This window comes from Secundilactobacillus collinoides DSM 20515 = JCM 1123 (assembly GCF_001435975.1).
GTDB lineage: Bacteria > Bacillota > Bacilli > Lactobacillales > Lactobacillaceae > Secundilactobacillus > Secundilactobacillus collinoides.
Window position 1 is genome coordinate 1 of sequence record NZ_AYYR01000013.1, and the last position, 230,686, is coordinate 230,686.

Sequence of the window (230,686 nt, forward strand, 5' to 3'; positions counted from 1 at the left end):
AAGCTAGTCTAATTGGTCTAGTTATCAAGTGTTGCACTTCAATTTTAAATCGGGGGGTTTTCAAAATCAAAAAAATGCGTATTATTTTTGCATTAAAACTGATTCAAAGGGGGCGGACGCTTATTTTTGTGGTTAAGAAAAAGCCCTTAAATGACCGTTTTTGGCAAGTTGATTTTTGACTGTGGCAGTTGTTACGATAACCTGTTTGGGTGAAGCTTGATGGCATTATTTTATAAAAGTCGTACTCACAAATCTCTTAAACCGTTGTCAAGCGCTCTGACTTTAAAACGATAGGTCAAAACGAGATTTGTTTTACATTAGCGCGAGGATGGGAAAGTTTTATTGAAAGCCTTTCTCACCCGAGAATGAATAAGTTGTCATGTGCTGATTTGGCTTTTAAAAATGCTAAAACGTTTACAAATGTAAAATATAGTGGATTTATCTATTAACTAGTAGATTTATCCACTATATTTTGATATACTTTTCATGTTCATGCGAAGAATACCACTTGAATGGGTGGTATTTTTCTGTGTTTAAGCACTTATTACTGGCATAAGAGAGTGCCTAAAATATATCGCGGAAAGAGGATAATTTTATCAAAGAAACAGAGTTTAAGGACGAACTGACCTCACTGGTTCAACTGGAGCACCCTAATCTGGCGTTGTTTGGCCTCATGTTAGGGTCGTTTGTCGGCATGTTTTCGGAAACATCGCTTAACATTGCGCTGCCCCGGATGATGACTGCACTTCACGTTGATACTGGGACAATTCAGTGGCTGGTGACGGGGTATATGTTAGTTATTGGTATCGTTATGCCGTTATCCAGTCTGCTGACGAGAAAATTCAAAACGCAGCGCATCGTCTTATTTGCACTATCGGCATTTATTGTGGGGGCGTTAATTTCAGCGATTGCCTCGACGTTTAGTGTCGTTTTGATTGGTCGAATGATTCAGGGAATCGGGACGGGATTGATTTTGCCGCTCATGTTCAGTGTGGCCATGGTGATTTTCCCACCGCAAAAATTAGGGACGATCATGGGTCTGTGTTCGTTGGTTATTATGTTCGCGCCAGCAATCGGCCCCACGTTAACTGGGTTAATGCTGAATTCATTGTCATGGCACTTCATTTTTTGGCTGTTTATTCCATTCTTACTGGTTTCCTTTGTCATCACAGCCGTTTACTTAAAAAATACATTTCAGCAATCGGACAGTTCAACGGATATTTTTTCATTACTGTTGTCGACCATCGGTTTTGGCGGTATTGTGATCGGCACTTCGCTGGCGAGCAACCTTGGTTGGTTATCGTTGCCAGTGGCAGCCTGTCTCATTGTCGGAATCGTCGCAGTTGGGCTATACGTGGCCAGACAGACCCATTTGGCGACACCGGTCTTAAATGTTAGCGTGTTTAAATCCAAAGCGTTCAGTATTGGTACAGCGATGGTCATTTTGAATTTTGCCATCATTTTGGCTTCGGCTTATTTGCTGCCGATGTATCTGCAACGCGTTTTGGGCACAAGTACCGCCGTCGCGGGTCTTGTCATGCTGCCAGGCGGGCTGGTCAACGTTGTTGTTTCCGGACTGGCAGGACGGTTGTACGATACTTACGGAGCGAAGTGGCTGACCCGAATCGGATTTGTGATCGTTATCATCAGTGTTATGATGTTCTTAATGATCAAGGTTAAAACGGCTGTCTGGGTGATTGTTCTTGGCAACATCGTCTTGATGATCGGGGCACCACTTGTGATGTCACCGGCACAAAGTTACGGTTTGAATAGTCTGGATAAGCGGTATAGTGCTGACGGCAGTACAATTTTGAGTACGTTGCAGCAGATCGCCGGCGCGGTTTCTACAGCCATTGCAACCAGCATGCTGTCAACCGGGTTCCGGCAGACACCGAACGCAGTGGGGTTAACGCATGGTACCCACCTTGGCTTTATTTTTGTGATGATCATGGCTGTTTTGGCCTTGATTATTTCGGTAGGAGTCAAGAAACCGGTGCGCAGTAAGGACATCAACGTCGCATAGTCGCTCCATTCATTCGCGACACCAGTCCTGCAGCATTTAAACGATCAATCATTTTTACGGGAGATATTGTTATGGAGTGGCATTTTTTTGATAAATACATTGCCGGCATCGACCGGATGTCGAGAAACGATTTAAAACGGGCACTGACTGAATTTGATGTGAATGCCTCCCAAAGTGATCTGCTGATGAATGTTTTCGAAAATCCGGCAGAACAGCAAAAGGACATCGCCTTTTCGATGGGCTATGACCCCAGTTTATTGGCGCGTGATTTAAAGGTCATGGAACATCGCGGCTGGATCACGCAGCGTCCTGACCCTTACGATAAACGGGCCAAGGTGATTGCAATCACACCGGAGGGCACGAAAGTTGCTACGCAGATCAAGACCATCAAAGATAACTGGTGGCAGCATTTTTTTGAAAACGACATGACTGCAGATCCCGAACTGATGATTCAGGATTTGAAACAGATGTATCTGGCGATGCAGCGCAAAAAATTGGCCGACCAGCGAGAAGAGCGACGGGCTCGGAAAAATTGACTTGCCCGATGTCGGCTGCGTATTTTTATAGCGCACATTTATTTTAGTTGTTAAAAAAGCGCTGAACGAGTTTATCGTTCAGCGCTTTAATGCAGTAAAAACTAGATTGTCATTCGAACTGTTACCGTTAACCAGGCTTCAAATTGTCGGGTCAAATGGTGGTCAGTCGCAACAGTAGGAACAGTCATCATGAATATCCTACGCCTTCAAGTCGACTCTAAGGCAACTATTTTCTTAAAAAACCACTCGTCAGGTTTTGTTCGGCAAGTGGTTTTACTTTGTGTGATTGGGTTTTGAATCTTGGGGAAATGCGTTTTGCAATTACTTCAACGTCGACATATCAATGACGTAGCGGTAGTGAACCTTACTATCCAAGATATTTTGGTAAGCGTCCGCAACATCGTCAATGCCGATCATTTCAATTTGGGGTTTGATATCATGTTCAGCTGCGAAGTTCAGCATTTCTTGCGTCAATGCGATACCACCGACGTTTGATGCGGTGATCTTAGCTTGGTTGCCAAAAATTGAGAATAAATTGAAGTGAATGTCGTCACTTGGGATGCCGACATAGCACATCACACCGTCTAATTTTAAGAGTGGCAGGTAGTTATCCAGGTCCAAGTCAACGGCTAGGGTGTTCAAGATGAAATCGTATTGGCCTTGCAGGGGTTGAAAATCTTCTGGGTCTTTTAGGATCTCATAGCCAGTTGCACCGAAGTGTTGAGCTTCGTCACGTTTAGATTCTGAGTGACCAAAGACCGTCACGTCAGCACCCATCTTGGCTGCAAACTGCACTGCAATGTGGCCTAATCCGCCCAGACCGATTATGGCAACCTTACTGTCAGCACCGATGTTGTAACGTTTCAGTGGGTTGTAAGTCGTTACACCTGCACATAATAGTGGCGCTGCATCGGCCAATGATAAGTTGTCTGGAATACTCAGTACAAAGTGATCCTTAACAACAATGGCTTGAGAGTAACCGCCCTTTTGAATGGTACCATCGTAATCTTCAGATTCAAATACCATAATAACGCCGTTTTCACAAAATTGTTCCTGGCCAGCTTTACATGCGGCACATTTGCCACATGAGTTGACAAAACAGCCGACACCAACGCGGTCACCAGGTTTAAGATCAGTCACTTCGCTTCCGACTGCGGTCACGATACCAGCAATTTCATGACCAGGCACCATTGGGTAATGGCTGCCTTGCCACTGAACCATGCTGACGTCACTGTGACAAATACCACAGTACTTAATGTCGATGGCAACGTCATCGGGATGCAGGTCTCGACGGGTGATCACAGTGTGTTCAAATGAAGTGAAGTCACCCTTGGTTTTTGCTTGTAATGCTTTTACTTCTTGTGTCATTTTGAGCCCTCCTAATCTGATGTGATTAGCTTAAGCCTTCGAGTCGAGTCGAAAGCAAGGGGGAATTTTGAATTTAAGTTTCTTAACAAACAAGACAGCTTCGATTGCGGTCAACCAACATTGACTGGCACTAACAGTGCTTAGGAGCAAGTAGGGAATAAGGTGACAATCACTCAAGAAAATAATTAAATGACTAATTTATTGCACCTTAGTTATAGTACGAACTTTATCTTAATCAAGGCTGGGAATGCGTCTAAAGGCTTTGCTAGCTGAAAATACGCAGAAAAATATGATGTTCCAGCGTTTGTTTGTGGAGAAGACACAAATTCCGATTTATTTTGCCAAAACGCTTGCCTTAAAGTCCACATTAAGGTTTACAGTATGGTTGTTAAAAAATAAAAGGAGGCTTCATTATATGAAAGCAGCAGTATTTATCGAACCAGGTAAGGTTGAAATTCAAGACCTGCCAAAACCAACGATTCAAGAACCAACCGACGCCATTATCCGCGTGGTGCGCGCCAGCGTGTGCGGATCTGACCTGTGGTGGTTCCGTGGTATTTCAGAAAGACCGCACAACACACCGGTTGGTCACGAAGCCATTGGTGTGATTGAAGAAGTCGGGGCCGATGTTAAAAACGTTAAGGCGGGCGATTTCGTTATTGTGCCGTTTACTCACGGTTGTGGGCACTGTGCTGCTTGTTTGGCCGGCTTTGACGGCAACTGTTTAAACGCTAAGGAAATGGGCAGTTCAGGTTTCCAAGCTGAATACCTGCGCTTCACCAATGCTGATTGGGCCCTGGTCAAGATTCCTGGTCAACCCAGTGATTATACGGATGAACAATTGAACTCATTGGTTACTTTGGCTGATGTCATGGCAACTGGTTACCATGCCGCCGCCTCTGCTGAAGTCAAAGAAGGCGATACAGTTGTCGTCATGGGCGACGGTGCCGTTGGGCTGTGTGGTGTGCTGTCCGCAAAACTTCGCGGGGCAAAGCGTATTATTGCCATGAGCCGTCACGAAGACCGGCAGAAGCTGGCCCGTGAATTCGGCGCCACTGACATCATCGCTGAACGTGGTGATGACGCGGTCGCTAAGGTCATGGAACTGACCGAAGGCGGGGCTGATGCCGTGCTCGAATGTGTCGGCACTGAACAATCCGTGGACACCGCTGTTAAAGTTGGTCGTCCAGGTGCCGTTGTCGGCCGTGTTGGCGTGCCGCAAAAGGCTGAAATGAACACTAATAATTTGTTCTGGCGCAACATTGGTCTGCGGGGTGGCGTTGCTTCCGTGACCACCTATGACAAGGCAGAATTATTAAAAGCTGTTTTGGACGGTAAGATCAACCCAGGGAAAGTGTTTACCCAACAATTTGCCTTGGATGATGTTCAAGCTGCTTATGATGCTATGGATCAACGTAAGGCAATTAAGTCGTTGTTGATTGTTGAAAAATAATAGTGATTGATGATGGACTGGTGCGCGGTAGATGGCACCAGTCTTTTTTTGTCGGAAGGAAATCGATGAAAACACCACAGTTGCATAAAGAAAAAGGTAGCAACCTACTTGTCACTGGACGAGACTTCCCATCCGATACGGAACTCAAATGTAATTCGATTTCCGGTCATATTAGTCGCCTTGAACTATGATGATCAGGCCGATATAGAAAGAAATTGGCAATGGTAATGTCGAATAATCTGCGGTGATGCCACTGCTTACTTAAGCCGTTATCGGTACAACATAAAAGAGCCGGTTTATCAGGAACTTTTCCTGAGACCGGTTTTTTTGCATATATCAACGTTTTGTCCCGTTTTCCAAAAATCCGTGGCATATGTCCCGCTTTTCAAAATACTGCCCATTTTTTGTTCTCTGAATAGGTTGTAAACTTTGGCTATTGAATCAAAGGAGGCCAACAAATGAAACGAGTTGACATGCGCACCAAAGCCTACGCACCGGACATTATTGAACTTAACCGCAGCGGTGACCTATGTTTTGAAATAAACCAAACGAAACCGCGAACTGAAAAGATGCGGCAACTTATCAACGAACTGCTGCTGACACCGCTGGATGCTACCAGCAACATTGCCAGTCCCATGGACATTGATCGTGGCAAGATGTTGCACATCGGCAAGCACGTTTTTATTAATCACCATTTGACGGCAATGGCCATCGATAACATCACGATTGAAGACAACGTTATGATTGGGCCGGATGTGTCTCTGCTGACCGCTAATCACGATTTCAGTGATCACTATGTGTTAGAGGCCGCGCCGATCCTGATCAAGCGCAACGCTTGGATCGGTGCCAAGGCGGTAATCCTGCCTGGAATCACCGTGGGCGAAAACGCGGTGGTAGCCGGTGGTGCAGTTGTTACTAAGAATGTGCCGGCAAACACAGTTGTGGGTGGTAATCCCGCACGGATCTTAAAAGAACTAGACGAAAAATAACCGAACTTTAAAGGAGAAATGAATATGAACACACAAGAATTAAGCGACCGAATTGCACTGAAAGAGGTTGTTGACCTGTTCTCAAACTAAGCTGATACCAAGGATAATGACGCGCAAGTCGCCTTGTTTACACAGGATGCTGAAGTCAACATTGTCATCGATGGCAAGCAGCTGATGAGCATGCATGGTCGGGATGAAATTGCCAAGGAATTTGGCGGTTCGATGACCCAGTACTCAGCCGTTTTTCACATGAATGGGCAACAGACGCTCAACATTGACGGTGATACTGCGTCTGGGACCGCGTATAGTTTTGTGACCTTAGTTGAGCAAAATGATGACGGCAACAAAACAACGTCCCATCAGGGTGTGCGGTATGCGGATGAGTATCGCAAGGTTGAGGGGCAATGGCTGATCAGTAAGCGCACGTCTAACTTTATCTGGCGTGATGACTTAGTTGGTTAGAACAGCTCATTCTGCTGATTAACAATGACTGCGCCACACGTGATCGTTTCTTGTTTTGGAAATGTTTTGCCACAGAGTTTGAAAAAGGGTGGCGGATGTCCCGTTTTTTGAAACACTGACCATTTTTTCTCGATTGACGGCATGCGATACTAACATCATTCAGTGAAACGGAGGCGATGAAATGCGCACAGCAACAGCAAGTGAACAGGCAGCCATTTTGGTTTGCCGGCAACAGATCCAAGCACTCATTGATCAGGATTTCGACAAACTAGACCAATTGATTGCACCGGACGCGGTATTTGAACATATTACGGGTGTCACGCAAACTCGTGACGACTGGTTGCGCCAAATCAAACTGGGCCGGATGCAGTATTTTAACAGTCGGGAAGAAGGGATTGACGTGACGGTTGATGGCAGTACGGCGGTTGTGATTAGTCATGATCAGCTGACTGCGCGAATCTATGGTATGCGTCAAACATGGGCGCTGGCGACAACGACAATACTAGCTTGGCGGCAGGACGCCTGGGTCATTATTAAAACAAAATCAAGGCTCTATTAGGGGGTTAACTGTGGCAAAAAGACATATATTAATTGTCAGCTGCCAGTCTGCCAAGCAGCTTATTGCCAGCGATGAGGACCATTTTGCACAGCGGTCTGCATCTCATTATGACCGTTGGCTTGATTCTGGTCGTCCTTGCCGTGGTGGTCAACATCACGCGCAAGGCGCCAATCAAGCAGCCACGATAACGAACGATTACACTGGTCTTGAACAGACTTATTATAGAAAGGATGATTGAAAATGACACAAACAACTGTAACGTTAAATAACGGGCTAGAAATTCCACAATTAGGTCTTGGGGTCTACATGATCGACGGCGATGCTGCTACTGAGCAGGCAGTCGGTGACGCCCTGAAACTGGGTTACCGGCACATTGACACTGCGCACGCTTACCAAAACGAACGCGGGGTTGGTGCGGCGATTCAAAAGAGCGGTTTGGACCGCAATGACATCTGGGTCACTTCAAAACTGTGGCCGAGCGACTACGGGGAGGCGAAGACCCCGGTTGCCATTGATAAAATGCTTGCTCGGTTAGCAACGGATCACGTTGATTTATTGTTGCTGCACCAGCAGTTTGGCGATTACTTGGGTGCTTGGAAGGCCATGGAAAATGCGGTTAATACTGGCAAAGTTCGGGCAATCGGTCTCAGTAATTTTGATGGCGACCGCTTGGACGATATACTGACCAACGCCACCATTCAGCCCGCAGTGATGCAGGTGGAGCTGCACCCATACTTCCAGCAACAGGCGCTCAAGGCAAAATTAGCCGCGGTGGGCACCAAGTTTGAGTCGTGGTATCCGCTGGGACACGGTGACGCTGCACTGTTGAACGAACCAGTCCTCGTTGAGCTGGGCCGCAAGTATGACAAGTCAACCGCCCAAATCGTTTTGCGGTGGCACGTACAATCTGGCCACATTGTTTTTCCAAAAACCACGAACCCGCAACACATGCAAGACAACCTGGATATTTTTGATTTTGAATTAACGGCTGATGACATGGCAAAGATTGACGCACTGGATAAGAATCAGCGGTATTTCGAAATGACTTTGAATCAGCAGAAGGCGCAGTTTGAAAGTTGGACACCGGCAGATTAACTCGTTGGTGAGCATTATTATTCCGAATAGTCAGAGCCCAAATTTAACCCGTTTTTCGGAAACGAGCGGCATGATAGTGCATAAAATATACATGGAACCTTGGTCAAAAAGACACGCTAGTCTTTTTCGGCAAAGGTTCCTTTTGCTTATTGCCCAAAATGGGTTACACCGTTGCCTGACTGGTATTTCGCGCCCGTTTTCTCTATACTTTAACTAAAACGAGGAAACGGGGTGTCATCATGAAGCTCACTGGGTTTGAAGATCTGCGCGTGCAGAAAACCGTCACCGCCATTTATACAGCGTTCGAGTCGTTGATTACTGAACGGCCGTACGAAAAGATTACTGTCAAAGAACTGGCGGAACGCGCACAGATCAACAAGAAAACGTTCTACCGTTACTACCCGACGTTGGATGATTTGCTGGCGGAGATGCAGGCGCGATACTCACAGGAATATTTGAAGGAGATCGGTAGCTTTCAGTACCCGCGTGATTTAGATAAGAGCGTCCGGTCGTTTATCGAATACTCGGCCAAGCAGGGACCGGCGTACGATAAGATCACGATTGGCGGCACCTATACGGGCATTCGCCAACAGATGATCGACGTGGTGATGCACGACACGTGGGCTAAATCTCGTGAGTTTCAGCGCCTGAACGACTGGCAGCAACGCTTGTTGATCAACTTCGTACAGGAAACGGGGCTGAGCGCATACCGGCAGTGGATCCTGTCTGACCGGGAAGCCCCAATGGAAACGTTGATTCAGGCCACGATTGCACTGATGCATGGCGGCGTGGATGCGTTTTTAAAAACTATGCCGCAGCAGTAAGGCTCGCAGACAGTCAACTAGCTTGAATTTAAGTGATTTGGGCTGTGCCATTATGCCGTTGACGCGCAAACTGACGCTGATACGATATTATTTGCAAGCCTGCTTTTTTCTAAAAGACGGCAACACTAGTGGTTACTGAATGTACCGGTATGCTGCCACACTTGGCGTGGTATCGTCTGTTCGTTCTTTATTGGCTGTTGCAAAGGCAGTCGAATCCTTGTCTTTGCTTATCATGTGGCAAGTTGGTTGAGAGCTTACTGGCGGGCGTTCATTTTTCCTTCTGACGGACAACAATAAAACGCCAAGGCCCACGTTCACACGTTTGCCTTGGCGTTTTTGAGATGTTTAATTAGCGTTAACTATCCAAAATCAAATCGGCGGATGCTATTCCTTGCTTTCGTCTTCCAGCTTTGCGTCATGCTCGCGCTCCAGTGCTTCCATTTCGGACTCGGCGGTTTTCATGTGGTCGTAGAAGTGGTCAAGCTTGAAGTGCAGGTGGTCGATGGCAGCCTGCAAGTCGTCGCGGCGCTCTTCCATTTCAGTAAGCTGTTCGCGCAGAAGATCTTGCTGTTCTTGGTCGTTTTCCTCTTGAGAGTCGAAGAGCTGAATGTACTTACGCAGATTTTCGATGGACATGCCGGCTGCGCGCATTTGTTTGACGAAGTTGATGCGGCGGATGATGCGGTCATCGATTTCACGGTTGCCGGTCTCGCTGCGGTCGATGGCGGGAATCAGCAGTTCTTTTTCGTAGTAGCGGATGGCGGCGGAGGAAACGCCGGTGCGTTCGCTGGCTTCTTTGATGTTCATAGTGGTCACCTCGGTTGGTAGTTGTTTGCTCCATTATAAGTCTTATTGGCTGAAATGTAGCGTTTAATGACAGGTGTTGATGAAGAATCGTTGAAATGATAAAGACGCTCTGCGGCCATGGCGGCTTAGGGGCGTCTTTATTGGGTTATTCACCAGCTGGGAAGTCAGTGGAGGCAGCTAATTTGGTCTGCGTCTTGTAGTCAGCAACACGCTTTTCCAACGTTGCGATGGTGTTCTTCAAGGCGTCTGAGCCTAAGACCATCCGCAGCGGTGCTGGTTCTTGATCAGCTGATTCGATGATGCGCGCAGCCATCCGGGCAGGGTCGCCAGGGGCTAAACCGTTAGCTGGATCCAGCATCTGCTTAAAGGCGTGGGCTGGGTTACCTTCGTAGGCTGGTAATTCAGTTGCAACCTGCGCACTGCCGTACCGGAATTCAGTCCGGGCACCACCGGGTTCAACGATGGTCACACCAATGTTGAAGGCGCCAACCTCTTGGGCAACGGATTCCGCAAAGCCTTCGATACCGAACTTAGCGGCGTGATACATTGAGTTGCCCGGGAAGGCGACTTGGCCACCGTAGGATGAAATCTGAATGATGCGGCCGTGACCCTGAGCACGGAAGTGAGGGAGGACGGAACGAATCATTTGGATCGAACCGGTCAGATCAGTGCCGATAATTTTGTTGACCTGGTCGTCAGTTAATTCTTCAGCGGCCCCGAACAGGCCGTAGCCGGCGTTGTTGACAAGCACGTCGACCGTGTCGTGTTCGTTGAAGATGGCGTCAACGGTTTGGTGAATCGCTTGAGTATCGGTAACGTCGAGAATCTTGCTGAAGAAGGTGTCAGGGTACTGAACTTCAAAGTCCGCAATCTTCTTAGTGTTCCGCACCGTGCCAATAACTGTGTTGCCGCTTGCCAGTAATTGTGCCGTCAGTTGGTGACCGAAACCACTTGAAACGCCTGTAATTAACCATGTTTTTGTCATATTTAAGAACTCCTTTTGTTGTTTGACTTGATTACAGGACCTACTTTACGACCTTGAAGTAACTTGAAGGCAAGCGTTTTTTGAAAAAAATTTAAAAAAGTTTTCGTGCGTAAATGTCTGCCTATTATTGATGGAGATATTGGCGTCTGATCCATAATCTTTCAAGATTTGAGAACTGGGTCGAAATTTTTTTACAAAAGGCTTGCCTTGCAGTAACTTGAAGGTATTATAGTGATCTCAACAAAACAAATAGGGAGGATTCACACATGACAAACGTATTAATTATTGGTGCAACAGGAACAGTTGGCGGCACGACTCGGCGGTATTTTTTGGACCACACGGATGACCAGTTGACGCTGATGGCCCGCAACACGAATCGTCTGGGCAACGTCGACGCGTCCCGCGAGACTGCCATTGCCGGCAGTGTGACGGATGCCGCCACGTTGAAGATTGCCTTACAGGGTCAGGACGTTGTATTTGCGGCGTTGAGCGGTAGCTTAAAAACGATGGCGCAGGCGTTGGTCGCAGCGATGGATCAAAGCGACGTGAAACGCCTCTTGTTTATCACGTCCATGGGCATTTATGACGAAATCCCAGCATCAATGGGCGGCGGTAATGTCTCCCAGAACCCGGTTCTGCGGCCGTATCGAGAGGCAGCGGATGTCATCGAGGCTTCTGACCTGGATTACACGATTATCCGTCCCGGTTGGTTTGACAACGGCAGCACCGACTACGAAATTACCCACAAGGGTGAACCGTTCGGCGGCCATGATGTGGCGGTAGAAAGTATTGCCGATCTGGTGACCCGGTTGGCGCACGACCCGAAGTTGGGATTGCGGGATAGTTTGGGCATCAATCGAAAATAATAATCACATGTGAATGATAAAGGACCAGCTGCACAAGGGTGTGGCTGGTCCTTTTACCTTTCTGGAATTTGCAAAAAGTCGTTTCATGGCCTTCATTGACGAGCGTTTTGAGAATCAAAACACGCCTGCTTACACTGTCAACTGGGCAAAAGAGTGAAAAATAAAAATGAGTTTTTTCTGAGTAAACGCCCATTTTGTAATACTGAATTTTATAAAAATAACCCATAATTACCGGTGATGTATGCAAAAATCACACATTAATTGTGTAAAATTCACAAGCCAATCATAATATTAAGTTATTAAGTGATAAGCGAATACAATGTCAGCCATTAACGGTGTTGATTGAAACCTATATAAGATTAGGAATACTTTATATGCTTTATAATAAATATATGTCTGACTTAAAACAATTGCCTTTAATCTCGATATAGTTTTGTGAAAAAGGCAGTTTAGGTATTGATTGTGATAAAGGGCATTAACTATATTTACAAGAAAGTTACAGGAATGTTACATTTGACATAGCAATAAAATCTTATGGTAAGGTACTTCATATCGAAATAATGACGACCAGGCCTGGTGTTTATTTTGATGTTTCATACAACTCATGAGTTGATTGTTCACACCTATGTCAACTATTTTGGGAGATGTAACTGATTTCAAAATTGAGTAGGAACAACCGCAAACAGATGCAGCAAAATGCTGATCCGGTGGCGACTTTGAAGCTTTATAAGTCAAAGTCGCGCTGGATTGTTAGTAAGCAAGTTACAGGAGTAATCGTAGCGGCTGCTGTAGTGAGTGCAGGGCTTGTTTTTGGAAATTTTGATCAGGTGTCAGCCAACGCTATTTTGGAATCACCTAATGAAGAAGCGATATGTCAAGATTCTGAAAAACATCATTCAGGCGATGTTCCAAAAAAGAGTAGTGCAGGTGCTCAGGAGAACGCCATTCCAAGTAACGATGATTTATCAGCGATGCCGCAGGATAATGTTGAGACTGATACAAATAGCAGCAGTCCGGATAACTCAAGCAGTGTGGATCAGCAAGTTAATAATAAGACAATTTCCGGTGACCAGGCAGACAACAATTCTGTAGATACTAATCGATCAATTACTAGTATCGACCTTGGCGTTTCAAATGATTCTGAAATTGAACAAGCAAAAATGCAAGCGAAGTTAGAATATGAAAAAGCTGGTACACCTCAACAGATTACGGCTGATAAGGCAACTGAGCAACAAAATCAGGGCAGTACCGGTAGGAAAAATCAAAATGATCGCCTTCATTATTCTGCTCATAATTCTAGTCATTCGGTTAGCCTTACCAGGTCCACTTGGTACTCTAAAAACGGGGCGCTGACAAAGCGGCAGGTAAGCACAGTTACGTCGCTGAACAGTATTCAATCACCAGAAGAATTGCGAATGACTATTAAAAAGAATGCGAACGCGACTCAATTCACCAATTTTGATTGAAGCTTGTTGCAATTCCCAAATCAGATAATCATTAGTACAACCTTTAATTATATTTCAAAACTGGATATGAATATTCAGTTAGAAACAAACGCTAGTGGTTTAGATTCGTTTGCGACCAGCATTGGTTTCGGGTTTGTGGACAATCATGCATCGACAGTGCTTATTACACCCATGCAATCTGGGCAAATTTTCAAAAACAAAACAAGTGTCCTTATTTTGAGTAAGATTGGCTACCATAGCTACTCAATGATGACTGGCCAAAGTAGCATTGAATCCAAATATTTAATTATTGAGACGCAGGGTTCGGACAAGGTGTTATATTCAAACGGTACTAATCCAGTTTGTGTTCTAGTTTCAAAACGCCAATTTGCTTTTGCAAGTTTAACCCAGATCAGTGTTTTTCCAAAAACGGATGAACCTACTAGTGATAATCATGCCAACACCTCTCATAAATCCGGCAATTCAACATCTTCGACAAATGATAAAGAAGGTGACAGTTCAACAGAAACATCAAATATGCCTGAATCAGTAGTAAAACTAACTAATAGCCCTCGGATAGACGACCCTGTTTCAGGACTGCATTATGGGAATAGTGACGAACAAACTGGAATAAATGAGAAGGAAGAACCACAAAACATTTCAAAAAAACGTTCGCGTAAGATCTCACAATTGCATTCCCAAAGAACAGATAATCCCCACGTTGATTGTACAGGCAACACTGCTTCGTTAGCTCCAACTAGCGATGGCAGCGCAAGTACCTGTAAAAAAACAATCGCTAGTGAGGTCTCTTCCTCCCCGAAGACACCTCAAAATGCAACAAATGTTGATGCTCAAACATTGCCACAGACGGATGAAGAGCAACCCAGTTCCATACCAGGCTGGGGCATCCTTGGTTTATTAGTCTCCTGTTTGGGTTTTGGTGTTGCAAAACGTAAACGAGAAGGGTAATAACCTAAAGTAGTTAACTGACCTTTATGCAGTAGATTTCACAATATTGTTTCCATTCCCCTTTAAAAGAACCCCAGCCATGTGCGGCTGGGGTTCTTGCTATGATTGCTGACTAATTATCGAAACTCATTCACCCACATAGGGCTTAGACAAAACATCAATCACTGTCATGCGTTTAAAGTTGTCAGTTTGTTTGATCACGCGTCCCATGTCGCCCTGATTTCGTTTGTAGTCAACGACAAGTCGGCCAACGTATTCGCTAAACTTCGGGTTCAACGTCAACGGATAATGATTGTACATGCCGTTGGGCGTCACTGCAATTTCGGCATGATCGAAGCAGCCGATAAATAACCATGAATCTCTAGTTTTGTAGCGCACAAACTGTAGCACTAACTGGTTTGGCTTTAGTTTGTAGTCGCTTCGGACACGTTTAGGATACGGCAGATTTAATCGCGAATAGGCGGCTTCAGTTTTGCTGATATACCCGATGTATTGCATGAGCTTATCGCGCTGACCATGAATAAAATAATCGAGCGGATTTTGCAGTTCTTCGCTAAAATCAGCTGGGTGTTCATTGTTAATGACGACTGGGTAAGTGCTGAGTTCATTGTCATTAAGGTTGAATAGATCTTGTAACGTTTGGTAGTTTGACATTGTTTTCCCCACGAGTTCGAAATTTTTGACACCTTTAAAGTATATCCGAACGGGAACTCCCATGTGGATTAATTTAGAAATATTCCTAAATTGAATAGTCAATTTGTTTAATTCTGTACGGATTGTGATTTAGCCAACAAATGCTTGACCAAGTGAAGCAAAATTGACACGCTTGTACCAACTTGGTGGTACGATATTGCCAGGGAGAGGTTGACACTTTCTAAGGAGTGATTGACATGATCCAACTCACAAGAAAGCGTCAACTAGCGTTATTGTTACTCACGATGATCTTAGCAATTATTCCCCCAGTCGAGAGTTTGGCCGCCATCACTCCGGTGTACCCGTGCCGCTTTCCAACGGCGACAGCGACGGTCAAACTCAACGTGGGTGGTTACTACGGCAAAATATGGCAAAAGGCCATTCAGGCTTGGAATAAAACAGGGGTGTTTTCGTTCAAACTCACGACAGCATCAAACGCGCAAATTCAAATTACAGGATTGCCAAAAGGGGCGTATTCCACGACATATGTTGGCATGACATACATCTATCACGATAACAACGGCAATATTTCCAGTGATCAAACGTACCTCAACACCGCGTTGTTAAAAGCTGCGCACTATACGAAAACTCAGGACGTGCACGTGGCGGAGCACGAATTAGGCCACACGGTCGGGCTGGCACACAATCCGGGTGAAAAAAGTGTGATGTACTATGCCAACCGTTATTATCCGATTGAAGCCGTCGATAGTGAGGCAGTTCGCACGCACTATGCGATGAGCACTGCCGAAGATCGTATTTTGACGATGCCGAGTGCGGATTCGATGACCAAACAGGGCATCCGTCGGCTGATGCTGTTTGATTCAGCGCTGAATCCCCTGAGCGTTGATCATGATATTCAGTTTGTGAAAGTATCGGATGATGAGCCGATTCCGTTCACGTAACACCCAAAAAAATGTCATTTTCCATTTTTTTGAGGTTCTTAAAACACCATGTTTGAAGAGAAAATAAAAAGCGCCGTTTCATCAGCAGTGAACGGCGCCTTTTTGTTTCGAAAAACAATCTGTTAATAGGATCCTTAGCTTAGGAAAATAGGCGCCACACACAGGACTCAATGTTTTTACAGTCCTTATTCCTGTGGCTTAACCTCGATCCCTTTAAACGCAGTATACCCATCATCCGCAAACACAGTTGTCCCGTTGATTGCACTCGCTTCATCCAGTGATACAAGGTAGATGACGTTCGCAATTTCCTGCGGTTCGATCACGCGGCCTTTCATATGCATGGCCGCGCCAAAACTGGCAGTGAAGCCATCCATCATTTCGGTGTGGACCCAGCCAGGGGCAACGGACACGGCACGGATGCCAAAGGGGGACAGTTCCCGAGCCTCGGCAGCGGTGAACATTTTGACACCGCCCTTACTGGCATGGTAGGCCACGTTTTCGGGGTTGGCGAGGAAACCATCGATGGAGCCGACGTTTACGATGACGCCGGCCTTTTGTTTGGTCATCACCTTGGCTGCATAGTAGCCCATGTTAATGGTGCCCATGAGGTTGACGTTAATGACCGCTTGAATATCCGCCAAGTCGATGTCCGTAAACGACAACCGTTTGCCAACAATCCCGGCCACGTTAGCGAGGACGTCGATTCGCCCATACTTTGCCATCGTTTGATCAATAACGGTCGCGCATGCTTCTTTGTTGGCCACATCGCAGGTGAAGAAGGTGACTTCACCTAGTTTAGTCAATTTTGCCATGGCGGCGTCGATTTTTTCCTGCTTGTCGATGCCGGCAATCAAAACTTTGTCGCCGTTGGTTAAGAACTTTGCGACGGTCTGGTAACCGATGCCGCTGGTGCCGCCGGTAACGATAACGATTCTGCTCATGATAAACCCTCCATTTTTGTGATAAACTTAATTAAAAATAACGTTGAGCGCTTCATCTTCGGAAGCCTTGGCGAGACTGGGTTCAAAGCCGATATTGGCGCCGTGGCGTTCCATGTTGGCGAGGTAACGGAAAAATGATTCTGGAATCCCCAGCTCCTCCAGGTCGGTGACCGCTAGTTTGTAGCGAATTGTTGTTTCCGTGTGGTTGCTGACCTTTTGCACCCAGTTGGGCTCGCGAAGATTTTCGCGGCCAAGGGCGACAAACGTTGCACCGGCAGCCATGACCTTGTCAGCCTGTTCGGGAGTTTCGATACCGCCAACGGAAATCAGCGGGGTTTGGTGGGTAACGACCAGGACTTTGTTTAACAGCGGTTCTGGGTCATTGTGATTGTTTAACGAGGTCCGCCAGGCATTGCCCATGGACATGTGCAGGTAGTCGAGGTTCAGTGTGTCCAATTTGGCAAGCAGCTGCAGTGTATCTTCAATGCGAATGCCCGGCTTTTCAATTTCCTCCGGTGAAAAACGATATCCCAGAAGAAACGGGTTTTGAGCGTCCTCATGAATTGCGGCTTGCGCGGCGGCAATGACTGCCAGGGGGAAGGCCATGCGCTTCTCCAGCGTACCGCCCCAGTCATCTGTGCGCCGGTTGGAATGCGGTGAGAAAAACTGTTGCAGCAGATAAGTGTTGGCGCCGTGTAGTTCAACCCCGTCAAAGCCGGCTTTGATTGCGCGCCTAGTGGCTGCCCCGAAATCGGCGATGGTTGCACGAACTTCCGCGTCAGTTAGTGCGCGCGGTGTTTCGGCATCCGGACGCAGCGCGGCAACGGCACTGGCACTCACGGGTTGCTGCCCGCGCAGAATGGCACTATTGGTCATTCGCCCAGCACTGAAGATCTGCAGGACGGCCTTGGTGCCGTTTGCATGGATCTGCTGAGCGACCCGGGCTAAATCGGGGATGCAATGGTCATCAGCGACTGACAATTCGCCCTCGAACCCTTTACCTAAGGCGTTCACGTTGGCGACTGGCGTAATGTACATCCCAACGCCTCGCGAGTGAATCCTGAAGTAGTGCAGTTCATCGGTGGTCACGGCGCCATCGGAGAAGGACATGGATTCAGTCATTGGCGGTACCACCACCCGGTTTGACACAGTTACCCCTGATTGGAACGTGTAGGGATTTAAAAAACGATAAGACACGATCATCACTCCATTTCGTTGTTCAATAGGTCACATGTTAGCATGGGACCGCTTCCTTGAACTGAACACATCGAGGTGGATGTTCAAAACTGGATGATTGTCACGAAATGTCTAGTGGAGGTTATTCATATGGATAGTCGCAGACGGTTGCTCACAGCGATGCATGATCTGCTGGGGCAGAACTCAATTGAAAAGATAACCGTGAAGCAGCTGCTTGAGACAGCGGATGTCAGTCGCGGGACGTTTTACACTTATTTTCCGGATAAGTACGCGTTGATGAACAGTTATTTTCGCGACGCTGTTTACCAGCACATGCAGGGGGCTGTTTCAGACCCGTGGGTGACCATCCTGGAAAAGGGCGGTCTATTTTTGAAAGCGAATCAGGCTTACTTTACCGAAGCGATGAAGTCGAACGGTCAAAATTCGTTTTTGGAATTTTGGGTTGATGACTCGTTGAAAAACGTGCGCTACGGTCTGTTATTGCGGAGCGGAAAACAACGGTTGTCCGAACTGGATGAACAGCGGATCCAGTTTTTCGTGGCTGGGTATACCCAGTTGACCCGCAACTGGATCGTTAGCGGCATGGTCGAGGATCCGGTGCAGCTGGCCGAAACCATTTATGATTTGATGCCGGCGGAATTAAAGCGGTATTTGTGGTAATCGGATAAGTTCAGGTACATACTAGTTTAGAGAATCAGGCATGAAGAAGGGGGTGCTCACTGTGGCAAAGAATGGCTCACCATTAAATTTTCGGCAGTATTGGCAATCAAAAAAAGACCGCACCGTGCTCTACAGTGCGGTCTCAACGCCGTTCAGCGGGTTACTGGCTCTGACGAAACTGGTCATCGGTTTCGCAGTAATGTCCATGTGGCTGTTAGGATTCGGCTGCTTTTACTTGGTGATGGTGGCGGCAAAGGGCTGGTTGTTTTACCGCTATTCCAAGTTGCGCATCAACGAACGGGAAGTCACTGATGACCCTGATTTTGCGCTCAGTGAATACTTTAGTGCCGGCCTGTTTTTCATTGGCCTTGGCGCCATCTTCGCGGTCTTTTGTCTTTCGATGTATTTTAACGGCTACCACCAGCATTTCAGCGCCAATGTGACCTACATCATCGCCCTGATCGGCTTCGTTAAAATTATCAATTCTTCCATCAGTCTGGTGCGGTCGCGCAAACATCACAACCACCTGATCACGATTTTAAAATTGTTCAACGTGGTGGATGGTGCGGTCGCTATCGTTTTAACGCAGTACGCCATTTTAACGCTTGAACGCTCCGCCAACGCCAACTCAAGCAGCGGTTTATTCGGGTTTGGCATTGGCATCGTTATCGTGATACTGGGTGTTTGGTTCCTAGTACGCAGTCGTCAGCGCGGTGCGGCTAATGGCCGGCAGGGTCTCGATGATGAGCATCGCTAGGCGGTCTGATTCAGTTGCCTAGCTGGTCGCAGTGTTGTACCGGCAATTTGCGGTGTCTGGTGCTGGCATTTGTTGTACTGTTTGCAGATAAACGCTGGTTTGGACTATAAAAAGGGTGGCGAAATCGGTTGATTTCGTCACCATTTTAATTTGTATTCAGGTCTAAATTTCTTTCAACTAATCGTTTCACCGTTTTTGACAAGTCCTGTCGCGAAAAGTCACCCTGATGATTGATCCAATACACGTAAACGTCCACGATGCCGCTGCTGGCATAGCGCATCGTAATGATATCCTGCGGTAATGGCTGGCAGGAACGAATGCTCAACATTGTCGTAAACAGCATTTCATTTAAGGCTTGAATCAGTCTTTCTTGCCGGTGATTGAAGCACAAGTTTGTAAAACCTGCCAAATTTTCATCAAAAATCTGGTCAAACGTGGCAATTAAATTCGTTTCGGTGGTGCTGGGTGCCATCAGTGTTTGGCGGACACGGCTAGCGAGCTGATCTTCATAATTGTTGAAGACTTCCAGCACGTTATCGTAGTGCAGGTAGAATGTCCGGCGATTGATACCCGCTTCGCGACAGAGGCCGGTGACCGTGATATCGTCTACCGTGGTCGTTTTCAGTAACCGAAACAGGGCGGTTCGTAACGCAGTGATTGTTTTTTTTGCACGTGGATCCATTGGTTGCCTCCTAATTCACACTTTTACGGTAATTGTGGTTAACCCATTGGTACTATCGGGTTATATTATACACAATTAGCCAAGGAGGCGATATTGATGTACACGATTCAACAAGTAATGCATATTGTGTACCAAAACCAAACGGCGGTCATCATCATGGCGCTGATGACGTATGCGTTCGGTTTTGCACAGTACATTACCAGCATGGTGATGCAGGTGCACGACAAGGAAGCCCCGTTTTATTTTTGGATGCACGCGTGGTATTTTGCCCACGATTTGACGTTTTCGCTCTTATTTCATCAGTGGTTCTACGTGGTCCATTTCTGGCTGTTTGAAGTACTATGGGCCGGTTGCGTGGTATTTGTTGGCATTGAGCTGTTTTCACTTTTCTACTCGGTAAAATACGAGCGTAATATCATTTGGCGCAAGTTCTTGAAACACGATGTGACCCTCAACCAGGGCTGGTTGTACGGTATTTGCGGTTACATCTTAGGTTTTGCGCTGTTCTTTCTCATTCGACTCGGTATCGGCGACCAGATGTGTTTAATTTTGATGATGTCCACCAACGCCATCTTAGCGTTAGCCGTTTCGTTTAAACTACAGGAAATGGGTGACCGGCGATTTGGCACGATCATGCTGGGCTGGTACACGCTGTTTGGCACAATTTTTACGTTTATGCCGAAGGGCTACGGGTTCTTTGCGACTTTGATCCAGCCGCTGGATGGCACCTGGTTCAGTGTTCTGGGCGTGATCTGTGTGGTGTTTGCGATTCGGTATTTGGTGATTGCTTATCGGTTACCGCGGAGACACGTATTACGGGAAAACCTTGATTAATCGCGTATTAGTATCTGCTTTTACGGGTCTCAAAGTTCATTCTAATGCAGATCGACTTTATCAGACGCTTTAATCGTTCAGTGAGTTAATAGCACGTTCATTTGTGATTTGTTCAAAAGTCCCTGTAGGTAATGAACCCTTTACTCTAGCACGGCCTCGTTATCTAGACTAAACAGCCGATTTCGGCTATATAAGCGTGCCAAGCTGAAAATCTCGAAAGATTTTCAGCTTGGCACGCTTATATTTTTAGAAAATACGCTTTTTGTCCCAATAGCTCATCTGGTTTGACCAGAGGAGAGAAGCTGACGGCTGGTTTGAATGAAGGCTTTTACCTCGGGTAATGCATTTTGAGCGGATACAAGGCCATATGGGATTTCGTAGGCCCAAGGCATATTCAAAAATTTGAGATTTGGGTGGATTGACTGCCAAGGTGCGATGGCCTCAATGAGGTAGTTTTCAGCCACGCTGCGGTTAAAACTGCTCAGATCATAAAATGATGGGAGATCGTGGATTCGAACGGCAATCTGGCGACTTTTAATTTCTTGGCGGATGGCGTCAATGGTATGGGAAGCACCGTCTTTTAACAGTAAAAGATCCTGGTCTGCGAGATCTTGCCAACTCAGACTTGTTTTTTGAGATAGCTTATTTTGAGATGGCACGCCAATTTGACACTGGTAGGCACCTAATTTTTGAATTGCAAACTGAGTGGTCAATTCCACAGTGTCATATGGGCTGACAAAGCAGTCGATTTGTTTTCCAAGCAGTTGAAAGAGCTGGTGAAGGCCAGTGCCGTCATCGGTAAAGGGGACGATTTGAATTTGGAAATCAGCCTTCAAGGCTGCCTGCTGCGACCACAGATCAATTAGCGGTGCGCAGGAGCGCAACAGTGACGTGCCGACGCGAATTGTTGTCACCTTGTGAGCTGCTAACAGGCGGGTATGGTCGATGATGGCTGTGGATTCCTTTTGCAGTTTGAGTGTTTCACGGTACAGATTGTCACCGGCGGCTGTTAATGTCACGCCGCGTTTTGATCGGCTAAACAGCGGAACGCCAATGTCGGTTTCGAATTGGTTGATCTGTTTCATCACGGCGACTGGTGACAAATAGAGTTGCTGACTGGCTTTTGAAAAGCTCCCTGTTTCGGCCACAATTAAAAATGTTTGCGTTTCTTTTGAGAGCATTGTTTTCTCCTTTTAACTATTAGTTAACACCAGTGTATGCCTTTTGATACTTCTTTAACACTGGTTTGACTGCTAAACTAATGCAGTGGTACAGGAAAGAAGATGAATCAGCGTTTCTCTTAAGCGTGATTCCGGTTTTCATGGGTGCAGAGATTGCCTCACAATCGGCTATTAATTCTAGGTTAAAATCCTATACGCAATCGCCATATGTTGCGTCGACCATTTCTTTTTTGGTTGGCGCAGTTTTCTTAATGGTTCTGACACTCATTTCAGGGCAATCACTTGGGGTTTCATTACTCATTATTCGTACACATCCTTGGTGGATGTGGCTAGGCGGTGTTACCGCAGCGTTTGCGCTAACGTCCAACGTTATTTTGTTTCCGATTCTCGGTAGTATCCAAACGTCAGTCCTGCCAATTGCGGGCCAACTGTTTATGAGTCTTGTCATTGACCAGTTTGGACTGTTCCATGCCCCGGTTGCTCACTTTACCTGGCTGAAATTTGGTGGGGTCATTGCGTTGTTTATTGGCATGCTGCTGGCGACCAAAATGCTTCGCGTGCATGACAAGTTTGAAGAGAAACAGCGAACATCGCTATCTCAAGTCAAGTGGCAATTTTTGGGCCTTATGGCGGGAATTTTACTAGCCATTCAATCCGCCATCAACGGCTATTTAGGTAGGGTTTTGCAGTCACCGGTTCATGGCACCATGATTTCTTTTGTGATCTCATTTGTGCTGCTGTTGCTGCTTTCGCTGAGTATTCACCAGCCGTTAAAACAGGGCGTGCGTCGGGGTGTTCATGTGCTTCGTCATGAGTGGTGGATCGGAATCGGCGGTTTGCTGGGCAGTAGTTATGTTTTTTTGAGTGCGTGGCTGGTCCCGATTTTGGGCACTGGTCGGGTCATCATTATTGCGCTGTTTGGCCAATTATTATTCAGCGCCCTGATCGATCAGTTTGGCTGGCTGCACGCCGACAAAAATAGTATGACGCGTCTTCAGTTTCTTGGGTTGGTCGTTATGTTGGCAGGAACAATCATTATTAATCGAAGCTAGAAAGGATTGGGATTATGAAAATATTTGTAATTGGTGGTACAGGTAGAGTTGGTTCTCAAATCGTATCAAATCTCAAACAAGTCGGTCATACAGTTGCCGGGTCGTTTAATCGGTCAACAGCTGACAGTGACGTTTTGGTTCATTTGGATTTGCATGATTCTGTGGCAATTAATCGAGAAAAATTACGCGGTTACGATGTGGTTTATTTTGCGGCTGGCTCTGCCGGCGGTGATTTAGTTCAAGTCGATCTGTACGGATCCATGAAAATCATGCAGGCGGCTAAAGAAGCTGGCGTCAGTCGGTTCATTCAGATTAGTTCTGCGGCCATTGGGTCGATTTTTCATGATGATTGGTATCGGGGGCCTCATGGTGATTATTTGGATTACAACATTATAAAGTACGTTTCTGATGAGTGGCTGATTCACAACTCAGGGTTGCCGTACACGATTTTACGCCCAGGCGTTTTGATGGATGAATCCGGAAGCGGTAAGGTTACCTTTGATGTTCACCACCGCACTTACAATGCCATTTCGAACGTGGCATTGGTTGCTGCAAAACTATTGGATTATCCGCGCACCATTAATCGGGTGATTGCGATGGGCGATGGTCATTTGTCAGTTGACGATGCGCTGGCTGAATTGCCGCCTGTTAAAAGCGTGCATCAAGCAGGTAACTGATTCGACAGGAATTTATTAACTGATAAAGCAAAATAAAATGTATTTAAAAGCGAGTATTGACTCGTTTTTATTTTTGATTTATTATGTAGACCAGTTGTTATAATCGTGAAGGGAGTCGTGAAATGACTGAATCAGTTCGAGAAAAACTCATCGCAACAGCTGCGTCATTGTTTCAAAAACAGGGGGTTCGCGCCACCGGTTTAGCAGAAATCCTGCGTGTGAGTCAAACGCCAAAGGGGTCGCTATACTACTATTTTCCACATGGTAAGGATGAGTTGACAAAGGCGGCGATTGCTTACGCTGGTGCCCAAAGTGAGAACCGTGTTAAACGGACGTTGGCCAGTGATGCGGATCCGACTAAAGCGTTCACTCATTTATTTCAGGAAATGGCAGATGACATTGCTTCGTCCGGGCATTTAAATCATGTGTCCATCAGTTTAATTGCCTTAGAGACGATTGATGAACCCGAATTGCAATCAGCATGTGCCCAGGTCTATTCGCGCCTTGAAATTCTATACACGTCGAAACTGATCGAGATTGGCATCAAAGATGATGTTGCCCGCGACCTTGGTCAATTCATCCAAGCCACGACTGAAGGAACGGTGACGATTGCCGCAACAAAACAGCAACCCAAGTTGTTGCTAAAAACGGCCAAGCAGGTGACAACCCTGATTCGGCTGACGTTGGCAAACCAAAAAGCGTGATTATGGGTTATTTGTGAGGCTGATTTGATTCGGTATTGATTCGGTATTGATTCGGTATTGATTCGGTATTATTGGTCAGTTTTATAAAATCTTGGGTTAATCGTCAAGATTTTAATGATTAAATGGTTAGTTAACTAAGCAGTTCAAAGGAGCATTTTTATATGAAAACAGGCAACGCGCCAGTACGTATATTGTTTTATTTTGCTGGCTTATTTATTATGACGATTGGTATCTCCCTGTCAGTTAAATCTGATCTGGGTGTTTCACCCGTGAGTGCCATTCCGTACACAATGACCGTGGTCTGGGGCATTGAGATGGGCAAGGCCACGATTATTTTTCACACTGGGCTAGTGTTGATTCAAATCCTGTTGCTGCGCAGTAGGTTTCAACTTCGCAACGTTTTGCAGATTATCGTTGGCGTTATTTTCGGGTATTTTACGACGTTCTGCAACTTCATGGTGAGCTTTTTGCCAACGCCGCACTTCATTGCGATTCGCCTGAGCATGATGGTTGTCAGTGTGATTCTGATTGCCATGGGCATATTTTTCTACGTTCCGGCAGATATCATGCCACTTGCCAGTGAGGGGATCATGCTGGTAATTGCAGAGATGACCCATTTTGCATTTTCCCGAGTTAAAATATCATTTGACGTGTTAATGGTCATTATTTCATTAACGATATGTCTGATTTCGATTCACCAGTTAGGCAGCGTGGGAATCGGGACGGTCATCGCAGCCGTTTGTGTGGGGCTGGTTTTAGGTATAATTGTGCGTTTGCTTGGTGGCTGGCGTTATAGGATCCTTCATCATGGGCAACGTGGCATGGAAAATTAGAGGGTGTCAGGGTTATTTTTTTGCACCGCAATATGTAGACCAGTTGGTATAATTAATGATAAAGAAACGCGCATCAAACCTCGTTGAGATTTGATGCGCGTTTCTTTAATCGTTAAGCAATCAATTTTTAGTGAAATCATGGACCACTTGATTGAAATGTTCCGGATCCTCAAAGAACAGGAAATGGCCAAAATGTTCAAAGTATTCAAATTGCGAATTTGGAATGTCCTGGTGCACTGCTTTGATCAAATCGGCATTGAAGAAATGACCATCGCCAGAAATGACAAGCGTTGGCAGGGTAATTGATTTCACTACAGTATGCCAGTCGGTGACGCCGTGGTTGATCAACAGGTCAGCTTGAAAATCAGGGTTGCCGGTTGAGGAAGCCTTAACGAGGTCGCTCGTGTCCATTCCGGGATCCGCCTGTGTATTTTCAATCATGTTCTTCATGCCAAGCGGTAAGTTTGCTCGGAGTTTTTCAGATAGTTCTAACAGACCGTTATAGTCCAGAAAGCCCCAATGATTTTTCAGTGTATCTAAGGCCAGTTCTGGTTCATCCACGAAGATGAACTTGGCTAACCGGTCGGCTTGGAACAATTCCCAATATGACCAGCCAATCGAAGCACCCATGGACCAGCCAAGGAAGGTGACGTGATTTAATTCAAGATGATTCAAAAGTTCGTGGATGTCCGTCGCCAATCGAGAAATATGCGCACCGGTTTTGGCGGATGACGACTTCCCGTGTCCCCGTAAATCAAGCGTCACAACGTGGAATGATTCCGCTAATACCGGAATGTTTCTCTCATAGTAATCGTGGGTGGTGCCAAAGCCGTGGACCAGTAAAAGCGGTTGGCCGTCACCAAATTCTTCAAAATAGAGTTGGACGCCATCAGTTGTTGTGTAATAAGCCACTATGAACCCTCATTTCTTGATTATTGTAATTGAAACTGCTTATTTTCGACAAATTCAGTAACGAGTTGATTAAACTTTTCCGGGTACTCGAAAAACAGCATGTGGCCAGCATCGCTAAAGCGTTCAAATCGACTATTCGGGATCATGTCGCTCACATGTTTGGTGCTCTTCCAATTAACGAGGCTGTTTTCACCGGAGAAAACGAGGGTCGGTAATGTGATGGTCGGCAGCACATCGCTCCAATCCAGCACGTGGTGATTGAAGATCAGTTGCGACAAGAAGTCACCGTTACCCAACTGTGAATCCGCCACCAAGTCATCGATATTCAGTTCTTTTTTATGTAGGAGTGAGCGGATAAAAGTTTCAATCGTGGCGTCGGTGTGATCACGCATGTTGTTTTGAAAAGCGGTTAAGTCATCCATCGACATCGCGCCGGTTGGGTTATCCGGGTCGGCAGCTGCTAAAGCCGGTTCGTCCACGAAGATGAACTTTGCGAGCCGGTCGGCGCCAAATAGATCCCAGTAGTTCCAACCAACGGAAGCGCCCATCGACCAGCCGAGATAGGTGACATTTGTCAGATTCAGTTCCGTCAATAAGCCGTGAATGTCGGTTGCTAAGCGTGAAACGCGCGGTCCTTTCGTGACTTTGTTTGAATGGCCTTGCCCCCGTAAATCAACTGCAATCACGCGAAAATGCTTGCTGAGTTCGGGAATGTTTTTGCGAAAGTAACGACTCGTGCAGCCGTAGCCATGCGCCAGCATTAAAACCGGACCGGCACCGGTATCGGTGAAGTAAATGGGTGTGTTATCTGAAGCTATGCATTGTGTCATGATCTAACCTCCTGAAATTAGAATGTATTTCATTTTAATATAATGGAATTTTAATGTAAATACTCTTTTGGGTCTTATTCACGGATTTCGATCGTGCAAAATCGTTGGCGCGTTGGTTGATGACTTGTCGACGTGTTTTTTAGCTACATGTCTAAACATCAACAAACAGTCAAAAGCCACCTGAAGCGCTAATTGTGCTTGATAAGCATTATTCATTTATTGATCATCCCCATATGATGGTCACATTGAAGTGACAACAGCTTGCGGTGGAAGACCGAGCACATCTTTTCAGGAAAGGTATCACACGCTCAACAAATAAAAATGATCTAAAAGCGCTGAGGAAGGCATCATTTCTCAGCGCTTTTTGGGCATTTTTATTCTTTTAGTGCACGTGTAAGTGATGACTTTAAAAGTGCACAGAGCTGGCTTTCATCATTGACGGTGAACATTGTCTGATAGGACCGGTTTAAATCTGTCCATAGACGTGCCAGCGTGGGTTGAAGCTGCCGGCCATCGATCGTCAGGCTGACAACAACGTGACGACCGGCGTTTTCCCTTTTAATTAAGGTACGTTGTTCAAGTTGATTTAAAGATCGGGTGATGGTTGATTGGTCAACAGAAAGGATGTCCGCCAATTGTGTGGGTGTTGTGGTGTCATCGCCGTTTAGCGACATTAAAATAAATGCACAGGCTGGTGACAGGGCGGCGCGTTTAAACTGTTGGGTGCAGCGTTTAGTTAGTATTTTGGTAAAGCGAACACTGGCAAAGTACAAAGAGTCAGTGAAGTTGATTTCAGTCATGAGCAATGCTCCTTTGGGTAGCTGTTATTGTTGTCTAGTATACCGCCAACAAGGCGTTGATGACGCGCATGTGCAATATTGAGGATTTAGCGCATAGCAACCTAAACTGAACCTTAAGAACAGAGCTAATAATTAACGTTTTTCGGTTCTACTTGACATAACAAAAATTATGCTGAGTTATCCATTTGCAAAATGAATCACTCAAAAAGACTGATATGATGGCGCTTAATTGCTATTTATGTCGCTGATTCTCGAGTTCTTTCAAGCTTGCTTCACAGAATGAAAACTTAATTATTTTTTCCTGCTCTTCACCCTAGAATTGGCGTAAAATAAATTAATTGAAACAATTCACGCGGTCAACTGAAGTTGCGTGAAGGTGCGGGGGAATGCGGCATGAGGAAACGACTTTGGGTCATTGGGTTGACCATTTTGATTACAATGCTTGGCTTCAGCCAGTTTACGGATGGCAAGCAAGCGAGTGTGAAATCGCGGCGGACGGCCGTAGCCACACTCTATATTCACGGGCATCACGCGGATCCGGGGGCGATGAACTTTCTAATGGCCAGTGCGGCCTGGCAGGATAATGCCCACTTTGTCGTAACAGCGACCGTTTCACCACAGGGACAAGTGCAGTTAAGCGGGAAGTGGCCGGCTGGCACGCAGCATCCGTTAGTGAAAGTGTTGTTTGACAACAATCACACCCGCAATTATCGCTTGTTACGCGTCTGGTTGCACAACGTGCTGGTTGCGCTGCATCACCGGTACGGGATTAGACGGTTTAACGTGGTTGCCCATTCCTTGGGAAACGCGGCTGTCATGAACTACGAGTTGGCCAACAGCGATAAACGCGGACTGCCGAAACTACAAAAGTACGTGGCCATTGCCGGTAACTTTGACGGCATCCCGGGGTGCCATAAGAATCAGCACCCAAACTACATTATGGCAGACGGTTTGCCGCACTGGCGGGCACCTTGGTACAAGTTTGCGTACCGTCACCGCGGCCAGTTTAACATGCATCAAGCCTCTGTATTGAACATCTACGGTAATTTGCGCAACGGTACGGATTCTGATGGGAAAATCTTAAACGCCAGCACAAAATCGCTGAAGCCTTTGATTAAGGGACACGTTGGCCATTACCAAGCCAAAGAATTTGTGGGTGAAAATGTACAACATCGACGCTTGCGGGAGAATCCGCGTGTGGCTAATCGGGTGGATAAATTCTTGTTTAATGAGTAGCCGCTTTACATGCAATTGCGTCACCTAGGACAAACTGGGTGACGCTTTTTTATGTGGGGTGGTTAATGATGCTCAGCCCTTGGTAAGGACACAGGCTCAACGTGGCCTGTAATTTTCCCAACACTGTAGGTACTAGGGTGATGCGTGGTGGGATCATCAATTGAGCCTAATTGGTTTCCATTTTGTGGTTGTTTTGACATACATGTTATAGCACATGTTGTTGTACATGCACTATAACATGTACTATATATTTTGTGCTGGATATCGTTTGCTCTAAGTAAAACCAAATTGTGAAAAAGTGTCATTTAAAGCGATAATACAATCTTTCCGATGCGCAATCTTTCCGACGAAATTTCAGAATTGCCTCGCACGCTTTGGCGCACATGTTGACTCAACAGGCACGCCCAAAAAACTGACTGATTTACTGACCCAAAATATTGAATAAGTGAGGAATGATTCTTTACAAAAATATCGAAGCTTTACCAGTTTGACTCATGAAACCGCAGTGCAAAGGGTCTCACTACGATTGCTCTGATTGTATTTTTATTCATAATACATTTACGAGATTGTTACATGAATATATATTTGTCCAGTGCGTCTTTTATTCAAATCGCTTCCAAGACAATTTAATTGCATTTCGCCTTTTTGAACAGTAGTCTAAATCATGATTATGAACGGACAACACAACAAAGGAGACGACCTTGATGAAAAAAGTATTGATTTTAGGCGCGGGCGGACAAATTGCTCAGTTTGCCGAGGCTGAATTAGCGGGCAAGGCTGACTTGACCCTGTTTTTGCGCCACCCAGAAAAGTTATCCCAACCGGTTGGCACGGTGATCACTGGCGACGTTTTTGACACGGATCAATTAGCCGCAGCGATGAAGGGTCAGGACATTGTTTATTCAAACTTGGGCCCGCAACCAATGGCAAAGATGGCCAAGGCCGTTATTGCAGCTGCTGAAAAGGCCGGTGTCCAGCGATTGATCTGGGTTGCCACCGTTGGCATTTACCGGGAAGAACCCGCAGACCACGTTGCTGAAGTAGAGGCTATCTATGGTGCTGCCGATGATCCAACCAGTTACTTTGGCGATGAACGCGTGGGCGCGGACCTTATCGAAGCCAGCAGCCTGACCAGCACCATTATTCGGCCAAACACACTGACAAACGGGACGGCCGTGGAAGAAGTCGTTGTGAACGGCCGGCATGACACAGTCAGCGGTCAGCCGATCGCTAGGCGCACGGTGGCACACTTTATTAGTGAACTAGTTTTAAACGATGACCAGTATGAAAATGAGTCGATTGCTATCAGCACTAAATAAGTGATCCATTACATTAAGCAAGGGACAAAGGCCGTTTTGTTCCCAGAATAAAGGGCACCCCAGAAAAAAAGCAATTGGGATTTTCTGGGGTGCCTTTATGGTCGAGCGCAGTTGGCTGATACTCATCGATTATTCTAGGCAGCTGAGCGGACAGCCTTTCCTCAACACAGAGGCGCTCTCAAAACGCCTTGCTTCACTCCCTATACATACAAAGCATAGCAGCCATACACACTGAGTATTATCTACAAGCCGGTATCCGCCGTATACTTGATTTGGAACAGTAGACAGTTGTTCACTAGCGCACACGTGAAGCACACTTTTTGCCAGAAAAGGTGATAGACTAGTGCTGGTAGCTGTAAGCGATTTAACAAACGTAGCAGTTATATTCGTCACTGCAGCTGATGTTTCAAGTTTATATAATGAAAGGATGTATCTTAATATGAAATCAACAATTTTTGTTAAACCCGGCGAAGTTGCCGTAAAGGACGTGGATATGCCAACGATTCAGGCGGCCGACGATGTTATCATCAAAGTCGTTTTGACCTGTGTCTGCGGGTCAGACCTGTGGGCCTACCGCGGGTTGCAGGATGCTGAACCCAACTCACAAAACTCCGGCCATGAAGCCATTGGGGTAGTCACGGAAGTTGGCGATGATATCACGACCGTACAACCCGGTGATTTTGTGATTGCACCTTTCACCCATGGCTGCGGCCACTGTGCCGCTTGTCGGGCCGGTTTTGACGGTGACTGTCAGGACCATACCGATAACTTCAGTGCCGGCGTTCAGGCCGAGTACATTCGTTTCCAACACGGCGAGTGGGCGCTGATCAAGATTCCCGGTAAGCCCGAAGATTACAGTGAGGCCATGCTGAAATCCTTGCTGAGCCTGGCCGATGTCATGGCCACTGGTTACCACGCTGCCCGCGTTGCGAACGTTGGTGCCGGTGACACGGTTGCCGTTGTCGGTGACGGTGCCGTTGGGCTGTGCGGTGTTATTGCTGCCCAGATGCGCGGTGCTAAGCGGATCATCATCATGAGCCGTCACGAAGACCGTCAGAAACTGGCCGTTGAATTCGGCGCAACGGATGTTGTTGCTGAACGGGGCGATGAAGGGGTTGCTAAGATTATGCAGCTGACAAACAACGCCGGTGTGGATGCCGTTTTGGAATGTGTCGGGACTGAATTGTCTAACGAGACAGCCATCAACATCGCCCGTCCCGGCGCCGTCGTTGGCCGGGTGGGCCTGCCGCACGAACCAAAGATGGACATGAGCCGGTCATTCGGCACCAACACGATTATTGCCGGTGGCCCTGCGTCCGTTACGACCTACGATAAGGCAGTTTTGTTAAAGGCTGTGCTGGACGGTGACATTCACCCCGGCAAAGTGTTTACCAAGGCCTTCAAGCTCGCTGATATCAACACGGCTTACCAAGCCATGACCGACCGTGAAGTCATTAAAGCGTTGATTCAACCCGCCTGATTTATCTGAAATTAAATGAACTACTGAAAACAACCGCTGCGGCCGATCCCGCTGCGGTTGTTTTTTGCTGTCATTTGCTGGTGGTCGTATTATTATAGGAGATGTCTAAGTGAGAGGAGGCGGTCAACATGACTGATCAGGAGACACGTCAGACCATTGAAAAACAGCTGCAAACCGTTTATGAACCGCAGCTTATGGTTGACGTCTATAACCTGGGACTGGTCTACAACATCAAAGTCGCTGACGGGCACTGTTACATTACAATGACGCTGCCGTCCATGGGGTGCGGCTGTGTGCCGCAAGTGACCGACAACGTTCAGCAGGTCTGCACACAGGTTGCCGGAATTACTGAAACAACGGTGAATATCGTTTGGGAGCCGGCCTGGACACCTGCCAAGATGAACCGAATCGCCCGCATCACAATGCAAACCAATCGTGGGTAGTCGTTTAAAAGACGTTTTCTATGAATTTGGTGAAAAACAATAAAAAAATTTGGGGTGAAAGCGGTAACCTGACCCGGACCGGTTTTCATCATTTCAAATCGTGGTAAGATATTGAGTGATGGTTTTTTTGCTAACAACTAATAACAAACATGGGAGAGACTTACATAATGAGTGACAACGGTGACGAACACGCACTAAACGAGGAAAAGATGCCCCAGAATCACCACATGAAAATTCCTTGGAATCGCATCAGCGATGATGAGGAAGTCCCGGCTATGGAGGCGACAGTCAAGCTCAAATCATCGCTGGTCGGCCGCGTGGGCATTCAGATGCTGTCGTGCGGAACTGGGGCCTGGCGCGTCCGTGAGGCCATGAATACGGTGGCGCGGACGCTGGGCCTGATCTGTTCAGCAGACATTGGGCTGACCTCGATCCACTACACCTGCTTTAATTACGAACACAGTTACACCCAGGTGCTGGCACTGGCCAGTACGGGGGTGAACACGGATAAACTGAACATTCTTGAGCATTTTGTTAAACAATTTCCCGATAAATACGCCAAAATGACCATCCGCCAGATCCACCAGAAGCTTGATGCCATTCAGGTGCGGCGGGGCAACTACCCGCCGTTTATCGCGGGTTGTGCAGCTGCCGTAGCCTGCGCCGGATTTACATTTTTGCTGGGCGGCGGGCCGATTGAAATGCTGTGTGCCTTCTTTGGCGCCGGCATTGGGAACTGGTTGCGTCAGGTCATGATTCGGCACCGGTTAACGTTGCTGGCCAGCATTTCGGTCAGTGTGATGGTTGCGTGCCTGGTTTACTTCTTTGTCTTTTTGGGTCTGCGGATCTTCTTCCACATTCCGGAAGCCCACGAGGCGGGGTACATTGGCGCGATGCTGTTTGTGATTCCCGGTTTTCCATTTATTACGAGTATGCTGGATATTTTTAAATCCGACATGCGCTCTGGATTAGAGCGCTTGACCTCGGCTCTGTTGATCACAATCGTCGCGACACTGGTCGGATGGCTGGTCGCGATGCTGGTCCACTTTCGGCCAGAGAACTTTTTGCCGTTGGGACTCGGTGTCGTGCCAATGCTGCTGCTGCGCTTACCGGCCAGCTTTTGCGGGGTCTACGGTTTCTCAATGATGTTCAACAGCCCGCAAAAAATGGCCGTCACGGCCGGCATCATCGGGGCGTTTGCCAACACCCTGCGGCTCGAATTGGCGCAGTTGACGAATTTGCCGCCGGCCGCCGCAGCCTTCTGCGGCGCTTTATTGGCTGGTTTGCTGGCGTCATTGATCAACCGCTATAACGGCTATCCTAGGATCTCGCTGACGGTGCCTTCGATCGTGATCATGGTGCCCGGGCTGTACATTTACCGTGCCGTCTACAACATCGGTCTCAACAACATCGGCGTCGGTGCCCTGTGGTTGACGAAAGCCATTCTTATCATCATGTTCCTGCCGCTTGGGTTGTTTGTGGCACGGGTGCTGATGGACAAGGATTGGCGGCACAACGGCTGACAATCGTTCAAAAAACGTCCTGTTTGCAACCAACGACTGACCGGTACCAAGACGGGATCAACTTAGCCGTGAAGGATAGAATTTTTGAACTGGTCAAGGTCAACTCCTGCAGTAAATTTGATAGTAGTTTCAACTATGTGCTGCATAAAAAAGGTCACCGTACCAGCACTGCAAACTATGGTGCGATGAATCACATATACAAATAAAAAATGGTTCTCAACTCGCAGTTAGTCTGCGGAGTGAGAACCATTTATTTTGTTTTGGTGAGCGGCTTTTTCCTTGGCAGTGCTGGTAAGTGCACCTCCGGCAGTTTAAGCTGCGGTTTCATTGTTTCGGTGGCCCCGCTGAAAAATGTGCCGATCAGTTGGCCCGTAACCGTACGCCACTGGTGTTTGACCTGCGGAGACGTGTCACTGAGTGCCTTTAAGATCAGTCTTACCGAAATTTCCCAGTTAGCACTCATATCACGAAAATCTTGGTAGTGGGTCGCCCGCAGTACGCTAAACAGCGAATCGAGAAATTCCTTTTTGGTGGCATTATCCAGTTGTGACAGCCAGGTGGAAACGGATTGTTGGGTGAGTTGAGAAAATCGGCTGGTCGTTGTCAGCAGGGCGAAGCTGGCGTTATTAACTTCCCAGGTGAACGGATCGTGCTGTCTAAAACCAAACGCATTGCTTTTGACTACTTGGTAGCCCGTTTCTGGTTCCAGCAGCAGGCCGATGATCGAAGCCTGCGGAATAAATTTAGTTACCTTTGCTTGAACGGCAGCCGGCAAGGGCTTTTTTGTGCCCGGACCATCCACCGAGAACACCCGTTGAATCTGGTTTTGCAGAAACCCGCGACTGTGCAGACATGTGAAGACAGCGAGGTTGCCGCCCTTGGAATGACCGCCCAAGAAATAGGTGCCCGGATGCCGGCTTGCCTGTTTTTGGTAGTACCGCAACGCCGACCGCTGTGACGGAATATCACGCATGAAGGTCATATTGAAATCTTCTTTCCAGTCAGTGAGTGTGGCTGTGGTGCCGCGGTACGCAATGTAGTGGGTGCTGGGTCCAAGATCAAAGGTGACCGCACAAAATTGCTTTTCTGTCTCTAGATCGGCACTTTTGATCCAGTCATGCCAGCGGATGTTGCGGAAACGCGGACTATGCTGGAGGGTCAGCAGCAGGTTGAAGTTGGCGGCAGCGTTCCACGTGAGTCTGACCACATCCTTAATGAGCAGCGGATCGGTCAGGTCGGCCAGACGGTGAATATGATGCCGGTTTAACGCGTGAAAATCGACGTAGGCGAGTTGCGCTAAAATGACACCGTCCACGTCGGTGAGGGGCAGCGCACTGAATGTTTGTGCATGGGTCTTGACATAGTGGATTAGGTCAGCCATCATTTTTCCCTCCAATCACGGGTCACTATTACTTATTGTTAAGTTTACCGCAATTGGGCGGGTCATAGGCGTGAAAATAATTGACCTTCATTTTGAGGCCGTGTGCTAGTGTAATTCTTTGAAGAAATAAAAGCGGGAGGCGCCTTCGACCGGTGAGCCTTTAAACTCGTGCATGACGTGTTAGTCGTGTTTTTTGTAGAAGTCGGGCGCGTTAAAACTCATCGTTTCAAGCGTGATGAACCTGCACTGCCCTTTTTTGGCGATCTTTTCTGCTTCACTGATCAGAAATGAGCCGATTCCCTGAGAACGGTTTTCCGGCTTGATTGCAAACAGGGCGATGTTCATGCTGTTAAAGAAGATACTGGCCACCAAACGGCCGAGGATCTTGTCGTCCTCAACGGCACCAAGACTGACGCTGCGACTGCCGAATTCGACGCGGTCACCCATTTTAAGCTGGGTGTCGGTGTTGAGCCACTGGCCGGTACTGACTTGGTTTTCTTCAAAGTTCAGGGTCATTAATTTCATGATGTAACGCTTTTTTTTCGTGAATAGGGTATGGCCGTTAAAGCTCTAATCAATCGCATACACTTCTCGATATGATACTGCCAAGTCTGGTCACGCTTTTTTATCATGTAACCGTTGTAACGGCTTTACTCGTTCGCGATTCGTGTATCGTACCGCTACTGCAATTGTTATTGGCCAAACAGTGCCAAATATTTTGAAAATGATATCAATTTTTCTGCTATTCGCTGTTAACTTGTTATATAATTAAAACGTTATTGAAAGATAGATGACAACCGACCCAGACTGAAGTACTAAATGGGGGTACTGCGGGTCAGTAGTTGATTGCCGTTTGGCTTTACAACTTAGTAGGGGGAATCACTGTGAAAAAATTGTCGAAGGTTTTATTGGGTGCTGTTGCGATGTTGTCGTTGCTCGCTCTGTTTGTTGCACAACCAGTACAGACAGCTAGCGCGTCAACCAAGAAAGAATATTTGTTAGTCATGGGTCACGGTGCCGGCGACCCTGGCGCACGCGGCAACGGTAATACAGAAGCCAATCTGTTGCGAAAAAAACTGTTGCCGCACTTAGAGAAATATGCAAAAAAGGTCAAGAAGTCGAAAATTGTTTTCTACAACCCGAAGCACAACATGGTTACGGATACGCGCAAGGGCGGCGGGTCACACAAGGTCAAAAAGACCACTTCGGTCATCATGTTCCACTTTGATGCCAGCACCAGCCGGTACGCTAACGGCGGCCACGTGATCATCTGTCACCGCAAACCGAATACCCGGGAAAAGAAAATGGCAGCTGTCATCAAGAAGTACGTCGGTTTGAATAAAGCCTATAACGGTTACAGTTACCGGACTGATTTGAAAAATTGCAACGTCCTGCGTCGGCGCGGAATCGATTTCAGTCTAGTTGAGACCGGGTTTATTACCAACAAGCGGGATTATCAGCAGATCAATAAGCATATTGATAAGATCGCCAAGGGGTACATTGAGGCGATTACTGGGGAAACGGTGAAGTAAGAAACCAGGTGAAAAAAACTGTCTGCCTACTATAACTCCTTTTCGCTATGTGCAGTTTTCTGTTTTCTGGAACGTGTTTCGGCACGCTAGCCAAGAAAAGAGCTGCAAGTCTAGCTAGTGAAAAAACAGCGTTTGAACTTTGAAGCGCCCAGTCAATGGGTGTAATACCGCCTTTATATATGGTGGCAGCGCATCAGTCAAAAATCCTACTTGAAATTTGCAAGTTCTCAACGCTATAAATCACCGGTACAACACGAAAGTAAAACAGTATCAATCTAATAGTAGGACCAAAAATCTTCAGCCGCACCCAAGACTGAAGATTTTTATATTGCCTAACGCGAACATATGTTCTAAAATAAACCTAACCACCAAGGAGGTGTCGCTAATGCCGCAATCACTGCTTGATCAGCTTCAAACTGTTTTTGAAACACAACAGCCGGTTCAACTGTGGCTGCAGGAGGACGCGGATACATCCTTGGATGCAGCAACGTTTCGCGGTTTAGTGATAGCCGTTGATGATACCGCAGTCGAAGTGTTCAACGAGGCGGATGAGACCTATCGAGTTTATGATAGGGACATCAAACGTGTCACGAGACTGACATGACTGAAAAGAAAGGCGGGTTCACAATGACCACGATGCACCATTTAGATGATCAGTCCCCGGCAATTCAGCACCTCGTTAAAGTTGACAAACGACTGGCCAAGCTGATTGCGACGATTGGGCCGATCGATTATCATATTTCTGACAATTCATACGGTTACCTAGTTGCGAACATTGTTGGGCAGATGCTGTCAAACAAGGTGGCGGCAGTGATCCTAAAACGCCTGCAGGAGCTCTGTGGCGGGCATATCACGATGCTGGCCATCAAGAACCTGTCCGATGATGCCATTCATGGTGTTGGCTTGTCAAAGTCAAAAGTGGGGTATATTCGCAGTTTAACGACCGCGGTTGAAACTGGTCAAGTGGACTTTGCCAGCTACCCGGCCATGAGCGATGAGGCGGTGCTTAAGGACCTGACAACGATTCGAGGTATCGGTAACTGGTCGGCCAAGATGTACCTGTTTTCGGTGCTGGATCGGCCTGATGTGCTGCCGGTCGAGGACAAAGCGTTTTTACAGGGGTACGGCTGGTTGTATAAAACAACAGATTTTAGTGCCGCCGCCGTGCGGAAAAAGGCCGAGAAATGGCGGCCGTATCGCACCATCGCCGCTAAGTACCTGTACCGGGCGGTTGATCTCGGCTTAACGAAGACCCCGTTTCATTTGTTTAAGGATTGATTGGAGGAAAATCATGCAAGCATACGTTGTTGAGCATCCTGGCGGCCCTGAAGTATTGCGGTTGAAAGAGATTCCAACGCCCGCGGTCAAGCCTGGCTGGACCCGGTTAAAAGTGTTGGGATTCGGCATCAACCACTCAGAAATTTATACGCGCAAAGGCGAGTCGCCCAGCGTCAAGTTTCCTCGTGTTTTGGGGATCGAGGTGGTTGGTGAAATTGACGAAACAAGTGCCCCCGACACCTTTGAATTGGGCCAGCGCGTGGTCTCTATCATGGGTGAGATGGGGCGCGCTTTTGACGGCAGTTATGCCGAATATGTTTTGGTGCCCAATACCCAAATATTTCCGGTCAAAACGACATTGTCGTTGCGTGACCTGGTGGCAGTGCCGGAAACGTATTACACGGCCTATGGTATTTTTAAAAGTTTGCAGTTAAAGGAGACGGATTCAGTTTTGATTCGGGCGGCGACTAGCGGTGTTGGTATCGCTGATTTGAGGCTGATCCGGGCATTTAATCCGCACATTCAAGTGACTGGGACGACCCGGTCTGAAGACAAACTGAACCAGTTGCTGACGGCGGGCTTTGACGATGTGATCATTGCCCCCGACAGTGAAAAATTGCCAGCCGGCGTTGGAAATTTCGATAAGATTATTGATTTGATTGGCCCGTTAAGTGTGCGGGATTCTTTGCAGCATCTCAACGCCTTTGGCATCGTGAGTGCTACCGGCGTGCTCGGCAACGAGTGGACGGTACCGGATTTCGACCCAGTTGGCGATATCCCCAATAATGGTTATCTGACCGGCTTTAATTCCGGTGAGGTTTCCAGCACGTTGATGCAGGAACTATTTGATTTCATCGACCAGTACGACGTTCAGGTAGCACCCGCCAAGGTGTTTAATTTTAACGAGGTTGCCCAAGCCCACGCCTATTTGAGTGAAAGCGGCGGTCTTGGAAAAGTGATCGTGATGGTGGAACCGTAAGTGTCGTTTTAGGTGAAAAAGCATCAGTACTGACTAAAAACAGGCCCCCGGTGGCAATCACCAGCGGCCTGTTTTTTAGTTGATTGCGACTTTTTTTTAGTTGGTCGCGCGTTGCTTTTTGTTTTTCAGCCGCAGTGACAAGATAAATCCAAGAATTGCCATAAGGAAGGCAACCAAGAAGGAGAACCAGTAGCCGTGGTTGAGCTGATTAACGTTTGACAGGTGTTCCGAACTGCCGATCTGCGTCCCAAATGAGACCAGCATCATCAAGATGGCGGTACCTAATGAGCCGGCAATCTGCCGCACCGTGGAGGAGGCTGCGTTACCGTGGACGCTGAGTTTCGGCGACAGGGCGTTGATCCCTTCTGTAAACGTCGGCATCATGACGGTTGCGATACCGATAATTCTGAAGGCATAGGACGCGGCGACAATAACCAGGCTGGTTTGCGGCGTGAAGAACAGCATCGGTAAAGTTCCAATGGCCACAATAGCGAAGCCGATAAGAGAAATCGTTTTGATACCGTACTTATCGTACAGCCGGCCAGAGATGGGGCTCATCAGACCTTCCAGCAGCGCACCTGGTAACAGCAGCAAGCCAGATTGGAGTGCCGAGAGTCCGTGCACCCGTTGGAGGTACAGCGGCAAAACCAGTTCGACCCCTAACAGTGCAACGTTACTGAGGGCACTCAGAGCTGTGGTCAGCGAGAAGGTTTTATTTTTGAAGACGGTCAGATTGATCAGCGGGTTGGCAATCTTAAGCTGCCGGTGACCAAAGGCGATGAGGATCACAATACCAACGATGAGGGAAACGATGCTGGCGGTGTCGAGGCCGCCGGTGTTGCCGATGGCTGAGAAACCATACAGCAGGGCGCCGAAACCAAGCGAAGATTCCGCGATTGATAGCCAGTCGACCTTGACGTCCTTGGAGGCAACGACTGGGTGAACCCAGAAGACCGCCGCGATGATGAGAATCAACGCCAGCGGGATCAGGACGCCGAACAACCACTTCAGACCCAGATTATCAATGATCCAGCCGCCGACCGTCGGCCCAAGTGCCGGGCCGAAGCCAACGACCAGGCCGATGACCCCCATGACGGTTCCACGTTTGCTTTCGGGGTACAGTAATAGGACGACGTTTTGAATCAGCGGGATCATGGACCCGGCCGAAATGGCTTGAATCAGCCGGCCGATAAGCAGCATGATAAAACTATTGGCAAAAAAGCCGATCAGGGAACCCAGCAGGAAAATGGCCGCCAGGGTGATCACGGTGTACTTCGTATTAAATTTGTGAAAAACCCAGGCCGAGAGCGGAATCATCAAGCCAGCGACCAGCTGATACCCGGTACTGACCCACTGGGCGGTGGATTGGGTGACGTGGTAAACTCTGATGATGGTGGGAATCCCGTTGTTGAAGAAGGTTTCTGTCAGCAGCATGGTGAAGGCACCAATTAGCATGACTCCTAACATTAAATTTCGGTTTTTTGCGGGTGATTTAATTGTGAGCATGAAGGTCACTCCTAACTGTGTAGCAGGCTACACTTTATTTTAAAAATAAAACGCCGATTGGCGCTAATTGAGTTCCAGACTGACAATCATTTTATTAAATAATTGTGACAGCGTTTGTTTTTCCTCAGTGGATAATTGACTAGTGAGTTTGGCTTCCGAGTGGGTGACCTGTGATTGGATGCGGGCGGTGTTTTTGTCCAGAAACGCGGCGCCCTTGTCAGTGAGCAGCAGAACGATCTGCCGCCGGTCATCGGCGGCGGGGGTCGTGCTGATCAGCCCGGTAGCGGCCAATCGTTTAACGATTCCACGCGTGGTCGGGTGACTTAACCGCAACGTTGTTTCCACTTCTTTTTGGGTGAGTTGCTGCGGATGCCGGTCAGCCAGTTGCATCAGCACTGCCGTTTGGGTGCCGGTCAGCGTGATACCCAGTTGTTTGAGGCCGTTGTTCATATCCTTTTCAAAGAGGATATTGAGGACTTTTAGCTGTTGGCCAAGGTTGTTTGAGAAAAATGGTTCAGGCATGCGACCAGCTCCTTTCAATAGTGTGTAGTATGCTACACATTTTGGCAAAAGTCAAGTCCCCTTGACTTTATTTAAGCGGAATAGTATTTCTATTGAGTTTGAAAGGTGGGTATTTACGTTCGTTGGCATTAATATCTGCAGACGGGTTCAATTCTGATAAGCGCGGACCCTTTTCTTTTTCTGCCGGTTGACAACCGCCCAACTCACGCTTATCATTGGAACAGAATTGAATAGTGATCGGCAATGACAAAAGAAGGTCAGTCAACTTGGGCAGCAGCGATTCCGGGAAAGTGGAAGCCGGAAGCTTAAAGTTGAGTGATTGGCGCTTTTCGAGCTGAACCAATTAAGCTGCTGGGAGTCTTCTCAGAAGTAGGGTGGAACCGCGAAATTAAAACTTCGTCCCTATGTAGATGTACAAGTCTACATAGGGACGTTTTTCTGTCTGCCGGTCACATGAATTAGGAGGAATTATTGTTATGACCAAGAAATTGACCATGCAGCAAATCATCTTGACACTGCAGCAGTATTGGTCCGCACAGGGATGCATGCTCATGCAGGCCTACGATACTGAAAAGGGTGCTGGGACGATGAGCCCTTATACGTTCCTGCGCGCCATTGGCCCCGAGCCATGGAACGCGGCCTACGTGGAACCTTCACGGCGGCCTGCTGATGGCCGGTACGCTGAAAACCCCAACCGGTTGTATCAACATCACCAGTTCCAAGTTGTGATGAAGCCGTCACCTGAAAACATTCAGGACCTTTACTTGAACAGCTTGAAGGAATTGGGTATCGATCCGTTGGAACATGATATCCGGTTCGTTGAGGACAACTGGGCGAACCCGTCAATGGGCTGTGCCGGTGTTGGTTGGGAAGTCTGGCTCGACGGGATGGAAGTTTCACAATTTACCTACTTCCAAATCGTTGGTGGGCTGGAAGTCGATCCCGTTACTTCTGAAATCACCTATGGCCTGGAACGACTTGCTTCCTATATTCAAGACGTTGAGAGTGTGTTCGACCTCGAATGGGGCGACGGTGTGCTCTACGGCGATATCTTCCGGGAACCAGAAATCGAACATTCGACCTACAGTTTTGAGAAGAGCAACCAAGACATGCTGTTGCACATGTTTGACGATTACGAAGCAGAAGCTAAGAAGCAGATTGCTAACGGTCTGGTGCACCCAGCCTACGATTACGTGCTGAAGTGTTCACACACGTTTAACCTGCTGGATGCCCGCGGTGCCGTTTCCGTTACTGAACGGGCCGGCTATCTGGCGCGGATTCGGAACATGGCCAAGGACATTGCCAAGGCCTTCGTAGCCGAGCGTAAGAAGTTTGGTTTCCCACTGATCAAGGACGAAAAAAAACGTCAGGCACTCTTAGCAGATGGGGAGGACAAAAAATAATGGCACGTACCTTTTTACTTGAAATCGGCTTGGAAGAAATGCCCGCCCACGTGGTGACACCAAGCATTAAACAACTGGTTCAAAAAACCCGCAAATATTTGAAGGACCAACGCATCGCCTTTGACGACATTAAGCCGTTTTCAACCCCTCGGCGCTTAGCCCTGAAGATTACCGGTCTTGCTGACAAGCAGCCCGACATCAATGAAGAAGTCAAGGGTCCGGCCAAGAAAATTGCCCAGGATGCTGACGGCAACTGGTCTAAGGCAGCCATCGGTTTTACCCGTGGCCAAGGCCTGACCGTTGATGACATTACCTTTAAGGAATTGAAGGGTGTCGAATATGTTTACGTTGAAAAGCACATCGCCGGCCAACCGGTGGAAGAAGTTTTAGCTGGGCTGAAGGATGTTTTAACCTCAATGACCTTCCCAACCATGATGAAGTGGGGCAGTTACCACTTTGAATACATCCGCCCAATCAAGTGGCTGGTGGCCCTGTTAGACGACAAGGTCATCCCGTTCCAGATCCTGGATGTTGACACTGACCGCATCACCCGCGGCCACCGGTTCTTGGGTAAGGACATCACGTTAAACAACGCCGCTGACTATGAGGCCGCACTGACCGAAGAGTTTGTGATCGCGGATGCGGACAAACGTAAGAAAGAAATCAAAACACAAATTGACCGTATTGCTGCCGATAATAACTGGACCATCAACATTGATGCCGACTTGCTGGAAGAAGTGAATAACCTGGTCGAATGGCCAACGGCGTTCGCTGGGAGTTTTGACGACAAGTACCTAAGCATTCCAGACGAAGTGCTGATCACTTCCATGCGGGACCATCAACGGTTCTTCTACGTGTTGGATAAAAACGGTAAACTGTTGCCGAAGTTCATCTCCGTGCGTAACGGGAATGCCGAACACATCGAAAACGTGGTCAGCGGGAACGAAAAAGTTTTAGCTGCTCGTCTGAGCGACGCCATGTTCTTCTATGAAGAAGACCAAAAGCAGACCGTTGCTGACTACGTTGAACGCCTGAAGGACGTCAGTTTCCACGACAAGATTTCTACGATGTACGACAAGATGCAGCGGGTCGCTGTGATTGCTAAACAAGTCGGCACGGCCCTTGGGTTAAACGACACCCAGCTGGCCGACGTCGACCGCGCTGCCCACATCTACAAGTTCGATTTAGTCACTGGGATGGTCGGGGAATTTGCTGAACTGCAAGGGGTCATGGGTGAAAAGTACGCCCTGTTAAACGGCGAAAACGCCAACGTGGCCACCGCCGTTCGCGAACACTACATGCCGATCTCAGCCGATGGGGACCTGCCTGCAACCACAGACGGTGCTGTTTTAGCCATTGCTGACAAGATCGATAGTATCCTGACCTTCTTCAGCGCCGACATGGTACCAAGCGGTTCAAACGACCCGTACGCCCTGCGTCGTCAGGCAACTGGAATCGTTCGGATCATCCGCGCTCAAAACTGGCACCTTGATCAAAACCTGATCGAAACGGCTATCAAGGCTGAGACTGACGCCAACGTTGCGCCAGATCTAGACCAAGCCGCCCAGGTCAACGCTGTGGTCGCCTTCCTGAAGGACCGGATCAAGGTGACTCTGCTAGACGAAAAGACGCGTCATGATATCGTGGATGCCGTTATCGCCGGACCAAACACCGATCTGCTGGATAACTTCAACGCCGCCAAGACGCTGAGTGACCACCAGAACGATGCCGACTTCAAGGGCAGCATCGAAGCCCTGAACCGGGTATTGCGTTTGGCTGAAAAGGCGGATGCATCGAAGGTCAAACCAGTTGATGCAAGTCTGTTTGATAACGACAGCGAGCCGAAATTGCTAGCGGCCGTTAACGCCGTGGCTGCCAAGGCTGACACCTTGGATATCCCAGCCTACTACGAAGCATTAGCGGGTCTGCAGAGCGTTATCAACGAGTACTTCGACGCGACCATGGTCATGGATAAGAACGAAGACGTGAAAAATAATCGTCTGAGTCAACTCAAACAGTTGGCAGACCTCATCTTACGTTTAGGTGACCTTAACCAATTGATCGTCAAATAAGCACACTAGTTGGCGTACAATCCAAAAAGTGCTATCATTAAGTTGCTATTAATGAAAGCCACTAACTGTATTGAAACGCCAAAGCCAGTTGAGGAAGGATATTCCTGAGCTGGCTTTTTTTGTAGAGTGCAAAACAGGGGCGGTTAAGGAGTGGATCCTAGGGGACTTTGCCCGTAAAAGCCCGGTCTTGGCTTTTACGGGCAAAGTCCCCTAGGTGCAACTCCTTGCCCCGTGTCGCACGTTTAGGCTTGAGAACATGAGAGATGGGTGTTAAAGGGGCCTATGGCAAAAATAGAATGGGAGCACGAGTGCAGAACCGGGTGCAACCCCTTGCCCCGTATCGCACGTTTAGGCTAAAGGAAATAAGAGCTGGATGTTAAAGGGGTATTTGGCAAAAATAAAAGGGGCGCACGAGTGCAGAACCAGGTGCAACCCCTTGCCCCGTGTCGCACGTTTAGACTCGAGAACATGAGAGCTGGGTGCTAAAGAGGCATGTGGCAAAAATAAAATGGGAGCACGAGTGCAAAATTTCGAAACAAAATATCTTTACTACACTTGTGTGACAACAAAATAAACGCACCAAACAAAACGCTATCACTGGACAATATCCAAGACGGCGTTTTTTTAAAAAAAACGAATTGACAATTGAACACCAAATTGATACACTAAAATAAAATTTGAGACAAAAAAGTCTCAAATAACACTAATGTAATCAATCGGAGGTCAAAACATGCCACTCACACAAAAAAACGAACTGCTCCTAAAAAAACTGGCCCTAGCAATGGCCACGCATCCCCGTGACACTTTTACTGAACTGGCCACGATCGTCGGCGTCAGCAAAGCCACCTTGCACCGTATTTATGGAACAAGAAACGATTTAGAGAAACTGTTGCTGCAACAGTCGGACACGATCATTCAAGGTATTATCCGTCTCGCCAACAGCGATTTTAACGATTATATCGATGGCCTTAATCAATTGATTGCGGCTTTCTATGGCAATAAAGAACTGTTCAGGTGGCTTTTTTCGGGTACCTGTACCGCATCGGAAGAATATGTTGATGCCTATTTCTCAGGTCTGGAGGGATTCTTTACCCGTGGGCAAAGACGGGGCACGTTCCGCGTTGAATTGAATGCCGATTTTTTGACCACTATGTTTTCATCAGGCATTGTTGCGCTGATTGATGCTGAATTAATGGGTCGAATCGCCCCGAAGGGAAGCCGACAAGAATTCGCGGACGTTTTTTTGCAGGGGATTCAGGGTCAATAATAGGTCAAAATTGAAAGGAGCAATCAATATGCAGTGTGCGTTGAATACTAAACCGCAAAGGGCAACCCAGCAGCTCATGAAGCGTGTTGTTTATAATCAGTTCGGGGGGCCAGAGGTTCTGAAGCTATCTAAGGGTGAGGTGCCGCAAGTAAAACGTGGTCAGGTTTTGGTTAAAATGGCCGCCACCTCAATTAATGGCGGCGATTTGGCCTTCCGACAGGGACCGAAGTATTTAAAACCATTCATACGTTTACCTAGAGCGCTTGGACAAGACGTTGTCGGCAAAGTGGTCGCGTTGGGTAGCGGCGTAACCGACTTCCATGTGGGCGACCGAGTCTGGGGCAATACAACGACCAGCAGCAATGCGGCTGCGGAATTTGTTGCCGTGCCAGCTCATAAGCTGTCGTTGATGCCGGTTAGTCTGACTATGACGGAGGCGGCTGGTTTGCCATGTTCAGCAACGACTGCGCTGGTTGCCCTTGTTGATAAGGGGCACATTAAGCACGGTGATGAGGTTTTGATTCGCGGTGCCGGCGGTGTGGGAACTTTTGGCGTGCAGATCGCCAAGACATATGGCGCGAACGTGACGATTCTTGGATCGCATGAAACAATTGCTGAGATGGCACGGTTGGGCGCGGACAGGGCGCTCGATTATCATCGGGTTAAGGCTGAGCAATTAGGCAAATTTGACATTATTTTTGATACGGTAGGGACGCAGCAGGATGCGTTTCGAACAAATTTAAAGCCGGCTGGCCGGTTACTGACGATTTCACTCGATGGTCAGAAATTTTTAACGGTCGTAAAATCGCTCCGTTATGGCAAGCATCGCAGCCGGGTGGTCGTTGCCTTCCCGAATCGAGCCAACTTGTCACATCTCGCTGAGCTGGTCGACACTGGCAGAGTGAAACCGGTGACTGATGGCGTTTATCCAATGAACCAAGTGGTGGAAGCTTACCAGCGGGCAGAAAAACACGGTATTGTGGGTAAAATCGTGATTCAAATCAGTGAAGCAGAATAGAATCAGGTTACAGAGGCGACCTGTTTTCAATCACCCAGCACCCGCATTCATGCTCAAAATGGTACAATCGGAGTATCTATTAGATGGGACGACGATCAAGTATTAAAAAATGACCATAGAGAGCGGCGGATGAGATGAAACTTGAAAAACCGGAAACTAAAAAACAACGCCTGATTCGGCTGGCTTTCGTGCTCCTCGGCATCCTGATCATTGTGGGTCTGCTATATGCGCTGTCGAAGGATTTTCAGCAGGATATTGATAATCTCGTTAAGTATAACGACGGGCTGCAAAAACAATTTTGGGCGCAGATTCGGCAGCATCAAACGGCTCCGGTCACGCTGCTGATCGTCTTTGCGCTGGTCGCAACACTCGCGGCGGTGCCGGGATTCCCAATTTCAGTTGCCTGCATTCTCATTGGGGTCATTTACGGCCGGTATTGGGGCTTTGCCATCAACCTAGTGGGTATCGTGTGCGGCAATCTTGTGACCTATACGATACTGCGCAAGGTTGGTATTTCCAAAGCGGCTCAGCACCATGACGGCCGGGTCGTGCGCAACATTATGAAAATGAAGTATCCGGTGGTGGGCCTGACAATCGGGTACGCGGTACCAATCGTGCCGACCATTTTCGTTAACTTTGCGGCGTCCAAACTGCACCAGCCGCTGCGGGATGTCATCATTGCCATGGCCATTGGTTCAGTGCCGACTGCCTTGCTGTATGCGATGGGCGGCGATTTCTTGAATCGCGGGGATTATAAGATCGCGCTGATTACCGTTTTAGCAGTCGGAGTCTTATTCCTGCTGGTTTGGCAGTTGTGGAAACGTGAAGAAACGCATACGGAAAAGGAAGTTTGATTACGTTCAACGCTATAACGCCCCCAAATCAATTTAGAATGTATCGCAAAAACTGAATTCAATTAAAAACAGCTTAGCAAAATCGTCTCAGACGGTCCTGCTAAGCTGTTTTCAGTCTTCTTCCGACCCAAAATTCAACTCACTCATTGAATCTTCAAGGCCTTCCAACATATCATTGTTATCCATGTAGCTGATCCACTGGTCCTCAGTCGCACTGCCGGGAAGCTGCGATGTCATGCGGCTGTATATGTTGCCAATAAACTCATCGAACAGTTTATCGGCCTCCCGTTGGAGCATGGTGTCGTTCAACCGACGGGCCGGCGCCTTTTCTTCGTTTTGTGCCTGTAAGTAGGGCAGGCACTTATCCATAAATAAATCGCTGACCCGGCTGTTTTTGGTCAGGTAGGCTTTTAATTGATCTTCATTCATGCGTCATCACTTCCTAGGTTCCAGTTTAGCAAACAAGTGTTCGAAATGTAAACACTAAGATTTGAAATGGGGCAAAATGGACCCTGGGGCGACGTCAGTTTGATGCGCTCAGCGACCTTGTTCACGGAGGCCGCGCCAACGAAATGTGTGCTGGATTTCTGGCCAGCTAAAATGGGTTTCACTGTTGTGAGCAAAATTTGCTTAAAGTCAGTGAGGACGTGGTACAATTTGAATTCTGGAAAACGGATTGCCGTCGATTATAAACGGTGTTTTCCAGCAATTTCTATTTTTTGAACGGGGCTACTTATTTTTCGAGCTAAAAAGTAGCTTTTTTTATGTTATGTGCTATCATATATATTGACTGTTTACGCCATAATCTGACTTGTGGCTGTCTCAAACAGTCCGATTTTCCGATTAAGCACTATTGCGAAAGGGGTGTTGAGCCAGTGGCAAAGATACCCGAAGCCGTGATTGAACAAGTCCGCGATGCCACCGATATCGTGGATTTTATTAGTCAGTACGTTCAGTTGCAAAAATCAGGTAAAAATTTATTTGGCTTATGTCCGTTTCACGAGGAGCGGACGCCTTCTTTTTCGGTATCGGAAGACAAGCAGATCTTTCACTGCTTTAGCTGCGGTCGCGGCGGCAATGTTTTTAAGTTCATTATGGAACTGGAGAACATTGGCTTCCAAGAGGCCGTTGTTAAGGTGGCAGAATTTTCCCACGTGGACCTGCCGGATTCAGTGGCGAACGCGACCTACTCGGGTCAAGCACGCCAGGATTCACCTGCTAATCACCTCATTCAACTGCACGAAGGGGCGCAAAAGCTCTACCATCACATCCTAATGAACACCGAGATCGGTCAGCCGGCGTTGGATTACCTGCATCAGCGGGGACTCACCGACAAAACAATTGAGGATTTTGGGTTGGGATTTGCGCCTGATCAGCAGTTATTAAAACAATATTTTGATCAGCAAAAGGTGGATTACCAAGAATTACGGCACACGGGACTGTTTATTGAAAATCAGTCTGGTGAGTTGCGCGACCGGTTCTTTAACCGGGTGATGTACCCCATTAAAAACGAGTCGGGTCAACCGATCGCATTTTCGGGGCGTCTTCTGGTCAAGGCAGATGACCAGCCGAAGTACTTGAACAGTCCGGAAACGGACATCTTCAACAAACGGCGGGTACTGTTTAACTTTGACCAGGCGCGCAACGTGATCCGTAAGGAAGGCGCAGTGATCTTGTTTGAAGGGTTCATGGACGTTATGTCGGCGCACCAGTCCGGTGTCGGTAACGGCGTGGCTTCCATGGGAACCAGTTTGACAGAGGAACAGATTTACGCGATGCAGCGGGTGACCAAGCAGGTGTATGTCTGTTACGACGGCGACACGCCTGGACAACGGGCAACGAACCGCGCGCTGACGATTCTGCGGGACAATTCGAGTTTAGCCCTTGGCGTCATTCAGATGCCCGAGGGGATGGACCCGGACGAGTACCGCAAGAAGTACGGTGAGGAAAAACTGGCCAGCGCCCTGCAGTCCGCACGGGAAACGCCGATTGCGTTTGCTATGCACTACCTGAAGTCGGAACATGATGTGAATACGGATGCCGGCCGGCTGGAATATATCGACCAGGTGTTGAACCTGTTAGCAACGGTGACGTCACCAGTTGAACAAGACGTGTACCTGACCCAGTTGGCGAATGAGTACCAGCTGGATAAGGGCAGTTTAAAACAACAATTGCTGATGATCAAACCAAAGCCCGCCAAGTCTTCACGACCGGCTCCGGCCACCAACCCGTATGACGGGGGCTATCCGCAATCCGGTTATCAAAATCAAGAACCGCCTGCTGAAGTCACGCAGTATCAGCAGGCCCCGCCGCTCAGCCGTACTGAAAAAGCTGAGCGCGGGCTACTACTGCGGATGCTGCACGACCACTCAGTTTGGTTGCGCGTCACGGGCATTGAAAATTTCAGCTTTGAATCAGACGACTATGAACTCATTTACATGCTGGCACAAAAGTATTTCCAGACGCACCAAACGTATGCGCCAGCCCAGTTCATTGATCTGATTACCGATGACCACCTGCAAAACATGGTTATCGAGCTGGAATCGCTCAATATCAATGACGAAGCGGCCGATGAAGAGGTTGATGATTACTTGCGTGTGATCATGAATGAAGCACCACTTGAAAAACAGTTAACGCAAAGCCAGCAAGCATTGAACGAGGCCAAACGGTTGGGTGACAATGACCGGGTCCGCCAGCTGGTGATTGAAATTATTAAGTTGCAACAGCAAAAGCAGTCTAATAAACGAGCTTAGGGGGCTTTATACATGGCAAAGGAAACAAAGAGCACCAAAAAGTTTGACCAAAAAGGATTTAACAAGGCCGTTAAGGACTTGATTAATGACTACAAGAAGGATGGTTCTATCACCTATGATATTCTGTCCGACAAAGTAGCTTCCCCATTTAGCTTAAACGCTAAGAAAATGGATGAACTGTTAGAAAAAGTTGAGGACGCTGGAATCAGTGTCGTTGACGCTAACGGCGAACCAGATGCACGTGCCGTTAAGGCTGCAAAGAAAGTAACCAAAAAGGAACTCAGTACTGCGTCAACTACTTCAGGTGTCAAGATCAACGACCCCGTTCGGATGTACCTGAAGGAAATCGGGCGGGTCAAATTGCTGACTGCCGATGGAGAAGTTGCACTGGCTCTGCGGATCGAAAAGGGCGAGGAAGAAGCTAAACAGGAATTGGCTGAAGCCAACCTCCGTTTGGTGGTCTCCATTGCTAAGCGTTACGTCGGCCGTGGCATGCAGTTCCTGGATCTGATTCAGGAAGGTAACATGGGGCTGATGAAAGCCGTTGAGAAGTTTGATTACCGAAAAGGGTTCAAGTTCTCGACTTACGCCACTTGGTGGATTCGTCAGGCGATCACACGCGCCATTGCTGACCAAGCTCGGACCATCCGGATTCCAGTCCACATGGTTGAAACCATCAACAAGCTGATCCGGATCCAACGGCAGCTGCTGCAAGACCTTGGACGTGAACCTACGCCGGAAGAGATCGGGGCCGAAATGGACATGCCAACGGAAAAGGTTCGTGAGATCCTGAAGATCGCGCAAGAACCCGTTTCTTTGGAAACCCCTATTGGTGAAGAGGACGATTCTCACCTGGGTGACTTTATCGAAGATGATGACGCCACTAGTCCTGCTGACCACGCCGCTTACGAATTACTGAAGGAACAGTTGGAAAGTGTCTTGGACACCCTGACTGATCGTGAAGAAAACGTATTGCGCCTGCGGTTTGGCCTAGATGACGGCCGGACCCGCACTTTGGAAGAAGTCGGCAAGGTCTTCGGTGTTACCCGTGAACGAATTCGTCAAATCGAAGCCAAAGCTTTACGCAAACTCCGCCACCCATCACGTTCAAAGCAACTGAAGGATTTCTTGGAGTAAGTAATTGACTGCTGAACGCACTATGAAGAACCTCGGCCATTTGCTGGTTGTGGTTCTTTTTTGTGCCGCAAACTGTGACAGCCTAGCCGTTAGATGCCGCAAGTTGGTCTGTGCTCCAGCAGTTCACGATGCCGTTAAAGTGATTGCTGCAGTTCGGTACTTGATCAGCGGCTCCTCGTTCCACGTGTCATTAACTGCTCCGAGAACGGGCGCCAACGGAAACCGATTCTACCATGCCGCGTTGAAGGGCGATAGACTCAACCTGGCCGGTTAACGTCAACGGAGAGCAAAGAACGCTAATTTCCTGTTTAACAGTAGCCTAATACCGGCAACATGGCATATACTTAAGAAGTAAACTAAAACAGAGGAGTCGTTTAAATCTATGAATGCATCGCATCTATCACTGCGTCTGCAGACGGTTGCGGACTTTGTGCAGCCCGGGGCGCGTTTGGCGGATATCGGGTCAGACCACGCCTACTTACCCGTTTATCTGGCTGAAAAGGGCCTGCTGGCGAAAGCCGTGGCCGGTGAAGTTGTTCGCGGGCCGTACGAAAACGCGGTGAGTGAAATTAAAAAAGAGGGTCTCGATAACGTCATTATGGCGCGCCTCGCTGATGGGCTGGCGGCCATCAAGCCTGAGGACCAGATCGATACCGTCACCATTGCTGGTATGGGCGGGACGCTCATTACAAAAATTTTAGACGACGGTGCCGACCGGCTGCGTCACCAGGAGCGCTTGATCCTCCAACCAAACGTGGGTGAGGATAACGTTCGACGATGGCTGCAGGAACACCTGTACGGCATTATCGCGGAACGGATCTTGGCCGAAGACGGCCACATTTACGAGATCATCGTGGCCGACCCGGTCGAGACGCCGACAACGTTTAGTGAAACACAGTTAAAATTCGGGCCGTTTCTTTTACGGGAAAAATCACCGGTACTTCAAGACAAATGGCGCAAGGAACAGGCACGCTTAGACGACGTGATTGCAACCATGCAGCGCGCCCAGCATGCACCCAAGGAAAAGATCGACGCCTTTATTAACCAACGAAATCAAATTCAGGAGGTCGTTTTAAATGAAAGTTAGGGAACTGATTGATCGATTCGAACAGTTCGCCCCAAAAACCATTGTGGAACCCAAAGATCCGGTGGGCTTACAGCTCGGGTCGCTTGACGCGGAATTTCACCACGTTCTTGTGACGTTGGATGTCCGGCCGGAAGTGGTTCAAGAAGCCATTGATCTGGGCGCAGACCTGATCTTTTCACACCATCCGGTGATGTTTCGGCCGGCGAAGAACCTGGATCTCAGTGATCCGCAAAACCAGATGTACGCTGATATTTTAGCGCACCACATAACGGTTTATTCGGCGCATACCAACCTGGACAGTGCCGATGGCGGCATGAACGACTGGCTGGCGGAGGCGTTGAAACTGTCTGACACCACCGGCTTGTGGGACGGGGTTGTGGATCCGCAGTATATGCTGACGGTTCGGGTGCAGCCAATGTATGCCGATGCGGTTCGGCTCGCCATGGTCGGAGCCGGTGCCGGTGAGTTGGACCGATACGCTGGCGCCAGTTTTGAATGGAACGGGACGACCTGGTACACGCCGCTGGAAGGGGCCGACCCGGAACTTGGCCCGGTTGGGGAACGAAATCACGTGGATGAACTCAGTATTCAAACGCGGGTCCAGGGCAACCAACTCAGCAAGATCACCCAGGCGGTCACCGAAGTGTACCCTGGCGGCCACCCCTCGTTAGAAGTTACCCCGTTGAAAAACGGTGGTCATCAGTATTCGATGGGCCGAATCGGTTCGTTGGCACAACCGATGACCGTGCGGGCCTTCGCGGAATACTGCAAGGACGTGTTTCAAGTCTCCGGTCTGCGGTTGATTGCTGGCGACCAGGAGAAGCAGGTTCAGCGGGTCGCCGTGCTCGGTGGTGACGGCGGCAAGTTCTTCAAACTGGCACAAGCTAAGGGTGCCGACATTTACGTAACCGGCGACGTATACTATCACACCGGCCACGATATGATCGCGGCGGGGCTGCCAGTGGTCGATCCCGGCCACCACATTGAAAGTATCTGTAAACCAAAGTTAGCTGAATTATTTGGCAAGTGGCGAAGCGACAATCACTGGGAATTTGACATTACAGCTTCCCAGTTGAACACTGATCCGTTTACCTTTATTTAAGGGAGTGTGGTATTCATGACTTACGAAACATTGATTCCTCGTTTTTTAAAGTACGTGCAAATTGAGACCCGGTCTGACGAGACCAGTGACACGATCCCATCAACCAAGACGCAGGCAGATTTCTTGAAGCAGTTAGCTGAGGAACTGACCGGCATCGGGTTAGATAACGTGCACATTAACAAGCAGAGCGGCTACGTCTACGCAACGTTGCCGAGTAACACGGATAAACAGGTTAAGACACTGGGTTTCATTTCTCACGTAGACACGGCGGACTTTAATGCCAAGCATGTGACGCCGAAAATTGTTGAGAACTACGATGGCCACTCGGTTATCCCCTTAGATAACGCGGGCGACTACAAGCTGGATCCGGCTATTTTTCCAAGTCTGAAAAACTATAAGGGTCAAACGCTGATCACCACGGATGGCAGTACGCTACTTGGCTCCGATGATAAGTCCGGCGTGGCAGAAATCATTACCGCAATGGAATACCTGTTAGCACATCCGGAAATTAAGCACGGTGCCATCAAGGTTGGTCTAGGCCCCGATGAAGAGATCGGGACCGGTGCTGATAACTTTGATGTTGCGGACTTTGGAGCCGATTGGGCGTACACCGTTGACGGCGGTCCCCTGGGACAGTTGGAATACGAAACGTTTAACGCGGCTGACGGGCGGCTACACATTACTGGAACCAACGTTCACCCTGGCAGTGCAAAGGGCGTTATGGTCAACGCATTGCAACTGGCGATGGACTTCCACGCGGCCTTACCCGTTCATGACCGGCCGGAAACGACGGATGGCCGCGAAGGCTTCTACCACATTTATAAACTGACCGGGGACGTGGATAGCGCTGATATGGGCTACATTATCCGTGACCACGACCGGGCCCGCTTTGAAAATCGTAAGCAGCTATTCCAAAGTATTGCGAACCAGTTGAACGCCAAGTACGGTGACGGTACGGTCACGGTGACCTTGAAGGACCAGTATTACAACATGCGTGAGATCATCGAAAAGGACATGAGTGTTGTTGAACTCGCGAAGAACGCCATGGAGGAATTGGATATCGAACCAGACATTGCCCCGGTTCGAGGCGGAACAGACGGGTCAAAGATCTCGTTTATGGGCCTGCCGACACCGAACCTCTTTGCGGGTGGCGAAAACATGCATGGCCGTTTCGAATACGTGTCCGAGCAAGTTATGGCGCAGGCCGTGGACGTTATTTTAAAAATGATCGAATTGAACGCTGAATAGCGTGTTAAAGGGGGCTTCAGATCGCCGGTTACCGGGTTGATCAAGGCCTCTTTTTTGCAATTATTAAGACTTTTGAAATTAAAGGTCAAAAAAGGTCAAACTATTATCGCCAAACTAAAAAAGTGTGATATGATACTTTTTGTGAACAAATTAAACAATGAAATCTGATATTACAATCAGTTATGACAAAAAACGACAAAGGATGATGACAATATGAACCCAGACATCTTGACCCAGTCGGTGACGGATGCAATCTCTGAAGCCCAAAAAATTGCCGTGACCCGGCAACAGCAAAATATCGGTATCTCCCATCTCTTTAAGTTTCTGACACAGCCAGGTGAACTGGACCGGCAGATCTTTAGTGACCTGGGACTTGACCTGACGGAATTGGATAAGGAGTTGGACCGCGAGATCGACTCCATTAGTTCGGTGTCCGGCGGCGGTGTGCAATACGGGCAGAATTTGTCCCCCGATATGTACCGGTTACTGCAAAAGGCCGATGAAGTGCGCAAAGACCTCGGCGATGATTATGTGGCGACTGACACGCTGGTGATCGCCCTCATTCAAATGGACGGCAGCCGGTTAGCGGACTATTTGCAGCAGCAAGGCATCACGCTGCAAAAGGTGAAAAACAAGGTCGCTGACATTCGGGGAGGCGAGCGTGTGACATCAAAAAATCAGGAAGAAAACTATAAAGCATTGGAAAAGTATGGCGTCGAGCTAGTGGCTGCCATGCGCAAGGGCGAACGCGACCCGGTTATCGGTCGGGATGATGAGATCTTATCCGTGATGCAGATTCTGTCGCGAAAAACCAAAAACAACCCGGTTCTGATCGGGGAACCCGGTGTTGGGAAGACCGCCATTGTTGAGGGCCTGGCGCAACGGATTGCCCGCGGTGACGTGCCGGAAAACCTCAAGGATAAGTCGATCTTCTCCCTGGATATGGGCGCATTGATTGCCGGTGCCAAATACCGGGGCGAGTTTGAGGAACGGTTGAAAGCCGTTTTAAACGAGGTGAAGAAGAGCGAGGGTCAGATCATCATGTTCATCGATGAGATCCATAACATCGTGGGCGCTGGCAAGACCGAAGGCAGCATGGATGCAGGTAACTTGCTGAAGCCCATGCTGGCCCGCGGTGAGCTGCACTTGATCGGGGCCACCACGCTTGATGAATACCGGCAGTACATGGAAAAAGACCGGGCGCTTGAACGGCGGTTCCAAAAGGTGCTGGTCCAAGAACCGAGTGTTGATGACACGATCACTATTTTGCGGGGGCTTCGTGAGCGGTTTGAAATTCACCACGGCGTTAAGATCCACGATAACGCACTGGTGGCGGCAGCGAAGCTCTCTGACCGGTACATTACGGACCGGTTCCTGCCCGACAAGGCCCTGGACCTCGTCGATGAGGCGTCCGCATCCATTCGGGTGGCCATGAATTCAGCACCTACGGAACTTGACCAATCCCGGCGGCAAATGATGCGTCTGCAGGTCGAAGAAGCCGCGTTAAAGCAGGAAACGGATGAAAATTCGCAAAAACAGCTGGTTGACGTCCAGAAGGAATTGGCCAACGTTAAGGAGAAGGTCGACAACTTAAACGCCCGCTGGCAGGATGAAAAGCAGGCCCTTGGTGCGTTGAGCGCAAAGAAGAACGAGCTGGACAAGGCAAACCGCGATTTGGCGGATGCCGAAGCCCAGTATGACTTGGATAAGGCTGCCGTTTTGCAACACGGGACGATTCCTGAATTGAAAAAGGAATTAAACGCCATGGAGCAAAAGGACCACTCCGGCGAATGGCTGGTCAGCGAATCAGTCACGGAGCAGGAGATCGCGGAAGTTGTGGCCAAAATGACCGGGATCCCCGTCAATAAATTGGTCGCCACCGAGCGGGAAAAACTGCTGCACCTAGCTGACAACTTACATGAACGTGTCATTGGTCAAAACGAAGCTGTCCAGGCGATATCGGACGCTGTCTTGCGGTCACGGGCCGGTCTTCAGGACCCCAGCAAGCCGCTTGGTTCCTTCCTGTTTTTAGGCCCGACTGGGGTCGGGAAAACGGAACTGGCTAAAGCGCTCGCTGAAAACTTGTTTGACTCCGAGGAACAAATGGTGCGGATCGACATGAGTGAGTACATGGAAAAAGAATCCGTTTCGCGACTTGTCGGTGCCGCACCGGGTTACATTGGATACGAGGAGGGCGGCCAGCTGACAGAAGCGGTTCGCCGGCACCCGTACACCATTGTGTTATTTGACGAAATTGAAAAGGCTCACCCGGACGTGTTCAACATTCTGTTACAGGTGTTAGATGACGGCCGGTTGACCGACAGTCAGGGGCGGACCATCAACTTTAAGAACACCTTGCTGATCATGACGTCTAACCTGGGCTCTGACATTTTGCTGGAGGGTACCGATAACGAAGGTGTAATCTCGGACGACGCCAAGAAGCAAGTGGCAGCACTCCTGCAACGGTCGTTTAAGCCGGAGTTCCTAAACCGGATCGATGACACGATCATGTTCAAGCCGCTCTCATTAGCAGACATTGATCTGATAGTCGACAAGCTGATTGCTCAGCTCTCAAACCGGCTGAAGGAACAGGACATTACGCTGACCATCACGGATGAAGCCACCCGTTGGCTGGGTGAACGCGGCTATCTGCCGGCCTTTGGTGCGCGGCCGCTGCAACGAACGATTACGAACTTAGTCGAAACCCCGCTTGCCAAGAAGATCATTGGCAACGAGGTCAAGGCGCAATCCAGTGTGGAAATCGGCTTGAATGAAGCCGGTGACGGACTGATGTTTAACGTTACAAGTCATGCGGTTAAGGCGAGTGAATAGGTTGTCAGACAGAGAGTGAAAGGAAGCGGTTAGAGACCAGAACGCAAGCACAGTGAGTGATAAATCCCGGTTTTGGATTTGTCGCTCACTGCGCTTGCGTTCTGGTCTCTGCTTCCTGAAACTCGTTTCGACTTCGTTGCCTAGAAGGATCCCTAAAATCAGATACTTACAAAATCGCAAAAAAAGAGCGGGACAAAAGACGGTTTTGCCCCTAGCATATAAACGCCCCTAGCTGAAAACCCTGAATGGGCATTCGGCTAGGGGCGTTTATATGCTGTGAAGGGCCGCTTGTTACCCATTCATTCTTAACTAAGACACAGTAAATCGACGTTACAGTCCGCAATGTCAAACCGCGGAATGGCACGGTAATATGGCAGAAATGCCAGTACCCGCTGCTGCACGTCTAAGCACGCAAAAAAACCGTCAGTCCACAAGGCTAACGGTCAATTTCAACCCTGAGCGAGGCTGAGGGTTATTTAGTTTCTGCTTTGGTATCGGAAAGACCTAGTAAATGGACACCGTTAACGATAACAAAACCGGCAATGGCGGCCACGACACCGATTTCCATCGTGTTGTAGGTCATGAGTTCCAATGAACCGCCGATGTAGCCAATGACTTCACCGAAGATTATCGACCAAAAGATGACGACTAAGTTTGCTTCTAAAATTTTCATGAAAGACACCTCTCAATCAATAAAAGTTTAGCACAATCGCTTAAAAAAGCAATTGGAAAATGACTAGAAAACGAATGTTTGGTATACTGATTGGAGAAGAAAGGGTGGTTAAAAATGGGCTTTGTGCCGTTACATGTTATCAGCAGCTACAGTCTGCTCCAAAGTACAATTGAGCTCAAAACATTAGTCACCACGGCGGTTGAACGCGGCTATAAAGCGCTGGCGCTGACCGAAAATAACGTGATGTATGGCACCGTTGAGTTTTATCAGGCCTGTCAGCAGGCGGGCATTCAACCCGTTATCGGATTGACGCTGACCCTGGACGGCATCCTGGCCAGCGACCAGCAGTTTCCGCTGATTTTCTTAGCCAAGGATCTGACCGGGTATCAGCATTTAATGATGCTGTCGTCGCTGCACCAGCGGCTGACCGGCGACCAGACGCTGACGCTGGCCGATATCAAGCCCTACATGACACATTTGATGGTGGTCGGACCGACCAACGGCGAAGCTGTGTACTGGCTCAATCAGGGTAATCAGCAGGCGGTCAGCGACTATTTGACGACCCTCAAGGCGGCCACGGACGACAATAGCGTGCTGCTTGGCGTGAGCGCGGACCAGTCGGCTGCGTACCGGCAGCTGCTGAGTAAAACGGCGGCCGATTTACGGACGTCGATCGTGGCACTGCCCACGGTTCAATATCTCAACGCCGATGACCGGTTTGCAGTCAGCGTCTTGGAAGCCATCAAGGATGGCACCACGATCAGCAACCTGGCAGACGCACAGCAGAAGACCGGTCAGTTCTGGTTGAAGTCAGCCGATGCGTTCAGTCAGGAATACCAGCAAGTTGGGTTACAGGCCGCGGCTGACATGACTGAGACAGTTGCGGCTGCCTGCCAAGTTCAGTTGCGCTTTCAGCACCCGCAATTGCCCCACTTTGAGACCCCGGACCAGCTGCCGTCGAAAGACTATCTGCGGACGCAGTGCGAAACCGGGTTGAAACAGCGGCTGGCAACCAATAAGATCAGTGAACCAAAACCGTACTGGGACCGCTTGAATCATGAATTAGATGTCATTGACCGGATGGGTTTTGATGATTACTTTCTGATTGTCTGGGACGTCATGCAGTTTACAAAAAAGGCCAACATCACGACTGGACCCGGCCGGGGGTCCGCTGCCGGTTCGCTGGTGGCCTATAGCTTGGGCATTACCGATGTGGATCCGATTCAGTACGCGCTGCTGTTTGAACGATTTCTGAACGAAGAACGGGCACAGATGCCAGATATTGACCTGGATATTCCGGATAACCGCCGGGAGGAAGTCCTGCAGTACGTCCACGACCAGTACGTCCATGAACGGGTGGGGCAGATCATCACTTTTGGGACGCTCGCTACCAAGCAGGCGCTTCGTGACGTGGGCCGGGTATTCGGCTTGCGCCCGTATGAGCTTAGTGAATGGAGTGCCACGATTCCTAACCTGCTGCACATTTCGCTAAAGGATGCGTTCAAACAATCGCAGCCGCTGCAGAACCTGGTGGCGGATTCCAGCCTCAATAAGCTGTTGTTTGAAACGGCTGAGAAACTGGAAGGGCTGCCGCGGCACTACTCCACCCACGCGGCCGGGGTCGTTTTATCCGACCAGCCGCTGACCAACATCGTGCCGGTGCAAAACGGGTCGGAAACCATGCTGATGACGCAGTATACCAAGGATTACGTTGAACAAGTCGGCCTGCTGAAAATGGACTTTCTGGGGCTGCGGAACCTGTCACTGATGGCGGCAGCTCTGGGCATGATTCAAAAACAGTACGGTAAACCGCTGCGTATCAGCCAGGTCAACCTGAATGATCAAGCAACGCTTAAGTTGTTTCAAAACGGCGATACAAACGGGGTTTTTCAGTTCGAATCTGCTGGTATTAAAAACGTGCTTCGACGACTGAAACCGGACTCGTTTGAGCTGATAGCGGCCGTCAACGCGTTATACCGGCCGGGCCCGATGGAAAACATCGACCACTTTATTAAACGGCGCTTTAACCAGGAGCCGGTCACGTATCCGGATGACTCGTTAAAGCCGATTCTGGCGCCGACCTATGGTATTCTGGTTTACCAGGAGCAGGTCATGCAGGTTGCCTCGGTCATGGGCGGTTTCAGCCTTGGCCAAGCCGATTTGCTGCGACGGGCCATGAGTAAGAAGAAAAAGGCCACCATGGACACCATGCAAAAGAAGTTCTTGGACGGCGCGGCAGCAAAGGGGTACCCGCAAGCTGCTGCTGAGCAGACGTATAACTATATCGACCGGTTTGCCAACTACGGGTTTAACCGCTCACACGCGGTGGCCTACAGCAAGATGGCCTTCGAACTGGCGTACCTTAAGGTGCATTTTCCGGGAGCGTTCTTTGCCTCGCTGCTGAACTCCGTGCTGAACAATACGGCCAAGACCAAACTCTACTTAATGGAAGCAAAGCGCCATCAGGTCGCCATTCTGCCGCCGGACATCAACGCCAGTTCCGCTTACTTCAGGCTGACTAAGGCGGGGATTCGGTTTGGTTTGGCGTCCATCAAGGGGATGCGGCGGGACTTTCTGCAGGCGATCCTTGATGAACGGCAAGAACAGGGGCCGTTTAAATCACTGCACCAGTTTCTGGTCCGGTTGGATAAGAAGTGGCTCAAGGAAGACCTGATTGACGGGTTGATCTACGCCGGGGCCTTTGACCAGTTTGGCAACAACCGGGCGGAAATGATTGCCAGTCTGCCGGAATTTTTGAGCAGCGTGGAACTGAGCGGCGACAACCTGGACTTGTTTGAAGCACTCGCGCCAAAGATCCAGCACCAGCCTGACTTGTCCCTGAGTGAGAAACTCGCAAAAGAAAACGAGTATCTGGGGGCTTATTTATCTGGCCATCCGGTCGAGCAATATCATGACCTGGCCATCGCCCGCAACACGGTGTCGATTGGTGATCTGGCTGCTGACCAGCAGGTAAATCTACTGGTTTATATCACAAAAGTCCGCACGATCCGCACCAAGCGCGGTGACCAAATGGCCTTCGTGACGGGATCGGATCTGACCGGTGAAATCAGTCTCACCGTTTTTCCGAACCTCTACCGCCGGGTCAGCGAGTGGCTAGATAAGGAAATCGTGGTGTTCGTCACTGGCAAAGCCGAGACGAACCGCGGCGGACTGCAGGTCGTTGCGAATAACCTGCAGGATGCGCGTCAGATCCAGCAACCGGCTCAACAGCAGGGCAGCAGCAATGAACTGCCGCCGGCACCGCGCTGGTTCCTGCGTCTCGACCAGGCGCACGACACACCTGAGCTGACTGCCAAGCTGTTTGCCTTGTTAAGGACGCATTCCGGGAAGGTTCCGGTGATTTTGTACCGGCTTAAGGACGACAGTAAACGGGTACTGGCGAAACAGTACTGGCCGGGTGAGGGTGATCAGGTGCATCATGATTTGGTCTTGTTACTAGGTGAACAAAATGTTGTATTTCAAAGAAAAAACTAATTTACAAAATAAGAAACGCAATGTAAGAGCAATGAAAACGCTTTAACACTCAAATTCATGTAAAATCCGAAATTAGACGCAGACAATAATTTTGAAAAGTGTTAGAATAACTTTCGGAATCCAAATTGTGCTGGTGCTTTGTCTCTAGTGAATTGTTCACGTGAGCGCCAGTCTTAAAATCCAAAGGAGAGATTTTTCTTATGAAGAAAGTCAAGATCGTAAGTACACTTGGCCCTGCTAGTACCGATGTCGATACTATTGTGAAGTTGATTGAAGCCGGCGCTAACATTTTCCGGTTCAACTTTTCCCACGGTGACCATGAAGAACATTTAGGTCGTTTAACCAATGTTCACGAAGCAGAAAAAATCACAGGTAAGACTGTTGGTATCATGTTGGATACCAAGGGTGCTGAAATCCGGACGACCGTTCAAAAGGACGGCAAGATCTCATTCAGCACTGGTGATACTTTCCGGATCTCTATGGATGACTCTATTGAAGGTGACAAGGACAAGATCGCTGTCACTTATCCAGGTCTCTACGATGACGTTAACGAAGGCGGCCACGTCTTGTTCGATGATGGTCTGTTAGACACTGTAGTTGACAAGAAAGACGATGCAACTAAAGAATTAGTTGTTACTGTCCAAAACAATGGTGTGCTTGGTTCACGTAAGGGTGTTAACGCACCTGGCGTTTCAATCAACTTACCAGGGATCACTGAAAAGGATGCCGATGACATTCGTTTCGGTTTGAATCACGAAATCAACTTTATCGCAGCTTCATTTGTTCGTAAGCCACAAGATGTTATGGACATTCGCGAACTTTTGGAAGAAAAGCACATGGAACACGTCCAAATCTTCCCTAAGATCGAATCACAAGAAGGTATCGACAACTTTGACGATATCATCAAGGTTTCTGATGGTTTGATGGTCGCTCGTGGTGACATGGGTGTTGAAATTCCAGCTGAAAATGTGCCTTTGGTACAAAAGAGCTTGATTCGCAAGTGTAACATTTTAGGCAAGCCGGTTATCACCGCTACCCAAATGTTGGACTCAATGCAAGAAAACCCACGTCCTACTCGTGCCGAAGCTTCTGACGTTGCTAACGCCGTGTTTGACGGTACTGACGCAACCATGCTTTCTGGTGAATCAGCTAACGGTGAATACCCAGTTGAATCCGTTGCTACGATGAACCGGATCGATATCAAGGCTGAAAACGCATTGAAGGACTTCGGTACTGACAACATGGACTTCCAGACCGGTGACGTTACTGAATCCATTGGTGCTTCAGTTGCCCGTGTTGCTAAGACTTTGGGCGTGAAGACCATCGTTGCAGCTACTGAATCAGGTTACACCGCTCGGATGATCAGCAAGTACCGTCCAGACGCAGACATCCTGGCCATCACTTTTGATGACCGGACTCGTCGCGGTTTGATGGTTAACTTTGGTGTTTACCCAATCGTTGCTGAAAAGCCAGCTAACACTGATGAAATGTTTGACTTGGCTGCTGCTAAAGCCGTTGAAACCGGCTTAGCTAAGGAAGGCGACTTGATCTTGATCACTGCCGGTGTTCCCGTTGGCGAACGCGGTACAACTAACCTGATGAAGGTTCAATTGATCGGTTCAAAGCTTGTTCGCGGCCAAGGCGTCGGTGATGACACTGTTATTGGTAAGGCCGTTGTTGCTACGTCAGCTGACGAAGCTAACAGCAAGACTACTGAAGGCAGCGTTTTGGTTACTAAGAACACTGACAAGGATTACTTGCCAGCTATCGAAAAAGCCAGCGCAATCATCGTTGAAAACGGTGGCTTGACTTCACACGCAGCCGTAGTTGGTATCTCAATGGGGATCCCAGTTATCGTTGGCGCTGAATCTGCTACTGACAAGATCTCTGATGGCGAATTGATCACTGTCGACTCACGTCGCGGTGTCGTTTACCACGGTGCTTCAAACGCACTTTAAGATCTTTAATTCTTAACAATCAAAGAAGCAAGTCCACTGTGGGCTTGCTTCTTTTTTATTACGTTAACGATGTTTTTGCCTCATATCAGCCGCCTATTGTCCTTTAATCAACGCTGGTGCGCAGCTTATTTTCACCTAATCTTCTTGATCAGCGAGACAATGAACCGATTCCAGTGAGCCATTTGATAAACGGCTTCGGTTCACTTTTTCTTGGGCAACGCTTGTTTAAAAAATACGCACAAATGCTGTAGGAAATGCCGCAGCGGAAGATGGCCAATCAGATTCCGTATTTTTGCCAACAATCAGGTAAGAAAAGGCAGAAAACCCGTTTTTTCTCACTTGGTAGCGGTTACTACGTGAAAATGCGTCGCCTTTTGGGGTAAACTTGTGTAGAATGGAATTACCTATGAAAATGAACGGAGATACTAAAATGGAGAATGAATTAAGCGGGTTGCTTGGCCGTATTATTGGCGGCGAGGTCACTGACGAAAATGATAAGCAGTATTTCGTGTCAGTCGATGGCCGGGCATTCCGACTGGATAAACGAGAGATCCAAAAACCGTTGAAGATCGGCAGCCATTTCAAAGGTTACGCCTACGAAAACGAAAACCACAAACTGCAGATCACCCGGGAAGCCCCGAAGATCCAGGTGGACCACTACGGTTTCGGTGAAGTGGTTAAGGGCCAGCATGGTCTGGGCGTCTTCGTGAACATCGGGTTGCTCAACAAGGATATCGTTGTGTCACTGGATGATCTGCCAGAAATGCCAGCGCTGTGGCCGCAAAAGGGCGACCGTTTGTTTATGGGCATTAAAACTGATAAAAAAGGCCGTATGTGGGGCGATTTGGCTGACGAAAACCTGTTTCGCGCCATTGCGCAACCTGCTAAGAAGGGCCTTAACAACAAGGATATTCACGTGACTGCGTACCGGTTGAAACTTGCTGGAACCATGGTCATTTCAGACGACTATAACTTAGGTTTCATTAACCCAACGGAACGTGACCAAGAACCGCGTCTGGGTCAACAATTGGACGCCCGGGTCATTGGCACGTACCCGGATGGCACGTTAAAACTTTCATTGCGGCCACGCGCTTACGAGGCCATTGATGATGATTCAAAGATGGTCTTGGCAACGCTGCAACATGCGCCGGAAGGTAAAATTGCGTTTACCGACAAGAGCGACCCCGATGATATTAAAGCGTACTTTGGCATCAGCAAGGGGCAGTTCAAGCGGGCCGTTGGTCATTTGATGAAGGCCCGGTTAGCCATTCAGCACGATGGCTACCTGTGGCTGGAAAATAATGACGACACAAAAGATGATCACAATACCAAAGATTAACAAGGACTGATGCGGGATGCAGAACGTCATCGCAGACTATCTGCACTATTTACAAATTGAACGGGGACTGACGGCCAACACCATCAGCAGTTATCACCAAGACTTGAAAGCATTCAGCGCCTACCTGGATGATCAGCAACTGACACTCAAACAGGTGGACCAACTGACGATTCTGAACTACCTCAACACGCTGAAGGAAGCCGGTAAATCACGGCGAACGGTGACACGAGCGGTTTCAACACTCCGCCGATTTTTCCAGTATCTGGTACAAAATGACCAGTTAACGGTGGATCCGATGGCCGAGATCAAAGCACCAAAACAGGGGCAGTATCTGCCGCAAGTGTTGACCGTTGACGAAGTGGACGCACTTTTGGACGCCCCGGATACCGGTAACAAGTACGGTATTCGAGACCGGGCGATTCTTGAAGTCATGTACGCCACCGGGTTGCGGGTCAGCGAACTGGTGCATCTCAAACTCGCGGATCTGCATCTGGATATGGGGCTGATCCAAACCCTGGGGAAGGGAAACAAAGAACGAATCATTCCCATCGGTGACGTGGCCATTCAGTGGCTGGATACCTATTTGGAAAAGAGCCGCCCTGTTTTATTGAAACAACGGCAGTCGCCCTACGTGTTTTTAAACGCGCACGGCAGCGGTCTGAGCCGCCAGAGTATCTGGCAGAAGATTCAGCAGTACGTCAGCCTCGCGGGCATTCGCAAGCACGTGACACCGCATACGCTGCGGCATTCGTTTGCGACGCATATTTTGGAAAACGGCGCCGATTTGCGGATCGTTCAAGAACTATTGGGGCACTCGGACATTTCGACAACGCAGATCTATACGCACATCACCCGGAAACGGCTGACTGAAGTGTATAAGAAGGCCCATCCGCGGGCGTAGACAATTGGGACAGGAGGGAACGGTGTGTTACTAAAATATCGCAGTGATTACGAAAAAGTGGCCATGGGACTCCTATCCTTTGTGCCAACGCTTAAACAAATCGACCGTCTGCAGGCTGAACTGCAGTGGTACCAGCACGGTGAGCACCGTCAACTATTGTTGTGGCGGGATGCGAACCAGGATTTTTCGGGCATTATCGGCATTGAAGAACGCGATGCTTTTGTGATCGTTCGGTTGATCGCGCTGACCCCATCGACGCGAAACACAGGGCAGATCAACGGGATCCTTGACGAATTATCGGATATGTATCCCGATGCGCGTATCATGGGAACGCTGAATACTACGAAGTACATCGCAGAATGGGAGCAGACACATGGATAATCAACCGGTCATTCACATTCAAAACTTTGAGGGCCCGTTGGATCTGCTGCTGCACTTGATCAAGTCGGCGTCCATCGACATCTATGACATCCCCATTGTCGAGATCACCGACCAGTACATGACGGCCTTGCGGCAAATGCAGGACCATCAACTGGACGTGGCCGGCGACTACTTTGTGATGGCCGCCACCCTAATGAAGATGAAGGCGAAACTGCTGCTGCCGCAACAGACTGACGATGACGCTGACGATGATGAACCATCACTGGAAGAAATGCAGGCGGCACTGGTGGAACAATTGGTCACGTATCAGCGGTATAAGGAAGCTGCCAAGTGGTTTAAGCAACGTCAACAGGATCAGCAGCGGTTCTATACACGGCCGGAAGCTGACGTGCCAGCAAACGTCCGGCTGGGAAAGCTCAAGCCGGGGATCACCTTTGACCAGGTGCAACAGGCCCTGATCGACCTGATGGATAAACAGCGCGAGCCGGCCATGCCGCTGCGGATGATCGACGGCGAACGCTACACGGTCAAAGCTCAGATGTCAAAGATTCGTTTTCGCCTGCGGAAGACGAAAGTCGCGATATCGTTTAAACAATTCTTTGACCCGAAACCGAACCGTGATGAAGTGGTGACCACTTTTCTGGCCCTTTTAGAAATGACAAAACAGCACGAAGTCACGCTTGACCAGCCCAATCGCGTGCTTCCCATCACCGTAAAAAAAGCAAAGTTGGGTGACAGCAAATGACAAAGCTACAAGAAATTGAAGGGTTGCTATTCGTCAGCGGTGACGAGGGGCTGACCATTAAGGAACTTGCCGGTTTGACCGGCCTTATGGTACCTGCCGTGAACCAGCTGCTGGGCAAACTCAATCAAAAGTATACCGACGATGCCGACAGCGCACTGGTGATCCTGGCTAACAACGATACCGTACGCTTAGGTACCAAGGGAGAACTGGCCAATGTGGTCAGCAACTACTTTGAGGCACCAAACTCAACGGGGCTGTCGCAGGCCTCGCTGGAGGTGTTAGCCATCATCGCCTACCAGCAGCCGATCACGAGAATCGAGATCGATGAAGTCCGTGGTGTCCAGAGCTCTGGGACCTTGAATAAACTGCTATTGCGGCAACTGGTAACGGAGACTGGCCGAAAGAAGGGGCCGGGCCGTCCGAAACTTTACGGAACGACCAACTACTTTCTGGATTACTTCGGCTTGAAACAGTTGGCGGACATGCCGCCGCTGCCGGAAGCTCAAGAAGACAAACCGGCTGAAAGCAACTTGTTTATGAAACAATTCAACGATCAGTTTAACGTGGAGGACGATCAAACCAATGGATAGACTACAAAAAGTATTAGCACACGCGGGGGTTGCCTCCCGCCGGGGTTCTGAGGCCCTGATCACCAGCGGCCGTGTCAAGGTCAACGGCGCGGTCGTTACAGAACTTGGCGTCAAAGTCGCCAAGCATGACCATATCGAAGTGGACGGCGAACCTGTTGAAATTGAAATGCCGGTTTACCTGCTGCTATACAAGCCGCGACAGGTCGTTTCAACCGTGCACGATGATAAAAAACGAAAGACTGTCATTGATTTATTGGACAGTAAAATCTCCGAACGGGTCTATCCTGTGGGCCGATTAGACTACGACACGACTGGGTTACTGTTATTGACCAACGATGGCACGTTAGCCAACGAACTGACCCACCCGAAGTACGAAGTCGATAAGAAATACGTGGCCAAAGTTCAGGGGATTCCAACCAACGACGAACTTAAACAGCTGCGGAAGGGTGTTAAGATCGACGGTCGGATGACCGCGCCTGCCAAGTCGAAACTCATGTCCAGTGATGACAAGAAAAAGACGGCCATTGTGGCACTGACCATTCATGAAGGCCAGAACCACCAGGTTAAAAAAATGTTTCAAGCCGTGGGACACTCCGTGATGAAACTGAAACGTGAAACTTATGCCTTCTTAGACCTGCAGGGGATGCAGCCGGGCGATTACCGGCATCTGACCCCAGAAGAAGTCAAGGAACTCAAAAAACTGATTGCCAAACGCCAGAAACGATAAAATCCTTGCATTTGTGACAATCAGCACTTATACTAATTTTAAGAATTAAATAAATTTGGTTCATCTTCAGGGCAGGGTGCAATTCCCGACCGGTGGTTAAAGTCCGCGACCTACCGTTATGGTAGTTGATTCGGTGAAATTCCGAAACCGACAGTTAAAGTCTGGTATATAGAAGATTGGGATCACATGACTATAAATGTGAAACCGAATCGTTCTTCTCCCTGAGAAGTCTGATTCGGTTTTTTATTTGGTCTTGCGTGTCCCTTGAATTGTGAAGGTGACCATCCAGGAGGAATTTGTGATGGAACACAGTGCAACGTTTAGTATTCGTCAGGTCGTTATTATGTCATTATTTGCGGGAATTTCATTCTTGTTAATGTTTATCTCATTCCCGATTCTGCCATTTGTTTCGTATCTGAAGGTCGATTTTTCAGATATCCCGATCTTACTTGGGATGATCATGTTTGGACCGGCCGGTGGGATTTTGATCGCGGCCATTAAGAGTTTGCTGTACTGGTTGCTGACCGGTGTTGATGTGGCGAACTTGATTGGAATCGTGGCTTCATTTATCTCATCCATGAGTTTACTGTTACCGATTGCAGCTGTCCTCAAGCACACTCAAGGTAAGAAGCTTTGGACCCGGTTGATCTGGAGCATTCTTGCAAGTACAATCAGTCTGAGCGTGGTCATGGGTCTGCTGAACTACTTTATTTTAACGCCGCTTTACATCTCTGTTTTAGGGATGAAGATTACCATGCCACTTGCAAAGCTGGTATTGTTTGGGGTCGTTCCATTCAACCTGATCAAGGGTGTGCTGGTCGGCGTGGTCTTCGCAATTGTGGTGGACCGGATGAAACATTTCTTGAGCCAGCATTCAACGTTGATCTCATAGTTTGATAAAGGTTATTAAGGATTTGATGGAAACTGTCTAGGTTGCTAGACAGTTTTTTTAGTGTGTGGGAAAATGTACATGACGGTTGAAGGCATTTTGCAGTTTTTAACGATCACGTGATGGTCCCGGTGCCCGCCTGTTCAACCGCTTTTTCCGGGCGAGCTAGCTTGTTCGTTAGAGCGGTTCAGTGACTATCACTGAACCATAGTGGCAAATAAATGCCTATTTTGTGTATTAAGTTACCAGCTTTTCATCAAAACATCATCTACATAAACCCCAGTTAGCACAAAAAAGACGTAGTTTCTAGCAATTCCCTAAAACGTCATTAAGAAAGGAACCTCGCAGTGAACGAAACGCAACTTATTCAATTGTTATCGCCAACCAGCCCACGTCGAATCCGAGTTATTGAAAACTTGCTGGTCGGCAAACGGTCAGTCTCGACGCTGTACTGGGGGATGCGTTACGGCCTGCTTGACTGGCTGGGGTACCAAAAACATCTGACCCGTCAGGAGATGGAAACTGCGGTGAACGACGCGGCTGCTAAGGGACTCGTTACAGTTACGGACCTGCAAGCAAGCTTGACGCCGTCTGGGATCACATTACGCCAAGCAAATCTGAGTCGACAATATCAGCCTAAGGCATTGGGAATTCGGCTGACCGTTGACATTCCTCACTTTTGGCAGCGCCTGTTGCTCGCGGTTCAAGTGGTTTCTGAGTATAGTTATCACAACCGACAGTACTACCCGCTGCGGGCGGACTACCGGGACAAACAAGCTATCAAGCGGTGGTTCAGTGCCAATAAGTCTGACGTGACTACCAGGCTGCCAGATGCTTTGATCACGTTTTTTAAAACACAACCCGAGCCGGCTGCCGATTTGTTCAGCCACCTGCTGACGGGGCATAATACGCCGGGGTACACACTCAGTCAGCTGGCAGCTCAGACTGAGTTGTCCGCAACGACCGGGCAATTGATGCAGACGGATGCGCTTTGCCAGCTGGCTGAACAAGTGCTTGAAGATGACCAGCACGTCTTAAGACTGTTGATGCATGACCTGCAGCAGTCGCCCGTCAGCGACAGTGCCATGGCGACCCTGACTGCGTTTCAACGCGGACAGTCGTTTGATCAGATCAGCCACCAGCGCAAGCTCAAACCAAGTACCGTGCGGGAACACTTACTTGAAGCGGCAATTTTTCTGCCCGTCTCGGCGCTCCCGTACGACCGGCTGTTACCGGCTGACTTGCAGCGCACGTTTCAGACGCGTCTTACGGGGGCTATCGACGACTGGCAGTACGACACTGTCAGTGATCTCGACATTGAATTTTGGCAGTTTCGACTGTACGCTATTTTAAGGAGTAAGCAAGTATGATTGCAGAAACCACCTTTTATCAACAGTTAAAACAGCGCTACGGTTTCGAAAGCTTTCGACCGGGACAGTTGGAAACCCTGACGGCGCTGGCTACGGGTCAGGATGTGCTGTCGATCATGCCGACCGGTGCGGGGAAATCCCTTATTTATGAACTATATGGTCAGGTGACCCAGCAGCTGGTAGTGATCGTTTCACCACTGATTGCCCTAATGCAAGACCAGGTGGCATCCATGAACTACCACGGTGAAAAACGTGTGACCGCGCTGACCTCCATGATGAGTTACAGCGAAAAGGCTTGGACCCTGACCCATTTGAACAAGTACCGGTACCTGTTTGTGTCGCCGGAAATGCTGACTCAGGAGCGGGTCATGGCCCAGTTGCAGCAACAGAAGGTTGGCCTGTTTGTGGTCGATGAGGCGCACTGTATTTCAACGTGGGGGCCGGATTTTCGCCCGGAATACCTCCTGCTGGGGCAGACTCGCGAACAGCTGGGCGCGCCGCTGACCTTGATGTTAACGGCAACTGCCACCCCGCGGGTTAAAAAGGATATTAAACGACGGATGCGTTTGCCGGCCGCCAGTGTAGTGACGCAGCCGATCGACCGGCCCAATATTTATTTGCAGGTCGAAACGGTGGCGGGTACCGCGGAAAAACAGCAGCGGTTAATTGCCCTGGTCAGCCAGCTCGTCAAACCTGGCGTTGTCTACTTTTCGAGCAAGAAGCTCGCCAACGAAATGGCGGCCCTCATCAACGACCAAACAGCCTGTCGGGCTGCCGCCTACCACGCGGACCTGGAAGACGAGAGCCGGTTCAAGATCCAGCAGCAGTTTATGGCCAACCAGATCCAGGTGGTTTGCGCCACCAGTGCGTTTGGCATGGGCATTGATAAAAACGATGTCCGGTTTGTGATTCACTACCACCTGCCAGTTGATATCGAAAGCTACTGGCAGGAGGTCGGCCGCGCTGGTCGGGATGGAGCGCAGAGTATTGCGATCCTGCTATACCAGCCTGGTGATGAGCAGATTGCTGATTTTCTCAGTCAGGGCAGTATTCCGACGGATGAGGAGGTTCACTTCTACTTTCAACAAAAACAGCTGTCGGAATACGACAAGGACCCCAAGGCCAACCTCGTGTGGTTTTACAAACGCCACGCCATGAGCGAGGCTCAAGTTCTGGAGTTGTTCAAAAAACGGGCTGCTCAGCGGACTGGTGCGCTGCAGCAAATGCTGCGTTACGTGCGAACGGAGAATTGCAAGCGGCGGTTTATCACCGGCTACTTCGGTCAGGCGCACATGACCCAGCCGGAACAGTGCTGTACCAGCGATACACCGGGAACGACCATTGCCGAACTGGGACTTGAGTCGACTGCGCAACCACCGGAAAATGTGGGGCTATCCGGGTGGCAGACCGTTATGGATCAGCTATTTTTACGGAAAAAATAACCAAAATTAATTTAGGGTATGGTACAATTCGTAATGAACCTTTTTGAGGAGGGAAATCAATGGGTCAAAAAAATGATGGGCATTCAACCGAAAATAAACCTGAAACCCAACCCTGGGACCAATCCTTTGCGGATGACCGGGACGATTCAGGTAATCTCTCGCGAACCAAGCGACACCGCCAAAACCACAACAACCGTTTGATCACCATAATTTTAGTTGCAATTATTATTATAATTGCCGTGGGGTCTTTAATTTACGGCTTAGCACGACAAAGTGCGATGAACAAACCGGCTTCCGACAACGAAACGAGTCTGACAAGCCAAAAATCAACCAAGTCGAGTCACGCTTCTTCTAAGAAGGCGTCTAGTGACAAGACTAAGACATCTTCGAAAAAGGCCTCTTCTAAAACTAAGACCAGTTCGAAGGAGACGTCTTCTACTACCACGGCGGCTTCGAGCAGCACAGCAACCGCAGCGTCATCGTCAACGACCAGTTATGCTGACTCATCAAGTACGTCAAGCACCGCGAAGAGCAGCAGTTCTTCGACTAAGTCCAGCAGCAAGGAATACGCTACCGTTGGCTCTGGTCAGGGGATGTACCGGGTCGCTGTGAATAACGGGATCTCCGTTGCAAAGTTAGAGGAACTAAATGGTCTGTCGGCAAATTCAACTTTGACGCCAGGCCAAAAATTGCGTGTTAAATAAATTTCTAATGTAGGTGAGTAAGAATAATGGGAAACAAAGGGTTGCAAGTTGCAATAGACGGCCCGGCTTCGGCTGGGAAAAGTACGGTTGCGAAAAAGATTGCCAAACGGTTTCAATACATTTACTGTGACACCGGTGCCATGTACCGGACAGTCACGTTAAAGGCAATGCAGCAGGGGGTTGCGCTGGATGATCCAGCCGCCCTGGCTGACATGCTGAAACATACGGAAATTACTTTTAAACCGGGAGATCCCGAACAATTAGTCTTTCTTGATGGGACGGATGTGACGGCTGCAATTCGCCAAGAAGACGTAACGAACAACGTTTCTACCACGGCCGCACAGGGCACGGTTCGAACGGATCTGACAAATCGGCAGCGGGAGATTGCAGACGCTGGCGGTATCGTCATGGATGGGCGTGATATCGGCACCACCGTGCTGCCCGATGCGCAGGTTAAGATCTTCCTTGTGGCAAGTGTTGAAGAACGGGCTCAGCGGCGGTTTAAGGATAACGCCGAAAAGGGTATTCACACACCGATCGATGTGCTACGGGAAGAAATCGAAATCAGAGACCATAAAGATTCGACCCGGAAAATCTCACCGCTGACGCAGGCTGCGGATGCCGTTAAATTAGATACAACTTCATTGTCGATTGATGATGTGGTTGATAAGATTAGTGCTATAATTGAGCAAAATGTCGAGAAATCGAATTAATCGCGTCAACCTACTGGTATTATTGACCATTTTCGGTTAAAATTGACATTAGAGTTGTCGCAAGGAGGAAAAGTTCGTATGAGTGAAAACAATGCAAATGAGAACAACGATTTATTAAATGCTTTAAACAGCATCGAGACCGTTAATATCGGTGATGTGGTCAAGGGTGAAGTGTTAGCCATTGACGATGATAAGCAAGCAATCGTTGGTATCGAAGGTACTGGTATTGAAGGAGTCGTTCCACAAAAGGAACTGTCTACTAAGCCAGTTGCTGATATTAATGATGTCGTTAAGGTTGGGGATAAGTTAGACTTAGTCGTCATTTCCCGGATCGGTAACGATAAGGAAGGCGGCAGCTACTTACTCTCAGTTCGTCGTTTGGAAGCCCGTAAAGTATGGGATGAAATCCAAAAGAAGTTCGAAGCTGGTGAAACAATTGATGCCCCTGTTACCCAAGTGGTTAAGGGCGGCTTAGTTGTTGATGCTGGTGTTCGTGGCTTCGTACCCGCTTCAATGATCAGTGATCACTTCGTTGAAGATCTCAACCAGTTTAAGGGTCAAACATTGACCTTTAAGATTATCGAAATTGAACCAAGTGAAAACCGTCTGATTCTTTCTCACCGTGCTATCGTTGAAGAAGAAAAGGCTGCTAAGCGTGACGAAGTTCTGGCTACTATCAAGGCCGGCGACACCGTTACAGGGACTGTTGCGCGTTTGACCAACTTCGGTGCCTTTGTTGACTTAGGCGGCGTTGATGGGTTGGTCCACGTTTCTGAAATTGCCTACGAACGTGTTGACAAGCCTTCAGACGTTTTGAAGACTGGCCAAGAAGTTAAGGTTAAGGTCCTTTCAGTTGACCCAGACCGTGACCGGATTTCACTTTCAATCAAGCAAACCTTACCAGAACCATGGGATGGTATCGAAGAAAAAGCTCCTGAAGGCGCTGTTCTTGAAGGAACTGTTAAGCGTTTGACTAGCTTCGGTGCCTTTGTTGAAGTCTTCCCTGGTGTTGAAGGTTTGGTTCACATTTCCCAAATCGCTCACGAACACATTGCTACACCTAATGATGTGTTATCAACTGGCGAAAAGGTTAACGTCAAAGTTCTGGAAGTACACCCAGAAGCTCACCGGTTAGCCTTATCAATCAAAGCTTTGAAAGAAAAGCCAGCATCTAGCGAACCTGAGAAGAAGCAATCAGCTCCTCGTCGTCAAAACAATAACAACAGTAACAACAACCGTCAAAACGTTGTTTCTACTGACGATGATGACGCCGGCTTTACATTAGGTGACCTGATTGGTGACCAATTAAAGAACGCTCAAAATTCAGATTCTGATTCAGATAAAGACTAGTCCTGGTTTATTATTAAGGACATCAAAACAGGTTGGGACGAAGGTGATTCGCCCTAGCCTGTTTTGTTTTTGGAACCGATTTTATGTTTGAAAGAAGGGAACAACTATGAGTATGCCAACTGTGGCCATTGTTGGCCGGCCAAACGTGGGTAAATCCACTATCTTTAACCGTATTGCCGGGGACCGGATCTCAATTGTCGAAGACACTCCCGGGGTGACTCGGGATCGAATCTACGCGCATGGTGACTGGTTAAGCAACACCTTCAGTATGATCGATACTGGTGGGATCGATGTCGGTGACGAACCATTTTTAAAGCAGATCACCGAACAGGCCGAAGTGGCCATTGATGAGGCTGATGTGATTGTTTTTGTCGTGAGCGCCCGCGAAGGTGTGACCGACTCTGACGAAAAAGTGGCTCAGATTTTATACCGTGCCAACAAACCGGTAATTTTAGCGGTCAACAAGGCTGATAATCCGGAACAACGACAAGATATTTACGACTTTTATTCACTTGGGTTCGGCGACCCGTACCCGATTTCCGGGGCTCACGGGCTTGGCTTGGGTGATTTGCTGGATGCCGTGGTCAAAGCCTTTCCTGACGAAACTGGTGACGTTGATGATACCAGTACCCGGTTTAGCCTGATTGGGCGGCCAAACGTTGGGAAGTCGTCCCTGGTCAACGCCTTGCTGGGTGAAGATCGCGTGATTGTTTCAGAAATTGCTGGGACGACTCGAGACGCCATCGACACGAAGTTTGTGACCGACAACGGTGACGAATTTACCATGGTTGATACGGCTGGGATCAGAAAACGCGGCAAAGTTTACGAAAATACCGAACGTTACAGTGTGATGCGCGCAATGAAAGCCATCGATAATTCTGACGTGGTACTGTTTGTGCTGAACGCTGAAGAAGGCATTCGCGAACAGGATAAAAAAGTTGCCGGTTACGCCCATGAAGCGGGCCGAGGAATCATTATCTTAGTCAACAAGTGGGATACCATCAAGAAGAACAACCAGAGTCTCCATGACTTTGAGATCCACGTGCGTGAAGAGTTCCAGTACTTGGCGTACGCCCCGATGCTGTTTGTGTCTGCAAAGACTCATCAACGCCTTAACGAACTGCCAGCGCTGATCAAGAAGGTTTCGGTCAACCACAATAAACGCATTCAGTCGTCAACGCTGAACGATGTTTTGATGGATGCCGTTGCTATGAATCCAACGCCAACTGACAATGGTCGACGTTTACGGATTTTTTATGCCACGCAGGTGGCTGTGGCGCCGCCAACTTTTGTCGTTTTCGTAAACGATCCGGATCTAATGCATTTTTCATATGAGCGTTATTTGGAGAACCAAATCCGAGAACATTTTGACTTTACCGGAACACCGATTCACTTAATTGAACGACACAGGAAGTAGTTTCTGTTGTCAAGATAAAAATGACGAAAAATGCCGTTATGTCGCGTTTTTCGTCATTTTTTAGCTAAATTTTATTCAAATATTACAAAATTAGATAAAATGCGTTGAAATTCACTTATAAACGTTAAAAAACCTTGCTGTTATAGGTTTTCTGTGCTATCTTAGAAACAGAAATGATGCGGAGAGCCGTTATTATTTCAATAGTCGATTTCAAATTCTGGTGTCGACTAGATGAGATAAATTTGTACTCATCATAATTCATCCGAGGAGGTGAATCATTCATGGCAAACAAAGCACAACTTGTTAACGATGTTGCAGCAGCAACCGGTTTAACTAAGAAGGACGCAACTGCTGCAGTTGATGCAGTATTTGATTCAGTTCAAGCAACTTTGGCTAAGGGCGAAAAGGTTCAATTGATCGGCTTTGGTAACTTCGAAGTTCGCGAACGGGCAGCTCGTAAGGGTCGCAACCCACAAACGGGCGACGAAATCCAAATTCCTGCAAGCAAAGTACCAGCATTCAAGCCTGGTAAAGCTTTGAAGGATGCTGTTAAATAATTCATTTTATTAAACAGTGAGCCAATCCGATTAGTCGGGTTGGTTTTTTTTATGGTGCGGAAGAAGGGCGTTTAAAAGGTGGAGCACAAGTCAACTCTGCCATAAACGCCCGGGCTTGGCGTTTATGGCAGAGTTGACTTGTGTGCAACCTTTTGCCCTTCTGCAGCCCGATTAGGCTCGAGGACAGGAGTGCGGGATGAGGAAGGAGCCTTTGAGAAAAGAAACAGCAAAAACATAGTACGGAACAGGGTCAGAGTTGACTTGTGTGCAACCTTTTGCCCTTCTGCAGCCCAATTAGGCTCGAGGACAGGAGTGCGGGATGAGGAAGGGGCCTTTGTCGGAAAAAGCTCCAAAGGCATGGTAGCAGCCCAGACTAGTTTAAAGGACGTTAAATCAGGATAAAACTGTTGCAAAGTCTCATCCAAGCGCAAAAAAACCAATTTTGGCTTGAAATAAAAACCATCAAACTCCTAATCAGGTTGATTAAGATACTGATAGCAACCAACGCAAGTATCAGTAAACGATAACGGCTCAAAAGAAATAATAAAAAGTTACTTTAACTTAAATTAAAAATCACAAAGCCCTCACTCAAAGCGTCAAAGTTGCCCATTACCCTCAATCTATGCTATGTTAGTAGGTACGGAATTTAATAATGGAGGCGGCCCATGAGCTACTCAGAAGAAGCGTTAGACCAACTGGATCGTGGCCAGTTAGACAAGTTTAAAAAGGCTTATGCCAGCGCGTTACGCCACGATGACGACGATACACTTTATAATTTAGCAGAGGAACTTTATACGCTAGGATTTTTAAATCAATCCAGACGTATTTATGAAAAATTACTTGATCGGTACCCAGAAGAAAACGATATTCGGGTCAACTTAGCTGATATCGCCATTGACGAAGATAAAAACGATGAGGCACTTGATTACCTCAATCAAGTGAGTGAAGACTCGGAGGCGTACGTGCGTGCCCTCATGGTCGCGGCGGATCTTTATCAAACGCAGGAATTATTTGAAGTTAGCGAGCAAAAATTGCTTCAAGCACAGACGTTGGCACCCGAAGAACCAGCCATTATTTTTGCGTTGGCTGAACTTTACTTCACCATGCGTGAGTTTACAAAAGCTATTCCGCTGTATCTTGATTTGATCAAGCAGGGGATTCCTGAATTCAGTTCTGTGAACCTAGTGGAACGGATCGGTGTGGCGTACGCCAACGCCGGCCGGTTTGAACAAGCAATTGGTTATCTCAAGCAGGTGCATCCTGGTGATATGACCCCAGACGTGAAGTTTGAGACCGGTTTCACATACTTACAGCTGAAGGATAACAAGATGGCCATTCAACTGCTAAGTGAGTTGAAGGATTCTGATTCGCAGTACACGAGCTTGTACATTCCGTTAGGCCAAGCACTGGTTAACGAAAACCGTTTGGATGGGGCGCTGACAACGTTACAAGAAGGTCTGGGAGTTGACCAGTATAACGAAAAGCTGTGGTCATACGCGGCCGATATTGCGGCCCGAACGGCAGACGAGAAGCTGACGGAAAAGTACTTGAAAAAGGGGAACGAACTCGACGCTGAAGACCTCGATATTGTGATTAAACTATCAAACCTGTATATCAAACAAGAACGCTATCAAGACACGGTCGACTTCTTAACGGATTACGTGAAGGCTGATAACGTGGACCCGCAGATCTACTGGAATTTGGCCAACGCGTATGATCATTTGGAAAATTACGATCAGGCAATGAAATTTTATCAGGCAGCCGAGCCATACTTTATGGATCAGGCTGATTTCCTGAAACCGGCCGTTTACTTCTTCAGAGAAGCGGGGCAGCGTGAGGAAACGATTAAACTGCTGCAAGCTTACCTGAAAGTCGTGCCAGATGATTCAGAGATGGCACTGATGCTGGAAGAACTGCAAGAAGACGACTATTAGGTCATAAAAGAATTACGACAGTGGCCGTAGTTCTTTTTTATTGCGCAGTTATTTATAATAATAAGTTACTTTAACCTAATAACCAAAAAATCAAAAAAAAAACACCCACTAGGAGTGTTTAAACCACGTGCGTTTCGGCCGCTGGTAGGTGAACCCTTCACCAATGGCCTCATTCACGTCAAAAATGGTCATAAAGGCATTTTCGTCCAAGTCGCTGACAATCATTTGCAGGTCATGCAACTCGCCTGGACTGACCACAATGTAGAGCACGGGACGGTTCTTATGTGAATAGCCGCCTTCGCCGTGCAAAATGCTGACCCCGCGGCCCAGCGAACTCATGACCTCGTCCGTGATCTCGTTTGTCGCGTTACTGACAATGAGGACGCCCTTGGCTGAGTATGTCCCGCTTAGGATGAAGTTGACGATCCGCGAGAAAACATAGGAACATAAAATCGTGTAGGCCATGTGCCGAATATCGATGTAAATTAATGATGCGCATAGAACAACAACGTCCAACCACAGCAGTGTTTGGCCCATTGGTATGCCGCGGAACCGCTCAAGAATTCGGGCAACGATATCCGTACCACCTGTCGTACCGCCGTATCGATATAACAGACCGCTGCCGGCACCGCCAATTAGACCCGCAGCCATCCCAGCCAAAAAGAGATCATGGTGCAGCGGCAGGACAAATGGTACCCGCTGCCAGATCCACAAAAAGGCGGACAGCATCACGGTACCATATAACGTATAAACAATGGCGCGCCGGCCTAGATACCGGTAGCCGATCAAAATCAGCGGAATGTTGATGATGATTGTTGAGTAGGCGGGGTTGATCTTAAACAGCGCCCGCAGGATCAGCGTGATCCCGCTAATCCCGCCATCAGCTAAATTGTTGGCGATGTTGACGAACACCAGCGCAAAAGCGTAACCGGCACACCCAATGCCAATCATCAAGAGATCCAGCGGCCGAATGCGTTCTTCAGGTTTATTTACCATAGTGCACCCCCTTAATTGCGATGAAACTTCTTATTCATCATAGCATATTCATCTATTAGCGTGTGTATGATAGCAACGATTTTGCAAAAGATAAAGCGCTTCCGGTTCGTGAAAAATGATATTCCCTGTTTAGGCGACCCGTTAAAATATGGTACTATAGTTAGGACTTTGAAAGGGTAGATCGAACATGAGAATTGAAACATTACCAGAAGAATTTATCAAGGCGCAGCCGATTATTGACACCATTGATGCGGCGGGGTATGAAGCATACTTTGTAGGTGGGTCGGTCCGCGACACGTTATTGGGGTTGCCGATCCACGATGTCGACATTGCCACCAGCGCCTATCCGCAAGAGGTGAAGCAACTCTTTAAACGCACCGTAGACACGGGTATCGAACACGGCACCGTCATGATTTTGGACCACGGCACCGGTTACGAAACGACAACATTTAGAACTGAATCGGGGTATCAAGACTACCGGCGGCCAGATTCGGTGACGTTCGTGCGGTCATTACAGGAGGACTTGAAGCGTCGCGACTTTACGATCAATGCACTGGCACTGCGCAGTAATGGGACGATCGTTGACTATTTTCATGGCCTTGATGATTTACAGGCAAAACGCATTCGCGCAGTGGGCAACGCCGATGAGCGATTCAATGAAGACGCCTTGCGCATGATGCGTGCTGTGCGGTTCGCGAGTCAGCTCGACTTTGATATTGATTCCGACACGATTCAGGGCATTACCCATCATGGTCCGCTGTTAGAGAAAATCGCGGTGGAGCGAATTCACGTTGAGTTCGTGAAAATGCTGCAGGGAAACTGGCCCGCTAAGGGATTGCAAATTTTCCTCGATACCGGACTCTACCAGTACTGTCCTGATTTTAAGGACCGGTTGTCAGCGCTGCAGTCACTAGCAACGACACTCACTGCGTCAGCTGGGGATGAAACGGCCGTTTGGACGCTGATTTGCACCGAATTTGGGCTGCAGGGCCGCCAGATCGACCAATTTCTCAAGCATTGGAAGAGCGCGAATCATTTGATTGATGCTGTCCGGACAGCTGTTGCGATGGTCACGGCAATTCAAAACGACAGTCTTGATGATTGGACACTGTATCAAACGGGGGAAACGTTAATTCCCATCGCCAATCAAGCGGCGACTACCATGGGGCTGGCAACACGTGACACGGCGCAACTGGTAGCACAATATCAGGGTCTTGCCATTAAATCCAAGAAGGAGCTGGCCGTTACGGGGCAGTCACTCATGACGGCAGGCATTAAACCAGGGCCGATCCTGGGTAAATTATTAAACGAACTTGAGTATCGCGTTGCCACAGGTAACCTGCCAAACGACGCGGCACAACTCACGAAAACAGCCCTTGAATTAGCATCATCCTAAATATAATTAAGAAAGCGTGACATCATGCAGACATTACGAGCTGAAAATTTAACGCGAACATACGGTGAAAAAACGTTATTTGACAAAATTAGTTTCATTATCAACGAACATGACCGAATCGGTCTGATCGGGACTAACGGGAGTGGAAAAACATCGTTGCTGAACACGCTCGCCGGCCTCGCACAATACCACGGCGACATTATTACGCCAAACGATTACAGCATCGCCTACTTGAAGCAAATTCCTGAATTGAATGCAGACCAAACCGTCATGGACGCGGTATTTTCAGGGTCGCAGAAAGTTTTTAAGGTCATCCGGTACTATGAGGATACCTTAGCAGCTTACAGCAATGATCCCGAAAACCCGGAACTGCAAAAGAAGTACATGGCGGCTGAAGCACAAATGAACGAAGCGGACGCCTGGACGGCTGAAAGCGACGTTAAAACGATTTTGACCCAGTTGCATATCACAGATCTGACCCAAAAAATAGGGACCATGTCCGGGGGTCAGCAAAAACGGGTTGGTCTGGCGCAGGTCTTGATTCAATCACCAGATTTGCTGTTGCTGGACGAACCGACCAACCATTTGGATTTTGACTCCATTGATTGGCTGCAAAATTATCTGGCAAACTATAAGGGTGCTTTGCTGGTCGTTACCCATGACAGGTATTTTCTGGATCAGGTTGCTAACCACATCTGGGAATTATCATTTGGCCGGTTATTTAATTACGACGGCAACTACCAGGACTTTGTTGGCCAAAAGGCGGAACGGGTCGAGATGGAAGCCTCACAAGACCACAAACAGCAACAATTGTACAAACAAGAACTGGCTTGGATGAAAGCCGGTGCCCACGCGCGGTCAACGAAGCAGCAGGCTCGAATCAACCGGTTTAATGACCTCGAAAGTAACCTTGGGACAACACCGACTGAACACGATGTCTCGATCGACCTCGGGCAGACCCGACTTGGCAAGCAGGTCATCGAACTCCAGCACGCCAACCTCACACTCGGCGATCACCGTATTCTCAATGATTTCAGCCTGTTGGTTCAGGCGGGTGACCGGATCGGTATCTCAGGTGAGAATGGCGCCGGTAAATCGTCACTGCTGAACGTAATGGCGGACCGGTTACCGTTGGACTCTGGCACGCTCATCATTGGCGAGACGGTCAAAATGGCGTACTATACGCAACAAACGGAGCCGATTCCTGACGACAAGCGGATCATCAACTATCTGAGCGAAGTCGGCCACAACGTCACCGATAAATCCGGTAACAAGATCTCTGTTTCAGAATTACTGGAGCAGTTCCTGTTTCCACGGTTTATGCACGGGACGCTGATCCGGAAGCTTTCAGGGGGCGAAAAACGGCGCCTGTACCTGCTGAAACTGTTGATGGAACAGCCAAACGTGCTGTTCTTAGACGAACCCACCAACGATTTGGATATTGGCACGCTGACAGTTTTGGAGGACTATGTCAAGCACTTCAATGGGACCGTCATTACGGTTTCCCATGATCGGTACTTCCTGGATAAAGTCGCGGACAAACTGTTATTTTTCGACGGAGACGCCAAGATTGAATCGTACAGCGGCCTGTTTACGGATTACCTGGCACAGCAACAAACGGCTGCCACCAGCACCGCGGCCGTTTCCAAAAAAGCAAAACCAGTGAAGCCCGTTGACGACCAGCCGAGCGAACCCGTCAAGAAGGAAAAAACGAAGCTGACTTACAAGGAGCAACAGGAGTGGGCAACAATCGAAGACGAAATTGACGCACTTGAAACCAAAAAGGCTGATTTGGAGTCGCAAATGACGCAAAATGGTGACAACTATGATAAATTAGCCTCATTGCAAACCGATTTTGAAGCCACGGACAAAGAACTGGACGACAAAATGGCCCGGTGGGATTATCTGAGTCAGTACGCAGAATAACATCGAGAGAATTGAAGATTACATTGGAGAGAGGAAGCTGGCTTACATGTTAGAAGACGCTTATTTAGACTTGCAACGCTTTGTTTTGGAAAACGGCCATCGCAAAACGGACCGGACAGGGACAGGCACCATCAGCACGTTCGGTTATCAAATGCGCTTTGACCTGAGCAAGGGGTTTCCACTGTTAACAACTAAGAAAGTGCCCTTTGGCCTGATTAAAAGCGAACTGCTGTGGTTCCTGCACGGCGACACCAACATTCAGTACCTTCTGAAGCATAAAAACCATATCTGGGACGAGTGGGCGTTCAAGAACTTTGTTGAATCAGCCGACTACACCGGTCCCGACATGACCGACTTTGGCCGTCGTTCATTAGTCGATGCTGATTTTAATAAACATTACCGCGAACAAATGGACGCGTTCTGCGAGCGGGTCGTGAACGACGATGCATTCGCTGCTAAATACGGTGAGCTGGGCGACGTTTACGGTTCCCAGTGGCGCGCTTGGAAGACACGAAATGGCGGTACCATTGACCAGATCAGCAACGTGATCGACACCCTGCGGACCCATCCTGATTCCCGGCGCATGATCGTTTCAGCCTGGAATCCTGAAGACGTGCCCACGGTGGCACTGCCGCCTTGTCACACCATGTTCCAGTTCTACGTTGCCGATGGCAAGCTGAGCTGTCAGCTGTACCAACGCAGCGCTGATATCTTTTTGGGCGTGCCGTTTAACATTGCGAGCTACGCGCTGCTGACGAACCTGATTGCTAAGGAAGTTGGGCTGAAACCGGGCGATTTCGTACACACGCTTGGTGACGCGCACATTTATTTGAACCACATTGATCAAGTCAAGGAGCAGTTGACGCGCAAACCTTCCGATATCCAGCCGCAACTGGAACTGAACCCGGACAAGACTTCCATTTTTGATTACGATATGAAGGACATCCACGTGACCAACTACCACCCAGCGCCCGCTATCAAGGCGCCGGTGGCAGTTTAGGAGGGCGCTGATGATCTTTATTTGGGCGGAGGACCTGAACCACGGCATTGGCTTCAAGGGACACTTACCTTGGCACCTGTCATCCGATATGAAGTTTTTCAAACGCATGACCACCGGCAACACGCTGGTGTCCGGCAGTCGAACGTTTCTGACATACGGAAAGCCGTTGCCGCATCGGAAAAACATTGTGTTGACCACAAACCGGCAGAAACAGTATCCGGAGGGTGTTTTGGTGCTCCACAGCGTTGATGATCTGCTGACCTATCAGGAGCATCATCCGGAAGAAACGATTTTTATCAGCGGCGGTGCAAAGGTGTTTGCGAGCCTGCTGCCATACGTTGATGAACTGGTGAGAACCCGGATCGACCATGAGTTTGAAGTCGACACGTACATGCCGACCATTGATTACTCATTGTTTGAGCTAGTGTCCAGCGAACCAGGCGTGGTGGATGAAAAAAGTCCGTACCCGCATTTCTTTGATCGTTTTACTCGAAAATAACAAAAAAACCACTCAGTCATTTTTGGCGACTGAGTGGTTTTTATTATGCGTATAGATAAACTGAAAAATACATGAGGATCGTGCCCAGCAGAACAAACAAGTGCCAGATGACGTGGCCGAACTTGATGTTCTTGAAGCTGTACAGCACTGCGCCCACTGTGAAGGCAACGCCGCCGAGAACCAGCAGCAGGAAGCCACGGGGGCCAAGACCGTTATACAGTGCCTTAGCCCCAAGCAAACAGAACCAGCCCATGACCACGTAAAGAACGGTCGATAATTTTTGGAACTTGCCTAACCATAAACATTTGTAAATAATGCCCATGATTGCGGTCGCCCAAATGACCCCGAAAATAACCCATCCTAGAGCGCCTCTAATGACGACTAGGCAGTAAGGGGTATAAGTGCCCGCAATGAGTAAATAAATGGCACAGTGGTCGAAAATTTGAAACAGGTGGCTTGCCTTAGTGAAGTACAGACTGTGGAACATGGTCGAAGCGAGATAAAAGAGCACCAGGATCGACCCGTAAACGGTATAGGCTGTGATGCGCATCGCACCGCCTAAATGGACGGCACGCAGGATCAAAAGCACTAATCCCGCGATGCTGAGTCCGACACCAATGCCGTGGGTCACTGAATTCAGCACCTCATTGACGATTTGATACCGCCGCGAAAACTGCGGCGGTGTTGCGTGTTTTTTTGAATAGTTTGTTTGAATCAATAAAAGGCCTCCCATAAATGCTGGCGGGTCACCATACATCCGCAATAAAATTATGAAAACACCCGTTAAATCTGCTATACTATTAGCGAATCGTTTTCATGCTACTCGTGTAATTGTAGCATGAAATGACAACCTTTTGGGAAGAAAGCGTGGTTATAACCAATTATGGCAACTGTAAAGATAGTAACGGACTCTTCGGCGGGATTAACGGACGAAGAAGTCGAAAAATACCACATTACGATCGTGCCATTGACGGTCATGATCGATGACGTCGTTTACGTGGAACGGCACACGATTACTAACGAAGAATTCATTAACAAAATGGAAAGCTCAAAAACCTTCCCTAAGACCAGTCAACCACCGCTGTTTATTAAGGTCTTCGACGAACTAGGCGCAGACGGCAGTTCTGTCGTCTGTCTGGACATGCTGGAGGGCATCAGCGGCACGGTCCACACGGCCGAGCAGGCAGCTACCATTAGTAAAACAGACGTGACTGTTCTTGACAGCGGCACCACTGACCGAGCCTTAGCGCTTCAGGTCATTGAAGCTGCTAAATTGGCACAGCAGGGGGCGTCGAAGGAAGAGGTGCTTGCTGGGATCAACAAAGTACGGACGCACACGAAGCTATTTATGGGCGTTATGACCCTCAGCAACCTCGTAAAGGGTGGCAGAATTAGTCGGGTAACTGGCGCCATTTCGTCACTGTTGAACATTAAAATCGTGCTGCAGGTCGGTGACGGCAACTTGGACATTCGGACTAAGGGTCGCGGCGCCAAGCCGATTGACAAGTATTTTGATCAGGTCATTGCGCAGATGAAGGATTTAAAGGTCAACGCTATTGGCATCTCTCACGTGAATGCGATGGGCGAAGTAAAGCGATTAACCGATCAGCTTCAACCAATGTTTCCAAACGTGGATATTCTCGTCCGGGAAACGGTGCCGATCATTGCCACACATGGTGGCCCTGGTGCTTTCGCGCTGATCTATTCTTACGACTAAATTGGTCTCGAACCGACTAGCCAAATAAACAAAAGTGTGATAAAGTCGAGAATTCAGAATTGAATTCTTGATTTTTTCTTATATTGACGTGATGCAACTTGGAAATGCCGGTTAATATCGGTACGATTGACGCCAAATGGCTTCAAAGAACTCGCGTTATGCGCGCTGAAACAGGTCTAAAAGAGGAGAGTTGGTTTATGCGTCGATTGATAAAATGGCTCGCTGTGGTGGTTGTGTTGGCCATCATTGGCGGAGGCGGGTACTGGTACCTGCATCAGCAACAAACAGCCACGACTGAAAAGGACAAGACCCCGACTACCAAACAGGTGAAGCTGGTTGCCATTGGTGACTCGCTGACGCAGGGCATCGGGTATGCGAACGACCACAAGGGCTACTTGCCAGATTTGAAAAATGATTTGCAGAAGGCCTACTATGTGAAATTAAGTTCAAAAAATTACGGCATCGGTGGGCTGCGGTCTGACCAAATAGATAAGCGGGTTCGCAATAATGCAAAGGAACGCGCGTCACTGAAAAAAGCAGATGTCATTACCCTGACCGTTGGTGGAAATGATTTACTTCAGAGCCTGGAAAAAAGTATCTTTGTATCTAGCAATAAGCAGCTAAAGTCTAAGCTTTCACCAGTCAAAAAAACGTATCAAAAAAAGGTTGAACGGCTGATTAAAGATGTTCGCGCTGTCAATCCGAATGCGACCATATATATGTTTGGTATATACAATCCGGTGTACGTTTACTTTACAAATGCTACCATGATCACCAATGCGGTCAACCAATGGAACGTGGTCAACAAAGCAGTCGCTAAAGAAAGTGACAACGTTCACTTTATCAGTATCAGCAAACAACTGACCTATGGCCAGTATCAAACGGCTGCTGAACAAACCAAACTTAAGCAACAGGTTTCAAAGTCAAACAGCAAATACGTTTCTGCGTCATCGGTCGAAAGTTTGCTGCAAAATCAGACGAGCAAGGAAAAGAATCACTACTTATCCAGTGAAGACCATTTCCATCCGAACCGCAAAGGGTACCGGTACATGGCTAAAACGCTGGCCAGCGTCATGGGTAAGTATGAATCATGGCAATCAAAATAACGGGGTGATATGGTGAAACGTGCGGCACAAACGAAGACAAAAAAACCGGTGAATCCATGGAAGTGGGGCTTTTTAGGACTGGTGATCGTCATTGTTCTAGCTTTCATTTTCTTACTGACACAATTCACGGGTGCGTCTTCCGTCAAACAGCCGGCAACGACAACGTCGAAGAGCGCGGCCAGTTTCAACGTCAGTTTAAATAAGAAACAATTAAATGCGATGTCAGACTATTACCTGGACCGGTTCCAGGATAAGAGCGATTCGCAGATGAATTATAAATTTCACGTCAAAAATGACGCGGTGGTCACTGGGCAAACCAAAGTACTGGGTATTACCGTACACTTTGGGTTATCATTGACGCCAAAGCTGCTGAAAAACGGCAACGTTCAACTTAAAGCCAAAAAACTTGCGGTTGGTCAATTAAGCGTTCCCGTTAGTGCCGTGATGAGTTATATTAAAAAGTCATACAACCTGCCCAAGTGGGTCGTACTAGACACGTCGAACAAGACGATCACGCTTAACCTGAATGCTTTTAGAACAAAGGGTGTCCAATATCGCGCAACCAAAATCGATATGAGCGGCGCCGGCAAGTTTGAATTTAAAGTTTTAATTCCTAAAAAGTAACCCATAATCACATAAAGGAGTGATCTGATGCGAAGAAGTTTCTATCAGTATTTGATGACGCAACGCAATCCAGAAGACCACAGTTCCGTGGCTGAGTTTGCGAATAATGCGTTTTTAGATCAATCTTTTCCTAAGCAGGACACACATTTCGACAGCATTTCAAAGTACCTTGAGGAAAATGCGCCCTACTTACCAACGATGACCATTTTTGATGAAGCTTGGACGATGTACCAAGCAGCTGAATAACGAGGGGAGAAGAACAATGGCAACAATTCAGTGGTTTCCCGGCCATATGGCAAAGGCCATCCGCCAGCTAGAAGAAAATTTACACGTGGTGGATATTGTCTTTGAACTGGTCGACGCCCGCATTCCCGAAGCATCGCGGAATCCAGAAATCGAACGCCTCATTAAGGATAAGCCCCACCTGATGATATTAACCAAGAGTGACCTTGCTGACCCAGTCCAAACAAAAAACTGGATCGCACACTTTAAAAAAATGGGCCTGCCCGCCATTTCTGTTGATTCAAAGGCAAACATTACCACGAAGACCGTGACCAAGATCGCGCAGTCGATTCTCGGTGATAAACTGGCCGCCGAGCAGCAAAAGGGTTTAAAGGAACGGCCGATTCGCGCCATCACCGTGGGGATTCCAAATGTGGGCAAGTCAACATTGTTGAATCGGCTTGTTAACAAGCGGGTCGCACAAGTAGGTGATACGCCTGGGGTCACCAAGGGTCAGCAGTGGTTACGGTCGTCTTCAAAACTGTCGTTGCTGGACACCCCTGGGATCCTCTGGCCAAAGTTTGAGGACGAAGTAACGGGGCAAAAATTAGCGTTAACTGGAGCAATTAAGGACAAACGTTTTGCCAGTGATGACGTGGCGTTGTACGCCCTGCATTTTTTCCGCGAAAATTATCCAGAAGCATTGCCGAACCGTTATAAATTAAGTGATGCCGACCTGGCGCTGAGCGACGTGGATCTGTTGCTGGCGATTACCAAGAAAATCGGCATGAAAGACGATTATGACCGGGCCAGTGAACGACTGATCTTGGATACGCGCAAAGCCAAGCTTGGCCGCTACACCCTTGACCGAACGGACGGCGAGCAAAATGACTGAAAAGCTGTCAATTGCAGCATACAAAAAGCAATTCGAAACGGTAACCTCCGATGATGATCCGCTGTTCGTCCAAGCTGCCGCAGATAGTCGTAAGGGTGTCCAACAGCTTATTGCGCACACCCATCAACGGCTTGAACGATTAGCCAAAGTAAAGAGCGCTTTTGAGAAGCGCTTTTTTTATGAAAATCAGGCGCGGCAAAAGGGCCGGACAGTGATTGCCGGCATCGATGAGGTCGGCCGCGGACCGTTGGCCGGTCCCGTGATCAGTTGTGCTATCGTGCTGCCCGCTGACTTTGATGTTTTGGGCGTTAATGATTCAAAACAGCTGAGTGATCACAAACGCGAACAGCTCTACCCGCAGATTCTAAATGAAGCCGTTAGCGTGGGTATCGGCTGGGCTTCAAGTCAACAAATTGACGATTTAAATATTTATCAAGCGACCCGAGTAGCCATGCTTGAAGCGGTCACACATCTTACGGTGAAACCCCAGCAGCTGCTGATCGATGCCATGGCTATTGACACCGATATTCCCCAGTTGAAATTGATCAAAGGCGATGCCAAGAGTATCAGTATTGGTGCGGCCAGTATCGTGGCCAAAGTGTTCCGGGATCACGTGATGCAGGCTTATGATCAACTGTATCCAGGCTATGCATTCAGCCATAACGCAGGCTATGGCACAAAGGCACACTTGGATGGACTGGCACAGCTTGGGCCGACACCCATTCACCGAAAAACGTTTGCCCCGGTTTCGGACTTTTTCTAGGAATCCTACGTAGTTACTCCTAAGACCAAATAAGGAGTGATTTGACGTGGATAAACGACGATTATTACTGCGGCTCAGATTAGCAAGGGGGATTGGCATCAAGGGAGAATCTTTGATTTACCAGTGGCTGTTGGCCCATCCCACGGGGGTGAAAAATTTATTGCCGCAGGATATGGCTCAAATTGCGCACCTGAACGTGACGACTGCTCGGAAATTTTATGAAAGTTTTACCAGTCAGCAATTAAGCGATGTGGTGGCGCGCCATTTGACCGAAGCAAACTGGTTCACGATTCTAGATGAAGCCTACCCAGCACAACTCAAAGAAAGCTATTTGCCACCAAACGTGATTTTTTATCAGGGTAACTTAGCACTCTTGAACGCGGGAAAATTATTAGGCGTCGTTGGTGCGCGAGAGCCCACTAAATACGCGCAAATCGCAATGCAGCGCCTCTTACCTGGGCCGATTCAACAAAACCACATTATCGTTTCCGGGTTGGCCATGGGGGTCGATGCCCTGAGCCACCGACTGGCGATCCATGCTGGTGGTCACACCATTGGCATCATCGGCACCGGTCTCAACCTGACCTATCCCGCGCAAAACCGAAAATTACAGATGTACATGTCAGCCCACGAACTTGTCTTGAGTGAGTATCCGTTTGGCGACGTTGGCAAACCGCACCACTTTGTAGAACGTAACCGGATCATTGCCGGATTAAGCGAAACAGTGTTAGTTGTGCAGGCAAAACAACATAGTGGCAGTCTGATCACGGCTAACTTGGCGATTCAAAATAATCGAAATGTTTTAGCGGTTCCTGGCCGGATCGATGACCCGCTTTCTGCAGGGTGTAATGAACTCATTCTGGCAGGGGCTAAACCCGTGCTGGCACCGCAACACATCGTGGAAGAATTTTTGTAATATTAGCTGCGAAAAGCGACTGATTTGAACCCTCACCGACACATTTACGCACTATAATATAGTAGTTCTTTGGTTGACAATCCATTTTTTATGAAATATGATGTGAAAGATTTGATGAATAAAAACCATAACATTGTATTTTTAAAAAAATGAGTTAAAGGAGTAATTGGATGCCAACATCAACCAAAAAACGGGCAAAGCGTAAAAAGCCGCAAAAGAAACTTGTTATTGTGGAATCGCCTGCCAAAGCAAAAACCATCGAGAAATATCTCGGTCGGACATACAAGGTGATGGCTAGTCTGGGTCACGTCCGCGACTTACCAAAAAGTAAGATGGGCGTTGACGTTGATCACGACTACGATCCCCACTATATTTCCATCCGTGGGAAGGGCGACGTCATCAAGGAATTGCGTTCCGAAGCCAAGAAAGCGAAGCAAGTTTATCTCGCAGCTGACCCGGATCGTGAAGGCGAATCCATTGCTTGGCACTTGTCCCACATTCTCGACTTAGATCCGAAAGATAAAAACCGGGTGGTCTTCAACGAAATCACAAAAGATGCCGTTAAGGACGCCTTTAAAACCCCACGTTCCATTGATATGGATCTCGTTGATGCCCAACAAGCACGGCGGATCCTAGATCGTTTGGTGGGCTACTCGATCTCACCACTCTTGTGGAAAAAGGTGAAGAAGGGACTCAGTGCCGGGCGGGTACAATCCATCGCCCTCAAACTGATCATTGACCGGGAAACCGAGATCAAAAACTTCGAACCGGAAGAATACTGGACCATCGACACAGAGTTTAAGCACAAACGGTCAACGTTTGCGGCTAGTTTTTACGGTCTCAAGGGCAAGAAACAGGACCTGCCAAGCAACGAAGCGGTTCAAAAAATCTTGGCCGACATCGACCGTGACGGCGACTTTGATATCACCAAAGTGACCCGGAAGGAACGTAAACGTTCGCCGCAGCCACCGTTTACGACGAGTGCTATGCAACAGGAAGCCAACAAGAAGCTGAACTTCCGAACCCGGAAGACCATGATGGCTGCTCAGCAGCTTTACGAAGGGATCAATATCGGTAAGGAAGGCTCACAGGGGCTTATTACCTATATGCGGACCGACTCCACTCGGATCTCAAACATTGCTAAGCACGAAGCGTCAACTTTCATTCACGAAAAATACGGCGCTGAATACGCAGCCACAAAGCCTATCAAAGGAAAGCTGCCTGAAGGGGCGCAAGACGCCCATGAAGCCATCCGACCAACCTCTGTTTATCGGACACCTGCCGACTTGAAGGAATATTTGACCAACGACCAGTTCAAGCTTTATTCACTGGTCTGGAATCGCTTCATGTCCAGTCAGATGACACCGGCTGTGATGGATACCATGGCGGTCACCCTGGAACAAAACGGCGTGACTTTCAAAGCCAACGGTTCGAAGATGAAATTTGACGGGTTCTTAAAGGTCTATAAGGACGGTAAGGAAAAAGATAATTTACTGCCTGATCTCAACGAAGGCGACACGGTCACCCTCAGCAAGACCGATCCCGCACAACATTTCACCCAGCCACCGGCACGTTATTCTGAAGCCAACCTGATCAAGGCGCTTGAAGAAAACGGTGTTGGCCGGCCATCAACGTACGCACCAACGCTGGATACGATTCAACGACGGTACTACGTGAAATTAACGGGGCGTCGTTTCGAACCAACGGAACTGGGCGACATTGTTAATTCCATCATCCAAGACTATTTCCCAGACATTGTGAACGTTGGGTTCACGGCTGGTCTAGAAAAGGAATTAGATGGCATTGAAGAAGGTCATCAAGACTGGGTCAAGGTCGTGGACGACTTCTACAAGCCGTTTTCAAAGGAAGTTGACCACGCTCAAGACACCATTGAAAAGATTCAGATCAAGGACGAACCAGCGGGCTTCGACTGTGATATTTGTGGGGCACCGATGGTCATTAAGATGGGCCGTTACGGCAAGTTCTACGCGTGCTCGCGGTTCCCAGATTGCCGCAACACCAAACCGATTGTTAAAGAAATCGGCGTTATCTGCCCGAAGTGTAAGCAGGGTCAGGTCATCGAACGCAAGAGCAAGAAGAACCGGATCTTCTACGGCTGTTCCCGCTACCCAGACTGCGACTTTGTGACATGGGATAAGCCAGTGGGCCGTGACTGTCCAAAGGACGGCCACTACTTGGTTGAAAAGAAGGTCAAGGGCGGCTTGCAGGTCGTTTGTCCAAATGGTGATTACGAAGAGGCGGTACAAAAGTAAGCGTGCGGAACAAGCCGGTTAGGGGGCGGAGTGTAAGCAACTCTGACAGAAATGTCTGAACTTGGCATTTCTGTCAGAGTTGCTTACACTCCGCCCCCTGGCTTGTGGAGCACATTTAGTCTCGAGGACAGTAAAAAACTGTCTAAGAGGGGCTTTTCATCAAAAAAACCTCACTCCTCAAAGCCTCTGAACGCAAACCGGAGTACTTTACCTGCCAAACTAGTGAGCTTACGTTAAGTCTTTGACAGCAAAAACTGTCAAAAGGGTAGCTCTATCTGCAAACGCAAAGCTCCTAAACAAAACCGAACCCAAAGTACCCAATAAAAAACTAAAAAAGGAGACCCGACAGAATCCAAATTCTGCCAAAGTCTCCTTTTTAGTCTCTTCTTCATTCCTATCATCAAACCGAATAATCATCCACGGATCAATCGCAGTGCAACTCTCAAACCATGTTTCAATCCCGGCCTTCAAACCGCTTCGTTAACTTTTGCTCACTACCGCTCAACAGGTCATCCGCCGAAACGCCATACTTACTGGCACAAAACAGCACCTGGTCCAACACATCCCCAAGCTCTTCGTGCAAATTAGCCACCATTTCAGTCTCGGTCGCGTGGTGTTCTCCAGGGTGGTCGCGGCCGATTTCAAGCGTCCGCACCGCCCGCGATAACTCGCCGACTTCTTCGGTCATAAAATTAATACCGATCTGTGCTGAATATTGGTCCCAGCCGCGCTGGTGATAAAAATCTGCCAGCCATTTTTGGTGGGTGTTTAAATCCATGTCATCATCTTCCTCATCTTTGTTTCTCTTAGTATACCAAAGTCAGTGACAGCCGGATTTAGTTGTTTAATATCTTATCGCGATTGTTATATAATAATTATTGTAACCGAAATCATTGCTGGTGAAGCAAGGCATACATGGTTCCGGACCTGGTCAATAAGGGTGTCATCCGGAGCTAATGCAGCTAAAAGATTAAAATTCATTAAACCTTTGACCAAGTTTGACCAAATGCTTGAAACCTGTCTCAAAGTCTGTTAAATTGTTTGTCAACGGAGGTGGTTACGTGTCAGACTTAGAAAGTTTATTTGTCACCTATCTCACCAGTGAGCGTCAATATTCGGACGATACGGTCAAAGCCTATCGTGAGGACATTGATGCGTTTCGCCACTTCCTGTCAGAGACCGGTGGGACGGTTGACCTTTTAAAAATCAGCAAGTTAGACGTTCAGGTGTACCTGAGTCAACTCTACGATGAACACAAGGCGCGTACAACGATTGCGCGAAAGATTTCCAGCCTGCGGTCATTTTATGAGTTTCTGGTTCGGGAACACAAAATCGCGCAAAACCCGTTTGCCTACGTCACACTGAAGAAGCGGCCAGCGCCATTACCTCGGTTCTTTTACGAAAAGGAAATGACGGCGCTTTTCCAAGCGGCAGCGGCGAACCCTGATGCGACCTTGGCGCTGCGGGACTCTGCCATTCTTGAAGTTCTGTATGCTACGGGGATCCGGGTCAGCGAATGCTGCGGGCTCACGCTTGACGATGTTGATTACAGTACTCAACTCATGCTGATCCATGGGAAGGGGAACAAGGAACGTTATGTGCCGTTTGGCAACTACGCGAAGCACGCATTGCAAACGTACCTGACCGACTGCCGGGCACCGCTGATGACCAAGTATCAACAAGCACACGACACAATTTTTATCAATCACTACGGGCGGCCGATAACCGCGACAGGCGTTGAATACGTTTTGAACCAAGTGATTGATCGCAGTACGCTGACTGGGGACATTCACCCGCACATGTTGCGGCACACGTTTGCCACCCACCTATTGAATCACGGCGCCGATCTGCGGACGGTGCAGGAACTGCTGGGACACAGCAGCCTGTCCACCACCCAAATCTACACGCACGTGACAAAGGCGCATCTGCAACGGGATTACCGCAGGTATTTTCCGCGGGCAACACACGACTAAAAAAGAAAGTTGGGATTATAGATGACATCAATCGTAGCGGTACAACACAATGGCCACAGTGCCATGGCTGGTGACGGCCAAGTAACCATGGGCGAAAAAGTGATTATGAAGGGTCAAGCCCAAAAGATTCGTAAAATTTACGATGATAAAGTCGCCGTTGGTTTTGCCGGCGGGGTGGCTGACGCCATTACACTGGAAGAAAAATTTGAAGCCAAGTTAAAGGAATTTGACGGTGACCTGCAGCGGGCTGCCGTTGAACTTGCCCAACAGTGGCGGTCTGACCAGGGACTGCAAAAACTCGAGGCGATGCTGATCGTGATGGATAAGGATAACATGCTGCTGGTTTCTGGGACCGGTGAAGTGATTGCCCCAGATGACGGCATTCTCGCCATTGGATCAGGCGGTAACTTTGCCCAGGCCGCAGCCCTTGCCATGCACCGTCACGCAACGGATATGAGTGCTGGTGAAATTGCGAAGGCGGCTCTTGGCATCGCCAGTGAGATCGATATTTTCACGAATGAAAACATCAAAGTCGAAGAATTCTAAATTAATCCCCAAATAGAAAGCTGGAATTTGAATGGATCCGATAACCAAAACACCAAAAGAGATCGTGGCACTGCTTGACGACTACGTAGTCGGTCAGGGCGACGCCAAGAAATCCATTTCAATTGCCCTGCGGAACCGGTACCGCCGAATGCAGCTGCCGGAAGCCATGCAGGACGAAATCACCCCAAAGAACATGTTGATGATCGGTCCCACCGGGGTCGGGAAAACTGAACTTGCGCGCCGGCTAGCGAAGATCGTTAAGGCGCCGTTCGTTAAAGTCGAAGCCACCAAATTTACCGAAGTCGGGTACGTTGGCGGTGACGTCGAATCCATGGTTCGCAGCCTCGCTGACGTGGCTGTTAAAATGGAAAAGGACAGCCAGTTTGAAGGCGTTCGTGCCGAAGCAGCCCGTCGCGCTAACAACCGGTTAACGAAGCTGATCGTGCCGGGTAAAAAGCCGAAGCAAAAACAGCAAAACGACATGTCGGCCATGATGAACATGTTCTCCCAGCTGCAACAGGGCAACATGCCATCCGCACCAGAACAGCCTAAGGAAGAGGTCACTGACGATATTAAAAACGAGCGTATGTCCGTTTCTGATCAGTTGGCGAAGGGCCTTCTAGAGGACCGTGAAGTTGAAATTGAAATGGATGATCCGCAACAAGCTGCTGCGGGCGGCAATCCGATGATGAACCAAATGGGTATCGACCTGAGCGACACACTGGGTCAAATGATGCCGAAGCGTCGAGTCAAGCGCAACATGCCCGTTTCAGAAGCCCGCGAAGTTCTAATCCAAGAAGAATCAGAAAAACTCGTGAACGAGGGCGACATCAATCATGATGCCATCAAACGTGCTGAAAACACCGGGATCATCTTCATCGATGAAATTGATAAGATCGCTTCCAAGAACAACCAAAACAGCGGTGAAGTTTCCCGAGAAGGCGTTCAGCGAGACATTTTACCAATCGTTGAAGGGACGCAGGTCCAGACGAAGTACGGCCTGTTAAGTACCGACCACATCCTGTTTATCGCAGCCGGGGCCTTTACCGAATCAAAGCCAAGCGACCTGATTGCTGAACTTCAGGGGCGGTTCCCGATTCGGGTGGAATTGGACGACCTGGATAAGGATGACTTTGTCCGAATCTTGACAGAACCAACCAACTCGCTGATCAAGCAGTATACGGCGCTGATCGGCACCGATAACATCAAGGTGACCTTCACCATGGAAGCTATCCAACGTATTGCTGAACTCTCAGCAGAGTTGAACCACGAAAATCAAAACATCGGTGCACGTCGTTTGCACACGGTGCTGGAAAAATTACTTGAGGACCTGTTGTACGAAGGGCCTGATATGCAGATGGGTGACATTACCATCACTGAAAGTTACGTGAACGACAAGATCGGCAACATTGTTAAGGATAAAGACCTTTCGCGCTATATTCTTTAATCAGTTGTTGCTTGCAAAACTTAAAAGCCGCCACAACCCGATATTTTCAGGTTGTGACGGCTTTTAGTTTCCGTCATGGCTCATCAGCTGTTCTGATACTAAAACGGCCATGTGAGGGTCAAATACGGTTAAGATTGAAGGTTACTAAACTGGCTGTTATATAGGGCTGCGTAGAAACCATTAGCGGCTAGCAGATTTTCATGTGTGCCGCGTTCAACGATTTCACCGTGGTTGACCACAATGATCTGGTCCGCATTTTGAATCGTTGATAACCGGTGGGCAATAACAAAACTGGTTTTATCCTGCATGAGCTGCGTGGTGGCTTCCTGGATGTCCAGTTCAGTTTTCGTATCAATGGATGAGGTGGCTTCGTCTAAAATCAGCAGCGGTGTTTGCGCAATAAATGCTCTGGCAATGCTGAGAAGCTGACGCTGTCCCTGTGATAAATTCTGCGCGCCATCCGTCAACGGTGTGTCATAACCCTGCGGCAATAGGCGGATAAAACTATCGGCATTCGCGGCCTTGGCCGCAGTGACGACATCGGCATCCGTTGCGTTCGGCCGTCCGAGCAGAATGTTTTCTTTGACAGTCATTGAAAACAGGAAGGGTTCCTGCTGAACAATGGCAATGTTGCGCCGCAGGTCCTGACGTCTGATCTGGTCAATGTTAATGCCATCAATTGTGATGGTGCCGGCATTTAAAGGATAAAGCTTCGTCAGCAGGTTGATCGTTGTTGTTTTACCGGCACCCGTTGGACCTACAATGGCCACCGTTTCACCGGGTTTCGCTGTTATCGACAAGTCTTTCAGTATATTAACGCCCGGTTCATAGCCGAAAGAAACGTGCTTCAGCACGACTTCGCCCTTGATCGACGCGGTTGGTGGCAGTTGTTCTTCGTCTGGCTCCGGCGTGGCATTGACCACTTCAAAGACCCGTTCAGCGCTGGCAATCGAAAGCTGCAGCGTATTAATCAGGTCCAGCATGTTGCGGATCGGTCCGTTAAAGTCCCGTAAATAAATCAGAAAGGAGAAGATGACCCCGACCGTAATGCCGCTGTAGCCCTTGATGATGGCGATAGCGCCGATAATGGTGATGGCCGCGTAGGCTAAATTATTGACCATGTTGTTTAACGGCCCCATGGTACCGCTGAAGAATTGCGCCCGGTAAGCGTGGTCGACGTAGCGTTGGTTCGTCGCTTTAAAATCACTTAGAATTTGATCCGTCCGTTCGAATAATTGAATCGTTTTTTTACCGGACAGCGTCTCCTCAATCTCACTGTTTAAAACACCAAGCTCTTCTTGCTGGTGAATAAACGAGGACTGGGTGGCGCGAGCAATGGCGCGTGAAAAAACGTAGGTGCCAAGCGAAGCTACTAGGACAACGACCGTCAGCATCGGACTGACGATGAGCATGGCGATCAGCATCCCGATGACCGTAATGATCCCCGTGAAGAGCTGAATAAACGTTTGCATGAGGGCGGTATTGATGTTGTCAACATCGTTGGTCATCCGGCTCATGAGATCACCGCTTGGATGGTGGTCAAAGTAAGTGAGCGGCAGACGCTGCATACTGCTGAAGATATCATGCCGAATTGAGGCGCTGGTGTCTTGAGAAATGAGCACCATGAAGTGGTTTTGCAACCAGTTGAAAATACTGGAAAATAAGTACATGCCGACCATAATACTGCAGATGATCGTCAGCATGCGCAGCCGGTCGGAACTGATATATTGGTCGATAATGATCCCGTTTAACCGGGTCCCGACAATCGAGACGACGGTGGTCACAATGGTGAATAAAAAGACCATAAAAAGCTGGATACGCTTTTTGACCAGATAATGCCAGAGCTGTTTTAACGTCTGACTTAGATCATTGACGGTCAGCTGTTCCTTGGAATAGTGCTGGTGATGACCATGACGATTGTTCATGCCAGGTGCGTTACGCATGCTGACCACCTCCTAACTGGGTCTGCGCGACTTCTTGGTAGAAGGGCGATGATTGCAATAATTGCGCGTGGGTGCCCTGTGCCACCAGTCGACCCTGATCCAAAACAAGAATCAGATCACTGTCGACAATTGAAGAGATTCGCTGGGCAATGGTCACGGTTGTTTTCCCTTTGCGATCCTGTCGTAACGCTCGTTGGATTCGCGCGTCAGTGGCCAGATTGACCGCGCTTGTGACGTCGTCCAGAATGAGGATATCTGGTTTTGCGACAAGCGCCCGGGCAATGTTCAGCCGTTGCTTTTGACCACCCGAAAAGTTATTCCCCCGTTGTGTCACCGGGGCTTCAAGCCCCTGCTCACGCGTTGAAATGAATTCATCCGCAGCGGCCGTTTGCGCGGCCTGCTTCAAGTCAGTCGTGGTCGCAGTCTCACTGCCGTATCGTAAATTGCTGGCAATCGTACCGGAAAACAGGGTACTGGTTTGCGGGGCCACGGCGATTTTATGACGGAGTTGAGACAGTGTGAGGTCGTTGATATTGATGCCGCCGACCTTGATGCTGCCAGCCGTCACATCATAGAGTCTGGTCAGCAGGTCCACCAGGGTCGTTTTGCCACTGCCAGTCGTGCCGATAATGCCAAGTTTTTGCCCGTCCTTCAAGTTAAAATTAATATCGGTGAGCACATTTTCCGCGCCCAGATAGGCAAAGTTAACGTGGTCAAATTGAATGGAATTCGCTGCGGGTAAGGCCACGGTTTCCGATTGAGGTGCGTCGTGGGGCAGGTTCAGAATCTCTCGAATCCGAATAGTGGCGGTTTGAGCCCGCGACAGGCTCGACACGGTATCAATGGTATTGATCATGGCGTTTGTGATTTGAATCATGTAGTTGACGAATGCAATAATCTGACCATCAGAGATCAGATTTTGGGTGTGCAACCGGCCGCCGAACCACAGCGCAGCGACGACACTTATGTTCAACACTACCGTGACGATGGGTGACAAAATGATCACTGACTGCTGGGCATTGACGCTAGCCTGTTTGACTTGATTATTCGTTGTTTGAAAGTTATCGTACTGCTGTTTTTCAAGCACGTATGATTTAACGGTTTTGATTCCCAGCAGATTTTCACGCATCACTAAATTAATGTGGTCGATGGCGCGTTGCATTTTAGTAAAGAGCGGCACACTGTACGCGATGATCGCCCCCATGAAAATTAGCAGCACCGGCACCACAATAAAAAGGATCCAGGCAATTTTTGGGGAAACGATAGCGGCCATCACGATTCCGCCCAGCAATAAGAAGGGCGCTCTGATCATTGACCGGGTCAGCGTCATGACAAGATTTTGCATCTGGATGACATCGTTTGTGATTCGAGTGATCAGTGTTGGGGTACTGATTTCCTGACCGTTTCGCGTTTTTAGCGAGAGGTCCATGAGGTGGTTTCGTAACGCTTGACCCATCTTCAATGAGGCATAACTGCCAAAGGCGTTGCAGCCGCTGCCGCAAAACATGCCAAGGATGGCAAAGAATACCATCCAAATGCCGGTTTGAACAATGACTTGGTTGTTGCCGCCGTTTTTCAGGCCAGTATCCACAATGTGAGCCATTAGCGTGGGCTGCTGCAGATCACTGAACACTTCCCCCAGCATAATCAGGGGCGCGGCGAAAAGACACACCCGTTGCCAGCCGCGGGTGTGTTGCCAAATAATATTAAGCATGGGACACCTCCGTTATTGAGATAAAAAATCCCCCCGATAGCAGTTAGCTGCCACCAAGAGGATATTTAATTCTTTGTGTTTATTGTATTGATAAGAATAGGCTTTAACAGCGCGCTTTGTCAAGGTGCAACGGACTGATAACGTTTCCTGTCAACGCGGTTTACCTATGCCAAATTATGGGATGGGCACAGCACACTCACGTGAACAGATCACTTCCAGGCTGGTTTTTGCAGGCACCAATTACTTTTGTGCTTAACTAAAGTTAGTCACCAATTTTCAACACGCAAGCGCCGCGAATATCGCCTTTTTTAACGTAGCGCAGGGCTTCATCCGCCTTGTCAAACGCATAGGGCGTCGTTTCTGGGTGGATATCCAATCGGTCGGCAAGCGTCAGGAATTCCTCGCCGTCGCGCCGGTTATTGCTTTCAACACTGGTGAGATTCTTTTCGTGGAAAATGTGTGCCTGGTAGTTCAGACTTGGAATATCCGTCAAATGGATGCCGGCCAATGCAAGTGTACCGCCAGGGGCCAGACCTTCCAGCGCCTTTGGCACAATGTCGCCCACCGGTGCGAAAATGATGGCTGAATCCAGCTTGACTGGCGGTAAGTCATAGGCACCCTGAGCGGATTTGGCGCCCAGTTCCAGCGCAAATTTTCGTGCGTCGGCACCACGGGTCAGGACATGGACTTCCATGCCTTGATCCATCGCAATCTGGGCGGTGATGTGGGCGGAACCGCCAAACCCATACAAGCCTAAACGGCCGCCAGCAGGAATGTTGGCGCGACGAAAGGCCCGGTAGCCAATGATTCCCGCGCACAGCAGCGGGGCAGCGGTGATGTTGTCAAACCGTTCCGGGATTCGGTACGCAAAGCCCTCCGGCGCGGTGACATACTCGGCATACCCGCCATCGTGGTCCCAGCCGGTGTACAGTGAGTTCGGGCAGAGATTTTCACGACCTGAACGGCAGAACTGACAGACGCCGCATGTCCAGCGCAACCATGGGATACCGATTCGGTCCCCAAGTTTGAACCGGCCGGCTTCAGGGCCGGTAGCGACCACTTCACCGACAATTTCATGCCCAGGTGTCACGTGCTCGTGGTGCACGGCGAGGTCGCCCTCAGTGACGTGCAGGTCCGTGTGACAGACGCCGCAGGCTAGTACTTTAACCATGACTTCGCCACGTTCAGGCGTTGGTACCGGCTTGGTGACGAATGCCAGCGGTGCTCGATCACCATCGATGGGCCCGGGTGTTGTCACTTCCCAGGCTTTCATTTCACTAGGTAAATTAGGAATTGTTGTTGCTTCGATTGTCATTATAATCGCCCCATTTAATTTGTTCTTTTAAAGCGTATCTGATTGGCCGCACCCGATGCTTGTTAATCGATGTGCGGTCTTTCACGACCACCTTCATTTTAGTCGGCTTGTGAAGGGAGTGCAATGATTTACTCTAGCTGACGTCGTACGAGAAAAGTGGCATTATCACGGGTTTTTCAGCACCATCGTTTAACAAGTTAGCGCAAATTTGATGCCGGTTTTCAGCTCGTTTTTATGTTAAAATAAAAACATGTTGATTTTTCTGTTAGGACAAGACGCGTTTGTTAGCAAATTTTAAAATGACAATGAATTCTGAAAGGTCTATACTAATTGTAAATTCTTGATTCCGTTGTCGGGAGGACTTTCCATGATTAGCTTACACAGCAATGATTTAACCGTAAAAATTAACGAAAAGGGTGCCGAGTTGACTAGTGTGAACGACGCCACCGAAAAAATTGAATATATTTGGCAGGCGGATCCCATGTTTTGGACACACCACGCGCCGATCCTGTTTCCAATCGTTGGCCGCTTGCAGGACAACCAGTACACGCTTGACGGTGAAACTTTCCATATGACACAGCACGGCTTCGCCCGGGACTACACCTTTAAAGTGCTGGACCATGACGACAGCAAGGCCGTTTTTCAGTTACTGGCCGACGATGACATGAAGGCCCAGTTCCCATTTGAGTTCGACCTGCAGGTCACGTTTACGCTGACGGATCACACGTTAGATGTCAGCTATCACGTTTTGAACCTCGATGACAAGACAATGCCATTTTCAATTGGCGGCCACCCCGGGTTCAACGTCCCGCTGAATCCATATGAAGGCGGTTTTGAGGATTATGCCGTGACCGTTGCGCCGCGTCGTTCCTACGCGCAAATTCCGCTGGTCGGACCCTATAACGATGCGGACCATGAAAAAACGCTCAATTTGACGACCCCGTTGCAGTTGGACCATGATCTGTTCAACCAGGACGCACTGATTCTTGATCTGAATCACGTTGAAACGACCATCATGTTGAGCAGTACAGTTAGTGACCACGGGGTGGCTTTGACCGTTGAAAATGCCCCATACGTGGGCATTTGGTCACCGTATCCGAAGCGCGCGCCATTTGTCGCTATCGAACCTTGGTGGGGCATCGCCGACAGCGTGAACACCACTGGCGATTTCCGTCAGAAAATGGGTATTCAAACCATCCAGCCGAACGCCGAATTTAGCGCAGACTATCAAATCAGATTCTTTTAATAGTAACGATGAACGATTGATGGGACAGCTGTCAGTCGTTTTTTAGTGATCTGGATTAGTGCTGGCGGGCACAACTGTCATCATTATTTAATCAAACGTACGTTCTATTTGTCAAAATATCGGGTATAATAGTATTTTGTAGACAAAAAAAGATACCCGAGAAAAAAATCCCAAGTATCTTTGACTGCGTAGATTAATGACTAGAGGCTCTATTTTGAAGCGTTGCGGTTCCGTCGTTTAAAGCCTAACCCAAAGGGCACCATGTTTTCCGTGCCCTCACGGATCCGCTTAATATTGGTGCGATGCCTGTAAAACACAAAAATCGTCAGCGCAATTGCAATGATCGACAGGTACACATCGTGGAATAGAATGCTTAAAATTGTGATGATAGAAAAAGAAATCATTGACGCGAGGCTCACCATACTGGTTAAATAGATAAAGCTGATGAATAACAGGCAAGCAATGAGAAAGAAGACGGGATTGTAAGCGAGTAACATGCCGGCACTGGTTGCGACAGCCTTGCCACCTTTGAACCCGTCGAAAACAGAAAAGGTATGCCCAAGAATGGCCATTAATCCAAATAGAAGCGGGCTAACCGTGGTAATATGAAACCACGTGGGCAAAAGTGTGGCAACCGTTCCCTTGGCGATGTCGAGCACCATAACAGTTGTGCCGGCAATCGGTCCGAGCACCCGATAGGTGTTGGTGGTGCCGATATTGCCTGACCCCGCTTTGCGAATGTCGGTATGAAAAAAGATCTTACCGATCCAAACCCCGTTTGGAATCGCGCCCAGCAGGTAAGCCAGGATGAGTAGTAAAACGAGTTTCAAATTGATTTCCTCCAATACGGATTCGTTACAAATCACTGGCTAATATTTTAGCATGTTTTAACCCAGTTAACGAGAATTATAAACAATTCACATTAAAAATTGTGTCTCATCAGCGAGTAGGCTGATTGAAAGGAGTCTTTTTAGTGGCGAACAAGAAGCCAACTTACGATGATTCATCCATTCAGGTCTTGGAAGGCCTGGAAGCCGTTCGAAAACGACCAGGGATGTATATCGGGTCAACAGACGGCCGCGGGCTGCACCATTTGGTATATGAAATTGTAGATAACGCGGTGGACGAAGCACTTGCCGGTTACGGTGACGAAATTGATGTCGTTATCGAAGCCGACAACAGTATCACCGTGCAGGATCATGGCCGTGGGATGCCCGTGGGGATGCATGCCTCGGGCAAACCAACACCAGAAGTTATTTTGACGGTCCTGCATGCCGGTGGGAAGTTCGGTCAGGGGGGTTATAAGACCTCTGGCGGGCTTCACGGTGTCGGCGCTAGTGTTGTCAACGCCCTGTCCTCTGAACTGACGGTCAACATTGTCCGGGATGGTGTGATGTATGAACAAAAATTCAAGGATGGCGGCCATCCGGTCACCACTTTGGTCAAAAAAGGCAACACCCGCAAGCCAACCGGGACACGCCTGCATTTCAAGCCCGATTCAAGTGTTTTCACGACGACCGTTTACAACTACAACACGTTGGCTGAACGGCTGCGGGAATCTGCGTTCCTGCTGAAAGGTGTCAAAATTATCCTGACCGATAAGCGCCAGGGGCAAGAACAAGAAGATGTTTTTCACTTTGAAGATGGTATCAAAGAATTTGTGAGCTATCTGAACGAAGATAAGGAGACCCTTGGCGACGTCATGTATTTTGACGGCAAAAAGGAGGGGGTAGAAGTTGAAGTTGCTGCACAGTACAACGACGGCTACACCGAAAACCTGCTTTCCTTCGTCAACAACGTTCGAACCAAAGATGGTGGGACTCACGAAGCCGGGATGCGTAGTGCCTGGACCAAGGCGTTTAATGAGTACGCCAAAAAAGTAGGTCTGTTGAAGGAAAAGGACAAGAATCTGGAAGGTTCCGACGTGCGTGAAGGCTTATCCGCCGTCATTTCATTGCGGGTACCGGAAGAGATTTTGCAGTTCGAGGGGCAAACCAAGGAAAAGCTGGGGACCCCGGAAGCCCGGACCATCGTGGACAGTGTGCTGAGTGAACAGCTCGGCTACTACCTCATGGAAAACGGTGAGTTTGCACAAATGCTGATTCACAAATCCTTGCGGGCCCGGACGGCGCGTGAAGCCGCCCGAAAAGCGCGGGATGAAAGTCGAAACGGTAAGAAACATAAGCGCAAGGAACGACTGCTGTCAGGGAAACTGACCCCCGCTCAATCGAAGAACGCTGATAAAAACGAACTGTTCTTAGTCGAAGGTGATTCCGCCGGCGGATCTGCTAAGCAGGGCCGTAACCGGAAGTTCCAAGCCATCCTGCCGTTGCGTGGGAAGGTGCTGAACACTGAAAAAGCCAAGCTGGAAGACGTCATGAAAAATGAAGAGCTGAACACCATGATCTATACGATTGGTGCCGGTGTCGGTTCTGAATTTAATATCGAGGATGCCAACTATGACAAGATCATTATCATGACCGATGCCGATGATGATGGTGCCCACATCCAGACACTCCTGCTGACGTTCTTTTACAAGTATATGCGGCCGATGATCGATGCCGGCCGTGTCTACATCGCGTTGCCGCCGTTGTACATGATTCAGGCGGGCAGCGGTAAGAAGACCAGCATCAGTTATGCTTGGACCGACGAGGAACTGGCAAAGAAAACAAAGACACTTGGCAAAAACTACAAACTGCAACGTTTCAAGGGGCTTGGTGAAATGGACGCGGAACAACTCTGGGCCACGACCATGGATCCTGAAGCCCGGACGCTGGTTCGGGTACGAATCGACGATGCTGCTCTGGCAGAACGTCGGGTCACGACCCTGATGGGTGATAAGGTTGAACCGCGCCGGAAATGGATCGAAGAAAACGTGGCCTTTACCCTTGAAGAGGACGGCAGTATTTTAGATAATAACGTGGCAAATTCGGCACACACTGAGCCGACGAATGCCGACTGATCACGAAAGGGGATAAGATGGTGGCTGATCATATTCAAGAACTGACTTTGGAAGAAGTCATGAGCGATCGTTTTGGTCGTTATTCAAAATCAATCATCCAGGAACGGGCGCTGCCTGATATTCGTGACGGGCTCAAACCCGTGCAACGCCGGATCCTTTTCGCGATGAATAAGGACGGCAACACGTACGATAAACCGTTTCGCAAGTCCGCTAAATCCGTTGGGAACGTCATGGGTAACTTTCACCCCCACGGTGACAGCTCAATTTACGAAGCCTTAAACCGTATGAGTCAGGACTGGAAAGTCCGGGAACCGCTGATTGAAATGCACGGGAACAACGGGTCAATGGACGGTGATCCGCCTGCCGCCATGCGGTATACGGAAGCCCGGTTGAGTAAAATCGCTGGTGAAATGCTGCGGGACATCGATAAAGACACCGTTGATATGGTGCTCAACTTTGATGATACCGAGTATGAACCAACCGTCCTGCCTGCAAAGTTTCCTAATTTGCTGGTCAACGGTGCAACCGGGATCTCAGCCGGTTATGCGACGGATATTCCGCCGCACAACTTGGGTGAAGTCATTGATGCATTGATCTACCTAATGGACCATCCCAAGGCTGATCTGGACCGCCTCATGCAGTTTGTGAAGGGTCCTGATTTTCCTACCGGTGGGATCATTCAAGGATTAGACGGTATCAAGAAGGCGTATCAAACGGGGCGCGGGCGTATCGTTGTCCGTTCGCGGACGGCTATTGAAGACATCCGTGGCAACAAACAGCTCATCCGTGTTAGTGAAATTCCGTATGAAGTCAACAAAGCTGTTCTGGTCAAGCGAATCGATGAACTCCGCATGCTTAAAAAAGTGGACGGCATTTCCGAAGTTCGGGACGAATCCGACCGGGAAGGCTTATCGATTGCCATTGAGCTCAAACGGGAAGCCGATGCGCAAGGTATCTTGAACTACCTGTTTAAGAATACTGACCTGCAGGTGACCTATAACTTCAACATGGTCGCCATTAATCACCGGCGGCCAGAACACGTCGGCCTGAAGACGATCCTTGTTGCTTATTTAGAACACCAACAAGATGTCATCACCCGCCGGACGAAGTTTGAATTAGATAAAGCTCAAAAGCGACAGCACATCGTTGAAGGCTTGATCAAGGCGCTATCGATCCTTGACCAAGTCATCAAGACCATCCGGGCCAGCAAGAACCGAAAAGACGCGCGTGATAACTTAGTTAAAGCGTATGATTTTTCGGAAGAACAAGCTGACGCCATTGTGGCCTTGCAACTGTACCGGTTGACCAACACCGATGTGACCGCACTTGAAAAGGAAGCTGCAGAACTTGCGGACAGTATCAAGGAGTACCACAAGATCCTTGATGACCCGAAGGAATTGAACAAGGTACTCCGCGGTGAACTGCGCAGTATCAACAAGACTTACCGCAATGGCCGTCGGACCGAAATTCAAGACGAAATCACACCGCTGAAGATTTCGACCGAAGTCGTTGTTTCAGACGAAGACGTGGTGGTCATGGTCAGTCGTGACGGCTATTTGAAGCGGTCTGGGGTGCGGTCTTACAGCGCCTCTGACCCTGAAGATAACGGGTTGAAGGAAGACGACTACCCGATCTTTATGGATAAGCTCAGTACGCTGGATCACCTGTACATGTTCACCAACAAGGGGAACTTGATCTACCGACCGGTTTACGAGATCAGCGATGCGCGCTGGAAAGACACCGGCGAACACATTTCGCAAACGATCGGTTTAGCCGATGACGAGCAGATCATTGCCACCTACGCGTTTTCTGATTTGAAGACACCTGGTGAATTCTTGATTGCCACCGACGAAGGGTACATTAAGCGCACCGAATTGTCAGCACTGCAACCGAGTCGGACCTATAAGAGCCGGGCTATGGTTTATGAAAAACTCAAGGCCGATGATGCCCACGTTGTCAACGTGACGTTTATGGCAAAACCGGAACAAACAACGGTCTTATTGATGTCAAAACTCGGCCTTGCACTGCGGTTTGACATTGCTGAAATTCCAGTCAATGGTGCCCGAACCACTGGCGTCAAGTCCATGAACTTGGGCGATGACGACTGCGTGACCGACATGCAGCTGATCACTGATGATGACGTGGTGAGTCTGATTACCCAACGCGGAGCCTTCAAGAAGATGAAGGCCAGCGAACTGCCTGTGACAAGCCGGGCACGAAAGGGCGTCATGGTCTTACACGCACTGAAGAATAATCCGCACGAGATTGTTGATTTCTTAAAGCTGCAGGATGACCAAGCAATCGAGGTCATTACGGATCATCGACGCATGCATGATATCCTGCCGGCTGAACATCCGTTGAGTACACGCTATTCAAACGGGTCCTTCGTAGTTGATATTGAAAAGGAAGGCACACCGGAAATCTTAAGGATTAAGCCGACTTCCTTAACATTATCTTAATTTTTATTAGGTATTGGTTATTTTTAGATTACATTAATTGCACATTTTGCAAAGTATGGTTATTATAGCTATAACAAATACCTTAGGAGGCTTTCCCTAATATGAAAAGCAAGCAAGAAAGCATCTTCAGTTCGAAGACCTTGACGTACTTTTTGCAATTATCAGAAACCATGAACTACACGCAAGCTGCGCAGATCTTAGGAATCACTCAGCCTGCCTTGACCCAACAGATCAAAAAATTGGAACGGACAGTCGGTGCCCGCTTATTCTACTCAGTAGGTAAGAAGCTCCGGTTGACCGATGCTGGTTACACAATGTTGGACGCCACCCATAAGATTTATGACATCTTAAACGACGCTGCTGATGAGATTCAACAATCTACCAGTGCCACTCAGGGGGATATCAAAATTGGTATCTTAGCCTCCGTGGAAGACAGTGTCTTTGAAGACTTTGCCATTCAGTCTTACCGGGAAAATCCTGATGTGAAGATCAGCTTCCACATGCTGACAAGAAAAGAAATCTGGGATCGTTTAGAAAACAACCAGATCGACCTTGCCATCATGTACCTGCCTGATGAATCCATCAAGAATTGGAAACCATACGAATCTAAGCGGATCATCAGCGATGACCTGTTGTTCATTCACCATGACGAAAGTTTAAGCAAGAAGAAGCGAATCAAGTTTGCCGACTTACCAAATAAGCCATGGGCAACGTATCCAAACAACTATTACTTAAACCACATGATGCGTGAATCCTTCAAGAACGCGATGGTCGACATGCCAACGAGTGTGGCACAATTCACCACACCACTGCAGTTACTGCGGTTCTCGAAGCAGACTGGTGCCTACACGGCATTGCCTAACTCTTTCTACGTTGGCCAAGGTGATTTTCCAAACACTTGGACTGCGCGCTTCGAACCAAACATCCGCTTTGAATTGGCGTTTGTCTTCCGGAGCGGAAAGGATAAGATTCCACGTATCGGCCATTTCTTGGCTCAGTTCGATCAATATTTGAAGACCAAGGATTACCTATCACGGCTACAGGAAATCCAAGCTGAAAATAAAGAATAGTTTCTGAAAGCGCGTAGAACAAAATACTTTTGCGCCTGGAATATAAAAAAGGCTTCACCTAAAACCCACGAATTTGGGTCTTTAGGTGAAGCCTCTTTATACGGATATGACCAGAAGTGGTCGTTTGTTGCACGCATAGACTGGGTAAACCGGAATCAGTGAAGTAATCAGCATGGCACTGTCTATTGATGATAAGGATTGTTGACTCAGCCGTTTTCCGACGCTTTAGTCATACCAATTGCGACGTGATACTTTGAAAAATTAACCGGCAATCCACGCTGAAGATGGTTACGGTGCCATTTTTTTGGTATAATTGACTCTGCGTGGATTACATAGACAGTCCGGTATTCACAACGCCGGTCGTTGTGCAGGACTGTTGAAAACAACACTAAAAATCTGTTTTTCAAGCTGAGGAGAGATATACAAATGGCAAAAGAACTTGTCTTTGGTCACCAAAGTCCTGATACGGACGCCATCGTGGCTGCAAAAGCATATGCATACTTACAATCTAAGTTAGGAAAAGACGTTGAGGCCGTTGCCTTGGGCGAACCTAACATGGAAACAAACTTTGTCTTGAACTACTTTAACGAACCAACCCCACGGATCATTAAGACCGCCGCTAATGAAGTTGATTCTGTTATGTTGGTTGACCACAACGAGCCGCAACAAAGCGTGAGCGACATCGCTGACGTGACGGTAACTCATGTCGTTGATCATCACCGGATCAACGGGTTTAACACCGCTGCACCGCTATACTACCGGGCAGAACCCGTTGGCTGTGTCAGCACCATTATCACTGAATTGTTTGACGAAAACAAAGTGGAGATTCCCGCTCAATTAGCCGGGTTGATGCTTTCCGCCATCATTTCAGATACGTTGCTGTTGAAGTCACCAACCACTACTGACAAAGACCGCGCTGCAGTTAAGGCACTGGCTGAAATTGCCGACGTCGACTACGAAAAATACGGTATCGAAATGTTGAAAGCTGGGACGAACTTAGCTGCTAAGAGCGATGCTGAATTAGTTGCTGCTGACGCTAAGTCATTTACCATGGGCGGCAAGAACATTCGTATCGACCAGATCAACACCGTTGATCTGAACGATGTTTTGGCGCGTGAAGATGGCTTGAAGAAGGCCATGGCTGACGAAGCTGCAAAGGAAGGCTACGACCTCTTCTTAGTTTTGGCAACTAATGTTCTGGACAGCAACTCCGAATTATTCGTTTACGGCGAACCAAAGGATGTTGTTGAAAAGGCCTTTAACACAACGTTGAAGGACGACCGTGCCAACTTACCTGGCGTTGTGTCACGTAAGAAGCAGGTTGTACCACCATTACAAGGTGCCTTTGAAGGCTAATAAATGATTCCAGGAAACAGCATTGCCATGCCGGTGATGCTGTTTTTATTTTAGGAGGGAAAACCCGTGAAAATCGTAATTGCACCCGATTCATTTAAGGGCGGGATGACAGCAAAACAAGCCGCAGATGCGATTGAATTAGGAGTGAAACGAATCTTTCCCGATGCTGATTACGAGAAGATTCCAATGGCAGACGGCGGTGAAGGCACTGTTCAAGCGCTTGTTGATGCCACGCGCGGACAACTGGTGACAAAGCAGGTCACGGGCCCCCTCGGTAATCCAGTAAACGCCACCTTTGGACTCTTGGGTGATCGCCAAACGGCCGTCATCGAAATGGCTGCTGCCAGTGGTTTGGAAACCGTTTCAAAGGAAGAACTAAACCCACTGCTTGCCACTACTTTCGGTACGGGTGAGCTGATACTGGCCGCACTGGATAACCATGTTAAACACATTATTTTGGGCATCGGCGGCAGTGCAACCGTTGACGGTGGTGCTGGGATGGCACAAGCACTCGGTGTTCGGCTCCTGGACGCTTCAGGTCGGCAGCTTCACCCGGGTGGCGGTGATCTGGGACGCCTGGCCCAGATTGACATTTCAGGGATCGACCAGCGTTTAGCGACCGTTTCTGTGGTTGTCGCGTCCGATGTGACGAATCCGCTAACCGGCGCCAATGGGACAGCAGCCGTTTTTGGCCCGCAAAAGGGTGCGACGCCTGCCATGGTAAGTACATTGGATGCCAATTTGCGACATTTTGCGACGAAAATCTACTCGGCGCTGGGGCTTGATGTTGATCAACGACCCGGAGCGGGTGCCGCGGGTGGTCTCGGTGCTGGATTAATGGCGTTTACTGGTGCTGATCTGCAACCTGGTATTGCGATTATGATAAAGTACACACACCTGAGGGAACGTGCTGAAAAGGCTGATCTGGTGTTTACTGGTGAGGGACAGGTCGACTTTCAGACCCAGTTTGGCAAGACACCGTTTGGCGTCGCCACGGCAACTAAAGCGGTTGCGCCGTACGCGCCGGTTATCGTTTTGACCGGTAACGTTGGCAAGGGCAGTGACGTTTTGTTTAACCTCGGAATTGATGCGATTTTTGCGATTGAACAGGGGGTCTCGTCGTTGTCCGATGCCATCAAAAATGGACCCGCCAATTTAGTGGCAACGGCCGAACAGGTGGCACGGATTATTCAGCAAACCAGCAAATACATTGATAAAGTTTGAGGATGGCGCGTGGGGAAAACACGGTTTGTTACACGCGCTTTCCTATGATTATTCACGCCGTTGTATTCAGAGACACGCTTTCTTAGGCAGTTGAAGGACCCGCGTTTCACAAACCAAAGACTTGCATAGAAGCGACCTATTTTACACAGTCCGAGCCTGGATTTTATAAAATAGGCCGCTTTCTGTTTCAGTCCTTAACCGGTTTGCGACACTATCGTTAGGCAGATTGCTTGTTTGCTGGCGGAATCGTGCTATACTCAATTAGGTTGTACACAACCTAAAAATGTTTGTCTGTATAGTGCGTTTTGGAAATGCAACAGCATTAGGCAGAATAACTAGTGAGGAGTGATCAGATGGCAGAATCACAAGATGAGTTAAAACAACGATTATCCCAGGAGGCCTATGAGGTGACGCAGCACGCTGCGACGGAACGGCCATTTAGCGGACAATACGATGATTTTTATCAAGCAGGCATTTACGTTGATATTGTCAGTGGTCAGCCGTTATTTAGTTCAACCAATAAGTATGATGCCGGCTGTGGCTGGCCATCTTTCACGCATCCCATTGATGCAAAGGCGCTCGATAGCAATCTCGATACTTCCCATGGCATGATCAGAAATGAAGTTCGTTCTCAAGAGGCAGCATCCCATTTAGGACACGTGTTTGAGGATGGTCCGCAGGAGGCGGGAGGTTTGCGCTACTGCATCAATTCAGCGGCGTTGAAATTTATTCCCGTTGAAGAATTGGACGCTGCCGGGTACAGTCAGTACAAGACCTTATTTGATAAGGGGGAATGACGATGAGCGAAACGGCAATTTTTGCTGGCGGGTGTTTCTGGTGCATGGTCCAACCATTTGACGAACAGCCGGGAATCGAAAAAGTGATTTCAGGCTACACTAGTGGTCACGTACCCAATCCGACATATGAGCAGGTTGCGAGCCACACAACTGGCCATACTGAAGCCGTTGAGATCACGTTTGATCCTAACGTCATTTCATACGACCAACTCGTTGAAATCTACTGGCGTCAAACGGATCCAACTGATGCAATGGGCCAATTTCAAGACCGAGGCGACTCGTATCGACCAGTGATTTTCGTAAAAAACGATGATCAACGTCGAATTGCCACCGCTTCTCGCGAGGCTTTGGCTAACTCCGGCCGGTTTGATGCACCAATCGTGACGGAGATTGAAGATGCAAAGCCGTTTTACCCAGCAGAGGATTATCACCAAGACTTTTATAAAAAGAATCCATTCCGCTATCAAATTGAGGAAATGGGTGGCCGGACCGCGTTTATCAAACGTAACTGGCAGGGTTAGTTTTATTAAGTTTACTCAAAAAAGCACCAACGTTTTCAATACAATACAAACAATACAAGAATTTTAGCTTAAGCGACATTAAGCTGTTAGAGAGATTGCGCGGAAAACAATCTCTTTTTTAATTTGTTTCATCATGCACAAAGGTACGCACACCACCGTTTCTAAGCCTTATCCGAAGCAGTTTAGTGGAAAAACGTTTGCAAAATCGCTAGAATTAACGGAAAATAGAGATTGAATAAAGGACTAAGGAGCTGGTTTTTGTGCGAAAACAAGCAGTAATTTCCTCTTGGATCACAGCGGCGTGCTTGTGCATTGCGACTGTGTTATCAGCAGCGTTTCAGCAGCATATCACGTACATGATTGGAATTAACATTCTCAGCTATTTGGGCGTGTATGGTATCTGTATTTACTTATCAAAAAACAATTCGACTGAAAAGATTGTGTTGACGCTGGTAAACATTTTGGCGATTTTTATGATGTTGTCATGGATGTACATGGCGGTTCAAAAATTCAGCGTGATTGGCATTGTCTTGATGGTCATCGTAGGTATTGTCGGGATCATCGGTGCTGGCTGGAGCATTTTTGCCAACAACAAGTTCCAAAAGATGCACTCGGATACTAGCAATTCAAATGAGTAACGATCCAATCATTCTTAAAGTGAAGTCTGAGCGCTGGCTTGGACTTTTTTGTTTGGCGACTAATGCGTAAGTGAAACGTGCAAAAATAAGCGGTAATTTAAGCGGTAATTGGGGATAATTGATCATTGATTAAAATACAAAAGTTCATAATCAAAGGCGCTCAATATGACGAACCATATTATTCAAAGCACTACTTTGAATAATATATATTATGTAAAGTAGAGATAAATTTCTGGGGGAAGCCTGATTATAGCGTCTTCCCTGTTTATCTTTGTCTCCAAAAAAGTTTATGTTTATGTTGGCGTCAAATAACGTCATCGTCATTTAACTAGCAACTCCTTTACAGTTAACCGTGAACGTTTGCTAGTGATGCGTGATGTTTTCGATTGACGTTACCAATCTGCATTCAGTCCTTTATCTTGAGTTTGCCTTGGTGATTTTAAGATAAACTCATTTGCAAAAGCTACTCAGATTAATTTACTGGCTGAATTGCCAATTCGGCGTGTTAAAACATTGCTAATCTAAAAATCGTTACTCAAATTGATACGTTGCATGATAGTTCATTCATAATGACATGACCAACCAACGTTCAGCTCGAAAATAACGGCGCGTTCTAAGAAAGATTCGTGGTCAGTTATCCGTCTTATAACTGAACTGAGCGTCAGAATGCGTCTGAGTAAATGGCTATCTGCTAAACGTTGATATAACAGCGTTTGTCGTTCGTGGAAAGCCCAACATGTGGTGTAAACTAAGAAATAATGTCTGATTTGCTACTGACTAGACTTGATGACGAGTACTGATGAACAGAATTTGCTATGCGTTTGAAATTGCATTCATGATCTATGATTGATTCCGAGTCTTAACCATGTTAGTTGCATAAATTTGTGCTTGTTTTAAAGTTAATCCCAATATTTAGTCCAAAAATCCAGAAGCATTTGCACTACAAAATGATTAAAACACCGCCATATCAGCCATTACAAGACATTTAATTCCGATATCAAGCAAATTCATAATCCAAGGATCCAGTTATTCAGAAAACTAGCTGATTCGACTCAGCTTTCGTGTTATACTAAACTTAATAAAACTGATATTTTATTAAGTTTAACTATATCTTTTCACCTCTTATGATCAGTCTCGCTTTTCATCTACAGTTTCAAACTATAATGACCAAGGTGGTTTTCTCATGCGTCAAGCTGACTACGTAAAACACAATGAAGAGCTCGTCGCCCAAATGCCGGACTTTATCCGTGACTACTATTTGACTAAGTCAACTGTCCCTCTTTCGGCTGCGACGCTCTATCAATATTTAAATGAATTTCACCGCTTTTTCGAGTGGTTGGTCGATACTGGCGTTTCCAGCGCGCAATCTCCCGCCCAAGTTTCCCTATCCGACCTGGAGCACATGAAAAAACAGGACATGGAGCTCTATAAGTCTTACCTGCTCAACCGTGGCAAACAAACTGCCAAAAATCCTCAAGGCGCGATCTCACACCGCACCGTCAATCGCTCATTAAATGCGTTATCCGCCCTCTTTCGTTTTCTGACTGAAGAAACTGAAAATCAGGATGGCGAACCCTACTTTTACCGCAACGTGATGAAAAAGATTTCGTTAGTGCGTGACAGTGAGACGTATGCTGCCCGCGCTAACAGCATTAAAAGCCAGTTGATGTTGGGCAAGACTGACATGGATTACCTGAATTTTATCCAGGATGATTACGCTGACACCATTAAGGACGATGACAGAAAGCTGCGCTATTTCCAACGTGACCGAGAGCGCGACGTCGCCATCAACGCACTGATGCTGGGGACCGGGATTCGCGTTTCAGAACTGGCAAACGCAAATTTAAAGGATCTCAGTGTCAAACAAGCCACGGTCTCCGTGCGACGTAAGGGAGGCAAGTGGGATACGGTGCCGGTTGCAAGTTGGGTATTACCCTATGTGACCCCTTATTTAGAAATCAGAACCGAACGCTACCAAACAACATCCAGCACCACTGCGCTATTCCTGACGAAGGGGAAAGAAGCACCGCGCCGAATTACAACCGCGACGGTCGAACTGCTGGTATCTAAGTATTCGTACGCCTTTAACCATGTTAGAATCACCCCGCATAAGCTGCGGCATACGTTGGCGTCAAAACTTTATCTGGCCACTAAGAATGAACATTTAGTGGCTACCCAACTGGGGCAAAGTTCAACAACTGCTACGGGGTTGTACACACATATTATTGACACGAAGCAGCATGAGGCTTTGGATGAGCTGCATGAAGATGAATAGTCATTTTTAGTCAATGTTATTGGTCACCGCAGTTGCAATCATGTTTTCACTGCTCACTTTTACCTTGCTAAAGGTTAGCCGACAAGCCTCGGTTGCGCAAGATAGCGTAATTGACACAGCGTCGTAAATTGACCCAAAATTCTGTCGGCTGCAACAGTATTTAAAAAGCGTTGCGTATCTTGCTCAATTTATCCCCCTCTGGGCGACAAACGTGGCTAAACATAGTACAATTAAGTCTGACGGTAAAATTTATTGTGCACAAAAAACAAGGTGCAACGCACAATTTTAAGCAAATTAGTTTTACCAGGAAGGTCGTTCAATGAATAGAACTGCCTCCCTTCAGTTCAAACACACACTGAAAAATAAATTAATTATTAAGTAAAAGTAAAGTAATAGAACTTGTTCTCATTACACTAGGGTGTAATAATTAATTTATAATATACTATAATACGAAAATAAAATTAGCACGCTAGGGTCAAAATCAGTAGGGACTAGTGTGCCCAATTTATTAAAAAGGTGGAAGCTTAAGTGAAGAGTCTGACTATTACAGTACCTAGCTACAATTCTGCAGATTACCTGGGCCGTTGTTTGGATAGCCTGTTAGTCGGCGGTGAAAAAGTCGAGATTCTTGTCGTCAACGATGGGTCAACGGATGAAACAGAGAAAATTGCGAATGCCTATGCAGCAAAATATCCCACGATCGTTAAAGTGATCAATCAAGAAAACTTAGGCCACGGCGGTGCTGTTGGCACTGGCCTGCGTCATGCGACTGGTAAATATTTTAAAGTCGTTGATTCAGACGACCAGTTGGGAGCCGACGCGCTCAAAACGGTTTTACAGCGTATTGATCAGTGGCAAGCCGATGGTGACAACGTTGATTTGATTGTTTGTAACTACGTGTACGAAAAAACCGGTGAACCGCCGTACGTCGTTAATTATCGTAAAGCATTCCATAACGACAAAATCGAAAGCTGGGACGAAGTCGGTAATTTTGACTTGACCCAGTACCTGATCATGCACGCGCAGATTTTTAAAACCAGCGTGTTGCGTGAAAGTAAGGTCACATTACCCCTGCACACGTTCTACGTTGATAATCTATTTGCTTATCAACCGCTTCCGCTTGCAAAAAAAATCTGTTACTTAGATGTTGATCTGTACCACTACTTTATTGGCCGTGACGATCAGTCGATCACAACGCAAAACATGATGAACCGCATTGACCAGCAATTATTAGTAACCAAATTAATGATTGATGTGACGGACATTTATGCGTTGAATAGCCCGAAATTGACCGCTTGTATGGAGCGTAACCTATCCTCTGTCATGTCAATTTCGTCAGTTCTGCTGTTAATGATTGGTACCGATGATGCACTAAAAAAACGTACCGATCTTTGGCAGCACGTCAAGAAAACTTCACCGCACTTGTATCACCGCCTGCGGTTCCATCGGGTCTGCGGGTTTACTTATCTGCCAACTAAATTTGGCGGTTGGGTGACTAAGTTTGGGTATCGTATCGCACGTAAAATCGTTAAATTCCAGTAGCGATACCGTTTTACCTAAGGAGAAGAGGCATTACAATAAATTGGTAAAAATTGCTGAAAGACAACAGGAGCCGGTGGGACTCACCAGCGCTGAAGCCGCTGCACAACAGCGTAAAGGCCTAGGCAATCAAATTACTGAAAATGGGCAGACCAACCTTGGTAAAATTATCCGGCGAAACTTATTTACTTGGTTAAACTTTTTTCAGTTCGGTATTGGGGTGCTGGTCGCCCTTACCGGTTCCTACATTAACCTGTTGTACCTCGTTGTGGTGAGTTTCAACATCATCAGCGGTATCGTCCAGGAGTGGCGTGCCCAGCGTGTAACTAATCAGCTCGCCATTCTAGCCGGTAATCAGGTCCTGACCCGGCGTGACGGCCAAACAATTAAACTGAATCCAGCCGAACTAGTGCTAAACGACGTCATTGAACTGACGGCGGGCGATCAGATCAGCGCGGATGCCATCGTGATCTCAGGTCAACTGTTTGCTAACGAAGCGCTGCTGACTGGTGAAGTCGATTCGATCACAAAGGAGAATGGTGCCCAGCTCCTTTCTGGCAGTTTTGTTGTCAGCGGAAAGGCTTACGCGCGCATCAACCGTATTGGCAAGGACAACTTTGCCATGCAGCTCACGTTACAAGCCCGGACAAGTCAACGTCAAACGTCGCCGATTTTAAAATCCATGCAGACGTTCAACCACATTGCCAGCGTCATTATGCTGCCATTGGGGGCTGCCCTCTTTGCGCAGTCGTATTTATTACGCGGCACCGCGGTGCACCAAATCATTTTGAATACAGCAACCGCGTTGTTAGGCATTCTGCCGATTGGCGTGCAACTGCTGCTGGGAGTGTCCTTCATCGCGGGTGCCCTGTGGCTGTCATTGAATCACGTGCTGGTTCACGATGGGTACGCCCTAGCTGCACTTTCACGGACGGATGTCCTGTGTTTGGATAAAACTGGGACCATCACCGAGGGTAAGCTGACAGTAGCTGATGTTCACGAGATCAAACAACCCGCTTTTGGGGAGTCACTCAACCAGGTCCTGCAAAATTTCATTACCGCTACCGACGATAATAATACAACTTTCCAAGCCTTAGAAAACTACTTCGGCGGTCGAAACGACTGGCCGGTCAGCCGTAAAATTCCGTTCTCCTCTGATCAAAAATGGAGTGCCGTGTCGTTTGACAAGCTGGGAACTATTATAACGGGTGCACCGGAAAAGTTTGCGAACGCCGCCACGCCTGATATTACCCAGTCTATTTTGGCCGCGCAACAAGACGGTAAACGCCTGATTTGTGTTGGCCAATTGCCCGCAGACGCGGCAACAATCGATCCGGGGGATGCTGAAATTCTCGCCGTGATCGCCTTCAACGATAAAATCAGAACCAATGTACAGGATGTGTTAGATTATTGTGCCGAACAGAAGATCGCCGTTAAAGTCATTTCCGGTGATAATCCGGTAACGATTGCGAACGTCGGCGCTCAGGCCGGCATTAAGGACAGCGACCGTTTGGTTGATATGGCATCGCTTTCTGATGATGATATCACCGCCAACGTTGCAGCGAACAACACAATTTTTGGCCGGGTGACCCCGAACCAAAAGCTGAAATTGATTCGGACCCTGCAATCTGAAAACCATACTGTGACAATGGTCGGCGATGGTGTTAATGACGTGTTAGCCCTGCGGTCGGCTGATTGCGGTTTTGCGATGAACAGCGGCAGCCCCGCGGCACGTCAAGCCGCGCAACTGGTGCTGCTCAACAATGATTTCGGCAATTTACCGGCACTGATCAACGAAGGCCGGCGGGTCATTAACATCATTACCAGCGTCAGCAGCCTGTTTTTTGTCAAGGTCATTTATTCATTTCTCTTGGCGCTGGTTTGCTTGGGACTGAACGTGCCCTTCCCATTCTTGCCGATTGAAATCACACTGATTGATCTGCTGATCGAAGGTTATCCAACCTTCTTTCTGCAGTTCAGCAATGATAAGCGACCCGTAAAAAAACAACCTCTAGGATACGCCTTTTCACAAGCGTTGCCGTTTGCGATTGCCATCACCATTGGTGTTGGCGCGCTCTTAGCGATGTCAGGCGCATTAGGATTGCCAACAATGCAGATTCGGACCATCGCCTTTTACATTGTCATTTGGAACTCCTTGTTCAGTCTGATAACGATTTGTCGACCATACAACCTGCTGAAGACCATTTTGGCCGTTGTCAGCGTGATTGTTGTCTTTATTGCGACGTACCTGTTCCAGCATCTGATCGGCCTGACAGTGAGCTCAATTACAGCTAATTTCGTGTTAATTGGCCACACACTGGTCATCAGTCTCCTGCTGTATCTTGTATCCTATGCGGGGGTTCGCTTGGTTAACCTACTACGCGACAAACGCTCGAAAAACCGGGCTGAACAGCATTAAGCTAACCCGTTTTGATCATTGAATGTCCATGGGTTGCAAATCGACACTAATAAAAAAGTCATCCGTTTTCTAACAATTAAAACGGATGACTTTTTTTATCGTTGTACGTGAATGCTGATCATGCTGACTGACTCACCAATGTTAGGCTATTCGCCAAAGGTTGTTTTGACGACCCTGAGAGCAGCCATAATCGTTTGATCCATGTTGAAATACCGATACTGCCCCAAACGCCCGCCAAAAATGACGTTAGGCACCGTTATTGCGAGTGTCTGGTACTGTTTGTAGAGGGCGTTGTTTGCCGCGTCATTGACCGGATAATAGGGTTCGTCACCACGGTGCCAGTCCATCGGATATTCTCGAGTGATGACCGTTTTCCCCTTGTCGCCCTTGCCAAATTCGAAGTGTTTATGCTCAATGATTCGGGTAAATGGTGTTTCCGCATCAGTATAATTGACCACAGCGTTCCCCTGATAGTTATCAACGTTCAGGGTCTCCGTATCAAAACGCAAACTTCGGTAAGCTAACTCGCCAAGCTGGTAGTCGAAAAACTGATCGATCATGCCGGTATAAATAATCTTGGTATATTGCTGGAGGTAGTCCGCCCGTTTATCAAAGAAGTCGGTACCCGTTTCAACATCGATCTTGTCACTTGCCAGCATTTTCTCGATTATTTGCGTATAACCGCCAATTGGAATGCCTTGGTAAGCATCGTTGAAGTAGTTGTTATCGTACGTAAAACGCACCGGCAAACGCCGAATAATGAACGCTGGCAAGTCGGTTGCCTTTTTACCCCACTGTTTTTCAGTGTACCCCTTGACCAATTTTTCATAAATATCGCGACCGACCAGGGAAATGGCCTGCTCCTCAAGATTTTCAGGGGTCTTCCCAGCGAGTTCTTTTTTCTGTGCATTGATTTTCTGCTGGGCTTCATCAGGCGTGATCACGCCCCACATTTTGTTAAACGTGTTCATGTTAAACGGCATATTGAACATTTCGCCCTTGTAGTTCGCTACCGGGCTATTTGTGTACCAATTAAAGCGCGCAAAGTGGTTAATATAGTGCCAGATTGCTTCATTATCAGTGTGAAAAATGTGTGCGCCGTACCGGTGGACTTGAATGCCGCTCACGTTCTCGGTATACACGTTACCGGCGATGTGGTCTCGTTTTTCAATAACCTTGACTTGGTGGCCTCTTTTGGCAGCTTCGTAGGCAAAAACGGCGCCGAAGATTCCCGAACCAACGACTAAATACTTTTCCATAATACAACCCTTTCATTTCAAAAAATTGACTGTCAGCCGCTGCTTTAATAGGTCAGACATCGACAGACTGACAATAATTGTCTCATCATATTCGATACTCGGTTTAACCACCAGCATATTTGTAAAGACACTGAATATGTTAATGATAGGCATATGAGTTATTATTTCAGACTATGTGAAGGAATGTCAAGGACAGTTAGGAATCCATCCCGTTTAATTGAGTAAAAGCTTAGCATTGATCCGATTGCTTGGCATTCCTGTGATAGTCGCTGCCGGGTGATTAACTTGTCTAAGCGGGCTGTGTGCCTTAAAAAAACCTGCCATGGTCATATTGCCATTAAAAATGAGCAACTAACCTCCGAATTAACACTTCAGCAACAATTCATAAACATTCCGCTAACAAAACTATCGCATAATAACGACATCATCAAAGTTAAACAACGGATTAGGAGGCTTCACCAATGGAAAAAAGATCGATCATCAGTATGTTTTTAGGCACGTTTACCGGCATCTTGTTTGCGCTTGGTATGTGCATGAGTCTCATCCCGGTATGGCATCTGCAAACTATCGGCATTGTCTTGGGGGCTGTCGGTTTGTTCGGCGGATTGATTCTGACCATGATGCGTCGCTGGTTTGCTGGCCAGAAATTGGTCCCGTTCACTTTGCGGACAGTTTTACTCACACTCTTTGGAATTGTGGCTGCCATCGTTTTTGGTTTCGGGATGGTGTTGTCACTCATCAGCAGTTTCTTCCTTGTTGGTATCGGTGTCGGTATTTTGGGCATCGTGATGATTCTTAGCCTGATCGTAATGATCAAAGGGTCAGCCCACCGCAAGGCAGAACGCAAAGCAGAATAGGAGGCGATTATGAAAACTAAACAGAAATCTCAACTGAGTCAATCACACGTATTCGACGGTTTGCTGGCTTTGGGTGGGATTGTCGTCACCGCAATATTTCCAGCACTGAAACTATTTTAACGCGTTTTATCACAACGAAAATCACGCACATTAACATTAAAAGGAGACTGATCAATTATGACAGAAAAACACTATCGATTAAAAACAACTAAGGCTGATGGCACACCAACTACTAACGCAAAGATTGCCAAACAATTGAAGGAAACAAACGACAAAATTGCCTCTGGGCTGTTTGGTGCCAACCAGAAGATCAGCGATGGCGTAGTTGGTGCTTATAAGAAGGTGGAAAATGCCTTTACCGATAAGTTCCTGGAAGAAGTTCCGGATGACCGAGACGATTCAGACACAACTGCCGCTGAAACCAAAGATTCAGAGTCTTAGTACTCATACACCCTTAGTAAATGACTAGTATCCCTGAAGCCATTCCGAACGTGCTTCAGTTTGCAGCCTAACTTAACGATAAAAGGTCGCCAGCTGCGTTTTTGATAGCGCAATTGACGGCCTTTTAACTTATAATAAAGACAAAATGAGGTGACAACCTATGATAAAAATTTTGGTGGTTGAAGATGACACAGATTTAAATAAAACCGTGTGCGCTTTCCTAATTCGCCACAGCTATACGGCCAGAGGTGCGTTGGATGCCCAAGCCGCTTACGACCGGTTGTACGAGGATCAATTTGATTTGATTATTTCCGATATCATGATGCCGGGCATCGACGGGTTTGAGTTTGCCGAAACCGTGCGCAAATTGAACACCAACATTCCCATTATGTTTATGACTGCCCGCGATGATATTGAATCGATGCAGATCGGGTTTAAAATCGGGATCGATGATTATATGGTTAAACCCATTAATTTAGACGAAATGATTTTGCGGATTCAGGCACTATTGCGGCGGGCCAAAATTGAATCCAGTAAACGACTGACAACTGGAAAGTTTGTTCTGGACGCTGATGAACGAACGGCGACAAACGATGGCGAGGAGATCAGTCTGACCGCGCGGGAGTTTGATATTGTTTTCAAGCTCCTCTCCTACCCTAAAAAAACGTTCACCCGCGGTCAGCTGATGGATGAATTCTGGAACGCCGATACGGAGACCAGTACCCGCTCCGTTGATGTGTACATGGCAAAAATTCGCGAAAAGCTGCAGACCGTCTCCGACTTTTCGATTGTGACAGTACGCGGTCTCGGCTATAAGGCGGTGCCCAATGAAACCAACTAAACAGCATCAGGTTCAGCACAGTTTATTTGGCATTGGCAGCTACCTCATCTATTTTCTGGCCAGCGCACTGGTCGTCACGGTCATCGTTTTGATCGTGTATAAACCGACCCGGCTCGACACAGTTAGTTCACTGCGGCCGCGGGCAATCATCGCGATGGTGGCGATTCTTGCATTTGCGCTTATTATGACCCTTTCGAATGGTCTGTGGCGCCGCTACACCATCGGCCGCCCCGTCAAACGGATCCTCGATGCAACTCAGCGGTTAACCGATGGCGATTTTAGCGTCCGCATTGAAACTAAGTCTGGTATCACGGAGCTTGATGAACTGGATGCGATTATTGATAATTTTAACATTATGGCAACTGAGCTGGGCAGTGTTGAAGCGTTGCAGAGTGATTTTATCGCCAGTGTATCGCACGAGCTTAAAACACCGCTGGCAGTGATTCAAAACTACGCGACCATTCTGCAGGACCCTGGCCTTTCCCCAGAAGACCGTCAAAATTACGCGATGCGGATTACCAGTGCGACCTCTCGATTGAGCGTCTTGATTACCAATATCATGAAAATGAATAAGTTAGATAATCAGCAGATCACACCGAAGACGGATAACTTTTTGCTGAATGAACAACTCGCTGAGGTTCTGGTCAATTATGAGTCGCTGTGGGAAGCAAAGAATCTTGACTTGGATGCTGAGATGGCTGATCTCCACATTACCAGTGATAAGGCACTGCTGGAATTAGCCTGGAATAATTTGATTACCAACGCAATCAAGTTTACTCGCAACGGCGGTCATTTAAAGGTAACCATGACGCAGCCGACAACGGATCTGGTCGAGGTGGCCATTTCCGATGACGGCGTTGGGATGACGGACGACGTTAGACACCACATCTTTGATAAGTTCTACCAAGCGGATACTGCCAGGGCCTCACAGGGCAATGGTTTGGGATTAGCGTTGGTCAAACGGGTCGTTGACCTCTTACAGGGGTCGATTACTGTGACATCAACACCCGATAAAGGCAGTACCTTTCGCGTGACGCTCCCCGTTACTTATAGTAGAGAGGCAACCAGTCATCCTAACGGTGCAAAACGGCCACTGCTTCGCGCTAAACCCCATGCAAAATAGCGAGGACCTTCACCAGCAGAATAGTGGCCAGTGCAACGCAAAACAGCCTGCAGTCGAAATGAGTTGACTGCAGGCTGTTTTTATTTTGGTTTTGTCTTAGTTTAGTCCCAGAGTGGTCAATTATTGAGTCATTCAATCATAAGACAGCGCCAATTTTTTACCTCTTTTTTACCGCTTTAGACGAGGTCATTGATCGTCAGGCGAAATCAGGTGATAGTCGATTGCCACTGCGACGGCTTGTGCCGGTGTTGTAACGTTCAGAATGGTGTAAATATCGTCTAGCTCAAAGCTGACAATTTTTTCTGTGGTCAATAGTGACGCTGCGATTTGCGGGGTCGATTTACCCTGAGCAATCAGTGTTAAGATAGCCAACTGCTGAGAGGATAATTTTTCAAAAAGTGTTTTTTCGGTCAGATACGCAACCGTTTTTTCGGTCACTTCGTCACTCAGCGCCATATAATAGTCTTCATTGATCACTTTTACGAGTGCCTCAATGATGGTTTGCGAGTTCTCGCGTTTGAGCAGATAACCATGCACGCCATACTGTGGCATGTGCGCGGCAATATCAAAATTGATGCATGATGAATACACAACAATTTTTGTCTTTGGACGCACGCGTTTGATAAATGTGACCCCATTGATTTTCGGCATTTTTAAATCGACAACGATGACGTCTGGTAAGGTCGGCAGTTGCGCGATTGTGCGCTGCGCCGCCTCACCATCTTCCGCAGTCGCAACCACCTCTAAATAAGGATTGCGACCAATAAAATAGGCCAGCCCATCACGTACGATCGGCTGATCATCAATGATCATCACCGTTCCTTTTTTAATCATATCATTCCCCGTCCCATCTAATGTTAAAAGCTATCCTGATCTGGATCCGCCCATCACTTATCGTTACTGTGGGAACCATGATTTTTGCCCTATCGATACAATTGGGCTTTTAATGATTTTCACCTTGGTCCAGTAGCGCCTTAATTGGTGTTGATAATATGGCGGATGCTTTTTTATCATTAATTGAACTATAACAACCAACGCCACGAGAAACCATGGCCTAAGGGGCAGACTTTGATTGCCCTTTAGGGAAATATGAATGGCAGCGTTCTATGTTTTAGCATGATGGCACTTAATAGTCAGTCACGTTGACTAGTTGATTTTTAGACAGCTTGGATTGATTTCCGCTGCTGTGACAAGCGACAACCGTAGCCCCTATCGTGAACAGTTTAAAAAATAATCGTAACAAATGAAATGACTATACTGGCTAAAAGTGTGGCAATATTCTATGCTGAATATAAGTATAAATAAGCCATTTAACCGCTTTGCTGTGGTTCGCGATAGTCGTGGGCACAGCTGCATCGTATTCGACCAGTGACGACAACTGTTGGTAAAGCGAAGTGAAAATGGGTACGCAGAGGAGAAAGATTATGGCAGAACATGCATGGTCATGGCATCATATCAATACAGATAATCAAGACAGCATCGCCCAAGCTGAACAGGAATACGGATTAACATCGGAACAAACCAGTTACGCCAAGGACCGTTTCGAACGGGCGCACGTTGAATACGACGCCCCTGCCAAGACTTTCCTAATGGTGTTTAACATTCCTGATGCAGATGCGGATGCCGCTCAGGAAGAACAGCATCAAATGGCGTTTATTATTAAAAAGGGTTTGTTGCTGAGTTTCGGCCATGCTGACGCGACACCGCTGATTACGCTCATTCAGAACCGCTTTTCTTCGGTTGACGGGTTCACCCCGTACCAGTTTCTGCTGGAAATGCTGTACATCGTGACCGAACAGTTTATGCCGCTCGTGGCAAAAGCTGACAGCGGCCGGCATGACATTGCCAAAGCACTGCGGTCTAAAACGACGCGCCAGCGGTTACTGGAACTATCTGATTTGGAAACGAATGCTTTGTATTTGGGAAATGCCACTAAACAAAACGCTAGTGTTTTGGAGCAGCTCAAAGGCCTGTCCATTTACCATAGTTTTTCCGAATCTGAACAAGAACGGTTAGACGATGTGTTGATCGAAGCCAATCAACTTGTTGAAATGACCCAGCTTGGCAGTCAGAATCTCAACCAGCTTGAGGGCACCTATAACAATGTGTTGAACAATAATCTGAACGACACAATGAAATTTTTGACGGTGTGGTCGATCGTCCTGACAGCGCCAACTATTATTTCCGGCTTCTTTGGTCAAAACGTGCCCTTGCCGTTTGAACATACAGCGGGCGGCTGGCTGCTGACGTTGGGGCTCGCACTGGTCTTGTCATTGGTATTAGCACTGGCGATGAACCGGTACATTAAAAAGTAGCAAAAAGAGTCAAAAAATGGACGACTGCCATTGCAGTCGCCCATTTATTATTGAAGCAAAGTCGATGATTTTCAGCGTGGGACCAATGCCAAGTTCGCTGCCGGCCGTTGGTTATTCGTTTGAACTAGCTCAACTGGCCATAATGTTTTTTTGTACTGCTTCAAACTTACGCCACTCGCCAACACTGGTTACAGGCGCTTATTTGACACCATTTAAGACGGGCGTTTGACAAGCAACGTCGATAAAGTCGCCCTTCTCAAAATCATAAAGACCCTGATCCGTCATTTTAATGGTTGGAATGACCGGTAATGTCAGAAATGACAAGGTGATAAATGGATCAAACGCAACTGTTTTCTGACCGGTGATCACCTTATATGCTTTGAACAGACCATCTAGGTCGGCCGAGGCTTCTTGATACGGTTTATCAGACATCAAACCAGCAATGGCTAGCGGCATTTCGCCGATGACGGTACCATCTTGAGCGACCGCAATGCCGCCGTTTGTTTCAGTGATGCGCGTAATTGCAGCGAAAATCGAGGCATCATCCGTCCCGACAGCGACGATGTTATGGTCGTCATGGGCAACCGTTGTGGCAACGGCGCCGTTCTTAATGCCGAACCCTTTAACCAGCCCGACACTTGATGTGCCAAGGTTATGATGGCGTTCAACCACCACGATTTTAAGGATATCCTGGGTGGTATCGCTGGTAAATTCGCCATTTTCGAGCGGTACTTCACACTGTAAATGAGCGGTCTCAATGTGGTTTGGTTTAACGCCGATCACGTTGCAGGTCGAGCTGTCTAATGACAAGACCAGATCTTTGCGGTTTAAGTGATGGTGCACCGTTTGTTTGTTAAAGGGCGTGGTGTTAGAGTCAGATTCTGTGACCCAGTGTCCCGCCTTCATCGTTTTTTCAACGGTAACGGCAGCCATATCAGAGACAACGACCAAGTCAGCATCGGACCCGGCAACGATCGCACCTTTGTTGGTGAGCTGTTGTGCTTGAGCGGCGTTGTAGCTTGCCATGGTATAGGCAGTAGCTGGATTGATTCCCGCCTTCATGGCTAACCGGACGCACCGGTCAATTCCGCCTTCATTGATGATGTCGCTGATGGTTTTGTCGTCGGTACAAAATGCGAATCGTTGCGCGTTGGCTTCGGTAACGACACCAATTGTGTTCTCCAGGTCCCGTTCAACAGAACCTTCACGAAGGAAAACGTTAAGGCCAGCGTTTAAACGATCTTCAGCTTCTTGTAAGGTCGTGCATTCGTGGTCGTCGCTGATGCCGGCACGTTTGAATACTTGGAGCTGGTCGTAGTTTAGACCGGCGCCATGACCATCGGCGTGGTACCCGGCTTCCTGGGCATCGTGAATCTTTTGCATCACGTCTGTCTGCTGGCTAGCAACTGCTGGATAGTCCATGACTTCTGCGAGTCCGTGAACCCCTTCGCGTTGGTAGAGCGGCTTTAACGTTGCAGCTGGCAAGGAAGCACCATTATGCGAAATTGGTGTACATGGCACGCTTGACGGCAGCATGTAAAAGATATCTAACGGTGTTTGTTTGGCATCACGCAACATGTAGTCGATGCCCGAAACCCCGCAGACGTTCGCAATCTCGTGGGGGTCAGCAACGATGCTAGTCTCCCCGTTTTTTAACAATACTTTTCCCAGTTCGCTTGGTGCGACCATGGCACTTTCCACGTGCATGTGGGCGTCAATAAAGCCAGGCACGAGGTATTTTCCTGCCAAGTTCTGATACTGGTCGGCTTCAATGTGCTGGTCCGGTTTTTCCACGACCATAATCACACCATCCGTGATGCCGACATTTTTCTTCTCAAAAGTCCGGTTAAAAACGTTCAGTACGTTTGCATTCAGTAAACAAAGGTCAATCTTAGTCACGCTAGATCCTTCTTTCTTGCCCGTAGGCAGCTGCATAAGAATAGTGATGATTCAATGAGATACTGGTCATTTAACCATGCATTAGCGTTATGTGATTGACATGAGAACGGGCCTCCCTATCGTTTGGATTAGTATTCTAACTGAAATTATTGTTGTCTATCTTACAACTTGGGCTCGGGCAAATGCAAGCTCTTTTTGCTGAAGACTTATTTTGGGGTCGGATTCTATATAAAACCTCGAAGCGGGCACATTAAACCCATTGTCCAATGAGTTGTCGTGACAGGTGGTACCCACCATTGCGACTGTTGAACGATTTTAAGAAGTTGATCAAGCTTCTGGTATGTATTGATGACATTTCACCTACTCACAAACACGACACAACAAAACGCAACCTTCGATGATCAAATGATTTCGGGTTGCGTTTTTTGTTTGCCATTGAATCAAACAGTCCACCAATGGCGATTTTATTTCTATTTTATTTTCTCACGATGCAACTTTAACCTGGCTGGAAAATCTTTGGCGTCAGTCAGATCACCTTGACTCCGATTTATCGGGCCGGTCACTGCCACAACCCATAAAGGTCATCCGCCATGGACGGGTACGCAAATATCATCCGTTGAAGTGCTGTCTCATCGATCTTGCCATTTAATAACAACGCAAAATCATTCACGAGGATATCCGCCTGATCACCCAGAACAGTCATGCCAACAATGTGACCATCGCTTCTTCTGCGAACCAGTTTCAAAAGCGTTGGCCGTTGATTGAATCGGGCATAGGTCTGCCAATTCGCAGCATCGATTGACTGGATCGTATAGGCGTTAGGGTTTTGCTCGGCGGTTTGCGTTGCCACCCCAACCTGCCCTAACTTAGGAATACTAAACACTGTCATTGCGGGGACGGGGTAATCGATCGGATAATGATCAACACCGGTCAGTTGTCGGACCAGGTATTTCCCCTGATAAATAGCGTAAGCACTTAGCTTGGGTACCGCGGCATCATTGCAGTCGCCGACAGCCCAGATAGAAGGGACCGTAGATTGCAAGGTCGCACTGACGTGAATGCCATGCGTACTTGTTTGAACGGGCAGGTCTTCAAGCCCAAAACCGGCAATGTTCGATACACGCCCCGTGACGTTATAGCAGGCATCTGTAGTGATATCAGTTGTTTGGTCAGCTTGGACGATCGTCACGCTGAGACCGGAATCATTTTTACTGATTTGTTGAACCTGCGCGTCAAAAATGAACGTCACGTGCTGTCTTTTCAGCTGTGACATGAGTTTTGTCACAAACGCTTGGTCAAACGCCCGTAACGCCGCTTTATCGTGCTGAATAATCGTGACCTTGGCACCAGCTTCACTGGCAATACTGGCAAGCGCAAACGCAATAATGCCCGCCCCCAAGATTACGATTCGAGCGGGCAGCTCATGCGCTCGCAGCAACGTGGCACTGTGGCCCACGTACTGATTACCAGGAAATGTCAACACGCGCGGTTTGGCGCCACTGGCAATAATGAGATCGTCGGTCTGATAACGGCTTCCCTGTACAGAGATGGTGTGCGGATCTACAACCACAGCGTGACCTTCGATCGTTGTGACATTATTTGCCAGTAAGCGGGTCTTCGTCCGCGTGCTTTCATCCATAATAAGCTGGTCACGGATGTTGCCGGCGGTTCGCCAGTTGATAGTCGGAACAGCGTCAAAACCGTTTCCCTGTAGACGGACTAATTGGTGGTGCGTCTCAGCAATCGCCAATAGCGCTTTCTTTGGTGTACTACCGCGGTTGATCGTCGTGCCGCCCCAATCACGTTCTTCAATAATGGCGACGTGTCGCTGGTTGGCTGCCAGCCCGTTGGCCACAGTGGTGCCCGCAACGCCACCGCCGATCACAATGTCATCAAAGTGCGTCATCCTACTCGCCTCACTTAAATACGTCGCTGGCATGGTCGGTTAAATCATCAGTTTCACTGGGCTGTTTAGGGACTGCCGTCTTCGATTGGTCGTACCAGATGACCGCTGCTTCCTCCTGTGGCAAACTCGTCACTGCTTCAGGCGTTAGGTTCAAATGATCGGCGACCATTTGTGTGGGGTTGGTTGCCAGCCATTTATTGAGCGACACATCTGAATAGACTGGATTCTTGAAAAGTTCAATAAAAATCAGCGGTTCTGTACCGATATTTTGAATGTAATGGCCTGCAACCAACGGAATGACGCCAACATCACCGGCTTGGAAATTATAAGTTCGTGCCAGACCAGCTGAATTGAAAACGCCGACCTTTGCGTGCCCTTGGACGTAGTAGTCCCACTCCTCAGACTTCGGGTGCCAGTGAAGTTCACGCATGCCGCCAGGCTGAACTTCGACAATGGCAGCGGAGATTGTTTGGGCGGCCGGGAACACACTTGAGTCAATGATCCAGACCTTGCCCGCTTCAAACTGTTTAGGCGTCACGGTGTCCATATGGAGCGTGACGGGCACCGGAATATCGCCGTTAGCATTCTGACGCTTCACACTTGCGAGCGGTCCTGGCACTTCGCCGTTGAAGATGTATTTTTCTTTTGTCGGCAGACTCGTCAGGGCATCTTCGCTGGTCTTGAAGTTAGCGGCGATTACGTCCTTTGGCGTGTGGGCCAGCCAATCGGTCAGTAAGAAGGTATTGTTTTCGGAAAAATCAGGTTCACTAAAGACTAAAAGGAATTCACAACCCTGGTCTAACGCTTGGATCGAGTGTGGTAAACTGGCTTCAAAATCCCAGAGATCACCAGCTTTAATATCATCAATAAACGAGCGGCCATCTTCATCTAACGCAGTCACCCGTGCGTTTCCGGCAATCATAAACGCCCATTCAGCTTCTTTATGCCAGTGCAGTTCCCGGTATGCGCCAGGCTTCAAACACATGTCAACACCCGCCAGGTCATGACTTGCCGGTAATTCCCGGTTCGTAACTTCACGCGTCCAGCCCCCTTCTTCCAACCGTTGGTGCGCGTCGGAAAAACTAAATCGCATGTTTGGCAAGGTGCCGTGATCGGTTGTCGGCGGTACTAAAATATCAGGATTTTGGCGATCCCGTTCAATATTTCTCGGGCCCTTATCGACCCAGCCTGTGTGGTCACGATTACGAATTGGTTCTACATCTGTCATGATATTAGCCTCCTCCTTGTGTATGCTTGAATTATAAATCGGTCATGAAGGCAGGTAAACTTATTGGCTTATAATTCCCTATATGGCAACGATTATAAAACTTTCTGTTGGCTATATTCGATACGCATTACTAATTTTCAGGGCTAGTTTGACAATTATTTCACGTTTGAACCAGCACTTTTTTTAAAAACACTGCGTTTGCGAATCTTAACTGCGTTTTGGCAAAAAAAAGTCTCGGGTGCAAAACTACCGCTCAAGACTTTTAAAAATAATATTCAGCTTCTAGCAGGATGCGAGCCGTCAACCGTTTATTCTCCAGGCACGTAATCCTTATCAATAACTAGTACCGGTTTAACAACTGACCCATCATTGGAAGCCGCATTTGCTTCGTTGATCTGGTCAAAGTCGTAAAACTTCTCTAATTTGTCAAACGGGAATTGTCCGGCTTGCCAGAAGTTGATCAGCGTTTGAATGGCGATCTGCGGTACAGCATCGCCCATTAAAACTCCGTCGATGTGCTTGTTTAAGGCACTCAGCTGGCCCCATGTCGCAACGTCCAGGGTCTTGGAAGTGACGGCTATCGGTGCCAGGTGGCCGCCACTGGCGAGTGCGTCGACTGCCTGTAACATCACTGGTGCGACTCCAGTAGTATCAACGGCGTAATCCACTCCTTCGCCACCGGTCAGTTCCTTGACCTTAGCGACCCAGTCTTCATTCATACTGTTGATGGTGTCGGTGGCGCCCAGTTCCAGCGCAGTTGCCAACCGGTTATCGTGAATGTCGATGCAGATGATCTTGCTGCAGCCCTTGATCTTAGCTGCCATCAGCGCACCGGCACCCACGGCACCAGTGCCGACGATAGCAATAGTTGAACCTTCTTCTGGGTTCAACCCGTTAAAGACAGTGCCGGAACCCGTGACGAACCCGCACCCGAGCGGGCCGACTTTTCGCAGATCAATGTCCTTGCCGACAACGATGACGTTCCGTTCTTGAACCAGTGTGGTCGTGGTAAACGAGGACTGGTTAAAAAAGTTGCTGATAGCACTGCCGTTATCCTTGGTAAAGGCGTATGAGCCGTCTGGCCGAGTGCCCGCAAAGTTCAGGGCGTCCCAGTTCACACAGGCTGACGGGTGCCCGGTCAGACAGTGCCGACAAGTCCCATCGTAATCGTAGGACAGGACGACATGGTCTCCCACCTTGATATTTTGCACGGCTGAGCCGACCTTTTCAACGATGCCGGCCCCTTCATGGCCGACAATACCCGGGTACGTGTATGGTCCAGCTGACCCGTCACGCACTGCTTGATCACTATGACAGATCCCACTCGCAACGATGTGAACCAAGACTTCCGTCGCCTTAGGTTCATCGTCAACTAAAACGGTCTCCAGCGTAAAGGGTGCGTTAAGTTCTTCGATCACGGCACCGGTAATTTCTCTAGTCATGTGATGACCTCCTATGCATTTGTTATCTAATAATTACATTTGGGAGCGCTTCCAATGTTAAAATATACCAATTGGTATACAATGTCAACTAAAAGGTTGTGAAGTTGATAAACACTTGTATATCAAGCTTTGTGAAACGTTTCTTCACAAGAAATGTTGCAGATAAATCATCATATGGTATTTATATTTTGCATAATTTAATGATTATAAAAAAGCCTGATAAAATGTATCGTTAGGCTTTTTTTAAAGTGGTTATTTTTATTGATTCAATTGCGTCTTTAACGCCACACCGGTTCGTGATTCTGAGTGTGTGATACTTTCTTCAGGTGTGCCTTCAAAGCAGACCTGACCGCCATACTTGCCGGCGTCCGGGCCCATGTCGACCAGCCAGTCAGCCTGACTGATCAGGGCCAGGTTGTGCTCGATCAATATGAGCGTGTTCCCCTTGTCGACCAGGTCTTCAAACAAGCCGATCAACCGTTTGGTATCGTTCAGGTGCAAGCCGGTCGTCGGTTCGTCCAGAAAGTAGATGCTGCCCGTATGGTCGAGTTCCATTGCCAGTTTGACCCGCTGTACCTCACCGCCGGACAGCGTGGTCATCGCCTGACTGAGATTCAAATAGCCGAGCCCGACCTGTTCCAACAGGCTGACCTTTTTGTAGATAGCGGGTACGTCCTTGAAGAAATCCAGGGTGTCGCTGATGGACATATTCAGCACTTCAGCTATGTTTTTGCCGTGATACTTGTATTGGAGCGCTTCTTGGCTGTACCGTTTGCCGCCGCAAAGCTCACAAACCTGAACGACCGGATCCATAAACGCCATTTCAGTAATCGTGACGCCCTTCCCCTTGCACCGTGGACAAGCACCCTTGCCGTTGTAACTGAAAAGCTGTGTTGAGACGTTGTTTGCATCGCCGAACAGTTTACGTAACGGATTTAAAATGTTGAGGTAAGTCGCCGGCGTCGAACGGATGTTGATGCCGACTGCATCCTGGCTCAGATCGATATAGTCCTGGTCGGCCACCCGTTGTTTCACAGCGTTGACCAAGGTACTTTTCCCTGAACCTGCTGGGCCGGAGATGATCGTCATGACCCCTTTTGGAATCTTGGCACTCACGTCTGTTAAGTTGTGTGAGGTTACGTGGTCGACTTGCAGCCAAGCCGTTGGCCGTCGCGGTTGCCGAAACGTCATGGGTGCGCGCAGCATCCGGCCGGTGATGGTATCGGACTTCAACAGTTCTGGATAGGTGCCAGTAAACGTGACCTGGCCACCGCCCCTTCCTGCCTTCGGACCGATCTCCACGACGTAGTCTGCCGAGCGAATAATTGCCGGGTTGTGGTCAACCAGCACGATGGTATTGCCGTGGGCCTTTAGCTTAGCCAGTGACCGGGTGATCAGCTGAATATCGTGGGGGTGCAGTCCCACGCTTGGTTCGTCCAATACGTAAACGAGGTCGGATAAAGAACTGGTCAGATACTTGGCAATCTTGATTCGTTGCGCTTCCCCGCCGGACAAGGTATCCGTTCCCCGGTCAAGCGACAGGTAGCCCAGTCCGATATCGACAAGCGCCTGCACTTTGCTGCGGAGTTCCCGGACCATCGTTTTCGCCATTCGGTCGGTGATACTATCCAGAAAGTGCAGCACGTTGACCAGGTCCATGGCGCTGACGTCGGCAATGTTTTTACCTTTGATCCTACCTTTCAGTGCTGCCTGATTCAGTCGTGAACCGTGACAGACCGGACACGTTTTCCGGGTGACGATTTTAGCTAAGGCGGCCTGGTGATGGCGTCCCGATGCGCTGTGGATGACCGAGCGCATCATGCGCGGCACCAGGCCTTCATACTTGGCCGTTTTATGCCATGCTGCCGGCGGATCCTTCAGTTTTTGCTGTGGCGCGTGCATGAACAGGTCGTACTCGTCTTTGGTATAGTCTTTAATTTTCTTATCTAGGTCGAACAGTCCGCTATTGCCGTATTCGTTCCACCGCCAGGTTCCTGGTTGAAAGCCGGCAAACGTCATGGCCCCTTCATTCAGTGATTTTTCGGGGTCGATCAGCTGAGATTTGTCGACATCATCGACAAACCCCAAGCCCTGACATTCCGGGCACATTCCCTGTGGCAGGTTGAACGAAAACCATTCTGAATAACCGACCCATGGCTTGCCGATTCGTGAAAACATCAATCGCAACACGGAATAGATGCCGGTGTACGTTGCTAGCGTTGACCGTGAGTTGCGGCCGATGGGCTTTTGTTCGACTACGATAGCGACTGGCAGGTGGTCGATACTGTCAAAGTCCGGTTGGCCAAATTTTGGCAGGTACTGTTGCGTAAAACTCGGAAAGGTCTCATTGAGTTCCCGTCGTGACACGGCGGCCAGCGTGTCAAAGACCAGGGATGATTTCCCAGCACCGGACAAACCGGCAAACACAGTCGTCTGGTGTTTAGGGATATCCAGGTCAATATTTTTAAGATTATTTTCACGGGCGCCATGAATACTGATGGCACCATCCGCAAATAAATTCGTCATGCAGCGCTCCTCCAATCATAACAAGCATATCCATGTAGCGAACATACGTTCTAATAACGAGAACGACCGCAAACCCACTCGTCGCCGCAATGTTAAATAAAACGCTTGGTTAAGGCCATCATAGCATTTTGCGTCCGCTTTTGGCATCTTCGAGTTAAAAAACTAGAAGGTGCTGGAATATACGTCTATAAAATCGCAAAACGGCCTGCTTTGGATCACGCTGTATGCCTTAAGAGTGGTCGAAAAAATGCAAAAACGGGTCTTGCTAGGCAAACAAGAAAAACCGAATTGCAAAAGGTTGGTGCTGCTGAGTTATGGCGCTTGAAACAAAAACGATGATTCAGAGCTGGCGTTTTTTCTGCTGAGTGGTGCCTGCGGTAAGATTTCAGGCCTCATAGCCGATATGAGCGATACACAACAAAGACTGGAACAGAAGCGGACTATTATATGCAATAGTCCGCTTCTGTTCCAGTCTTTAACCGGTTTGGTCCACTCTGTCCTAAACCCGTACCATAAAAAACACACCCGCAATCAGCACAGCAAGGCCAAATCCGGTGATCAGCAGCTGTCGGCCGCCCTTTTCGTGCAGCACGACTGCTCCGACGATGGTGGCAATGACCACGTTTAACTGGGTAATGACAAAGGCGTTGACCAGACCGTTTAATTGCAGTGAAACGAGATACGACCCCGCGGCCACCGCGAAGATGAGGCCGGCCGAGAGATTTCGCACGCCCCACGCGTCTGATGTTGGCAGGCGGTGACGACCGATCAGGTAAATAAGGAGGCTGCCGCTGAACATGCCCAGCGCCTGTGGCAGAAAACCCGCTAGCCCGTTTGGATTGGTCACATAGTGTGGAAATCCCGAGTAGCACCAGTAGCCGATCGAAGTTACCAGTAATATGACGTAGACCAAGGCCTCTTCTTTTGCGATGTGCAGCGCGCCGTTTGAAATAAACACGCAGAGAACGATGACGATTAATGCTGCTAATCCCAACAGATTAGTCTGCCAGCCCTGCCACTCGCCGAACAGCCAGGCGCCGACCAGTGAGTTGCCGATGACCTGCAGCGCCGTGGTGACTGGCATCACGGCGCTGACACCAAGTCGCATAAAACTCCAGCACTGGCCGATTTGACCAATGTTCCAGAGGAAGCCGGATAGAAAGTACAGCAGAAAATCATGGGGTGAGACGCCTTGTTGCAACCACAGCGCAACTGCTCCGGCAGCAATCAAAATACCGCCGCTCGTTCCTAACAGTTGCTCCAAAAAATTCCCACCAGTGACCTTTTTCATCCATACCGGGTAAATGCCCCAAAAAAGTGCCGGCACCAAGCCAATCAACACACCCATCTTGTCCACCTCACGTGCAACACCGATAATGGTATCGCTTTCAAATTAAGACTAGTGTATACTGAAATTGGTGAAAATTTATTCATAATCGGCAACTGTAAAACTGATAACAACGGGATTTACAAAACAAAGACGACGAAATTCTGTCATTTTTTAACCTGAGGGGGTGAAAACAGATGCGGCAATTTTTTTGTCAACGAGTGGCAGGCAATCAAAATGTGAGCAGCTTAGCCTATATTGCGAAGGTGACGCCGACGGATGAAGTGTACATTCGCGGCATCCACCAGCACGACCACGTGACCGAGGTTTCATTAGTGATGGCTGGCAGCGGCAATTACTTTATTAAGGACGGTCATTTCCCAGTGCGCCAAAACGATGCGGTGGTGATCAACGCGGGGACGCTGCATTCCGAAGGCGCTATCCTGCCCTCACTGTGTATCGGTATCCGCACACCGGCGCTCATCGACGACGCTCAGGCACCGGTGTTTCATCTCACGCAGAGTCAGTTTGACGTCCTTGTGCAAATCGGCAACCTTGGCTTCAATTTGTTAAAACGACCGGACCGCGCCGCCCACGAACTGGCCAATAATTTGATTATCAGTAGTCTGCTGCCATTTTTGCACACCAGTTTGCCGGCCCCGCAACCGTTGACACGAACCACACCAGTGATTGTCAGCCGAGCGAAGGGCTATATCGACGACCACTTTCACGATTTTATTAACATCAGTGATGTGTGCGCACGCTTGGCCCTGAGCCACACCTACCTTGACCGAAAATTTCGGGATAACCTTGCCATGACACCGATCCGCTACCTGACCTCGCGCCGAGTCGGCGAAGCGCAGCGCTTGCTGATAGAGACACCCAATCTGACGCTGACGCAGGTTTCATTGCAGATCGGCATCAATAACGTCAACTATTTTCAGCGGTGTTTTAAAAACTATGCCAGTGTGTCGCCGAAACGTTTCCGAACCGCGGTGGTGATTGCGTAATGCATGAGTTTTATTCAGGGCAAATTCATGGCTAACCGATCGTGTGAAAAACGCCCCAAATTGCGTCGAAAAAAGCATCCTGGCAAAGTCAGTTAGACCCTTGCCAAGATGTTTTTATTGACCATTTTTATTTGTGGCATGGACTTCTTGACGCAGCTGCTTGATTTCTGCGCGCATGGCACTATTTTCTCTCAGCAGTTGATCCAGCTTGTCACTATTGTCCGCTTGGGTCACCTTGTCCGAATCCCGAGTAAAGTACGTGGTGATCGAACTGGTCAGCATACTGATAAACCCGATACCGATCAGCATTAAAAGCACGGCCGACAGCTTGCCGACGATCGTGGTTGGCGAGATATCACCGTACCCCACGGTCGTGACGGTGACCACCGCCCACCACAGCGAAGTGGCGAAACTGACCCGCTCGGAGTAGGCATACATCGCAGCCGACATGATAATGATCGCCCCGGAAATGTAAAACCATTAAATCAACCCATTCGTGTGCAAAAATTTTTTGGCATAATGATTTAATTTGCCGATGAGACCGATCAAACGTGTTAACTGGAAAAACCGGGCCAGTCTGGCAAGTTTCAGCACGCGGACAACGTGAAAAATGCGTCCCACTTGAAACAGTCGGCTGAGCCGGAAAAAACTGAAGACCTGGTTAAACGGCACAATTGCCAGCAGGTCAAAAATATGATGTTTAACAAACTGCCATTTCTCACGGCTGAGGATCAAGCGCGTAAAGTAGTCGATGGTAAAGATAATGAGAATGACATTATTGATGACAGCATACGGTTCGTGCGACGCTGGAACTGACCCGGTAAATTCCATGAGTGTGAGAATGACTGAAATAACGGCTAATAACGCAATAAAAAGCTCGTAAAAATCACTGATCGGTAATTTTGTTTGGTGATGTGATTGCATGATGGCTGGTTCTCCCCTTGTGTTGATCAAGATGCAGATTGGTGTTTTCTTTAGTTTAACTTTTACTTACAGGAAAATAAACTTTTCATCAGCAAAAAAAGGCTACCGGTTGACGGTGGCCTTTTTTAATGGACTTGAATAAAATTATAGTGAAGTTGCCGTATCGTTCTTGAGCAAGATAGCCAGGGCAGTTTGCGGCACGTAACCGCAGCCTTATCGGACGATTGGTCCCCTTAAAGCAACTGGTGCGAAGACTAACCGTTATAAGCATCCACATTCTCCAGGTAAGTCATCTCGTCGATTGAGATCCGCCGTTGCAGCCTCTGTGCGAGGTCGGGTTCGATCTGCCCCGAAGCCATTGCGCTTTGGATGAGTTCGTACTCGGCGTGAAAGGCACGCATGAACATCTGGTAGACGATGTCGGAATCAACATCTTTGGCGTGGATCCGACGGTGACGTGTCCGGTAAAATCGGCGAACCAGGTTCGTCTCCACCGCGTTACCCTTCTTCGTCTTCAAGAAGGCCATGACGGCATCGAAACCCGCCTGCTCGATCGGTAAAATATCTTCGCCATGTTCTTCAAATTGTTGCCGCCAGTAGACTTCTTCCAGCGCGATAGGTGCTGTTAGAAAGGCTTCCTGTGCTTGACTGAGGTCCCGGTACTGCGTGCCCATATGCAGGCTGAACCGGATTCGCAGCCAAACGTTCTTCCAGATCTTTTCGTCAGCGGTAAAGTTGTTCAGTTGCAGAAAACGCCCGTAGTATTTCTCTTCATCGGCCGTGATCTTGCCATCGACGCGTAACTGGTGAACCGCTTTGAGTTCAACCTGGTGGCTGTCACTAATGAGCTGCCGTTGCAGACGCCGGTTGGGCGTTGCATCCAAGACGAGTTGTTGCTGCAGAGATTCAATAACGATCTGGGCTTCAGCGGGATGTTCTTTTTCGCCCGAAAGGTCACGAATCGCGGTTTGAATCATCCGCCGCACCCATTGGTACCGTGGCTGGGTGTCGTTTTGACTTGGCAGAATGATGGGCACGAAAATCGTTGGCATGATCAGACTGACCAAAATCACCACGGCGGCCAGAAAAATCATCGTGCCCCGTAAGGCAAACGCGTGGCCGTTGACGGTATTGGGAATTGAAAAGGCCAGTGACAGGGTAATGGTCCCGTTGGCACCGCTGAGCGCCATAATCAGGCTGTCACGCCAGATATGCTCGGAGCGGTTCCGTCGTTTAATCAAGAACCGCGTCCAAAGGAGCCGCAGCACACCCTTGGCCAGATAAACCAGGATGCCGATCCCAATCAAGACCAGCACAGTAATGTTGCTTTTATCCGAAATGTGCAATGCCCGGGTAACTTCCGGCAATGACAGGCCCAGCAGGACAAACACGGTCCCGGTCAGGGCGCCCGATAGAATTTTCCAAACGTTGCTGGTGACCATCTGCATCCGTGAACTGGTCAGCCGCAGTTTGTCACGCTCCGACCCCTGGACCAGCCCAGCAGCGACCACCGCGAGAATTCCGGAGAGGGCGAGCTGTTCAGCTAACAGGTACACGACAAACGGCGTCATCAGTGAGATGAGCACCATGATCAGCGGCGTATCGTCATTGTAGCGGATGAGGGCCAAACGAATGCTGACGATAATCGTCCCCAGCAAAGCCCCGAACAGCAGGCCGCCAAGGAACTCCCAGAGAAACAGCACCAGGGCGTGATTCAGTGAAAACGATCCAGAAATGTAAGCCCCCAAAGCCATGTCAAAAATCACAATGCCGGCCGCGTCGTTAAACAGCGACTCGTTCTTCAACGTGCCCGCCTGTTCTTCCGCAATCGGGTTGGCCACGAAAATTGAATTGACCGCCGACGCGTCCGTTGGTGAGACAATGGCCAGCAACGCGTAGCACAAACTCAGCGGCAACAGGACGTACAGCGCGTGCAAGCCCGTTCCCACAACGAGCACCGTGACCAGCACGAGGCCAACCGCCATGGACAAAATATTGGTGATGGAGCGACCGATCCAGCCCCGGGAGCTGTTTTGCGCTTCGTTAAACAGTAACGGTGCAATAATGCCCAGCGTAAAGGTCGACGGAACGAGCTGGAAGTTCTGGTAGACTGGAACCAGTGAGAGCACCAGCCCAATCGCAATTAAGAAAAACGGCGCGGGAATAAACGAGACGTGCCGCGCAAGAATGTTGGCAGCAACGACGGCCGCCAGGATCACTGAAAATAAGAGCACGAAATCCATATTGTGCGAAACCTCCCCTTACAAATAATCTATAAGGCCATTTTACGCCAGAACTGCGGGAAAAGTCGCCCGAATCGACTTGCAGGCCAGATTGACCAACAAAAAACAACCGAGTGTCGAGCGTACGCGTCAGTCTTATCTAAAAATCAAGCGTCTCCAATGGCGCTCAGCCCTTTTGACCGGTATACTTTAACTTATAAGAAATTTGCCACCATACACTAATGATTTTGGGGGAACGCAATTTAATGTCGAGATATCAAAAATTCATCGCCAACCAACCTGTTCGTCGCGGGGTCGTCCTGCTGAGCCTAGTGTTTGTCCTCTGGCTGGCTCGAAGTGAAATGAGCACGGTGCTGCTGACGTTTATTTTTTCGTTTCTGGTGATTCAGTTGGTGAACCTGATTCGCCGGCACGTCAACATTCGGCCGGTCATCATCGTGATTCCGCTGTATCTTTTGATCATTGGCGGAATCTTCTACGCCGTCTTCAACTACGTCCCATCGCTGGTCAGCGAATCGATCAAGTCGATCAACACAGTGATCAACTTCTATACCAGTGGCGCGTTTGACCACAATCAAATGATTCAGTGGGCCGTGAAAAGTGTTAAACAAATGAATTTGACCGGCCAGATCAAAACGGGCCTGACCGCTGTGCTTTCGTACGCCGGCAGTATCGGTTCAGCCGGCGTAACGATTGCCCTGTCGTTTTTACTGAGTTTCTTCTTCACCGTTGAGATCGACGAATTGAAACATTTCGGCGGGCTGTTTATCAAATCACCGTTGGGCTGGTACTTCGCTGACCTGCGCTTCTTTGCGCTAAAGTTCATCAACACATTCGGCGTCATCATCGAAGCACAATTGATCATCGCTATCGTGAACACCACGATTACGACCATTACCCTGATTTTCTTAAAAATGCCTAACATCCCGACGCTGGCCGTTATGGTCTTCTTCCTATCGTTGATTCCAGTGGTCGGCGCCATCATTTCCGTCGTCCCATTAACCATCATAGCCTTTACGGTTGGCGGTGTGCAATCGGCCATCATCATTATTGTCATGATCATTATCATTCACTTTCTGGAAGCCTATGTTTTGAATCCGCGATTAATGGCCAGCCGAACTGAACTGCCTGGATTCTTTACGATTGTGATTTTGATTATTGCCGAACGGCTATTCGGTGCCTGGGGGCTGATTGTCGGGATCCCGATTTTCACCTTTCTGCTTGACGTGTTTGGGGTCAAGAAGATTGGCAGCAGAACGGCGAAACAAGCAGTTAACGACACTGATGCAAAGCCTAAATCTTAAAAACGTTTGGCATAAAGCCAATATCATCTATAGACAAGTATTGTTTTACCGCGCCCAGTTTATGTCGCGTAAATGGATGACTAACGACTACTTATGACAATTCAAGGCACCCCAGACCGAAATCCTAATTTGGATTTCGGTCTGGGGTGCCTTGGAATTTTGAGACATTGATGTTTGTTCAGCGCTTTTTTACGGTTAGTTCAGGCGAATAGTTTGAAAACTGGTTGGCCACTTTTCTGCGATTGGCCATCCTGTGTCAACATCTATAATTGATGAACCAGTGCCTTGGCGTACGCGCGAAAATCGGTTTTAAATCGCGATTGATTCAAAATCTGAACCCCCTGTCCTAAACCTAACAAAAACCGGTAACTCGCGTCATTATTCGGCAAGCCGATCGTTGCGTGAAATGTCTGCCCATCCGTTTCGTTGATCACATCCGGGCCAAACCGTTCCACGAACACGTCACGAAGCCGTTCCGCCACAGCTAACAAGAGGGTTGTTTCCTGCTGGGCTTTCGGCCCGCCATGTAGCACAAGCTCATTGGCACTGATTGACCGCGGTTCAAATGTTTCTGCCGGGTACTCGATCATGGTGAGTTTTGCGAGAGTAAAGGTTCGAAGCGCATGCCGGGTCGTGTCGAAGCCCTGTAGATACCACCGTTGGGCTTTGAAAACGATGCGGTATGGTTCCAGAATTCGCTGGCTCATTTGGCCACCCCGGTCCGTGTAGGTAAATTTCACGATACGGTGTTGTCGAATCGCAGTTAACAGAGCGGTTGCGCGTTCTTGCAGGGCAACCGTGCCCGGCCAGCCCTGATATTCAATGATTACCGGCACCAGATCTTCAGATACGGCAGAGAGCCCCTTGATTCGGTTCAGCGTTTCCAGAAGTTCGGGGGTTGCCAGCAGCGTAGTTGTACCGGATAGCGCAATCAGCAGATTATCAAGATCCGTTTGGGTCAGCAACTTTTTGTCCACCTTGTAATTCGGCATGATGCCGACACCACCATAGCGTCCCTGTTTGGTAAAAATCGGGATTCCCGCCTCATTTAACGTGTCCAGATCCCGATAAATGGTGCGGACACTGACTTCAAATAACGTTGCCAGTTGCGTTGCCGGTACCATTTCTTGTCGCAGCAGTAGGAAGACCAGACTAATTAATCGACTTATTTTCATTCTTTTCTCCAACCTTGACAGACAGTTGTCATGTTTTACTTGCTATACTATGCTTATTAAATCAATTAAGCAATTGGAGGTCGTCATCATGACAAAAACAGAACTGATTCCTTTCCTATCGTTAAATGGACAAGCAAACGAGGCCATCGCCTTTTATGAAAAAGCACTAGGGGCCAAGGTCGTTTTTAAAAAGACTCTGCTTGAGGTTCAGCAAATGGGCGCGCCAATTAAGCTGACGCCTGAAATTGAGAACCAAGTCAGCCACAGTGTGTTAGTCTTGCCTACCGGAGGCGAATTAATGATCAACGATGCACCCGTTGACGGCGCACCATTTGTGAGCGGCAACAATCAGAGTATTTGCCTGCAGTCAACGGACAAAGACCAGATCACGACCCTCTACCAGGGATTGGTGACAAACAGTGACCAAGTTGACATCATCACACCACTGACCAGTAACGTCTTCAGCCCAGCGTACGGAATCGTGAAGGATCCCTTTGGCATCGTCTGGCAGCTGACGACCTCAATTCACAATGATTTCTAACCAATCGAAGACAGTATGATTTAGTTAACAAGGCAAGGTTGTTTCCAGATATATAAAAGCCCCCACCTAACTCCCCAATCGGGATTTTTAGGTGGGGGTTTTATATTCTGGCGCAAAATCGCCCTTTGTCGCACGCGCGGGTCCATTAACCAGTCCAACAGTTAATCTTCATGATTCTTTCTAGTCAGCAAAGTTGAAACGACTACCAGTTATATACGACAAATGTGTACCGCTCTGACCCTAATGTTTTTGACAAAAAAACCAGGAAACCGTTTTGCCGTTTTCCTGGTCGGATTTCTGAAATACCGTCATCGGTAGCTGGTAATACTCGCCTGGCAAGGTGACTGAGCAAAAAGCGTTTACTCAGTAGTTAATAATACACAGCTACCCGATACAACTGATAGACAAAATCCTTTCGCGCCGCATTGTTCTTCAGCGGACCACGGTTGCCAAACACGATGGCCGCGTGGTAGTTGCCGGTGGTGGCGTAGTAGCCTGTGTGGTAATTCAGGCCGCTAAACGAACCGTTGTTGAATTTGACGCCGCTGCGACTGACATAAAAGCCGCCGGAATAGGTGCCGCCATAGTGCAGCAATCTTTGATATTGCGGTTTTGACAACACTTTACCGTTTTGCAGTCCCTGGATGATCGCTGTGAAGTCCGTTGGCGTTGTCAGCACGTTACCAGCGCCGACAATGGCCGCCATCCGCGCGTTTCCTACCGTTTGCGGCTGGGCGTAAGCATTGGCAGCCGTTAGGGTATATGAATAAGCCGTTTTGCGCTTCAATGCTGGTATCGATTGGTTAACGAGCACCGTGTGGGTCAGTCCCAGTTTCGATAAGAGTCGTGACTGCACATTGGCCGCGTAGGATTTCCCGGTCACCTTTGAAATGATCCCGGCGAGCAGCACGTAATCGTCATCGCTGTAGTTAAAGGTCTTATCACTACTGACCTTGAGCGTTTTGATGGCTAACGCAACCGCCCCGCTTTCCGTGGGTGCCGAAGTTGGCAACTGTTCCGAGTTCGTGATTCCAGAGGTCATACTGAGCAGCTGTTTAACCGTGATTTGTTGACTGCCGCTGACTTGGGGGTAGTAACGGCTTAGGGGTGTTGACGGTGCGAGCTTGTGCTGACTGATGAGTTGTTGAATGATGGCCCCAGTCATTGCTTTTTGCAGCGATGCCAAGGGATACAGCACGGTGCCGGAACTGCTGTTAGCTGTGTGCGTTGTCGTGTCGGCCATGCCGGCATTGACCACCGTTGGCTTGGTTTTACCGGCGGAGATCAACGCCGCTGACCCGCTGAAATTGGCCTGTTTCATCACCCCTGATGCGACCGTTGCAAACGACACTTTCTTGATACCGTGAGTATTCATCCAGCCTAACGTTTTGTTAAAGCAACGCAGTTTGACATAGCTGCCCGTCTTGGTGGTCTTCGTTTGCAACACACGCACATAGGCGTTCGTGTAATCACTACCATCGGCGTCACGCGTCTTGGTGCGGCGACTTGTGTCATAGGGGCCGTCCGTGTAAATGGCATAACCGCCCTTGCCAACTTGGTTAACGACCTGGGCATCATAGTGATGCTGATCAGTCGTTAAGACGGGATTGTAGCCGTTACTGGCCGCGCAACTGACATCGCCAATGAGAATGACCATCACGATAACTGCCATTAAAACGATTGGTTTGCGCCATTTTGACCGCTGTTTGCTTAAAATAACACTCACCTTCTGTTTTCCTTTGGAATGGTTATCGGGTTAAGTTCAGGTTAGGTGGCGGTGCTCGTGGCCTACAGATTGGCATCGCTAACCCGCCACTTTCTTAAACAGCGCCTTAGCCAGCGGCAGGACTGACGCTTTTTTGCGGTAATCGTTTGACAGCAAAACCACCCCCGACTTGCCATCACGCGTCAGCAAACCTGCCGATTCGTACCCGTAGCCGATGCCGTGCAGGCGAATACCATTAGATTGGTTGTAGACCCCGCCGCCATACGTCGAAACACTGCCGGCTTGATGCAGTTCCGAGATTGCTTGACGAGAAATGACCTTACCGGAAAGCAATTGCTGTTCCGCGCGAAACAGGTCCGTCGTTGTCATGTAGAGTTGGCCGGTCCCCAGTTCGTCTTGCATGGCCGCCCGCGATTCGTGGTAGACCCGCTGGTAGTTCGGGGTCAGCTGATTGCTGCTGACGTGATGGTAGCTGGTCGTGCGAAAAACTCGGTGGCCCCACTGTTGAACAAAGCCCGTGTGTGTCAGGTGCAGGGGCTTTTTAAACGTGGCGTTGAAATTTTGTGTGTAGGAACGGTGGGTCAATTTCGTAACAATGCCGGTCAGCAGGACGTAGTTCACCGGTTCGTAGCGCCACTGACCTGCCAGCTTCGGATGAGATTCCAGATGTTTCACATCGTAGGCCACGACCTGTTTTTCACTGAGCGGGGTCTTACTGCTGCGGTCGAGTGATAGTCCTGATGTCATGTTCAGTAACTGTTTGACCGTGACGTTGCGTGCGTTTTTGATCTGCGGGTAAAACTGCGACAAGGGCGTGGTCATCCGTAACCGCTGCTCAGAAATAAGTTTCATGACCATCGCTGCGGTGAGCGACTTTTGAATGGATAGTATTTGGTACTGAGATTGACTGTCGTTTGGCGTTGGCCGCACAGCATTAGCGTATCCAAAACCCTGTTGGTAAATGATGTGGCCGTTTTTAACGACCAGTGCGCTGCCCACAAAATGGTGCCGCAGCAGGTACCTGGTGACGCGTGTCCGTTTCCCTTTTGGCTTGTTTTCCGAAGCCGTCAACCCCTGTGACGTCTGAATCGGTGCTTGATAGTCTGGGGTGTCAGCGCCGGACCAGTGCCGGTGCAGTTGCCAGCCAGTAATTCCTGTGACACCAATGACTAAGACGATTGCCCCTAATCCAAATAATCGTTTATCGATATGCATTTTCTAACCACCTATTTTTAGCGCATGGCGGCAATCAGTGAAAGCCATTTTGTGCTTTAAACCACCCGCTCAGCTTGCTTGCTGAACGGTGTGTCCAAATGAATAAACATGGCTAACCGATTCCACTGATGCGCTGTTTTCATGACACGTTAAAAATTTGGCCCGTAGTTGATCCAAATTAAGCATCATTGACGTAGTTATCATAACGAAGACCGCTGCACGCAAAAAGTGACGGTCGCTAAACGGTTGCTGAGAATTTCTAATCTTTGAAATCAGTTTGGTCGACACACTCAATCAGAAACTTTTGGAATTAAAGTGCGCGACGCAAAATGATTGTATTTTTTCTAGTGAATAATGCCGCTTCGTTTACCAGTGATTCGCACTCCACGGCTTGGCAGATTCCCGTTATCGCAGCGGTGCTGACTAAAGATTAGAAATTCCAATCTTTTCCTAAGCCAATCTAGAGGGTAAGTTAACAGCGCTTTGCGTAAGGTGAAGACATACAAAAAATGATGATAGCAATCAAAAAACGAAAATGAATTGATGAAAAAAGGGTGATCTCATATGCGTCGATGGACATTATTAATAGCAGCAGTTAGTCTTCTGGCTGTCGGGGTGGCAGCAGTTGGCCAAACAACCATATCTCATTCAACCCACACACAAATCGTGAGTGTGGCTGCCCAATCCGGGGTGGCGACCGTCTACATTCCCGGTCATCACGCTAGTCCGCACGCCATGAATGCGTTGATCTCAGGTGGTCAACGGGCATCCGGGGAACGATCAGTGACAACGGCGACGGTCAATCGTAAGGGTCGGGTCAGCCTTTCTGGTGGTGATCCGTACACGAAGCATCCGCTAGTCCGGGTCGTCTTTCAAAACACCCGCACCCGCGATTATCGCACCCTGGGCCGCTGGGTCGAGCACGTCTTCTGGGCATTGCAGTACCAATACGGTGTCAAGAAAGTCAACGTGGTCGCCCACTCCTTAGGCAACGCGGCGATTATGGCCAACAACCTTGAATACGGCCACAGCCATCGCCAACTGAAATTGCAAAACTACGTGGCAATTGCCGGCAATTTTGATGGTATTCCGGGCCAACACCGCCACCAGCATCCCAACTGGATCACCATGTCCGGCCGTCCTCACTGGCAGGCACCCTGGTACCGGTACGCCCTGGCGCACCGTGGTCAATTTAATTTAAGCGGCGTGCGGGTACTCAACATCTTCGGTGATGTTCGGCACCATTCAGACGGCAAGATCTTAAACGCCAGCTCGCAGTCATTGCACTATCTGATTGGCGACAAGGTCAGCAGTTTTAAAACGTTGCAGATACGCGGACTGGAAGCCACTCACCGTGGGTTGAAGCATAATACGCAGGTGCGCCAAAACGTGGATACGTTCCTGTGGGGTTAGAACGGACACAAGCATTCAGGGATGACCAGTGCAACAATAAAACAGCCAAGCGATAAATCTCGCTTGGCTGTTTTTATAGTCGCTCCGATTTTTAATATGTTCTTTAAACACCACAACTGTCAGATATTTAATCAAACGTTGGGCCAAATATTCAACACGCTGTATGATTTCCCCGTGTTGATTCAACGTCTGTGTGGCAGGGTTTTATAACGCATCCCGTTGCTACTCAAGTACATAGACTTGTTCCGGTATCTGCCCTACGCTTGGCCAAGCTTTTCTAAGCAAACGAGCGGGAATGAGCTCGCCCTCAAGGTTTTGTTTCGCCTCTAAATTAGCCGATAAGTAACCACAATCATTTGCTATCTGATAATGAACTCCGATGGAATACCCACTCGGCGTTGCTTGCCTAGTTTTCCCGTTGCCATCAGAAAGGCTTCGTGCCCCACTGTTTCAAAATGGTGGTCAATGGTGGAAATGCCCAGCAGTCGGCCTGTCAGTTGATTTTCTTGGCCAATCAAAAGGGGCACTGGCAAGTGGTGATCCAGCAGATATTGCCGCACGCCGGCTGCCACATCATCGCCATCGGTGAGCACATATTTTGCGGATGTAAGCTGCGACCCGACGCGGTAACCATCCTCATAAGTCATGACAGCCGTCAAAAATTGGGTTGTTGGTTTCGCATCGTTAAACACACTGCGGTAGGCCTTCATTGTCGCCTGAGTGGTCGCACTACGTGATTCCGGTCGGTATGAGAGCAACGCCAGATGATCAGCGTGTTGGGCCTTAAGCCAATGAAATACTTCCCGGTAAGTTGATTCCCGCTGCGAATATACAGCCGCCAAGTCGGTCGTTTCTGGGTGTTCACACATGACAATTGGACCATACTGCTGGTAATGCGCCAAAGTCGAAAGCGGTAAGCCATGGGACGTGAAAATGAGCCCGTCAAACTGGTTTCGGTGAAGCTGTTCAAGATAGCCGACTTCAGTCTCATCATCGTACGCCGTTGGCAGCAACGTCACCCGGTATTTGCTGGCAAATGCCGCGGTCATGATACCCTTGATGAGCTGCGTCTGGTAAGGATGATCCATGTGCGGTAACACCACACCGATGTTATGCGCCGAGCCGCTGCTTAGGTCCTGAGCCAGCGCACTGGGTACGTAATCCAAATCATGAACCGCAGCCATTATTTTCTGCTTCGTGGCGGGCGCTACATAACCGCTGCCGTTAAGAGCCCGCGAAACCGTCGAGGTAGAGACGCCCGTTCTGGTGGCAATATCACGAATGGTTGCCATAGGTTACCATCTTCCTTGTCTAAGTTGTTCGATGCCGAATGCGACACCATCGTTTTGATTCGTTTTTGTCGTGTGCACAGCCAATTGTTTCAGTGTTGCAGTGGCGTTGGCCATCGCTATCGGCACCGTCACGTGCGTAAGCATGGCCACATCGTTGTCACCATCGCCAAACGCAGCGGTCTGGCAGAGCGAGCCATGATCTTGTGCGAGCACCTCATCGATGCCACCCGCCTTGTCCGTTTCAATACTGGTTAGTTCGATACAGAAACGGCCGGATCGTTTAGCCGTAATGGGCCAGTTTTGACTAAAGATAAATTGTGTTAACTGGTGTAATCGATGCCGATTCAACGTCTGCAACATAATCTTATATACTGGCGTTTCACCACGCATCTTAACAAACGAAACGACCCGTGGCAATAGTCCCGTGAGCTGGCTCTGGACCATAACGGTGGTCTCGATGTGTTCAGTAAACCAGTTATGTGCTGTGTAATAACTGAGACCCACATCGGGGAAAGTACAGGCCAAAATTGGCACAATTTGTCTCGCTAGGATGAGATTGATCGGTGTTGCTGTCAACGGTACCCAGGTGACACCAATCGGTTGAAACACGATGCCGCCGTTAAATGCAACTTGCGGTGTGGTCAACCCTAGGCGAATGATGGCCGGCATCATTTCCCGGGGTGACCGGGCAGAAACCAGTGACACCGGCAATGAACTTTGCCGAATCGTTTTGATGGTGGTGTTGCTGACACGCCCACACGCGTCCAATAAGGTGCCGTCCATGTCACTAAAAATGTGTATTGTCATGATAAACGCTCCTTGTATCACAAATTTAGCTTAAGCATAACTTGTGGAACGCGTTCCATGGCAAGAGAAAAGACAATGACGAGATGGTTTTTTCATCATTGTCTGATTGAGGTACATTAGAACTGATTAGGTCGATAAAGGCGTCAAAGTGTTGGGAGATATGACAGAAATGCAGCAACTGCTGAATCCATGGGGCTTTTTAGGTAGCACCAACCGGTCGTCATGTGTGTCGACAGGTTGCTTTTAATGGGCACAGATTCAAGGCCAGGCATATTTTCGGGGATTTGAGTTTTGGGAAGAATGGTGAACGATGGTTCCATCAACAGTTCCGTCATCATCAGATCCAGTGATGTAAAGCTTTCCCGCTCACCGTTAAATTGGCCTTCTGCGAGTAATTTATTAATTTGATTTGAAAAAAATTGTCCAGGCCACTCATCTGGTTGAAGAAACTTCAAATTTGTCAGTTGAGAAATCTTCAAGGGACGTAATTGTTTCAAAATACTAGTATCAGCGACGATAACAAATTCATCCGTATTGACACTTCGCCAAGCCAAAGGTTTAATCGAATGGTCAACGATGGCCAATCCCAACTGAGCCGTGCCCCCAAGAACATCAGCGATGGCATCATTTGAGGACCGTTTATTAATTCGCACAGTAAAGTGATTTCGATAGGTTTTTTTAAATGCCGTTAGTTGCTCAACAAATGGTTGAAAGACGGGCCCTAGAAACATTGAAACATTCAACGTTGTTTCGGCGTAATCACTATCCTGCCAAAGCGCCGCGAGTGCCTTATTGTAAGTTTCTAGAAGTTGTTTCGCGTAACCTAGAAAAGTTTCTCCGGAATTCGTCAACGCAACGTGGTGGTGATCCCTTACGATGAGTGCGTGGCCGACTTCTTTTTCTAGGGCTTTTATGTTAGCACTCATTGCGGGTTGTGAAATAAAATTCTTTTTTGCAGCTTGTGTAAAATTAAGTAATTCCGCTACATCTACATAATATTTTAAGGTATTAAAGTCCATATTCTGCCTCTTTGTTATAAAAATCACTTATGACCCATAACAATTATCCGATATTTCCGTTCTGATGTAAACCATTTTAGAATGAAACCGTATTCAAAAGGAGGAACTATCATGTTAAGAAAGTCCGTTTATTGGCCATCCGCCGGCGTTGCAGAATATCACGAGTCAGAAACGCGCGAACCAAAGGATGACGAAGTTTTGATTGCGAATCACTACTCCTTGATTAGTCAAAGTAGTGAGCATAGTTGGTTCATTAATGATAAAGCCCACGTTGTTTTAGGCACGACTTTCCCTTTCATTCCGGGTTATAGTGCGTCCGGTTACGTTGAGTCCGTTGGTAAGAATGTCACGAAATTTAAAGTCGGTGATAAAGTCATTGGTGCGCCAGTGTTCGGCGCTCATTCAAATTTCGCATACGTGGATGAAATCAACACCTATGCTGTTCCAGAAAACGTAAAATTGGATGATGCAGTTTTTTATAATCTGGGTATGACAGCCCTTTTCACGTTAGATAAAGCGGCGCTTAGATTAGGTCAATCCATCGCAATCATTGGTGCGGGCGTTCTTGGGCAGATCGCCATTCAAGGCGCGAAAGCTGATGGACTGCACCCAATTATTGCGTTTGACATTCAAGAGCAACGGCGTCAGGCTGCTAAAAAAGCTGGTGCAGATTACGTTTTAGACCCGAACGATTCTGATGGCATCGAATCCCTGATCCAACAACTGGGCGGCGGTGTTGACGGTGCGCTGGATGTTTCCGGTAGCAATGCCGGTATGAATCTGGCAATTCATTTAGCAAGACCGCTTGGCAAAGTTGTTTTCTGTACCGCAAATAATGACGATCAAACGTTGCACTATGGTGAATTATTCATCAAGAATTTAACGCTTCTCGGCGATTTTGTGAATACCGAAATGAATCGTCAACACAAAGCAATTAGCAACTTTTTGTGGTTGTTAAGCGCAAAAAAGATTGTCGCCCCTGCCCACGAGGATACCATTTACGAACCGACGGACGACAATATTAAAATGCTTTACGGCAAAGTATTAAAGCATGATAACACAATCAATAACCCCATTTTTAAGTGGCGTTAAATTAGTTGGTAAAAGGAGATAATTAAGATGAAAGTACTAGTTACCGCATCGTTTTGTCACATCGGTCAAAAGGTGATCCCACTGCTTGCTGCCAACAACGTGGACGTTCGAGCTGTTGATCCGGATCCCAAAAACACCGCCCCACTAAAAAAATTGGGTGCAAAAGAAGTTATCGTCGGTGATATTCGGCGTGATGAAATTATTGACAAGGCAGTTGCCGGCGTTGATAAAGTTTTGCTGATCTTGCCCGATGCACTGTCAGGTATGGTGCCAATGGCAACCAGATTAATCGAAGCTGCAAAAAAGAATAACGTCACCCATTTTGTTTTCTCTTCATGCTTAAATACCGTGATGGAATTGATTCAGCACTGGGAGAAGTATGAAATTGAAGACGAGTTGATGGGATCGACGCTGAACTATACCATCACCAAACCAAGCGGCTACATGGAAGGACACTTTCCGACTGGACCAGGCAGTGTCTTTGAAACTGGCGTCTTAACCAGTTTCATGAAAGTTGATCAACCTTCCAACTTAATCAGTTTGGACGACATCGCAGCCGCCAATGTCAAAGTGCTGTTGAGTGATGACGAGTACTACGCCTGCTCACTTGACTTATGTACAAACGACAATCGGACAACGCGAGAATATGCGCAAGAGATTTGTGATAAAACGAATCAAACATTAAAGGTAAACATGATTCCTATTCCTGATTTTCCATCAGTTCATGCGAATGACCAGTTTGGCCGGATTGCCGCTTACCATGGCAATCATCCCTACAAAGAAAACCCGCTTGATTTCAATGCGGTAATGGAACGGCCGGCAAAATCATTTAGTCAGTACGTTGATGACGTTCTAGCCAGCAAATAAGTGATGAATAAGTAGTAAGTGCGAATGAAATACCATCCCAAAACAACGCCCCTCATCCCTTGTACAGAATGAGGGGCGTTGTTTTGATGTCGCAGCAAGTCATTGTCATAAAGCCCTAATAATTGCACACGTAAAGCAGGACTAATGGTGATGAACAGCAATGCAAATTGCCTTTAAAACACAACAACTTGCTATCTACGTTGCTACTAGTAGTCTGATCAGGCCCGACCTAATCCTACTCAATTTCCCACAACGTCACAACAGACCTAGTTTTCAAAATGTAAAGTGTGCCTTATTATTTGAAAGCTTGGTCTGTTGTCTTCAAGTGGAAAATCCAAATTGAATGGGTAACCCCCCAGGCTCGGCCAATTATCGTGAGTTTCTCAGCTATTTCTTTTCATCGATCAAAACGGTACCCTGATCCGGATTATGGTCAATGGCGCCCACGATTTCGTGTGGGAAGTACAGTGCTTCAAGATACTGCACGTCATCGGCTGTCAGCTGCAGGTTCAGCGCGTTGGCAGCGTCATCTAAATGACTGACCTTGGTCGAGCCGACGATTGGGGATGCGACACCCTTCGCCCACTGCCATGCAAGCGCGATTTGGCTCATTGAGGTATTGTACTTGTCTGCTAATTCACTGACCCGTTTGACGATGTCCAGGTCTTGATCCTTAGCCTTATCATATTTGCCCATAGCAACGCGGTCAGTCTGACTGCGCAGCGTATCCGTTTGCCAATTCAAATGGCTCAGGTGGCCTGCCGCCAACGGACTGTATGGCATGAGTGACACGTTGTCCTGTTTGCAAATAGGAATCAGTTCCCGTTCGTCCTCACGGTACAGCAGATTGTAGTGGTTTTCCATGGTTGAAAATGGTGCCCAGCCGTTGTCTTTAGCCACCTGCTGCATGTTCTGGAACTGGTAGCCGTACATGGCAGATGCCCCTAATGCCCGGACTTTTCCTGCTTGGACCAAGTCGTTTAACGCACCCATCGTTTCTTCAATTGGGGTGTCATAGTCGAAACGGTGAATAATGTAAACGTCAAGGTAGTCCGTGCCGAGGCGCTTTAATGTTCCGTCGATCTCGCGGGCAATGGCAGCCTTTGATAATCGGCCTTCATTAAAGTACACCTTTGAAGCAATAACGACTTTGTCCCGGGCGACGTTCTTCTTGAGCGCCTGACCCAGGTAAGTTTCACTGGTACCGGCTGAGTATACATTGGCGGTGTCAAAGAAGTTGATGCCTAAATCCAGTGCGTGTTTGATAACCGCTTCACTGTCGGCCTCGTTTAACGTCCAGTCGTGCATAGTTCCGGCTTTCCCAAAGCTCATGGCGCCAACGCAGATTTTTGAAGCGTTGATGTCGGTGTTGCCCAATGTCGTGTATTTCATAATGCGACCCCTTTTCTTGATTGTGATTTACAAGACAAGTGTAGCCCTTCGAGTGAACTTTAAGTCAAGTATTTAGTCGCGGAATTTTAAGCGTGATGTTGGCGACGCTGCCAAGTAGCCACCAGGCCATAAGGAATCGTGCGTTCAGAGTGGGACAGCAGCCGTTTGATATTCGCATGATGTCGGACTGTCACAAATGCTGAAACCAGGATCATAAAAATAACTAAGATCGGTTGGCCCATTGTTGCGCAGATGACAGTGGTTCCCCATAAACTGACAACGCTGGCGACGCTGACCATGCTGGAAACTGCCAGAAGAAGCAGAAATAATCCTAGCGCGATCAGCAATAGTTTAGGTGCCACAGCTAAAAGAACGCCGGCAGTGGTGGCGACGGATTTGCCGCCTTTAAAGTGGAGAAAGCACGAAAACGCGTGACCCACAATGGCTACCATCCCCGCCAGAAGTCCCAACGCTGGTGCATGAGCAAAATGCAGCCATACCGGCAGCAACACTGCAACGTAGCCTTTGGCGGCGTCCAGCAGCAAGGTGACCAACCCCACCGGCAATCCCAGCATTCGTGTCATATTGGCTGTCCCGATATTACCGCTGCCAAACTGCCGCACGTCTTTTCTGCTTAGCAAGCGGCTCAGTAATACCCCAGTGGGAATGGACCCGATGACGTATGCCCCCAACAAGAGCACGTAGATGATAATCCCTGTTTTTTCTGACATTAGAAGATCACCGGCAGCCAGGATTTACGAGCGGGCATTTCTTCAGCCAATGCTGTGAAGGTCTGGTTGAGGTCGTAGGTCGCTTGTTCGCGCTGCTTTCGGTTAAGTGGTTGTGATGGATCGGTCTGAATTGCGTCACCGATAACCAGTGTGTTGCGTCCCCACCCCTGATGCTGGATGGCGACGGGCAGAATCGGTGCCCCACTGTTATGGGCAATCACGAGGTAGCCAGATTTAAGCGTACTGCTGTAGCGCGACCCGCTTGGAAACACGATCAAGGACTCCGGCCGCGTTTTTAAATGGTCAACAGTCTGGTTTAAGACTGCTACGTTAGGCTGCCCCCTGTCGATTGGAAATGCATTGAGCCGGCGGAGAAGCCAACCAACTAATGGCTGCTTAAAGAGTGCCTGCTTTGCCATGAAGAAAAACGGTGTTGGGGCCAGCGTTGTTGCGTATACCAAGGCATCCCAGGCGTGGTGATGCTGCGCCACAAGAATGTACGGCTGATTCATAATAGCACGATCACGGTGCTGGATTTTGATTGGTCCGAGTTTAAAAAATAAGTATAAGTGCACACATTGGCGTGCGAAACGATAGAACATAGCATCATCCTCCTAGGCTTGAACTTGCAGCTGTGAGCGCTGGCTTATCATCTGGTCGACCAACACTTGCCAGTCATAGGCCCAAGCGATGGCGAGTACGCCGGCGCCCGTATGACAGCCGACGCCAGGACCGATGACGCTGGCACTGAAGCGAACATCTGTGAACGTGTGTTTCAAGTGGTGCAGCCAGGCACGTTTTTCATCCGGCGCGTTGCCATCAAACACAACGGCGGCGTATGGTAATTTAGGGGCAGCCTTCAAACTCGTTGTCAGGTCTGCTTCGATGTGAGCCAGGGCACGCTGCGCTGTTCGTTCCTTCGCGATTGGGCGAATGACACCCGAGTCCTGAGTGTCAATGGCAAGAATCGGTCGCACGCGCAACAGGTTGCCTAACACCTGCGAAGTGGTCGAAATGCGCCCCGTTCGTTTTAAGTAATTAAGGTCCTTAACGATGAACTCGATTTGCAACGAGGACTTCAGTTTTTCCAGAGCCGTCAAAATCTCGTTGACCGCAAACCCTTCCTTTGCCAGTTTTGATGCCAGCAACACCAACATTTCATTTCCCCCGCAGGTACTGTTGGTGTCGACTAAATGCATTTGCGGCTGCTGCTGATCAGCAAACACGGTCAACGCGCTGTTAAACGAACTGATGCCTTTAGACATCGGCAGCATGATGACGTCGGTCACCCCCGTTTCACTCAGCTTTGCCAGCAGATCAGTCACCGTTCCCATACTGGGCATTGAAGTTGTCGGTAACGTTTTGCGGGTCGCTAATTGCGCATAGAACGCTTTGGGCGTAATCGTTGCCATATCGATAGCGGTTTTTCCGTCCCAAATAATTGAGACTGGTGTGATATAAATATTACCGGCACGGGCGACCGTTTGCGGAGTCAGGTACGCCGTGCTGTCTGTTATGATTGCGATTGTCATATAAACGCTCCTTCTGGATTGCTTTTTGAGCACTATACTAGTATAGTTGCTGAATGAATCCTATACTAGTATAGTCACGTGACAACGTCAATCAAAAAATGATATGATAGTTATTGAAAACCACTGAGCGCGGGGCGTGACGCCCACCTTAATTTTTTCAAAAGGAGGTCATCGGATGACGACTGAACCGTTAAAAACCAAAATATTAGCCGTGAGCCTGCCATTATTTATTGAACACGGTTATAAAAAAGTAACTTACAAACAAATCGCGGATGCCGTTGGAATCAGCAAATCGCTCCTGCAGTACCATTACCCGCAAAAGAGCCAATTGATGGCAGATCTAATGAACGTCAACTTCAACCAGTGGCTCAAAACGATTCCGGAGGGCGACCTGTACACCCGCCTCACCGCGTTTTTACTGATGTTTTTTGATTTTATTTCAACTAATAAGGCCGTCAACGGACTAATGACCGAAATCATCGCCAATAACGAACTCTTCAACGCCTTCATGACCTTCTTTAGTAACTGGCTGGCGGATAACAACTTCGTCAAACACGATGACAACAAGGTCAAGGCAGCCCTGCTGTTCGCTGTCAGCGGCGGTCTGCAACTGTACCGGTTTAAGGACAGTCTGATGGTGCCGGTTGAACAAGTCACGCATACGATTATTGCGACCCTGCTGACAATTGTGGGCAAATCCAGTCAGTTGATCGACAGTACGTTTCATAATGCTGAAACATTGTATCAGCAATTACGGATCAAGGGGTGGCAGTTAGTGTACTAAAAAAATCCCCGCAATAGCGAGGATTTTTTTATCTTTAACTTTCAAACTTCAGCGTAAGTGCTGAGCAAGTTTCGGATTCGATGACGGATCGACTAAATGATAGTGACTATTTAAGCATTGCCAGTCGGAGTATAGAAATAATTTCTCACCGTTCCTACTGAGTAGCTGCCAGAAGTTTTGTTTGCACGAATTGCCAAACGATAATTATACTTTCCTGTCTTACTCTTAATATGTTTATCTGGTAATTTAAGCATGTTTGTTTTCGCGTAATAGTAGGTCATATTATTCGCATGACGCATCGCAGTAAGCTTGGTTGAGGAAATCGGCTTAGTATTCAAATTACCGGACGTATAATATTCAGCGTACCCGTTAACAGTCAACACTAACCTTGGTGCTTTTTTATAGGCAGAATTTGTTAAATTTGCCTTTCCTTTCACCAGATAATGATAGGCGTATATAGCTTTGGATCGTGCATCTTTAACAGTATTCACAGCGCTAAAGGTTAATGTCGTTTTGGTTGTTTGATGCCGTATTGCATAATTTGTGTCATCCAAGGCGACTGTAATCATTTCTTTGTTCTTCTTAGTTGGTTGCGTCATGACCGTCAGCGTTGTGCCACGCGGGATAGTAACCTTGCCTATTTTAATGGTTTTTGTGGTCGTCACATCGTCTGATTTTGCTTGTGCATGAACAGGTTGATCAGCACTGACAAATAGCGTTGCCATCAGCATAGAAAAACCTAGAAATATAACTTTATTGGGCTTCATTTAACCACCTCCAAAATTATTTTACCATAAAAAAAAACGATTATACTACCCGCCATAAGCACTGCCGTTTAGCATTTTGGGAACGTTTTTTATCAAAAAAAATACCGGTCACGTCACGATTTAAATAAAGTCGGTTGTATGATTTGACCGTGCCATTCAGTCATTGATAATAAAATTTGGAGAATATGATGGCAATCGTATTCTCTTTTATGATATAGTCACAAAAAAACCGTAGCGCTTAAAAGCGTTACGGTTTTTTAGTTTATCAGATTAAACGTGATATTCAGCTGGCACTAACTGCCGGATCGGCGTTTCTTGCGGGTCCGTGACCTGTGGCACCCAGTCATATGGGACGCGGTAGGCGCGATAAGTCATATTCAGTGTCTTGCCTTCGAAGGCTTCGTAATAGGGGTTGATGTACTCCCAAACCGTTTCGTGTTGCGGGGTGACCTCAAATAGTCGACCGTCTGAACCCTCAGTGATCATTGTGTTACCGTTTGGCAGCCGTTGGGCGGCACTGATGTAGGGACTGAAGAAACGTGAATTGTCCGCTTCACCAGCATCCTGAGCGGTGTATTGCCATTTGATTTCAAGGGTTGTCGGGTCGATTTCCAACACGCGGGAATAGTCACGGTGTTCAGTCTGGGTGCCGTGTTCAGATACCCCGTTGACAGCACCGTAACCAGCCCAGCCGCCGTTATCAAATAATAACAAGTTGCCTTCACCTGGCAGCCCCTTTGGAATCATGTGGAAGTGGTGCTGACCAACGATTTGGCCGAGTCCGACATCATCGAAGTTCGGTCCGATCCGCCAAACGATTTCACCAGTTTTCTTACTGGTAATGGCGAGAATGTTGGCGTTTCGCGAATCCCAGATGATGTTGTCCGGATTAAAGCGTTCGTCGCCAGCATCGTACCATTTGTTGGGGCCCAACGTCGATAAACAGTTGATGTGTAGCCAGTCGCCCATGCCACCGCCCGCGGGCACCATGCTGGGATCGCGGAAGAGGACGTTTTTCTGGGTCTCACTGAACCCAAGTTCGTCAAAGTGGTCACTCGCTCGCCACTGCCAGAGGAGGTTGCCTTCCCAATCGACTTCAATAAATTTATCATCCAGCAGTCGTTTGTCGGTGATGTTGTGGTTATAGAGATTTTCGTGGGTCAGCATCAGCGTATTGCCGCCTTCAGACTTCGGTGTCATTCCGGGAGCGTAATAACCGGTGGTCGAGCCTTCCCGCTCAAAATCATGGTGTTGTCGCGCCATATGTGTGGGTGCTTGACCCGGGTCAGTCACTTCTTCGTTTTGGTCATACCGCCAAACGATATTGCCGTCCCAGTCGACCTGAACGAGGTTAAGCTCATCTTGATAACCCTGTTTAATATCGCGCTCGCCGGTTGACCCTAACACGTAGCCGCCAGGTAAAATCTTATTTGGAAAGCCGGAGAGCCCGGCCCATAATTGAACCTCGTTGCCGGCCATATCAATGAGTAATGCGCCCTTTGCTGAAGGAAAAATCGTTAAGCCGTTATAGGCTTTTTTTGGATCATACAGAGTGGTGCCGGTTGGATAAATTCTTGGATAGCCCATAGACAAGTCCTCCTAATGTTTAGCCGCGCCGCCAAAGGTGACAACGCAGAAGTCATGTTCTGATGTTTTTGTGAGGTTCTGTTTTGAATGCGGATCGCGAACGGCCCGAAGACGTTGCGGGTCGACCCCGTCAACCACGGTAACCTTCCCTGCATTCGCGCCATTCGGTGAGCCGGGGACGCGCAGGTTGGTGACGTTGAGTTGGGCCACAGGCCTTTCGCTTGGTCGCGGCAAGTCTAACTGCGCATAGGCAATCCGCTGCATGCCGGTGATATGGTTAACTTTCGCCCCGCCAGCCAGTGTTTTGAAATCTGGGCTGACATACTCCCAAACCGTTTCATGCGCCGGCGTGATCTCAAATAAACGCCCGAACAATCCCTCTAAGATCAGGGTATTGCCGTTTTCTAACCGTTGAACACCGCCTAATTGGGGGCTGTATAGTTTGTACGCATCGAGGGGTTGTACATTGCCTGCTTCTGTTGGCGTGTACTGCCATTCAATTTTTAACGTTGTTGGGTTAATTTCTAAAATGCGCGAATACTCCCGGTGCTGATTATGGATACCGTCTCGCGATAATCCGGACACGGCACCATAGCCGGCAGCACCACCCTGATCAAAGACCAGCAGATTCCCCGCCCCAGGTAAAGTAGAATCAATCAACTGGGCATTTGTGGGGTTGATCAGCCAGCCTAACTGCCGGAGCGCAGGTGTTTTCGTGTAGGTTGGGCCGAGCTGCCAAACCAGATGACCTGTTCGCGAGCTAATAATGGCGACAATGTTGGCGTTTGGTGCGCTGAAGATCAAGTTGTCAGGGTCAAACCGGCTGTCTCCGGCATCGTACCAAACATTGTTACCTAGACGCCGCACGCTTTCGATGGTTAACCATGGCGTTTGCCAACCGGAACGGCTGTTTTCCTCAATCAAACGGTAAATGGCGTTTTCTGCGGTGGTATCAAAGCCAAATTCTGTAAAATGGTCGCTTGCAACCCATTGCCAAACGGTGCGTGATTGGGCATCACAAATTGTAATTTGACTATCTAATACCGGTAAACTGCTGAACCCAGATTTTGCGAACAATTGTGTTGCCACCTGGATTGATTCACCGGTTGGATTCAATTTCGTGGTCGAAACCACTTCGCCATTCATAGTCATAATATCGGTCTTGCCATCCCGTGAAATAACGGTGTAGCCATTATTTGCTTGTTCTGGATCATAGACGGTCGTTCCCGTCGGATAAACTGTTGGAAAACCCATTGAAAAGACTCCTTTCGAATGTGAGCTGTTGGTTAATTGTCAGCAATTGAAGCGCTTGGGATAGCCTTCTTCAGTGCTGAGGTATCAACATAATCGCTGATATTATAGGTGTGTTTTAATTCGTTGCTTGAATCGAGATATTTGTAGATCGTCTTGAGACTGCTGTAGGTCGAGCTATCAAAATTAATATTAAAGTTTTCGCTATTTAAGGTCGCAAGCACGGTGCTCTTTGGCACGTTCAGCTTTGCAGCAACGATGGCCGCTGCTTTTTGTGGGTGCGCTTTGACAAGTTTGACCGCGTCGTTAATGGCTTTCAAATAGGCTTCAGCCGCTTTTGGATGTTTCTTTAAGAACGATTTGTTTGAAATTGCAAAGGAAAGCGTTGGTGATGTTATCTTTGACTGGGTGGTCAGTACGCTGAATTTCCCGGTTTTTGCAAGTTTTTCCGCATTTTGTCCTGAAGCCCAAACAGCTGACGCCTTCCCAGACTTCATTAAGGCCAGTGCTTCTTGCCCCGTTTCAACTGATACTAGATTGACCTGACTTGATTTCAAGCCGGCCTTCTTGAGCGTTCTTGCAACCACATACTCTGTATCGGTACCTTTACTGGTAATAATTGTTTTGCCCTTTAAATCAGAGAGGAAATTAATGCCCTTTGCGACATAAAGTTTGTTACCACTCCCACTTGAACTAGAGAGTTTGGCAAACATTTTGAGACTGCTCTTGCTGGAACTGCCGAATCGGTTCAGTGCCGCAAAATCCGCCACGTAACCAATATCAAGTTGGCCGGTGGTGATGGCGTTTACGGATTCGATGCCGTATGAGAACGTCGAAGTCTTTACTTTGATGCCGTATTTGCTGAAGTAACCCTCTTTTTGAGCGATAGCAGCTAAGTATTGACCATCCGAGTTGGTCATGAGTCCTAGCCGAACTGTGGTCTTACTGCCACTGGAACTGGATGAAGAGCTGCTGCCTTTAAGGCCGAACATGGCGCCAACAATTATTCCTATGACGACCACGATACTAACGACCCAAACGATTATTTTTTTCAAGACACTATATCCTTCCTTTACCTATTTAGTTGTCCGGCGACTGTCAGAAATGCCGTACTTCTTTAAAACTACGTTGCCAAATAAGCGCAACAGTGTGTCTGAGAGAAAGCCAATGAATCCCAGAATAAAGATCCCGACAAAGATCCAATCCGTTCTGTAATACAGCCGTGATGTATAGATCAAATACCCGATCCCGTTTTGGGCCGCCAGCATTTCAGCCGCGACAATGGCAATGATGGCCCCACCTAACCCTAGCCGAACCCCGGTAAAGATGCTGGGGACCGATGACGGAATCACGACGCTATAGAAGATCTGAAATTTTGAGGCACCCTGCGACTGAGCAGATTCAATTTTTAACGGGTCGATCGCAATGACACCAGAAATCGTGTTGATAATAATTGGAAACATTGTGGCGTAGATGATCAAGGCCACTTTCGAAACTTCACCAACACCGAACCATAACAGGAACAGCGTCAGAAACCCAATTGCTGGGACGAACCGGAAGAAATTAATCAGCGGTTCGATCAACCAGCGGACAATTTTGAATTGCCCGATGACCAGCCCGAGCGGTACGGCAATGATGGTCCCTATCAACCACCCGCACAGGATTCTGAAGAGACTGACGAGCAGGTCGCTCTGCAGGGTGCCCGATTTAATGAGTTCTTGCGCTCCGGCCAGTGTTTTCAGCGGCGTTGGCAAAAAGCTGCCACCCATGACGGTTGCGGCGATTTGCCACACCACCAGCAGCAACACCCACGCCAGCAGTCCTCGCTTAGCCACAAACAAGAACCCATCCTTTAAGCGGGTCCCGATGCCGGCTTCCGCCTTTGCACCCAACGCTTCAGCCTGATGGACGGAGTCAGTGATTGGTGTTGATTCTTCTAAATTTTTTACGCGTACTGCTTTCATTTGACGGGTCCTCCTACTTCAAAGTATTGGTTGAGTGTGTTGACTAACTGCTCATTTTCTGACGAGTAAACGTTGCGCGGATAGGGCCGGTCAACCGGAATAGTAATGGCGATGTGTGATTCCGGCGACCGCGAAAAGATGCTGATCTTCTGACCGAGGTACGCCGCTTCCTGAATATCATGGGTAACAAACAAAATCGTTTTGCCGGTTTTTTGCCAAATGTCGATCAATTCGTTTTGCATGGTACGACGGGTCTGGGCGTCCAGTGCGCCAAAGGGCTCGTCCAGAATCAGGATACTGGGGTCGTTAGCGATACTGCGCGCAATTTGAACCCGTTGTTTCATCCCGCCTGACAATTCGTAAGGATATTTGTCGGCGTGTTCTTCCAGACCAACCAAGTTTAAGCTGCGTTCGACCACTGGCTTGCGGTCTTTGTCAGACACATGCTGCATCTTCAAGCCGTAGCCCACGTTTTCTTCAACGGTCAACCAAGGGAATATCGCAGCATCCGCGTTTTGAAACACAACGCCCCGGTCACTGCCGGGCTCGGTTACTTCACTGCCGTTCACTAAAACTTCGCCGCCCGTTTTCGGCAGGAAACCAGCAATGATATTTAACAATGTAGATTTTCCGCAGCCGCTTTGGCCTAGGAAAACGTGAAATTCGCCAGTGGGAATCATGAGGTTGATATCTTTTAGGACTAATGGTGAGCTTGTTTTTCGTTTAAAGAGCGACGATGCGGGTTGGTACCGCTTGGAAACGTGTTTGAGTTCAATACTGATTTTTGTCATTCCGGTCACCTCGTTTGGGATTTGTGTGAATGCCACCCGCGCCGCCGACACGCTTGCGGGGTAACAACTTGTCCTAATGCTACCTGAGGATCTGAGGGGCGACAAATTATTAAAAAAAATCACAGTCAGATGTTCATCCTGAACAAATGGCTGTGATACCTGCTGTCATGCGTTTTTGCTGGGTGATAAGTTTTGACCATCACCCCCATATTAGACTTAAGCCTTTCTTTGAATTTTTAGGTTCGGTTAAGGCGTAAAGGCTTATCAGTGCTAAATGATGATTTATGCAGATATTGGCGCTCATTTAATGCCTATGTTCGAATAAATGACCTCGCCAGCCCCAAAAGGCCCATCAAAACACATGCGCAATGTGTTTGATGGGTTGTTTTTTTCTAGGAGACCTGATTAAATCCTGACGTTTTCTGCAGCTAACAAACAGCATTACTGAACTGTCACAGAATCTACCCCATTCGCAGCAAAAATTGGCTTTAATTCAGTCATAAATATTTTACAGTGGTTTAAAAAGCGCTAGCAAAGAGCGCGACCACAACGTTTTATTTTAAAAACGTTGCTTGTGGCTGACAAACTACTTAATATGAAAATTTCTCAGATGCATCTTATTTATCCCCTCTTTTTGCCTCGTTTCATAACCGATATGATGAACTTATTGAAATCAAGAAAATCACATTACTCATTATTAAAATGACCAGAAACGATTCAAAATTAATCACGAAGGAAGTCAATGATTTTGAAACATATCACAACAACCTTATTGGCAATTGCCATTGTCGGGGTGATTGGCACAGACGGTTTTTACTTATTCGTTAAAAATCATCTGACGGGCACGGCAAGTGTCCGCACTTCAATGACAGCTGACAGTCTGCCAAGCGGCGTCGTTAAGCACTCAAACAATTATAAAAATGGTACTTTTACCGGTGCCTCTATGACGACACCCAGGGGGATCGTGCAAACACAAGCAGTAATCAAAAATGGCAAAATCAGCAAAATTAATGTGTTGAATTTTCCCAATTCAAGCGGTATTACAAAGCGAATCAACGCGCGGACTCTGTCAATTTATATCGCTGAGGTGCTGAAAGCTCAGAGCGCGAAAATCAAACTGGTGCCTGGCACAAGCGAAGCCTATACAGGTTTCACGGGCTCACTGCAAGATGCTTTGAACCATGCAGAATCTTAAACTGTCATTAGTTTTTTGGCCACGTCAAAAAATCATATTAGAAAGTGATCATCCATGCTAAAACAACATTTTTATATTTTTGGATTAACCTGGTCTACCATTTTATTTCTAGTACCTCTTCCACTTATCCTAACATTGGGCGCAGGGCTTCCTGCAAGCCACGCGTCCGATGCGCTCGCGATTCAGTTGGGCTCAATTGCCTATGTGTGGTTTTTAGTGGCAATATACCTCAGCACAAGGCCAAAATGGTTAGACAGACTCATCGGATTGCCAAATGTGTATCTCATTCACGGGATATTGAGTATGTTTGCGATTGGGCTCGCGTTTCTTCATAAGACAAATTTAGGGTCGCATGGCCTCATCAGACTCACCGGAGACTGGGAGTTTGATATCTTCCTTGGTCTGCTGATTTATTCGCTTCTGTTTATGGCTGGCTGGTTGACTGCTCGCATCCGACCGCTGGCAATGTTGAAACAGGTTTTGGAACACATTTTTCACCACGAGCTATCCGTTTGGCTGCACCGGCTTAACATTATTGCGGTGATACTTGTATTTATTCACGTCCAGCTGATTGGCTACATGACTAATATTTACGCCTACATGTTGTTGTTCGATCTATACAGTGCCGCGACAGCGATTGCATACTGTGTCAAGAAGATTCATGACTATCGTTTCTTGCCCGCCGGAAAGCTGATCAGCAAACGAGAATTAAAGGATAATTTTTTTGAATTTAAGATTCAAGTTCCCCACCTCAATTTTAGAAAAATTCAGGCTGGTGATTACATTTTTATCAGAATACCACACCAATCTGGTTTGAGAGAATTACACCCATTTTCAGTGGTCAATCAGGTCACAGATAATAACGTCATCACTTTGGCAATTCGTGGTGATGGGGATTTCACAAAAAAAATCCAAGCAATAAATATTGGGGAACTCATTCAAGTCGATGGTGGGTACGGCCGCTTTAATACATTGATTTCAGAAAATAGCGGTGACCGCCTGGTGCTCATCACGGGTGGGACTGGCATTGTTCCGATGCTTGCCATTATCGATGCCCATCCTGAACGAGATATGACGTTGTTTTACGCGGTACATGCTTCAAATGATCAGCTTTATGTGTCCCAGCTCAATCATTGGGCAAATACGCGGCCAAATTTAACCGTCCATATCCAAACTGGCCGATTCACGCCGGCAGATGAGCTCAAGACTATTCGTGCTAATCGTTCGACATTTCTCATTTCGGGACCATACGCCCTGGGCAAAAACTGGGTTCATGTACTAAAACAGCAACATGTTGCAGCTAATAAGTATTACTATGAAGAATTTAACTGGTAACATGAAACGCAATTTCCAAAGTGACGCTGATTACTTGCGGTTAAAGGCAATCATTCATTGTCGAAACAAATTTGCATAGCCGCACAAACTGAACATAACGCGACTGTCTTTCAAATCAATACTTATCATTTCAATCAAGGGAGGCGATGCCAAAAGGACTGTTTGCAGCTCAGGATAAACTTTGGAAACAACAGTCAGTTAACCTTAATGCGCTATAGTAGGTTCATTAGAATAATCGACTTAAGTCTTCAGATTTACACAACACTTGAACAGTTATGCTGCACTGGCGGTTTGAATAAGCCACATGTAGCCAGACGCGCGTCACCGCAGACATTCGGGATTGCCCCTGACCCCTTCAGAAAACACGCATAGTCACTCACTAATGGTGACATTGTTGACCCCCTTTTCAATACCAATTCACAGTTTCACCTAACAGTGTCCGATTCAGCAGTGTCCAACACGTTTTCACGCATTTTAATTGCGTCCGCGATGGCGTTTAAAATACGAAAAATCATACACCCGGTTGAGTCTATAATCGTTTTTTCAAAAACTGGCTTACAAAAAGGTTGTTTGTGAACTTGATGTTCGAAGTGCACATTAACAGCGCCAGTACAGCTGTGAATGACCGATGCCTTCATGCTGCAGTCATTCACTGAACGCTGCCGATAGTAAGTGGATTACCCATCGACTACGCGATGAAACTTGTTCATTGTTGTCTGAACATTGCTAAGGCACCACAATACAACGTGAGACATCCTGACTTGCAGGCTGTGATTATTTTGAATTTTTTCAGTTAGCAGTCCAACTTCAATAAACTAAAACCACCTAGCCTTCTGTACAGAAACTAGGTGGTTTTAGTGTTGTCGTACTGATTAAAAAGATGTATGAAAGACCATTTCTTTAGTAGCAGTCTTTTTCTATACCCGGTAAAAAGAACGCGTAATCCTTTGTTGGATCACGCGTTCTTTTGTTATCACTCTTATAGAACCGACTCACTTTAAGAAGCCGTGCTCCAGCACATCAATGTAGGTTAATGATTGTTGCACCAGCCACTCAAAGTCTTCAATTTTCGCGTTAGGATGCGTGGTCATATAGGTTTGGGCCTTATCCGAAATCAGATCTGTCATCATCAGAAACAAGTCCTTCACCGTTGTCACATCGACACCGTCCCGCATTGCCATTCGCGAAAGTACGGGTCCCGCCAAATCTGTACTGGCCATCTTCATTTCGTCTTCTAACAAGGCTTGAATTTTTGTTGCCAGTGCTTCTGGCAAGTTGCCGGTACCGCCGTACAATGCCATGGAAAATGCGAACTCATCTTGGTAGTCCAGCTGCATTTTGATCTTATAACGCATCGCCCGTTCAATCATGACCTTCAAGTTGGGGGCGGATTGCCACACGTTATAGTCCGCCGCGTCATTCATGCGGCTGATCGACCACTTGGCGACCTCATAGTAGAGGTTCGCTTTGCTGCCGAAGTAGTGAAACAACAGCCCCTTTGACACCTGGGCTTCACTGGCAATCACCTCAGTTTTCGTATTTCGAAAGCCGGTTTGGGCAAACTCATGGAGGGCGCTGGTTAAAATTCGGTCGATCTTTTCAGGATCCTTGGGGATTTCCCCCTTGACCGTTGCTTTTGGTCTTGCTGCCACCGTTAAGCCCCCCTTCTAATTCATGGTCAGGTCACGGCGCCGGTAGCACACGTACCCAATGATAAACAACGCTATTCCAAGAATGGTCATCCAGGTGAATGTCGTCCAGTTAACCGCGTGGGTTGGCACAAGGTTGACCCACCCGTAAGGTGAGATGTGCTGGGCCCATTTCGGTAGATCAATCAGCGCGCCCAGGTACAGTGATAAAACGCCGTAGACTGGGATGATCCAAACAACACTCTGAAATTTTGGCAGGGCGCCAACTAGTAATGCGGCGATACCGCAAACGACCAGCAAGGATGGCCAAAACCCGATAAAGCCGCGCATCAGCTGCCCAATTGAAACGGGCATGTGGGCCATCGAACTGTTCCCAGTTGCGGCCATACTGTAGACGGCCAAGGCAAAGCTCAATGTGCAGACGACCAGAGCCTGACCAGTGTACGTCAAGAATAACCGTAGTCGTGAAACGGGCTTTGCGTGCAGGGCCTCGAGATATCCCTTCCTGTCATCGGTATTGAGTTTCAACAACGTAATTAACGGCGGAATCGAGGCGACGACGACAAAAATGATCGACAGTTTGTTAGAGAGGCCCAGAATGATGGCCTTATTGGCAGTGTTCACAGCGGTGGTACCCAGCACTTTGCCCATCATCGGGTTGGTTTTAACGATGTCGCCAACGGTGCCGAAAATCGACCCGTAACTGGCACCCAAGAGTGCTAGCCCAATGATCCAAATGGCGGTGCTGACCCGGTCCAAACGCATCAGTAACGTTAATGGCCCACGTAACCAGATGCTGGCCTGACGCCGCCCATTGCGCGGTGCGACTAACCCGGCTCCAATGTCACGGCGCGTGGCGACCAGCAACGTGATTAAACCGATCACAACGCTGAGCACGACCATCAATAACACGGGCGTCCAGTCATTTTTGGTGTACAGTTTCATTTTTTCGATCCAGCCAAAAATGGTCCACCACGTGTATTTCGTGTTCTGAACATCCGTCCCCATTCGAGCGATGAAGACGATTGCCAGAAAGACGTAGCTCAAAATTGTGGCACTGCGGGCGTTATTGACAATTTGACTGAAGCCAAGCGCGAACATGCCGAACATGAACCCAAAAGCAGCCAAACCGAGACCGAATAGCCAATTACCAGCGGCAACCGCACCGGTCATTCCAGAAAACTGTAGTCCCAGGACTTCAAGAACACTCACACCCAAGTTAATGAGCAGGAGTTCCCAAACGGCTGCGACCAGCGGACTTTGCCGACCAACTGCATGTGCCAGCAACAGCTCTGTCGTACCGTCATCTTCCTGTGAACGAGTTGCATGAACCGCAAAGTACAAGTTCATCATAGCAGCGAACAGCCCCATGAAAACCATCATTTCAGAGGCGTAAACCATCGCTACCGTGTAGGGCTTGGTACCGTTAAAGGGACCCAGCAGTGAGACCATGGCAGGTGTTTTTAAAGTGGCAATAATGGCGTTCATCGCTTTCGTGGAACCATACAAGCTGTCGAATTTTGCGGCTGCCGCGGTCATCAACCCGGCAAGACCAATACACCAGTACAGGATCTTAAACCTGTCATGTCGTAAATTCAGTTTTAATAAGGCGGCTGTGCCAGTCAGTTTACTTGCTGTCATGGCCATCACCCTCTTCGTTGTAATAACGCAGGAAGAGATCTTCCAGGGTCGGCGGCGTGCTTTGCAGTTGAACGATATCAAGCTGGCCAAGGGCTGCCATGATGCTTCCCACCTGTTCAGAATCAACCGAGAATACGGCCTGGGTCGGCGTCTTCGCGTCAAACTGATGCACACCCGTCATGTTTGCAATGTCGGCCAGCGGCTGTTTTGTCGTGACCGTGATCGTGGACCGGCTCAACTGACGCATTTCAGTCAGGCTGCCGATTTCAATGATCTCACCCTTTCAGATAATGGCGATTCGGTCACACATCCGTTCCACTTCACTTAAAATATGTGAGGACAGCAGAACGCTTTTACCCACGTCCTTCAATGCTAAAACATACTTTTGGAAAACTTCTTCCATCAAAGGATCCAACCCGCTCGTTGGTTCGTCAAAAATATAGAAATCGGCATCGCTGGAGAAGGCGGCAACCAGGGCGACTTTTTGCCGGTTACCCTTGGAGTAAGTCCGCGCCTTTTTTGACACATCGAGCTCGAAGTCCTTGATCAGCTGATCAGTTTTGGCCGAGTGCTGCTGGCCGTTCAACCGCAGCAGCAGGTCAATGACTTCGCCGCCAGTCAAATTAGGCCACAGGTAAACGTCGCCAGGAACATACGCGATTCGTTTGTGAATCGCCACGGCGTCCTGCCACACATCCATCCCAAAAATCTGTGCCGAACCGCCTGTTGGCCGCAGAATGCCCAACAATGTTCGAATGGTCGTGGATTTACCGGCCCCGTTTGGCCCGATGAACCCAAAGACTTCCCCCGCGTGAATCGTCATCGTAATGTTCTTCAAAGCCTGAAACTTACCAAACTTCTTTTGTAAATGATCCACCATTAAAATGTCACTCATCATTCTCACCCCTCAGCGATACCGTTCTTTGCCGGTATCTATCTTGATGCCTAAAGTATAGAATGACCAAACCAGCCAGTCAATGACTATCGAGTCAACAGAAAATGTACCCAAAACGATGGCGTTGTAAGCGTTTGACTGACGGTGATTTCCTGGTCAATGAAATTAATGAACACTTGTCCATTAATAAATAAAAGTGGTTTCAGAACGCAGAATATCGTCCTTGAAACCATAATTAAAATCATTGTGTGGACCCGTAATGGGGCCATTCTAAAAAGCATTATCGCGCTTTCGGCAGCTAGTCATCACCTAAAGACTTTGCCGAATGCCCCTCCTTTAGTAACTGATCATACTCAGCGTACGTGCTCGGATCGACTTGGGTGGTGCCGGCCTTCAAATGGATCTTCTCGGTGCCCGCTGCCTTGGCCGTTTTGTAGTACCATTTTTTGAACCGCAGATAGGCCAAGGACTTTTCCAGTGACGCAATTTCGTCTTCCAACACCTTTTCGTGGGCGTTGAGAAAGTCGTAGCGTTCACCCAGCGAATCGTCACCATCCAGCCGCCAGGACACAAAGTACGCAATGTCTTTGATGGGCACGCCGGCTCTTTTAAGACCCATAATCATCTGCATGAGCTGAATATTATCCTCAGTGAATTGCCGCCGACCGCCGCTATCACGTTTGACAAACGGTAATAAACCCTCGCGGTCATAATAGCGGATGGCTTCCACCGACAACCCCATCTGTTTTGAAACCTCGCCAATTGAATAAGTCGCCATGTTAATTCCCTGCCTTCCTATATCCTGTTAAGGTCAGTGTACCATTAAAAGAGCCGAATCAGGGCCACGCCGCCGATCATCACTAACAGCCCAACCAACTGAATTCCGGTGATTGGATTCTTCTTTGACGCAAACCAGCCGAATTGGTCAATCAGTAAACTGCCGGTCATTAACCCGACTAATACGATAACAACGGCCAGTCCAGTACCGACGATCGGCACCAAATACACGTTACCGAGGACGTAAAGGGCACCAATCACACCGCCGATCCACATCCACCAGGGATTACGTTTGCCGGCTGGGGCACTCAGTTTCAGTTCTGGTCTTAGGAGCAGCACCAAAATAATCAGTCCTAAAGTCCCGACGAAAAACGAAACGAACGCAGCGTGAGCCGTGGAACCTAGAACGCTGCCTAAATGGCCGTTGACCGCCGTTTGGGTGGCACCGAACATCCCGGCAATCACCCCGAGGACACGCCAGAACCAAAGCCCGGATTGCTTGGTTGCAGCCTCAGTTTCTGCATCCTCTAAAATCCGATTGTGCCGCCGCTCGAGCCAGCCCTTGGCAGCAACGGTAATGATCACACCTGCTAGCACCAAGAGTGCGCCGATCCCTCTTGTGACCGTCAACGCGCGTCTTGGTGAATCAAAGAGGCCGAAGTTGTCGATGATCAGTCCCGCGAGAATCTGGCCCAGCACCGGCATGATGCCCGTTTGCACACTGCCGAGTTTGGGAAACAGCAGGATGTTGCTGGTCAGGTAGATAACGCCGAATAATCCGCCCAGCCATATCCAGGCTGGCTGGGATGTAAAAAGCGACAAGCTGACGCCAAGCGTATGACTTTCAATCAGGGTAATGACCGCGAGAAAGATCGTGCCCACGCCAAACGATGCGAATGACGAGAGAAACGGTGAACCAACTGATGACCGTAATCGTGAATTGATACTGGTTTGCATGGGCATTCCCACACCGATGATGAACCCGATTAATATTGCTAGCATAAGAACTCCTTTTCTGTGACCAGTAATGAACAACATGTTGAAGCCTACACCCTGTAGTTAGCTACAGCTCAAGCAGTTTTATTCGATTGGTGTGCAAAATTAAAAGCGCAGCCTCATCAATTGCGATGAGACCGCGCTTTAGCGCACTATTATTTTTGCGTTGGATTGTGGAAATGAGTCGGGGCTGCGTCCTGAATGGCATTTAATGTTGCCATATCAGCCTCGCTAATGGTGAAGTCAAGTTCAGCATTCGCTTCAATATGCGCTTGAGACGTCGCCTTTGGCAGCGGCAGCAAGCCATTTTGAATGACAAACCGTAAGGCCAATTGCGGAACGGAGACCTTGTACTGGTCAGCCAGACTGGTCATAGTCGGGTTATGCAGCAGATTGCCGGTTGCCAATGGCGAATAGGCTTCAACCAAAATCCCGTTATCCTGTGAAAACGCGGTGTTTTTGGGCTGCGTGAAACCAGCATAGTACTGGATCTGGTTTACTGCCGGCACAATGTCCGTGTTGTCCAACAGGTTCTTCACATCATGGGCATCGAAGTTGGAGATTCCGATACTTTTAATCTTGCCGGCTTTGTACAGTTTCTCCAATTCTTTCCAAACCGCCACGTTTTCCTTATCAAAACGCGTACCGATTTGGCCCCATGGCCACGGTGCATGAATCAGATAAAGATCCAGATAATCCGTTGCCAAGTTTTTAATTGTTTTATCGAAGTAGCCTGCCACTTGACTGGCATCCTTTACTTCACCGGGCAGCTTGGAAGTCAAAAAAATGTCCTCGCGTGCGATGCCGGACTCGTTGATTGCCTTGCCCACACTCTTTTCGTTTCCGTAGACGTAGGCGGTATCGATGTGGCGGTAGCCAGCCTTCAGTGCGGCCGCAACAGCGTTGTAAGCTGTGTCACCATCGGGAATCTGCCAGGTGCCGAAGCCGACCTTAGGGATCTTGACGCCGTTATTAAGCGTAAAAGTTTCTGTTAAAATACTCATCAAAACATCTCCTTATTTAATTACGGTTATAAGCATACGACCTTGAGTTAACTCTAAGTCAATCAATTTGACTTCTTTTCCACAAAAAACCACCATCTTCCAACATGGCAGACCGGAAGATAGTGGTTATCGATTATAAACGAGTGATCGTAATTGATGTCGATTGACTAGGAAAGACTGACCGGTTGCGAGTAACCGACCAAGTGCCACCAGGCGGCGGTGATCGATTCGGTAATGACGCCATCATCTTGCGCGTCGATCATTTTACCATCGCCGACATAGATGCCGTCATGGGTGATGCTGCCGGTGCTGGTCCCAAAGAAGACTAAATCGCCCTTCTTCAGGGATGAACTGCTAACGTGAGTGTAGTCGCTGTACTGTGCCTGGGCGGTCCGCGCCAGGGTCTTGTCAGCCGCCTTCTTGTAGACGTACTGGACTAAGCCGGAACAGTCGAATGAATTGGGCCCTGTTGCACCGTAACTATAAGATTTGCCGAGTTCTTTTTCAGCGTATCCTAAAACGGTGGCCGATGAGGTTCCCGCTTTCAAATATTGATGCCAGATCCAGCCGGAGACAGTGCCGGACTTGTTAGTCACATAGTAGTAGAGATACTCGCTGCCGTTTGATTTTTTCAAGGTCATTTTTTTCGTGGCTTCCCAGGTCGTACTTGGGTAATTTTTCAGGTAGTGGGTCGCACTACTGAAGGTTGCCGTGGTGCCGCTGGTACTGATATTGTATGTAGCACCGCTGGATGAGGCGCGAACGTATGTGGCGGGGGTCATGCTGGATTCACTGACGACCGTTGCCGTAGTGGCCGCGTGGGCCTGGGTGAGGCTTGTTGAGCTAACGGCGGCAAAAGCCAACATGGCCAGGGCGCCGATCTTTAATGCGAATTTTCGAAACTTCAAAACGAAGACACTTCCTCAATTGATAAATTTAATCATGATACATGCACGGTTGTTTGTGCGATTGAGGATCATGTTACGCCAGAAATGTAACATCGTAATTGCATTTATTTATCAGCACTGTTAAGCATTTGGGGAGCGCAATACAATTGATGCCCCACTGTCATTTAGAATGTGAATGATACTTGCGGTGGCGGTCAAACATGCTGATATCGTTCGTCTGACAACAGTTTTACAAAAAGATGTCGGATGAAACACTTACTTCCCGTAAGAAGAATGTTTCTAAGTAGAGTTAAAATGTTTGCTATCGGTTATGAAGCTAGCGTAATCTTAAATCTGCTTACAATAAATAACCTAAATCCCCCAGGAGGCAATTTTGATGACAAAAGTACTTATTGTGTTAACGAACACCGCGAAGTTTGATACTTTGAACCGGGCAACGGGTGTGTGGCTCAGCGAAGCAACCCACTTCAATAAGGTCATGACCGATAACCAGATCGATGTGGACTACGTCAGTCCAGCAGGCGGCTACGTTCCCGTGGACCCCGGAAGTCTGGCCGAGGATCAGTTAGACGCTATCAATAACCAATTTTATACGGATGCTGACTTTCGTAACCGCGCCCTCGCCCATTCCCTGAAACCAGCTGACGTGACTCCCAGCGATTATGATGCGATTTATTTTGCGGGCGGTCACGGGACCGTTTGGGATTTTCCCAAAAACAAACCGCTGGGTAAAATCGCAAAGTCAATCTACGATAACGGCGGTGTCGTTTCGGCCGTTTGTCACGGGGTGGTCGGGCTGTTAGCCATTGACGGTGACGATGGCAAGCCCTTCATCAACGGCAAACAACTGACGGGTTTTACGAACGAAGAAGAAGCGATTAATCAGTTAACGGATGACGTGCCGTTCTTGGCTGAGGATGCATTAAAGGCTGCCGGTGCTGTGCATACCAAGCATGACGCGTACACGGAATACGTTGTGACGGATGGCCGGTTAGTAACAGGGCAAAATCCACAGTCAGCCAAGGGCGTTGGCGAAGCCGTTTTACAATTAATTCAAAAATAGTCACTCTAAAAGATTTCGAGGAACCCCTGCCCCGGAATCTTTTTTTGGCAACTAAATGGTTGACCTGTAGCCAACTTCAGCTTGTAGACTGAATGGCGTGTTAGTGAAAAAGAAAGGATGATTAACATGACAAAACAAAACCAGCCCTATGTTGTCATCACGGGGGCTAGTGCCGGCATTGGTGCCGCCTCAGCAAAAAAATTTGCGGGACTCGGTTATAACCTCGTGCTCGTTGCCCGCCGATTGGACCGATTAAAGGCGCTGAAACATGAAATTCAAACCGTGCATGCCGATGTTGCTGTGGTCACAGTACAACAGGATCTTGCTATGATTTCTGACCTGCCGAAAATGTATCAGCGGATCAATGATAAGTACCAAATCAAGGTTTGGGTCAACAACGCCGGCTTCGGTAAGATAAAGGCCCTTGACGAGTACGACCTGACAGAAGTCACCCAGATGGTGCAGACGAATTCGGAAGCTGTCGCAGTGCTGACGACCCTGTTCACTAAGGACCACGAAACCGAAGATGTGCAGCTGGTTAACGTGTCCTCCCGTGCGGGTTACCATGTCTGGCCTAATACGGTAATGTATTCAGCAACGAAATTCTTTGTCGGCGCACTGACTGAGGGCTTAGATTCGGAATTGCAACGCAGGGGGTTAGCTATGCGGGCCAAAGTGTTAGCACCCAACGCGACCGAAACTGAATTTCAGCGCGTTGCAAAGAACTTGGACCACGACGTTGACTACAGTGAAGTATTTGACAAATACAACACCAGTGATGGCCTAGCTGATTTCTTGGTGGCACTGTTGGACAGTGATGCAGCCGTTGGATTTGTGAATGATGAATATGAACTGGAATTGAGTGGCTCACGGTTGCCATAGATTTTTCTATACCACTTGTTTCATTTTTTTAATCCATGTGTTAACTCTGCGTATGATTTAAGAGCAAAACATAATTATCTTTCTGTACTTGCCATCAAAAATGAAAAACTGCCTACCAGAAGGCTTAGATACATTCGTCTGATGGTAGGCTCTTATTATTCATATTAACTAAAAAGTCAATAAATATAGAAAATATTGAAATTAACATTAATCTTCATGTGATTTAAACTACATGTGTATCATAAATTAGGAGATGACAATGTTGAGTTCACTTACAATAACCTTAATTATTCTTTTCTGCACAATTTTGGCTTTTCTGTCTGGAAAAGTACCAATGTCTTTGACCTCCATGGGAATTATATTAGCATTAATTCTGACTAAGGTAATGTCCCCTGCACAAGCATTTTCTGGCTTTATTAATACCAACGTTATTATGTTTGCTGGAATGTTCGTAATCGGGGCAGCAATTACTAAAACCAGTATTATTAAGCGCTCTCAGTCTTTAGTTGAGCGGTATCGTGATAATCGGAGCAAATTAATATTAATTGCCTGTCTGGCTGCCACACTCTTAAGTATTTTAACAAGTGCCACGGCAACTATTGCAATTCTTCTCCCCCTTTTAATCGCAATTGCGAATGATGTTGATATTAGTCGAAGTAAGATATTATATCCTGTCGCAGTCGTTGCAAATATTGCAGCTGCAACAACATTCCTAGGAATCGGCTCTGCTAACATGGCTTGGAGTTCGGTAATGATAAAAGCTGGCGGTAAAACACCTTTACAGTTGTGGGACTTCACTATTGTTAAGTTGCCTATATTAATAGTATCGATTATCTATATGGCGTATATCGCTCCAAAATTGTTACCTAATCACGATAATAACCTATTCGAAGATCATTTAACTAAAAAAAATGTTGATACTCAATTATCGCCACGAAAAGAAAAAATCGCTATTGCTATTATCCTATTAACAATTATTGTTATGGTCCTTTCTAGTTATATAGGTGTAGAGTTGTATATTATCTCGACCATAGGTGCCTGTTTATTGGTTATTTGTGGCGTATTAAACGAGAAAGAAGCTTTAAGTTCAATTAATTTACCAACTATCTTCTTATTTGGTGGTGTTCTTGTACTATCTGATGCATTAACTAAAACTGGAGCCGGCTCTGTTATTGCAAACGGGATGAGTACCTTGATTGGAAATAATACAAATCAATTCCTAATAGCCGCAGTTTTCTTTGGTGCCCCTTTCATTTTGACACAATTTATGTCAAATTTAGCGACTGTGGCTATCTTTGCACCTTTAGTAGCAACTGCAAGTGTTAATCTCGGTCTCGATTCAAGAGCTGCTGTTTTGGCTGCTGTGACCGCTAGTTCGTGTTCATTTCTGACCCCTTTAGCTTCACCGGCTCAAACAATGATTATGGAACCAGGTGGATACAATCTTTGGAATTATATCAAAGCCGGATTTCCTTTGGCTGTAATTATTATGGTTTTAGGCTCCTTAATTCCACTGATTTACCCAATGAATTAAAAATTTAATATTTTAAAATAATAAGGAGTAGTGATTAAAATGAAAATTGAAACAATTAAATTAATTCCGGCAAGTAAATATCTGTTCGTTGAAATAACAACCAACACAGGAATAAAAGGAGTTGGCGAAGTTGGTGTCTGGGGATTCCTGGACAGCACCGCAGAGGTAATAGATAAGTTTCGAGACTATTTAGTCGGTAAAGACCCTTTTAATATCGAAGATCATTGGAATTATTTATATCGAAGTATGTATTTTCGTGGAAATATTATCATGGGAGCACTTTCAGCAATTGATATCGCTTTGTGGGATATTAAAGGTAAAGCGCTGGGGGTACCAATCTATCAATTATTAGGTGGTAAAACTAGAGATAAAATTCGATGCTATGCAGTTGCTTTTGCGTATACACCAGAAACAATTGCTAAACAATGCCTCAATTTGAAAAAATCAGGTTTCAATGCTGTGAGATTAATGATAACAAAAAATATTGAAGATAGCAGTTCTTCAAAAGTTTCTAAAACTTTTTCGCAAAGTATCAAAGACTACCTTGCAAATATTAAGGCGTGTCGAGAAGCGGTAGGTGATGATTTTGATATCATTTTGGAATGTCATCGCAGTTTAACGCCCGCTGAAGCTATCGTGCTTTCACAACGAGCTGCTAAGTACAATCCCTTATTTATCGAAGATCCAATTGCACCTGATAATGTTGAAATGATGCAAGAAGTTGCCGAAAAATCACCCATTCCGGTTGCCACTGGTGAAAGGAATATCAATATTCAAGAATTTGAAATTCAATTACAACACCACGCAGCAAAATATGTTCGTCCTGATGTATGCGTAGTAGGCGGTATTACAGCTGGCAAAAAGATTGCATCAATTGCAGAAGCCAATTATGCTCAAATCGTTCCTCACAACCCTCTTGGACCAATTTCAACCGCAGCCTGCATTCAGCTCGCCGCATCAATTCCCAATTTTGCGATTCAAGAATTTCCCTCTTTTTACTTCCAAGGCGAAGAGTCTAAAATGCTAAAAGATTCTTTTGAAGTCCATAACGGATATATTACTGTGCCTGAAAGACCAGGATTAGGGATTGAATTAATTAAGGATGTAGAAGAAAAATACCCAGTTGCTCAAAGAAACATAAAAGCTCAGAGGGCTTTTGACGGGTCAATTGTAGATGTTTAATGATTTAAACGGACTAAGCAAAAAGCAAAGTCCGTTTTTTATATTACTAATTAAGTATAAAATAGCTTTAGGGGGTGATAGCTTATGAATCGTGAAATCACATATATGCTGGCAGTCGTAAAATACGGTGGTATTACAAGGGCCGCAGAAAAATTGTTTATTACACCATCAGCACTTAGCAAGTATGTTCATACAAAGGAAACGGAATTAGATATTACTATCTTTAATCGAATTGGAAAAAGTTTTCAATTAACTTATGCTGGTCAACGGTACATCGACTATTTAAAAAAAGATCAAGAATTAAGGAAAAAAATGAGGTTAGAACTACGTCAGATTCAACAACAGAGTGGTGGTCAAATTAACATTGGCTTCCAAAATGCAGAAGCTGAGTTTTTAATTACTTCCATTATTCCAAGATTTATGAAAGAATTTCCTAACGCTCGAATCAGTTTAAAAGAAAATGCGACAAAAAAATTGGTGCCTCTTCTACAAAAAAATGAATTAGATTGCGTTATTACTGCCGGTATCAACTCTAATCAAGATATTCAGGAACGTATTATCCGAACAGGCGAAACAGTGATTGTTGCACCCGCAGGCGATCCCTTATTCACGAAGCCTGTTGAAAAACCGGAATTTCACCACCCATGGTTGCCCTTTTCTGAGATTCATCGTCATGAAATAATTGCATCAAGACGCGATGATTATTTCCGGAAATTTTTAGATAATTACCTTGTTAATGAAAAGTCTGAAGATCAACCCTTCTCCATTGATGTAACGTCAACTCACACGATGTTGATGGGAGTTCTTAATGGGTTGGGATGGGCCATGACTCTTGACACGTTTGTAAAAAATTCTGACCTACAAGGATTAAAAATGTATTCCCTTGGCGAAAAACCTAATAATATTAATTTAAAGTTTTTAACCATGGATAACATCAATAAGTCCCCTGAATTAACCATGCTTAATAAAATTTGTATGGAAGAATTTAAATAAAGTTGCATTATTCACAGAAGCTTTTCCTCGAAACATGATATTCAAAAAAATAAAAATCTAAATAATAATTTTTTTATAACCTTATTTTCTAATCTAGATGTTGGAAGGTCAATAATACTATAAAAACGCGTTTTCTAAGGGTTCAGATCCTAACCAATATTCAAAAGAACTTTACATGGCATTGTCCAGTATTCGATTCATATTGTTATGTAATGATTGGAAAATGAGGAAAACAGTTCATTAATGATACTTTAAAGATACTTTTCTTTAGCATTTTAACCCAGATAATAATTTGTTATGATAACAGCCAAACGCCCCTACAACCTGAACATTTGTTAAAGACTCAGCAAAATAGTAAAATAGGTTGTTCAATGTGTATTAGTGACGGCTCTCTTACCTAGGTAAATCCCAAAATTATAGGTCATTATCACCATTGCTATATTACTCAAGATGTATTCATAGTTATGTTCTAATTAGGGATACTGTTTTGCGGTTTGAATGAGCTTTCCAGCTTCCAACGAGGAGTAATTCTTTTTGGTGGGCAATCCGCAAGGCGGTTTGAACTACGGTCTTTATCGGCGCTTTGTCAATAAAGACAAGGTAAAGTAGCTGGCAGGACTGGAACGAAGAGACAGCGACTTAATATTAACAAACTCGCTTATTAAATAATGTTTCAAGACCAACTGAAAAGTGGCACAAAGCCATTCAGATAAGCATTTCAACATTTGAGTATTTGGCAGAGTTTTTTTGGAATTTGATGCTACTGTCTTTCCATTTTTTGGAATAATTGTCCAAAATAGTCTTTTATTTCTTATAGCCATCCGCAAAGAATCAAATTGTGCAAAAACACAAATAATTAAATCGACAAAAAAGCGTTAGGAAATGCTGTCTGGGATACTATTGTCTTTCAGATGGCTCTTTTTGATTCCCACTCGTTAATTTGAAAGGTCTTGTTGAATAAATTTAACAAATTCATGAACGCAATGTTTGTCATTATTTTTGTGCAAAACTGCAACGTATCTAATTATCCCCTGCCAGTTTAAAGGCACATACGCCAGCCTATCATTTGAATGTGGATAAATAAAGTTTAATCCTAACGAAATACCCTCTTCAGCATTGACCAAGATATTTGCAGCTACAATATCATTAGCGTAAGTAATATCGATATGTGGATTATCATGAATAATCTGACGCTGCAATTCAATCATCTCAACTCCCGTCCAATTATTATCAATAAATATCATTTTCTGATCGTGAAAATCATCAATTTTTAAATGGCCATATTGAGCCAGATGATTTGATTTTGGCATGACTGCAAAAAATGAATCGGAAATCAATGGATAGGTTTGGCTATTACTTAAATCTGAAGCATCTCCTTCGCTAGTGAATAAAATATCTATTTCGTTTGTTTCTAAATATTGTTTTAGTTTGTTATGATTTAAACTTTCTACATAAAATTTAGTTTCCGGTTTTTGCTTTTTAAAGTCCTTAATCCATTGAGGAATATATAGTTCATTAAATGGGGTCGATGAAAAGCCTATAGTAATCGTATTTTGTTCTGAATAATCTTTTTCTCGAATCGTTTGAACAGCTAAATAATACCGGTTAATCATCGGTTTAATTTTGTTGTAAAACTCTTCACCATTACTGGTAACATGTACATATTTAGTGCTACGGTCAAATAATTTAATTCCAATTTCATCCTCAATTGCCTTAATATTATGGGTCACCATTGGCTGAGAAATATGTAAATTGGCAGCTGTTCTGGTATAATTTCTTGTTTCCACAAGGTTAACAAAAACTCGTAAACGATTAATATCCATATTGATTTCTCCAGTTATTAATAATTTGTATTGTTAATAATACTTATTAATTTCACTTATTAGTATAGCCCTTTTATAATGAAACCGTATCTACTAGTTATAAATTTAACAAAGGGATGTGTTCATAATGGATTACGGTTTAAAAGATAAAGTTGTCGTGATTACAGGTGCAACCGGTGGTGTAGGCCAGGCTCTTGTTAAAGAATTCGCAAAAGAAGGTGCTAAACTTTCTATTTCATCAACGAGTCAAACAAAGTTAGATAAATTTTTGAATGAAGTTGACATTGATAAAGACCATTTGCTTACAACAGTTGTCGATGTTAGTAAAGAAAATCAAGTTAAGACGCTTATGGAAAACACAATCAACTATTATGGTCAATTAGATATTTTAGTTCCAAATGCTGGTAGTGAAGGAAAAGCACTACCCATTCAAGAACAAACCTATGCAAACTTCGAAAAAACATATGGTATTAATGTTTTCGGTGTCATGTACAGCATGAAATATGCTGCACCACAGATGATTAAACAAGAAAGTGGCCACATTGTGGTTATTGCATCGGACGGTTCTATGGTTGGTGCACCTGAAATGTCACATTATTGTTCCTCAAAGCATGCTGTTCTAGGCATGGTGAAGAGCGTTGCCATGGAATTAGGACCTCATGGGATCAATGTTAACGCCGTGTGTCCTGGTGCTATCGACACTGATATGATGAACAGAATTGAAGATATGGCAATGACAGATATGTCGCATGCACAAGCAAAAAAAACATATGCCAGTGCGTACTTGGACAATCGGTATGCAACGACTACAGAAGTTGCTGATTGTGCTGTATATCTAGCTTCTGATCAAGCAAATCACATTAACGGTGGCGCGATTAGATTGGATAACGGACTAGAAAGCACAAGCCGTTAATCAAAGAAGCCCAAAACCATGACGCAATTTTCCGTTACGGAAAAAGGATTTCATAATGCTATATCAGCTGTTGTCAACGTTGATGGGCCAAGTTAACATTTCTAATATTTAAAGGCGAGAGCATCATTAAGAAACCTATCGAAGCGCCGGGATTGAAACTTGATTGAATGAGGTAAACGTGCAAAAAATGTTTTAACATTGACGCAATTTCTGGTGCATCGATTTCAACTGGTCAAGGATTTTATCAGTGGCCGAATCCAGAGTTTTTCTCAAAGGATTTCTTACACTAGAATTTAGAGCGTTAAGTAGTATTCTGCCCGCCTTCATAATGTCAACGTTACATTAAGATAGACCTGAAAATAAATACCTAAGCACACAAAAAGTGCTATCTGAAATTCTATGACCTTTCAGATAGCACTTTTTAATTTAGAAATGGTTTAGTTTAGATCCTAATAACTAAGCGCGGTATTATCCAGCAACCAGCCATTATCGATCAACTGGTGGTACTTCTTGCCCATCGGCACCCAAAGCTTGGCTTTCAGGATGCTGCGTACTTCTTCCCAGAATAGCGGGTCCTGGCGCTCCGTCGGCGAAACGTTGACTTCCACCAGCGAGCCAGTTTCTGTGCGTGCCTTGATAACGGGGTACGTGACTTCAATGATTTGTGCTGCGGTTACGTTATTTAATTCTTTATTTTGGTCGATTAACATGATTAGGACACTCCTTTTCTGTATGACGATAGCGTGTCGGCTAGAATTCTTTGACATGATGATTTGTGGTGCTTCGTGTCTACGATTACTAGTTAACCAAGTTGACCTTAATTCGAACTAAAAAACAAATGTGAGGAAAATGAGAATACCAATAACGACGTTTACATTGCCGTTATATCAACGTTTCGAGTGAAAGTCTAAGCTTCGGTAAAAGGATTAAAAAAACATAAAATTCCGAGGTATTCCAGGCTCATTGTGGGACAACGAGTTTCGCACGGCTCTTACCTTGTCCTTGCGTTGTCACTTGAATCTGATACGGGATCTGCGTCTTTAACGCCGCAACGTGACTAATAATGCCGATCATCCGGTGGTCGCCTTCGATGTGTTCCAAGGCCGCCATAGCGGTCTGAAGGGAATCAGTATCAAGGGAACCGAAACCTTCGTCGATAAACAGCGCATCGATGGAAATTCCGCCGGCTTGGTTTTGAATCACTTCACCAAGTGCTAAGGCTAAACTCAGAGCAGCAATGAAACTTTCGCCACCCGACAACGTGTGCACACTTCTGGTATGGCCAACGTTATCGTCATAAACATCCAATTCTAGCCCGGTATTCTTCGCGTAGGTCCCTGCTTCTTCGTGCAATTGCAGATAGTAGCGGCCGGAACTTAATTCCTGTAGGTGGCCGTTAGCGGCGTCCAGGATCTCCAGCAAGTACTGCTGAAGCACATACCGTTCCAAACTCAATTTAGCATCACCGCTGCCGTTGATGGTACTGGACAGCAAGGTGAGTTCATCAAGGTCGTGTGCCTGTTTGCGAATAGCCTTGGTGGCATTTTCAATAGTCTCAAGCGTTTTTTGGTTTAAGATATAAAGCTTGCTTGTGGCATCCAGCTGATCGCTTGCCCGCTGGAGGTCAGTCTGCAGCGTTTGTAATTGTGCCTTTGCTGTTGTCACATCGACACGGTCACCACTGACCATCTTGCGGTAGGTTTCGAGTTGTGCCCTGACCGATGCGGTCTGCTGGTTGTACGCCTGTATCTGTTGGCGTTTGTCAGGAATGGTTGACACTTGGGCAATTAGTGCTTTGAACTGGTCCCAGTCTGCCTGACCTTCGAAATGTGTTTTCAAGTCGGTTGTCAGCTGATTGTTCAAATCAGTGACCTGAGTGGCTAACTCGGTTTGCCTAGCGGTTAACACATCTAATTTTGAGACTGATGCTGCCAACGCGCTCTGGGTGGCGACTAAGCTCTTTTGGTTATCTGACTGTTGCTGATTGAAATCGGCAATGGCCTGTTTGAGGGCTTTCAAATGGGCATCAAGACTTGCCAGATCCTTAAAATCGGCCGGTAACTGGGCCTGTGCATCCGTCAGCTGAACGGTCACGGTCTGCACCCGCTGCTGGGCTTCATTGAAACCAGTTTGTTGCGTTGACATTCTCTTAGTCAACTCGGCCTGTTGTTCAGTCAACTGGGTGACTTGAACAGCCGCTCTTTCACTTTCTGCGACCTGTTGTTGAATGTTTGTCATCTGCTCAGCCACTGTCTTAGCCATGGCCTGTAATGAGTCCAGACAACCGACCAAGTCTAAACCGGTTTTGATCGATAACCAATCCAGATCAGCCAACTCATTCTGAAACGCAGTAACAGCGTTGTTTTGAGCGGTTTGTTGCGTGCGCAAATTTTGTGTTAACTGATCAATTTCAGTTTCTAATTTGGTAAAGCGTTGTCGTTGCATCGTCACGTTCTTATCAGCCGTCGTGAGCGCGGCCTTAGTGATGGTTTTGCCTTCAACGGCAAGGGCCGGGCTTGGGTGGTCAACACTGCCACAGATCGGACAAGGGGTACCAGGTTTCAACTGTTGGGCTAACTCTGCGATATGGTTAGCTAACCGTTGATTTTCTAAGTCGTCCTTTTGCGCTTCGGCACTTGAAACGGCTGCCTGTGATTCCGGCAGCTGAGTTTGTTTTGCCGTCACCTGCTGATTACTGATTGTCAGCTGCTCGGCTGCCTGCTGCAATGCGTGCCCCTGCCGCGTGTAGCCGGCCAGTTTGTCTTGTTGCTGCTTCAGGGTGGCTTCCTGCAGCTTTAGCGGAGCGGCCTGATCCGCCACTGATTGCTGCTTGACGAGGTTATCACTGACGGTCTGTTGCTGGGTCGTTATCGTTGTCAGTGCCTTTTGAGCCTGAGTCGCCGCGACCTTTGCCTGCGTTAAAGTTGCGGTGAGCTGTGCCACTTTCTCAAACGAGGGGCGTTGTTGTTCCAACAGCGGCACCTGTTGTTGTTTAGCTGCGTATGTCGGGGCTTGTTTCTGCAGTTCTGCCTGGGTTGTTTTCAGCGCCTGCAGATCCGTTTCAGTCTTCGCCTTATTTGTTCGCTCAGCGATAATATTTTGGGCGGTCTGTTGGTGACTAGCTGTGGCCTGCTGCAGCGTATCGTATTTGGGCTTTAACGTTTGGACCCAGGTTAAGGTCGCAATCGTTTTCTGAAGTGTCGCCATTGCGGGTGCCTGACTATCAAGTTGCGTCTGTTGCGCCTCAAGTTTAGCAAGTTCATCCAGCTGTTGATTGTGCTTGACGCCTTGCTCGATGGTCGTTTGCTGTTTTTGAACAGCCGCCCGTTGCTTGTTCAACGCATCGCGCTGCTGGTGACCGGTTGCTTCCGTTTGTGTTTGCTGGTCCTTTAGCAAAGCAACCTGCGATTCAACGCCTAAGTCGGCGAGATCAGCCGGTTTTTCGAGCCACTGAATGCCCTTTAAATTATCGGTAATCGTGCTCTTCCAGCCGCGGCTCTTCGAATTGGCTTCCCGCAACTGGTCCTTGATCTGTTCACCCCAGTTTTGATACAGCTGCGTTTTAAATAATTTTCGCAGGACACTTTCTTTGCCCTCACTGTCTGAAATTAAGAAGCGGCGGAAATCTCCCTGCGGCAACAGAACAATTTGTGAAAACTGGTCCCGGTTGATCTGCAGGAGTTGTTCCAATTCAATGTTGATCTCCTTAAGCTTGGTGGTGTCTTCAACCTTGTTAGCGTTGTCAAACACTTTTAGCTGGGCCGAGGCCGCGTATGTTTTGTCGCCGGTGCCCCGTTTTTTTGCCAGTGTCTGCTTAGGCTGGCGGGTAATCTCATATTGTTTGCCTTGGTGATCAAACAACAGCGTGACTTCCGTCGGTTCGGTATCCACTGCGAAGTCTGACTGCAAGCTGTTTGCCGGTCGATCCGAGGTCACACTTTCACCATATAGCGCAAACGTCAGCGCTTCGAAAATGGTCGTTTTGCCACTTCCAGTCTGCCCGGAGATCAAGAAAACCGGCACTTGGTCTAATTTTTGAAAGTCGATAACCTCACTTTCGTAGGGGCCAAAATTTTTAAGGGTTAACTTTAACGGCTTCATGACTGGACCTCCTTGTTTGCCTTCTTCAACGCCTCTTCCGCCCATTTTTTCTGCTGGTCGCTAAGGTCGTCCTTCGCCACCAGTTCGTAAAACTGGTCCAGCAGCGCCATCGGGTCCTGGTGCTTCACGTTGATCGCACTTGGACGCAACGAGGCCTGGTAGCCCTTTTCACGTGCCAGGGTGATGATGTTTGGATAGATGTCGCGTAACCGTGCCAGGACGTTTGGAATCGGCTTGGTGTCGGTGAGCGTGATGCCGAAATAGTTGTCGCGGTCGAGGTCGTCATAGAAAACGGGATCGATCAAGGTCTCAAACGCTTCGTGTAACTGTTGCACATCGCGCAACGGTGTCAGTGGTTTGAATTCGCGCGTCATGGTTTCCGTATCGAGGATGTACACGCCCTTCTCCTGATTTGCTTCAGACAGGGAGAATTTCACTGGCGAGCCACTGTAGCTGGCGTTGTCAGCCTGCAGGGCTTGCCGCCCATGCAGGTGACCCAGTGCGACGTAATCGAAATCCTGTAACGTTGATAAGGGAACCGAAGCGAGTCCGCCCACCGTCAATTGCGTTTCAGAATCTGTGGTTGCACTGCCGGAAACGAAGAAGTGCGCTTCCAAAATGTGTTTTTTATCAGGGTCAAACAACGTTTTCATCTTCTCGACCGCTCTCGCAACCGCTTGGTCCAAATGAACGATGGTGTCATCGTCAAAATATTGGGCGGCCGCGAAGGGTTCGAAGTATGGCAACAGGAAAATTTGGGTGTTGCCCACGGTGATTGGGTCAAACGCCTCCTTGATGTCGGTCGCCATGTAAAAATCGGTTGCCCGGAACCACTGGGCACCCGTGGATAAACGAATGGCGCTGTCGTGGTTGCCAGAGATGGCGTAGATTGGAATCTGGTCAGTGAGATTCAACTGCTCGATCATCTTGTTCAGCTGGCCAACGGACTCTTCTGACGGCATGCCCCGGTCGTAAAGGTCGCCGGCTAATAAAATACCATCCACTTGTTCGTTTGTAGCAATCGTTTCAATTTGGTTAAAGGCATCGGCCTGACTATCAGTCAGGTCAAACCCGTGCAGGCGCCGGCCAATGTGCCAATCGGCTGTATGTAAAAAACGCATGGTAAACCCTCTTTTCTGAATTTTGGTTGGTTACTAGGAACTACGTAAAACTATCCCTACTAGTTTACCATTTCGGAAATTTTTTCAGAAGTTTTCCAGACGTTTTATTGGCGTTTTATTTTAAGTACAATAGAAAATCGTCATCACCCTGGGCGGTGCCCACTCGATGGGTAGCGATGAAGGATGTTGTCATATGCCGGATGACTGCCCATTTCGACATTCAACGTTGTATCAGAATGCCTCTGTTAAGTAATCGTTCGACATCCGCATCTCTTCATCAATAGGCATTTTTACAATAAAAGAGTCAATTTGACCACGATTAGACTATTCAGGATGATAGTGGCTAATGACGGTTTCATAATGGCGAATCAAGGCATTCACATGATGTTCAAACTGCAGCATAAATGCCTTTTTGTCGGCATCAAGCGCGGTGTCGGGCGCAAGCAGCTGATTGTCACCAGTTAGCAGGAACTGATTCAAAAAATCGTTACTTTCCCGAATAAACCCCTGCAGCGGCGCTACAAACCCGCCACCGGACACTTGGTAGCTGTTAATGAGCTTATTGCCGTGGGTTTCAATCGTATCTTTAAATGATTTTAAATCCGCAACTGTGAGCGTCTCCGGCAACCGTGAACTCTGGCCTAAAATATAGTCCCAGTAAGCAGAGAGTGTTTTTTTTGCGGCCGATTTACTGCCACCGCTGTGGTGGGTTGCCCCGCCAAAATCAAAGTGTTTTTGTAATGCCATGGCGATGTCTCACTTTCTTTGTTTAGTTTTGGTTTGTTGAGTCTTTCTGGCTTTTGACCGGCCGGGGTTGATCGTAGCGCGCCGAGCAGAACCCAGTGTTAGCACGCGCTTGCTAGTCGCTTGAATTTGCGTCCGTGTCGCTTCAATCGTTTTCATGCGGGCTTGTGCCTTGCGTGAAACGAGGTAGAAGTGGCGGTGCTGCGTCGGCGTTAAGGCCAACAGCGCGGTGTTCGTCAACTGTTTGGGAATCGTGATGCCCGGCAGCACACCGATACCCATATTATAGGTCACCGCCTGCCGAATTGCGCCGTAGTCTTGAAAGGTCGCGATCCGATGCGGCTGATAGCCTGCCTCCTGGCACAGCCGCCAAACCTTGTCGCTGAGGTAGGCGCCGTCTGGTTCCATCGCCCAGTCCTGGTCGCGCAGGTCATTAATGCTGACACTGGTTTGGCCGGCCAATTGATTGTGTGTGTTGACCAGTACCTTGAGCTCATCAGTGCCCAACTCAACGGCAGTCAAATCGTCTGGCAGCGGCATCATGTCACCAATGTAGGCCACGATGGCCAGGTCGATCTGGTGTGCACTCAGCGCGGTTAAACTGGCTGGGGGCTCGAGTTCTGCCAGGCGGAAATCGACCTCCGGATACTGTTGATTGACCGCAGCCGCTGCCGGCACAACTAGCGCCTGTAACGCACTGGAAAAAGCGCCGATGCGGACAATCCCCTCGTAGTTGGAATCGGCACCGGTCAGCGAGGCTTCAACTGCTTCCAGGTCATCGATAATTGGCCGAACCTGGGCAATCAATTCCTTGGCCGTTGCCGTCAGTTCAACGTTGCGGCCAACCTTTTCCAATAAAGTGGTGTTCGTGTCTTTTTCAAGCTGTTTTAGCTGGGCAGACACCGCCGACTGGGTGATCGCCATCACTTCGGAAACACGTTTCATCGTTTTGAGTGTATCGAACTGAATCAAAATTTTAAGCCGCCAAATATCCAGCATGGCTGCACCTCCCGTCATCATGTCTGCTGATTGGTTGGTTTATCACAGTGACATCGAAATGATAAGTCAATCAGAACCAAACTTATACTCAATAAATTCTTGATTTTTTTAGGAAAACACTTAAGTTAATATGAAGTATACGCTGATGACGGGGGTTGGGTCAATCACCCTGTCCAGCACCTTGGAGGCACTATTAATATGACAGAAAACATTGAACAATTAATCCATAAATTCCCACTATTAAACAATATGCGTCAGTACGAGCCAATCGACTGGATCAACCCAGAATTTGGCGAAAAGGCTGAAATTCCCTTTACTCAAGCCGAAGTCTTTGACGTTGCGGCCCGTTTCAAACGGTTTGCACCCTATCTGGCCACCGCGTTTCCTGAAACCCAGAAAACCAACGGTCAGTTGATCTCGCCACTGATCAAGATCGATAAGATGCAGTCTCGTTTGGCCGGTTTAAACGATGCTGAGATTCCTGGCAACGTCTACCTGAAGGCTGACAGTATGCTCCCCATCTCTGGTTCCATCAAGTCACGGGGTGGCATCTACGAAGTTCTGAAGTTTGCTGAACACGTCGCAACCACTGAAACCAACCTCACCTACTCTGATGATTATGCGATCTTGGCCACCCCTGAATACCACAAACTGTTTGCCGATTACGGTATCATGGTCGGCTCAACCGGTAACTTAGGGTTAAGCATCGGTATGGCCGCTGCCAGCTTTGGTTTTAAGACCACTGTGCACATGTCGGTTGACGCACGTCAGTGGAAGAAGGACATGCTGCGGGCAAACGGCGTGACCGTTGTTGAACATAACGACAGCGTCTCAGTTGCCATCGCCCAAGGACGGGAAGAAGCGGCTAAGGATCCGCACACCTACTTCATTGATGACGAAGGCTCAAAGGACCTGTTCCTCGGTTATTCAGCAGCTGGGATCGAAATTCAAAAACAACTCGCTGATGACGGCATCTTTCCAGACGCCGACCACCCGGTTTTCGTCTACCTTCCAGCCGGTGTCGGCGGCAGTCCAAGCGGCGTTAGCTTTGGCTTGCAAATGATGATGCCAGAGGGGATCTATCCCGTTTTCGCCGAGCCGACCCACGTGCCATCCGTTACCATGGGCATGATGACCCACTTGTACGATAAGATTGCCGTGACGGATCTGGGCATCGACGGCAAGACCCTGGCAGACGGGTTAGCTGTTCCCCGCTCATCAAAGATTGCCGGCCGTGTAATGCGGACCCTGTTATACGGTGCCCACACCTTCAGCGATGATGACATCTACCGGTACCTTGCCATGTTGGCAGATACCCAGGATATTTACGTTGAACCATCCGCAGCTGCTGGCTTTACCGCCATCGTACCAACCGTTAACGGATTTAAAAACAAGGCAGCGTTGAAGAACGCCACCCACGTTGTTTGGGCCACCGGCGGAAAACTGGTCCCCGATGATGAAATGCAGAAATACTATGATAAAGGCCGGGAATTACTGGACGAACCGCAACAGATTCTCGCCCGGTAGACACTTCGCTTAATATCGAAACGATAAAAGAGACTGGAAGAGACACTTTCCGGTCTCTTTTTGAGTATGTGCGCTGTAAGAGTGGTCACTGGTTCCCCTCCCGGCATAATTTCCGAACAATGCTCTTCAAAAATTGGACTGACGGTAAGGTTTAGCTTAAACTATTAGTAAGCATTGTATTTTATCATTGGCAGTATGACGACCGAAACAAATCGCACAATGACAACATTGAGACTGAAAAAGGTCGTTTTTCTTGACTTAAAGTGGACTTTAAGTTCTATACTGTTTTTACTTGCTGAAAATGTCAGCAAGGACGATGTTTTTACAGAGAGGAAGTTAGTTTAGACCGATTGCCTGTGTAATCTGTCCATCATATAGTGAAAAAAATAACAACTGAAATTAACCAACAAATTTTAACCGGTGAACGGGCACTCTTTCAAGCCCACGACACCCACATTACAAATAGTACCTTCCGGGATGACGAATCGCCGCTGAAGCACGGCAGCAACCTCGCCATCGACCACACGCTGTTCAAGTGGAAATACCCGCTCTGGTATGCCAACGACATCACCGTCAGCGACAGTGCACTCCAACAGGGCGCTCACGCCGGTATTTGGTACACCCACCATCTCGCCATGCGTGATACCATGGTGTTGGACACCAAGACTTTCCGCCACGCCACCGACCTGGATATCAGCAACGTGACCTTCAGTGACGCCGGCGAAACGCTTTGGTGGTGTGCTGACGTCAAACTGGATCACGTTACCGCGACCGGGGATTACTTCGGCAAGAACTGTGAAAACGTAGTGGTCGATCATCTTAACCTGACTGGCAACTACGCATTCGACGGGTCGAAAAATGTTGAGGTTCACAACTCAACGTTTATGACGCACGACGCGTTTTGGAACTGCGACAACGTGACCGTTTACGATTCTACGCTAATCGGTGAATACCTCGCCTGGAATGCCAAAAATATCACGTTCGTGAACTGCTGGATCGAAAGTGACCAGGGGTTGTGTTACGTGGACCATTTGACACTGAAAGACTGCAGTATGATCAACTCCGACCTCGTGTTTGAATACTGTTCCGACGTGGACGCAACGATCACCACGGCCATCGACAGCGTCAAGAACCCAATCAACGGCCGCATTAGTGCCCCAGCCATCGGTCAGGTGATCTTCGACGACCCGCAGATTGACCGTCAGCGCACAGACATTCAAATAAGGAAGGATCAACAACATGCCGTATGATTTTGAATCACCCGTTGACCGCCGCAACACGAATTCCGTGAAGTGGGATGTAAAACCAAACGAACTGCCGCTCAGCATTGCGGACATGGACTTTCGAACTGCGCCAGAGATTGTGACCGCCATTCAGACCCGCGCTCAAACGGGCATCTTCGGGTACGAAGAAGTGCCGCAATCATATTTTGAGGCCGTGGCCCACTGGTATCGCGACCAGCACGATTGGCAGCCGAAACCGGAATGGATGCTGTTTGCGACCGGTGTCGTTCCCACCATCTCCTCAGCGGTACGCCGTTTGAGTCAAATCGGGGATAACGTTTTAATTCAATCGCCAGTCTACAACATCTTCTACAACTCAATTTTAAATAATGGCCGCCACGTGTTATCAAGCGACCTCGTGTACACTGATGGCCAGTACGATGTTGACTGGGCCGATTTGGAAACCAAAATGGCTGAACCGCTGACTTCGTTGATGATTTTTTGTAACCCGCACAACCCGACTGGCCATATTTGGTCAGCGGATGAGTTGGCGCGTGTCGGGGCGCTGGCGGCTAAACATCACGTGATCGTGATTGCCGATGAGATCCACGGTGACATCACAGATACCGGGTACAGCTATGTGCCCTTTGCCTCCGTCAATGACGTGAACGCGCAGAACAGTGTGACCTGTGTGTCGCCCAGCAAGACGTTTAACGTGGCTGCCCTGCACGCTGCCACGGTTATTGTGCCAAACGCCAACTTGCGAGCCGTGGTAAACCGCGGTCTGAACAGCGATGAATTAGCCGAACCCAACTCGTTTGCGATTCCGGTAAGCATCGCAGCCTATGGCCAAGGTGCTCAGTGGGTCGCTGAATTACGCCAAGTGATCACTGCGCACAAAAAGCAATTAACTGAATTCGTTGCGACAGAACTGCCTCAGGTTCACGTCATCACCGGCCACGCCACCTACCTGATGTGGCTGGATGTCAGTGCTGTGACGGCGGATGCCGCTGAATTGGCCGTTTTTTTGCAGCAACAAACCGGCCTGATCATCGCCGATGGGAACGCCTACGGGCCAAACGGCAAGACCTTTATTCGAATCAGTGTCGCCTGCCCGACTGCGGAGTTAACTGACGGGTTGACCCGCTTGAAGAACGGAATCACCGCATTTCAAAAATAGTATTTTGTACCTTTGAACAGGCGTTTCATAACCGGCATTGTGTCGAGAATGAAACACCTGTTTTTTCATCCACCTATGCTATACTGTTGGCAAAAGGATGTGACCATTATGACTGTGATTACCGACTATCTTGACCAAGCGCCTGCTGAAGCCCAACCGCATTTGCGGGCAACATACGCCCTGTTGAAACAACTATTGCCGGATGCTGAGGAACGCATCAGCTATGGCATGCCGACTTTTTGGCAGCAGCATAATCTGGTACACTTCATGGCCAATAAACACCACATGGGCTTTTATCCGACAGCGGAGCCGTTAGTTGACTTAGCGGATGAAATCGGTGATTTTAAACATTCTAAAGGCGCAATCCAATTTCCGTATGACCAGCCGCTGCCCACGGCGCTGATCAAGAAATTAGTGGCCAGTCGGCTTGCCCACCATGAACCGGTAACGCGCATCACGCGGCCGGATGAACCCGTACCGGCTCATATTCAACAGCTGCTGACGGCAAAGCAGCTGACAGCAGTTTTTGAAGCTCGACCAAAGTACCAGCGCAACGATTATTTAAGGTGGATCCGGCAGGCTAAGCGTGAGGAAACACGCGAGAAACGGCTGCAGCAGATGATAGCCGAGTTGACAGTTGGTAATCTATATATGAAAATGGAATGGCATACGAAGTCAAAGTAAAACACGCCCCCAGGTTTTGGGGGCGTGTTTTTGGTCTTTATTTGGCTGGGGTTGGCAGTTAACTATTACCTTACAAGCCTTGATTAACAAAGATGTTTTGTTGGTCTGGGGATGAAATGCATGCTTTTACACACACGCTTTCTAAAACGCACCGCCACCAGAACCGCCGCCGAAGCCACCGGAACTGCCTCCGCTGAAACCGCCTGAGCCGCCAGTTGTGCTGCTGCCTTCCGTTCTGCCAACGTTGGTGCTGAAGTCGTTATTGAACTGTCCGGCGAAACTGTCGTTAAAGCCGACTCCGTAGAAGAACAACGGGTAATAAAACGCGAGGCCAGTCTGCAATTCCGCGTCCGTGAAGTTGGCCTGCAATGCTTTAACGACCTTCTTTGCTAATCCGAAGGCCACGGCATACGGCAGAATCTGTTCCCACAAGATCAAATCGCCCACCTGGGAGCGGTCAAAATGACCAATATCGTTTAACATGTCCTTAAAGCCTTGAATCGGCGCCACGATATCTTCACCTTCCTGCGTGTATGGCGACAGGCGCCACATTCTGCGAATCCCCGTGAACAGCGAGAGTATCAGCAAAATAGCGCTTAACAGCCAGCCGATTGCCAACCAGAGACTGCTGGCAACGAAACCAAAGGCCAGAAAACCACCAAGAGCCAGGGCGCCATTAATGAAAATCAGCAACCAAGCATGGGTCTTCACATTCTGGTTTGCCAGGTTAAACAACTCCATTCCGCTGACCCCACGATAGATATCAGATTGCCAAGTCGAAAAGTGATCATACAGATTGTTGCCATTGGGGCCCTCATAGTGGTTGATCTGGTCGAGGGTCACGGTCCGATTGCCGTTGTTGTCCGCGTCCCCCACCTGATCAAAGATGAACCGCAACATGTCGTTAGCATGATGAGCCGGCGTTAATTTGGCTGTTTCAGTCAGTCGGTATGTTTGCGGCTGACCGTCCGTCTGCTCAATAGTGATTTCACCCGCAGCAGCCAATTCCATTAACCAAGCGCTGAATGCTTTATCGGTTGGGTCATCGCGACTCAGTAGTACCTGTGACGTTACCGCATCGTAAGGCGGAATCTCATAGTTGTGAACTTCGGGCTGATCAATGATGTGCTGGGCCGGATTTTTTCTGAACCAGCTGAGCTGATACAGGTAGTGAGCAACGCCAAGGACCAGCACAAGGATACCCAGAATCAGTGGGATGGCTTTTGCCCAAAACCGCTTTTGATTGGCCTGCTTTGCCAGAGTTGCCTCTTGCTGCTGTGCTTTTTTCAAATGACGTGTGTTATTTGTCTTAGTGTTAGCCGATGTCACACGGGTTGGAAATAGTAAGTGGCTCTCGACAAACGTGTTCGCAGCTACGTGATTCACCGTCATAGTAACGGTGCCGGCCTGCTTGTTGACGTTAGTGTGGCCAGATAATGGCCCATGCGTCCAAGCCTGCAATTGCGAAATGTTTTTAGCCGGCAGGGCAATTTTTATCTTCACGTTGTTAAGCGCAACGTCCCACTTGCTGCCGATAATCTTCCAGTTCAGTTGGGCGGTGTCGATGTAGTTCGTAATGACACCGTCAAGCTGGTAGCGATATTGGAAAGTGACTTTCTGGTTGCTAGCTGGATAAAACACTTTGAAACGGTAATTGCTGCTGGTATCAGTAGTCTGATACGTGTTTGGCTGCGCGCTGTTATTGTGCGTCAGTGCGGTAGTCTGGCCGTTTTGAATGACGGCCACGGATGGGCTCTTCAGCCCGTCAATGCCTGATGTATCTTGGTTGTAGTAAACCCCGTTAAAATCACCATTGAAATCATAGGTGATTTTCTGCGTCAATTCTGCGTTGCCGTCCTTTTGAACGTTAATGTTGACCCGGTAACGATCAATGGTGTAGTCGCGCGCGTGGGCCTGATTTGTGGTTATTCCCATTGTGATCAGGCTCACGACGATAGCAACGAGCACTTCTAAATGCCGCTGTTTCATGTGACATTCCCCCCTTAACTGGTAGTTTAAGTTTACCATGTTGCGTGTGAGTTTGCCGTAAATTGTCGGCCAGAGCTTGGAACAAGCCTTTTTAGGTTTGGCCAGAGAGTTTCTCGACAATGAAATTGACATTATTGCGCGTGTTGATTGTCTGGCGTGAACGTGCGATAAAGGCTTCCTTGACCAAAAAAAGCACCCTTAGCTGAAATTTTAGTTAGGGGTGCTATATTCTTGGGGCAAAACTGCTTTTGTGCCCAGGATTAGGTTAACATTTAGTTTTCGTCATTTTTTTCTTGGCCCCCGAGTGGAAACGGGCTAAAGTTCAAAAACACGCTTTCTAGGCCACCAAGTGGAAACGAGTTTCAGAAAGCAGAGACCGGCCACGTAAGGGCAATTAGTGACAAATCCAAATTCGGGATTTCCCACTAATTGCCCTTACGTTCTGGTCTCTAACCGCTTTCTTTCACTCTCTTACAAAATTACATCCGTTTCTTAATCAACGTCTGTGCGGCCTTGCGTCCCTGGTGTACGATACCTGCGATTGCGGTCCCAGATCCTGGATAGTACGGGCCAAGCCACCCGCCTGCAGTGAGTCCGGCGGCGTAGAGGCCTTTGATCGGCGCATCCAGCACATCGAGGACCTGGCCTTCAACGTTGATGGTCAGCCCACCAATAGCGCCCAAGTTCATCGCTGTTGTTTGGTGCACGTAAAACGGTGCGGTTAACGGTGCGATGCCCGTTTGTCGGTCGTAAACCGGATCTTGGCCAGTTTTCGCATGAGTGTTCCATTCGGTCAACGTGGCTTGCAGATTTTCTTCTGGAACGTGAATCAGTTTGGCCAATTCAGCGACCGTCGCAGCCTTTTTGACTTCGCCTTTTTCAACGTCTTTTGCAAGCGTCTCGGCTGTCCATGCGCTGCCCTCAGCCTGAATACTGTTTTCGTCAAAAATCATGTTGGTCGGCTTGCCCAGTTGCTTCTCCTGCTGGAAGACCGCCCGCATGGTAAAGGCGTACGTGGCATCTTCGCAGACAAACCGCTTGCCCTTAGCGTTCACGTAGATCATCGGCATTGACGGAATCTGGTCGTTGGTGGCGTTTCCGGTCTTGCCATCCAAATCAATCGTTCCACCCATGCCGTTGATGCCGGCACCGGCGGCCATACCAAGGAAAATCCCGTCGCCAGTATCTGTGACCGCCGACAAGTTAGCGTGGTGCTGAAGGTCGCTGTAATGTTGCGGGTTCTGTGCCTTAGCTAATTCAAGGTTGTGATCGATTCCGGCAGTGGCTAATATGACGCCGCGCTTGGCCTCGATCAATCTCTTCTCACCGTTTTGATGAACGACCACCCCGTAAATAATTTTCCGGTCCCGGTCTTGAACAAGCGCAGTCGTTGGCGTGTCATAGCTAATGGTGGCGCCTGCATCTAGGGCGGCCTTCAGCAGCGTCTGCGTGAGCACGATGCCGTCACCCATTTGGCCACCGCCGCCTTTTCCGTTGTCGTAAACGTGGATCCGGTCGGCAAAATCTAAGGTACTGGTTGCAGGAATGTGATTATTCCCATACACGCTCTGCCACTTGATGCCCATGTCGGCTAACCAGTCGATATTTTTGGGGGCATTCTTAGCCAGATCTCGTACCAAGGTCATGTCAACCTGGTCTTCGCCAGCATCGATCCAGTAGCTGGCATGCTTATCAGGGTTATCGTTATCATATGATGTCAGCGCCTTTTGATAGGACGTGCCAGCCGCCTGCATGACTCCGCCTGAGAAGTTCGTAGTCCCGCCAGGAATACCAGCTTTTTCACTGATGAACACTGATAAACCAGCCTGCGCAGCCTCCGTGGCAGCAGCTAATCCTGCACCGCCAGAACCGACTACGACAACATCGTAACTGTCATCAAACTTGACATCGTCGTTGTAGGGCACGGGTTTCGTTACTGGCGAAGGATTACGTTCAACGACATTGACGTTTTCAGATGCACCAGTGGTCGCATCCGCCGGCTTATAAGGGTCTTCCGTTGCAGCGTCCAGTGCCTGCTCCGCAGTTAAATCACCCTTGGCAACGGCGGTCGCCTTGTGAACGGCTGCTTCAAATGCGTAGGAACTGATGGTCGCACCTGTAATGGCGTCCACATCAGCATGACCAGCTGCTTTCACCGCGTTTTCTAAGCGGGCAACCCCTAAGCCGCCCACCGTTCCTGGTTCAACCTCGGCTGTGACATCTGAGATCGTATCGCCATCGAGGGTGACGGTAGCCGTAATATTACCGTGAAATCCCTTTGCGGTTCCTTGATACTGTTCACTCATAACTTCAAACTTCCCTTCAAAATGCGATTATATAAAGCGCTTACATTATTGCTTTTACCTTTAAAAACCAACCGCATATAAACTTACTTTTATTCATTAACGTCTCTATCATAACACGTTTCATCAAATTAATTGCGGGTAAAAGTAATCGTTTTCATTATGAAACTGACGGCTTTCATTAGTTTTCACTTGAATTTCTGACCGTTGACATTTATGTACAGCTAGCTGTACATTTTAAGTGAGGTGATTTGATGACAGCAGATGAATACCATATTGCACGGGCCGTCCTAGCTCTCGCAAACTCGGTGACTAGAACCCGTAATGCCCACTTACAAGACCTTGGCATTACCACCCAACAGGCGGATGCGCTGACCTTTTTTGATGACTATCCCAACAGCACCATCAGCGCGTTGAAGGATGCCCAACACATCCGCCATGCCACGGCCCAGATGCTCATTCAGCGGCTGGTCAAACGCGGCTTGATCCAATTGACCGTTGACCCGAATGACCACCGCGCTAAGCTGGTGCAATTGACACCACAGGGCAGCGCATTGCGGCAACGTTTGAAGCACAAGGGCTCACACACTGGTGAGCGCCTCCTGACGGGGTTTTCGGAAACTGAAACCCGGCAGTTTTACGAGGCCCTGCATAAAGCCTATGAAAATTTAACACATGAGGAAGATGAGTGAATGACAAAACGACATTTATACGGACGCAACATCATTTTGATCCTGGCAGCGAGTTTTTTCTACATCGCAAGTGCCATGTTCATCAATCCATTAATTACCGGTTTTGCAAAAGGTATCGGCGGCAGCACGCTGATGGCTGGTATCGTGGCCGGCATTATGAACATCACGTCGCTGTTTCTGCGTCCTATTTCCGGCCAGTTAACGGACAAGTTTTCTAAAAAACGACTAGCAAGCGTTGGCGGACTTGGGCTGCTGATAGCGACGATTGGTTACACAGTGGTCAACAATACGGCCTGGCTACTGTTTTTTCGGGTCGTCAACGGTGTCGGGTACGTCCTCTGTACCGTTTGTATGGCAACTTGGATGGCCAGTTTGCTGCCCCGTGATAAGATTGGCTCCGGGATGGGCATCTATGGTCTGATGAACGCGTTAGGCATGGCCATCGCCCCAGCATTGAGCATTGCGTTGTACCAGCGACTCGGCTACCGAAAAGCGTTTATTGCGGCCGTAGTGTGCAGCGTTTTGATGATTCTCCTAGTGCAACTCGTCGGGGATCAAGGTGCCCCGCAGGCCCCGCAAAAAACCGGTAAGTCGGCACATCAGCTGCGAATCGTTCAACCTAAAGTGTTTCCGCTCGCAATGATGCTGATGCTGTTTGCAATTCCGTATTTTGCCACGCAGGCGTACATCGTCAGTTACGTAGAAACGCTTCACCTCAACGTTGCGGTGGGCGCCTTCTTCCCAATTTACGCTGCGTTTTTGATTATTCTGCGATTGAGTTTGCGGTCGCTGTTCGACACAGTAGCCTTTGGAAAATTCCTCTACGTGAGTTTGCTCAGCACAGTGATCGGGCTGTTAGCGCTGACACATCTCACCAACGATATCTTACTGGGCGTGGCCGCTTTGGGCATTGCTGGCGGCTACGGGTTGATGTTTTCAATCTGCCAGGCAACCGCCCTGCTGATCGTTCCTGAAAGTGAACAGGGTCTCGCAAACAGTACATTTTATATCGGTATGGATCTCGGAATGTCCATGGGGCCAATGATTGGCGGGTTGTTAAAAAGTGTGTTCCCGCTGCATTTATTCTACCCGATCATGCTGGTGACCCTGCCCGTTATTTGGCTGATCTACTTCATGAATCGACGGTCGCTGAATTCAGCGGTGGCGCGGTAACACTGTTTATCCAAATCAACCACAAAAAATAGTCCTGCGAGTGGCCAATTCTGGCGCGTTAGCGGGGCTTTTTTTTGACGGTCATTTTATCTACAAAACAATATTGCGCTGTTCCCCGCGTTGGAAAGCAGCGATGTTCAACCCGATCTCATCAACCGCCCGTTGACGCGCCTCGACACTGGCTCAGCCAATGTGCGGGGTAATGATCAGTTTACGACTGTCCTGAATTTGCAGCAACGCGTCGTCCGCATGCATGGGTTCGTGACGCGTAACATCCAACCCGGCAGCCGCGATTTGCCCAGTGTTCAGCGCCCAGGCCAAATCGTTTTCATTAATGACACGACCGCGACTGACATTCAGTAACATGGCGGTCGGTTTCATGAGTTCAAACTGCGGTTTCGCCAGCAGATCTGCAGTTAGCTTACTATATTTCGTGTGCACGGAAACGATATCCGACGTTGTCAGCAGCTGTTCAAGTGACTTAGCCTGATAGTTGTTATGGGTTGTATTGCCAGTTGGCGAAAAATAGGACACTTGCGCACCAAAAGCAGTTGCCAATTGGGCGACTTTTTGACCGATGTGGCCCATCCCGATAATGCCCCATTGGTGACCGGCAATTTCGTGAATCGTGTTCTGGTAATAATCGCCAGAATAGTTGTCGGTGTACCCGCCAGTTTTAACGAAGCGGTCAAACCCCACCAAATTGGTTAGCAGACCGAGTGCTAAGGCCATGGTCTGCTGCGCGACCGCATCAGTTGAATAATTCGTAATGTTCGCGACCGCGATACCCTTCGCTTGCGTAGCTGAGAGGTCAACGCTATCAGTACCCGTAGCCGAAAGACAAATGAGTTTCAGGCGGTTCGCCTTCGCGAGTCCAGCGGCATCAATTGGAATTTTATTACTAACAGCGATGTCAATATCGTGTAACCGATCAGGGAGTTCTTCGGCTGACGTTGTGGCATAGGTTTGAACTTCACCCAGTTGTTTTAAGGGACTGAGGTCGGCCTGCTCACCTAAACTTTGACGTTCTAATAGTGCAATTTTCATGGTGGTCACGTCCTATCTTTAGTCTTTGAGTTAGATTTTACGCTTTTTTGTTAGCTAATTGTTTTTGTACCTTAAAAATGACAACGATTTGCCGGCATCTCATAATTTTCAAATATCAAATTTCACCCCTGTAAGTTTTTCACCAAGAGACCATAAACGTTCAGCTAATTGCGCATCAATTGACCATGGACGAACGCCAAATTTTGAAGTACTGTCGCCACCGACTTCCTTGCCGATATTAGAATCCTCAACAAAGACGCCGCCCTTATCCCTCAGCAAGGTACTGGTTGCACTCCAAAGAATCGGCGCTGCGCCCTGACTGACAGTTTTAAAATAGTCGTATTCTTGCTCGCCGTGAAGATAGGCTTTGAGCGCGTTTCGTGTGCTGATCAGGCGCGTAGCTTTCAGGTCATTCATCAAAAAACGCATGGCATTCTGCAGGTAAGCATTACTATTAATGAAGCGCCCCAAACCGGTTCCTGGTACAAGCCCAGGATGTACTGCAAACGCACGGATACCATCATGTTGTGCCCGTTTGTCTAATTCAACTGCAAACAAGATGTCTGCCACTTTAGATTGGGCATAGGCAACTCGTGGGTCATACTCACGCGTGCTGAAATTGGGATCATTAAAATCTACACCGTTCCAGCTTTGTGCGCGAGAGGTCACCATAATGACACGCGACTTTCCCGCCGCCTTAAGTGCTGGGTAGAGTTTTGCAGCTAGTTGAAAGTGACCAAGATAGTTGGTTGACAGCTGGGCCTCGTTTCCCCGATTGTCTCGTTTTAGCGGCGCAAACATAATGCCGGCACAAGCGATTAATAAATCCAACTGATGATGTGTGTTGAGAAAATCGGTCGCAAAAGCATCAATCGATAACGTATCCATTAGAACAAGCACGGCAAATTCAACGTTGGGTAAATGCCCAGCCGCGTTTTGCGCGTTTTTTAAGTTTCGAGCAGGAATGATCACGTGCGCGCCTGACCTGACTAAGGATTCAGTGACTTTTAGACCAATGCCACTGTACCCGCCGGTTACGATGGCCGTCATACCCTTTAAGTTAGTGCCTCGCATAACTTGTGTACTGGTACTCTTCATAGTAAAAGGACTGTTGATTGGTTGCTGTGGTGTTTTCATGATTAAGTGTGCTCCTTTGACGTTACACTTGTAACGGATATGGGAACATGATACCCTTGAGCTGAATCGATAACAAGCCCACTGCACTGTGCGGTTACATTCAGGAGGCGATTGTCACGGCAAACCCATACAGTCAAGAACAAAAAGCACTTAGCCAGGAAAGTTTACAATTAGCGCTGTTTGCACTCATGAAGCAAAAACAATTTGCGGCCATTTCGATTAGCGAACTTGTGAAGAAGGCGGGAATCTCAAGGATGGGCTTCTATCGCAATTACAACTCTAAAGAAGCTGTGTTGATCGATTATTTTGGCCAATACGTCACGCCGTTTTATCAGATTTTAACCCAGTTGCCTGAGAAAAATCCAGTGGTTATCAGTCATGCTTATTTTGACTACGTTAACGCTCACAGTGAACTATTTGAAGTTCTGATTAGCAGCGGTGCCGAGGATATTCTAAGCAAACGGTTTAACCATTTTGTCAGTCAATTTTATGTGAATAACGTTCGTACTATTTCGTTTGAAGGCGACTATGCGCGTTATTGGAATAGTTTTATCGCCGCTGGACTTTTTCGGATGACCATCGATTGGATCAAAGATGGTAAACAAGCGCCAGTAGATCTGATGGCCAAAATTGCGCTGAAGGTTGCTGGTTAGGGTCGAACTTTAATCGTTCATTGTACTGAATAAAAAAGCACCGCCAGAAAAATACCAACTGTATCTTCTGGTAGTACTTTTTATATTTATATGACACTTGGTAATTTTTAAAGGTGATTCTGCTTACCAGCTAAACTATCATTTTAACAACGCAAACTGTCGATTCTACTGCACCTCGCCCGTCCGAAACGCTGAAATCATGGTCTTAGTCAGGCTTAAATTATTGTCATCGGTCGGAATCGTATCCCGGTCGAACCACTTTGCTACCGCAAGTTCATCCGGATCGGATTTGTAATCATCCGTATCGTAAGTATCGCCATTAGCCAAATCAGCGAAGAATCCCATCAGGATCGATTGGGAAAAGCCCCACGGTTGGCTCTTAAAATACTGTAGATTAGTGACCTCCAGCCCCGTTTCCTCATACACTTCTCGGCGAACGGTCCCTTCAATCGTTTCACCAATCTCCACAAAGCCGGCAATCAGCGCAAATCGATCATAGCCCTTAGCGTACTTGGTCAATAAAATTTGGTCGTGACGCTTGACCGCCACGATGATGGCTGGTGAGATACGTGGAAACAATTCTTGGCCGCAGTTCGGACACACGAGTTTGCGTTCGCCGGCACCGGGTTCATACAGGTGACCGCAGCGACCGCAGTACTGATTATTGTGATACCAGACTGCCAAGTGCGCCGCCGTCACCGACGCAAAGGCACGCCATTTTGGTGTGGTATGCCGCAGTGCATTCATTGACCGATAAGAAAAGTCGCCGAGCTCTGGTAACTCAGTTGCGAGGTAGAAAAAATGGTGGTCATCCACGGCCAAAAGATACCGCAGCGTGGCCAATTTTTGACCGTACGTTGCTTTTATTTCAGCATACGTCGGCAAACGAGTAGTTTCTTCAGTGCCAACCAGCAACAGTTGATTTTGATGAATCGTGACAACAAATGCGTCATCAGAAAGCGGTGTGTTAAGGTATTGGGTATCTAATACTTGGGGTGCAATCTCTTGAAACATGAGGCAGGTGCTCCTTCTTAATCAAATTTTTGTCGGTTGATACTTTACTTCATACTTTAACCCTATCCTCGTTGCAATGAAAGCACCTGTCAATTCATGAATAGATATTATTAAGAACTAACATATTTGTAACGATTCGGTCTGGTTTCTGTAAAGAATGATCCTATTTATTTACACGAACGTACGTTTGCTTTTCAGCTTTAACTATGCGATAATAATTGTACACAACAACCATTTCATTGGTGCAACTTAATAGGAAGCGGAAGTGATTTTTTGTGACGTTTAACAAAAATCAACTCGTAGCAGAACCGGTCGATCACTACCCCAGCAACTATATCTCGCTGGACCTTGAATTTGCGTATACCAAGAATCAGGGCAAGTCGTTTCCCCTGCAGGTGGCTGCCGTTTACGTCCGTCAGGGTAAAGTTCAACCAAATCGGTTTAACCGCTTCGCTTACTATGACAACATGCGACCAGAGGATTTTGTTCGCGGGTTGGAGTATGCGAATACCACGCCGAAAACGTATCGCAAATACGGCGATATCAAAGACATTGCCCGACATTTTCTCACCTGGTGGGCGCAGATGAGTGCCCGAAACATTGGCCAGGCCAAAACACGGGTCACAGACTGCGTCGACCTGTTGCCGATTCTGGGTTACAGTGTTCGCAATGATCTGATTCAATTCACGCATTACTTTCCAGACCAGATTTGCCCCAATTCACTGATGAAAAATGAGGTGCACTACTACGATGTCGAACAGTTGGTCAAAGATGTGATCGGCAAGGACAGTGTCCCATTGCAATCACTCGCCGCGTTATTTAGTATTGAAGCGGGTCGGCCGCACACTGCTGACAGTGATGCCCTGACCTGTGCGACGGCATTCGAAATTTTAAAGCGCCGGCAACAACGACCTGCGCATATTAAGCTTTCAATTCAGGATGCTTCTTTCCTCCAACAAATTACCGAACAATCCTCAGATAAAATCATGACGTTAATGGCCGATGCGCTGCTGACAGGCAGATAACAGCACCAAGCATTACGCGCAGAGTGCCTAGCCGTTTGCCTGACGAATACGTCCCATTCGAGGACTTAAAAAACTGGCTGTGACTGCCTCTTCTCAACTAAGTGTGAGCAAGTGAACAGCACAAAAAACAATTTCGGCCTCAGAAAATAAAAGTCCCCAGCTAAAATCCCGACTGGATTTTTAGCTGGGGACGCTTAATTTTATTGTAGCTGCCTGGTTTTATGGTGTTTCATTACTCGGCCAATAGAACAACGCGGCCCGGTGCGTGATGCTGTTCCAGTAATTTGTGCCCCTCAATCACACCATCCAACGTTAGCGGCAGTTCTTTAAAGATTTTGGCTGCTAAAGTGCCTTCACCCAGCATTTTTGCAAGGTTTGTTAACGCCGTTTGGTCGTGCTCGGCATTCAGCGGCCGAATGTGTTCAAACGCAACTTGTTTGTGACCGAAGTCGGTATCGCCGCCAACAGAGGCTGCCTGGCCGCCATCCTTGATGACTGAACCAAGCAGCTCGCCGTTGTTACCGTTCATGGCAGCGTTGATCACAACGTCCGCGCTGTTGGCAAATTTCTCGGCTAAATCATCTTTGTCGTACAAGCCGATCTCATCTAACGGCAGCTCTTCTAACAACGCTAAATTACGGGATGACCCGGTTCCGATAACGTAGGCACCAAGATTCTTCGCAATTTGTGCAGCTAAAGCGCCAACACCACCAGTAGCGCCGTTCACAAAGACGTGATTCCCAGGTTTGACCTGGGTAAAGACCGTTGCCGCATTATAGGCGGTGATGCCTGGCGTTACCAGGGTAACGGCTTCCGCCACCGTTGCCGATTCCGGTTTTATGACGACCCGCTGAGCTGGCAAAACAGCATACTCCGCATAGGCCGGCCCGCCATGACCGATAACGATGTCACCCGTTGCCACATTCTGGACATCGTCTCCCGTCTTCACGACCTCGCCGACAATATCACGACCGGGGATCAGTGGGAACTTGCCGCCGCCAAAGTCACCGGCCCGCTGGCTGCGTTCAAAGTTATTCAACCCCACCGCCAGTGTTTTGATTTTGACATCCGTTGCAGTTTTCAGTGTTGGCTCTGGCAATTCAAAGGTCTGAAACACGTCAGGGTCACCAAATTTTTCGTATCCAAATGCTTTCAATACGTTCGCCTCCATCTTAATTGATAAGGCTATTGTAACCGTTTCGGATTAAAAATGTGCTGTTAACGCTTCCCTAGACGACTAATCGGCAACAATTACTAAAGCAAAAACCAGTCAGAAATTTCCAGTTCGAAATTCCGGCTGGTTTGTTTTATCATATCATGCGAGTTGTGCGTGTTACCAATTTTGAACGACCTTACCCCTTGGTCCAAATTCACGCCAGTACAGGATAAGCCCGATACCTGCCGTAATTACGTCAGCAATTGGTTGCGACACGATAACACCCTGATAACCCATAGCGGATGCCACGATGAAGATCACGGCTGTGAAAATAACACCCTGTCGCGAAATCGACATGATGAACGCATCCAGGGGCTGGTTGACGGACTGGAACATCGTTGTAAAGACTAGTGAAATACCAATAAACGGCGTGGTTGTCAGGAACCACCGCAACATGTAACTGGCAGCGCTGACCACGTGCTGGTCCTTCATGAACAGCCCACATAACGACGGGGCAATCGCAATCAGACCCAGGGCAATGATGAACGCAAACCCAGCATTGACGAGGATATCAAACTGAATGATTTTTTTCAGTCGTTCCTTATTGCGCGCACCGTAATTATACCCGATCAGCGCTTGGAAACCGAAGCAAAAACCAACCAGCACCATAGTGACGATAGTTTCCACCTTGGTTGCGATCCCAAAGCCGGCAACCTTGTCAGCCCCGTATTTGATCAAGAAGTTGTTCATCAATGCAGTGCCCAGCATCGTCATAAAGTTGGTCACGGAAGCGGGAATCCCAATCATGAAAACATCCTTCACTTCAGCACCAGGAATCGCCATTTTATGGGGATGAATGTGGATGTACCGGGTCCGGCGAATGGTGTACCCGATCAGAATCGAGTCGGTGATCAAGTAACCGACAACGGTTGCCAGCGCGGCGCCAGCGGCGCCCAGATGAAAGCCGAAAATAAACAGCGGGTCGAGAAAGATCTTAAACACTGTCCCAGAAGCTGTCCCAATCATGGATTGCGTGGCAAGCCCTTCCGTCCGTAGCGTGTTGATGGGAACCAGCGAAACGATAATCAAAATACCGGCCGCTGCCATGATTTGGTAGTAAACCGCCGCGTATTGATACGTCTCGTGGGACACTCCCAGCAAGCCAAGCACCTGCTGTTTAAACACAAACAGACAGATTGTCACGATGACACCCATCACCAGCGCGCCATAGAAACAAAAACTATTCACCCGGCCGGCAAGGTCGTATTTGCGCGAACCCAACAATCGAGAAATAGCGGAACTCCCGCCGAGCCCAAACATGTCCCCCAATGCGATCATCATCGAAAATAACGGGGTACAGATGGTGATGCCTGCAACCAAGTTAGCGTTTTGCGTTTGGGCCACGAAAAAGGTGTCAGTCAGGTTATAGATCATGGACACCACGGTCCCAAAGACGACCGGCAGTGCCAGTGTGAAATACGCTTTAGGAATCGGGGCCTTTTCAAACAACTCTATGATGAAAATCATCTCCATAATAAAATAGTCAATAGTAGTTATTATACGCTTTTGGAGATGAAAAATAAGGCGATTGTGACAAAAGACAGTTTTGCCGCAGAATATAAGCGCTCCCAGCTGAAAATTCAGAATTTGGATTCTCTACTAGGAGCGCTTATATGACCGAGACGGCCGTTAGCCGCACGTTGTAGTTAGGTAACTAGGACGGGCTAAACTGACAATTTTATTTTATTGACTATCGGGATCTTTGTCCCAAACCATTCGAATACAATGACAAATTTCAATCAACACCTATTCCTGATTAGTTAGGTTGACCCGTGGTCGCTTTTTGAACGGCATCCTTCACGGCATTTTTGATGGCTCTGCTTGAAACCGAAGCGCCGGTGACACCATCAACGTCATACGTATTAGCCGCTACCATGCGCCCTGGAAGTTCTTTAACCGCAGCACCGCCAACTTCGCCGGTTTCGCTTTGAGCAACGATCTCAACGTTTTTGAGCGTCTGATCAGCGTAGGTTACCCGAACCACGATTTCGCCGCCGATGCCGTCGTTATCAACACCCAAGTATTGATGATCACCAAGCGCGATGCTGTCTAGGTCAATTGTCGGTTGCAGGTCGCTTCCCAAACTATTGTGTTCACTGGCACCAGTTGTGGTGTCTGTAGTGGTGTTTGCGGTAGTCTGTTGCGCATCTGTTTTGGGAGCCGCCGCATTTTCCCCGGCAATCTTCCCAAAAATCAAACACTCGGCCAGGTTACCGCCACCTTGGTACTGATTGGCACAGATGCCGCCGAGTTCACCAGCACTGTACAGGTGCGCAATAGGTTGCTGATTGGCATCCAGCACTTCGGCCTTTGCGTTGCGACGCGGCCCGCCCTGAGTATTTAAAACATCATGGGTCATCTTCAAAGCATAGAACGGGCCATCCCCAAAGGCGCGCATGGTCTTTGGGTCACGATTATACGCATAGTCGCGGCCCACCTCTGCGAAGTGGTTGAAGTCAGCAACGGTGCCAGCCAATACATCTGCATGAGCGCCAATGGTTTGCGCTAACTCAGCAAGGCTGTCCGCCTTAACGAGCTGTTGTTCAAAATCCGGTACTGGCACATTCCCGTTTGCTTGAATCTGCTCATATTGCGCTTGGTCAAAGACCAGGTATGGGTGAACATTAGTCCGCGGAACCCGCCAAGTCCCGTGGTCGTATATGTGACCATGACGGTTGGGTTCAGTTTCGTTAAAGTAGCGGCTGCCGTCATCCGCAACGGTCATGATACTGCCGTTGGCAATGTCTGGCCAACCAAGCAGCAACCGACCGCGCTCACCATCCGGAACGGCAACGGCCATGCCGTGAAGTAATCCTAATGCTTCATAGTTGTTCATATGCCACATATCGGCACCGACTTCTTCACCCATCCGCAGGCCGTCGCCTTTGTTGTAGAGCGTCCCTAAAGGTGCCAGGTGGTCTGCACCCAGATAATCCTGAACGTCTTGTTGGTTGTTTTCAAACCCGCCCATGGCAAGAACCACGCCGTTTTTTGCCTGAATGTTGTACTGGTTGCCATCCCGTTCAATTTGGACGCCAGTCACGATGTTGGTGTCTGGGTCTTGAATCAGATGCTTGGCCGGTGAACTGAACCAGACGGTGATCTTGTCAGTCCGGTCAATGACTTGCTGGCGCAGGTTCCGCCAAAGTGCCGCGTCAAATAAGCCGTGGTGCACCGTGGTAAAATCGTAGGCTTCCTGCCCTTCGTATTCTGGGAATTCGTGAACGGCACTGTCTAACGAAATCGGGGTATCTTCAGGCGTAAAATCGTTTTTAACACTAACGGGCTCAACTCCGAGATACGTCTTTACATAGTCGCGCATGTTGGCCATTCCGTGAACAAACGTGTCCACCATGTCATCATCCAGCGCCATTGGATAGGTTAATCGCTTGTAATATTTCTTGCCTTCTTCAAAACTGTCCACCGTCCCGATCAACTGTGCAGAGTAGCGCGTATTCCCGCCCTCATGACCGTTTGGCGCTGCGTCGACCAGTAAAACAGACGCGCCCGCATCGGCGGCGAACCGGGCAGCAGTGGCACCGGCACCACCGAACCCTAAAACAATTGTATCGTACGTTTGATTCCATTTGATTTCTGAGTTTTTTACTAACATCGTATGACATCCTTTCACCAAAACATTTTAAAATGAGACGCCAATAAATCAGCTCTCACTTGTGGATAATATCACAAAAATTAATTATATAAACCAATTAGTGTGCCTGACACCTATTATGGAGGCGCTTACTATAAAATGGAAATAACTCTTTTTTGCTTAGTTATTACTGTTTTGTAATCGTTTTTGGCTTATAATAGCCCTATTTAACATCATAAGGAGGTTTTGTTGTGGAAAACAGGCTATTGGATTTTCTGGAAGCCATTCAATCCCAACCAAGTATGACGAAAGCTGCACAAAGTATTTTTGTCTCACAACCCTATATCAGTCGGGTCATCAAAAAAGCGGAGGCCGATTACCGGATTTCACTGGTCGATCGTGACCATCGGCCCATCCAGTTGACGTACGCAGGCGAACGGCTATTAGCCTACCTTAAAAGTGCGGCGCATCTCAACCAGGCAATGACGACTGAAATGACCCAGTTACGCGAGAACGAATCGCAAACGATCTCCTTAGGCATCACACCACCGGTAGCGATGGCGTGGTTCCCACAAACGCTGCCCGCTTTCTACCAGCAGTTTCCCAACATGCGCACGCGCATCGTGGAGGTCAGCACCTCTGAGGCCGAGAAATTGTTAGTGGACGAGCAATTAGATTTCTTTATCGGCAAGACGATTCACAAACCGCAAGTGGTTTCACTTCCGCTTACAACGGTCGCCTTATCACTGATTATTCCAAAGTCGTTTTCATTTTTTCGGCCAGGTACGTTCTGGCGCCCGTTCTCCTCTGATGTGCTGACGCAGCTGAACGGTCAACCTTTCATTCGGTCGATTGGTGAATCACGGATGCAGGAGATGATCGACCACTACTTTTCTGACCAGGGCGTCCAGACCATTCCACTAATTGAAGTTGAAAATCTGCTGTTTGCGATGAAATTAGTGGTGAAAGGATTCGGATGTACGATCCTCTCAACAGAAATGCTGTCGCAACTGACGCCTGAACAACGCGCGACTGTCAACGCTTTTCGGCTGCCCATTTCCCAATTAAGTGTTGATTTTAGTGCCTCCTACCATCGGAATCATCAATTAGCAGGGCCGCTCGAATTTCTTGCACAACAGGCTCAACGAGAATTTACCACCGCCATTTTACGGTCAAAGAAAGGAAAGCAAAGCGATTAAACCCTGGCGCAGACCCAACGTCTTTTTGAAGTCCCCAGGTTTAGATTCTGTATCAATAAACCGCCTTAGTGCTGTTGTTTTGTTGCTGCCGCGTTTCTCCAATTGGTGTTCCGAAAACGCCTCTTTGGCCTTATTCTCCACTGATTCTAGGCAAAGCGGTGCTGCAAATCCACATAAAAACGGCTCCGCCAAAAATCCAAAATGGATTTTTGGCGGAGCCGTTTACAGTCTGAGCGCAAGACCAGTTATTTCGTACTCATTTTACTGAGTGTCTCAAAATCCGCATCGCTTAAGGTGATGTTTTGCGCAGCGATGTTACTGATGACGTGGTCAACGGACGACGTGCCGGGAATCGGTAAAATAACTTCGGCGCGTTTGAGCAACCATGCCAAAGCGATTTGGGCAGGTGTGGCGTTGTATTTCTTGGCAATTTGGGTCATTTTGCTGCCAGAGGTTAGTTTGCCGGTGGCCAGCGGGAACCACGGAATGAACGCAATATTGTTTTCCTCCGCGTAGTTCAGGACGTCCTCGTCCGCTCGGTCAACTAAATTGTACCGGTTTTGGACGGAAACGATCGGTGCGATTTTTTGCGCCGATTTCAGCTGATAGATGGAGACTTGGCTCAACCCAATGTGCTTGATCTTGCCCTCCTGCTGCATCTTAGCCAGTTCGCCGATCTGGTCTTCCAGCGAGAAGTTGGCATCGATTCGGTGCAGCTGCAGCAGATCAATATGGTCCAATCCAAGTGAAAACAGATTTTCTTCCACTTGTTGCCGCAGATAAGCGGGACTGCCCAATTCGGTCCATTCGCTGGGACCCTGACGCGTAAACCCGACCTTAGTTGCCACCAACACGTGGTTGTCGGGGCGTTGTTCCAGCGCCTTTCTAAGGTACAGATTAGCGTACAGCGGCCCGTAGGAATCGGCCGTATCAATGAAATTAACACCGTGGTCAACAGCAGTCGTAATGACATCGACCGCGTTTTTTTCGTCATCAGCCGGTCCCCAGACCCCGGTACCAGGTAATTGCATCGTCCCGAAGCCCAGTCGGTTGACCGTAAAGTCGTCATCAAATTTAAATGTTAAGTTCATCTCAGTTCCCCTTTTAAAATGTGCTAGAATTTTTATTTGCTTTAATGCTGCTATCTACAGGGTACGCTTCTTCAAGCCGAGCGCCCAGTATCTTGTTAAATCCTTAACATTTACTATACCAGTCGAATCAGAGCGACGCCAGCAACCATCACCACTAAACTGGCAAGTTGCCAAAAGGTGACGCGATTTTGTTTGGCGCCCATCCACCCGAATTGGTCAATCAGCAAACCGCCAGCCATGAGTCCAATCAGTGTAATAACCACGGCTAATCCAGTCCCGATGACAGGTACCAGGTAGACGTTTCCTAGGACAAACAAGGCCCCAATCAGCCCGCCGATCCACATCCACCATGGATGGTGTTCCGTGCGCAAACTGTGCAAATTAAATGATGGACGTAAAACTAACACGATGATCAATAGCACAACGGTGCCGACGAAAAACGACACGAAGGCTGCTTGAATTTTAGACTGCAGGACGGCACCTAAATAACCGTTTATCGCGGTCTGCGAGGCGCTTAACATACCGCCAAACACACCAAGTAATCGCCATAACCAGGCGCTTAATCCGTGTGCCTCAGTCGTTTCTGTAATTGGCTTTGACCCTTCCTGATCCAGTACTTCGTGGCCTTCAGCAATCCCGCGTTTTCCAGCAACGGTCCCAATCACCCCCAGGATAACTAAAATTGCGCCAAATCCGCTCACAAGGGTAATTGGGCTCACTGGCGAATGAAACCAACCGTAATTATCGATGAGCAGGCCGGCGATAATTTGGCCTAACACGGGCATGATCACCGTCTGAACACTGCCCAATTTGGGAAATAGCAAAATATTACCAGTCAAATAAACGACCCCGAATAGACCGCCCAGCCACAGCCAAAAAGGTTCTTTCGCAAACAGACTCGGGGAAAATCCCAGCGTGTGCACAACGACAAGGCTCATGATAGCAAGAAAAATTGTCCCAACCGAAAACGAAATAAACGATGCTGAAAATGGTGACCCTAATGCTTGGCGTAACCGAGAATTAATACTCGTTTGAATCGGTAACCCAACCCCAATAGTCAGGGCAATAAGAATCGCGAACATGATTGCGCCTCCAGTTTAATTTTGATGCCACATTATAGAGCCGCATTCTCAATAATGCTAGTATTTGATTTCAATTATTTCAGTTAACAATTAGCACCATTTTTAAGATATTTGTTGATTATTAATGGTGACATAAAATATCAAAACCACAGACCAATTTGAGATCTGTGGTTTCCAAAGGTGTTTTTAGAATAATATAATGGCAAAAATTAATCTTTGTAAATGTCGCGCAACCAGCCTAGTGCCAAGGATTTTTCTCCTAAATGCGTGCCGACAACGGGACCGAAATAACTGGTTTCAATTTCAACATCTGGAAATTTTTCGTGAATCGTCTTGACCCAGTTTTTCCCACCCTCTGGGTCATTGCCATCAAACACAATGGCACGGACGGGATAATCAACCTTACTGAGCGCTTCACCAAAGAGCTCTTCAACACGGTTGAGCGCCTTTTTCCGGGAACGGACTTTTTCGAAAGCCACGATTTCATGTGAGTCGTTGTCAAAAGTCAGCAACGGTTTGATTTTCAAAATGCTGCCAATAAAAGCGGAGGCGTTTGATAATCGGCCGCCGCGGACTAAATGCTGCAGATCGTCAACGACAAACACTTCATCGATGGTCGACCGAACATCATCCAGACGGGCGATAATGTCATCAATGGCGGCACCATCGGCAGCCATGCGTGACGCTTCAATCGCCAGATAACCCATTAATTTCACGGTGATCTGTGAGTCATAAACGATGACTTTTGTATTCGTCAGCTGGCTGTTCACGTCGCGTAACGAGTTCACAAACCCGGAGATCGTGCTGGTCAGGTGAATACTAATAATCGTATCGTAGCCCTCATCACCCAGTTGTTGGTACAACTGAATCATCTCACCCATGGGCGGCTGCGACGTGCTCGGAAATGATTTTGAGTTCCGTAACTTCTCCCAAAATTCTGCCAGTGTGATGTCGACGCCTTCGTTGTAGGAACGGCCATCGATCACAACTGGAATTGGGACAACGTGAATATGATATCGTTCAACTTTCTCGGTTGATAAATAGCTGGTACTATCAGTCACGACAGCTATTTTCATACAAAACACCCGTTTCTTTTTTCAAAATTCGATTTAATTGTTTTTATTAAATGATATGTAAACCATTTTAACAGGTTTGCGACCAAATTGCGAAGGCCTGAGCTAAGAATGCGTTTTCTCATCAGATGCAGCTTCCCCCGGAGCCACATTGGCTTTTTGCAGACTGCGATCAAGACGCTTCAGCATAATGCGCATCATTTCCTGTTCGTCATTTGGCCAATAGTGAAAAATATTGTCAACAAGTGTGTCATAAGTGTCATTGATACCCTTCAGTGCCTGTTGCCCAGTGGTTGTCAGTGCATACTCAAGTTGCCGCCGATCTTTACCGACAGCTGTTTTACTGACAAGTTCCTTAGCTGATAAATTTTTTAGTTGCCGGCTCAACGTTGATGTATCCAGTTGCAGTGAACTCGCCATCCCATCCTGGGTAATGACATTATCCGCAATTTGACGCAACAATTTCCACTCGGCAATGGTGACGTTATATTGCTTTGTGATCTTAGTAGTCTGCTGCTGCAAGTTTTTAGCAGAAGTATTTAAAATATCAAGAATGTTATCCAAAGAAAACCCCTCCCTTTTTGGATCAGAACCTGCTAGTTGTATTATACAGCTTTTTGACCAATGTGCCTACTATGATGTTTGTGAGCTGATGAAAGGCGCAATCATTGTAGATGACAATTGAAACGGATAAATTAAAGTGTCCGCACGTCTCTGCTGGATAACTTCATGTGGCCAAAATACTTGCTCTTGTTTATCACCTCTAACTTCTGTGTTTTCATCTGGAAGCGGATTTGCAGCACACGTTTCACCGAAAAAGCTAGCTGGTCGCCCCCTATCCCCGAATGAACTGTGATGCCGTCGACTGTACAACCGCTGCAAACAACGCATATATCAGTAAAATGCAGCCCCAAATCCACACCCAGATGCAAAGACGTTTCTTTGCATCTGCCAAGTCATATCTGTATACTAGTGTACGTATGCGAAAAATAGACCGTATCAATTATTTATTCAATAAGGAAGTGAACCCATGTCTTTTGATGGTGCTTTTACCCATGCCATGGTTGGCGAACTGAATCAAACCCTTGCTGGTGGTCGGGTGTCTAAGGTGAACCAACCCTACGACAACGAAATCGTACTGACAATTCGCGCAAACCGAACCAGCTACCCGCTTTTGTTATCGGCAAACCCAACCTTTGCTCGAATTCAAACGACTCAAATTCCCTACGTAAACCCGGTTGTCCCTACCAATTACACGATGATGATGCGCAAGTATCTCAGCGGCGCAATTCTCAGCGGTGTCACGCAGCCGGCAAATGACCGGGTGGTGAATCTCGATTTTACAAGTCGAAACGAATTAGGTGACCAGGTGCATCTGCGGCTGATCATTGAAATCATGGCTCGACACAGTAACGTCATCCTAGTGGACGCCGGTGACATGACCATTCTGGACGCAATCAAGCACGTTCACCCTGACCAAAACCGTTACCGAACATTGCTGCCCGGCGGGACTTACATTAATCCACCAAAGCAGGATCTTCGTAACCCATTTGAGGGTCCAGGTGACGAACTGACTGAGTTGATCAAGCAGTATCCAAATGAAACAGTGCTGGCTCAGCAACTTCAAAAAACTTACCAGGGAATTGGCAAGGACACGGCATTAGGGTTAGCCCGGCAATTACACCGGTCAGATGACTACGCAGCAGGGTTCATCAGCTTCTTCAAGGGCTTTGATACCCCTCAACCGACGCTGGTGACCACGGCTAAGAACAAAACGAGTTTCACCGCCTTCCCATACATTGAGGATGACGGTACCATGACACGTCAGTTTGAGACCATGAGTGCGCTGTTAGACTTCTATTATCAGGACCGTGCCGAACGCGACCGGGTTCAGCAGCAAGGCAGTACGCTGATCCATGTTGTTAAAAACGAGCTCAAGAAAAACCGGACCAAGTTGAAGAAACTCAACCAGACCATGGCAGCAACTGAAAATGCTGACGAGTTTCGAATCAAGGGTGAACTGTTAACGACCTATCTCCACCAGGTCGAACGCGGTATGACTAGTATCAGCCTGCCTAATTTTTATGATAACGAAAAACCGCTTAAAATCAGTTTATCTAACCAAATCAGTCCCTCACAAAATGCGCAGAAATACTTCAAGAAATACAATAAGTTGAAGAACGCGGTCGCTTATGTGACTGAGCAGATCGATAAAACGAACGCCGAGATCACCTATCTCGACAACATCCAGTCGCAAATTGAATTGGCCGCCCCTAAGGACCTCGCGGACATTAAGTTGGAACTTCAACAAGGCGGTTACTTGCGTGATCACGACCACCGTAAAAACCAGAAGAAAAAACGGCAACGTGTCTCAAAACCGGAGATTTTTCAGGCTGAAGATGGCACAAAGATTGAAGTTGGGAAGAACAACCTGCAAAATGAGCAGTTGACCCTTCACAGCGCCGCCAAGACTGATGTCTGGTTGCACGTGAAGAACATGCCAGGATCCCACGTCATTATTCACGACCAGAATCCGTCAGACGAAACCCTTCTAGCCGCGGCTAACATTGCAGCCTACTATTCCAAAGCCCGCCAGTCCAGTTCAGTGCCCGTTGACTATGTCCACGTTAAAAAGATCAAGAAACCAAATGGCACAAAGCCCGGTTTTGTGATTTACGAAGGGCAAAAAACATTGTACGTCACCCCGGACCGCAGTTTTGTGGAAGGGTTACTCGTAAAAGCATAGCAAGCGGCACAAAAAAATTGTGTTTTTGACTAGATTTCCTTCAGCCATCCAAGGAATAAAGGCTGTAGCAAAAGCGCAGTATGACACCAAAATAAAAAAGCGCTTAGTAGAAAATGCCAACTTGGATTTTCTACTAAGCGCTTTTTTATGGCCTGAATTGGTTGTCTGTCAGATATTTCTATGAATAATGACCAACATCGCTAAAAGCAAAATGCACCTATATATGATGATGCCCTTTAGCGCCGACTTTTTCCACCTATGCAGTCCAGAATTATTCAGTTTCATCGGCCTCGTCATCCACGATCGTTTTGGTATTACTGCCAAAAGCGATTCGACCGCCAACCTCCTGGGTCGTCAAACCGAGCTGGCTTGGCAGCTGTAATTGTTTGAATGGGAATGTGCCCCGCATAATGGCAACTCGATCAGAGTGAATGTCTAACGGCAAATTACTGATCAAGTCTTCGTCAATCTCACCAAGTGCTTGGCGAATCAACATCCGAACCCAGTTGATGCCAGTAACTTTATTCAGGAATGCAATCGTGGTCAGCCGACTTGGACGCACACCCGCAAAGACGGGTTGTCTATGGTCAATTGTATATAGCATTTGTACCAAACCAGTCCGCGGGTCATTCATGAGATAGTCAGTTGCATGCTGCAAGATTTTGTCTAATTGCGTGTCATCAATTGATGCAGGTGTCTTCATGACGGTAATCTGATCAAACGTCGTGGCCATCCCTTGATCCGACCGGAGATCACTAATGACGATTGGCACAATGTGGTCCTTTGTAATGAAGAGATCGAGACCAATTTGAGCGTAGTTGTTAACCAACTCACTGCGTTTTTCTTGATCCGGCGGGAGTACCGCAATGTGCAGGTGACGCCGACGCAGTTCACGGGTCAGATAGTGGCGATTGCCCGGCACAAAGATAATCTCAGGACGTTCAATCTCAATCACATTTAGAACATCGCCCAATTGGATGGGATCCACATACTGCTTATCAGTCAGTGTGGCAACCAGCGAAGCCGCGTTTGGATTGGTATTCATAATGATCGTTTTGTACCCTGATTTGCGCAACTGCCGCAACATGCTTGTAGTGAAGTAATCAGCGGAGGCGTTTGGTCCCAGTTGATTTCCACCGCGACCTAGAATCAGCGCACTGTGATCGGAGAGCCGATTCGATTCGTTTTCGAATTCAAACGTGCTGTAGTACCCCGTCGCTTCGGTCAAAAATTCTGCTGCAGTGGGTTCAATGCCCTTGTACGTTGGTACAACATCGTGATCACGCCCTAGTTGACGCACATTATCAATGTCTGTTCGCCAGAGCCTAGCAATCATGCCGTCACCAAAGCCATAGTAGCGTCCATCTTTAAGCGCTTTGGCGCCCATCGGATTGGCCTTGATTTCGTCCTCGATATCTAAAATATGCCGCAACTTATAAAAGTAAAACGGATCGACCTTCGTCAGTTCATTAAGTTCATCGACCTGATACCCGCGTCTTAGGGCTTCCAGCAACACCAAAATGTGTGAGGCCAGCGGATGAATCAGTCGTGAAATAATTTGTGAATCAGATAAATTGCTCATGGACGGCAATTCATCCTTAGGGCTGAACTGGGATGACCGGAGTGCTTTTAAAATGGCTTCTTCGGCGCTTCGGCCAATCCCGATTGTGGAGCCTACCGACCGCATGACGGTGCTCAAGTGCTGATCAGCGTTTGGCACGTCTTCAAACGGCCAGATTGGAATGCGCACAACAACGTGATCCACTGTCGGCTCCATCATGGCCGTTTGGCGGAAATGATAGATTTCTGGCAAACGGATCTCAGTGAGTTTTAAATTCAGATATAGGTTCGCCGCCACCGTTGCAATCGGGTACCCTGTGGCCACAGCAGCCAGCGCTGTTCCCCGGTCATTATAGGGTGTCACCTTCGTCACATAGAACGTTTCTTTTTGCGCGTCCAAAGCAAAGTGAATGTGACTGACCCCGGTGAAGTTAAATTTATTGTTAATAGCAAAAGTCATGTCACGGAGTTGCTGGTATTCGGTGTTGCTCAGTGTCTGAGTCGGCACTACGACCATCGAATCACCCGAATGGATGCCGATCGGGTCAATGTTTTCCAAGCTGGAAATCAACACCTGGGTACCCGTGAAGTCACGGATCGCGACCATTTCAATTTCTTTATAGCCGACAATACTTTGTTCAATGAGACACTGACTGAACCGTGACCAAGCAAAACCCTGGGTCACAGCATTGATCAAATCATTTTCATTATCACAGAGAATGCGGTTCGTATCGAGCTTAGGTGCCACCGGCTTCACGATCACTGGGTAGCCGATCTTGGTTGCAACACTCACAGCCTCGTCCAGCGTGCCCACCGTCTCTGAAGAAATAACTGGGGCGCCAATTTGCCGCAGAACATCGTTGATCCGGTCTGGGTTATTGACATCAACCATTGATTCTGATGGGATTCCCAGAAGTCTGACACCATTATCACTGAGCACACCAGATTCTTGTAGTTCTTGCACAACACTGATTGCAAGGACGCCGCCAACCGTAGGCAAGATTGCATCCGGATGTTCTTTTTCAATAATGCGCTGGACATTTTCTGTCGTCACGGTCTGAATGAACATGTTGGTTGGTTGAACCCGTTCCAGTGCAACGGAAAATGGATTGTTGTCGATCAGTAACGTGCGGATCCCTAATTTTTGAAAGGCTTGAATCATTTGCAGCGTGGCTGCGTCTAATTCAGTTTCATGACCAATTTCGGTTGGTCCGCCGCCGATTATTAAAATTTTTTGAATCTCGTTATCCATGTAATTCCTCTCGTGTTCCCATAATTTCAATAAACTCATCAAAGAGATCAACCGAATCGTTGGGCCCAGGAGCGCCGTCTGGGAAAAATTGGACGGAGAAGGCTGGGTAATCACGGTGCCGCAATCCTTGAATACTGCTATCAATGAGATCGCGATACGTTGTAATTAAGCGGTCTCGATCAACCGATTCGCCGTCAACAACGAATTCCTGCCCTTCAAGCGCATAAATAATCTCATTTGTGATAATTTTTCGAATGGGATGGCTCGCCCCGTGGTGGGCAACCGGCAAAGCGGTCACTTCTGCCCCGTTTGCCAGCGCAAACAGTTCATGACCGAGCCCAATAGCAAACAACGGGATCCGTTCTTGAATCGTGCGAATCATCTCCAGCACACTCTCTGGCAGATCTAATGGCGAACCAGGCCCCGTCGAGAGAATAACACCATCCGGGTCCAGACTGATAATCGACTGCGCATCCGTATTCCAAGGCAGCACCGTCACGTTGCATTTTCGCCGAGAAAGCTGGCGTAAAATGCCGTGTTTGAGGCCAAAATCAACAACGACAACATTGTAGCCGCTATTGGGATTGGGATACGGTACCGGGGTGGCAACCTGCGCGACCTGCTGGTTTGTGAGTACCGTAGCGTGTAGCTGATCAAAGGCATGATCATCGTCCACGTCCACAATACTCCCCTTCATCGTGCCATTTTTTTGAATTTGGCGAATTAAATGCCGGGTATCGATACCGCTGATGCCAGGAATGTTATGCTGTTTCAAAAATTGGTCCAGCGAAAGCGACCGCTGCCGATTCTTTGAAATATCTGACACGTCTCGCACGACCATCCCCTTTGCGGTCGGCAAAATTGATTCGTAACTATCATGGGTGATACCGATACTGCCAATCGTCGGTTGAGAAAAAACAATGATCTGATTATGGTAGATCTGGTTTGTCACGATCTCTTGGTAGCCCAACATGCTGGTATTGAAAACGAGTTCTCCAGTTGTTGTGGCTCCGGCGCCGAACCCTTCACCCGGGTATGATGACCCGTCTTCTAGTATTAAAAATCGTTGTGTCATCCTACGTCAGTCCATTCTTATCCACACCAAATAAACTGGTGGGTTTTTAACGGTCAATAATCTCAACACTGTCCTGACCGTCAATTTCTGATACTGAAACCTTGATCCGTTCACTTTGAGAACTGGGAATGTTTTTTCCGACAAAATCGGCTCGAATCGGTAATTCCCGATGACCGCGATCAACTAAAACAGCTAAGTTGATCTGTTGTGGCCGACCCAGATCCATGATGGCACTCATTGCCGCCCGAATTGTTCGGCCGGTGTAAAGGACATCGTCCACAAGGATCACTTTTTTATCCGTGATCGGGAAATCAATCTTTGCGACCGTGACTTTAGGATCATTTTCTTGGCTATCGTGTTCGATGTCATCCCGATATTTTGAAACATCCAATTCACCAACCGGCACCGTCGCGTTTTCTAATTGTTTTAATCTGCTGGCGATGCGTTGGGCTAAGTAAATACCGCGGGTTTTAATGCCCAGGATGATGAGGTCGTCAATTCCTTTGTTCCGTTCAATAATCTCATAGGTGATCCGGGTCAGGGCCCGTTGCATTGCCATTGCGTCTACGACTACTTTTGCCATGAGTTGCCTCCTTATTGATTTAGATGGTGCTTATCTATTCGTGATCAATTGCCTATCATATTCAGCATAAAAAAATGCAGTTCATTTGTCAATGAAGACCCGGCGTCTGTTCGCGCAAGCGCCGAAGCACGCGTTCGAAATCATCAGGTAAGGGTGCTTCAAACACTAACTGTTTCCCGGTTACTGGGTGTTTAAAACCAAGTTTCTTAGCGTGAAGAAACTGACCGCTGCCGTTAATCGTTTTACGTGGCCCGTAAAGCGGGTCGCCCGCAAGCGGATGACCGATTGATTTCATGTGAACCCGAATCTGATGTGTCCGACCGGTTTCAAGCCAACATGAAATTAAGGTGTAATTGAGGTAACGCTCCAAAACTTTAAAGTGCGTGACTGCGTGCCGACCATCGGCGACGATTGCCTGTCGCTTGCGGTCTTTAGGCGACCGTCCTAATGGTGCATCAATTGTGCCCTCGTCTTGTTTGATCACCCCATGGACCAGCGCAATGTACTCACGCAGGTTGGTCTTATTCTTTAACTGCGTTGCCAAACTGCGGTGGGCGTTGTCGTTCTTAGCAACCATCAGCAGACCCGAGGTGTCCTTATCGATCCGGTGCACGATACCTGGCCGGTAAGTACCATTGATCGTTGATAGCGGAGAATGATACAACAGCGCGTTGACCAATGTGTGATCAGGATGACCAGGTGACGGGTGAACCACCATTCCAGATGGTTTATTGACCACGATAACGTCATCATCTTCATACACAATGTCGAGGGGAATATTTTCCGGCTCCAAGTCTAACTTAACCGGGTCCGGAATGGTGACAACGATTTGGTCCCCAGGCTGCACTTGATACTTCGGCTTTGTTGTGCCGCCATTGACGGCAACCTCACCCTTATCAATGGCTTCCTTGAGCTGTGAACGACTTTCATCCGCCATTAAGGCACTGAGCACCTTGTCCAACCGACCCGTTTCCGTTGTGATTTCAAATGTGACCTGCTTACTCATGTGACCGCCCCGACTTCTCACGCTTATCTTCCAGCAAGATGGCGATCATCAAACAGATCACGCCGACCGTCAAACAGCTATCGGCAAAATTAAAGATGGGAAACGAAATGAAATCCAGTTGGAACATATCAACCACAAATCCATTGCGTAACCGGTCCACAAAATTACCAAGCGTTCCAGCAATCATCAGTGCTAAGCCCAAATCATAGCGCCAGTCATGCCGATAATGAATAAGAAAATAAATCAGAATGCCTAGAGCTAAGATTGAAACGATATAAAAGAACCACTGTTGACCTTCAAGCATACTCCAAGCTGCCCCGTCGTTTTTTAGGTACGTGAGGGATAGCACGCCTGGAATCACTTGGTGAACTGCACCAAGTGCCATGGTTGATACCACTGTGTATTTGATCCACTGATCGATTGCAAATAACACAATGATCAAAACTGTAAATAATCCGATTATCAACGCACCAAACTCCTTTTTGAATTATTCATCTATTATAGCAGACACCGGCCTTTCCAGCCACGTGGTCGCGTTTTTCTTGCGCGTTTTTGTTGGTTTGTACCGATTCTTAAGAGTATCGCGTGACAAAATTATGACAATAGCGTCAAAAGCGGTGCCGATTTTTAATAAACGGCAACGCAACAGTTCACGCTCGTATCCCAACTCCGACAAATTGGTCGCAAAAAAGCCCAAGGCAACTACCTGGGCTTTTAAGAACACTATTATTAGGTAATGGGGTCAATTAGAACAAACCGGTAATCTTCCCATCGGCATCAATATCCATATCCAATGCGGCGGGATGCTTTGGCAACCCTGGCATGGTCAAAACGTTCCCAGTCATCGCCACGATGAACCCGGCACCAAGTTTTGGTACGAATTCGCGGACGTGAATGGTAAACCCTTCTGGCGCACCTAAGGCCTTAGCATTGTCAGACAAAGAATACTGCGTTTTTGCCATGCAGACCGGCAGCTTGTCCCAACCCTGTTTCTGGAAGGTCTTCAGTTGACGTTTTGCCTTTGGTTCCAGCACAACATCCTGCCCACCATAAATGTTTTGAACGATCTTCGTCATCTTTGTAACCAGATCATCATCCGCATTGTAAAGCGGCTTGAAGTTAGCGGGTTCGTCAGCAGCCTTAACTACGGCATCCGCCAAGTCCAGTGCACCGCCGCCCCCATTTGCCCAAACCGTTGTATCGAAAGCTTGAACGTGCAGGTCATTTTTAATGTAATCGAGTAACTGGTTAATTTCAGCATCGGTGTCACTGGTGAAGCGGTTCACGGCCACGATGACCGGCACGCCGTAACGGCTCATGCTGGCGACGTGGCGCTTTAAGTTGGCAGAACCGGCAGCCAATGCGTCAAGATTTTCGGTCTGCAAACTCTTTTTATCAACGCCGCCATTGTACTTTAATGCACGAACGGTGGCCACGATAACAACTGCATCCGGCGTTTTGCCTAAGACCGGTGCTTTAATATCCATAAATTTTTCGCCGCCGAGGTCGGCACCGAACCCGGATTCAGTCACCACGTAGTTTGCGAGTGACAGTGCCGCTTTTGTGGCAATAACTGAGTTACAGCCATGTGCGATGTTCGCAAATGGGCCGCCGTGAATGATGGCCGGGGTGTGTTCGATGGTCTGCACAAGGTTCGGTTTGATTGCATCCTTTAACAGAAGTGCAATCGCCCCGCCAACCTTTAAATCGGCCACGGTAACGGGAGCTTTGTCATACGTGTAACCAATGACAATTTTGTTGATACGTGTCTTCAAATCGCCCAAGTCCTTGCTGAGGCACAGAATCGCCATCAGTTCACTTGCAACGGTGATATCGAAACCGTCCTGACGGGGCACACCAGATGTCCGACCACCCAAACCGATCACTGTTTGACGCAGTGCCCGGTCGTTAATATCAATGACCCGCTTCCAAATCACCTGACGGGGGTCGATATTCAACTCATTTCCCTGCTGAATATGGTTGTCGATCAGTGCTGATAAGGTATCATGCGCCTCAGTCAGGGCACCCATATCTCCCGTAAAGTGCAGGTTAATGTCCTCCATAGGAATCACTTGCGCGTAGCCGCCGCCAGTTGCGCCGCCCTTGATCCCCATAACTGGGCCAAGTGAAGGTTCACGCAACGCAATCGCTACTTTTTTACCCTGACGCTGCAATGCATCGCCCAGACCAACAGTAACGGTTGACTTGCCTTCACCGGCTGGCGTAGGGTTAATAGACGTAACAAGAATCAGTTTAGCATTGCTGCTGTCGCCAGTAACGGGGAGCTTGATTTTGGCCTTGACGGCACCATACTGTTCGATCTGGTCCGCAGAAAGGCCTAATTTAGCTGCAATTTCGGTGATGGGTGCTTCAGTAGCTGCTTGTGAAATTTCGATATCATTCAATACTCTTTACCCCTTTTGCGTAATTTGTGCATCCTGAATCAAATTGTTGAGTTCAATGACTGAGTTGACAGGTAACAAAAATTGGTAAATCTTACCGCCGTAAACGAATCCAAGACGGTATTTAGACGCATGGACGTTCTGCACATCGCTTAAACGGATCTGCACCCAATTGTGGTTAAGAATCCGGCTGACCCGAATCACACCATTTTCCAAGTAGATGTGCCGATAATGAATCTGAGCCCATACCAAAACGATGAAGATTGCGCCAATGACCCATGGAATCCAGAAATGATTCGACAACTCAAGAGCCAAAATGATACTGAGACACAGAACAACAATGGTCCAGCTCCATAAGATAATGGTCGATAACGGCCCTGGCTGATACAGAAATTGACGTTTTTGCTTTAAAATAATGGGAATCACTTCCTTTCGAAAGGGATGATCAATCAATGTTTACATTATATACAGACGCAGCAACGGATAACAATACAACGTTAAGTGCAGCTGGCATATTAATTCTCCATAATGGTCGGCAAACCCAGCTCAAGGCACCGTTGCCAAACGGCAACAATCACCAGGCTGAATTTCACGCGGCCATCACGGGATTTGAAGAACTCTTAAAAATTGCGGGTGACGATGCGCCTGACAACACAGTCTTGTACTATACAGATAGTAAGATTGTCGCGGATAGCGTTGCAAAACAATATGCAAAACATTACCAACCGCTCGTTGACGCGCTAATGGCACTGCAAGCCCATTTCAGCGTGGTGGTCACAAACTGGATTCCGGAAAAGCAGAATCAGGGCGCCCACAACTTGGCTCAACAGGCTCTGAAACAGCATCGGACCCATGTATCAGGCAAGTAGCCTATGAGAAATAGTTCGCCAGGTTCTTTTCATACTTGCTCCAGTCCGGCTTGCCGCCGTAAATGGCGGTACCTGCCAGCAACCGGCCAATCAGCGGTCCAGTCGTCAGACCGGATGCGCCAAGCCCGCTTGCAACTAAGATCTTTGGGTGCATCGGTAAGCGGCCGAAGAACGGCGAGTGGTCTTCAGTATAGGCCCGTGTACCCACCTTTGCTTCAGCAATACTATCAACCGTCAATCCAGCCACAAAGCGTTGTGCGCTGCCTAACAGGTCCTGCGTTGCCTCTTTGGTGACACTGAGATCGAATTTGCCTTCGTCATCGTGAGTAGCCCCAACGATAAGCTGTCCGTGACCAAGCGGGATCACGTCGCGTTCACCTTCAGGCATGAGGACAGGCATATTTTCGTAGTCTTGAAAGTCCTGAACGTTCAATTGAATGAGCTGACCCTTTTGCGGCCGGACTGCCACCTTCATGCCAAGCGGTGCCAATAGGTCAGGTAACCAAGCACCGGCCGCGATGATAATTTGGTCGAAACGTTTAGTCCCGGCAGGTGTGACGATATGGCCAGCTTCGTCCAGTGTAACCTTGCCGTGTTTAACTGTCAGATTAACCTGACTGGCCTGCGTCAGCAAATCATCAACGAACTTTGCACCATCGATCCGGGCGCCGCCGCTGACGTAAACACCGGGCTGGCCCTTGGACAATAGCGGGATCTTTTCCTTGACCTCTTCAGCTGTAAGCTGTTGGATCTCCCCCATATCAGGATCCTCAGCAGCCCGTTGTTTTGCGAGCTCCCAAAGTTTGGACATGTCCGTTGGGTCGGTTCGGGTAATGATCGTCCCGGTCTGTGCGTACACGTCGGTGGCCAAATTGGCTTCACGTGCCAGCTGCATCAAGAGTGATGCGCCATCCTTTGCAAGCTGATACCACTGTTTGTTGCGGCGCTTTGACAACCATGGTGAGATGATGCCCGCTGCCGCAGAGGTTGCCTGCCCGGTGCCATCATCATACAACGTGACAGCCAGTTGTTCATGACCCGATAATGTACTTAAATAATACGCGGCGCTTGCTCCAACGATACCGCCGCCAATAATTGCAATTTTTCGTTTCATAACATGCACGCTCCTTCAGAATCAATCTGTCTAGAACAATTTTAGCATAGTTCTGAGCGGTATCGGTAACTGAGTCGTAAATATCACAAATTATTAATGATAATCCCATTATTTACCGTTTTTATTCGGAAATGGAACCTGCTATCGTAAACAGTTTACTTATTTTTCAAAAAGTCAAACGTAATCTGCGAAGATTTGATCGATTCTCTGTAAAAACTTAAATTCTGCCTAGTGTTTACCAAAAGAAACAGTTTAACACGTTCAATATACCAAAAAACGTGGCACAGAATCTAATCTGCGCCACGTTTTTACATTTATTTAGAGAACCTTATTTGAGAACTTTGAAACGGTCACCATCATCCATGAAATCTTTATCACCCGCATCGCTCTCAATTGAACCGAAGTCCATTTGGGCACGTAACCGCCAACCGTCAGGAATACCAAAAGCTTCCTTTACAAGGTCATCGATCAGCGGGTTATAGTGTTGAAGATTGGCACCAATGCCGTTTTCGGCAAGGGAAGTCCAAACGGTAAACTGCGCGTTGCCTTGGGCCTGTTCTGACCAGTCATAGAAATTATCGGCGTAAAGCGCGAAATCGTTTTCCAACTGGTGAACGGTGTCCATATCTGTATAGTACAAAATTGTTCCAAAAGCAGCCTTGAACGCATTGATTTTTTCCAAAGTCTTTTGATAAGCTTCGGCACTCGGTACCTCAGACTCCAACCGCTTTGCCACGATGTCCCAAAGTTGTTCGTGCTTGTCGTTAAACAAGATCACGGCACGGGTCGTTTGGCTGTTAAAGGCCGTTGGCGCCAATTTAACACCCTTCTTGATCAGGTCAGCAAGTTCGTCAGGCGTCTGGGTCAAATGACGGCCTAAAGCGTAAATGGAACGACGTTGTTTGGATAATTCTAATAATTGTTCTTTCATGTGATATGCAACTCCTCATTGTTTGGTGGTGTTCGTTTTTGATTACGAAAAATAGTATATCAACTTACTTTTTATAAGTAAAGTGTTTTTTGAAACTATTTTTCATTTTCTTTCATTTCGACCGTAACCAAACGCTACCCTGCTGGTGCAAACGGGAATGCTTTGGAATCATGCCCGAATTTAATAGCTTCTTTACTTCCATGTATTTCCACTGTCATTTTCAAATGGTACACTGATAAGGATTGATTTTAATGATTAAGGATGTGGCACAATGTCTTTGAAACACGAACGACGAAAACTATTTAGCCAATATGGGTATTTCTTACTCTTATGGTTTGTGATCCAAGTCTTCTACAACACACCAATGGGAAATCTTCATTCCGGCTGGGCGGAGGAAGGTCTGCTGGACGTGGTCAAGGTCCTGATCTGGTTCGTCTTTGGCGTCTGGCTGATTCACCACACGCGAAAACAACTTGCGATTCCCCAACCCTATAAACAAAATTGGCACTTTAAGCCGTTTTACTACTGGCTGGCCGCAATCATCGTTTATTTTTTGGTGGTTGCCTTTATGCAAAAACACCAAATTGCCATCAGCCCAAAGTTTAAACCGGAATATTTTTTCCAGGATTTCTTAATCGTTGGGCTGTGTGAAGAAACGATGTTCCGCGGATATTTTCTGAACCGGCTGCTAAAACTATACGACAACGAGCAGACCGTCCTGATCATTCAGGCTGTCATGTTTGCTGGCATTCATCTGCCAAGATACTTTACAACTTACCCGACGCTGTCACCCTTGACCATCATTACAAATCTGATTACAGTGGGTTTGCTTGGTTACCTGTTTGGCTGGCTGTTTATCAAGAGTCGCTCGCTGTGGCCCGGCATTATCGTGCATAGCGTTTGGGACTTGCTAGTCGTGGCCCTCATTGGGG

203 protein-coding genes, 2 pseudogenes and 1 riboswitch (2 of these 206 running past the window's edge) are annotated in these 230,686 nt (G+C 47.9%); of the genes and pseudogenes, 118 read left to right on the forward strand and 87 right to left on the reverse strand.

The annotated features are described in order from the left end of the window. Positions 1–595: 595 nt before the first annotated feature. Positions 596–2,023, forward strand: a complete 1,428-nt coding sequence (locus FC82_RS02480) for a DHA2 family efflux MFS transporter permease subunit (RefSeq protein ID WP_056996119.1) — start codon at positions 596–598, stop codon at positions 2,021–2,023. 71 nt (positions 2,024–2,094) lie between these two features. Continuing rightward, on the forward strand, positions 2,095–2,559 hold the full coding sequence (locus tag FC82_RS02485) for a MarR family winged helix-turn-helix transcriptional regulator (protein WP_054761418.1): 465 nt from the start codon (positions 2,095–2,097) through the stop codon (positions 2,557–2,559). Positions 2,560–2,880: 321 nt separating this feature from the next. On the opposite strand, the gene FC82_RS02490 is transcribed toward FC82_RS02485, so the two are convergent. Next, entirely contained in the window at positions 2,881–3,927 is a 1,047-nt protein-coding gene (locus FC82_RS02490) for an NAD(P)-dependent alcohol dehydrogenase (RefSeq protein ID WP_054761416.1), read from the reverse strand. A gap of 415 nt (positions 3,928–4,342) precedes the next feature. Here FC82_RS02490 and FC82_RS02495 point away from each other — a divergent pair, with 415 nt between their 5' ends. The 7 genes and pseudogenes from FC82_RS02495 (at position 4,343) to FC82_RS02520 (ending at position 9,309) form a co-directional block, all read left to right on the forward strand. Then, on the forward strand, positions 4,343–5,380 hold the full coding sequence (locus FC82_RS02495; protein WP_056996120.1) for a zinc-dependent alcohol dehydrogenase family protein: 1,038 nt from the start codon (positions 4,343–4,345) through the stop codon (positions 5,378–5,380). A gap of 458 nt (positions 5,381–5,838) precedes the next feature. Beyond that, positions 5,839–6,369, forward strand: coding sequence for a DapH/DapD/GlmU-related protein (locus FC82_RS02500; protein WP_054761410.1), 531 nt, complete (start codon positions 5,839–5,841; stop codon positions 6,367–6,369). Between the two features lie 102 nt (positions 6,370–6,471). Beyond that, positions 6,472–6,831 (forward strand): annotated as a pseudogene (locus FC82_RS02505) (nuclear transport factor 2 family protein); the annotation flags it as partial. Positions 6,832–7,012: 181 nt separating this feature from the next. Then, positions 7,013–7,390, forward strand: coding sequence for a nuclear transport factor 2 family protein (locus tag FC82_RS02510; RefSeq protein ID WP_054761408.1), 378 nt, complete (start codon positions 7,013–7,015; stop codon positions 7,388–7,390). Positions 7,391–7,422: 32 nt separating this feature from the next. Then, complete coding sequence (locus FC82_RS16690; RefSeq protein ID WP_162260919.1) at positions 7,423–7,578, forward strand: hypothetical protein; 156 nt, start codon at positions 7,423–7,425, stop codon at positions 7,576–7,578. Positions 7,579–7,630: 52 nt separating this feature from the next. Continuing rightward, a complete protein-coding gene (locus FC82_RS02515; RefSeq protein ID WP_056996121.1) occupies positions 7,631–8,485 on the forward strand; it encodes an aldo/keto reductase in 855 nt (284 codons plus the stop codon). Between the two features lie 239 nt (positions 8,486–8,724). Continuing rightward, positions 8,725–9,309 carry a TetR/AcrR family transcriptional regulator gene (locus tag FC82_RS02520; protein WP_056996122.1) on the forward strand — a complete coding sequence of 195 codons (585 nt, stop codon included), beginning with the start codon at positions 8,725–8,727 and terminating at the stop codon, positions 9,307–9,309. A gap of 384 nt (positions 9,310–9,693) precedes the next feature. Here FC82_RS02520 and FC82_RS02525 read toward each other — a convergent pair whose 3' ends face one another. Continuing rightward, complete coding sequence (locus FC82_RS02525) at positions 9,694–10,116, reverse strand: MerR family transcriptional regulator (protein WP_054761406.1); 423 nt, start codon at positions 10,114–10,116, stop codon at positions 9,694–9,696. 145 nt (positions 10,117–10,261) lie between these two features. Then, a complete protein-coding gene (locus FC82_RS02530; RefSeq protein ID WP_056996123.1) occupies positions 10,262–11,101 on the reverse strand; it encodes an SDR family oxidoreductase in 840 nt (279 codons plus the stop codon). A 266-nt stretch (positions 11,102–11,367) separates the two neighbouring features. Between FC82_RS02530 and FC82_RS02535 the strand changes: the two genes are divergently transcribed. From FC82_RS02535 to FC82_RS02545, 3 genes are all read left to right on the forward strand, one after another. Further along, the gene (locus tag FC82_RS02535; RefSeq protein ID WP_056996124.1) at positions 11,368–11,967 is read left to right on the forward strand and encodes an NAD(P)H-binding protein; all 600 of its coding nucleotides are present in this window, start codon (positions 11,368–11,370) and stop codon (positions 11,965–11,967) included. Between the two features lie 686 nt (positions 11,968–12,653). Beyond that, entirely contained in the window at positions 12,654–13,433 is a 780-nt protein-coding gene (locus tag FC82_RS02540; RefSeq protein ID WP_056996125.1) for a hypothetical protein, read from the forward strand. Positions 13,434–13,499: 66 nt separating this feature from the next. Next, positions 13,500–14,381 carry an LPXTG cell wall anchor domain-containing protein gene (locus FC82_RS02545; RefSeq protein WP_161939769.1) on the forward strand — a complete coding sequence of 294 codons (882 nt, stop codon included), beginning with the start codon at positions 13,500–13,502 and terminating at the stop codon, positions 14,379–14,381. A gap of 126 nt (positions 14,382–14,507) precedes the next feature. On the opposite strand, the gene FC82_RS02550 is transcribed toward FC82_RS02545, so the two are convergent. Next, positions 14,508–15,035 (reverse strand): hypothetical protein, encoded by a 528-nt coding sequence (locus FC82_RS02550; RefSeq protein ID WP_056996126.1) that lies wholly within the window; start codon positions 15,033–15,035, stop codon positions 14,508–14,510. A gap of 236 nt (positions 15,036–15,271) precedes the next feature. On the opposite strand from FC82_RS02550, the gene FC82_RS02555 reads away from it, so the two are divergent. After that, entirely contained in the window at positions 15,272–15,976 is a 705-nt protein-coding gene (locus FC82_RS02555; protein WP_056996127.1) for a matrixin family metalloprotease, read from the forward strand. 185 nt (positions 15,977–16,161) lie between these two features. On the opposite strand, the gene FC82_RS02560 is transcribed toward FC82_RS02555, so the two are convergent. Together FC82_RS02560 and FC82_RS02565 are read right to left on the reverse strand one after the other, a co-directional pair. Beyond that, a complete protein-coding gene (locus tag FC82_RS02560) occupies positions 16,162–16,917 on the reverse strand; it encodes an SDR family NAD(P)-dependent oxidoreductase (protein ID WP_054761390.1) in 756 nt (251 codons plus the stop codon). Between the two features lie 27 nt (positions 16,918–16,944). Further along, positions 16,945–18,120 carry an NADH-dependent flavin oxidoreductase gene (locus tag FC82_RS02565; RefSeq protein WP_082620145.1) on the reverse strand — a complete coding sequence of 392 codons (1,176 nt, stop codon included), beginning with the start codon at positions 18,118–18,120 and terminating at the stop codon, positions 16,945–16,947. A gap of 123 nt (positions 18,121–18,243) precedes the next feature. Here FC82_RS02565 and FC82_RS02570 point away from each other — a divergent pair, with 123 nt between their 5' ends. Both FC82_RS02570 and FC82_RS02575 read left to right on the forward strand, forming a co-directional pair. Next, positions 18,244–18,774, forward strand: coding sequence for a TetR/AcrR family transcriptional regulator C-terminal domain-containing protein (locus FC82_RS02570; RefSeq protein WP_054761385.1), 531 nt, complete (start codon positions 18,244–18,246; stop codon positions 18,772–18,774). Between the two features lie 61 nt (positions 18,775–18,835). Further along, on the forward strand, positions 18,836–19,531 hold the full coding sequence (locus FC82_RS02575) for a hypothetical protein (RefSeq protein WP_056996128.1): 696 nt from the start codon (positions 18,836–18,838) through the stop codon (positions 19,529–19,531). A gap of 145 nt (positions 19,532–19,676) precedes the next feature. Here FC82_RS02575 and FC82_RS02580 read toward each other — a convergent pair whose 3' ends face one another. Further along, positions 19,677–20,213 (reverse strand): TetR/AcrR family transcriptional regulator, encoded by a 537-nt coding sequence (locus FC82_RS02580; protein ID WP_054761382.1) that lies wholly within the window; start codon positions 20,211–20,213, stop codon positions 19,677–19,679. A gap of 96 nt (positions 20,214–20,309) precedes the next feature. On the opposite strand from FC82_RS02580, the gene FC82_RS02585 reads away from it, so the two are divergent. Beyond that, the gene (locus tag FC82_RS02585) at positions 20,310–21,047 is read left to right on the forward strand and encodes a hypothetical protein (RefSeq protein WP_054761381.1); all 738 of its coding nucleotides are present in this window, start codon (positions 20,310–20,312) and stop codon (positions 21,045–21,047) included. Between the two features lie 275 nt (positions 21,048–21,322). On the opposite strand, the gene FC82_RS02590 is transcribed toward FC82_RS02585, so the two are convergent. Next, on the reverse strand, positions 21,323–22,228 hold the full coding sequence (locus tag FC82_RS02590; RefSeq protein WP_056996129.1) for a LysR family transcriptional regulator: 906 nt from the start codon (positions 22,226–22,228) through the stop codon (positions 21,323–21,325). Between the two features lie 80 nt (positions 22,229–22,308). On the opposite strand from FC82_RS02590, the gene FC82_RS02595 reads away from it, so the two are divergent. From FC82_RS02595 to FC82_RS02610, 4 genes are all read left to right on the forward strand, one after another. Beyond that, entirely contained in the window at positions 22,309–23,280 is a 972-nt protein-coding gene (locus tag FC82_RS02595) for a DMT family transporter (protein ID WP_065101507.1), read from the forward strand. 14 nt (positions 23,281–23,294) lie between these two features. Further along, complete coding sequence (locus FC82_RS02600; RefSeq protein ID WP_054761373.1) at positions 23,295–23,957, forward strand: NAD(P)H-binding protein; 663 nt, start codon at positions 23,295–23,297, stop codon at positions 23,955–23,957. A gap of 122 nt (positions 23,958–24,079) precedes the next feature. Next, positions 24,080–24,661, forward strand: a complete 582-nt coding sequence (locus tag FC82_RS02605; RefSeq protein WP_054761369.1) for a TetR/AcrR family transcriptional regulator — start codon at positions 24,080–24,082, stop codon at positions 24,659–24,661. Positions 24,662–24,822: 161 nt separating this feature from the next. Beyond that, positions 24,823–25,494: a YczE/YyaS/YitT family protein gene (locus FC82_RS02610; protein ID WP_054761364.1), complete on the forward strand. Its 672-nt coding sequence runs from the start codon at positions 24,823–24,825 to the stop codon at positions 25,492–25,494. A 120-nt stretch (positions 25,495–25,614) separates the two neighbouring features. On the opposite strand, the gene FC82_RS02615 is transcribed toward FC82_RS02610, so the two are convergent. The 3 genes from FC82_RS02615 to FC82_RS02625 form a co-directional block, all read right to left on the reverse strand. Beyond that, positions 25,615–26,406, reverse strand: a complete 792-nt coding sequence (locus FC82_RS02615; RefSeq protein ID WP_054761363.1) for an alpha/beta fold hydrolase — start codon at positions 26,404–26,406, stop codon at positions 25,615–25,617. A 20-nt stretch (positions 26,407–26,426) separates the two neighbouring features. Continuing rightward, a complete protein-coding gene (locus FC82_RS02620) occupies positions 26,427–27,236 on the reverse strand; it encodes an alpha/beta fold hydrolase (RefSeq protein ID WP_056996131.1) in 810 nt (269 codons plus the stop codon). A 374-nt stretch (positions 27,237–27,610) separates the two neighbouring features. Continuing rightward, positions 27,611–28,036: a MarR family winged helix-turn-helix transcriptional regulator gene (locus FC82_RS02625; RefSeq protein ID WP_054761357.1), complete on the reverse strand. Its 426-nt coding sequence runs from the start codon at positions 28,034–28,036 to the stop codon at positions 27,611–27,613. 393 nt (positions 28,037–28,429) lie between these two features. On the opposite strand from FC82_RS02625, the gene FC82_RS02630 reads away from it, so the two are divergent. The 6 genes from FC82_RS02630 (at position 28,430) to FC82_RS02655 (ending at position 34,243) form a co-directional block, all read left to right on the forward strand. Next, the gene (locus FC82_RS02630) at positions 28,430–29,272 is read left to right on the forward strand and encodes an alpha/beta hydrolase (protein ID WP_054761355.1); all 843 of its coding nucleotides are present in this window, start codon (positions 28,430–28,432) and stop codon (positions 29,270–29,272) included. A 704-nt stretch (positions 29,273–29,976) separates the two neighbouring features. Beyond that, positions 29,977–30,591, forward strand: a complete 615-nt coding sequence (locus tag FC82_RS02635) for an NAD(P)H-binding protein (protein WP_082620150.1) — start codon at positions 29,977–29,979, stop codon at positions 30,589–30,591. A gap of 439 nt (positions 30,592–31,030) precedes the next feature. Then, on the forward strand, positions 31,031–32,071 hold the full coding sequence (locus FC82_RS02640; protein WP_054761351.1) for a zinc-binding dehydrogenase: 1,041 nt from the start codon (positions 31,031–31,033) through the stop codon (positions 32,069–32,071). 128 nt (positions 32,072–32,199) lie between these two features. Continuing rightward, positions 32,200–32,514, forward strand: a complete 315-nt coding sequence (locus FC82_RS02645; RefSeq protein WP_054761349.1) for a metal-sulfur cluster assembly factor — start codon at positions 32,200–32,202, stop codon at positions 32,512–32,514. Positions 32,515–32,681: 167 nt separating this feature from the next. Continuing rightward, positions 32,682–34,037 (forward strand): threonine/serine exporter family protein, encoded by a 1,356-nt coding sequence (locus FC82_RS02650; protein WP_056996133.1) that lies wholly within the window; start codon positions 32,682–32,684, stop codon positions 34,035–34,037. Beyond that, a complete protein-coding gene (locus FC82_RS02655; RefSeq protein WP_056996134.1) occupies positions 34,019–34,243 on the forward strand; it encodes a hypothetical protein in 225 nt (74 codons plus the stop codon). The genes FC82_RS02650 and FC82_RS02655 overlap by 19 nt, the downstream gene beginning before the upstream one ends. 44 nt (positions 34,244–34,287) lie before the next feature. Here FC82_RS02655 and FC82_RS02660 read toward each other — a convergent pair whose 3' ends face one another. Both FC82_RS02660 and FC82_RS02665 read right to left on the reverse strand, forming a co-directional pair. Next, on the reverse strand, positions 34,288–35,418 hold the full coding sequence (locus FC82_RS02660; RefSeq protein WP_056996135.1) for an Mbeg1-like protein: 1,131 nt from the start codon (positions 35,416–35,418) through the stop codon (positions 34,288–34,290). Positions 35,419–35,598: 180 nt separating this feature from the next. After that, on the reverse strand, positions 35,599–35,943 hold the full coding sequence (locus FC82_RS02665) for a GNAT family N-acetyltransferase (protein ID WP_056996136.1): 345 nt from the start codon (positions 35,941–35,943) through the stop codon (positions 35,599–35,601). A 359-nt stretch (positions 35,944–36,302) separates the two neighbouring features. Between FC82_RS02665 and FC82_RS02670 the strand changes: the two genes are divergently transcribed. The 4 genes from FC82_RS02670 (at position 36,303) to FC82_RS02685 (ending at position 39,207) form a co-directional block, all read left to right on the forward strand. Beyond that, complete coding sequence (locus FC82_RS02670) at positions 36,303–36,950, forward strand: N-acetylmuramoyl-L-alanine amidase (RefSeq protein ID WP_056996137.1); 648 nt, start codon at positions 36,303–36,305, stop codon at positions 36,948–36,950. A gap of 385 nt (positions 36,951–37,335) precedes the next feature. Then, positions 37,336–37,554, forward strand: a complete 219-nt coding sequence (locus tag FC82_RS02675) for a hypothetical protein (protein WP_054761339.1) — start codon at positions 37,336–37,338, stop codon at positions 37,552–37,554. After that, entirely contained in the window at positions 37,551–38,228 is a 678-nt protein-coding gene (locus FC82_RS02680; protein WP_235809156.1) for a DNA-3-methyladenine glycosylase family protein, read from the forward strand. Before FC82_RS02675 ends, FC82_RS02680 begins: the two co-directional genes overlap by 4 nt. 13 nt (positions 38,229–38,241) lie before the next feature. After that, positions 38,242–39,207 carry an alcohol dehydrogenase catalytic domain-containing protein gene (locus FC82_RS02685; protein ID WP_054761336.1) on the forward strand — a complete coding sequence of 322 codons (966 nt, stop codon included), beginning with the start codon at positions 38,242–38,244 and terminating at the stop codon, positions 39,205–39,207. A 96-nt stretch (positions 39,208–39,303) separates the two neighbouring features. On the opposite strand, the gene FC82_RS02690 is transcribed toward FC82_RS02685, so the two are convergent. The 3 genes from FC82_RS02690 to FC82_RS02700 form a co-directional block, all read right to left on the reverse strand. Then, on the reverse strand, positions 39,304–40,713 hold the full coding sequence (locus FC82_RS02690) for a DHA2 family efflux MFS transporter permease subunit (protein ID WP_056996138.1): 1,410 nt from the start codon (positions 40,711–40,713) through the stop codon (positions 39,304–39,306). 63 nt (positions 40,714–40,776) lie between these two features. Continuing rightward, a complete protein-coding gene (locus FC82_RS02695; protein ID WP_054761328.1) occupies positions 40,777–41,235 on the reverse strand; it encodes a MarR family winged helix-turn-helix transcriptional regulator in 459 nt (152 codons plus the stop codon). 67 nt (positions 41,236–41,302) lie between these two features. Beyond that, a complete protein-coding gene (locus FC82_RS02700; protein ID WP_054761325.1) occupies positions 41,303–41,578 on the reverse strand; it encodes a hypothetical protein in 276 nt (91 codons plus the stop codon). A gap of 133 nt (positions 41,579–41,711) precedes the next feature. On the opposite strand from FC82_RS02700, the gene glyQ reads away from it, so the two are divergent. The 5 genes from glyQ (at position 41,712) to FC82_RS02725 (ending at position 47,849) form a co-directional block, all read left to right on the forward strand. Beyond that, the gene (glyQ, locus tag FC82_RS02705; RefSeq protein ID WP_056996139.1) at positions 41,712–42,638 is read left to right on the forward strand and encodes a glycine--tRNA ligase subunit alpha; all 927 of its coding nucleotides are present in this window, start codon (positions 41,712–41,714) and stop codon (positions 42,636–42,638) included. Further along, positions 42,638–44,710 (forward strand): glycine--tRNA ligase subunit beta, encoded by a 2,073-nt coding sequence (glyS, locus tag FC82_RS02710; protein WP_056996140.1) that lies wholly within the window; start codon positions 42,638–42,640, stop codon positions 44,708–44,710. The genes glyQ and glyS overlap by 1 nt, the downstream gene beginning before the upstream one ends. A 730-nt stretch (positions 44,711–45,440) precedes the next feature. Further along, positions 45,441–45,977, forward strand: coding sequence for a TetR/AcrR family transcriptional regulator (locus FC82_RS02715; protein ID WP_056996141.1), 537 nt, complete (start codon positions 45,441–45,443; stop codon positions 45,975–45,977). A 28-nt stretch (positions 45,978–46,005) separates the two neighbouring features. Continuing rightward, on the forward strand, positions 46,006–46,995 hold the full coding sequence (locus FC82_RS02720) for an NAD(P)-dependent alcohol dehydrogenase (RefSeq protein ID WP_054758704.1): 990 nt from the start codon (positions 46,006–46,008) through the stop codon (positions 46,993–46,995). A 134-nt stretch (positions 46,996–47,129) separates the two neighbouring features. Then, positions 47,130–47,849, forward strand: a complete 720-nt coding sequence (locus FC82_RS02725) for a TVP38/TMEM64 family protein (RefSeq protein WP_056996142.1) — start codon at positions 47,130–47,132, stop codon at positions 47,847–47,849. Between the two features lie 111 nt (positions 47,850–47,960). Here FC82_RS02725 and FC82_RS02730 read toward each other — a convergent pair whose 3' ends face one another. Next, complete coding sequence (locus FC82_RS02730) at positions 47,961–48,278, reverse strand: hypothetical protein (protein WP_054758701.1); 318 nt, start codon at positions 48,276–48,278, stop codon at positions 47,961–47,963. A gap of 446 nt (positions 48,279–48,724) precedes the next feature. Here FC82_RS02730 and dnaG point away from each other — a divergent pair, with 446 nt between their 5' ends. The 7 genes from dnaG (at position 48,725) to clpB (ending at position 58,008) form a co-directional block, all read left to right on the forward strand. After that, on the forward strand, positions 48,725–50,602 hold the full coding sequence (gene dnaG, locus FC82_RS02735) for a DNA primase (protein WP_054758699.1): 1,878 nt from the start codon (positions 48,725–48,727) through the stop codon (positions 50,600–50,602). Positions 50,603–50,614: 12 nt separating this feature from the next. Next, positions 50,615–51,739 (forward strand): RNA polymerase sigma factor RpoD, encoded by a 1,125-nt coding sequence (rpoD, locus tag FC82_RS02740; RefSeq protein ID WP_056996143.1) that lies wholly within the window; start codon positions 50,615–50,617, stop codon positions 51,737–51,739. 4 nt (positions 51,740–51,743) lie between these two features. Next, complete coding sequence (locus FC82_RS02745) at positions 51,744–52,013, forward strand: hypothetical protein (RefSeq protein ID WP_054758697.1); 270 nt, start codon at positions 51,744–51,746, stop codon at positions 52,011–52,013. A gap of 108 nt (positions 52,014–52,121) precedes the next feature. Next, positions 52,122–52,826 carry a tRNA (adenine(22)-N(1))-methyltransferase gene (locus FC82_RS02750; RefSeq protein ID WP_056996144.1) on the forward strand — a complete coding sequence of 235 codons (705 nt, stop codon included), beginning with the start codon at positions 52,122–52,124 and terminating at the stop codon, positions 52,824–52,826. Next, positions 52,816–53,928 (forward strand): Nif3-like dinuclear metal center hexameric protein, encoded by a 1,113-nt coding sequence (locus FC82_RS02755; protein WP_054758695.1) that lies wholly within the window; start codon positions 52,816–52,818, stop codon positions 53,926–53,928. The genes FC82_RS02750 and FC82_RS02755 overlap by 11 nt, the downstream gene beginning before the upstream one ends. 15 nt (positions 53,929–53,943) lie before the next feature. Next, entirely contained in the window at positions 53,944–55,176 is a 1,233-nt protein-coding gene (pepT, locus tag FC82_RS02760; protein WP_056996145.1) for a peptidase T, read from the forward strand. Between the two features lie 213 nt (positions 55,177–55,389). Continuing rightward, complete coding sequence (gene clpB, locus FC82_RS02765) at positions 55,390–58,008, forward strand: ATP-dependent chaperone ClpB (RefSeq protein ID WP_056996146.1); 2,619 nt, start codon at positions 55,390–55,392, stop codon at positions 58,006–58,008. A gap of 472 nt (positions 58,009–58,480) precedes the next feature. On the opposite strand, the gene FC82_RS02770 is transcribed toward clpB, so the two are convergent. Beyond that, complete coding sequence (locus FC82_RS02770) at positions 58,481–58,681, reverse strand: YjzD family protein (protein ID WP_054758693.1); 201 nt, start codon at positions 58,679–58,681, stop codon at positions 58,481–58,483. Between the two features lie 114 nt (positions 58,682–58,795). Between FC82_RS02770 and dnaE the strand changes: the two genes are divergently transcribed. The 17 genes from dnaE to FC82_RS02860 all read left to right on the forward strand — a co-directional run bounded on the left by dnaE (position 58,796) and on the right by FC82_RS02860 (position 79,193). Further along, positions 58,796–62,176 carry a DNA polymerase III subunit alpha gene (dnaE, locus tag FC82_RS02775; RefSeq protein ID WP_056996147.1) on the forward strand — a complete coding sequence of 1,127 codons (3,381 nt, stop codon included), beginning with the start codon at positions 58,796–58,798 and terminating at the stop codon, positions 62,174–62,176. A gap of 200 nt (positions 62,177–62,376) precedes the next feature. Next, complete coding sequence (gene pyk, locus FC82_RS02780) at positions 62,377–64,134, forward strand: pyruvate kinase (RefSeq protein WP_056996148.1); 1,758 nt, start codon at positions 62,377–62,379, stop codon at positions 64,132–64,134. Positions 64,135–64,564: 430 nt separating this feature from the next. Next, positions 64,565–65,473, forward strand: a complete 909-nt coding sequence (locus FC82_RS02785; RefSeq protein WP_056996149.1) for a CvfB family protein — start codon at positions 64,565–64,567, stop codon at positions 65,471–65,473. 16 nt (positions 65,474–65,489) lie between these two features. Further along, complete coding sequence (gene xerD / locus FC82_RS02790) at positions 65,490–66,374, forward strand: site-specific tyrosine recombinase XerD (RefSeq protein WP_054758691.1); 885 nt, start codon at positions 65,490–65,492, stop codon at positions 66,372–66,374. Between the two features lie 24 nt (positions 66,375–66,398). Next, on the forward strand, positions 66,399–66,755 hold the full coding sequence (locus FC82_RS02795) for a hypothetical protein (RefSeq protein WP_056996150.1): 357 nt from the start codon (positions 66,399–66,401) through the stop codon (positions 66,753–66,755). After that, positions 66,748–67,500, forward strand: coding sequence for a segregation and condensation protein A (locus tag FC82_RS02800; RefSeq protein ID WP_054758688.1), 753 nt, complete (start codon positions 66,748–66,750; stop codon positions 67,498–67,500). The genes FC82_RS02795 and FC82_RS02800 overlap by 8 nt, the downstream gene beginning before the upstream one ends. Next, a complete protein-coding gene (gene scpB, locus FC82_RS02805) occupies positions 67,497–68,090 on the forward strand; it encodes an SMC-Scp complex subunit ScpB (RefSeq protein ID WP_054758686.1) in 594 nt (197 codons plus the stop codon). Before FC82_RS02800 ends, scpB begins: the two co-directional genes overlap by 4 nt. Beyond that, a complete protein-coding gene (locus tag FC82_RS02810) occupies positions 68,083–68,817 on the forward strand; it encodes a pseudouridine synthase (protein WP_056996151.1) in 735 nt (244 codons plus the stop codon). The genes scpB and FC82_RS02810 overlap by 8 nt, the downstream gene beginning before the upstream one ends. A gap of 58 nt (positions 68,818–68,875) precedes the next feature. Further along, positions 68,876–68,998: riboswitch (FMN riboswitch) on the forward strand. A 120-nt stretch (positions 68,999–69,118) separates the two neighbouring features. Further along, the gene (locus tag FC82_RS02815) at positions 69,119–69,709 is read left to right on the forward strand and encodes an ECF transporter S component (RefSeq protein ID WP_054758684.1); all 591 of its coding nucleotides are present in this window, start codon (positions 69,119–69,121) and stop codon (positions 69,707–69,709) included. 344 nt (positions 69,710–70,053) lie between these two features. Next, positions 70,054–71,076, forward strand: a complete 1,023-nt coding sequence (locus tag FC82_RS02820; RefSeq protein WP_056996152.1) for a helix-turn-helix domain-containing protein — start codon at positions 70,054–70,056, stop codon at positions 71,074–71,076. Next, positions 71,073–72,518, forward strand: a complete 1,446-nt coding sequence (locus FC82_RS02825) for a RecQ family ATP-dependent DNA helicase (RefSeq protein WP_056996153.1) — start codon at positions 71,073–71,075, stop codon at positions 72,516–72,518. The genes FC82_RS02820 and FC82_RS02825 overlap by 4 nt, the downstream gene beginning before the upstream one ends. Before the next feature lie 59 nt (positions 72,519–72,577). Further along, positions 72,578–73,222 carry a LysM peptidoglycan-binding domain-containing protein gene (locus FC82_RS02830; RefSeq protein ID WP_056996154.1) on the forward strand — a complete coding sequence of 215 codons (645 nt, stop codon included), beginning with the start codon at positions 72,578–72,580 and terminating at the stop codon, positions 73,220–73,222. Positions 73,223–73,248: 26 nt separating this feature from the next. Beyond that, positions 73,249–73,935 carry a (d)CMP kinase gene (cmk, locus tag FC82_RS02835; RefSeq protein WP_054758675.1) on the forward strand — a complete coding sequence of 229 codons (687 nt, stop codon included), beginning with the start codon at positions 73,249–73,251 and terminating at the stop codon, positions 73,933–73,935. A gap of 78 nt (positions 73,936–74,013) precedes the next feature. After that, positions 74,014–75,285, forward strand: a complete 1,272-nt coding sequence (rpsA, locus tag FC82_RS02840) for a 30S ribosomal protein S1 (protein ID WP_056996155.1) — start codon at positions 74,014–74,016, stop codon at positions 75,283–75,285. Positions 75,286–75,391: 106 nt separating this feature from the next. Beyond that, a complete protein-coding gene (gene der, locus FC82_RS02845) occupies positions 75,392–76,702 on the forward strand; it encodes a ribosome biogenesis GTPase Der (RefSeq protein ID WP_056996156.1) in 1,311 nt (436 codons plus the stop codon). Between the two features lie 281 nt (positions 76,703–76,983). Then, positions 76,984–77,259 carry an HU family DNA-binding protein gene (locus tag FC82_RS02850; protein ID WP_054702092.1) on the forward strand — a complete coding sequence of 92 codons (276 nt, stop codon included), beginning with the start codon at positions 76,984–76,986 and terminating at the stop codon, positions 77,257–77,259. A 665-nt stretch (positions 77,260–77,924) separates the two neighbouring features. Continuing rightward, positions 77,925–79,193: a tetratricopeptide repeat protein gene (locus FC82_RS02860; protein ID WP_056996158.1), complete on the forward strand. Its 1,269-nt coding sequence runs from the start codon at positions 77,925–77,927 to the stop codon at positions 79,191–79,193. 108 nt (positions 79,194–79,301) lie between these two features. On the opposite strand, the gene FC82_RS02865 is transcribed toward FC82_RS02860, so the two are convergent. Continuing rightward, on the reverse strand, positions 79,302–80,189 hold the full coding sequence (locus FC82_RS02865; RefSeq protein ID WP_054758672.1) for a YitT family protein: 888 nt from the start codon (positions 80,187–80,189) through the stop codon (positions 79,302–79,304). A gap of 187 nt (positions 80,190–80,376) precedes the next feature. On the opposite strand from FC82_RS02865, the gene FC82_RS02870 reads away from it, so the two are divergent. Genes FC82_RS02870 through FC82_RS02885 form a run of 4 tightly spaced genes read left to right on the forward strand, consistent with a single transcriptional unit; the run spans position 80,377 to position 85,010 of the window. Further along, a complete protein-coding gene (locus FC82_RS02870; RefSeq protein WP_056996159.1) occupies positions 80,377–81,585 on the forward strand; it encodes a CCA tRNA nucleotidyltransferase in 1,209 nt (402 codons plus the stop codon). 24 nt (positions 81,586–81,609) lie between these two features. Beyond that, positions 81,610–83,511 (forward strand): ABC-F family ATP-binding cassette domain-containing protein, encoded by a 1,902-nt coding sequence (locus tag FC82_RS02875; RefSeq protein WP_056996160.1) that lies wholly within the window; start codon positions 81,610–81,612, stop codon positions 83,509–83,511. 46 nt (positions 83,512–83,557) lie between these two features. Then, a complete protein-coding gene (locus FC82_RS02880; RefSeq protein WP_056996161.1) occupies positions 83,558–84,511 on the forward strand; it encodes a thymidylate synthase in 954 nt (317 codons plus the stop codon). Between the two features lie 10 nt (positions 84,512–84,521). Then, positions 84,522–85,010: a dihydrofolate reductase gene (locus tag FC82_RS02885; RefSeq protein ID WP_065101463.1), complete on the forward strand. Its 489-nt coding sequence runs from the start codon at positions 84,522–84,524 to the stop codon at positions 85,008–85,010. 43 nt (positions 85,011–85,053) lie between these two features. Here the strand turns inward: FC82_RS02885 and trhA are convergent, their stop codons facing one another. After that, positions 85,054–85,725 carry a PAQR family membrane homeostasis protein TrhA gene (trhA, locus tag FC82_RS02890; RefSeq protein ID WP_235809164.1) on the reverse strand — a complete coding sequence of 224 codons (672 nt, stop codon included), beginning with the start codon at positions 85,723–85,725 and terminating at the stop codon, positions 85,054–85,056. Positions 85,726–85,893: 168 nt separating this feature from the next. Here trhA and FC82_RS02895 point away from each other — a divergent pair, with 168 nt between their 5' ends. From FC82_RS02895 to topA, 8 genes are all read left to right on the forward strand, one after another. Further along, a complete protein-coding gene (locus tag FC82_RS02895) occupies positions 85,894–86,727 on the forward strand; it encodes a DegV family protein (RefSeq protein WP_056996163.1) in 834 nt (277 codons plus the stop codon). A gap of 197 nt (positions 86,728–86,924) precedes the next feature. Next, entirely contained in the window at positions 86,925–87,833 is a 909-nt protein-coding gene (locus FC82_RS02900; RefSeq protein WP_056996164.1) for a GDSL-type esterase/lipase family protein, read from the forward strand. A 9-nt stretch (positions 87,834–87,842) separates the two neighbouring features. Next, positions 87,843–88,457 (forward strand): YpmS family protein, encoded by a 615-nt coding sequence (locus tag FC82_RS02905; RefSeq protein ID WP_065101464.1) that lies wholly within the window; start codon positions 87,843–87,845, stop codon positions 88,455–88,457. A gap of 27 nt (positions 88,458–88,484) precedes the next feature. Next, positions 88,485–88,703, forward strand: a complete 219-nt coding sequence (locus FC82_RS02910) for a YozE family protein (protein ID WP_054758657.1) — start codon at positions 88,485–88,487, stop codon at positions 88,701–88,703. 16 nt (positions 88,704–88,719) lie between these two features. After that, entirely contained in the window at positions 88,720–89,574 is an 855-nt protein-coding gene (ylqF, locus tag FC82_RS02915; RefSeq protein ID WP_056996166.1) for a ribosome biogenesis GTPase YlqF, read from the forward strand. Continuing rightward, positions 89,567–90,337, forward strand: a complete 771-nt coding sequence (locus FC82_RS02920; protein ID WP_056996167.1) for a ribonuclease HII — start codon at positions 89,567–89,569, stop codon at positions 90,335–90,337. The genes ylqF and FC82_RS02920 overlap by 8 nt, the downstream gene beginning before the upstream one ends. A 46-nt stretch (positions 90,338–90,383) precedes the next feature. After that, positions 90,384–91,253, forward strand: coding sequence for a DNA-processing protein DprA (gene dprA / locus FC82_RS02925; RefSeq protein WP_056996168.1), 870 nt, complete (start codon positions 90,384–90,386; stop codon positions 91,251–91,253). A 170-nt stretch (positions 91,254–91,423) separates the two neighbouring features. Continuing rightward, the gene (gene topA / locus FC82_RS02930) at positions 91,424–93,526 is read left to right on the forward strand and encodes a type I DNA topoisomerase (protein ID WP_056996169.1); all 2,103 of its coding nucleotides are present in this window, start codon (positions 91,424–91,426) and stop codon (positions 93,524–93,526) included. 454 nt (positions 93,527–93,980) lie between these two features. On the opposite strand, the gene FC82_RS02940 is transcribed toward topA, so the two are convergent. Continuing rightward, positions 93,981–94,304 carry a MazG nucleotide pyrophosphohydrolase domain-containing protein gene (locus FC82_RS02940; protein WP_054758655.1) on the reverse strand — a complete coding sequence of 108 codons (324 nt, stop codon included), beginning with the start codon at positions 94,302–94,304 and terminating at the stop codon, positions 93,981–93,983. Positions 94,305–94,587: 283 nt separating this feature from the next. Here FC82_RS02940 and xerC point away from each other — a divergent pair, with 283 nt between their 5' ends. Genes xerC through hslU form a run of 3 tightly spaced genes read left to right on the forward strand, consistent with a single transcriptional unit; the run spans position 94,588 to position 97,492 of the window. Next, complete coding sequence (gene xerC, locus FC82_RS02945; RefSeq protein ID WP_054758653.1) at positions 94,588–95,499, forward strand: tyrosine recombinase XerC; 912 nt, start codon at positions 94,588–94,590, stop codon at positions 95,497–95,499. 21 nt (positions 95,500–95,520) lie between these two features. Continuing rightward, on the forward strand, positions 95,521–96,045 hold the full coding sequence (gene hslV / locus FC82_RS02950) for an HslVU peptidase proteolytic subunit (RefSeq protein WP_054758651.1): 525 nt from the start codon (positions 95,521–95,523) through the stop codon (positions 96,043–96,045). Positions 96,046–96,076: 31 nt separating this feature from the next. Further along, positions 96,077–97,492: an ATP-dependent protease ATPase subunit HslU gene (gene hslU / locus FC82_RS02955; protein WP_054758650.1), complete on the forward strand. Its 1,416-nt coding sequence runs from the start codon at positions 96,077–96,079 to the stop codon at positions 97,490–97,492. A gap of 128 nt (positions 97,493–97,620) precedes the next feature. Here hslU and FC82_RS02960 read toward each other — a convergent pair whose 3' ends face one another. From FC82_RS02960 to FC82_RS02970, 3 genes are all read right to left on the reverse strand, one after another. Continuing rightward, a complete protein-coding gene (locus FC82_RS02960) occupies positions 97,621–99,435 on the reverse strand; it encodes an ABC transporter ATP-binding protein (protein WP_235809158.1) in 1,815 nt (604 codons plus the stop codon). Then, entirely contained in the window at positions 99,428–101,149 is a 1,722-nt protein-coding gene (locus FC82_RS02965; RefSeq protein WP_054758648.1) for an ABC transporter ATP-binding protein, read from the reverse strand. The genes FC82_RS02960 and FC82_RS02965 overlap by 8 nt, the downstream gene beginning before the upstream one ends. 262 nt (positions 101,150–101,411) lie before the next feature. Further along, the gene (locus FC82_RS02970; RefSeq protein ID WP_056996171.1) at positions 101,412–102,464 is read right to left on the reverse strand and encodes a zinc-dependent alcohol dehydrogenase family protein; all 1,053 of its coding nucleotides are present in this window, start codon (positions 102,462–102,464) and stop codon (positions 101,412–101,414) included. A gap of 367 nt (positions 102,465–102,831) precedes the next feature. Between FC82_RS02970 and FC82_RS02975 the strand changes: the two genes are divergently transcribed. Further along, entirely contained in the window at positions 102,832–103,710 is an 879-nt protein-coding gene (locus FC82_RS02975) for an aldose 1-epimerase family protein (protein WP_056996172.1), read from the forward strand. Positions 103,711–103,919: 209 nt separating this feature from the next. Here FC82_RS02975 and plsY (FC82_RS02980) read toward each other — a convergent pair whose 3' ends face one another. After that, positions 103,920–104,540 carry a glycerol-3-phosphate 1-O-acyltransferase PlsY gene (plsY, locus tag FC82_RS02980; RefSeq protein ID WP_054758646.1) on the reverse strand — a complete coding sequence of 207 codons (621 nt, stop codon included), beginning with the start codon at positions 104,538–104,540 and terminating at the stop codon, positions 103,920–103,922. 143 nt (positions 104,541–104,683) lie between these two features. Here plsY (FC82_RS02980) and parE point away from each other — a divergent pair, with 143 nt between their 5' ends. From parE to FC82_RS03035, 11 genes are all read left to right on the forward strand, one after another. After that, a complete protein-coding gene (parE, locus tag FC82_RS02985) occupies positions 104,684–106,672 on the forward strand; it encodes a DNA topoisomerase IV subunit B (RefSeq protein WP_056996173.1) in 1,989 nt (662 codons plus the stop codon). A gap of 17 nt (positions 106,673–106,689) precedes the next feature. Beyond that, positions 106,690–109,131: a DNA topoisomerase IV subunit A gene (parC, locus tag FC82_RS02990; protein WP_056996174.1), complete on the forward strand. Its 2,442-nt coding sequence runs from the start codon at positions 106,690–106,692 to the stop codon at positions 109,129–109,131. 101 nt (positions 109,132–109,232) lie between these two features. After that, complete coding sequence (locus tag FC82_RS02995) at positions 109,233–110,201, forward strand: LysR family transcriptional regulator (RefSeq protein ID WP_056996175.1); 969 nt, start codon at positions 109,233–109,235, stop codon at positions 110,199–110,201. A 426-nt stretch (positions 110,202–110,627) separates the two neighbouring features. Continuing rightward, positions 110,628–111,557, forward strand: coding sequence for a manganese-dependent inorganic pyrophosphatase (locus FC82_RS03000; protein ID WP_054758640.1), 930 nt, complete (start codon positions 110,628–110,630; stop codon positions 111,555–111,557). A 66-nt stretch (positions 111,558–111,623) separates the two neighbouring features. Continuing rightward, positions 111,624–112,781, forward strand: a complete 1,158-nt coding sequence (locus FC82_RS03005) for a glycerate kinase family protein (protein ID WP_056996176.1) — start codon at positions 111,624–111,626, stop codon at positions 112,779–112,781. A gap of 353 nt (positions 112,782–113,134) precedes the next feature. Then, a complete protein-coding gene (msrB, locus tag FC82_RS03010) occupies positions 113,135–113,578 on the forward strand; it encodes a peptide-methionine (R)-S-oxide reductase MsrB (protein WP_054758639.1) in 444 nt (147 codons plus the stop codon). A 2-nt stretch (positions 113,579–113,580) separates the two neighbouring features. Then, complete coding sequence (gene msrA / locus FC82_RS03015) at positions 113,581–114,099, forward strand: peptide-methionine (S)-S-oxide reductase MsrA (RefSeq protein ID WP_056996177.1); 519 nt, start codon at positions 113,581–113,583, stop codon at positions 114,097–114,099. A 260-nt stretch (positions 114,100–114,359) separates the two neighbouring features. After that, positions 114,360–114,737, forward strand: a complete 378-nt coding sequence (locus FC82_RS03020) for a hypothetical protein (protein WP_054758637.1) — start codon at positions 114,360–114,362, stop codon at positions 114,735–114,737. A gap of 1,183 nt (positions 114,738–115,920) precedes the next feature. Further along, entirely contained in the window at positions 115,921–117,012 is a 1,092-nt protein-coding gene (gene xerS / locus FC82_RS03025) for a tyrosine recombinase XerS (RefSeq protein ID WP_054758635.1), read from the forward strand. 528 nt (positions 117,013–117,540) lie between these two features. Further along, the gene (locus FC82_RS03030; protein WP_054758633.1) at positions 117,541–118,554 is read left to right on the forward strand and encodes a glycosyltransferase family 2 protein; all 1,014 of its coding nucleotides are present in this window, start codon (positions 117,541–117,543) and stop codon (positions 118,552–118,554) included. 40 nt (positions 118,555–118,594) lie between these two features. Continuing rightward, positions 118,595–120,970, forward strand: coding sequence for an HAD-IC family P-type ATPase (locus FC82_RS03035; protein WP_054758631.1), 2,376 nt, complete (start codon positions 118,595–118,597; stop codon positions 120,968–120,970). Positions 120,971–121,116: 146 nt separating this feature from the next. On the opposite strand, the gene glf is transcribed toward FC82_RS03035, so the two are convergent. Further along, complete coding sequence (glf, locus tag FC82_RS03040) at positions 121,117–122,229, reverse strand: UDP-galactopyranose mutase (protein ID WP_056996178.1); 1,113 nt, start codon at positions 122,227–122,229, stop codon at positions 121,117–121,119. A gap of 461 nt (positions 122,230–122,690) precedes the next feature. On the opposite strand from glf, the gene FC82_RS03045 reads away from it, so the two are divergent. The 4 genes from FC82_RS03045 to FC82_RS03060 all read left to right on the forward strand — a co-directional run bounded on the left by FC82_RS03045 (position 122,691) and on the right by FC82_RS03060 (position 125,491). After that, the gene (locus FC82_RS03045) at positions 122,691–123,086 is read left to right on the forward strand and encodes a hypothetical protein (protein WP_054758630.1); all 396 of its coding nucleotides are present in this window, start codon (positions 122,691–122,693) and stop codon (positions 123,084–123,086) included. Positions 123,087–123,263: 177 nt separating this feature from the next. Beyond that, positions 123,264–123,527: a hypothetical protein gene (locus FC82_RS03050; RefSeq protein WP_054758628.1), complete on the forward strand. Its 264-nt coding sequence runs from the start codon at positions 123,264–123,266 to the stop codon at positions 123,525–123,527. Positions 123,528–123,687: 160 nt separating this feature from the next. Further along, positions 123,688–124,368: a response regulator transcription factor gene (locus FC82_RS03055; RefSeq protein WP_054758626.1), complete on the forward strand. Its 681-nt coding sequence runs from the start codon at positions 123,688–123,690 to the stop codon at positions 124,366–124,368. Next, on the forward strand, positions 124,355–125,491 hold the full coding sequence (locus FC82_RS03060; protein ID WP_054758624.1) for a HAMP domain-containing sensor histidine kinase: 1,137 nt from the start codon (positions 124,355–124,357) through the stop codon (positions 125,489–125,491). Before FC82_RS03055 ends, FC82_RS03060 begins: the two co-directional genes overlap by 14 nt. A gap of 186 nt (positions 125,492–125,677) precedes the next feature. Here FC82_RS03060 and FC82_RS03065 read toward each other — a convergent pair whose 3' ends face one another. Further along, entirely contained in the window at positions 125,678–126,325 is a 648-nt protein-coding gene (locus FC82_RS03065; RefSeq protein ID WP_056996179.1) for a response regulator transcription factor, read from the reverse strand. Between the two features lie 590 nt (positions 126,326–126,915). Here FC82_RS03065 and FC82_RS03070 point away from each other — a divergent pair. After that, positions 126,916–127,806, forward strand: coding sequence for a magnesium transporter CorA family protein (locus FC82_RS03070; protein WP_054758620.1), 891 nt, complete (start codon positions 126,916–126,918; stop codon positions 127,804–127,806). A 198-nt stretch (positions 127,807–128,004) separates the two neighbouring features. Here FC82_RS03070 and ade read toward each other — a convergent pair whose 3' ends face one another. The 6 genes from ade to FC82_RS03105 all read right to left on the reverse strand — a co-directional run bounded on the left by ade (position 128,005) and on the right by FC82_RS03105 (position 138,155). After that, positions 128,005–129,705 carry an adenine deaminase gene (ade, locus tag FC82_RS03080; RefSeq protein WP_056996181.1) on the reverse strand — a complete coding sequence of 567 codons (1,701 nt, stop codon included), beginning with the start codon at positions 129,703–129,705 and terminating at the stop codon, positions 128,005–128,007. Positions 129,706–130,264: 559 nt separating this feature from the next. Continuing rightward, positions 130,265–131,611: a dihydrolipoyl dehydrogenase family protein gene (locus FC82_RS03085; RefSeq protein ID WP_054758618.1), complete on the reverse strand. Its 1,347-nt coding sequence runs from the start codon at positions 131,609–131,611 to the stop codon at positions 130,265–130,267. Between the two features lie 10 nt (positions 131,612–131,621). Further along, on the reverse strand, positions 131,622–132,839 hold the full coding sequence (locus tag FC82_RS03090; protein WP_054758616.1) for a cupin domain-containing protein: 1,218 nt from the start codon (positions 132,837–132,839) through the stop codon (positions 131,622–131,624). A gap of 308 nt (positions 132,840–133,147) precedes the next feature. Then, entirely contained in the window at positions 133,148–134,281 is a 1,134-nt protein-coding gene (locus FC82_RS03095) for an NAD(P)-dependent alcohol dehydrogenase (protein WP_056996182.1), read from the reverse strand. A gap of 258 nt (positions 134,282–134,539) precedes the next feature. After that, complete coding sequence (locus tag FC82_RS03100; protein WP_056996183.1) at positions 134,540–136,807, reverse strand: ATP-binding cassette domain-containing protein; 2,268 nt, start codon at positions 136,805–136,807, stop codon at positions 134,540–134,542. Between the two features lie 499 nt (positions 136,808–137,306). Then, positions 137,307–138,155, reverse strand: coding sequence for a GRP family sugar transporter (locus FC82_RS03105; RefSeq protein WP_056996184.1), 849 nt, complete (start codon positions 138,153–138,155; stop codon positions 137,307–137,309). A 176-nt stretch (positions 138,156–138,331) separates the two neighbouring features. Here FC82_RS03105 and FC82_RS03110 point away from each other — a divergent pair, with 176 nt between their 5' ends. Then, positions 138,332–139,144, forward strand: a complete 813-nt coding sequence (locus FC82_RS03110) for a helix-turn-helix transcriptional regulator (RefSeq protein WP_054758614.1) — start codon at positions 138,332–138,334, stop codon at positions 139,142–139,144. A 114-nt stretch (positions 139,145–139,258) separates the two neighbouring features. On the opposite strand, the gene FC82_RS17095 is transcribed toward FC82_RS03110, so the two are convergent. The 3 genes from FC82_RS17095 to FC82_RS03125 all read right to left on the reverse strand — a co-directional run bounded on the left by FC82_RS17095 (position 139,259) and on the right by FC82_RS03125 (position 142,311). Beyond that, a complete protein-coding gene (locus FC82_RS17095) occupies positions 139,259–139,594 on the reverse strand; it encodes an ion channel (RefSeq protein WP_056996185.1) in 336 nt (111 codons plus the stop codon). Between the two features lie 30 nt (positions 139,595–139,624). Then, a complete protein-coding gene (locus FC82_RS17100) occupies positions 139,625–140,068 on the reverse strand; it encodes an ion transporter (protein ID WP_056996186.1) in 444 nt (147 codons plus the stop codon). A 254-nt stretch (positions 140,069–140,322) separates the two neighbouring features. Next, positions 140,323–142,311 carry a cation:proton antiporter gene (locus FC82_RS03125; protein WP_056996187.1) on the reverse strand — a complete coding sequence of 663 codons (1,989 nt, stop codon included), beginning with the start codon at positions 142,309–142,311 and terminating at the stop codon, positions 140,323–140,325. Positions 142,312–142,556: 245 nt separating this feature from the next. Here FC82_RS03125 and FC82_RS03130 point away from each other — a divergent pair, with 245 nt between their 5' ends. Then, entirely contained in the window at positions 142,557–143,615 is a 1,059-nt protein-coding gene (locus tag FC82_RS03130; protein WP_056996188.1) for an AI-2E family transporter, read from the forward strand. Between the two features lie 263 nt (positions 143,616–143,878). On the opposite strand, the gene FC82_RS03135 is transcribed toward FC82_RS03130, so the two are convergent. After that, positions 143,879–144,790, reverse strand: a complete 912-nt coding sequence (locus FC82_RS03135) for a helix-turn-helix transcriptional regulator (protein WP_054758604.1) — start codon at positions 144,788–144,790, stop codon at positions 143,879–143,881. A gap of 88 nt (positions 144,791–144,878) precedes the next feature. On the opposite strand from FC82_RS03135, the gene FC82_RS03140 reads away from it, so the two are divergent. Then, positions 144,879–145,331 (forward strand): VOC family protein, encoded by a 453-nt coding sequence (locus tag FC82_RS03140; protein WP_054758602.1) that lies wholly within the window; start codon positions 144,879–144,881, stop codon positions 145,329–145,331. Positions 145,332–145,701: 370 nt separating this feature from the next. On the opposite strand, the gene FC82_RS03145 is transcribed toward FC82_RS03140, so the two are convergent. Continuing rightward, a complete protein-coding gene (locus tag FC82_RS03145) occupies positions 145,702–147,057 on the reverse strand; it encodes a serine hydrolase domain-containing protein (RefSeq protein ID WP_235809159.1) in 1,356 nt (451 codons plus the stop codon). Positions 147,058–147,135: 78 nt separating this feature from the next. Beyond that, entirely contained in the window at positions 147,136–148,272 is a 1,137-nt protein-coding gene (locus tag FC82_RS03150) for a serine hydrolase domain-containing protein (protein WP_054758600.1), read from the reverse strand. Positions 148,273–148,836: 564 nt separating this feature from the next. Here FC82_RS03150 and FC82_RS03155 point away from each other — a divergent pair. Next, positions 148,837–149,685 (forward strand): alpha/beta hydrolase, encoded by an 849-nt coding sequence (locus FC82_RS03155; RefSeq protein ID WP_054758598.1) that lies wholly within the window; start codon positions 148,837–148,839, stop codon positions 149,683–149,685. A 359-nt stretch (positions 149,686–150,044) separates the two neighbouring features. On the opposite strand, the gene FC82_RS03160 is transcribed toward FC82_RS03155, so the two are convergent. The 3 genes from FC82_RS03160 to FC82_RS03170 all read right to left on the reverse strand — a co-directional run bounded on the left by FC82_RS03160 (position 150,045) and on the right by FC82_RS03170 (position 152,830). Continuing rightward, positions 150,045–150,977 carry a LacI family DNA-binding transcriptional regulator gene (locus FC82_RS03160; protein WP_056996189.1) on the reverse strand — a complete coding sequence of 311 codons (933 nt, stop codon included), beginning with the start codon at positions 150,975–150,977 and terminating at the stop codon, positions 150,045–150,047. Positions 150,978–150,980: 3 nt separating this feature from the next. Next, positions 150,981–151,784, reverse strand: coding sequence for an HAD-IIB family hydrolase (locus FC82_RS03165; protein WP_054758596.1), 804 nt, complete (start codon positions 151,782–151,784; stop codon positions 150,981–150,983). Between the two features lie 143 nt (positions 151,785–151,927). Then, on the reverse strand, positions 151,928–152,830 hold the full coding sequence (locus tag FC82_RS03170; protein WP_153020994.1) for a LysR family transcriptional regulator: 903 nt from the start codon (positions 152,828–152,830) through the stop codon (positions 151,928–151,930). 84 nt (positions 152,831–152,914) lie between these two features. On the opposite strand from FC82_RS03170, the gene FC82_RS03175 reads away from it, so the two are divergent. Then, the gene (locus FC82_RS03175) at positions 152,915–153,895 is read left to right on the forward strand and encodes a zinc-dependent alcohol dehydrogenase (RefSeq protein ID WP_056996190.1); all 981 of its coding nucleotides are present in this window, start codon (positions 152,915–152,917) and stop codon (positions 153,893–153,895) included. Positions 153,896–153,922: 27 nt separating this feature from the next. After that, complete coding sequence (locus FC82_RS03180; protein ID WP_056996191.1) at positions 153,923–154,762, forward strand: SDR family oxidoreductase; 840 nt, start codon at positions 153,923–153,925, stop codon at positions 154,760–154,762. A gap of 387 nt (positions 154,763–155,149) precedes the next feature. Here FC82_RS03180 and FC82_RS03185 read toward each other — a convergent pair whose 3' ends face one another. From FC82_RS03185 to FC82_RS03200, 4 genes are all read right to left on the reverse strand, one after another. Beyond that, positions 155,150–156,154, reverse strand: a complete 1,005-nt coding sequence (locus FC82_RS03185) for an aldo/keto reductase (protein WP_054758587.1) — start codon at positions 156,152–156,154, stop codon at positions 155,150–155,152. 86 nt (positions 156,155–156,240) lie between these two features. Then, positions 156,241–156,885, reverse strand: a complete 645-nt coding sequence (gene plsY, locus FC82_RS03190; RefSeq protein ID WP_054758586.1) for a glycerol-3-phosphate 1-O-acyltransferase PlsY — start codon at positions 156,883–156,885, stop codon at positions 156,241–156,243. Next, positions 156,885–157,487, reverse strand: a complete 603-nt coding sequence (locus FC82_RS03195) for a lysophospholipid acyltransferase family protein (RefSeq protein WP_054758579.1) — start codon at positions 157,485–157,487, stop codon at positions 156,885–156,887. Before FC82_RS03195 ends, plsY (FC82_RS03190) begins: the two co-directional genes overlap by 1 nt. Positions 157,488–157,499: 12 nt before the next feature. Further along, positions 157,500–158,417, reverse strand: a complete 918-nt coding sequence (locus tag FC82_RS03200; protein WP_054758577.1) for a DegV family protein — start codon at positions 158,415–158,417, stop codon at positions 157,500–157,502. A gap of 175 nt (positions 158,418–158,592) precedes the next feature. On the opposite strand from FC82_RS03200, the gene FC82_RS03205 reads away from it, so the two are divergent. Beyond that, positions 158,593–159,201 carry a TetR/AcrR family transcriptional regulator gene (locus tag FC82_RS03205; protein ID WP_056996192.1) on the forward strand — a complete coding sequence of 203 codons (609 nt, stop codon included), beginning with the start codon at positions 158,593–158,595 and terminating at the stop codon, positions 159,199–159,201. Between the two features lie 110 nt (positions 159,202–159,311). Here FC82_RS03205 and FC82_RS03210 read toward each other — a convergent pair whose 3' ends face one another. From FC82_RS03210 to FC82_RS03235, 6 genes are all read right to left on the reverse strand, one after another. Continuing rightward, complete coding sequence (locus FC82_RS03210) at positions 159,312–159,968, reverse strand: hypothetical protein (RefSeq protein WP_056996193.1); 657 nt, start codon at positions 159,966–159,968, stop codon at positions 159,312–159,314. Between the two features lie 270 nt (positions 159,969–160,238). After that, positions 160,239–161,555 carry an aryl-sulfate sulfotransferase gene (locus FC82_RS03215; protein WP_054758571.1) on the reverse strand — a complete coding sequence of 439 codons (1,317 nt, stop codon included), beginning with the start codon at positions 161,553–161,555 and terminating at the stop codon, positions 160,239–160,241. Positions 161,556–161,567: 12 nt separating this feature from the next. Beyond that, complete coding sequence (locus FC82_RS03220; RefSeq protein WP_056996194.1) at positions 161,568–162,809, reverse strand: aryl-sulfate sulfotransferase; 1,242 nt, start codon at positions 162,807–162,809, stop codon at positions 161,568–161,570. Between the two features lie 32 nt (positions 162,810–162,841). After that, positions 162,842–163,861, reverse strand: coding sequence for an ABC transporter substrate-binding protein (locus tag FC82_RS03225; RefSeq protein ID WP_054758566.1), 1,020 nt, complete (start codon positions 163,859–163,861; stop codon positions 162,842–162,844). Between the two features lie 21 nt (positions 163,862–163,882). Next, entirely contained in the window at positions 163,883–164,770 is an 888-nt protein-coding gene (locus FC82_RS03230) for an ABC transporter permease (protein ID WP_082620159.1), read from the reverse strand. Next, on the reverse strand, positions 164,767–165,561 hold the full coding sequence (locus FC82_RS03235) for an ABC transporter ATP-binding protein (RefSeq protein WP_056996195.1): 795 nt from the start codon (positions 165,559–165,561) through the stop codon (positions 164,767–164,769). Before FC82_RS03235 ends, FC82_RS03230 begins: the two co-directional genes overlap by 4 nt. A gap of 748 nt (positions 165,562–166,309) precedes the next feature. Between FC82_RS03235 and FC82_RS03240 the strand changes: the two genes are divergently transcribed. Next, complete coding sequence (locus tag FC82_RS03240; RefSeq protein WP_054758720.1) at positions 166,310–166,756, forward strand: FMN-binding protein; 447 nt, start codon at positions 166,310–166,312, stop codon at positions 166,754–166,756. Between the two features lie 276 nt (positions 166,757–167,032). Continuing rightward, positions 167,033–168,091: an FAD-binding oxidoreductase gene (locus FC82_RS03245; protein ID WP_235809165.1), complete on the forward strand. Its 1,059-nt coding sequence runs from the start codon at positions 167,033–167,035 to the stop codon at positions 168,089–168,091. A 992-nt stretch (positions 168,092–169,083) separates the two neighbouring features. Here the strand turns inward: FC82_RS03245 and FC82_RS03255 are convergent. The 7 genes and pseudogenes from FC82_RS03255 to FC82_RS03285 form a co-directional block, all read right to left on the reverse strand. Further along, the gene (locus FC82_RS03255; RefSeq protein WP_054758560.1) at positions 169,084–169,743 is read right to left on the reverse strand and encodes a TetR/AcrR family transcriptional regulator; all 660 of its coding nucleotides are present in this window, start codon (positions 169,741–169,743) and stop codon (positions 169,084–169,086) included. 15 nt (positions 169,744–169,758) lie between these two features. Beyond that, complete coding sequence (locus FC82_RS03260; protein WP_056996197.1) at positions 169,759–171,381, reverse strand: ABC transporter permease; 1,623 nt, start codon at positions 171,379–171,381, stop codon at positions 169,759–169,761. Next, positions 171,368–172,279 (reverse strand): annotated as a pseudogene (locus FC82_RS03265) (ABC transporter ATP-binding protein). Before FC82_RS03265 ends, FC82_RS03260 begins: the two are co-directional and overlap by 14 nt. Before the next feature lie 295 nt (positions 172,280–172,574). Continuing rightward, positions 172,575–173,054, reverse strand: a complete 480-nt coding sequence (locus FC82_RS03270; RefSeq protein WP_056996198.1) for a MerR family transcriptional regulator — start codon at positions 173,052–173,054, stop codon at positions 172,575–172,577. 44 nt (positions 173,055–173,098) lie between these two features. Continuing rightward, a complete protein-coding gene (locus FC82_RS03275; RefSeq protein WP_054758559.1) occupies positions 173,099–174,055 on the reverse strand; it encodes a DMT family transporter in 957 nt (318 codons plus the stop codon). 149 nt (positions 174,056–174,204) lie between these two features. Next, positions 174,205–175,053, reverse strand: a complete 849-nt coding sequence (locus tag FC82_RS03280; RefSeq protein WP_056996199.1) for an aldo/keto reductase — start codon at positions 175,051–175,053, stop codon at positions 174,205–174,207. A 167-nt stretch (positions 175,054–175,220) separates the two neighbouring features. Continuing rightward, a complete protein-coding gene (locus FC82_RS03285; protein ID WP_235809160.1) occupies positions 175,221–175,961 on the reverse strand; it encodes a C40 family peptidase in 741 nt (246 codons plus the stop codon). 376 nt (positions 175,962–176,337) lie between these two features. Between FC82_RS03285 and FC82_RS03290 the strand changes: the two genes are divergently transcribed. The 5 genes from FC82_RS03290 (at position 176,338) to FC82_RS03310 (ending at position 181,615) form a co-directional block, all read left to right on the forward strand. Further along, positions 176,338–177,024, forward strand: a complete 687-nt coding sequence (locus FC82_RS03290; RefSeq protein ID WP_032821699.1) for a type 1 glutamine amidotransferase domain-containing protein — start codon at positions 176,338–176,340, stop codon at positions 177,022–177,024. Positions 177,025–177,150: 126 nt separating this feature from the next. After that, positions 177,151–177,906 (forward strand): SDR family NAD(P)-dependent oxidoreductase, encoded by a 756-nt coding sequence (locus FC82_RS03295; RefSeq protein WP_054758555.1) that lies wholly within the window; start codon positions 177,151–177,153, stop codon positions 177,904–177,906. Positions 177,907–178,165: 259 nt separating this feature from the next. Next, on the forward strand, positions 178,166–179,440 hold the full coding sequence (locus tag FC82_RS03300; RefSeq protein WP_202813726.1) for an SLC13 family permease: 1,275 nt from the start codon (positions 178,166–178,168) through the stop codon (positions 179,438–179,440). Positions 179,441–179,479: 39 nt separating this feature from the next. After that, positions 179,480–180,622, forward strand: coding sequence for a mandelate racemase/muconate lactonizing enzyme family protein (locus FC82_RS03305; RefSeq protein WP_056996200.1), 1,143 nt, complete (start codon positions 179,480–179,482; stop codon positions 180,620–180,622). Between the two features lie 84 nt (positions 180,623–180,706). After that, complete coding sequence (locus FC82_RS03310) at positions 180,707–181,615, forward strand: LysR family transcriptional regulator (RefSeq protein ID WP_056996201.1); 909 nt, start codon at positions 180,707–180,709, stop codon at positions 181,613–181,615. A 935-nt stretch (positions 181,616–182,550) separates the two neighbouring features. Here the strand turns inward: FC82_RS03310 and FC82_RS03315 are convergent. Further along, positions 182,551–183,438: a LysR family transcriptional regulator gene (locus FC82_RS03315; RefSeq protein WP_054758552.1), complete on the reverse strand. Its 888-nt coding sequence runs from the start codon at positions 183,436–183,438 to the stop codon at positions 182,551–182,553. Positions 183,439–183,565: 127 nt separating this feature from the next. On the opposite strand from FC82_RS03315, the gene FC82_RS03320 reads away from it, so the two are divergent. Next, complete coding sequence (locus FC82_RS03320; RefSeq protein WP_054758550.1) at positions 183,566–184,351, forward strand: SDR family NAD(P)-dependent oxidoreductase; 786 nt, start codon at positions 183,566–183,568, stop codon at positions 184,349–184,351. A gap of 449 nt (positions 184,352–184,800) precedes the next feature. Here FC82_RS03320 and FC82_RS03325 read toward each other — a convergent pair whose 3' ends face one another. From FC82_RS03325 to FC82_RS03345, 5 genes are all read right to left on the reverse strand, one after another. Next, positions 184,801–185,061, reverse strand: a complete 261-nt coding sequence (locus FC82_RS03325) for a hypothetical protein (protein WP_054758548.1) — start codon at positions 185,059–185,061, stop codon at positions 184,801–184,803. 250 nt (positions 185,062–185,311) lie between these two features. Beyond that, entirely contained in the window at positions 185,312–188,452 is a 3,141-nt protein-coding gene (locus FC82_RS03330; RefSeq protein ID WP_056996202.1) for an AAA family ATPase, read from the reverse strand. Then, positions 188,449–189,573 (reverse strand): exonuclease SbcCD subunit D, encoded by a 1,125-nt coding sequence (locus FC82_RS03335; RefSeq protein WP_056996203.1) that lies wholly within the window; start codon positions 189,571–189,573, stop codon positions 188,449–188,451. Before FC82_RS03335 ends, FC82_RS03330 begins: the two co-directional genes overlap by 4 nt. Before the next feature lie 324 nt (positions 189,574–189,897). After that, a complete protein-coding gene (locus FC82_RS03340; RefSeq protein ID WP_054758542.1) occupies positions 189,898–190,320 on the reverse strand; it encodes a hypothetical protein in 423 nt (140 codons plus the stop codon). A 9-nt stretch (positions 190,321–190,329) separates the two neighbouring features. Then, positions 190,330–191,316 carry a LysR family transcriptional regulator gene (locus FC82_RS03345; protein ID WP_054758541.1) on the reverse strand — a complete coding sequence of 329 codons (987 nt, stop codon included), beginning with the start codon at positions 191,314–191,316 and terminating at the stop codon, positions 190,330–190,332. A gap of 198 nt (positions 191,317–191,514) precedes the next feature. On the opposite strand from FC82_RS03345, the gene FC82_RS03350 reads away from it, so the two are divergent. From FC82_RS03350 to FC82_RS17050, 4 genes are all read left to right on the forward strand, one after another. Continuing rightward, the gene (locus FC82_RS03350; RefSeq protein WP_056996204.1) at positions 191,515–192,843 is read left to right on the forward strand and encodes a D-serine ammonia-lyase; all 1,329 of its coding nucleotides are present in this window, start codon (positions 191,515–191,517) and stop codon (positions 192,841–192,843) included. A 386-nt stretch (positions 192,844–193,229) separates the two neighbouring features. Continuing rightward, positions 193,230–194,093, forward strand: a complete 864-nt coding sequence (locus FC82_RS03355) for a DUF3737 family protein (protein ID WP_054758540.1) — start codon at positions 193,230–193,232, stop codon at positions 194,091–194,093. Continuing rightward, positions 194,083–195,246, forward strand: coding sequence for a MalY/PatB family protein (locus tag FC82_RS03360; RefSeq protein WP_054758537.1), 1,164 nt, complete (start codon positions 194,083–194,085; stop codon positions 195,244–195,246). The genes FC82_RS03355 and FC82_RS03360 overlap by 11 nt, the downstream gene beginning before the upstream one ends. 108 nt (positions 195,247–195,354) lie before the next feature. Then, positions 195,355–195,930, forward strand: a complete 576-nt coding sequence (locus FC82_RS17050; RefSeq protein WP_065101467.1) for a YdeI/OmpD-associated family protein — start codon at positions 195,355–195,357, stop codon at positions 195,928–195,930. 141 nt (positions 195,931–196,071) lie between these two features. On the opposite strand, the gene FC82_RS03370 is transcribed toward FC82_RS17050, so the two are convergent. Together FC82_RS03370 and FC82_RS03375 are read right to left on the reverse strand one after the other, a co-directional pair. Continuing rightward, positions 196,072–197,919, reverse strand: coding sequence for a DUF2207 domain-containing protein (locus FC82_RS03370; RefSeq protein ID WP_056996205.1), 1,848 nt, complete (start codon positions 197,917–197,919; stop codon positions 196,072–196,074). A gap of 479 nt (positions 197,920–198,398) precedes the next feature. Then, positions 198,399–200,225, reverse strand: a complete 1,827-nt coding sequence (locus tag FC82_RS03375) for an FAD-dependent oxidoreductase (protein WP_054758532.1) — start codon at positions 200,223–200,225, stop codon at positions 198,399–198,401. 251 nt (positions 200,226–200,476) lie between these two features. On the opposite strand from FC82_RS03375, the gene FC82_RS03380 reads away from it, so the two are divergent. Continuing rightward, the gene (locus tag FC82_RS03380) at positions 200,477–200,914 is read left to right on the forward strand and encodes a MarR family winged helix-turn-helix transcriptional regulator (protein ID WP_054758531.1); all 438 of its coding nucleotides are present in this window, start codon (positions 200,477–200,479) and stop codon (positions 200,912–200,914) included. Then, positions 200,915–202,087 carry an MFS transporter gene (locus FC82_RS03385; RefSeq protein WP_056996206.1) on the forward strand — a complete coding sequence of 391 codons (1,173 nt, stop codon included), beginning with the start codon at positions 200,915–200,917 and terminating at the stop codon, positions 202,085–202,087. It abuts the gene before it with no gap. 183 nt (positions 202,088–202,270) lie between these two features. Here FC82_RS03385 and FC82_RS03390 read toward each other — a convergent pair whose 3' ends face one another. Further along, a complete protein-coding gene (locus FC82_RS03390) occupies positions 202,271–203,134 on the reverse strand; it encodes an NAD(P)-dependent oxidoreductase (protein WP_082620165.1) in 864 nt (287 codons plus the stop codon). Positions 203,135–203,242: 108 nt separating this feature from the next. Beyond that, entirely contained in the window at positions 203,243–204,271 is a 1,029-nt protein-coding gene (locus FC82_RS03395) for an SDR family NAD(P)-dependent oxidoreductase (protein ID WP_056996207.1), read from the reverse strand. 188 nt (positions 204,272–204,459) lie between these two features. On the opposite strand from FC82_RS03395, the gene FC82_RS03400 reads away from it, so the two are divergent. Beyond that, complete coding sequence (locus FC82_RS03400) at positions 204,460–204,924, forward strand: TetR/AcrR family transcriptional regulator (RefSeq protein WP_056996208.1); 465 nt, start codon at positions 204,460–204,462, stop codon at positions 204,922–204,924. A gap of 165 nt (positions 204,925–205,089) precedes the next feature. Here FC82_RS03400 and nudC read toward each other — a convergent pair whose 3' ends face one another. Then, on the reverse strand, positions 205,090–205,938 hold the full coding sequence (gene nudC / locus FC82_RS03405) for an NAD(+) diphosphatase (protein ID WP_056996209.1): 849 nt from the start codon (positions 205,936–205,938) through the stop codon (positions 205,090–205,092). Between the two features lie 275 nt (positions 205,939–206,213). On the opposite strand from nudC, the gene FC82_RS03410 reads away from it, so the two are divergent. Beyond that, a complete protein-coding gene (locus FC82_RS03410) occupies positions 206,214–206,963 on the forward strand; it encodes a hypothetical protein (RefSeq protein WP_056996210.1) in 750 nt (249 codons plus the stop codon). A 232-nt stretch (positions 206,964–207,195) separates the two neighbouring features. Here the strand turns inward: FC82_RS03410 and FC82_RS03415 are convergent, their stop codons facing one another. From FC82_RS03415 to FC82_RS03425, 3 genes are all read right to left on the reverse strand, one after another. Beyond that, entirely contained in the window at positions 207,196–208,119 is a 924-nt protein-coding gene (locus tag FC82_RS03415; RefSeq protein ID WP_054758523.1) for an NADP-dependent oxidoreductase, read from the reverse strand. 177 nt (positions 208,120–208,296) lie between these two features. Beyond that, positions 208,297–209,652 (reverse strand): MATE family efflux transporter, encoded by a 1,356-nt coding sequence (locus tag FC82_RS03420; protein WP_235809161.1) that lies wholly within the window; start codon positions 209,650–209,652, stop codon positions 208,297–208,299. 283 nt (positions 209,653–209,935) lie between these two features. Further along, positions 209,936–211,792: an FAD-binding protein gene (locus tag FC82_RS03425; RefSeq protein ID WP_056996211.1), complete on the reverse strand. Its 1,857-nt coding sequence runs from the start codon at positions 211,790–211,792 to the stop codon at positions 209,936–209,938. Positions 211,793–212,022: 230 nt separating this feature from the next. On the opposite strand from FC82_RS03425, the gene FC82_RS03430 reads away from it, so the two are divergent. Next, complete coding sequence (locus tag FC82_RS03430; RefSeq protein ID WP_056996212.1) at positions 212,023–212,970, forward strand: LysR family transcriptional regulator; 948 nt, start codon at positions 212,023–212,025, stop codon at positions 212,968–212,970. Positions 212,971–213,215: 245 nt separating this feature from the next. Here FC82_RS03430 and FC82_RS03435 read toward each other — a convergent pair whose 3' ends face one another. The 4 genes from FC82_RS03435 to FC82_RS03450 form a co-directional block, all read right to left on the reverse strand. Continuing rightward, positions 213,216–214,061: an aldo/keto reductase gene (locus FC82_RS03435; protein ID WP_056996213.1), complete on the reverse strand. Its 846-nt coding sequence runs from the start codon at positions 214,059–214,061 to the stop codon at positions 213,216–213,218. Positions 214,062–214,174: 113 nt separating this feature from the next. Continuing rightward, positions 214,175–215,143: a DMT family transporter gene (locus tag FC82_RS03440; protein ID WP_054758520.1), complete on the reverse strand. Its 969-nt coding sequence runs from the start codon at positions 215,141–215,143 to the stop codon at positions 214,175–214,177. Positions 215,144–215,352: 209 nt separating this feature from the next. Next, a complete protein-coding gene (locus FC82_RS03445) occupies positions 215,353–216,219 on the reverse strand; it encodes a DegV family protein (protein ID WP_054758518.1) in 867 nt (288 codons plus the stop codon). A 102-nt stretch (positions 216,220–216,321) separates the two neighbouring features. Beyond that, positions 216,322–216,780: a MarR family winged helix-turn-helix transcriptional regulator gene (locus FC82_RS03450; RefSeq protein WP_056996214.1), complete on the reverse strand. Its 459-nt coding sequence runs from the start codon at positions 216,778–216,780 to the stop codon at positions 216,322–216,324. 466 nt (positions 216,781–217,246) lie between these two features. Here FC82_RS03450 and FC82_RS03455 point away from each other — a divergent pair, with 466 nt between their 5' ends. Further along, positions 217,247–218,962: an NFACT RNA binding domain-containing protein gene (locus FC82_RS03455; protein WP_054758515.1), complete on the forward strand. Its 1,716-nt coding sequence runs from the start codon at positions 217,247–217,249 to the stop codon at positions 218,960–218,962. Positions 218,963–219,233: 271 nt separating this feature from the next. Here FC82_RS03455 and FC82_RS03460 read toward each other — a convergent pair whose 3' ends face one another. From FC82_RS03460 to FC82_RS03490, 7 genes are all read right to left on the reverse strand, one after another. Next, positions 219,234–221,774 (reverse strand): carbamoyl phosphate synthase preATP-grasp domain-containing protein, encoded by a 2,541-nt coding sequence (locus FC82_RS03460; protein WP_056996215.1) that lies wholly within the window; start codon positions 221,772–221,774, stop codon positions 219,234–219,236. Further along, the gene (locus FC82_RS03465; RefSeq protein WP_056996216.1) at positions 221,767–222,849 is read right to left on the reverse strand and encodes a carbamoyl phosphate synthase small subunit; all 1,083 of its coding nucleotides are present in this window, start codon (positions 222,847–222,849) and stop codon (positions 221,767–221,769) included. The genes FC82_RS03460 and FC82_RS03465 overlap by 8 nt, the downstream gene beginning before the upstream one ends. 46 nt (positions 222,850–222,895) lie before the next feature. After that, the gene (gene pyrR / locus FC82_RS03470) at positions 222,896–223,432 is read right to left on the reverse strand and encodes a bifunctional pyr operon transcriptional regulator/uracil phosphoribosyltransferase PyrR (protein WP_056996217.1); all 537 of its coding nucleotides are present in this window, start codon (positions 223,430–223,432) and stop codon (positions 222,896–222,898) included. An 88-nt stretch (positions 223,433–223,520) separates the two neighbouring features. Continuing rightward, complete coding sequence (locus FC82_RS03475; RefSeq protein ID WP_054758507.1) at positions 223,521–224,438, reverse strand: RluA family pseudouridine synthase; 918 nt, start codon at positions 224,436–224,438, stop codon at positions 223,521–223,523. Next, positions 224,431–224,898, reverse strand: coding sequence for a signal peptidase II (gene lspA, locus FC82_RS03480; protein WP_054758716.1), 468 nt, complete (start codon positions 224,896–224,898; stop codon positions 224,431–224,433). Before lspA ends, FC82_RS03475 begins: the two co-directional genes overlap by 8 nt. Positions 224,899–225,184: 286 nt before the next feature. Beyond that, complete coding sequence (locus FC82_RS03485) at positions 225,185–226,843, reverse strand: formate--tetrahydrofolate ligase (RefSeq protein ID WP_056996218.1); 1,659 nt, start codon at positions 226,841–226,843, stop codon at positions 225,185–225,187. 6 nt (positions 226,844–226,849) lie between these two features. Then, entirely contained in the window at positions 226,850–227,266 is a 417-nt protein-coding gene (locus FC82_RS03490; protein ID WP_235809162.1) for an EbsA family protein, read from the reverse strand. A 26-nt stretch (positions 227,267–227,292) separates the two neighbouring features. On the opposite strand from FC82_RS03490, the gene FC82_RS03495 reads away from it, so the two are divergent. Further along, positions 227,293–227,709, forward strand: a complete 417-nt coding sequence (locus FC82_RS03495; RefSeq protein ID WP_056996219.1) for a ribonuclease HI family protein — start codon at positions 227,293–227,295, stop codon at positions 227,707–227,709. A 1-nt stretch (position 227,710) separates the two neighbouring features. Here the strand turns inward: FC82_RS03495 and FC82_RS03500 are convergent, their stop codons facing one another. Continuing rightward, positions 227,711–228,823: an NAD(P)/FAD-dependent oxidoreductase gene (locus tag FC82_RS03500; protein ID WP_054758502.1), complete on the reverse strand. Its 1,113-nt coding sequence runs from the start codon at positions 228,821–228,823 to the stop codon at positions 227,711–227,713. A gap of 328 nt (positions 228,824–229,151) precedes the next feature. After that, entirely contained in the window at positions 229,152–229,754 is a 603-nt protein-coding gene (locus FC82_RS03505; protein WP_056996220.1) for a nitroreductase family protein, read from the reverse strand. A gap of 271 nt (positions 229,755–230,025) precedes the next feature. Here FC82_RS03505 and FC82_RS03510 point away from each other — a divergent pair, with 271 nt between their 5' ends. Next, on the forward strand, positions 230,026–230,686 hold the 5' portion of the coding sequence (locus tag FC82_RS03510) for a CPBP family intramembrane glutamic endopeptidase (protein WP_056996221.1). The gene runs 5 nt beyond the window's last position; the window shows 661 of its 666 coding nt (coding positions 1–661); its start codon is at positions 230,026–230,028; its stop codon lies off the right edge, out of view. Next, positions 230,665–230,686, reverse strand: the final stretch of a protein-coding gene (locus tag FC82_RS03515; RefSeq protein ID WP_056996222.1) for an 8-oxo-dGTP diphosphatase. Its footprint extends 461 nt past the window's final position; the window shows 22 of its 483 coding nt (coding positions 462–483); its start codon lies off the right edge, out of view; it ends in the stop codon at positions 230,665–230,667. The genes FC82_RS03510 and FC82_RS03515 overlap by 27 nt on opposite strands.

Coding starts and splice junctions, on each gene's coding strand:
- FC82_RS02565 (WP_082620145.1), bottom strand. CDS start 18,120: ATGATCGTGTCTTATCGTTTTTTAAATCCCTACACGTTCCAATCAGGG.
- FC82_RS02645 (WP_054761349.1), top strand. CDS start 32,200: ATGACTGATCAGGAGACACGTCAGACCATTGAAAAACAGCTGCAAACC.
- FC82_RS02750 (WP_056996144.1), top strand. CDS start 52,122: ATGAATGCATCGCATCTATCACTGCGTCTGCAGACGGTTGCGGACTTT.
- FC82_RS03230 (WP_082620159.1), bottom strand. CDS start 164,770: ATGAAAGCAGTACGCGTAAAAAATTTAGAAGAATCAACACCAATCACT.
- topA (WP_056996169.1), top strand. CDS start 91,424: ATGCCAACATCAACCAAAAAACGGGCAAAGCGTAAAAAGCCGCAAAAG.
- FC82_RS02490 (WP_054761416.1), bottom strand. CDS start 3,927: ATGACACAAGAAGTAAAAGCATTACAAGCAAAAACCAAGGGTGACTTC.
- FC82_RS02675 (WP_054761339.1), top strand. CDS start 37,336: ATGCCGCAATCACTGCTTGATCAGCTTCAAACTGTTTTTGAAACACAA.
- FC82_RS03305 (WP_056996200.1), top strand. CDS start 179,480: ATGAAAATTGAAACAATTAAATTAATTCCGGCAAGTAAATATCTGTTC.
- FC82_RS03375 (WP_054758532.1), bottom strand. CDS start 200,225: ATGAGTGAACAGTATCAAGGAACCGCAAAGGGATTTCACGGTAATATT.
- FC82_RS02755 (WP_054758695.1), top strand. CDS start 52,816: ATGAAAGTTAGGGAACTGATTGATCGATTCGAACAGTTCGCCCCAAAA.
- FC82_RS03460 (WP_056996215.1), bottom strand. CDS start 221,774: ATGGATAACGAGATTCAAAAAATTTTAATAATCGGCGGCGGACCAACC.
- FC82_RS02650 (WP_056996133.1), top strand. CDS start 32,682: ATGAGTGACAACGGTGACGAACACGCACTAAACGAGGAAAAGATGCCC.
- FC82_RS02620 (WP_056996131.1), bottom strand. CDS start 27,236: ATGACACAATGCATAGCTTCAGATAACACACCCATTTACTTCACCGAT.
- FC82_RS02610 (WP_054761364.1), top strand. CDS start 24,823: ATGAAAACAGGCAACGCGCCAGTACGTATATTGTTTTATTTTGCTGGC.
- FC82_RS03125 (WP_056996187.1), bottom strand. CDS start 142,311: ATGGATTTCGTGCTCTTATTTTCAGTGATCCTGGCGGCCGTCGTTGCT.
- FC82_RS02515 (WP_056996121.1), top strand. CDS start 7,631: ATGACACAAACAACTGTAACGTTAAATAACGGGCTAGAAATTCCACAA.
- FC82_RS02900 (WP_056996164.1), top strand. CDS start 86,925: ATGCGTCGATTGATAAAATGGCTCGCTGTGGTGGTTGTGTTGGCCATC.
- FC82_RS03350 (WP_056996204.1), top strand. CDS start 191,515: ATGACAGAAAACATTGAACAATTAATCCATAAATTCCCACTATTAAAC.
- FC82_RS03440 (WP_054758520.1), bottom strand. CDS start 215,143: ATGTTCGCGATTCTTATTGCCCTGACTATTGGGGTTGGGTTACCGATT.
- FC82_RS02860 (WP_056996158.1), top strand. CDS start 77,925: ATGAGCTACTCAGAAGAAGCGTTAGACCAACTGGATCGTGGCCAGTTA.
- rpoD (WP_056996143.1), top strand. CDS start 50,615: ATGGCAAAGGAAACAAAGAGCACCAAAAAGTTTGACCAAAAAGGATTT.
- FC82_RS03200 (WP_054758577.1), bottom strand. CDS start 158,417: ATGACAATCGCAATCATAACAGACAGCACGGCGTACCTGACTCCGCAA.
- FC82_RS03185 (WP_054758587.1), bottom strand. CDS start 156,154: ATGAAATACACGACATTGGGCAACACCGACATCAACGCTTCAAAAATC.
- FC82_RS03235 (WP_056996195.1), bottom strand. CDS start 165,561: ATGACAAAAATCAGTATTGAACTCAAACACGTTTCCAAGCGGTACCAA.
- FC82_RS03435 (WP_056996213.1), bottom strand. CDS start 214,061: ATGAACTTAACATTTAAATTTGATGACGACTTTACGGTCAACCGACTG.
- rpsA (WP_056996155.1), top strand. CDS start 74,014: ATGAGTGAAAACAATGCAAATGAGAACAACGATTTATTAAATGCTTTA.
- cmk (WP_054758675.1), top strand. CDS start 73,249: ATGGGAAACAAAGGGTTGCAAGTTGCAATAGACGGCCCGGCTTCGGCT.
- FC82_RS02905 (WP_065101464.1), top strand. CDS start 87,843: ATGGTGAAACGTGCGGCACAAACGAAGACAAAAAAACCGGTGAATCCA.
- FC82_RS03050 (WP_054758628.1), top strand. CDS start 123,264: ATGACAGAAAAACACTATCGATTAAAAACAACTAAGGCTGATGGCACA.
- FC82_RS02940 (WP_054758655.1), bottom strand. CDS start 94,304: ATGGATTTAAACACCCACCAAAAATGGCTGGCAGATTTTTATCACCAG.
- FC82_RS03495 (WP_056996219.1), top strand. CDS start 227,293: ATGTTTACATTATATACAGACGCAGCAACGGATAACAATACAACGTTA.
- FC82_RS02495 (WP_056996120.1), top strand. CDS start 4,343: ATGAAAGCAGCAGTATTTATCGAACCAGGTAAGGTTGAAATTCAAGAC.
- FC82_RS03175 (WP_056996190.1), top strand. CDS start 152,915: ATGTTAAGAAAGTCCGTTTATTGGCCATCCGCCGGCGTTGCAGAATAT.
- pepT (WP_056996145.1), top strand. CDS start 53,944: ATGACTTACGAAACATTGATTCCTCGTTTTTTAAAGTACGTGCAAATT.
- FC82_RS03315 (WP_054758552.1), bottom strand. CDS start 183,438: ATGGATATTAATCGTTTACGAGTTTTTGTTAACCTTGTGGAAACAAGA.
- FC82_RS02975 (WP_056996172.1), top strand. CDS start 102,832: ATGATTAGCTTACACAGCAATGATTTAACCGTAAAAATTAACGAAAAG.
- FC82_RS02730 (WP_054758701.1), bottom strand. CDS start 48,278: ATGAATGAAGATCAATTAAAAGCCTACCTGACCAAAAACAGCCGGGTC.
- FC82_RS03260 (WP_056996197.1), bottom strand. CDS start 171,381: ATGACAGCAAGTAAACTGACTGGCACAGCCGCCTTATTAAAACTGAAT.
- FC82_RS03425 (WP_056996211.1), bottom strand. CDS start 211,792: ATGTTAGTAAAAAACTCAGAAATCAAATGGAATCAAACGTACGATACA.
- FC82_RS02525 (WP_054761406.1), bottom strand. CDS start 10,116: ATGAACATCAAAGAAGCCAGCGAACGCACCGGCGTTTCCTCCGCCGCC.
- FC82_RS03290 (WP_032821699.1), top strand. CDS start 176,338: ATGACAAAAGTACTTATTGTGTTAACGAACACCGCGAAGTTTGATACT.
- FC82_RS03270 (WP_056996198.1), bottom strand. CDS start 173,054: ATGGCGACTTATTCAATTGGCGAGGTTTCAAAACAGATGGGGTTGTCG.
- FC82_RS03330 (WP_056996202.1), bottom strand. CDS start 188,452: ATGAAGCCGTTAAAGTTAACCCTTAAAAATTTTGGCCCCTACGAAAGT.
- glf (WP_056996178.1), bottom strand. CDS start 122,229: ATGGAAAAGTATTTAGTCGTTGGTTCGGGAATCTTCGGCGCCGTTTTT.
- FC82_RS03090 (WP_054758616.1), bottom strand. CDS start 132,839: ATGACAGATGTAGAACCAATTCGTAATCGTGACCACACAGGCTGGGTC.
- FC82_RS02770 (WP_054758693.1), bottom strand. CDS start 58,681: ATGAAAATTTTAGAAGCAAACTTAGTCGTCATCTTTTGGTCGATAATC.
- msrB (WP_054758639.1), top strand. CDS start 113,135: ATGGCAGAATCACAAGATGAGTTAAAACAACGATTATCCCAGGAGGCC.
- FC82_RS03150 (WP_054758600.1), bottom strand. CDS start 148,272: ATGCATATCGATAAACGATTATTTGGATTAGGGGCAATCGTCTTAGTC.
- scpB (WP_054758686.1), top strand. CDS start 67,497: ATGACAAAGCTACAAGAAATTGAAGGGTTGCTATTCGTCAGCGGTGAC.
- FC82_RS02895 (WP_056996163.1), top strand. CDS start 85,894: ATGGCAACTGTAAAGATAGTAACGGACTCTTCGGCGGGATTAACGGAC.
- FC82_RS03335 (WP_056996203.1), bottom strand. CDS start 189,573: ATGCGTTTTTTACATACAGCCGATTGGCACATTGGCCGGCGCCTGCAC.
- FC82_RS02550 (WP_056996126.1), bottom strand. CDS start 15,035: ATGTCAAACTACCAAACGTTACAAGATCTATTCAACCTTAATGACAAT.
- FC82_RS03045 (WP_054758630.1), top strand. CDS start 122,691: ATGGAAAAAAGATCGATCATCAGTATGTTTTTAGGCACGTTTACCGGC.
- FC82_RS02870 (WP_056996159.1), top strand. CDS start 80,377: ATGAGAATTGAAACATTACCAGAAGAATTTATCAAGGCGCAGCCGATT.
- FC82_RS03060 (WP_054758624.1), top strand. CDS start 124,355: ATGAAACCAACTAAACAGCATCAGGTTCAGCACAGTTTATTTGGCATT.
- plsY (WP_054758586.1), bottom strand. CDS start 156,885: ATGTCAGAAAAAACAGGGATTATCATCTACGTGCTCTTGTTGGGGGCA.
- FC82_RS02970 (WP_056996171.1), bottom strand. CDS start 102,464: ATGACAATCGAAGCAACAACAATTCCTAATTTACCTAGTGAAATGAAA.
- FC82_RS02640 (WP_054761351.1), top strand. CDS start 31,031: ATGAAATCAACAATTTTTGTTAAACCCGGCGAAGTTGCCGTAAAGGAC.
- FC82_RS03160 (WP_056996189.1), bottom strand. CDS start 150,977: ATGGCAACCATTCGTGATATTGCCACCAGAACGGGCGTCTCTACCTCG.
- FC82_RS03385 (WP_056996206.1), top strand. CDS start 200,915: ATGACAAAACGACATTTATACGGACGCAACATCATTTTGATCCTGGCA.
- FC82_RS17050 (WP_065101467.1), top strand. CDS start 195,355: ATGACTGTGATTACCGACTATCTTGACCAAGCGCCTGCTGAAGCCCAA.
- FC82_RS03340 (WP_054758542.1), bottom strand. CDS start 190,320: ATGGCATTACAAAAACACTTTGATTTTGGCGGGGCAACCCACCACAGC.
- FC82_RS02715 (WP_056996141.1), top strand. CDS start 45,441: ATGCCACTCACACAAAAAAACGAACTGCTCCTAAAAAAACTGGCCCTA.
- FC82_RS03280 (WP_056996199.1), bottom strand. CDS start 175,053: ATGAGTATTTTAACAGAAACTTTTACGCTTAATAACGGCGTCAAGATC.
- FC82_RS02660 (WP_056996135.1), bottom strand. CDS start 35,418: ATGGCTGACCTAATCCACTATGTCAAGACCCATGCACAAACATTCAGT.
- xerS (WP_054758635.1), top strand. CDS start 115,921: ATGCGTCAAGCTGACTACGTAAAACACAATGAAGAGCTCGTCGCCCAA.
- FC82_RS03155 (WP_054758598.1), top strand. CDS start 148,837: ATGCGTCGATGGACATTATTAATAGCAGCAGTTAGTCTTCTGGCTGTC.
- FC82_RS02535 (WP_056996124.1), top strand. CDS start 11,368: ATGACAAACGTATTAATTATTGGTGCAACAGGAACAGTTGGCGGCACG.
- FC82_RS02560 (WP_054761390.1), bottom strand. CDS start 16,917: ATGAGCAGAATCGTTATCGTTACCGGCGGCACCAGCGGCATCGGTTAC.
- FC82_RS03065 (WP_056996179.1), bottom strand. CDS start 126,325: ATGATTAAAAAAGGAACGGTGATGATCATTGATGATCAGCCGATCGTA.
- FC82_RS03475 (WP_054758507.1), bottom strand. CDS start 224,438: ATGAGTAAGCAGGTCACATTTGAAATCACAACGGAAACGGGTCGGTTG.
- FC82_RS02630 (WP_054761355.1), top strand. CDS start 28,430: ATGAGGAAACGACTTTGGGTCATTGGGTTGACCATTTTGATTACAATG.
- FC82_RS02690 (WP_056996138.1), bottom strand. CDS start 40,713: ATGCTCACAATTAAATCACCCGCAAAAAACCGAAATTTAATGTTAGGA.
- FC82_RS03275 (WP_054758559.1), bottom strand. CDS start 174,055: ATGCTAGCAATATTAATCGGGTTCATCATCGGTGTGGGAATGCCCATG.
- FC82_RS03300 (WP_202813726.1), top strand. CDS start 178,166: ATGTTGAGTTCACTTACAATAACCTTAATTATTCTTTTCTGCACAATT.
- FC82_RS02910 (WP_054758657.1), top strand. CDS start 88,485: ATGCGAAGAAGTTTCTATCAGTATTTGATGACGCAACGCAATCCAGAA.
- FC82_RS02590 (WP_056996129.1), bottom strand. CDS start 22,228: ATGCTCTCAAAAGAAACGCAAACATTTTTAATTGTGGCCGAAACAGGG.
- FC82_RS02520 (WP_056996122.1), top strand. CDS start 8,725: ATGAAGCTCACTGGGTTTGAAGATCTGCGCGTGCAGAAAACCGTCACC.
- FC82_RS02920 (WP_056996167.1), top strand. CDS start 89,567: ATGACTGAAAAGCTGTCAATTGCAGCATACAAAAAGCAATTCGAAACG.
- FC82_RS02570 (WP_054761385.1), top strand. CDS start 18,244: ATGGATAGTCGCAGACGGTTGCTCACAGCGATGCATGATCTGCTGGGG.
- FC82_RS02500 (WP_054761410.1), top strand. CDS start 5,839: ATGAAACGAGTTGACATGCGCACCAAAGCCTACGCACCGGACATTATT.
- FC82_RS03100 (WP_056996183.1), bottom strand. CDS start 136,807: ATGACGAATTTATTTGCGGATGGTGCCATCAGTATTCATGGCGCCCGT.
- FC82_RS02585 (WP_054761381.1), top strand. CDS start 20,310: ATGTACACGATTCAACAAGTAATGCATATTGTGTACCAAAACCAAACG.
- FC82_RS02545 (WP_161939769.1), top strand. CDS start 13,500: ATGAATATTCAGTTAGAAACAAACGCTAGTGGTTTAGATTCGTTTGCG.
- FC82_RS02595 (WP_065101507.1), top strand. CDS start 22,309: ATGCAGTGGTACAGGAAAGAAGATGAATCAGCGTTTCTCTTAAGCGTG.
- dnaE (WP_056996147.1), top strand. CDS start 58,796: ATGGGCTTTGTGCCGTTACATGTTATCAGCAGCTACAGTCTGCTCCAA.
- FC82_RS03095 (WP_056996182.1), bottom strand. CDS start 134,281: ATGACTAGAGAAATTACCGGTGCCGTGATCGAAGAACTTAACGCACCC.
- FC82_RS03085 (WP_054758618.1), bottom strand. CDS start 131,611: ATGACGCACTTTGATGACATTGTGATCGGCGGTGGCGTTGCGGGCACC.
- FC82_RS03400 (WP_056996208.1), top strand. CDS start 204,460: ATGAAGCAAAAACAATTTGCGGCCATTTCGATTAGCGAACTTGTGAAG.
- FC82_RS02885 (WP_065101463.1), top strand. CDS start 84,522: ATGATCTTTATTTGGGCGGAGGACCTGAACCACGGCATTGGCTTCAAG.
- FC82_RS02695 (WP_054761328.1), bottom strand. CDS start 41,235: ATGCCTGAACCATTTTTCTCAAACAACCTTGGCCAACAGCTAAAAGTC.
- msrA (WP_056996177.1), top strand. CDS start 113,581: ATGAGCGAAACGGCAATTTTTGCTGGCGGGTGTTTCTGGTGCATGGTC.
- nudC (WP_056996209.1), bottom strand. CDS start 205,938: ATGTTTCAAGAGATTGCACCCCAAGTATTAGATACCCAATACCTTAAC.
- FC82_RS17100 (WP_056996186.1), bottom strand. CDS start 140,068: ATGCAATCACATCACCAAACAAAATTACCGATCAGTGATTTTTACGAG.
- FC82_RS03205 (WP_056996192.1), top strand. CDS start 158,593: ATGACGACTGAACCGTTAAAAACCAAAATATTAGCCGTGAGCCTGCCA.
- FC82_RS02600 (WP_054761373.1), top strand. CDS start 23,295: ATGAAAATATTTGTAATTGGTGGTACAGGTAGAGTTGGTTCTCAAATC.
- FC82_RS03465 (WP_056996216.1), bottom strand. CDS start 222,849: ATGACACAACGATTTTTAATACTAGAAGACGGGTCATCATACCCGGGT.
- FC82_RS03180 (WP_056996191.1), top strand. CDS start 153,923: ATGAAAGTACTAGTTACCGCATCGTTTTGTCACATCGGTCAAAAGGTG.
- FC82_RS03500 (WP_054758502.1), bottom strand. CDS start 228,823: ATGAAACGAAAAATTGCAATTATTGGCGGCGGTATCGTTGGAGCAAGC.
- FC82_RS02865 (WP_054758672.1), bottom strand. CDS start 80,189: ATGGTAAATAAACCTGAAGAACGCATTCGGCCGCTGGATCTCTTGATG.
- FC82_RS03165 (WP_054758596.1), bottom strand. CDS start 151,784: ATGACAATACACATTTTTAGTGACATGGACGGCACCTTATTGGACGCG.
- FC82_RS03000 (WP_054758640.1), top strand. CDS start 110,628: ATGGCAAAAGAACTTGTCTTTGGTCACCAAAGTCCTGATACGGACGCC.
- FC82_RS03140 (WP_054758602.1), top strand. CDS start 144,879: ATGACAAAAACAGAACTGATTCCTTTCCTATCGTTAAATGGACAAGCA.
- der (WP_056996156.1), top strand. CDS start 75,392: ATGAGTATGCCAACTGTGGCCATTGTTGGCCGGCCAAACGTGGGTAAA.
- clpB (WP_056996146.1), top strand. CDS start 55,390: ATGAACCCAGACATCTTGACCCAGTCGGTGACGGATGCAATCTCTGAA.
- ylqF (WP_056996166.1), top strand. CDS start 88,720: ATGGCAACAATTCAGTGGTTTCCCGGCCATATGGCAAAGGCCATCCGC.
- FC82_RS02875 (WP_056996160.1), top strand. CDS start 81,610: ATGCAGACATTACGAGCTGAAAATTTAACGCGAACATACGGTGAAAAA.
- xerD (WP_054758691.1), top strand. CDS start 65,490: ATGCAGAACGTCATCGCAGACTATCTGCACTATTTACAAATTGAACGG.
- FC82_RS02965 (WP_054758648.1), bottom strand. CDS start 101,149: ATGCTTAATATTATTTGGCAACACACCCGCGGCTGGCAACGGGTGTGT.
- FC82_RS03220 (WP_056996194.1), bottom strand. CDS start 162,809: ATGGGTTTTCCAACAGTTTATCCGACGGGAACGACCGTCTATGATCCA.
- FC82_RS02960 (WP_235809158.1), bottom strand. CDS start 99,435: ATGCGTAACGCACCTGGCATGAACAATCGTCATGGTCATCACCAGCAC.
- pyk (WP_056996148.1), top strand. CDS start 62,377: ATGAAGAAAGTCAAGATCGTAAGTACACTTGGCCCTGCTAGTACCGAT.
- FC82_RS03420 (WP_235809161.1), bottom strand. CDS start 209,652: ATGGAGATGATTTTCATCATAGAGTTGTTTGAAAAGGCCCCGATTCCT.
- FC82_RS03105 (WP_056996184.1), bottom strand. CDS start 138,155: ATGGGTGTGTTGATTGGCTTGGTGCCGGCACTTTTTTGGGGCATTTAC.
- FC82_RS02605 (WP_054761369.1), top strand. CDS start 24,080: ATGACTGAATCAGTTCGAGAAAAACTCATCGCAACAGCTGCGTCATTG.
- FC82_RS02810 (WP_056996151.1), top strand. CDS start 68,083: ATGGATAGACTACAAAAAGTATTAGCACACGCGGGGGTTGCCTCCCGC.
- glyS (WP_056996140.1), top strand. CDS start 42,638: ATGGCACGTACCTTTTTACTTGAAATCGGCTTGGAAGAAATGCCCGCC.
- FC82_RS03455 (WP_054758515.1), top strand. CDS start 217,247: ATGTCTTTTGATGGTGCTTTTACCCATGCCATGGTTGGCGAACTGAAT.
- FC82_RS02580 (WP_054761382.1), bottom strand. CDS start 20,213: ATGGATCCACGTGCAAAAAAAACAATCACTGCGTTACGAACCGCCCTG.
- FC82_RS02555 (WP_056996127.1), top strand. CDS start 15,272: ATGATCCAACTCACAAGAAAGCGTCAACTAGCGTTATTGTTACTCACG.
- glyQ (WP_056996139.1), top strand. CDS start 41,712: ATGACCAAGAAATTGACCATGCAGCAAATCATCTTGACACTGCAGCAG.
- FC82_RS02995 (WP_056996175.1), top strand. CDS start 109,233: ATGAAAAGCAAGCAAGAAAGCATCTTCAGTTCGAAGACCTTGACGTAC.
- FC82_RS02665 (WP_056996136.1), bottom strand. CDS start 35,943: ATGAAATTAATGACCCTGAACTTTGAAGAAAACCAAGTCAGTACCGGC.
- FC82_RS02530 (WP_056996123.1), bottom strand. CDS start 11,101: ATGACAAAAACATGGTTAATTACAGGCGTTTCAAGTGGTTTCGGTCAC.
- FC82_RS02485 (WP_054761418.1), top strand. CDS start 2,095: ATGGAGTGGCATTTTTTTGATAAATACATTGCCGGCATCGACCGGATG.
- FC82_RS03135 (WP_054758604.1), bottom strand. CDS start 144,790: ATGAAAATAAGTCGATTAATTAGTCTGGTCTTCCTACTGCTGCGACAA.
- FC82_RS03195 (WP_054758579.1), bottom strand. CDS start 157,487: ATGTTCTATCGTTTCGCACGCCAATGTGTGCACTTATACTTATTTTTT.
- FC82_RS03110 (WP_054758614.1), top strand. CDS start 138,332: ATGCGGCAATTTTTTTGTCAACGAGTGGCAGGCAATCAAAATGTGAGC.
- FC82_RS02625 (WP_054761357.1), bottom strand. CDS start 28,036: ATGACTGAAATCAACTTCACTGACTCTTTGTACTTTGCCAGTGTTCGC.
- FC82_RS03325 (WP_054758548.1), bottom strand. CDS start 185,061: ATGTTAATCGACCAAAATAAAGAATTAAATAACGTAACCGCAGCACAA.
- FC82_RS02540 (WP_056996125.1), top strand. CDS start 12,654: ATGCAGCAAAATGCTGATCCGGTGGCGACTTTGAAGCTTTATAAGTCA.
- FC82_RS03505 (WP_056996220.1), bottom strand. CDS start 229,754: ATGAAAGAACAATTATTAGAATTATCCAAACAACGTCGTTCCATTTAC.
- FC82_RS03380 (WP_054758531.1), top strand. CDS start 200,477: ATGACAGCAGATGAATACCATATTGCACGGGCCGTCCTAGCTCTCGCA.
- FC82_RS03390 (WP_082620165.1), bottom strand. CDS start 203,134: ATGAAAATTGCACTATTAGAACGTCAAAGTTTAGGTGAGCAGGCCGAC.
- hslU (WP_054758650.1), top strand. CDS start 96,077: ATGGATCCGATAACCAAAACACCAAAAGAGATCGTGGCACTGCTTGAC.
- hslV (WP_054758651.1), top strand. CDS start 95,521: ATGACATCAATCGTAGCGGTACAACACAATGGCCACAGTGCCATGGCT.
- FC82_RS02725 (WP_056996142.1), top strand. CDS start 47,130: ATGAAACTTGAAAAACCGGAAACTAAAAAACAACGCCTGATTCGGCTG.
- FC82_RS02850 (WP_054702092.1), top strand. CDS start 76,984: ATGGCAAACAAAGCACAACTTGTTAACGATGTTGCAGCAGCAACCGGT.
- FC82_RS02830 (WP_056996154.1), top strand. CDS start 72,578: ATGGGTCAAAAAAATGATGGGCATTCAACCGAAAATAAACCTGAAACC.
- FC82_RS02800 (WP_054758688.1), top strand. CDS start 66,748: ATGGATAATCAACCGGTCATTCACATTCAAAACTTTGAGGGCCCGTTG.
- FC82_RS03055 (WP_054758626.1), top strand. CDS start 123,688: ATGATAAAAATTTTGGTGGTTGAAGATGACACAGATTTAAATAAAACC.
- FC82_RS03395 (WP_056996207.1), bottom strand. CDS start 204,271: ATGAAAACACCACAGCAACCAATCAACAGTCCTTTTACTATGAAGAGT.
- pyrR (WP_056996217.1), bottom strand. CDS start 223,432: ATGGCAAAAGTAGTCGTAGACGCAATGGCAATGCAACGGGCCCTGACC.
- FC82_RS02825 (WP_056996153.1), top strand. CDS start 71,073: ATGATTGCAGAAACCACCTTTTATCAACAGTTAAAACAGCGCTACGGT.
- FC82_RS02880 (WP_056996161.1), top strand. CDS start 83,558: ATGTTAGAAGACGCTTATTTAGACTTGCAACGCTTTGTTTTGGAAAAC.
- parC (WP_056996174.1), top strand. CDS start 106,690: ATGGTGGCTGATCATATTCAAGAACTGACTTTGGAAGAAGTCATGAGC.
- FC82_RS03215 (WP_054758571.1), bottom strand. CDS start 161,555: ATGGGCTATCCAAGAATTTATCCAACCGGCACCACTCTGTATGATCCA.
- FC82_RS02510 (WP_054761408.1), top strand. CDS start 7,013: ATGCGCACAGCAACAGCAAGTGAACAGGCAGCCATTTTGGTTTGCCGG.
- FC82_RS03210 (WP_056996193.1), bottom strand. CDS start 159,968: ATGAAGCCCAATAAAGTTATATTTCTAGGTTTTTCTATGCTGATGGCA.
- FC82_RS03295 (WP_054758555.1), top strand. CDS start 177,151: ATGACAAAACAAAACCAGCCCTATGTTGTCATCACGGGGGCTAGTGCC.
- FC82_RS03360 (WP_054758537.1), top strand. CDS start 194,083: ATGCCGTATGATTTTGAATCACCCGTTGACCGCCGCAACACGAATTCC.
- FC82_RS03070 (WP_054758620.1), top strand. CDS start 126,916: ATGGCAGAACATGCATGGTCATGGCATCATATCAATACAGATAATCAA.
- FC82_RS02720 (WP_054758704.1), top strand. CDS start 46,006: ATGCAGTGTGCGTTGAATACTAAACCGCAAAGGGCAACCCAGCAGCTC.
- FC82_RS02680 (WP_235809156.1), top strand. CDS start 37,551: ATGACTGAAAAGAAAGGCGGGTTCACAATGACCACGATGCACCATTTA.
- FC82_RS02815 (WP_054758684.1), top strand. CDS start 69,119: ATGGAACACAGTGCAACGTTTAGTATTCGTCAGGTCGTTATTATGTCA.
- FC82_RS02785 (WP_056996149.1), top strand. CDS start 64,565: ATGGAGAATGAATTAAGCGGGTTGCTTGGCCGTATTATTGGCGGCGAG.
- FC82_RS03130 (WP_056996188.1), top strand. CDS start 142,557: ATGTCGAGATATCAAAAATTCATCGCCAACCAACCTGTTCGTCGCGGG.
- FC82_RS02685 (WP_054761336.1), top strand. CDS start 38,242: ATGCAAGCATACGTTGTTGAGCATCCTGGCGGCCCTGAAGTATTGCGG.
- FC82_RS17095 (WP_056996185.1), bottom strand. CDS start 139,594: ATGTCGGCTGCGATGTATGCCTACTCCGAGCGGGTCAGTTTCGCCACT.
- FC82_RS03310 (WP_056996201.1), top strand. CDS start 180,707: ATGAATCGTGAAATCACATATATGCTGGCAGTCGTAAAATACGGTGGT.
- FC82_RS03370 (WP_056996205.1), bottom strand. CDS start 197,919: ATGAAACAGCGGCATTTAGAAGTGCTCGTTGCTATCGTCGTGAGCCTG.
- FC82_RS02635 (WP_082620150.1), top strand. CDS start 29,977: ATGAAAAAAGTATTGATTTTAGGCGCGGGCGGACAAATTGCTCAGTTT.
- FC82_RS03445 (WP_054758518.1), bottom strand. CDS start 216,219: ATGAAAATAGCTGTCGTGACTGATAGTACCAGCTATTTATCAACCGAG.
- FC82_RS03320 (WP_054758550.1), top strand. CDS start 183,566: ATGGATTACGGTTTAAAAGATAAAGTTGTCGTGATTACAGGTGCAACC.
- FC82_RS03345 (WP_054758541.1), bottom strand. CDS start 191,316: ATGCTGGATATTTGGCGGCTTAAAATTTTGATTCAGTTCGATACACTC.